Source organism: Brevundimonas sp. (assembly GCF_041648055.1).
Lineage (GTDB): Bacteria > Pseudomonadota > Alphaproteobacteria > Caulobacterales > Caulobacteraceae > Brevundimonas.
This window is the reverse complement of record NZ_JBAZPS010000001.1, coordinates 1,065,198-1,267,504: the sequence shown is the minus strand read 5'-3', so window position 1 is coordinate 1,267,504 and position 202,307 is coordinate 1,065,198. Positions and strand designations below refer to the sequence as shown.

At 66.1% G+C, this 202,307-nt stretch carries 190 protein-coding genes, 3 pseudogenes and 1 riboswitch (1 of these 194 only partly in view); of the genes and pseudogenes, 112 read left to right on the top strand and 81 right to left on the bottom strand.

What is annotated here, in order from left to right:
• Positions 1-372: 372 nt before the first annotated feature.
• Positions 373-1,109 (bottom strand): annotated as a pseudogene (locus WC585_RS06245) (IS6 family transposase).
• 164 nt (positions 1,110-1,273) lie between these two features.
• Between WC585_RS06245 and WC585_RS06240 the strand changes: the two are divergent.
• Together WC585_RS06240 and WC585_RS06235 are read left to right on the top strand one after the other, a co-directional pair.
• Complete coding sequence (locus WC585_RS06240) at positions 1,274-1,765, top strand: nuclear transport factor 2 family protein (RefSeq protein ID WP_373256763.1); 492 nt, start codon at positions 1,274-1,276, stop codon at positions 1,763-1,765.
• Between the two features lie 71 nt (positions 1,766-1,836).
• Complete coding sequence (locus WC585_RS06235) at positions 1,837-2,337, top strand: DUF305 domain-containing protein (protein WP_373256762.1); 501 nt, start codon at positions 1,837-1,839, stop codon at positions 2,335-2,337.
• A 36-nt stretch (positions 2,338-2,373) separates the two neighbouring features.
• On the opposite strand, the gene WC585_RS06230 is transcribed toward WC585_RS06235, so the two are convergent.
• From WC585_RS06230 to WC585_RS06220, 3 genes are all read right to left on the bottom strand, one after another.
• Positions 2,374-3,501 (bottom strand): acyltransferase family protein, encoded by a 1,128-nt coding sequence (locus tag WC585_RS06230; RefSeq protein WP_373256761.1) that lies wholly within the window; start codon positions 3,499-3,501, stop codon positions 2,374-2,376.
• A gap of 87 nt (positions 3,502-3,588) precedes the next feature.
• A complete protein-coding gene (locus WC585_RS06225) occupies positions 3,589-4,017 on the bottom strand; it encodes a DUF305 domain-containing protein (protein ID WP_373256760.1) in 429 nt (142 codons plus the stop codon).
• Positions 4,018-4,075: 58 nt separating this feature from the next.
• Positions 4,076-4,351, bottom strand: a complete 276-nt coding sequence (locus tag WC585_RS06220; protein WP_373256759.1) for a metal-sensitive transcriptional regulator — start codon at positions 4,349-4,351, stop codon at positions 4,076-4,078.
• 100 nt (positions 4,352-4,451) lie between these two features.
• Here WC585_RS06220 and WC585_RS06215 point away from each other — a divergent pair, with 100 nt between their 5' ends.
• The 3 genes from WC585_RS06215 (at position 4,452) to WC585_RS06205 (ending at position 10,268) form a co-directional block, all read left to right on the top strand.
• Positions 4,452-6,818 carry a heavy metal translocating P-type ATPase gene (locus WC585_RS06215; RefSeq protein ID WP_373256758.1) on the top strand — a complete coding sequence of 789 codons (2,367 nt, stop codon included), beginning with the start codon at positions 4,452-4,454 and terminating at the stop codon, positions 6,816-6,818.
• Between the two features lie 157 nt (positions 6,819-6,975).
• Positions 6,976-8,808: a copper resistance system multicopper oxidase gene (locus WC585_RS06210; RefSeq protein ID WP_373256757.1), complete on the top strand. Its 1,833-nt coding sequence runs from the start codon at positions 6,976-6,978 to the stop codon at positions 8,806-8,808.
• Positions 8,805-10,268 (top strand): copper resistance protein B, encoded by a 1,464-nt coding sequence (locus WC585_RS06205; protein ID WP_373256756.1) that lies wholly within the window; start codon positions 8,805-8,807, stop codon positions 10,266-10,268. Before WC585_RS06210 ends, WC585_RS06205 begins: the two co-directional genes overlap by 4 nt.
• Before the next feature lie 111 nt (positions 10,269-10,379).
• Here the strand turns inward: WC585_RS06205 and WC585_RS06200 are convergent, their stop codons facing one another.
• From WC585_RS06200 to WC585_RS06185, 4 genes are all read right to left on the bottom strand, one after another.
• On the bottom strand, positions 10,380-10,790 hold the full coding sequence (locus WC585_RS06200; protein WP_373256755.1) for a copper resistance CopC family protein: 411 nt from the start codon (positions 10,788-10,790) through the stop codon (positions 10,380-10,382).
• A gap of 96 nt (positions 10,791-10,886) precedes the next feature.
• On the bottom strand, positions 10,887-11,447 hold the full coding sequence (locus WC585_RS06195; RefSeq protein WP_373256754.1) for an RNA polymerase sigma factor: 561 nt from the start codon (positions 11,445-11,447) through the stop codon (positions 10,887-10,889).
• Between the two features lie 8 nt (positions 11,448-11,455).
• Positions 11,456-11,896, bottom strand: coding sequence for a Spy/CpxP family protein refolding chaperone (locus WC585_RS06190; RefSeq protein WP_373256753.1), 441 nt, complete (start codon positions 11,894-11,896; stop codon positions 11,456-11,458).
• Positions 11,893-12,174 carry a hypothetical protein gene (locus WC585_RS06185; protein WP_373256752.1) on the bottom strand — a complete coding sequence of 94 codons (282 nt, stop codon included), beginning with the start codon at positions 12,172-12,174 and terminating at the stop codon, positions 11,893-11,895. The genes WC585_RS06190 and WC585_RS06185 overlap by 4 nt, the downstream gene beginning before the upstream one ends.
• Before the next feature lie 140 nt (positions 12,175-12,314).
• Here WC585_RS06185 and WC585_RS06180 point away from each other — a divergent pair, with 140 nt between their 5' ends.
• Both WC585_RS06180 and WC585_RS06175 read left to right on the top strand, forming a co-directional pair.
• Positions 12,315-12,791 (top strand): nuclear transport factor 2 family protein, encoded by a 477-nt coding sequence (locus tag WC585_RS06180; RefSeq protein ID WP_373256751.1) that lies wholly within the window; start codon positions 12,315-12,317, stop codon positions 12,789-12,791.
• A gap of 44 nt (positions 12,792-12,835) precedes the next feature.
• On the top strand, positions 12,836-13,303 hold the full coding sequence (locus WC585_RS06175; protein WP_373256750.1) for a DUF411 domain-containing protein: 468 nt from the start codon (positions 12,836-12,838) through the stop codon (positions 13,301-13,303).
• 59 nt (positions 13,304-13,362) lie between these two features.
• On the opposite strand, the gene copD is transcribed toward WC585_RS06175, so the two are convergent.
• The 4 genes and pseudogenes from copD to WC585_RS06155 all read right to left on the bottom strand — a co-directional run.
• Positions 13,363-14,304 (bottom strand): copper homeostasis membrane protein CopD, encoded by a 942-nt coding sequence (copD, locus tag WC585_RS06170; protein WP_373256749.1) that lies wholly within the window; start codon positions 14,302-14,304, stop codon positions 13,363-13,365.
• 5 nt (positions 14,305-14,309) lie between these two features.
• A complete protein-coding gene (gene copC, locus WC585_RS06165) occupies positions 14,310-14,672 on the bottom strand; it encodes a copper homeostasis periplasmic binding protein CopC (RefSeq protein WP_373256747.1) in 363 nt (120 codons plus the stop codon).
• A gap of 317 nt (positions 14,673-14,989) precedes the next feature.
• Positions 14,990-15,148 carry an aldo/keto reductase gene (locus WC585_RS06160; protein ID WP_373256815.1) on the bottom strand — a complete coding sequence of 53 codons (159 nt, stop codon included), beginning with the start codon at positions 15,146-15,148 and terminating at the stop codon, positions 14,990-14,992.
• Positions 15,149-15,230: 82 nt separating this feature from the next.
• A pseudogene (locus tag WC585_RS06155) lies at positions 15,231-15,629 on the bottom strand (aldo/keto reductase); the annotation flags it as partial.
• 610 nt (positions 15,630-16,239) lie between these two features.
• Here WC585_RS06155 and chrA point away from each other — a divergent pair.
• The 9 genes from chrA to WC585_RS06110 all read left to right on the top strand — a co-directional run bounded on the left by chrA (position 16,240) and on the right by WC585_RS06110 (position 26,098).
• Entirely contained in the window at positions 16,240-17,463 is a 1,224-nt protein-coding gene (gene chrA, locus WC585_RS06150; RefSeq protein ID WP_373256745.1) for a chromate efflux transporter, read from the top strand.
• Between the two features lie 77 nt (positions 17,464-17,540).
• Positions 17,541-17,957 (top strand): hypothetical protein, encoded by a 417-nt coding sequence (locus WC585_RS06145; protein WP_373256743.1) that lies wholly within the window; start codon positions 17,541-17,543, stop codon positions 17,955-17,957.
• 49 nt (positions 17,958-18,006) lie between these two features.
• A complete protein-coding gene (locus WC585_RS06140) occupies positions 18,007-19,320 on the top strand; it encodes a TolC family protein (protein WP_373256741.1) in 1,314 nt (437 codons plus the stop codon).
• Positions 19,317-20,570, top strand: coding sequence for an efflux RND transporter periplasmic adaptor subunit (locus tag WC585_RS06135; protein ID WP_373256739.1), 1,254 nt, complete (start codon positions 19,317-19,319; stop codon positions 20,568-20,570). The genes WC585_RS06140 and WC585_RS06135 overlap by 4 nt, the downstream gene beginning before the upstream one ends.
• An 11-nt stretch (positions 20,571-20,581) precedes the next feature.
• Positions 20,582-23,758: an efflux RND transporter permease subunit gene (locus WC585_RS06130; protein ID WP_373256737.1), complete on the top strand. Its 3,177-nt coding sequence runs from the start codon at positions 20,582-20,584 to the stop codon at positions 23,756-23,758.
• Positions 23,755-24,483: a HupE/UreJ family protein gene (locus WC585_RS06125; protein WP_373256735.1), complete on the top strand. Its 729-nt coding sequence runs from the start codon at positions 23,755-23,757 to the stop codon at positions 24,481-24,483. The genes WC585_RS06130 and WC585_RS06125 overlap by 4 nt, the downstream gene beginning before the upstream one ends.
• Before the next feature lie 15 nt (positions 24,484-24,498).
• A complete protein-coding gene (locus tag WC585_RS06120; protein ID WP_373256733.1) occupies positions 24,499-25,122 on the top strand; it encodes a transmembrane anchor protein in 624 nt (207 codons plus the stop codon).
• A complete protein-coding gene (locus WC585_RS06115; protein WP_373256731.1) occupies positions 25,123-25,473 on the top strand; it encodes a DUF3147 family protein in 351 nt (116 codons plus the stop codon).
• A gap of 163 nt (positions 25,474-25,636) precedes the next feature.
• Complete coding sequence (locus WC585_RS06110) at positions 25,637-26,098, top strand: hypothetical protein (RefSeq protein ID WP_373256729.1); 462 nt, start codon at positions 25,637-25,639, stop codon at positions 26,096-26,098.
• A 1,446-nt stretch (positions 26,099-27,544) separates the two neighbouring features.
• Here the strand turns inward: WC585_RS06110 and WC585_RS06105 are convergent.
• Positions 27,545-29,203 carry a recombinase family protein gene (locus WC585_RS06105; protein ID WP_373256727.1) on the bottom strand — a complete coding sequence of 553 codons (1,659 nt, stop codon included), beginning with the start codon at positions 29,201-29,203 and terminating at the stop codon, positions 27,545-27,547.
• Between the two features lie 38 nt (positions 29,204-29,241).
• Between WC585_RS06105 and WC585_RS06100 the strand changes: the two are divergent.
• Positions 29,242-30,195: pseudogene (locus WC585_RS06100) on the top strand (ATP-binding protein); the annotation flags it as partial.
• A gap of 46 nt (positions 30,196-30,241) precedes the next feature.
• Here WC585_RS06100 and WC585_RS06095 read toward each other — a convergent pair.
• From WC585_RS06095 to WC585_RS06085, 3 genes are all read right to left on the bottom strand, one after another.
• The gene (locus WC585_RS06095) at positions 30,242-30,562 is read right to left on the bottom strand and encodes a hypothetical protein (protein WP_373256726.1); all 321 of its coding nucleotides are present in this window, start codon (positions 30,560-30,562) and stop codon (positions 30,242-30,244) included.
• Between the two features lie 129 nt (positions 30,563-30,691).
• Positions 30,692-31,099, bottom strand: a complete 408-nt coding sequence (locus WC585_RS06090) for a hypothetical protein (RefSeq protein WP_373256724.1) — start codon at positions 31,097-31,099, stop codon at positions 30,692-30,694.
• Complete coding sequence (locus WC585_RS06085; protein ID WP_373256723.1) at positions 31,072-32,010, bottom strand: helix-turn-helix transcriptional regulator; 939 nt, start codon at positions 32,008-32,010, stop codon at positions 31,072-31,074. Before WC585_RS06085 ends, WC585_RS06090 begins: the two co-directional genes overlap by 28 nt.
• A 247-nt stretch (positions 32,011-32,257) precedes the next feature.
• On the opposite strand from WC585_RS06085, the gene WC585_RS06080 reads away from it, so the two are divergent.
• Positions 32,258-33,778, top strand: coding sequence for a response regulator (locus WC585_RS06080; RefSeq protein ID WP_373256721.1), 1,521 nt, complete (start codon positions 32,258-32,260; stop codon positions 33,776-33,778).
• A gap of 39 nt (positions 33,779-33,817) precedes the next feature.
• On the top strand, positions 33,818-35,515 hold the full coding sequence (locus WC585_RS06075; protein ID WP_373256720.1) for an MFS transporter: 1,698 nt from the start codon (positions 33,818-33,820) through the stop codon (positions 35,513-35,515).
• Here the strand turns inward: WC585_RS06075 and WC585_RS06070 are convergent.
• Positions 35,502-37,784, bottom strand: coding sequence for an NADP-dependent malic enzyme (locus WC585_RS06070; protein ID WP_373256718.1), 2,283 nt, complete (start codon positions 37,782-37,784; stop codon positions 35,502-35,504). The genes WC585_RS06075 and WC585_RS06070 overlap by 14 nt on opposite strands.
• Before the next feature lie 152 nt (positions 37,785-37,936).
• Between WC585_RS06070 and WC585_RS06065 the strand changes: the two genes are divergently transcribed.
• The 5 genes from WC585_RS06065 (at position 37,937) to WC585_RS06045 (ending at position 41,723) form a co-directional block, all read left to right on the top strand.
• Positions 37,937-39,178, top strand: coding sequence for an argininosuccinate synthase (locus WC585_RS06065; RefSeq protein WP_373256716.1), 1,242 nt, complete (start codon positions 37,937-37,939; stop codon positions 39,176-39,178).
• 94 nt (positions 39,179-39,272) lie between these two features.
• Positions 39,273-39,734 (top strand): translation initiation factor IF-2, encoded by a 462-nt coding sequence (locus tag WC585_RS06060; RefSeq protein ID WP_373256715.1) that lies wholly within the window; start codon positions 39,273-39,275, stop codon positions 39,732-39,734.
• 109 nt (positions 39,735-39,843) lie between these two features.
• Positions 39,844-40,413: a hypothetical protein gene (locus WC585_RS06055; protein WP_373256714.1), complete on the top strand. Its 570-nt coding sequence runs from the start codon at positions 39,844-39,846 to the stop codon at positions 40,411-40,413.
• A 46-nt stretch (positions 40,414-40,459) separates the two neighbouring features.
• A complete protein-coding gene (locus WC585_RS06050) occupies positions 40,460-41,092 on the top strand; it encodes a LysE family translocator (protein ID WP_373256713.1) in 633 nt (210 codons plus the stop codon).
• Positions 41,093-41,174: 82 nt separating this feature from the next.
• Positions 41,175-41,723 (top strand): hypothetical protein, encoded by a 549-nt coding sequence (locus WC585_RS06045; protein ID WP_373256711.1) that lies wholly within the window; start codon positions 41,175-41,177, stop codon positions 41,721-41,723.
• Between the two features lie 90 nt (positions 41,724-41,813).
• On the opposite strand, the gene WC585_RS06040 is transcribed toward WC585_RS06045, so the two are convergent.
• A complete protein-coding gene (locus WC585_RS06040; protein WP_373256709.1) occupies positions 41,814-42,554 on the bottom strand; it encodes a DUF6065 family protein in 741 nt (246 codons plus the stop codon).
• A gap of 47 nt (positions 42,555-42,601) precedes the next feature.
• On the opposite strand from WC585_RS06040, the gene WC585_RS06035 reads away from it, so the two are divergent.
• Positions 42,602-43,129, top strand: a complete 528-nt coding sequence (locus WC585_RS06035; RefSeq protein ID WP_373256708.1) for a prolyl-tRNA synthetase associated domain-containing protein — start codon at positions 42,602-42,604, stop codon at positions 43,127-43,129.
• 9 nt (positions 43,130-43,138) lie between these two features.
• On the opposite strand, the gene WC585_RS06030 is transcribed toward WC585_RS06035, so the two are convergent.
• Positions 43,139-45,634 carry an ATP-binding protein gene (locus tag WC585_RS06030; protein ID WP_373256706.1) on the bottom strand — a complete coding sequence of 832 codons (2,496 nt, stop codon included), beginning with the start codon at positions 45,632-45,634 and terminating at the stop codon, positions 43,139-43,141.
• Positions 45,635-45,820: 186 nt separating this feature from the next.
• On the opposite strand from WC585_RS06030, the gene purH reads away from it, so the two are divergent.
• The 7 genes from purH (at position 45,821) to WC585_RS05995 (ending at position 52,781) form a co-directional block, all read left to right on the top strand.
• On the top strand, positions 45,821-47,425 hold the full coding sequence (gene purH, locus WC585_RS06025; protein WP_373256704.1) for a bifunctional phosphoribosylaminoimidazolecarboxamide formyltransferase/IMP cyclohydrolase: 1,605 nt from the start codon (positions 45,821-45,823) through the stop codon (positions 47,423-47,425).
• Between the two features lie 111 nt (positions 47,426-47,536).
• On the top strand, positions 47,537-48,292 hold the full coding sequence (locus WC585_RS06020; RefSeq protein ID WP_373256702.1) for a dienelactone hydrolase family protein: 756 nt from the start codon (positions 47,537-47,539) through the stop codon (positions 48,290-48,292).
• A gap of 44 nt (positions 48,293-48,336) precedes the next feature.
• Entirely contained in the window at positions 48,337-48,996 is a 660-nt protein-coding gene (rpe, locus tag WC585_RS06015; protein WP_373256701.1) for a ribulose-phosphate 3-epimerase, read from the top strand.
• Positions 48,993-50,825, top strand: coding sequence for a heparinase II/III family protein (locus WC585_RS06010; protein ID WP_373256699.1), 1,833 nt, complete (start codon positions 48,993-48,995; stop codon positions 50,823-50,825). Before rpe ends, WC585_RS06010 begins: the two co-directional genes overlap by 4 nt.
• 86 nt (positions 50,826-50,911) lie before the next feature.
• A complete protein-coding gene (trxA, locus tag WC585_RS06005) occupies positions 50,912-51,808 on the top strand; it encodes a thioredoxin (RefSeq protein WP_373256697.1) in 897 nt (298 codons plus the stop codon).
• An 11-nt stretch (positions 51,809-51,819) separates the two neighbouring features.
• Positions 51,820-52,479, top strand: a complete 660-nt coding sequence (locus WC585_RS06000) for an LON peptidase substrate-binding domain-containing protein (protein WP_373256695.1) — start codon at positions 51,820-51,822, stop codon at positions 52,477-52,479.
• A gap of 107 nt (positions 52,480-52,586) precedes the next feature.
• The gene (locus WC585_RS05995; protein WP_373256693.1) at positions 52,587-52,781 is read left to right on the top strand and encodes a Trm112 family protein; all 195 of its coding nucleotides are present in this window, start codon (positions 52,587-52,589) and stop codon (positions 52,779-52,781) included.
• A gap of 84 nt (positions 52,782-52,865) precedes the next feature.
• On the opposite strand, the gene WC585_RS05990 is transcribed toward WC585_RS05995, so the two are convergent.
• Positions 52,866-54,119, bottom strand: coding sequence for a UbiH/UbiF/VisC/COQ6 family ubiquinone biosynthesis hydroxylase (locus WC585_RS05990; protein ID WP_373256691.1), 1,254 nt, complete (start codon positions 54,117-54,119; stop codon positions 52,866-52,868).
• Between the two features lie 190 nt (positions 54,120-54,309).
• Between WC585_RS05990 and WC585_RS05985 the strand changes: the two genes are divergently transcribed.
• From WC585_RS05985 to WC585_RS05975, 3 genes are all read left to right on the top strand, one after another.
• Positions 54,310-56,703, top strand: coding sequence for a DNA translocase FtsK 4TM domain-containing protein (locus tag WC585_RS05985; protein ID WP_373256690.1), 2,394 nt, complete (start codon positions 54,310-54,312; stop codon positions 56,701-56,703).
• Positions 56,704-56,969: 266 nt separating this feature from the next.
• Complete coding sequence (locus WC585_RS05980) at positions 56,970-57,602, top strand: outer membrane lipoprotein carrier protein LolA (protein ID WP_373256688.1); 633 nt, start codon at positions 56,970-56,972, stop codon at positions 57,600-57,602.
• Between the two features lie 242 nt (positions 57,603-57,844).
• Positions 57,845-58,639 (top strand): exodeoxyribonuclease III, encoded by a 795-nt coding sequence (locus tag WC585_RS05975; RefSeq protein ID WP_373256687.1) that lies wholly within the window; start codon positions 57,845-57,847, stop codon positions 58,637-58,639.
• Between the two features lie 364 nt (positions 58,640-59,003).
• On the opposite strand, the gene WC585_RS05970 is transcribed toward WC585_RS05975, so the two are convergent.
• Both WC585_RS05970 and WC585_RS05965 read right to left on the bottom strand, forming a co-directional pair.
• A complete protein-coding gene (locus WC585_RS05970) occupies positions 59,004-59,690 on the bottom strand; it encodes a response regulator (protein ID WP_373256685.1) in 687 nt (228 codons plus the stop codon).
• A gap of 61 nt (positions 59,691-59,751) precedes the next feature.
• The gene (locus WC585_RS05965) at positions 59,752-60,453 is read right to left on the bottom strand and encodes a YggS family pyridoxal phosphate-dependent enzyme (protein ID WP_373256684.1); all 702 of its coding nucleotides are present in this window, start codon (positions 60,451-60,453) and stop codon (positions 59,752-59,754) included.
• Here WC585_RS05965 and WC585_RS05960 point away from each other — a divergent pair.
• Entirely contained in the window at positions 60,452-61,105 is a 654-nt protein-coding gene (locus WC585_RS05960) for a thiamine phosphate synthase (RefSeq protein WP_373256682.1), read from the top strand. The two genes, WC585_RS05965 and WC585_RS05960, sit on opposite strands and share 2 nt — an antisense overlap.
• A gap of 6 nt (positions 61,106-61,111) precedes the next feature.
• Here the strand turns inward: WC585_RS05960 and WC585_RS05955 are convergent, their stop codons facing one another.
• Positions 61,112-61,507, bottom strand: coding sequence for an NtrZ family periplasmic regulatory protein (locus tag WC585_RS05955; protein WP_373256680.1), 396 nt, complete (start codon positions 61,505-61,507; stop codon positions 61,112-61,114).
• Between the two features lie 308 nt (positions 61,508-61,815).
• On the opposite strand from WC585_RS05955, the gene WC585_RS05950 reads away from it, so the two are divergent.
• From WC585_RS05950 to holA, 4 genes are all read left to right on the top strand, one after another.
• Positions 61,816-62,289, top strand: coding sequence for a DUF3576 domain-containing protein (locus WC585_RS05950; RefSeq protein WP_373256679.1), 474 nt, complete (start codon positions 61,816-61,818; stop codon positions 62,287-62,289).
• A gap of 66 nt (positions 62,290-62,355) precedes the next feature.
• A complete protein-coding gene (leuS, locus tag WC585_RS05945) occupies positions 62,356-64,914 on the top strand; it encodes a leucine--tRNA ligase (protein ID WP_373256678.1) in 2,559 nt (852 codons plus the stop codon).
• The gene (gene lptE / locus WC585_RS05940; RefSeq protein ID WP_373256676.1) at positions 64,914-65,399 is read left to right on the top strand and encodes an LPS assembly lipoprotein LptE; all 486 of its coding nucleotides are present in this window, start codon (positions 64,914-64,916) and stop codon (positions 65,397-65,399) included. Before leuS ends, lptE begins: the two co-directional genes overlap by 1 nt.
• 58 nt (positions 65,400-65,457) lie before the next feature.
• A complete protein-coding gene (gene holA, locus WC585_RS05935; RefSeq protein WP_373256674.1) occupies positions 65,458-66,510 on the top strand; it encodes a DNA polymerase III subunit delta in 1,053 nt (350 codons plus the stop codon).
• Positions 66,511-66,546: 36 nt separating this feature from the next.
• On the opposite strand, the gene WC585_RS05930 is transcribed toward holA, so the two are convergent.
• The 12 genes from WC585_RS05930 to hemE form a co-directional block, all read right to left on the bottom strand.
• Positions 66,547-66,732: a hypothetical protein gene (locus WC585_RS05930; protein ID WP_373256673.1), complete on the bottom strand. Its 186-nt coding sequence runs from the start codon at positions 66,730-66,732 to the stop codon at positions 66,547-66,549.
• A 4-nt stretch (positions 66,733-66,736) separates the two neighbouring features.
• The gene (locus tag WC585_RS05925; RefSeq protein WP_373256672.1) at positions 66,737-67,348 is read right to left on the bottom strand and encodes a class I SAM-dependent methyltransferase; all 612 of its coding nucleotides are present in this window, start codon (positions 67,346-67,348) and stop codon (positions 66,737-66,739) included.
• A 1-nt stretch (position 67,349) separates the two neighbouring features.
• Positions 67,350-68,189 (bottom strand): ParB/RepB/Spo0J family partition protein, encoded by an 840-nt coding sequence (locus WC585_RS05920; protein WP_373256814.1) that lies wholly within the window; start codon positions 68,187-68,189, stop codon positions 67,350-67,352.
• 81 nt (positions 68,190-68,270) lie between these two features.
• A complete protein-coding gene (locus WC585_RS05915) occupies positions 68,271-69,083 on the bottom strand; it encodes a ParA family protein (protein WP_373256670.1) in 813 nt (270 codons plus the stop codon).
• A complete protein-coding gene (gene rsmG, locus WC585_RS05910; protein ID WP_373256813.1) occupies positions 69,067-69,639 on the bottom strand; it encodes a 16S rRNA (guanine(527)-N(7))-methyltransferase RsmG in 573 nt (190 codons plus the stop codon). The genes WC585_RS05915 and rsmG overlap by 17 nt, the downstream gene beginning before the upstream one ends.
• 44 nt (positions 69,640-69,683) lie before the next feature.
• On the bottom strand, positions 69,684-71,543 hold the full coding sequence (gene mnmG / locus WC585_RS05905; protein WP_373256669.1) for a tRNA uridine-5-carboxymethylaminomethyl(34) synthesis enzyme MnmG: 1,860 nt from the start codon (positions 71,541-71,543) through the stop codon (positions 69,684-69,686).
• Between the two features lie 94 nt (positions 71,544-71,637).
• The gene (gene mnmE, locus WC585_RS05900; protein WP_373256668.1) at positions 71,638-72,948 is read right to left on the bottom strand and encodes a tRNA uridine-5-carboxymethylaminomethyl(34) synthesis GTPase MnmE; all 1,311 of its coding nucleotides are present in this window, start codon (positions 72,946-72,948) and stop codon (positions 71,638-71,640) included.
• A gap of 136 nt (positions 72,949-73,084) precedes the next feature.
• The gene (locus tag WC585_RS05895) at positions 73,085-73,315 is read right to left on the bottom strand and encodes a DUF6489 family protein (protein ID WP_373256667.1); all 231 of its coding nucleotides are present in this window, start codon (positions 73,313-73,315) and stop codon (positions 73,085-73,087) included.
• Between the two features lie 131 nt (positions 73,316-73,446).
• Positions 73,447-74,871, bottom strand: coding sequence for a transcription termination factor Rho (gene rho / locus WC585_RS05890; protein ID WP_373256666.1), 1,425 nt, complete (start codon positions 74,869-74,871; stop codon positions 73,447-73,449).
• Between the two features lie 208 nt (positions 74,872-75,079).
• Positions 75,080-75,559 (bottom strand): CopD family protein, encoded by a 480-nt coding sequence (locus tag WC585_RS05885; RefSeq protein ID WP_373256664.1) that lies wholly within the window; start codon positions 75,557-75,559, stop codon positions 75,080-75,082.
• Positions 75,559-76,623: a ferrochelatase gene (gene hemH, locus WC585_RS05880; RefSeq protein ID WP_373256662.1), complete on the bottom strand. Its 1,065-nt coding sequence runs from the start codon at positions 76,621-76,623 to the stop codon at positions 75,559-75,561. The genes WC585_RS05885 and hemH overlap by 1 nt, the downstream gene beginning before the upstream one ends.
• Positions 76,620-77,666 carry a uroporphyrinogen decarboxylase gene (hemE, locus tag WC585_RS05875; protein ID WP_373256660.1) on the bottom strand — a complete coding sequence of 349 codons (1,047 nt, stop codon included), beginning with the start codon at positions 77,664-77,666 and terminating at the stop codon, positions 76,620-76,622. The genes hemH and hemE overlap by 4 nt, the downstream gene beginning before the upstream one ends.
• A 526-nt stretch (positions 77,667-78,192) precedes the next feature.
• On the opposite strand from hemE, the gene WC585_RS05870 reads away from it, so the two are divergent.
• From WC585_RS05870 to dnaQ, 5 genes are read left to right on the top strand one after another with little or no spacing between them, the layout of a single operon-like run.
• Positions 78,193-79,062 carry a pyruvate, water dikinase regulatory protein gene (locus WC585_RS05870; RefSeq protein ID WP_373256658.1) on the top strand — a complete coding sequence of 290 codons (870 nt, stop codon included), beginning with the start codon at positions 78,193-78,195 and terminating at the stop codon, positions 79,060-79,062.
• Positions 79,059-79,661, top strand: a complete 603-nt coding sequence (locus WC585_RS05865; protein WP_373256657.1) for a nucleoside triphosphate pyrophosphatase — start codon at positions 79,059-79,061, stop codon at positions 79,659-79,661. Before WC585_RS05870 ends, WC585_RS05865 begins: the two co-directional genes overlap by 4 nt.
• Complete coding sequence (locus tag WC585_RS05860; protein ID WP_373256655.1) at positions 79,658-80,464, top strand: shikimate dehydrogenase; 807 nt, start codon at positions 79,658-79,660, stop codon at positions 80,462-80,464. Before WC585_RS05865 ends, WC585_RS05860 begins: the two co-directional genes overlap by 4 nt.
• The gene (gene coaE, locus WC585_RS05855) at positions 80,461-81,102 is read left to right on the top strand and encodes a dephospho-CoA kinase (protein WP_373256653.1); all 642 of its coding nucleotides are present in this window, start codon (positions 80,461-80,463) and stop codon (positions 81,100-81,102) included. The genes WC585_RS05860 and coaE overlap by 4 nt, the downstream gene beginning before the upstream one ends.
• A gap of 6 nt (positions 81,103-81,108) precedes the next feature.
• Positions 81,109-81,819 (top strand): DNA polymerase III subunit epsilon, encoded by a 711-nt coding sequence (dnaQ, locus tag WC585_RS05850; protein WP_373256652.1) that lies wholly within the window; start codon positions 81,109-81,111, stop codon positions 81,817-81,819.
• A 20-nt stretch (positions 81,820-81,839) separates the two neighbouring features.
• Here dnaQ and secB read toward each other — a convergent pair whose 3' ends face one another.
• Complete coding sequence (gene secB, locus WC585_RS05845; RefSeq protein WP_373256651.1) at positions 81,840-82,364, bottom strand: protein-export chaperone SecB; 525 nt, start codon at positions 82,362-82,364, stop codon at positions 81,840-81,842.
• Positions 82,365-82,590: 226 nt separating this feature from the next.
• On the opposite strand from secB, the gene timA reads away from it, so the two are divergent.
• Together timA and WC585_RS05835 are read left to right on the top strand one after the other, a co-directional pair.
• Complete coding sequence (timA, locus tag WC585_RS05840; protein ID WP_373256649.1) at positions 82,591-83,232, top strand: TIM44-related membrane protein TimA; 642 nt, start codon at positions 82,591-82,593, stop codon at positions 83,230-83,232.
• A gap of 137 nt (positions 83,233-83,369) precedes the next feature.
• Positions 83,370-84,374 carry an MltA domain-containing protein gene (locus WC585_RS05835; RefSeq protein WP_373256648.1) on the top strand — a complete coding sequence of 335 codons (1,005 nt, stop codon included), beginning with the start codon at positions 83,370-83,372 and terminating at the stop codon, positions 84,372-84,374.
• Here WC585_RS05835 and WC585_RS05830 read toward each other — a convergent pair.
• The gene (locus tag WC585_RS05830) at positions 84,343-84,990 is read right to left on the bottom strand and encodes a rhomboid family intramembrane serine protease (RefSeq protein WP_373256647.1); all 648 of its coding nucleotides are present in this window, start codon (positions 84,988-84,990) and stop codon (positions 84,343-84,345) included. The genes WC585_RS05835 and WC585_RS05830 overlap by 32 nt on opposite strands.
• A 71-nt stretch (positions 84,991-85,061) precedes the next feature.
• Complete coding sequence (locus WC585_RS05825) at positions 85,062-86,651, bottom strand: helicase HerA-like domain-containing protein (protein WP_373256646.1); 1,590 nt, start codon at positions 86,649-86,651, stop codon at positions 85,062-85,064.
• 97 nt (positions 86,652-86,748) lie between these two features.
• On the opposite strand from WC585_RS05825, the gene WC585_RS05820 reads away from it, so the two are divergent.
• From WC585_RS05820 to WC585_RS05755, 14 genes are all read left to right on the top strand, one after another.
• The gene (locus tag WC585_RS05820; RefSeq protein ID WP_373256644.1) at positions 86,749-87,870 is read left to right on the top strand and encodes an AI-2E family transporter; all 1,122 of its coding nucleotides are present in this window, start codon (positions 86,749-86,751) and stop codon (positions 87,868-87,870) included.
• 344 nt (positions 87,871-88,214) lie between these two features.
• Positions 88,215-89,057: an outer membrane protein gene (locus WC585_RS05815; RefSeq protein ID WP_373256643.1), complete on the top strand. Its 843-nt coding sequence runs from the start codon at positions 88,215-88,217 to the stop codon at positions 89,055-89,057.
• A gap of 201 nt (positions 89,058-89,258) precedes the next feature.
• Positions 89,259-94,136, top strand: a complete 4,878-nt coding sequence (locus tag WC585_RS05810; protein ID WP_373256641.1) for an NAD-glutamate dehydrogenase — start codon at positions 89,259-89,261, stop codon at positions 94,134-94,136.
• A 130-nt stretch (positions 94,137-94,266) separates the two neighbouring features.
• Positions 94,267-94,737, top strand: coding sequence for a universal stress protein (locus WC585_RS05805; protein ID WP_373256640.1), 471 nt, complete (start codon positions 94,267-94,269; stop codon positions 94,735-94,737).
• 106 nt (positions 94,738-94,843) lie between these two features.
• Positions 94,844-95,401, top strand: coding sequence for a NifU family protein (locus WC585_RS05800; RefSeq protein ID WP_373256639.1), 558 nt, complete (start codon positions 94,844-94,846; stop codon positions 95,399-95,401).
• A gap of 67 nt (positions 95,402-95,468) precedes the next feature.
• Positions 95,469-96,071 carry a helix-turn-helix transcriptional regulator gene (locus WC585_RS05795; RefSeq protein WP_373256638.1) on the top strand — a complete coding sequence of 201 codons (603 nt, stop codon included), beginning with the start codon at positions 95,469-95,471 and terminating at the stop codon, positions 96,069-96,071.
• A gap of 109 nt (positions 96,072-96,180) precedes the next feature.
• A complete protein-coding gene (gene tsaB / locus WC585_RS05790) occupies positions 96,181-96,882 on the top strand; it encodes a tRNA (adenosine(37)-N6)-threonylcarbamoyltransferase complex dimerization subunit type 1 TsaB (protein ID WP_373256636.1) in 702 nt (233 codons plus the stop codon).
• Between the two features lie 35 nt (positions 96,883-96,917).
• Positions 96,918-97,334: a GNAT family N-acetyltransferase gene (locus WC585_RS05785; RefSeq protein ID WP_373256635.1), complete on the top strand. Its 417-nt coding sequence runs from the start codon at positions 96,918-96,920 to the stop codon at positions 97,332-97,334.
• A 27-nt stretch (positions 97,335-97,361) separates the two neighbouring features.
• Positions 97,362-97,844 carry a Fur family transcriptional regulator gene (locus WC585_RS05780; protein ID WP_373256812.1) on the top strand — a complete coding sequence of 161 codons (483 nt, stop codon included), beginning with the start codon at positions 97,362-97,364 and terminating at the stop codon, positions 97,842-97,844.
• 58 nt (positions 97,845-97,902) lie between these two features.
• On the top strand, positions 97,903-99,360 hold the full coding sequence (miaB, locus tag WC585_RS05775) for a tRNA (N6-isopentenyl adenosine(37)-C2)-methylthiotransferase MiaB (protein WP_373256634.1): 1,458 nt from the start codon (positions 97,903-97,905) through the stop codon (positions 99,358-99,360).
• 3 nt (positions 99,361-99,363) lie between these two features.
• Positions 99,364-100,347, top strand: coding sequence for a PhoH family protein (locus tag WC585_RS05770; protein WP_373256632.1), 984 nt, complete (start codon positions 99,364-99,366; stop codon positions 100,345-100,347).
• Complete coding sequence (gene ybeY, locus WC585_RS05765; protein WP_373256631.1) at positions 100,344-100,799, top strand: rRNA maturation RNase YbeY; 456 nt, start codon at positions 100,344-100,346, stop codon at positions 100,797-100,799. Before WC585_RS05770 ends, ybeY begins: the two co-directional genes overlap by 4 nt.
• Positions 100,780-102,417 (top strand): apolipoprotein N-acyltransferase, encoded by a 1,638-nt coding sequence (lnt, locus tag WC585_RS05760; RefSeq protein ID WP_373256629.1) that lies wholly within the window; start codon positions 100,780-100,782, stop codon positions 102,415-102,417. The genes ybeY and lnt overlap by 20 nt, the downstream gene beginning before the upstream one ends.
• A 140-nt stretch (positions 102,418-102,557) precedes the next feature.
• A complete protein-coding gene (locus WC585_RS05755) occupies positions 102,558-102,974 on the top strand; it encodes a helix-turn-helix domain-containing protein (RefSeq protein WP_373256628.1) in 417 nt (138 codons plus the stop codon).
• Between the two features lie 22 nt (positions 102,975-102,996).
• Here the strand turns inward: WC585_RS05755 and WC585_RS05750 are convergent, their stop codons facing one another.
• Positions 102,997-103,518 carry an S-type pyocin family protein gene (locus WC585_RS05750; protein WP_373256627.1) on the bottom strand — a complete coding sequence of 174 codons (522 nt, stop codon included), beginning with the start codon at positions 103,516-103,518 and terminating at the stop codon, positions 102,997-102,999.
• A 120-nt stretch (positions 103,519-103,638) separates the two neighbouring features.
• Here WC585_RS05750 and coaBC point away from each other — a divergent pair, with 120 nt between their 5' ends.
• Both coaBC and dut read left to right on the top strand, forming a co-directional pair.
• Positions 103,639-104,865, top strand: coding sequence for a bifunctional phosphopantothenoylcysteine decarboxylase/phosphopantothenate--cysteine ligase CoaBC (gene coaBC, locus WC585_RS05745; protein WP_373256626.1), 1,227 nt, complete (start codon positions 103,639-103,641; stop codon positions 104,863-104,865).
• Between the two features lie 12 nt (positions 104,866-104,877).
• Positions 104,878-105,327 carry a dUTP diphosphatase gene (gene dut, locus WC585_RS05740; RefSeq protein WP_373256625.1) on the top strand — a complete coding sequence of 150 codons (450 nt, stop codon included), beginning with the start codon at positions 104,878-104,880 and terminating at the stop codon, positions 105,325-105,327.
• Positions 105,328-105,333: 6 nt separating this feature from the next.
• Here dut and WC585_RS05735 read toward each other — a convergent pair whose 3' ends face one another.
• The 4 genes from WC585_RS05735 to dnaK all read right to left on the bottom strand — a co-directional run bounded on the left by WC585_RS05735 (position 105,334) and on the right by dnaK (position 110,349).
• Complete coding sequence (locus WC585_RS05735; RefSeq protein WP_373256623.1) at positions 105,334-106,242, bottom strand: DMT family transporter; 909 nt, start codon at positions 106,240-106,242, stop codon at positions 105,334-105,336.
• Between the two features lie 8 nt (positions 106,243-106,250).
• Complete coding sequence (gene dapB, locus WC585_RS05730) at positions 106,251-107,000, bottom strand: 4-hydroxy-tetrahydrodipicolinate reductase (RefSeq protein WP_373256622.1); 750 nt, start codon at positions 106,998-107,000, stop codon at positions 106,251-106,253.
• An 88-nt stretch (positions 107,001-107,088) separates the two neighbouring features.
• On the bottom strand, positions 107,089-108,264 hold the full coding sequence (gene dnaJ, locus WC585_RS05725) for a molecular chaperone DnaJ (RefSeq protein WP_373256620.1): 1,176 nt from the start codon (positions 108,262-108,264) through the stop codon (positions 107,089-107,091).
• A gap of 168 nt (positions 108,265-108,432) precedes the next feature.
• Positions 108,433-110,349, bottom strand: coding sequence for a molecular chaperone DnaK (dnaK, locus tag WC585_RS05720; RefSeq protein WP_373256619.1), 1,917 nt, complete (start codon positions 110,347-110,349; stop codon positions 108,433-108,435).
• 236 nt (positions 110,350-110,585) lie between these two features.
• Here dnaK and WC585_RS05715 point away from each other — a divergent pair, with 236 nt between their 5' ends.
• Both WC585_RS05715 and WC585_RS05710 read left to right on the top strand, forming a co-directional pair.
• On the top strand, positions 110,586-111,203 hold the full coding sequence (locus tag WC585_RS05715) for an alpha-ketoglutarate-dependent dioxygenase AlkB (RefSeq protein WP_373256618.1): 618 nt from the start codon (positions 110,586-110,588) through the stop codon (positions 111,201-111,203).
• An 85-nt stretch (positions 111,204-111,288) separates the two neighbouring features.
• Positions 111,289-112,194, top strand: coding sequence for a dienelactone hydrolase family protein (locus tag WC585_RS05710; RefSeq protein ID WP_373256616.1), 906 nt, complete (start codon positions 111,289-111,291; stop codon positions 112,192-112,194).
• Here the strand turns inward: WC585_RS05710 and grpE are convergent.
• Genes grpE through WC585_RS05695 form a run of 3 tightly spaced genes read right to left on the bottom strand, consistent with a single transcriptional unit; the run spans position 112,191 to position 114,471 of the window.
• The gene (gene grpE / locus WC585_RS05705; protein WP_373256811.1) at positions 112,191-112,781 is read right to left on the bottom strand and encodes a nucleotide exchange factor GrpE; all 591 of its coding nucleotides are present in this window, start codon (positions 112,779-112,781) and stop codon (positions 112,191-112,193) included. The two genes, WC585_RS05710 and grpE, sit on opposite strands and share 4 nt — an antisense overlap.
• Before the next feature lie 59 nt (positions 112,782-112,840).
• Positions 112,841-113,914, bottom strand: a complete 1,074-nt coding sequence (gene hrcA / locus WC585_RS05700; protein WP_373256615.1) for a heat-inducible transcriptional repressor HrcA — start codon at positions 113,912-113,914, stop codon at positions 112,841-112,843.
• Positions 113,911-114,471, bottom strand: a complete 561-nt coding sequence (locus WC585_RS05695) for a GNAT family N-acetyltransferase (protein WP_373256614.1) — start codon at positions 114,469-114,471, stop codon at positions 113,911-113,913. The genes hrcA and WC585_RS05695 overlap by 4 nt, the downstream gene beginning before the upstream one ends.
• Positions 114,472-114,516: 45 nt before the next feature.
• Between WC585_RS05695 and rph the strand changes: the two genes are divergently transcribed.
• The 6 genes from rph to WC585_RS05665 all read left to right on the top strand — a co-directional run bounded on the left by rph (position 114,517) and on the right by WC585_RS05665 (position 118,993).
• Positions 114,517-115,248 (top strand): ribonuclease PH, encoded by a 732-nt coding sequence (rph, locus tag WC585_RS05690; RefSeq protein ID WP_373256613.1) that lies wholly within the window; start codon positions 114,517-114,519, stop codon positions 115,246-115,248.
• An 87-nt stretch (positions 115,249-115,335) separates the two neighbouring features.
• Positions 115,336-115,737, top strand: coding sequence for a hypothetical protein (locus tag WC585_RS05685; protein ID WP_373256612.1), 402 nt, complete (start codon positions 115,336-115,338; stop codon positions 115,735-115,737).
• 54 nt (positions 115,738-115,791) lie between these two features.
• Entirely contained in the window at positions 115,792-116,946 is a 1,155-nt protein-coding gene (locus WC585_RS05680; protein ID WP_373256611.1) for an acyltransferase family protein, read from the top strand.
• Positions 116,947-116,983: 37 nt separating this feature from the next.
• Complete coding sequence (locus tag WC585_RS05675) at positions 116,984-117,511, top strand: CHAP domain-containing protein (RefSeq protein WP_373256610.1); 528 nt, start codon at positions 116,984-116,986, stop codon at positions 117,509-117,511.
• 63 nt (positions 117,512-117,574) lie between these two features.
• Positions 117,575-118,504, top strand: a complete 930-nt coding sequence (locus WC585_RS05670) for a magnesium transporter CorA family protein (protein WP_373256609.1) — start codon at positions 117,575-117,577, stop codon at positions 118,502-118,504.
• A 12-nt stretch (positions 118,505-118,516) separates the two neighbouring features.
• The gene (locus WC585_RS05665; RefSeq protein ID WP_373256608.1) at positions 118,517-118,993 is read left to right on the top strand and encodes a COG3650 family protein; all 477 of its coding nucleotides are present in this window, start codon (positions 118,517-118,519) and stop codon (positions 118,991-118,993) included.
• On the opposite strand, the gene mmcB is transcribed toward WC585_RS05665, so the two are convergent.
• The 3 genes from mmcB to hslV are packed head-to-tail and all read right to left on the bottom strand — an operon-like array spanning position 118,978 to position 121,335.
• Complete coding sequence (gene mmcB / locus WC585_RS05660; protein WP_373256810.1) at positions 118,978-119,421, bottom strand: DNA repair putative endonuclease MmcB; 444 nt, start codon at positions 119,419-119,421, stop codon at positions 118,978-118,980. The genes WC585_RS05665 and mmcB overlap by 16 nt on opposite strands.
• A 55-nt stretch (positions 119,422-119,476) precedes the next feature.
• Positions 119,477-120,778, bottom strand: coding sequence for an ATP-dependent protease ATPase subunit HslU (gene hslU / locus WC585_RS05655; protein WP_373256607.1), 1,302 nt, complete (start codon positions 120,776-120,778; stop codon positions 119,477-119,479).
• Positions 120,778-121,335 (bottom strand): ATP-dependent protease subunit HslV, encoded by a 558-nt coding sequence (hslV, locus tag WC585_RS05650; RefSeq protein ID WP_373256606.1) that lies wholly within the window; start codon positions 121,333-121,335, stop codon positions 120,778-120,780. The genes hslU and hslV overlap by 1 nt, the downstream gene beginning before the upstream one ends.
• A gap of 142 nt (positions 121,336-121,477) precedes the next feature.
• On the opposite strand from hslV, the gene WC585_RS05645 reads away from it, so the two are divergent.
• Entirely contained in the window at positions 121,478-121,867 is a 390-nt protein-coding gene (locus WC585_RS05645) for a BLUF domain-containing protein (protein WP_373256605.1), read from the top strand.
• Between the two features lie 56 nt (positions 121,868-121,923).
• Positions 121,924-122,664 carry a ThiF family adenylyltransferase gene (locus WC585_RS05640; protein WP_373256604.1) on the top strand — a complete coding sequence of 247 codons (741 nt, stop codon included), beginning with the start codon at positions 121,924-121,926 and terminating at the stop codon, positions 122,662-122,664.
• Here WC585_RS05640 and WC585_RS05635 read toward each other — a convergent pair whose 3' ends face one another.
• Positions 122,665-124,488 (bottom strand): alpha/beta hydrolase family protein, encoded by a 1,824-nt coding sequence (locus WC585_RS05635; protein WP_373256603.1) that lies wholly within the window; start codon positions 124,486-124,488, stop codon positions 122,665-122,667.
• Positions 124,489-124,757: 269 nt separating this feature from the next.
• On the bottom strand, positions 124,758-125,744 hold the full coding sequence (locus tag WC585_RS05630) for a 2-hydroxyacid dehydrogenase (RefSeq protein ID WP_373256602.1): 987 nt from the start codon (positions 125,742-125,744) through the stop codon (positions 124,758-124,760).
• Between the two features lie 99 nt (positions 125,745-125,843).
• Between WC585_RS05630 and WC585_RS05625 the strand changes: the two genes are divergently transcribed.
• The 6 genes from WC585_RS05625 to WC585_RS05600 all read left to right on the top strand — a co-directional run bounded on the left by WC585_RS05625 (position 125,844) and on the right by WC585_RS05600 (position 130,842).
• Complete coding sequence (locus WC585_RS05625; protein ID WP_373256601.1) at positions 125,844-126,353, top strand: SH3 domain-containing protein; 510 nt, start codon at positions 125,844-125,846, stop codon at positions 126,351-126,353.
• A 73-nt stretch (positions 126,354-126,426) separates the two neighbouring features.
• Entirely contained in the window at positions 126,427-126,960 is a 534-nt protein-coding gene (gene fabA, locus WC585_RS05620; protein ID WP_373256809.1) for a 3-hydroxyacyl-[acyl-carrier-protein] dehydratase FabA, read from the top strand.
• A gap of 61 nt (positions 126,961-127,021) precedes the next feature.
• Positions 127,022-128,251, top strand: a complete 1,230-nt coding sequence (gene fabB, locus WC585_RS05615) for a beta-ketoacyl-ACP synthase I (RefSeq protein WP_373256600.1) — start codon at positions 127,022-127,024, stop codon at positions 128,249-128,251.
• 104 nt (positions 128,252-128,355) lie between these two features.
• Complete coding sequence (locus WC585_RS05610) at positions 128,356-129,606, top strand: cation:proton antiporter (protein ID WP_373256808.1); 1,251 nt, start codon at positions 128,356-128,358, stop codon at positions 129,604-129,606.
• 2 nt (positions 129,607-129,608) lie between these two features.
• The gene (locus WC585_RS05605) at positions 129,609-130,430 is read left to right on the top strand and encodes an enoyl-ACP reductase (RefSeq protein ID WP_373256599.1); all 822 of its coding nucleotides are present in this window, start codon (positions 129,609-129,611) and stop codon (positions 130,428-130,430) included.
• Between the two features lies 1 nt (position 130,431).
• Positions 130,432-130,842 carry a hypothetical protein gene (locus WC585_RS05600; RefSeq protein WP_373256598.1) on the top strand — a complete coding sequence of 137 codons (411 nt, stop codon included), beginning with the start codon at positions 130,432-130,434 and terminating at the stop codon, positions 130,840-130,842.
• Positions 130,843-130,859: 17 nt separating this feature from the next.
• On the opposite strand, the gene rimM is transcribed toward WC585_RS05600, so the two are convergent.
• The 3 genes from rimM to ffh form a co-directional block, all read right to left on the bottom strand.
• Entirely contained in the window at positions 130,860-131,384 is a 525-nt protein-coding gene (gene rimM / locus WC585_RS05595) for a ribosome maturation factor RimM (protein WP_373256596.1), read from the bottom strand.
• A 72-nt stretch (positions 131,385-131,456) separates the two neighbouring features.
• Positions 131,457-132,041, bottom strand: a complete 585-nt coding sequence (gene rpsP / locus WC585_RS05590) for a 30S ribosomal protein S16 (protein WP_373256595.1) — start codon at positions 132,039-132,041, stop codon at positions 131,457-131,459.
• A gap of 27 nt (positions 132,042-132,068) precedes the next feature.
• Entirely contained in the window at positions 132,069-133,595 is a 1,527-nt protein-coding gene (ffh, locus tag WC585_RS05585) for a signal recognition particle protein (RefSeq protein WP_373256593.1), read from the bottom strand.
• Between the two features lie 296 nt (positions 133,596-133,891).
• Here ffh and ppc point away from each other — a divergent pair, with 296 nt between their 5' ends.
• Together ppc and WC585_RS05575 are read left to right on the top strand one after the other, a co-directional pair.
• Entirely contained in the window at positions 133,892-136,588 is a 2,697-nt protein-coding gene (gene ppc, locus WC585_RS05580; protein WP_373256591.1) for a phosphoenolpyruvate carboxylase, read from the top strand.
• Between the two features lie 137 nt (positions 136,589-136,725).
• Positions 136,726-137,031, top strand: coding sequence for a UrcA family protein (locus tag WC585_RS05575; RefSeq protein WP_373256590.1), 306 nt, complete (start codon positions 136,726-136,728; stop codon positions 137,029-137,031).
• A gap of 63 nt (positions 137,032-137,094) precedes the next feature.
• Here the strand turns inward: WC585_RS05575 and WC585_RS05570 are convergent, their stop codons facing one another.
• Positions 137,095-139,275, bottom strand: a complete 2,181-nt coding sequence (locus WC585_RS05570) for a M3 family metallopeptidase (RefSeq protein WP_373256588.1) — start codon at positions 139,273-139,275, stop codon at positions 137,095-137,097.
• A gap of 122 nt (positions 139,276-139,397) precedes the next feature.
• Here WC585_RS05570 and WC585_RS05565 point away from each other — a divergent pair, with 122 nt between their 5' ends.
• Both WC585_RS05565 and WC585_RS05560 read left to right on the top strand, forming a co-directional pair.
• Positions 139,398-140,258, top strand: coding sequence for a glutamate racemase (locus tag WC585_RS05565; RefSeq protein WP_373256586.1), 861 nt, complete (start codon positions 139,398-139,400; stop codon positions 140,256-140,258).
• 44 nt (positions 140,259-140,302) lie between these two features.
• Positions 140,303-140,848 carry a hypothetical protein gene (locus WC585_RS05560; protein WP_373256584.1) on the top strand — a complete coding sequence of 182 codons (546 nt, stop codon included), beginning with the start codon at positions 140,303-140,305 and terminating at the stop codon, positions 140,846-140,848.
• Here WC585_RS05560 and WC585_RS05555 read toward each other — a convergent pair.
• Positions 140,845-141,378, bottom strand: a complete 534-nt coding sequence (locus WC585_RS05555) for a carboxymuconolactone decarboxylase family protein (RefSeq protein WP_373256582.1) — start codon at positions 141,376-141,378, stop codon at positions 140,845-140,847. The two genes, WC585_RS05560 and WC585_RS05555, sit on opposite strands and share 4 nt — an antisense overlap.
• A gap of 152 nt (positions 141,379-141,530) precedes the next feature.
• On the bottom strand, positions 141,531-142,085 hold the full coding sequence (locus WC585_RS05550; RefSeq protein ID WP_373256581.1) for a peroxiredoxin: 555 nt from the start codon (positions 142,083-142,085) through the stop codon (positions 141,531-141,533).
• Between the two features lie 221 nt (positions 142,086-142,306).
• Here WC585_RS05550 and WC585_RS05545 point away from each other — a divergent pair, with 221 nt between their 5' ends.
• From WC585_RS05545 to WC585_RS05510, 8 genes are all read left to right on the top strand, one after another.
• Positions 142,307-143,215 carry an SIMPL domain-containing protein gene (locus WC585_RS05545; protein ID WP_373256579.1) on the top strand — a complete coding sequence of 303 codons (909 nt, stop codon included), beginning with the start codon at positions 142,307-142,309 and terminating at the stop codon, positions 143,213-143,215.
• Positions 143,215-143,643 carry an HIT domain-containing protein gene (locus WC585_RS05540; RefSeq protein WP_373256577.1) on the top strand — a complete coding sequence of 143 codons (429 nt, stop codon included), beginning with the start codon at positions 143,215-143,217 and terminating at the stop codon, positions 143,641-143,643. Before WC585_RS05545 ends, WC585_RS05540 begins: the two co-directional genes overlap by 1 nt.
• Positions 143,644-143,761: 118 nt before the next feature.
• Complete coding sequence (gene sdhC, locus WC585_RS05535; protein ID WP_373256576.1) at positions 143,762-144,235, top strand: succinate dehydrogenase, cytochrome b556 subunit; 474 nt, start codon at positions 143,762-143,764, stop codon at positions 144,233-144,235.
• Positions 144,232-144,636: a succinate dehydrogenase, hydrophobic membrane anchor protein gene (gene sdhD, locus WC585_RS05530; RefSeq protein WP_373256574.1), complete on the top strand. Its 405-nt coding sequence runs from the start codon at positions 144,232-144,234 to the stop codon at positions 144,634-144,636. The genes sdhC and sdhD overlap by 4 nt, the downstream gene beginning before the upstream one ends.
• A 4-nt stretch (positions 144,637-144,640) precedes the next feature.
• A complete protein-coding gene (sdhA, locus tag WC585_RS05525) occupies positions 144,641-146,425 on the top strand; it encodes a succinate dehydrogenase flavoprotein subunit (protein ID WP_373256573.1) in 1,785 nt (594 codons plus the stop codon).
• A 2-nt stretch (positions 146,426-146,427) separates the two neighbouring features.
• On the top strand, positions 146,428-147,225 hold the full coding sequence (locus tag WC585_RS05520; RefSeq protein ID WP_373256572.1) for a succinate dehydrogenase iron-sulfur subunit: 798 nt from the start codon (positions 146,428-146,430) through the stop codon (positions 147,223-147,225).
• 40 nt (positions 147,226-147,265) lie between these two features.
• Positions 147,266-147,586 carry a 2Fe-2S iron-sulfur cluster-binding protein gene (locus tag WC585_RS05515; RefSeq protein WP_373256570.1) on the top strand — a complete coding sequence of 107 codons (321 nt, stop codon included), beginning with the start codon at positions 147,266-147,268 and terminating at the stop codon, positions 147,584-147,586.
• Positions 147,472-147,909 carry a PilZ domain-containing protein gene (locus WC585_RS05510; RefSeq protein WP_373256807.1) on the top strand — a complete coding sequence of 146 codons (438 nt, stop codon included), beginning with the start codon at positions 147,472-147,474 and terminating at the stop codon, positions 147,907-147,909. The genes WC585_RS05515 and WC585_RS05510 overlap by 115 nt, the downstream gene beginning before the upstream one ends.
• Before the next feature lie 73 nt (positions 147,910-147,982).
• On the opposite strand, the gene WC585_RS05505 is transcribed toward WC585_RS05510, so the two are convergent.
• The 5 genes from WC585_RS05505 to WC585_RS05485 form a co-directional block, all read right to left on the bottom strand.
• Positions 147,983-148,201, bottom strand: coding sequence for a hypothetical protein (locus WC585_RS05505; protein WP_373256568.1), 219 nt, complete (start codon positions 148,199-148,201; stop codon positions 147,983-147,985).
• 247 nt (positions 148,202-148,448) lie between these two features.
• Positions 148,449-149,435: a helix-turn-helix transcriptional regulator gene (locus tag WC585_RS05500; RefSeq protein ID WP_373256567.1), complete on the bottom strand. Its 987-nt coding sequence runs from the start codon at positions 149,433-149,435 to the stop codon at positions 148,449-148,451.
• Between the two features lie 83 nt (positions 149,436-149,518).
• The gene (locus WC585_RS05495; RefSeq protein ID WP_373256566.1) at positions 149,519-150,112 is read right to left on the bottom strand and encodes a peptidase S14; all 594 of its coding nucleotides are present in this window, start codon (positions 150,110-150,112) and stop codon (positions 149,519-149,521) included.
• Positions 150,113-150,199: 87 nt separating this feature from the next.
• On the bottom strand, positions 150,200-151,039 hold the full coding sequence (locus tag WC585_RS05490; RefSeq protein WP_373256564.1) for a haloacid dehalogenase-like hydrolase: 840 nt from the start codon (positions 151,037-151,039) through the stop codon (positions 150,200-150,202).
• 77 nt (positions 151,040-151,116) lie between these two features.
• Entirely contained in the window at positions 151,117-153,453 is a 2,337-nt protein-coding gene (locus WC585_RS05485; protein WP_373256562.1) for an ATP-binding protein, read from the bottom strand.
• A 137-nt stretch (positions 153,454-153,590) separates the two neighbouring features.
• Between WC585_RS05485 and WC585_RS05480 the strand changes: the two genes are divergently transcribed.
• The 4 genes from WC585_RS05480 (at position 153,591) to WC585_RS05465 (ending at position 156,632) form a co-directional block, all read left to right on the top strand.
• The gene (locus tag WC585_RS05480) at positions 153,591-153,992 is read left to right on the top strand and encodes a metallopeptidase family protein (RefSeq protein ID WP_373256806.1); all 402 of its coding nucleotides are present in this window, start codon (positions 153,591-153,593) and stop codon (positions 153,990-153,992) included.
• A gap of 66 nt (positions 153,993-154,058) precedes the next feature.
• A complete protein-coding gene (gene rlmN, locus WC585_RS05475) occupies positions 154,059-155,222 on the top strand; it encodes a 23S rRNA (adenine(2503)-C(2))-methyltransferase RlmN (RefSeq protein ID WP_373256561.1) in 1,164 nt (387 codons plus the stop codon).
• 135 nt (positions 155,223-155,357) lie between these two features.
• Entirely contained in the window at positions 155,358-155,801 is a 444-nt protein-coding gene (locus WC585_RS05470; protein ID WP_373256559.1) for a DUF350 domain-containing protein, read from the top strand.
• Positions 155,802-155,810: 9 nt separating this feature from the next.
• Positions 155,811-156,632 (top strand): serine protease, encoded by an 822-nt coding sequence (locus tag WC585_RS05465; RefSeq protein ID WP_373256557.1) that lies wholly within the window; start codon positions 155,811-155,813, stop codon positions 156,630-156,632.
• 7 nt (positions 156,633-156,639) lie between these two features.
• Here the strand turns inward: WC585_RS05465 and WC585_RS05460 are convergent, their stop codons facing one another.
• From WC585_RS05460 to WC585_RS05435, 6 genes are all read right to left on the bottom strand, one after another.
• Positions 156,640-157,689 carry a tetratricopeptide repeat protein gene (locus tag WC585_RS05460; protein ID WP_373256805.1) on the bottom strand — a complete coding sequence of 350 codons (1,050 nt, stop codon included), beginning with the start codon at positions 157,687-157,689 and terminating at the stop codon, positions 156,640-156,642.
• 57 nt (positions 157,690-157,746) lie between these two features.
• Positions 157,747-160,599 carry a M16 family metallopeptidase gene (locus WC585_RS05455; RefSeq protein WP_373256556.1) on the bottom strand — a complete coding sequence of 951 codons (2,853 nt, stop codon included), beginning with the start codon at positions 160,597-160,599 and terminating at the stop codon, positions 157,747-157,749.
• Positions 160,600-160,680: 81 nt separating this feature from the next.
• Complete coding sequence (locus WC585_RS05450) at positions 160,681-161,568, bottom strand: hydrogen peroxide-inducible genes activator (protein ID WP_373256804.1); 888 nt, start codon at positions 161,566-161,568, stop codon at positions 160,681-160,683.
• 94 nt (positions 161,569-161,662) lie between these two features.
• Positions 161,663-163,849, bottom strand: a complete 2,187-nt coding sequence (gene katG / locus WC585_RS05445) for a catalase/peroxidase HPI (RefSeq protein ID WP_373256803.1) — start codon at positions 163,847-163,849, stop codon at positions 161,663-161,665.
• A 158-nt stretch (positions 163,850-164,007) separates the two neighbouring features.
• Positions 164,008-164,394: a hypothetical protein gene (locus WC585_RS05440; protein ID WP_373256555.1), complete on the bottom strand. Its 387-nt coding sequence runs from the start codon at positions 164,392-164,394 to the stop codon at positions 164,008-164,010.
• A gap of 87 nt (positions 164,395-164,481) precedes the next feature.
• A complete protein-coding gene (locus WC585_RS05435; protein ID WP_373256554.1) occupies positions 164,482-165,258 on the bottom strand; it encodes an EcsC family protein in 777 nt (258 codons plus the stop codon).
• Positions 165,259-165,368: 110 nt separating this feature from the next.
• On the opposite strand from WC585_RS05435, the gene mdh reads away from it, so the two are divergent.
• The gene (gene mdh / locus WC585_RS05430; protein ID WP_373256552.1) at positions 165,369-166,331 is read left to right on the top strand and encodes a malate dehydrogenase; all 963 of its coding nucleotides are present in this window, start codon (positions 165,369-165,371) and stop codon (positions 166,329-166,331) included.
• Positions 166,332-166,560: 229 nt separating this feature from the next.
• Positions 166,561-167,454, top strand: coding sequence for an aldo/keto reductase (locus WC585_RS05425; protein WP_373256550.1), 894 nt, complete (start codon positions 166,561-166,563; stop codon positions 167,452-167,454).
• Here the strand turns inward: WC585_RS05425 and WC585_RS05420 are convergent.
• Both WC585_RS05420 and WC585_RS05415 read right to left on the bottom strand, forming a co-directional pair.
• Positions 167,438-169,267 carry a TonB-dependent receptor plug domain-containing protein gene (locus tag WC585_RS05420; protein WP_373256549.1) on the bottom strand — a complete coding sequence of 610 codons (1,830 nt, stop codon included), beginning with the start codon at positions 169,265-169,267 and terminating at the stop codon, positions 167,438-167,440. The genes WC585_RS05425 and WC585_RS05420 overlap by 17 nt on opposite strands.
• A gap of 188 nt (positions 169,268-169,455) precedes the next feature.
• Positions 169,456-169,667, bottom strand: a riboswitch (cobalamin riboswitch).
• Positions 169,668-169,715: 48 nt separating this feature from the next.
• Entirely contained in the window at positions 169,716-170,342 is a 627-nt protein-coding gene (locus WC585_RS05415; RefSeq protein WP_373256548.1) for a DUF4328 domain-containing protein, read from the bottom strand.
• Between the two features lie 91 nt (positions 170,343-170,433).
• On the opposite strand from WC585_RS05415, the gene mutS reads away from it, so the two are divergent.
• The 4 genes from mutS (at position 170,434) to trpS (ending at position 178,654) form a co-directional block, all read left to right on the top strand.
• Positions 170,434-173,139, top strand: a complete 2,706-nt coding sequence (gene mutS / locus WC585_RS05410) for a DNA mismatch repair protein MutS (RefSeq protein ID WP_373256547.1) — start codon at positions 170,434-170,436, stop codon at positions 173,137-173,139.
• A complete protein-coding gene (glnD, locus tag WC585_RS05405; protein WP_373256545.1) occupies positions 173,136-175,823 on the top strand; it encodes a [protein-PII] uridylyltransferase in 2,688 nt (895 codons plus the stop codon). The genes mutS and glnD overlap by 4 nt, the downstream gene beginning before the upstream one ends.
• A 30-nt stretch (positions 175,824-175,853) precedes the next feature.
• Positions 175,854-177,449: a murein biosynthesis integral membrane protein MurJ gene (murJ, locus tag WC585_RS05400; RefSeq protein ID WP_373256544.1), complete on the top strand. Its 1,596-nt coding sequence runs from the start codon at positions 175,854-175,856 to the stop codon at positions 177,447-177,449.
• Between the two features lie 134 nt (positions 177,450-177,583).
• Entirely contained in the window at positions 177,584-178,654 is a 1,071-nt protein-coding gene (gene trpS, locus WC585_RS05395; protein ID WP_373256542.1) for a tryptophan--tRNA ligase, read from the top strand.
• A gap of 3 nt (positions 178,655-178,657) precedes the next feature.
• Here trpS and WC585_RS05390 read toward each other — a convergent pair whose 3' ends face one another.
• Together WC585_RS05390 and WC585_RS05385 are read right to left on the bottom strand one after the other, a co-directional pair.
• A complete protein-coding gene (locus WC585_RS05390; RefSeq protein ID WP_373256541.1) occupies positions 178,658-180,049 on the bottom strand; it encodes an RsmB/NOP family class I SAM-dependent RNA methyltransferase in 1,392 nt (463 codons plus the stop codon).
• Entirely contained in the window at positions 180,046-182,016 is a 1,971-nt protein-coding gene (locus WC585_RS05385) for a potassium transporter Kup (RefSeq protein WP_373256540.1), read from the bottom strand. The genes WC585_RS05390 and WC585_RS05385 overlap by 4 nt, the downstream gene beginning before the upstream one ends.
• Before the next feature lie 172 nt (positions 182,017-182,188).
• On the opposite strand from WC585_RS05385, the gene WC585_RS05380 reads away from it, so the two are divergent.
• Together WC585_RS05380 and WC585_RS05375 are read left to right on the top strand one after the other, a co-directional pair.
• Positions 182,189-182,659 (top strand): Rrf2 family transcriptional regulator, encoded by a 471-nt coding sequence (locus tag WC585_RS05380; RefSeq protein WP_373256538.1) that lies wholly within the window; start codon positions 182,189-182,191, stop codon positions 182,657-182,659.
• A 7-nt stretch (positions 182,660-182,666) separates the two neighbouring features.
• The gene (locus tag WC585_RS05375; protein WP_373256537.1) at positions 182,667-183,479 is read left to right on the top strand and encodes an SDR family NAD(P)-dependent oxidoreductase; all 813 of its coding nucleotides are present in this window, start codon (positions 182,667-182,669) and stop codon (positions 183,477-183,479) included.
• 37 nt (positions 183,480-183,516) lie between these two features.
• Here WC585_RS05375 and WC585_RS05370 read toward each other — a convergent pair whose 3' ends face one another.
• A complete protein-coding gene (locus WC585_RS05370) occupies positions 183,517-184,215 on the bottom strand; it encodes a MarC family protein (RefSeq protein WP_373256536.1) in 699 nt (232 codons plus the stop codon).
• Between the two features lie 98 nt (positions 184,216-184,313).
• On the opposite strand from WC585_RS05370, the gene pyrF reads away from it, so the two are divergent.
• Positions 184,314-185,042 (top strand): orotidine-5'-phosphate decarboxylase, encoded by a 729-nt coding sequence (gene pyrF, locus WC585_RS05365; protein WP_373256534.1) that lies wholly within the window; start codon positions 184,314-184,316, stop codon positions 185,040-185,042.
• A 63-nt stretch (positions 185,043-185,105) separates the two neighbouring features.
• On the opposite strand, the gene WC585_RS05360 is transcribed toward pyrF, so the two are convergent.
• Positions 185,106-186,245, bottom strand: a complete 1,140-nt coding sequence (locus tag WC585_RS05360; protein ID WP_373256533.1) for a hypothetical protein — start codon at positions 186,243-186,245, stop codon at positions 185,106-185,108.
• Between the two features lie 136 nt (positions 186,246-186,381).
• Entirely contained in the window at positions 186,382-186,642 is a 261-nt protein-coding gene (locus tag WC585_RS05355; RefSeq protein ID WP_373256532.1) for a DUF1674 domain-containing protein, read from the bottom strand.
• 76 nt (positions 186,643-186,718) lie between these two features.
• Between WC585_RS05355 and htpX the strand changes: the two genes are divergently transcribed.
• Positions 186,719-187,690 (top strand): zinc metalloprotease HtpX, encoded by a 972-nt coding sequence (gene htpX, locus WC585_RS05350; RefSeq protein ID WP_373256530.1) that lies wholly within the window; start codon positions 186,719-186,721, stop codon positions 187,688-187,690.
• Between the two features lie 3 nt (positions 187,691-187,693).
• Here htpX and dapF read toward each other — a convergent pair whose 3' ends face one another.
• Positions 187,694-188,533 (bottom strand): diaminopimelate epimerase, encoded by an 840-nt coding sequence (gene dapF, locus WC585_RS05345; RefSeq protein WP_373256529.1) that lies wholly within the window; start codon positions 188,531-188,533, stop codon positions 187,694-187,696.
• A gap of 57 nt (positions 188,534-188,590) precedes the next feature.
• Here dapF and WC585_RS05340 point away from each other — a divergent pair, with 57 nt between their 5' ends.
• From WC585_RS05340 to WC585_RS05325, 4 genes are all read left to right on the top strand, one after another.
• Positions 188,591-189,406: a potassium channel family protein gene (locus WC585_RS05340; RefSeq protein ID WP_373256528.1), complete on the top strand. Its 816-nt coding sequence runs from the start codon at positions 188,591-188,593 to the stop codon at positions 189,404-189,406.
• Between the two features lie 116 nt (positions 189,407-189,522).
• Positions 189,523-191,733, top strand: a complete 2,211-nt coding sequence (locus WC585_RS05335) for a prolyl oligopeptidase family protein (protein WP_373256526.1) — start codon at positions 189,523-189,525, stop codon at positions 191,731-191,733.
• Between the two features lie 169 nt (positions 191,734-191,902).
• Positions 191,903-194,059, top strand: a complete 2,157-nt coding sequence (locus WC585_RS05330; protein WP_373256802.1) for a prolyl oligopeptidase family protein — start codon at positions 191,903-191,905, stop codon at positions 194,057-194,059.
• 105 nt (positions 194,060-194,164) lie between these two features.
• Positions 194,165-194,587, top strand: a complete 423-nt coding sequence (locus WC585_RS05325; protein ID WP_373256525.1) for a hypothetical protein — start codon at positions 194,165-194,167, stop codon at positions 194,585-194,587.
• A 304-nt stretch (positions 194,588-194,891) separates the two neighbouring features.
• On the opposite strand, the gene WC585_RS05320 is transcribed toward WC585_RS05325, so the two are convergent.
• The 3 genes from WC585_RS05320 to ftsY form a co-directional block, all read right to left on the bottom strand.
• On the bottom strand, positions 194,892-195,494 hold the full coding sequence (locus WC585_RS05320) for a MarR family winged helix-turn-helix transcriptional regulator (protein WP_373256524.1): 603 nt from the start codon (positions 195,492-195,494) through the stop codon (positions 194,892-194,894).
• 72 nt (positions 195,495-195,566) lie between these two features.
• Entirely contained in the window at positions 195,567-196,277 is a 711-nt protein-coding gene (locus tag WC585_RS05315; protein ID WP_373256523.1) for a septation protein IspZ, read from the bottom strand.
• Between the two features lie 5 nt (positions 196,278-196,282).
• Positions 196,283-197,218 (bottom strand): signal recognition particle-docking protein FtsY, encoded by a 936-nt coding sequence (gene ftsY, locus WC585_RS05310; RefSeq protein ID WP_373256522.1) that lies wholly within the window; start codon positions 197,216-197,218, stop codon positions 196,283-196,285.
• A gap of 118 nt (positions 197,219-197,336) precedes the next feature.
• On the opposite strand from ftsY, the gene WC585_RS05305 reads away from it, so the two are divergent.
• Positions 197,337-199,379: an NAD(+) synthase gene (locus WC585_RS05305; RefSeq protein WP_373256521.1), complete on the top strand. Its 2,043-nt coding sequence runs from the start codon at positions 197,337-197,339 to the stop codon at positions 199,377-199,379.
• Between the two features lies 1 nt (position 199,380).
• On the opposite strand, the gene WC585_RS05300 is transcribed toward WC585_RS05305, so the two are convergent.
• Positions 199,381-200,256 carry an alpha/beta fold hydrolase gene (locus tag WC585_RS05300; RefSeq protein ID WP_373256520.1) on the bottom strand — a complete coding sequence of 292 codons (876 nt, stop codon included), beginning with the start codon at positions 200,254-200,256 and terminating at the stop codon, positions 199,381-199,383.
• Between the two features lie 82 nt (positions 200,257-200,338).
• Entirely contained in the window at positions 200,339-200,851 is a 513-nt protein-coding gene (locus WC585_RS05295; RefSeq protein WP_373256519.1) for a D-glycero-alpha-D-manno-heptose-1,7-bisphosphate 7-phosphatase, read from the bottom strand.
• A gap of 196 nt (positions 200,852-201,047) precedes the next feature.
• Between WC585_RS05295 and WC585_RS05290 the strand changes: the two genes are divergently transcribed.
• Entirely contained in the window at positions 201,048-202,214 is a 1,167-nt protein-coding gene (locus WC585_RS05290; RefSeq protein WP_373256518.1) for a DegT/DnrJ/EryC1/StrS family aminotransferase, read from the top strand.
• Positions 202,215-202,218: 4 nt separating this feature from the next.
• Positions 202,219-202,307 carry the start of a Gfo/Idh/MocA family protein gene (locus WC585_RS05285; protein WP_373256517.1) on the top strand. Its footprint extends 847 nt past the window's final position, so only the first 89 of its 936 coding nucleotides appear in the window; it begins with the start codon at positions 202,219-202,221; its stop codon lies beyond the right edge, outside the window.

Below are 202,307 nucleotides of genomic sequence, written 5' to 3'. Positions count from 1 at the left end.
CTTCCAGCGATCCCAGATTTCAGCCCGTTGAGCCGCCGAATAATAGATCCGCCGCCGCTGCTTCATGACCCACGCTCCATCTCCGAAGAAAAGTTAGCGTGTTGCGGTCACCGGTTGAGGCCACCACGGAAAGCGGACGTTGGTTGTATCCACAAACACCGCAAAGCAGGATGCGGCATGCGGCGAGATCGGTGACAGTTTACTCTGGCATTGTGTTCGCGGTTGTCGGCTGCTCGGGAGCATCAACAATGAGCGAAAACGACAAGCCGCCGATTTCTAACTCCCTCGTGAGCAATACGCCGAGCGGCGGTGACTCAGACCGTGAGCGATGGGTCGAGGGGGTGCTGTCAGTCCAACGCGAACTTGTCTCCACTAGCTGCAGGGGGGGCAGGGGAGGCGACGCCTATCCGGCGAGCGTCTTTCACTCAGCCAGGGCGCTGAGCGTTGGGCCTTGTGTGTCTCTCTGCTAATGAGGTGGCGGTCCTGGTTGAAGTGGTTGTGGAAGGCGGCGTGGACGGAGCTGAACTTCTGCAGCGTCTTCATCTGCCGGAACCTCAGCATCGCTCGCTCTCGTCGTCGGAAGGGCAGGTGCGAGTTTTCGACCCTGTTGTTAGCCCAGCGTCCGACCTCCTGTTTCTCGGTGTTGCCGAGCTCTTCATCGCCGCCTTGTAGGAGCGCAGTCCGTCCGTCGTGATGACCTTGGCTCGCCCGTGCCGCTTCATCAGCTTCTTCATGAACTTGAGAGCGGCCGGCTTGTCCCTGGTCTTGCTGGCAACGGATTCCAGCACCTCGCCCTCGTGATCCACGGCGCGCCAGAGGTAGTGCATCTCGCCGTTGATCTTCACGTAGGCTTCGTCGAGGTGTCATCGCCAGTGAGTGAAGGCGCGCATCTTCTGGATGCGCTTCCTGCGGATCTCGGCGGCGAACATTGGACCGAACCGGTTCCACCACAGCCACACCGTCTCATGGCAGATGTCGATGCCCCGCTCGGCCAGCAGGTCTTCCACGTTCCGCAGCGACAGCGGGTACTTCACGTACATCATGACCACGAGCCGGATCACCTCCGGTGAGCTGTCGAAGTAGCGAAACGGGTTAGTGCCTTTAGCCATGGTGGCGACGCTAGGCGGACAGGATTGCCGGCGGGCTAAGTTTGGGCTGACAGAGCCCGCCGAGACGATCACGCCGTAGCTGCCGTGACCGCGCTTGGGTGAGGGGGCTGACATCGATAAAGGGTTACGGCTAGGGTCGCTCAGAATTTAATCTGGAGCCTCTCATGTCTCGACCTCTTCTGGCTGCCGCCGCTGCAGCACTTCTGCTGTCTGCGTCGCCAGTCGGCGCGCTCGCCCAGGCGGTGCCCGACCCGGTCGTGGACATGGCAACGCGGGCACAGGCCGCTGCGAGCGTCGTCGATGCCTTTCATGGCGCTCTGGACGCGGGTCAAACCGATGTCGCCCTGGCGCTTCTGGCCGAGGATGCGATGGTTTTCGAGGAAGGCGGGGCAGAACGGTCGCGCGCCGAATATGCCTCGCACCACCTGGAAGCCGACGCGGCTTATGCGGCGGTCTCGGAATCGACGATGTCCCGACGGATGGGCCGGATGTCCGGCGACATAGCCTGGATCATGAGTGAGGGCCGCACGGTTGGCCAAGCCGGCAACAGCGCCACCGCGCGCGTGACGGTGGAGACCATGATCCTCAGGCACGGTCCGGACGGCTGGCGCATCCAGCACATCCACTGGTCGTCGCAGGCAGCACCCAGCGCCTGACGGCGCGGAACCACCGGGGTGTGGCGACGTTCTGAAAGGGTCGCCCAGAATAGCCAGGACGGAGCCAAGGGATGTCGTCGGCGCACCAAGTAGGTTCAGCGAACAGTCGAGCGGCGCATGGCTCGCGTGCCCGTCCCTATCTGATGTTCTGGGTCAACATGGCGCTCAGTCTAGCGATCATGTACGTCGTAATGTTCACCATGATCGACGGTGGCGGCGATTTCAGGAACAATCTCAACATGTTCTACATGGCCGTGACCATGTGGGCACCTATGGGCATCTTCATGCTGATCACGATGTCGAGCATGTATCCGAGCAAGCGGCTAAATCAGACGCTCTGCGTTGTCTTCGTTGCACTGACAGCGGGTTCGTTCTGGGCGACCCGCGCGCAGGCCCTGGTGGATGATCGCCAATTCATCTCGTCGATGATCCCTCATCATTCCGGCGCCATCCTGATGTGCAGGGAGGCCGATCTGGCCGATCCTGAACTGGTGGCGCTGTGTGTCGAGATCAGCCGAGCGCAACGCGAAGAAATCGATCAGATGGAGCGGATCGGCGCGCGGCTGCGCTGACACGATGAAGCTGCGAAAACGGCGATCCCACTTGCTTTAGCCTGCGGCGGCAAGAGACTTGTCCCTCGTGTTCTCGAACCGCTTGCGAATCGCGGTCCGACCGGGTCGTTCCACGAACAAATGCAGCGCCACCGAGACGAGCGCAGTAACGACGAAAACGCCAGCCAGCTCTATCGGCGTCATGATAAACCCGCTGTCGATCCCGCGCATCTCGGCGGTGATGCCCTTGTAAGCCACCAGAATGGGCATGTGCGCTAAGTAGAGGGCGAAGGAGACTTCACCGGCGAAGACCACGGGCTGGGAGGCCAGCAGCCCCTCGCTCTGGGTCTTGGCAAGCATGGACCAGCTGAAGACGACCGGCGCGGTCAGCGCAACGATGAACCTGTCGTCAAGCGACAACTGCATCCCGGCCAGCAGAAGGCCCGTGGTGACGAGACAGGCGGTGATCGCGACCGCAGGACGCCACACGGTGCTCCGACCCAGGCCGTACAGAGCCATGCCGATCAGAAAGGCCGGGGCGATTCGAAGGATGCCCATGTCGTCTTCGGCGCGTGGAAGGACCTTGCCGAAGATCGCTCCATAAGTGGCGTCGATGGCGACGTAACCCACGATGCCCAGGGCAAGCAGCAGCCAGGGCCGCGTACGCAACTTCATGGCCAGCGAGGCATAGGCGGGAAACAGCAGATAGGCGAACCACTCGGCGGACAAAGACCAGGCCGGCCCGCTCCAGTTGAATCCCCTTTCGCTAGGGAACCAGGCTTGGACGAGGAACAGGGTTTTGAAAAAGCCCTCGGTCGTATAGGTGGACGGATCGTACTGGACCCCCAACGCCCTGGCCGTGACCACCATGATGGTCACACTCGCCAGCAATGCGACATGCAGCGGATAAAGACGCGCGAGGCGCGCGACGATGAAACGCCTGTAGCGAAAGGTGCCGGCCTCAAACGACGGGCCGTAGACGTGGGCCAATATAAAGCCGGACAACATGAAGAATGCGTCGACGGCCAATCGACTACGCTCGATGATGGGGCTGTACCCAAACGCCGGATCCCACTGCAGCTGGTAATGAAACAGCACCACACCGAAAGCCAGGAAGGCCCGCAAGCTGGTCAGGGCACGAAGATCAGAGGGGTAGCCTTCGCTTACCGGCGAGATCGACGTCATGCTGTGCCCCTGTCGAGGACGCCTTCAGGACGTCCTGCCCACTAGGGGTTACGCAGGAGAGAGAGCGACCCCTCGCCGGGCAGGCGATCAGCCCGCGTTCGCGGCCAGCCAGGCGTCGATCACGCCGATCTCGCGCTCCTGGGCGGTGATGATCTCCTGGGCCAGAGCCTTGGCTTCGGGGTTCTGGCCCTCGGCGAGCTCGACACGTGCCATAGCGATGGCGGCCTGGTGATGGCCTCTCATCTGCCGCATGAAATCGGCGTCGGCATTGCCCTGATAGGCCGGCATGTCCGTCATCATGCCCATCATCGCAGCCTTGTAGCCACGGGTCGCTTCGCTATCGCCCTCGACAGGGGCCATCATGGCCATCTTGTCCATGCTGCCCATCTTGTCGTCCGCCATCGTGGCGTCGCCGGCGGGCATTGCATTGACAGTCTCGTCGGCGGCGGGCTCTGCCTGGGGCGAGCAGGCTGCGGCGACGGCGCACGCGGCAATGATGAGGCTGAGGCGTTTCATGACGGATCTACTTAAAATCTGATGGCATAGCGACCGGCAAGGACCTTTGTTCCCGGCGTCAGCGCGTGGCGCGTCCGAGCAGTTCGATCAGTTCGCTCGCCTTGGCCTTGCGATCGACCAGGTCATCGCCGGTCATGGCCCCCATCACGCAGTGGTCGAGGTGATCCTTGAGCACCTCGCTTTCCACCCGCGTCAGCGCGGCGCGCACCGCCTGGATCTGGGTCAGGACATCGACGCAGTAGCGGTCGTCCTCGACCATACGGACGATGCCGCGCACCTGGCCCTCGATGCGGTTCAGGCGGTTGATGACCTTAGGCTTGATTTCGACTTGCATGGATCAACTCCGGTTCGTCGCGATTATACCCCGTGACGGTATCTTGCGCTATACCCCATGTGGGTATATATGGCAGGCATCCCGCAAAGGAGACGCCGCCATGTCCGACCCTACCGCCAACGCTTCCGCAGTCGGCCACAAACACGCCTGCTGTTCGCACTGTGCCAACGACAAGGCCGACGGCAAGGCGCTCGATCCGGTCTGCGGCATGACCGTCGATCCGGCCACCACGGCGCACAAGGCCACGCATGAGGGCACCGAGCAGTTCTTCTGCTCGGCCGGGTGCCGGACGAAATTCGTCGCTGATCCGGAGAGATATCTGGGCGACAGGCCCGAGCCTGCGCCTGCGATCCCCGGTGCCACCTACACCTGCCCGATGCACCCGGAGGTGCGTCAGGAGGGCCCGGGGTCGTGCCCGATCTGCGGCATGGCTTTGGAGCCCGAGACCGTGACGGTGGAAACTCCGGTCAACCACGAGCTGATCGATTTCACCCGACGCTTCTGGGTCGGGCTGGCGCTGACCCTGCCGGTTTTCGCGCTCGAGATGGGCGGCCATCTGACCGGACTGGCCATGCGCATTCCGGGCCAGGCCTCCAATTGGATCCAGTTCGCCCTGGCCACCCCCGTGGTGCTGTGGGCCGGGGCCCCCTTCTTCCAGCGGGGCTGGACGTCGTTGCGGACCCGCAAGCTCAACATGTTCACCCTGATCGCCATGGGCGTCGGCGTGGCGTGGGCCTACAGCGTCGTGGCGGTGCTGGCCCCCAGCCTGTTTCCGCCGGCCTTCCTGCGCATGGACGGCAGCGCGCCGGTATATTTCGAGGCGGCGGCGGTCATCACCGTCCTGGTGCTGCTCGGTCAGATCCTGGAGCTGCGCGCGCGCGAACAGACGTCCGGTGCCATCCGGGCCCTGCTGGATCTGACGCCCAAGACCGCGCGGCGCGTGCGGGACGACGGGACCGATGAAGACGTCACGCTGGACCTGGTCGTCGTCGGGGACCGGCTGCGCGTGCGACCGGGTGAACAGGTGCCGGTCGACGGCGAGATCCTTGATGGCCGCGTGTCGATCGACGAATCCATGGTGACCGGCGAATCCATGCCCGTGACCAAGAAGCCGGGCGCGAGCGTGGTCGGCGGTTCGCTGAACCGGACCGGTTCGTTCGTCATGCGGGCCGACAAGGTCGGGGCCGACACCCTGCTGTCCCGGATCGTGCAGATGGTGGCCCAGGCCCAGCGCAGCCGCGCGCCGATCCAGCGCCTGGCCGACACGGTCTCGGGCTGGTTCGTGCCGGCGGTGATCGCCATCGCCCTGGTGGCGGCGCTCGTCTGGGGGCTGGTGGGCCCCGAGCCGCGCCTGTCCTATGCCCTGGTCGCGGCGGTGTCGGTACTGATCATCGCCTGTCCCTGCGCGCTCGGCCTGGCGACGCCGATCTCGATCATGGTTGGGGTCGGCCGGGGCGCGCAGGCCGGCGTTCTGATCCGCAATGCCGAGGCGTTGGAACGGTTCGAGAAGGTCGACACCCTAGTGCTCGACAAGACCGGCACCCTGACCGAGGGGCGGCCGTCGGTCACGGCCATCCGACCCGCGTCCGGGTTCGGCGAGGCCGAGCTGCTGCGCTTGGCCGCCAGCCTGGAACGCGGCAGCGAACATCCGCTGGCGGACGCCATCGTCGCGGCCGCGACGGACCGCGAACTGACCCTGTCCGAAGCGACCGAGTTCGACAGTCCGGTCGGGCGCGGCGTTTCGGGCGTCGTCGATGGCAAGCGGGTCACGCTCGGCAATACGCGCTTCCTGACCGAGCTCGGCGTGGATGTATCGGCGCTCGAAGCCGAAGCCGACGCACTCAGGGGCGATGGGGCCACGGCCATCTTCGCCGCCGTGGACGGCCAGGCCGCCGGGGTCCTCGGCATCGCCGACCCCATCAAGGCGACTACGGCCGATGCGATCATGGCGCTGAAAGCCGCAGGCCTGCGTCTGGTGATGATGACCGGCGACAACCGCACGACCGCCGACGCCGTGGCTCGCCGCCTGGGCATCGACGAGGTCCAGGCCGAGGTTTTGCCCCAGGACAAGGCCTCCGTGGTCGAACGGCTGCGCGCCGAGGGCCGTGTCGTCGCTATGGCGGGGGACGGGGTCAATGACGCGCCCGCCCTGGCCGCCGCCGATGTCGGCGTGGCGATGGGCGCGGGCTCGGACGTCGCGATCGAGAGCGCTGGCGTCACCCTGCTGGGCGGCGACCTGCAGGGGATCGTTCGCGCGCGTCACCTTTCCAAGGCGGTGATGAGCAACATCCGCCAGAACCTGGTGTTTGCCTTCGGCTATAACGCGCTGGGCATCCCCGTCGCAGCGGGACTGCTCTATCCCGTGTTCGGCTGGCTGCTGTCGCCGGCCCTCGCGGCGCTGGCAATGGCGCTGTCGTCGGTCAGCGTGATCGCCAATGCGTTGCGGCTGCGGGCGATAAAGCTTTGATGACGCAGGCGGCCCGGTTTGACGAAAGGCGCACGCAGGGCCCTGGCGCTCGTCGTGCGACAGCCTGTCACGAGGGGCGAGGCCGACGCCTGCGTATATAGACATAGACCCCTGGCGCGATGCGGCGGGGGTATCCAGATCAAGTTGGGAGTATCGGATGAAGCTCGATCGTCGAGCCCTTTTGCGGGGAACCGTCGCCGGGGGCGGGGTGCTGGCCCTGCAGGGTCTGTTGCCGGCCTGGGCCCAGACGGGAACGCCCGGACTCCAGTCCGACCTGCCGACCTTGATCGGGCCGGACATCGCGCTGACGGTCGGTCGCTCGCCCTTCACCGTCAACGGCCGGACCGGCGGGGCGATCACTCTGAACGGGGTCCTGCCGGGCCCACTGATCCGGCTTCGCGAAGGCCAGAACGCCCGCCTGTCCGTGACCAACACGCTGGATGAGGACACGTCGATCCATTGGCACGGGCTGCTCCTGCCGTTCCAGATGGATGGCGTGCCCGGTGTCAGCTTTCCCGGCATCAAGCCCCGGGAGACCTTCGTCTACGAATTCCCGATCCGTCAGTCCGGGACCTTCTGGTACCATAGTCACTCGGGTCTGCAGGAACCGCTCGGACACTACGGGCCGCTGGTCATCGATCCGGCGGGCGCGGACCCAGTCGCATGCGATCGCGAGCATGTGCTGGTCCTGTCGGACTGGAGCTTCATGCATCCGCACGAGATCCTGACCAAGCTGAAGAAGAGCCCGGGCTATTTCAACCGGCAGCGCACGACCCTGGCCGGATTCCTGAACGGCAACGATCGGATGAGTCTGGAGGAGCGCCGGATGTGGGGTGAGATGCGCATGGACCCGCGCGACATCCTCGACGTCAACGGCTCGACCTACACCTATCTGATCAACGGCCACGGGCCGCAAGAGAACTGGACCGGCCTGTTCCGGCCCGGCGAGAGGGTGCGCCTGCGCATCATCAACGCCTCGGCCATGTCGATCTTCAACGTCCGAATCCCGGGTCTTGCCATGACCGTGGTCAATGCAGACGGCGAGAATGTGCGTCCGGTCGAGACCGACGAGTTCCAGATCTCGGTCGCGGAGACCTATGACGTCATCGTCCGGCCCACCGAGGACCGCGCCTATACCATTGTGTCCGAGGCCATCGACCGGTCCGGTATGGGCCGGGCCACCTTGGCACCGCGCCTGGGCATGACCGCCGAAGTTCCGGCCCTGCGCGAAGTGCCGAACATGACCATGAAGGACATGGGCATGGGTGGCATGTCCGGGATGGACCATGGCGCGATGGCTGGTCCTTCCATGGGACCCGAGGCGATGGCGGTTATGGACCATGGCGCGATGGCCGGCATGAGCCACGGTCCCGCAGCCGCCCCGGCCGGCGGTGCCATGGCGGGGATGGATCACTCCATGGCGGGCATGAACATGCGCGATGCGGACAACGCCCCGCCCGACATGGCCGTGGGCGTCGGCGTTGATTCGATCGCCATGGCACCGACTAATCGTCTCGGCGAACGGCCCACGGGGCTGGAAAACGTGCCTCACCGAGTGCTGGTCTATACCGACCTCGTGTCCCTGACGCCCAACAAGGACCAGCGTCCTCCGGCCCGGACGATGGAGATCCATCTGACCGGGAACATGGAGCGGTTCATGTGGGGCTTCGACGGGCGGAAATTCTCCGAGATTGTCGAGCCGATCCGGTTCGAGCGCGACGAGCGCGTCCGGGTGACCCTGGTCAACGACACCATGATGGCCCACCCGATCCACCTGCACGGCCACTTCTTCGAACTGGTCACTGGAGGTCCGCAGGGTCATCAGCCGCTGAAGCACACCGTCAATGTGCCAGGAGGCGGCAAGGTCAGCTTCGACCTGACCGCAGATGCGCCGGGAGACTGGGCCTTCCACTGCCACATGCTGATGCACATGCACGCCGGGATGTTCAACGTCGTCACCGTTCGCCCCCTGGATGGAGCCGCCGCATGATCCGCACCGCTGTCGCCCTCGTGCCCCTGATCCTGGCCTCCGCCACGCCGGTCCTGGCCCAGTCGCAGCCCCACGCCGGTCATGCGGCGGCGCCACAGGCCGTCCAGACCGCGCCTCTGCCGCAGGGCTGCGTCCGACGGGGCGCGCCGACCGGCGATGCGACGCGGATCGGCACCGCAGGTACCCCGGCGTGTCCGCCGGGCGCTGTGCCGGAGCGGGTTTCGTCGACCGATCCGCACGCTGGCCACGATATGTCCACGATCACAGCGAGCGCCGCACCGGCACCCGCCGCACAGGCCGACCCGCATGCCGGCCACAACATGTCCACCACGACGCCGAGCGCGGCACCCGCGCCTGCGGCCCAGGCGGACCCCCATGCGGGTCACGACATGTCCACCATGACGCCGAACCCGGCGTCAGCGCCTGCGACCCAACCCGATCCGCATGCGGGTCATGACATGTCGACGATGATGATGCCGGGCACACCACCTTCCCCGGCAATACAGGCCGACCCCCACGCCGGTCACGACATGTCCACGATGACGCCGAACGCGGCGCCCGCCCCGGCGGCACAGGCCGATCCGCACGCGGGTCACGACATGTCGAACATGGGACAGCAGACCCCGGCCGGCGTGATGCCGGCCGGTCATGACATGTCGGGGATGGCCATGCCGCCGAACGTGCCGACCAGTTCCGACACGCCCGGGCGCTTGCCCGAGATGCCCACCCCCGCCGCAGCGACAATGGGACCCGTCCATGCGGCGGACGGTCTGTTCGATCCTGCCGAAATGGCGGCGTCGCGCGAGCAGCTGCGGATCGAGCATGGCGACGTCCGCACGAGCGCGGTGATCATCGACCAGGCGGAAGCGACCTTTTCGGACGGCGAAGAGGCCTATGCCTGGGACGTGCAGGGCTGGACCGGCGGCGACATCAATCGTTTCTGGTGGAAGTCAGAAGGCGAGGGGGCGTTCGGAGACGGGGTCGAGGAAGCCGAGATTCAGGCGCTCTACAGTCGCGCCATTCGCCCGTTCTTCGATTTTCAGACAGGCTTGCGCCAGACCTATCGCCCCGAAGGCGACCGGACCGACCTGGTGGTCGGCATCCAGGGCCTGGCCCCTTACTGGTTCGAGGTCGACGCGGCCGCCTTCCTGTCCAACAAGGGAGAACTGACAGCCCGAGCCGAGGCGGAATACGACCAGAGGATCACCCAGAAGTGGATCCTGCAGCCTCGTGCAGAGGTCACGCTCTCGGCCCAGGACATCTCGGAGCTCTCGATAGGGTCCGGTCTGTCGTCCCTACAGGTCGGGGCACGGCTGCGCTATGAGTTCAAGAAGGAGTTCGCGCCCTACGTCGGGGTCGAATGGACCCGGCGCTTCGGCAACACCCGTAACTTCCTGGAAGCTCAAGGCCGCAGCGCCGAGGACACGCGTCTGGTGGTCGGCATCCGGGCCTGGTTCTAGGGCTTCTTACTGGCGAGAGCTGTCTGAAACGAAAGACGCCGTGCAGCGAGGCTGCACGGCGTCTTTGCACATCGGCCTGAGACCATCCGGGGGTGTGGACGGTCGCTACCGTCAGTGCACCATGAAGCGAACGGTGCCGTTCATCTCATGGCCGTCTGCGCCCGTCGCCGTCCAGGCGGCGGAATAGTTGCCAGGGGCGAGCCTGGGCAGGGAGGTGCTGACCGTCATTTGGGGCGCTGTGCTCGCAGCGATCTCGACGTTCACGGTTTGGGTCGCAGGTCCGGTCAGCGTCAGCGATTTCAGGGTCATGGCATGGGGGAAGGTCGCGCTGAAGGTCGTCGGCGCGGCGTTCAGCATGGCATTGTCGGCCGGTGTAGTGACGATGCCGGACGCGGGAGCCGCCTGCATGGCGGCGTGCTCCTGTGGAGACATGCCAGCGTGCGGACTGGCCTGGGCCTGGGCCAGCGAGAGGGGCGCGAGGGCTGCCAAGGCAACCAGGCCGGCGAGAAGAGAACGGTTCATGAGATATCTCCTGATGACGGACCGGCGGTGGGGAAGAGGAGCCGATACCGCCCACACCCTCATATACGCATTGGCGTGCGGCCTCCCTCGCCCCAATCAGCCCGGTTCGGCCTGCGACAGAATTTCGAACAGCCTGCGCCGGGCCCGCGCGACCCGCGTCTCGACCGCCTTGACGGAGATCCGCAGGATCGCCGCTGCCTCGCCTTGGCTCCGCCCCTCGATCGCCGTCAGGATCAGGGGAGCTTTCAGATGCGCGGGCAGACGGCTTACTTCGAGATTGAGCTGCGCCAAGCTGCGCGCGGCATCGATCTGCTCGTCGGGGGCCATGGCCTCGTCAGGAACCGCCATGGCCTGAGGCGACGACAGGTCCGTTGCGCCCCGGACAATCCGTCGCACGAACCGGCGCCGGGACCAGTCGCGGCATTTGTTCAGGGCTATGGTCCGCAGCCAGGCCTCGAACGGCCGCGCGGGGTCGTATCGACGGATGGAGATCCAGGCCGCGGCATAGGTCTCCTGCAGCAGATCGAGCGCGTCCTGTTCGTCGCCCACATAGCGGCGAACGAACCGGAACAGCGCGGTCCGGGTTTCGCGCATCAGCTCGCTGAACGCCGACCGGTCGCCGTTCGCGGCCCGAGTCGGCAGGTCGCCATTGTCCATGCCGCCCCTCAGGGCTCGGTCGGCGTGAGCGCTTCGACGATCCGGTCGTTGAAGACAGCGGCTTGGGCGGGCGTCAGCACCGATCGCATCTCGAACACATGGGCGATCGTCTCCTTCTGCAGGGCACCCATGGCGACGTGGAAATGATCGACAGCGGCCTGGACCTGGGGGCCGTCGCCTTCGCCCTGTTCGATAGCCCGCGCCAGCTCCTGGTTGGCGGCGCGCACCTCGGCTTCGAGGCCCGGCCGGATGGCGGCGAACCGAGCCTCAATGACTTCGATCCGTGCATGCTGGTCGGCCGTCAGCTCCAGCTCGTCATGCACGATATCGTGCAAGGACGCAGGCTCGTCGCGGCTCATGACCCAGCTGGCCCCGATCCAGGTGCCCGCCGCGCTGGCGATTGCCGCCAGAACAGCGGTCAGAACGATCGCGCGCCACCCGCTTCTCACGAGCGGACGTCCATCCTGAGCAGCGGAGACAGGCCCGCCTCGACTGTGAAAATCGACAGTTCGGCGGGCGGTTTGGGTGCCGTCACCACGCCGACCCCACCCACCGTGAGGCCCGTCACCAGCGCTACGGCAACCGCACCAGTCCGAAGCTGCGTCATCATGCGCTCGCTCCTCAGGGCATCGACGCGGGCCCAGACGTCCGTCTCCAGCCCGTCCAGCGACCGGTCGACCGGCAGGGCGTCCATGCGCGCCAGGAGATTATCGAGATCACGCGTCATTCATCACTCTCCACACAGCCTACATATCAACTACGCAGCGCGCGGCCCGGTCCCTCATGCGAGGGGACCGCGATCGCGGTGCGTATCTAACAGCATAAGGTGCCCAGGTCAGGTCCAGGGCCATCCAAGGGGGAGAAGGCATGACAATCCGATCGACAATCGCGGGACTGGCCCTGGCTGCCGTCCTGGCCACCTCGGCCCCGGCGCAGGTTCCGAGCCCTGAAGAGGCTCAGGTGGGAGCAGTGGTCACCGCCTATAAGGATGCGGTTGAGCGCATGGACGTGTCTCAGACGCCGACCCTGTTCTGGCCCGACTCCGCGATCTTCGAGAACGGCGGGGTCGAGGGGACTTTCGCCTACTATCTGGAGCATCATCTCGGACCCGAGTTCGATGATCTGGCGGGCTTCGATTTCCGGGATCATGCGATGAAGGTCGAAATCGACGGCGACACCGCCCTGGTCAGCGAGACCTACACCTATCACATCACCTTCAAGGACGACTCTCGCGAGGCTATCGAACGTCGCGGCGTGGCTACCAGCGTTCTGCGCAAGCGCGGCGATGAATGGCGGTTCGTTCGCTATCACTCCTCCGCACGGCCCCTGCGTCGGGCACCGTGATCGGATTTACCCTGAGTCCGCAGGCTCTCTCGACGAGGTCTTCCATGTCGCCAGCCATCGTAACTCGCCGTGTTCTTCTAGGGGCCGCCCTCGGCGCTGTCGCCACAACGGCCTGCGCCCAGACCCTCCGAGCGACGCCCGAACTGGTGGTCTACAAGAGCCCCACCTGCGGCTGCTGTACCGCCTGGGTGAACCACATGCGCGCTGCTGGCTTCAGGGCGCGAATTCAGGAACAGTCCGACCTGGCTCCCATTCGCCAGTCTCAGGGGATACCGGACGCCCTGGCCGCCTGTCACACCGCTCTGATCGGTGGCTATGCGCTGGAAGGCCATGTGCCGGCACAGGATGTCAGACGGCTTCTGACGGAACGTCCCCGCGCGATCGGGCTGGCTGTGCCGGCCATGCCGCCGGGGTCGCCCGGCATGGAAATGCCTGACGGCCGCAAGCGGCCGTTCGAGACGCTGCTGATGCTGCGAGGCGGCGGATCAAGAGTGTTTGCTCGCCACGGGTAGTCGATCGCAATATTCCGAGGACAGCCGACCGGCGCAAACTGCCGTTCGGTCGGCACCCGTTACATCCCCATGTCCATGTCCATGGCCGAGACCGGGGCCAGCGTGCCCATGACGGCCACGACGCCCAGCAGGGCCACGGCGATCAGGGTTTCGAGCGCGAGGCTGCGCTTCAGCCGCGCGACGGCGCTGCGGATATCGTCGGGGTCATCCAGGGCTTCGGCCAGGTCGGGCGTCAGATGGAAACGGTTCGAGGCCGCCAGCGCCACCATCAGTCCGAACAGTGCGAGCTTGGCCAGCAGCAGCCTGCCATAGGGTGTCGTGACAAGCCTGTCGATCCCGTCGACCCCCACGGTGAACCAGCTGTTGACCAGGCCGCTGAGCACCAGAACGGCGACGGCGGCCGTGCCTACTCCGGAGAACCCATGCAGCGCGCCATGTAACACGCGATCGGAGGCTGAATCGCCCGACCGGTGGCGCAAAGTCATGATCAGAAGGGCCGCGAGAGCTCCAAGCCACAGCGCAGCAGCCCAGCTGTGAAGGATCGCGCCGATCATGTGAGGATAGTGGCCGGCCCCCTGGGTCGCTGCGCCATGGCCCGTCCAGGCAAAGCTCGCGCTCGCCCCTAATCCGGCGACGACGAGGATCCCCCATAGCAGCCGTGACGGCCGGGCGATCAGGACAAGGCCCAGCGCTGCCAAGGCGATCCCGGCTCGTAAGAGGAAGGCGGGCCCCAGGGTCGTACCGGTGATCATGAACCCGAGCGACGCTGGTTTCATGCCTTCGACGATCGAGCCTGCCATGACGCCGGTCTGGGCAACCAGACCGGCGGCGGATGTCACCGCCACGACGGCGCAGGCCGCAACCAGCAGACGCCTCGGCCAAGTCTGGGCCAAGGCGTCTGTGGAGCGCAGTCCGTACAGCAGGAACAGCGGCGTCCCCAGCAGGATCACGGCACCGCCGTACTGGGCGAGCCGCAGCCCGATGACCAAAAGCTCGAGCACGGAAATCAGCGGACGGTGAAGGCGAAAGTCCCCGTCATGCGGTGTCCGTCGGAGGACGCCGCACGCCAGTTCACCGTATAGGCACCGGCCGCGAGTGCGCGTGCCGTACGGCCCGTGATGGTCTTGCCGTCTTCCGACACGGAGGAGGTCACGGTGACCTTGGTGCCAGCTGCGGTTACCACGTCCAGGCCCGAAAACGCCGGGGCCACGCGCTCGCTGAAGGTCACGGTAATCGCGCGGGTGGAGGCGACAGTCGCGCTGGCCGCAGGGCTGGAGGCCACGACGCGCGCATGCGCATCGGCCTGGGTCGCGACCAGAAGCAGGGCACCGGCCGCACCGATCAGGGACAGGATTTTGCGGGAAGACATGGGATGAAACTCCGAATAACCAGAAGGGCTCATAAGGTTATACGGACATCACAGCCCCATCCCTCATTGCGGATCGGATTCTGTGTTCGGGTTCGTCGTGGAGACCTGTGAAGCGACGGGCCCTGAACGGTGCTGTCAGTTGGCCAGCCGTTGGTAGGATTTTCCTGAATGCCGATTATGCGCGTTCGGGGTTCACGCCTTTTGCGCAAAAACGGGCAGGGAGACTGGTGTCCGCTTATAACTCAAAGCGGACTTCAAACATCTCCGCTTTCGGCACCCGAAGAGACTGTCTAGTCCCATTCACCGTTCGCGAAGTCTTAACCCCCGCCAATCCGATCCAGCCCCGCCACGGCCTCCGCCGACAGCACAAGGTCGGCCGCCTTCAGGTTTTCCTTCAGATGTCCGACCGACGAGGTGCCAGGGATTAGCAACAGGTTGGGCGAGCGTTGCAGCAGCCAGGCCAGTGCCACCTGCATCGGCGTCGCCCCCAGTTCGGCCGCGACTTCCGATAAGGCGTCGGATTGCAGCGGTGTGAAACCGTCCCGGTGGGAAATAGGGCACATAAGTGATGCCTGCTTGGGCCAGCGTGGACACCATGGCGTCATCCTCGCGGTGGGCGAGGTTGTAGAGGTTTTGCACGCAGACGATCTCAGCCATGCCCCGCGCCTCGGCGATTTGGGTCGGGGTCACGGTGCTGAGGCCGATGTGGCGAACCAGTCCCTGTTTATGCAGATCGACCATGGTCGACAGGGGTTCGGCGATCGACCCCCCGCTAGGCCCATGTCCGTCGGCCGAACCCATGATGCTCAGGTTGACGATGTCCATCGCCTCCAGGCCCAGATTGCGCAGGTTGTCGTGTACCGCGCTCGTCAACTCCGCTGTCGACATGGCCGGTAACCATCGGCGTGCTCGCCGTGATCGCCCAGGCTGAGCGCGAGATGATTTCGCGGAGAACAACCGAGGCCTTGGCTGCAATCAAACACAAGATTGCTCGCGGAGAGACACACCTTTCGAGCCGAAGCGGACGACCTGTTAAGGGGCTGGGCAATCCTCGCGCTGAAGGAGCGCTCGGGAAATACGCAGGAGATTTGACGCTAGCTCGGCGGGCGCGTGCACGCCGAACGGCCATTCGATATCGCGAGCTCGCCCCCGTTGTGGCTGCAATTATGGCTGCCGGACACACCAAGGCTTCGGCCGTGGCAGCAGAGCTCAAGCGACAGGGCATCGCCACTGCTCGCGGCGCTAATTGGCACCCTTCAACAGCAGCTAGGTATATCGGCGCGACGCTTGCCCGGATGCGCCGCTGATACATGTCAACTATGCGCCAGTAGCCGACATTGGTTCATAGCGGGGAACGTGACATTGAGACTGCAGCATGTCACCGGATGCCTGATCGGTCCAACTTACTCAAAGGTCAATCCAGACCTGCAGGTTGGGTGCTCTTGAGGCCTTGGCTGTTGCTGGCTAAAGGGAGATTGCGGGCAAACGCGGACGCCCGTTCAGACGTGTCGTCGTCCAAGTTCCGCTCCCTCATCCGCGCAACTACGCGGAGCACGGAGCGTGCGAGATGACGACAACTGTCGATGCGGGCAAGCCGCCGGCCATAAGCCATTCGGCGCTGTTCGCGCGGTTCATCAAGTTCGGCTGTCTAGCGTTCGGCGGTCCTGTCGCTCAGATCGCCATGATCAAGCGCGAACTGGTCGAGCGCGAGCGCTGGATGGAACCGGCGCACTTCAATCGGCTGCTCGCGGTCATGCAGGTCTTGCCGGGGCCAGAAGCGCACGAACTGTGCGTGCATCTGGGTATCCGGGCGAAGGGGCGTCTGGGTGGACTACTGGCGGGCCTTGGCTTCATGCTGCCGGGCCTGATGCTGATGATGGGCGTGGCCTGGGCCTATGTACGGTTCGGTCTGGCCCAGGGACCGCTCGAAGCGGCCTTCCTCGGCGTTCAGGTGGCGGTGATCGCCGTCATCGTTCGGGCTGTTCACAGGATCGGCGCGCATATCCTGGAGGACAGGCTGTTGTGGGTGCTGGCGATCGGTGCCGGGATCGCGACGCTGGTAGGGGTCAGCTTCTGGATCGTGCTGATCGGAGCGGGGCTGACCTATGCGTTCTGGAGCGATGGAAGGAGGGGGCTTGCCCTGGCCTGCGTCGCCGTGACGATCGGAGTCGCATCCGTGGTGCAACTCTTGCTCGACCTTGAAAGCGGGGTCGGCTGGCCTAGCGCGGCCGCGTCGTCGGATGTGCAGGCCGTCGGGGTGCTCGCTCTGTTCGTCGCGGGTCTCAAAGCAGGGCTGCTGACCTTTGGGGGCGCCTATACGGCCATCCCCTATGTTCGGGCCGATACTGTCAGCCGAGGCTGGATCACCGACGGGCAGTTCCTGGATGGCGTGGCCGTGGCAGGCGTGCTGCCGGCCCCGCTGGTGATCTTCGCCACTTTCGTCGGTTATGTCGCCGGGGGTCCGTGGGGCGCGCTGGCTATCACGGCGGGCATCTTCCTGCCCGCCTTCGCCTTTTCGATGATCTTCTACGAGCGGCTGGAACGGGTGATGGACATGCCGCGCCTCCAGACCCTGCTGTCCGGTGTGGCGGCAGCCGTCGTGGGTATCATCGGTGCCACGACGATGCAACTTGGCGTCGTCACAGCCCAGCGCGTTCCATCGATCTGGGCGGGGCTGGCGATCTTTCTGGCGGCGCTGGTCGTGGTCTATCTGTGGAAGAGCAAGTTCAGCGCGGTCTTCGTTCTGGCGGGGACTGCCGTGGCCGGGGCGACCGTGTTCGGCGGGGTTTAAAGGTCTTGCAAGGCGCGACCGCGAAGCTGTTGTGAAATCGACCGCCTCACCGTATGCAGGCTCATTCGGGACGCTTGATGACTTCACTGGCTCGCACCTTTTGCACACTCTTCGCCGTCGCCATCCTGGCGGCGCTGAACCTGCATGGGGTGACACAGTCGCAGCACGCGATGGCCCATGTCGCCGACTGGCCTGCCGTTGCCCTGGTCGATCAGGGCAATGACCACGACCATCATGCGGCTCATGTCCACGTCGCGCCTGACGAGTTGCCGAACGATGATGAGGGCAGCGACTCCGATGGAGACCGTCCCATCGGCCATCACCACCATGGTCTTGGCGAAAGCCAAGGTGCCATGCCGGTCATCAGCCGGGATTTGAGCGAGACTCCTCGCCTGATCCTGTCCCTGGGGGTCCCCGGCTCGGGACCGCCCTTGTCCAGCCTCACGGGCGACGGACCCGAACACCCTCCCAAACGGATGCGCACGGTCGTCTGAACCGGCGCGGCCCTTTCGGCTGCGCGCAACCCGTTTCCCGGAGATTTCCTTGAAGACCCCGAACACCGGCGTAGCCGGGTCGTGCGCGCGTGCAGCAGCCGTTTCGGCACTGGCACTCTCGCTGGCGGCCCTGCTGTCACACCCAACCTTGGCCCAGGACCCCACTGGCGCAGCTGTTTTGATCCCGACGATCTCGTTGGAGCAGGCGCTCGCACGCGCTTCCGCTGTAGATCCTGCCCTGCCGGGTCTGGACGCGCGGACACGTGCCGGCGACGCCGCTGTGCGACAGGCCGATGTGCGGCCCAACCCGACGCTCGGGCTCATGATCGAAAACCTGCCCACTCTGGGCGGCGGCGACATTCTGGGCCGGACCGAGACGACTCTGTCCTATGAACAGAGGATCGAGCGCGGTGGCGATCGTCCAGCCCGGGTCGATCTGGCACGCGGCGAAAGCGCTCTGGTCCAGGCCGAGGCAGCGATCCGGCGGCTTGATCGCCTGGAGCAGGTCCAGCGCGCCTGGGCGGAAGCGCTCGGTGCCCAGGCTGACCTTGAAATCGCCCGTGAACGTCTGGCCCTGGCCGAACGCTTCCAGTCCGAGGTGCAGCGTCGCGTCGACATGGCGCGTGATCCGCTGTTCGCCGGGGCCCGCGCGGAGGCCGAACTGGCCCAGGCCCAGATTGATTACGACCAGGCCGAAATCCAGGCGCGCCTGGCCCGTGCCACCCTCGGCCGGTTCTGGACCGGCACGTCTGACTTTTCTCTGAATTCGGCAGACTTCGAAGACACGAGCGCGGCCCGGGACGTCGCGGGCGAGGCGTCCGGGATCGACCTCGCCGTTCTGGCCGCCCAGCGCGATGTGGCCCAGGCGAGGGGCCGGGTCGAACAGGCCCGCGCCACGCCGGACGCCACGGTCAGCGTCGGCGTCCGCCACTTCTGGGAGGGTCAGGACCTGGGTCTGGTCGTCGGCGGCTCCATTCCGCTAGGGCGTTATGATCGCAATGAGGCCGCTATAGACCGCGCGCGCTTTGATGGGTTGGCCGCACAGGCCGACATGGTGGCGCTGCGGGAGGAGCGCGAGCGCGAGATCGCTCGGCTTCAGGTCCTGCTGGCTTCGCGCGCTATGGAGGCGCGTCGCATCACCAGCGAGACCCTGCCCCAGGCTGATCGCGCCGTGGTGCTCGTCCGCGAAGGCTTCGCGCGAGGCGGTTTCACCTACAACGACGTCATCTCCGCCCAGAACGCGCTGCTCACCACCAAGGCCCGACATGTCGCCGTGCTGAAACAGTTCCACCTTGATCGCGCCCGCCTTGACCGGCTGACCGGCGCGCATGCCGGCCTGCTCGGCCTGGAGACCCGCCCATGATCTGCTCCACGAAATCGCGAGGCCTGATCGCCGCATTGTTCATGGTCCTGACGGCTGGATTGTCCGCCTGCGGGCAGGGTCCAGCTGAAGAGGCTGGGACCGAGGTTGCCGCCGGAGAGTACGAACGCGGTCCGCATCGCGGGCGGATGCTGCGAGACGGCGACTTTGCGCTTGAGGTCACCATCTATGAAGACGGACCGGAACCCCTGTTCCGCCTCTACCCGTATCTCAACGACAAGCCGGTCGATCCGACGCTGGTGCAGGCGACGATCGCCTTGGGCCGAACAGGTCCGAAGACCGATCGGTTCACCTTCACGCCCGAGAACGACTACCTCACCGGTCCTGGGGTCGTAGCCGAGCCGCACTCGTTCGACGTGACGGTCACCGCCGCCCACTCCGGCAAGCAGCACCGCTGGGCTTATGCTTCCTATGAGGGTCGCACGACCATTGCCGCCGACGCCGCCCGGGCTGGTGGCGTATCGGTGGAACGTGTTGGTCCCGCGACGCTGGGGGAGAGCCTGGCATTGACCGGACGGGTCGAGATCACGCCCGAGGGTCAGGCCGAGGTCCATGCCCGTTATCCGGGCCGGGTCATGGCCCTGAACGTCGAACTCGGAACCCGGGTTTCGCGCGGGCAGGTTATCGCCCGGGTGGAGTCGAGCGAGAGCCTCCAAACCTATGCAGTCACTGCCCCTATCTCGGGCATGATCGTGGCCAAGAACGTCAACGTCGGCTCCATCACCGGCGGCGGCGAGCCGATGCTGATGATCGGCGATCCCACCCGGCTCCACGCCGAGTTTCTGCTCTATCCCCGTGACGCCGAACGGGTCCGGGCGGGCCAGCCGGTCGTAGTGAAGAGCCTAGCCGGCGACTACACCTTCAACGGCCGGATCGAGGCGGTCCTGCCCTCTACCGACCTGACCAGCCAGGTTCTGATCGCACACGTCGATCTACCCTATCAGGGCGGCATCTGGCGGCCCGGGCTCGGCGTCTCCGGTGAGGTGCAGGTCGGGGCGGGCCAGGTTCCCCTGGCTGTTCGGACCCGCGCACTCCAGCCGTTCCGCGACTTCACCGTCGTCTATGCTCGCTTCGGCACGACCTATGAGGTGCGGATGCTGGAGTTGGGTCGCCGCACGCCGGAGTGGACCGAGGTTCTGGGCGGTATCGAACCGGGCACCGACTATGTGGTGGACGGAGCCTTCCTTATCCGCGCGGACGTCGAGAAGTCCGGCGCGAGCCATGACCACTAGGGGCGCGGACCATGCTTGAACGCATCATCGCGCTGTCGATCCGGTTCCGCTGGATCGTCATGGCGCTCGTGGTTTTGGCCTGTGCGGTCGGCGTCTGGAGTTTCCAGCGTCTGCCCATCGACGCCACGCCCGACATCACCAACGTCCAGGTCCAGATCAACACCGAGGCGCCCGGCTTCTCGCCGCTGGAGGCCGAACAGCGGATCACCTTCCCGGTCGAGACCGCCGTCGCTGGGGTGCCGGGGCTGCAATATACCCGCTCGGTCTCGCGCTACGGCCTCAGCCAGGTGACGGTTGTCTTCGAGGATGGCACCGACATCTATTTTGCGCGCCAACTGGTCAATGAACGGCTCCAGGCCGCGCGGGGCCAGCTGCCGGAGGGTCTGACCCCCGAGCTGGGTCCCATCGCAACCGGGCTCGGCGAAATCTTCATGTATACGATTGAGGCCGAACAGGGCGCGCGTCGCCCCGACGGCGAACTCTATACGCCCGAAGACCTTCGGACGCTCCAGGACTGGGTCATCCGTCCGCAACTGCGCAACACGCCGGGCGTCACTGACGTCAACACCATCGGCGGCTTCGAGCGTCAGTATCACGTCACGCCATATCCGGACCGGTTGGTTTCTTACGGCGTCACGATGGCCGAGGTTGTGGAGGCGTTGAACCGCAACAACGCCAACGTCGGCGCTGGCTATGTCGAACGGTTCGGCGAGCAATATCTGGTTCGCGTGCCGGGTCAGGCCGAGAGCCTGGACGACCTCGGTGCCATCATTGTCTCCAATCGCAACGGTGTGCCGGTTCGGGTCGCGGACGTCGCCGATCTGATCATGGGCGAGGAACTGCGCACCGGCGCTGCGACCGAGGACGGCCGCGAGGTCGTGCTGGGCACCGTCTTCATGCTGGTGGGAGAGAACAGCCGCACTGTCGCCCAGGCCGTCGCCGCGCGGCTGGAAACAGCCGCCGAGGCCCTACCGGCGGGGGTTCGAGCCGTTCCGGTCTACGACCGCACCGATCTCGTGGACCGAGCCATCCACACCGTCGAGAAGAACCTGGTCGAAGGGGCGCTCCTTGTCATCGTCGTCCTGTTCCTGCTGCTCGGGAACATCCGCGCCGCCCTGATTACCGCAGCCGTCATTCCCATCACCATGCTGATGACCATCACAGGCATGGTCCAGACAGGCGTCTCTGGCAATCTGATGAGCCTGGGCGCGCTGGACTTCGGCCTGATCGTCGATGGGGCTGTCATCATTGTTGAGAACTGCCTGCGCCGATTTGGCCAGGCCCAGCATCAGCACGGTCGCCTGCTGACCCGCGACGAGCGTTTCGCCTTGGCCGCTTCAGCATCCAGCGAGGTGATCCGGCCGTCGCTGTTCGGCGTCCTGATCATCACCCTCGTCTACGTCCCGATCTTCGCCCTGACCGGGGTGGAGGGGAAGATGTTCCATCCAATGGCGATCACGGTCGTAATCGCCCTGACGTGCGCGCTGGTCCTGTCACTGGTCTTCGTCCCTGCCGCCGTCGCCATGTTCGTCACCGGCAAGGTGGAGGAGAAGGACAGCTTCGTCATGCGGGGCGCGCGCCGGTTCTACCAGCCGGCGCTGGAGATGGCCCTGCGGCTGCGGGTGGCTTTCGTCGCGGTGGCCGTCGCCCTGGTCGCGATCGCGGCCTTGGGGGCCAGCCGGATGGGGTCGGAGTTCATCCCGAACCTCGACGAAGGCGACATCGCGCTGCACGCCCTGCGCATCCCGGGCACGTCGCTCAGCCAAGCCGTGCAGATGCAGACGGCGCTGGAGCGGCGCATCGCTCAGTTCCCCGAGGTGGAGCGGGTCGTGGCCAAGATCGGCACCGCCGAGATCGCCACCGACCCCATGCCGCCTTCGGTGGCCGACACCTTCATCATGCTGAAGGACCGCGAGGACTGGCCGGACCCCAGGAAGCCCCGCGCCGAACTGCTGGCGGAGATGCAGTCGGCCGTCGCCGAAATTCCCGGCAACAACTACGAGTTCACCCAACCGATCCAGATGCGGTTCAACGAACTGCTGTCCGGCGTGCGGGCCGACGTCGCCATCAAGGTGTTCGGCGACGACCTCGACCAGTTGCTGGAGGTCGGCAACGCCGTCGAAGGCGTGATCGGCGGCATCGAGGGGGCCGAGGACGTCTCGGTTGAACAGGTCACCGGCCTGCCCGTGCTCCAGATCAGACCTGATCGCGCCGCCCTGTCGCGGCTGGGCATCAGCATGGACGACGTCCAGCAGGTGGTGTCGGCCTCGATCGGTGGCGTCGTCGCCGGTCAGGTGTTCGAAGGTGATCGGCGCTTCGACGTGGTGGTCCGCCTGCCCGAAACCCTGAGGCAGGATACCGAGAGCATCGGCCGTCTCCGCATCCCCGTACCGGGCTCCGGCGGGACCGCCTTCGTGCCGCTGGAGGAGATCGCCACCATCGCGGTCGAGACCGGTCCGAACCAGATCAGCCGCGAGGACGGCAAGCGCCGCGTCGTCGTCACCGCAAACGTGCGGGGCCGCGACCTGGGCTCGTTCATCGCCGAGGTTCAGGAGAAGGTCGGGGCCGAGGTCGAGGTGCCGGCCGGATACTGGATCAGCTACGGCGGCACGTTCGAGCAACTGATTTCGGCCGCCAAGCGGCTGCAGCTGGTCGTGCCGGTGGTGCTGCTGCTGATCTTCGGTCTGCTTTTCGCCCTGTTCCGGTCGGTGAAGGACGCCGCCATCGTCTTCTCCGGCGTGCCCCTGGCCCTGACCGGCGGCGTGGCGGCCCTGGCGATGCGGGGGCTGCCCCTGTCCATCTCGGCGGCGGTCGGCTTCATCGCCCTGTCCGGCGTCGCCGTCCTGAACGGCGTCGTCATGGTCAGCTTCATCCGAAGCCTGATCGCCGAGGGCAAGCCGGTCGGCGAGGCCATCCGCGAGGGCGCCCTGACCCGGCTGCGGCCGGTGCTGATGACCGCCCTGGTCGCCAGCCTCGGCTTCGTGCCCATGGCGCTGAACGTGGGCGCCGGGGCCGAGGTCCAGCGCCCGCTTGCGACGGTCGTGATCGGCGGGATCATCTCCTCGACGATCCTGACCCTGCTCGTGCTGCCCGCCCTCTACAGCCTAGTCCACGGCCGTCCGCTACGCCCTGCGGGCGCGCGGCCCGCCTGGATGAACCGTCTTCCCTTCAACCGGAGAAACGCATGACCGCCACGACCCATCGATGGGCGGCCTGGCTAAGGACGCCTTCCGGCGTCCTTGTGCTGGGGCTGCTGATCCTGTTCCTCAACGGCTGCCTGACCGCCGCCTTCGCCCACGGCGTCGCCGACGGCGACAAGGGCTATATTCAGGAAACCTCCGGCTTCCTGTTCTGGCCGTTCCTGTATCTGGGGGCCAAGCACATGGTCACCGGCTACGACCACCTGCTGTTCCTGCTCGGGGTGATCTTCTTCCTCTACCGAATGAAGGACATCTCGATCTATGTGACGCTGTTCGCCATCGGCCATTCCTCGACCCTGCTGCTCGGCGTGCTGACCGACGTCAGCGTTTCCAGTTACCTCGTCGACGCCATCATCGGCCTGTCGGTCGTCTACAAAGCCCTCGACAACATGGGGGCCTATCAGCGCTGGTTCGGCTTCCAGCCGAATACCAAGGCGGCGACTCTGGTCTTCGGCCTATTCCACGGCTTCGGCCTGGCGACCAAACTGCAGGACTTCAACATGTCGCCCGACGGCCTGATCGGCAATCTGCTGGCCTTCAACGTCGGCGTCGAGATCGGCCAGCTACTGGCGCTTGGGGCCATCCTGATCGTCATGAGCTTCTGGCGGAAGTCCTCCAGCTTCTGGCGTCACGCCTACACCGCCAATGTGGTCGTCATGACCCTCGGCTTCATCCTGGCGGGCTATCAGCTCGTCGGCTTCTTCGTCGCCTGACCGGAGACCTAACCCATGTATAACGCCAACAAGCCCGACGCCTCCGAACTGCCCTCGACCGGCAAGCTGCTGAAGTCGACGGGCATCGCCGCTGTCATCGCGACCGTCCTTCTGGTCACCGTCGTCCTTCCCGCCGAATACGGCGTCGACCCCACGCGCATCGGCTCAGTGCTCGGTCTGACCGAGATGGGCCGCATCAAGATGCAACTCACCGCCGAAGCCGAGGCTGAAGAGGCGGGACTGGCCGTGGCGGCGTCCGCCCCTGCCGTCGTAACCACCACTGCCCCGGCCACCCCGGCCGGAACGGCTTCCACCCCGGCCAGTCAACGCACAGACGAAACCATCATCACCCTCGCGCCCGATCAGGGTGCCGAGATCAAGCTGGTGATGGAGCAAGGCGCGCGCGTCGAATTCACATGGACGAGCAGCGGCGGAGCGGTCAATTTCGACACCCACGCCGACCGCCCCGGCACGCCCTACCACGGCTATGGCAAGGGCTCGGAGCAACGGGTCGAGGGCGAACTCGTCGCCGCCTTTACGGGTAGTCACGGCTGGTTCTGGCGCAACCGCACCGGCGAGCCGGTGACCATCACGCTCCAGACCACGGGCGCATACTCAGAGGTCAAACGGGTGGTCTAGATGCTTTACTTCATCCTCAAGGCCGCGCTCTCCGGCGTAATCATCGCGGCGATCTCGACTGTATCCAGACGCTACCCTGGATTTGGCGCACTTATTGCTTCGCTGCCGCTGATCTCGGTTCTGGGCATGATCTGGCTGTGGCGCGAGCGACCTGATGTCACGAATATGGCGGACCATGCCCAGGCGACCTTCTGGTTCGTCCTGCCATCCCTGCCGATGTTTCTCGTGATCCCTGCCTTGCTTAGAGCGGGCGTCAACTTTTGGGCGGCCCTGATCGCCGGATGCCTGCTGACCATCGTGCTCTATAGCGTCATGATCTGGCTCGGGCCGAGGTTCGGCCTGCGGCTGTGAACGACGTGCCTGCGACGCGATGGAACGGAGCGTCTCCACCGACCGAGAGCGGACCTACGGAAGGTCCGCCATGAGTTAGAAGCGGACGGTCGGGACTTGAACTAGGCGTTGTCTCTCAGCCGATCTGACCGGAAGGGGCCTTCATCAACCGATGGAGGCCTACATGAGCGTTTTGGACAAACTAGAACTGACCGCTGGCGGCGAACGCCGAGCCGTCTATGAGCCGGTGCAGGTGCGCCGTCGCAAACTGGCCGCGGGCCTACTTGATCAGATCAAGCTGATTGACGCCATTGAGCAGGGTGAAGCGCACACGAAAACGAAGGTGCGCAAACAGATGGAACAAGGCACGAACGAGGTGGTCACGACGCACGAGACCCGCTCGGTCTCGCCGTGGTGGACGATCGATGATGACGGCAAGGTCCATTTCGCCATTCGTTACGGTGCCATGCGGCTGAAGCTGAAGGGCACGAACGACACCATCGTGTGCAAGTCGCTCGGCGACCTCCGTCAGATCCTCCCGCCGCTAAGGCAAGAAGCTCTGACGGGATCTTTCGATGCTGCTTTGGCCAAGGCCGCCGCAGAACTTCAAACTCGCTTCAAGCCGAAGAAGCCGTCGAAGTCGTAGCCAGCACCGTTAGTTAGACGCCTCCCGGCGATGGGGCTGGGGGGCGTCTTCGTCGGAAATGATCTCGCGGATCGATACAAAAATATCATCCATTTAGGTTCGGGGTCGTCAGCAGGATCGTCCCTCCTGATGGTGATCACGATTGTGCTTGCACAGTCGCCAGGATCGAAGGTCTCGAGATTGATTATATGGGAAAGCCGTTCCCGGTAACGACCCTAAGCGTGGACTGGAGCCGGACGGGTTCGTCGCGGCCGAACGTTCGCACCAACTTCAAAGAGCTGAAACCGGGCTCACGTGTGAGTTCCACAATGAGTGTCTCAGCATTTCCAATTCGCCATTCGGATGATCGCCAAGGCACGGGCAAGCCTGGCCGCCTGGGCTTCCCATGTTTGAGAAGGATGCAGTGATATCCACGCCTGGCTAGGTCGGGCCGGATGACAGAATGTTCGTGAACACACCGGAGTTCATCCTCACTGGTGAACAGGTGGGTAGCGGACTGGATAGTGCCGTTCCGACGCCACTCACCGGTGAGAACGCTGTTCGGAATCATTCCACGATCAACCCGCCGACCTAGGATCTCACCGCTGACAACCTTCGCTGCGAGTCGTGCGAACTGCGCCTGACCGATACCGCTGTCGATGCTGCAGATCACCCTCGCGGCGCTCAGGCCAGTGAGCGCATGGACTTTGGCCAAGTACGGCCCCCTCGGGGCAGGATCGTCAGCAGTTTGCAAGCCAGAAGGCAGGCCTCTTTTCATTGCAGACATGGCATGACTCCGGGCTGCGCCGAGCGAGCTCGACACGAGTGAGAACTGTGGAATGTGTAAGTGTCGAATAACCCTCAATTACAGGGCGCTGAGATACCGCATCACGCTTCGTGGGTCGGACTTTCAGCAGTTCGGATTAGGCCGGAGTCGGGCACAACGACCCCACTGAGTTCCGGGATTTCCGGGAAGATCCAAGGTTCTTTCGGCAACGGACTGCAGTGGTACCCCGAGGTGATCATTCGCTGTTGGCTGCATGCCGTTCTGCGTCAGCAGTAGAGCGTTCTGATTGGCATCTGGCATCGAATGGCCTCCCCAAAAGCGAGGTCAGCCGTATAGAAGTATTTGCAGACAAAGTCTACAAAATTCGCATCACATGTTCAATGAAAACAGTACCTTACACATGTTGCAAAGACTAATCGATGTTGATGGGTGAAACGATGATCACACCATGCTGCGAAACCTAATCGATGCTCACGAGCAAAGAGTAACAGGAGTTGGCCTGCGCTTTTTAGCGCCCCTGCGATCTGGAGCGAGTTGTCCCGAGCATCAGCAAAAGCTGGTTCAGATCGCCGGGAGTTCGATATCACGCCGGGTTTGGCCGTGTAGGTCGTGAACGCTTATAACCTAGCGTTGGAAATCCCGGTGCGACCTGCCGGGATCGCCCAAGAATCATAGGCACCTCACTGGGCCCGAAGAGCATTTTTGGCAGCGATGTGGGCATCTTCGGGCGTCCCAGACAGCGTGACTTCCGCCAGAATGGTGCCGAGTGGATCAATCTTCAGCACCGTCGGGGCACCCCTGATCGCTACATACAGATCACCCGCAAATTCGATGTGGTCGATCAGTTCTCGCAGGCTATTCGCCGTCATTGATCGAGCTTCACGTCGCTCTTCTGTTTCTGGCCCGTGCAGAAGATGATGGACGGCGACCACCCGCTCGATGTGCCGCTCGGGACTGACGGCTCCTCTGGCTTGTTCTAGCCTTCGTTTCAGATCAGCGGTGGATGACACGGCTGTGGCTATTTCTGACCGGGCTGCGGTCCAGCGCTGGCGAACCTCTGCGTCGCCTGTTTCCTCGTACAGGTCGAGCATCCGACCAGCTCGCTCCTTCGCCCGCTCAAGTTCACGCAATGCCCGGTATTCAGCGTCGACTAGACCCGCCATGCCATCTGAATTCTCAAAGTAGTGGTCGGACAATGCAGTCGTCAGGAAGGCTTCGAGAATGCCGTGTTCAAGCGCCTCATATCGATAATGTTTGTCGTGATCGCAGGGACCTCCACGCACTCTCAATGCACAGCTGAGATAGCTCGCCTGACGCTGGGGATGCGCTACGCCTTTGCGCATCCTAACCCCCTCAGGTGACTTCAGCTGAAAGGCCATGGAACCACCGCAGTGCCCACATCGGCAAAGTCCGCTCAACAAGTTTCGGACCTGTCCCCGTTGTCCATCGTTGCCGGGAACAGCAGGGCGCTGGGCTCGCACGGTTGCCCACAGCGTTTCGGAAACTACTGCGGGGTAATAGCCTGAAATTGGGTCGCCGATAGGGACACGACGAGCCGATCCACGGGGCTTGGTGTGCGGCTGAAACTCGCCGATCACTGCAGGGTTTTGCAGGATCTTCTGGACGTAGCTGGAGTGCCAGGCGGACGCCTTGCTTTTCCCCCTTCCCCAAGGTTCGACGTTTCGCCGATTTAGGTCAGAGGTGATGGCACGTTTCCCTTCGCCTTCTGACGTCCGCTGGAAAATCTCGTGCACGATCGCTGCCCGGTCAGGCACGATCTCGAATGCTGCCTTGTTTGCATCTATGCGGAGCCATGCAGGGCATACGCCAGTGATCGGCCGGATATCAGCTTGCCCGAGCCGGTCTCGCTTAATCTTCCAACTTGCTGACAGCCGCTCGCTTTTATGACGACTCTCTTCGTGCGCTCGGAATGAGTTGAACACCAACCCCATGAAGCCCATGAGATTGGTGCTGATGGTGTCCGTGTTGATGATGTAGCCGTCATTGGCCGTGGCAATCGTGACGCCGAGCGTCGTTACTTTTTGAATCCAAGCGATCACCTGGGCGGGCGGAAGACGACTAATCCGGTCGAGCTGTTCCACGACGATTGTGATGTCTCGGGGAAGCTGCCCAGCCTCGACTCGGCTGACTATCTTCCCGAGGTTACCGGTCTGGACATTGGTGCCGGCATAGGCGCTTGACCCCTCGTCGGTTACTCGTTCGAGAATCTCCAGTTCGTGCTGCGTGCAGTAGCGCTCGACCACCTGAAGCTGCCGCTCCAGGGTCGATCCTTTGCCTTGTTCAAGCGAACTCCAACGAGCGTAAGCGACGGCCAACATGACCAATCGCCTAAACGAAATTCCTGGGCTGTTAAACAAATAACATGCTGTTCGTCGGCCCGCCCGGCTCGGGCAAGTCGATGATGGCGGCGCGCCTGCCGGGTCTTCTGCCGCCGCTGACGCCCAAGGAACTGCTGGAAACCTCCATGGTCTGGTCGGTGGCCGGGATGATCGAGCGTGGCTCCCTGACCCGCGAACGTCCGTTTCGCGCGCCTCACCACTCCGCCTCCATGGCCGCGCTGACGGGTGGCGGGCACAAGGCCAAGCCGGGCGAGGCGTCGCTGGCTCACAACGGCGTGTTGTTCCTCGATGAACTGCCCGAATATTCGGCCCAGGCGCTGGACAGCCTGCGCCAGCCGCTCGAGACGGGCGAGATCGTGGTGGCCCGCGCCAATGCCCATGTCCGCTATCCGGCGCGGTTCCAGCTGATCGCGGCCATGAACCCCTGCCGATGCGGTCTGGGCGGCGGCGGGCGCGGTGCGTGCGGCAAGGCTCCACGCTGTCAGCGGGACTATCAGAACCGCATCTCCGGCCCGATGTTCGACCGTATCGACCTGACGGTCGAGACGCCACCGGTGACCGCCGCCGACATGGCCTTGCCGCCGCCGTCCGAAGGCACCGCCGAGGCCTCGGCCCGCGTCCAGACCGCCCGTGCCATGCAGGAGGACCGCCTGCGCGCCGCCGGGATCGATCCGGACATCGCCCGCGATCAGGCCATCAACGCCCGCGCCTCGGGCGAGACGCTGGACCGCTTCGCCCGGCCGGACGAGGCGGGGCGCGCCCTTCTGATGCGGGCGGGCGAGGCCGGGGGCCTGACCGCGCGCGGCTGGACCCGAACCCTGCGTCTGGCGCGCACCATCGCAGATCTAGACGGTTGCGAGGGCGTGCTGCGCCGCCACATCGCCGAGGCCCTGATCTATCGCCGCACCACCGTCGGGGCTCAGGGCGATTTCGAACGCCAGACCAATCATCACAGCACCTCTGCTTTCTGAGGCAGCCGGAGACTCGATTGGCAAAAGTGCCGACGAGGGCAGGCAGCTACCCTTGGTGCTGCTGAGCAGTCTTCCGACGCCTTAGAAGACAGCCCAAAGCCAGCGCGAGAAGCACGACATAGCTCCAGATATAGTAGGCGCTGAAAAATCCTTCCTGCATCATCGCAGGCGTCAGGGCGAAGCCGACGTGCGTCAGCAGGATCATGATCTGCGCCCCTGCGGCCAACATGAGCCATAGCCGGACGCTGCTCAGAGCTTGAACCGCCAGCCACACCGCCAGAAGGATGTCGACAGCCAGAATGGCCCACTGAACGCCTCTGGACCCGTCGTTATCGACGATTACGGATGCCACCCAGCATATAGCCACGGCTGCGGTAGCCCTGCGCTCAGGCGCTCCTCCCCTCCATAATGCGAGAAGACAGACAAGGAGGAGCGCCCCCAGACCATACCATTCGACAAGCGTTACATGAATCACGGGGCCCTCGCCCCGACACCATCACCCGGCGGCGTGCACCACGGCAAGGTGGTTGCCAGGCGGAATTGTGCCGCCTACGGGCGTGTCTTTCGATCCCCCACCTATGGCGACCGTTCGCATGTGCGAGTCAGCCTTCAGCTCCGCCAGAAGCTCATGCACCTCTACAATCCTGGCGCGAGCCTGGGATTGGGCGACCATGGCTTCTGCCAATCGCTCATAGACGGCCTGGCCGCGCGTAGCGGCAAAGCCCGCCTCCTTCCCTGCTGATGGAAGGGCTTGGGCAAAACATGCAATCTGACTGATCGCATGATCCATCGCGTCTTCAGTTTGGAACAGGGTTTCAGCGACACCCGTCACGGTGCCACGGGCAAGTTCAATACGTTTCATGTTGGCTTCCTCGCCTACTGGAATAGCAGGTTTTGCAACCATAGCGAGAAGTTCTGCACTGTTAAGAGGGCGAGCGCGAGAATCGTGAGCCCAAGGATTGAACCCATCAGCACCAGCGTCCGAAATAGAAGCTCGGGCGTCAGGCCGCTCTGGCCGAACTCGGGCGTTGATCGATTTCCGCTCTGAACTGGAGTGCGTTCGGCGTGGGGAGCCCGCAAACCAGCAGCATCAACTGTCGTGCCGTTGCCGCCCCCGACAACCGGTCGTCCCGAAACATCAGACAATCGTGATGACGGGCTATGGCTATTTCCAGCGCCAGACCCGACCAGGTGTAGGACAGGGCGACCTCCAGATCCGTGTAGCTCCATCGCGGCATCGGCCCATTCGCCGGTGTGGGAATGACCGATTCTCCAGCCTTCATCTCTGATGATCGAGTCGGGTCCAGGCATTTCGCCATTGTCAGCAAAAGCTGCTGGAGCAAATTCATTGTCGGCATGTCTGTGCTCGCCAACCAGAGCGCCCTGACGAGGTGCTTGGGCTTTTGCCGCTTCTCCGGATTGGAGATCAGCGTGTCGATCGCGGTCTCCACATCCTCCCATTTCATGGCGCTCAGCTCGTTGCGCGCGGTCGCTGGCGACCAGTCCCGCGTATACCATTCCGGCACTTGTCTGATGGTCCTCGGCATACCAACCTCCCCCGTTGAGAAGGTCAGCGTGCAGATGATCCTCACTTTGAGGTATCGAGGAAAAACCCTCTACGGGTTCAGTCTGTAGGCTTTCGCCAAACACACGCCTGACCGCGACACGGCTGCTAGAGACGCCAAGTTTCTTGCGGATGTTGGCGAGGTGGGTTTCGACGGTTTTCGGAGAGAGGCCGAGCTCCCGCGCAATCTCGTCGGCCTGAAGATGCCTGGCGACGCCCGATAAACAGAGCATTTCTTTCGGCGTGAGCATTCAACACTCGCTACACGTGCAGCTTGTCTCCACGATTCGCTGACCACCTAGCGTGTTACAGGGCGTTACATTTGGCAAGTCAGCAATAACACAGCGGCGTTGCCACGGAAGGCACTACGACCCCGTCACTGATGTGCGGCACGAAAGAGTGCGGCCCAATAGCGGGCGGCATTTGACCAGGCCCCGCCGGACCGCTTGAGCCAAAGTTAAGGGGTTTGCGGCAATGTCGTCCCGTCAGGAGACGACGATGGCGCGGCAGAACAAAGCCCAATCAGACGACAGCACTGCGGCAGCGCCCGAGCAGCAGTTCCTGCGCCTGATGAGCCACGAAATGCGCACCCCCCTGAACGGGGTGATCGGCATGCTCGGCCTGCTGTCGCGCACCAAGCTGGACGGGGCCCAGCGCGCCTATGCGGACGCCGCGCGCTCCTCGGCCGAACACCTGCTGGGCCTGGTCAACGACCTGCTGGACTATGCCCGCCTTGAAGCCGGCAAGCTGGAGTTCGATTCCGCCCCCGTCGATCTGGAAGCCCTGGTGCGCGGGGTCGCCGAGTTGCTGAGCCCCCGCTCCCATGAACGCGGGCTGGAGATCGCCTGGTCCGTCGCCGCCGACGCGCCCGACATCATCGGCGATGAGGGGCGTCTGCGCCAGGTGCTGTTTAACCTGGCTGGCAATGCGGTGAAGTTCACCGAAACGGGCGGGGTCCGCATCAGCGTCGAGCGCGCGGGCGGACCGGCGTCAAAGCCTCGCCTGGCCTTCATCATCGATGACACGGGACCCGGCATTCCTCCCGAGGCCCGCGCTCGCATTTTCGAGGAGTTCGGCCACGTCGATGCCTCGGACGCCTCCCGCTTCGGCGGCGCGGGTCTGGGCTTGGCTGTCGTACGCCGCCTGGCCGACGCCATGGGTGGACAGGTAGAGGTGTCCGACCGGCCCGATGGCCCCGGGGCCCGTTTCCGCTTCACCGCTGACTTCCCCGTCGCCAAGGGCACACAGCGACTGCGCGAGCTCGAAGGCCGCACCGTCGGCATCGTCAGTCCCGACCCCTTCGTCCGTGCCGCCGCCACCGCCCAGATCGAGGCGTCGGGCGGTCAGGTCCATACTCAGGCTCCGGTCGTCCTGATCGACCACGCCGCACGGCCTGATGGCCACGCCCTGGTCCCGCGCCCCGCCGATGTCCGCGCCATCGTCCTACTGAAGCCGGAGGAGCGCGAGCGGATCGCCGCCTATCGCTCGGCCGGTTTTCACGGCTATCTGATCAAGCCTCTGCGCCGCGCCTCCCTGGCCGAGCGGGTGCTGGCAGCAATCGGCCAAAGCAGCAGCATGACCGGCCTGCGCCAGACCCCTTCCGACGACGACCGCGTTATCCCTTCGCGCTTTTCCGGCACCCGCGTGCTGCTGGTCGAGGACAATCCGGTCGGGGCCCTGCTGGCGACCACATTGCTGAAGCGCGAAGGCTGCGCGGTCGAGACCGCCGCCAACGGGGCCGAGGCCATCGCCGCCCTGAAACGCGCCCGTTACGACCTGGTACTGATGGACATGCGTATGCCCGGCGTCGATGGGCCGACCGCCTCGCGCGCCATCCGGGCCGCAGGCGACCGGACGCCGATCATTGCCCTGACCGCCAATGCCTTCGCCGAGGATCGGCGGGCCTGTCTGGAGGCCGGGATGGATGACCATCTGGTCAAGCCGCTGGAGCTGGAAGCGCTGCGATCGACACTTGCCCGCTGGACGAACCGGGACGTCCGCGCCAAGGTCGCCGTCTGATTTGAAGACGCGGGGGCGTCTGCTGGAGACGCCGACCGAATGAACGACACCCCTGCCCGCATGCCCACTGAACCACTGGCCGTCACCGACACCACGCCCAAGGGTCTGGGCGTCATCAAGGTCGCCTTCCGCGACCGGCGCACCCTGGCCATGCTGCTGCTGGGGTTCTCTGCGGGCCTGCCGATCACCATGGTGTTGGGCACGCTGAACGCCTGGTTGACGGATGCCGACGTCGCCATATCGACGATCGGCATCCTGTCCTGGGTTGGGCTTTTCGCAGCCTTCAAATTCCTGTGGTCGCCCCTGGTCGGCATCCGTCCCCCCGTGATCGGAAAGCGGCTGGGCCGTCGCCGCAGCTGGCTGATCGGCTGTCAGGTCGTGGTGATCGGTGCGCTGTTCGTCATCGCCTTTTCCAATCCCGAGGGCAGTACTCTGGTGCCCCTGGCCATCGCCGCCGCCCTGGCCGCTTTCGCTTCGGCCACTCAGGATATTGTCATCGACACCTGGCGGATCGAGGTCGCAGGACCGGGTGCGCCGCTGGACCTTCTGTCCACCATCTATCAGTTCGGATCACGCAGCGCGGCACTCGTGGGCGGCGCAGGCAGTCTGTTGCTGGCCGACGCGGTAGGCTGGCCCGTCACCTATATGTTGAGCGGCATGCTGATGGGCTTGGGGGTGCTGGGCACACTGATCGCGCCCGAGCCCACGCCTGCACCGCCCCAGGCCATCGCCAAGGAGCGCCTCGGTTCGCCGCGTCTGCGCCAGATCGCCCTGATCGCCACGCTCGCGGCCTGGGCCTGGGCGGCCTTTATGCTGGTGAACTTCATGGTCACGGCATTGACCACCACGCCCGCGCCAAGCGCGGGCGAATTCACCGGCACTTGGGGGCCGTGGATCATTGCCGCCGCCGTCCTGCTGCCCTGCGCCCTGGCCGGGTTCGTGGTCTGGCGCGGCAAGGTCGCCACGCCGGCACCGGGGGATCGGCCAGTCCTGACGAAGCTCTATGACGCCATCCTGGCCCCACTGGTCGAGCTGATGGGGCGGCTGGGCTGGGGGGCGCTGATCGTGCTGGGTCTGATCCTGACCTATCGCATCACCGACGGCGTCTGGGGCCCCTTCGCGTTTCCCTTCTACATGGGCGACACGGGCGGGGCGCTGGGCCACACCAAGAGCGAGGTAGCGTTGGCCTCCAAGACGTTCGGCGTCGTCATGACCATCATCGGTATCGGCCTGGGCGGCTGGGCGCTGTTGGCCATAGGGCGAATGGCGTCGCTGCTGATCGGGGCGGTCCTGGCGGCGGCGACCAATCTGCTGTTCGTGGACCTCGCCATGGGCGCGCCGGTTATCGGCCGCTTCATGGAGGCGACAGGTTTGTACGCTCTGTTCGGTGCTTTTGGCGCGGGCGAGCCGATGGCGCGTCTGATGCTGGCCATCGCGGGGGAGAACATCGCGGGTGGTTTCGCAGGCGCGGCCTTCGTCGCCTATCTTTCGGCCCTGTCCAGCCGGATGTTTGGCGCGGTCCAGTTTGCGGTCTTCACGTCGCTGGCCCTGCTGATCGGCACCCTGGGGCGTGGGGCGCTGGGCGAGATGATCGAGAACCAGGGGTTCGCCCCGGTCTTCCTGTTCGCCGCCGCACTGGGCGGCATCGCCGTCGTCTTCTGCCTCCTGGAATGGATCCGGCTGGCGGCCGAGTGTCGCAAGCTCGACCGCACGGGAGAAACGGTCAGCCCTCGCTGACGACTTCGCCGTCGTAGGCGGCGAAGGTGGCGGCAGTGATGATCTCTGACACCGAGGCCCCCAGGCTGACGATCTGCACCGACTTCTCCAGCCCGACCAGCAGGGGTCCGATCACGGTCGCCCCGCCCAGAGCCTGGACCAGCCGCGTCGAGATCGAGGCGGAATGGATGGCCGGCATGACGAGGACGTTGGCATCCGCGCTCAGCCGCATGAAGGCGTAGTTGGCCCGCGCCTCGGGATCCAGCGCCAATTCCGGCGGCATCTCGCCCTCGTATTCGAAGTCCACGCCCTTGCGGTCCAGGATGCGGATCGCCTCGCGTACCTTTTCGCCCCGGTCGCCGGGCGGGTTGCCGAAGGTCGAATAGGACAGGAAGGCCACGCGCGGGGTCCGGCCCAGGCGACGCACGGCCGCCGCCGCCTGGATGGCGATCTCGGCCAGTTCCTCGGCGTCGGGCAGTTCGTGGATGGAGGTGTCCGCCACGAACAGGGTCCGCCCCTTGGCCAGCAGGATCGACAGGCCGATCATCCGCTCCTTGACGTCCAGGACGCGCCGGACCTCCTTCAGCACCATGTTGAAGTTGCGGGTCGAGCCGGTCACCACCGCATCCGCATCGCCGCGCGCCACCATCGAGGCAGCGAAATAGTTGCGGTCCTGATTGATCATCCGCTGGACGTCGCGGCGCAGATAGCCCCGGCGCTGCAGGCGCTCGTACAGGAAGTCGGTGTATTCGGTATTCTTGTCGGACACCCGGGCGTTGACGATCTCGATGCCCAGGGCGTCGAAATCCAGACCCGCCTCGATGGCGTTCTTGCGGATCAGGTCCTCGCGGCCCAGCAGGATGGGCGTGCCCAGTTCCGCCTGTTTGAAGGCCCAGGCGGCGCGGATGACGGTGGTCTCCTCGCCCTCGGCAAAGACCACCCGCTTGTCCGGCGCGGCGCGCACGGCCGAGGAAATCTTCTGCATCAAGGCCGCAGACGGATCGATCCGGCCCCTGAGCGACGTGCGATAGGCGTCCATGTCCTCGATCGCCACACGGGCCACGCCGGTATCCATCGCCGCCTGGGCGATGAAGGGCGGGATGTACCAGATCAGGCGCGGATCGAAGGGCGTGGGGATGATGTAGTCCGGCCCGAACTTCAGCTTGCGCCCCGAATAGGCGGCGGCGACCTCGTCCGGCACATCCTCGCGCGCCAGCATGGCCAGGGCCTGGGCGCAGGCGATCTTCATCTCGTGGTTCACGCGCCGGGCCCGCACGTCCAGGGCCCCGCGGAACAGATAGGGGAAGGCCAGGACGTTGTTGACCTGGTTCACATAGTCCGATCGACCGGTGGCGATGATGGCGTCGGATCGCACCGACAACACATCCTCGGGGGTGATCTCCGGATCCGGATTGGCCATGGCAAAGATGATCGGACGCGGGGCCATGGACGCCACCATCTCCTTGGTGATCGCCCCCTTGGCCGAGAGGCCCAGCACGACATCCGCCCCGACCATGGCCTCGGCCAGGGTTCTCAGGGGTGTGTCGGTCGCGTGCGCGGCCTTCCACTGGTCCATGCCCGAGGGGCGGCCCTTGTAGACCACGCCGTCGCGGTCGCAGATGACGGTGTTCTCGGCCTTGACGCCTGCCGCCTTCATCAGGGCGATGGACGACAGCCCGGCCGCGCCGGCCCCGGCCAGAACCACCTTGATATCCTCCATCCGCTTGCCCGTCACATGACAGGCATTGATCAGACCGGCGGTCGAGATGATGGCCGTGCCGTGCTGGTCGTCGTGGAAGACGGGGATGTCCAGCAGGTCCTGAAGCTCGCTTTCGATCACGAAGCATTCGGGGGACTTGATATCCTCCAGATTGATGCCGCCCCAGGTGTCGCCGATGTTCTTGACGACGGTGATGAACTCGTCCGGGTCGGTGGTCTTCACCTCCACGTCGAAGCTGTCGACGTCGGCGAACCGTTTGAACAGGACCGACTTGCCCTCCATCACCGGCTTGGACGCCATGTGACCCAGGTTGCCCAGACCCAGGATGGCGGTGCCGTTGGAGATAACCGCGACCAGATTGCCCTTGGCTGTGTAGTCGTAGGCCTTGTCCACATCCTTGGCGATCGCCAGCACCGGAATGGCCACACCCGGCGAATAGGCCAGCGACAGATCGCGCTGGGTCGCCATGGGCTTGGTCGGGGCCATGGAGATCTTGCCCGGCGTCGGATGGCTGTGGAAGTCCAGAGCGTCCTGGTCGGAGAAGGTCTGTTTGTCGGTCAGGTCGGGCATGGTCGGCTTTCGGTCTTGGGAACCCCTCTGTCCTAGAGCCGTGCTGACGCGGGGACAACCTTCGTAAGGACCGCCACACTTGCATTGCAGGCCGTCTGGTCCTTTAAGCGCGGCCAAAGACGCCTCCCCCGCGTCTGACCAAGGATCACGCCATGTCCGCAGCCCCCGCCAAGCCCATCAAGAAAGTCGTCCTCGCCTATTCCGGCGGCCTGGACACCTCGATCATCCTGAAGTGGCTGCAGACCGAGTATAATGCCGAGGTCATCACCTTCACGGCCGACCTGGGCCAGGGCGAGGAACTGGCCCCCGCCCGCGAGAAGGCCCTGAAGCTGGGCATCAAGCCCGAGAACATCTTCGTCGACGATCTGCGCGAGGAGTTCGTGCGCGACTTCGTCTTTCCGATGTTCCGCGCCAACACCGTCTATGAGGGTCAGTATCTGCTGGGCACCTCCATCGCCCGGCCCCTGATCGCCAAGCGCCAGATCGAGATCGCCAGGATGGTGGGAGCCGACGCCGTCTGTCACGGCGCAACCGGCAAGGGCAACGACCAGGTCCGGTTCGAGCTGGGCTACTATGCCCTGGACCCCGACATCCATGTCATCGCCCCGTGGCGCGAGTGGGAGTTCCGCAGCCGCGAGGCCCTGCTGGACTTCGCCGAGAAGCATCAGATCCCGATCAGCAAGGACAAGCGCGGCGAGGCCCCGTTTTCGGTCGACGCCAACCTTCTGCACTCCTCCTCCGAGGGCAAGGTGCTGGAAGACCCGGCGGTCGAAGCCCCCGAGTTCGTGCATCAGCGCACCATCGCCCCTGAGGATGCGCCCGACACCCCGACCGTCTTCACCCTGGGTTTCGAAAAGGGTGACGCCGTCTCCATCGACGGCGAGACCATGTCGCCCGCCACGATCCTGACGAAACTGAATCAACTGGGTCACGACAATGGCGTCGGCCGTCTGGACCTGGTCGAGAACCGCTTCGTCGGCATGAAGTCGCGTGGTGTCTATGAGACGCCCGGCGGCACCATCCTGCTGGCCGCGCACCGGGGCATCGAGTCGATCACCCTGGATCGCGGGGCCATGCATCTGAAGGACGAACTGGCGGTCAAATACGCCCACCTGATCTACAACGGCTTCTGGTTTTCGCCCGAGCGCGAAATGCTGCAGGCCGCCATCGATCACTCGCAGGCGAACGTGTCCGGCACCGTTCGCGTCAAGCTGTACAAGGGCAATGTCACCATCATCGGTCGCGAAAGCGACCAGAGCCTGTACGATCAGGACCTGGTCACCTTCGAGGAAGGCGTCCAGGCCTATGACCACCACGACGCCGAGGGCTTCATCAAGCTGAACGCCCTGCGCCTGCGGGTGCTCGGCAAGCGGACAAAGCGCAATCAGGACTGACGCCTGCCACAAATGATCTCGCCCTCGCCGTGAAATGGCGCCACCTTGGGCTCAGGAGCATGGGCTCCGCTCAATGATTTCAGGACCCTTTGCCATGTCATTCCGCGCTGTTCTGGCCGCCTCGGCCGTATTCGCCTTCGCCGCTCCTGCCTTTGCACAAGACGCTCCTGCGCCAGCTCCGGCACCCGCCGCTCCAGCCGCGCCGTCGGCCGAAGAAGCCGCTCTTCAGGCCAAGGGGGAAGCGTTCGGGGCACGTATGCAGCAGATGGCCACCGAAATGCAGTCGGCCGTCACGGCTGCTGCCGGCGACACGGCTAAGGCGAACGCCGATCTGGATGTCATCGTCGCCCGCTACCAGCCTGAAGCCGACGCCTTCGGTGACGAAGTGGCCGCCTTCATCACGGCTCAATCCGCCACTGCTCCGGCTGAACAGCAGGCTCAAATGGCACAGATGATCCCGATGATCACCGCCGAGATCACGGGCGTTCCCGCCAAGGCCAAGACCGATGTCCTTGCCGCCGCAGCCTCTGCAGCCGCCCCCGCCGTTCCTCAATAAGTTTCGCACGATCAAGGCGGTGGGGTCTGACCTCGCCGCCTTACCGCGATTTCACTTGAGATCGTGCGGGTATGGGCAGAGCTTGAGCGCATCCACAAGGAGCGCCCCGATGATCAAGGCCCTTTCCCTCGCCGCAGCCCTCGCCCTGCTGCCCATCTCCGCCGCCGTCGCCGGTGATGTCCGAGGCCCCTCCGAAGACGCGCTCGAAGCCGCCGCCGAGGCCTTCGAGGCCCGGATGGAGACCTTCGGCGAACGCGCCGAGGCCATTTCCGAGGATGCCGACCTGACCGACGAGCAGAAGGGCCTGCGGATCGCCGCCCTCTGGACCGAATATCAGCCGGACGTTATGGCCTTCACTACCCTGGCCAGCCAGGTCGCCCCCGCCATTGCCGCCGAAGCCCTGGCCGACATCGATGTCGAGGCGCTGGTCGGTGACGCCATGAGTCAGGCCGATCTGTCGGGGGCCATGGCGACGGCGCAAGGCGTGGCCACCAACGGAGCCTGGGCCTCCAACGATCCCGAGCACATGGCCACCTACGGTCTGATGGCCGACTATGCCGTCGGCGAGGCGATGGACTCGATCGACGAAGCCTCGGCGGAGATCGCCGCAGCGACCGCACAGGCCGAGGCCGAGGTGGCCCGCGCCGCCGCCGAAGCGTCTGCGCCCGACGAAGACTGATCCCGCCCCCTTGACCGGGTGACCGGACGGCCCGACAGGGCCTGATATGGCCAGCTTGCCCGTCGATCCGCATCTGTATCTGACCTTCCTGGGGGTCATGGCCGTCATGGCCATAACACCGGGACCGGCCAACCTGTTTTCTGTCGCCAATGGCGTGGCGCGGGGCAAGGCCGGTGCCATGCTGGGGGTCCTGGGCATGAATGCCGCGACCCTGGTCTGGTTCGGAGCGGCGGCCCTGGGTCTGGGTGCGCTGGTCGTGGCGTTTCCTGAAGCCTTTCGCCTGATCTCCGTCGCCGGTGCGCTGTATGTCGCCTGGCTGGGGCTGAAGGCTCTGCGCGGAGCCTTCCGTACGGCTGCCGATCCCGAGGACACGACGGTCCGGCCCGGCCGCAGCGCCCTGGTCGACGGCTTCATGGTCCAGATCGCCAATCCCAAGGCCGTGCTGTTCTTCACCGCCGTCCTGCCGCCATTCCTTGATGTGAACCGCCCGGCCGCGCCCCAACTGGCCCTGTTCGCGGTCGCCACCATCGGCATGGATGTGCTGTCGATGTCCGCCTATGGTTTGGGCGGAGCCGCCCTGGCGCGGCGGATGTCAGAGCGCCGGTTCCGGCGCGGTTTCGGCCTGCTGACCGGCATCCTGTTGCTGGCGGCCTGCGTACTTATATTGACGCGACTGTAGCGGACGATCGGCCGCAGGAACCGGCTTGTTCATGTCCCGTTCAACTATTCTGGCGCCTGTATGATCGCCAAGGAGAAAATTCATGAAGATGCGTATGTTCAAGCCCGTGCTTCTGGCGGCGACAGCTGCGCTCGCCCTGTCGGCCTGCGCCACCGCCACCCCCTATGCCCCCGCCAGCCCCGACAGCCGATACGGCTACTCCCAGCAAAGGATCGAAGGCGACCGCTTCCGGGTCAACTTCGCCGGCAACTCCGTGACCTCGCGCGACCAGGTCGAGATGTCGCTTCTGCTGCGTGCAGCAGAAGTTACTGTCGAGAACGGCGGGGACTGGTTTACCACCGTCAACCGCGCCACTGATCGCGACACCCGCCTGACCGGCGGAAGCGACCCCTTCTATTACGACCGGTATTCGCGATTCTGGGGCCCGTCGTGGCGCTATTCGCGTCGCGGCCTTTGGAGCCCTTGGCGTGAGCCCTTCGGCCCTGACTTCGACGTTCGCCAGATTGACCGTTACGAAGCTACGTCCGAGATCGTCATTGGTCGCGGCCCGAAACCTGCCAACGATCCCAATGCCTTCAACGCGCGGGAAGTGATCGAGAACATCGGCCCCCGCGTCGCCCGGGCGATGTAGCCTTGGATACGACAGGATAAGTCTGGATAACCAGGCTGAACAAAATGGACCGGGCGGCCCCTGCACAGGGGCCGCCCTTTTTCTTTCGCCCTATCCGATGCGCGGCATCTTCATCCGACGCTTGTTGGTGTGGCTGGCGGGAGCTTTGCCCAGGTCGTCGGGCAGTTCTCCCTTGAAATAGAACCGCTGCCAGGCCTCCTTGGCTGCTTCGGGATCACCCGAGGCGAGGCGGCTGTTAAAGTCGCTGCGCTGTTTCAGCCAGGCCTCGTATTGGCCCTGCATGGTCGGATTGGAGCCCAGCGAGCGGATCACAGGTTGGGCCTCCTCGGCCTTCTTGTGCTGAGCGATGGTGATGAAACAGAAGGGCTCGCCCTTGTCGAAGCGGATCTTGCCGGGGCGTGTGAAGATCCAGTTCATCGTGAACGGAAACGGCAGCCAGTCGGTCTCCACCACCCCGACCAGGGCCTGAATGCCGTCCTTGATGTGGTTGGGGCTGCCCTGGCAGGTCATGCTCCAGCCCGGCGGGGTGCGGAACAGATACTGCGGATGCATGGTCAGAACGCCGCGCGTGAAATGCGAGACGACGAAATGCTTCACATCCGGCTCGGGCCGGTCTGGCGTGATGACGATGTCCGACTGGGCCGGGCCGCCGTTCCACTCGGCGGAAAAGCCGAACGGACACAGGATTTCCCACCCCGTCGTATTGGCCATGTTCAGCGGCAGACAGCGATAGGGATGCCGGCTGGCAAAGGCGTCCATCCAGTCGCGCGACTGGCGCCCCGGCACGAGGTCCGGCGGGCGCTGCGACATCGGATAGCATTCCAGTTCCACGGGCGATCTCCGGCGGGTATCGAGGACGGATACATTCCTAGCGACCGATGATGACCCAAGACAAGCCGACCCATACTCCCGCCTATGACCGCGACCGCCTGCTGGCGTGGATGGCCGAACACGACATCGCCCAGACCACCCACGACCATCCCGCCGTCTTCCGTGTCGAGGAGGGGCTGGAGCTGAAAGTCGCCCTGCCGGGAGCCCACACCAAGAACCTGTTCCTCAAGGACAAGAAGGGCAGGCTGTGGCTGATCTCAGCGCGTCAGGACACGGTCATCGACCTGAAGCGCGCGCCCGCCCTGATCGGCTCGGACCGTCTGTCCTTCGGCAATGAGACCCTGATGTGGGAGACGCTGGGCGTCCGCCCGGGCTCTGTCACGGCCCTGGCCCTGATCAATGACACCGACCGGCGAGTGAGCTTCGTGCTGGATCAGGCGCTTTGGGACGCTGACATCGTCAACTTCCACCCCCTGACCAACACGGCGACGACGGCTCTGGAGCAGGCGGCTTTTCGCAAGGCCCTGGCGCTGATGGGGCGGGAGCCAGTGCTCCTGGATTTCAGCGCGCCCTGAAGCGCAGCCTCAGGCCGCCTCGCGCCAGGTCTTGCCGACCAAAACATCGCTCATGGCGGCCAGAAGGGCGTTCATGGTGATGGGCTTCGTCAGATGTCCGTCCGCTCCGGCAGCCAGGCTCTGGGTGACATGTTCGGCCATGGCGTTGGCCGTCAGCATCAGAATGGCGGTGCGTTCTTTGCCCTGATCGGTCTCGACGTCGCGGATGGCCCGCGTCGCGCTCAGCCCATCCATGACCGGCATCTGCATGTCCATCAGGACGATGTCGAAGGGCTCGGATTTGAAGCGCTCCAGCGCCTGCTGTCCATTCTCGACCGTCACCAGCTCCATGGCCGTGACCCCCAGCATGATCTCGATCACCTTGCGATTGGCTGGGTGGTCGTCGGCCAGCAGGATGCGCAGGGGCAGTCCGGTGATATCGGTTGCCGGGGTGATGGGCGAGGAGGCCGCCACCGGTGCTGCCGCCTCGGGCAGGTCGATCTCGAAGATGAAGGCCGACCCCTGGCCGGGCATACTGTCGCAATCCAGGGTACCGCCCATCAGCTCCACCAGCGCGGCGGAAATGGCTAGGCCCAGACCCGTTCCGCCAAAGCGGCGGGTGATCGATCCATCGGCCTGCTGGAAACGACCGAAGATTCTGGCCTTCTGGTCGGCGTCAAAGCCGATGCCGGTATCTCGGACCTCGAATCTGACGCGGCCGGCGTCCGCCGCCGTCACCGTCATCGTCACAGTCCCCTGCTCCGTGAACTTCAGCGCATTGGAGATGAGATTGGTCAGGACCTGGCGAAGCCGTACCGCATCGCCGCACACGTATTTCGGCGCGGAGGGATCGAGATCGAAGACGAGGGCGACCCCCCGATCCTCCGCCTTGGCCCGCCACAGAAGCGCGATGTCATTGACGGTGTGCTTCAGATCGAACGTCGTCTCTTCCAGCGCGACTTGGCCTGCCTCGATCTTGGCACTGTCGAGGATGTCGGTCAGCAGGCGTTCCAGCGTAGCCCCCGAAGACCGTATCAGATCGACCATCTCATGGGCGTTGCGGTCCAGGTGTTGACGCGACAGGGCATCGGCCATGGACACGACACCATTCAGCGGCGTGCGGATTTCGTGGCTCATATTGGCTAGGAATTCCGACTTGGCGCGATTGGCGGCTTCGGCCCGTTCCTGGGCCGCCTTCAGCCGTCGAGCCTGACGCATCTGCCAGACCAGGCCCGCGCCGACGCACAGCAGAAAAATGACCCCGACGGCGATGACCAGCCATTGCAGGCGCGTCTTGGTCCGGGCCGTTTCCAGCTGAGTGCGGCGGTCGTCGAGTTGCTGCTGCATGTCGCCCGTGACCTGATGGACGCCGGCAGAAAAGGCGCGCGCTTCAGCGACATCCTTCTCGGTTGTGAAACGCCGCAGCAGGGCAAAAGCCTCGGCCGGCCGTCCCTGGGCGAACAGGATTTCCGCCTGCACCTCGCTCAGACGCGAGCCGTCGCCCGCCGACGTCTCAAGCCCGCGCAGAACCTCCAGATCGCGCATGGCTCCGTCCACGTCGCCCGTCCTCGCTCTGGCGATCGCCCGCAAGGGCAGAACGTCCAGCGCCAGGAAGGCGGCGTCTCCGAGGTTTTCGCCATAGGGATCCAGACAGGCTAGTACGCCTCCCGGCTGTGCGCCGGCATCGGCGACGAGGGCGCACAGGGCGGCGTCGTAAATGGCCAAGGCGGGCAGGTCGGATCGGGACGCCACCGCACTGTGCGCAGCCGCAAACGCCCGACCTCGCTCCAGATCCCCCATCCGAACAGCCATCTTGGTCAGATTGTACAGGCTGTCGAAATCGGGGCGGGGATAGGCGGGATTGGAATAGTCGATCTCGAACTTGCGAAAGGCCGCGGTCGCGCCCTCGACATCGTCGATATCCTTCAAGCCCATGCCGACCACCTCCCAGATGCCGGCGCGGGCGGTGTCGGCATAGGGATCGCGCGCGGGAATGTCGGCCTGGGCGCGGGTGAGCAGTTGCAGACCCTCGCCGATCCGGCCCTGATCGACCAGATTCAGCGCGACCAGTCGCGCCGCGTGCGCCCGAACAAACCAGTCGTGACCGTGCTCTACATAGTCGGTCATCGCGGCGGCCGCCGCCGCTTCACCCTGATCGTAGCGAATGGTGAGGGCGTTCAGTGCCGCGATGTCGATATAGCGTTTGTCATCCTGGTCCCGGGCGGCAGCGGCCAGACGGTTGTTCCACCGGGTCGCACGCTGAAACTCGCCCTGGTTCAGGATCGTCCAGGTGACGTGATACAGCCGGTTCAATCCCTCCCGGTCCTTACGGGTCGCAGCGCGCTGACCGAAGGTTTCCAGCTCGGCGAAGCTGGTCGAGGCGGCGCGGCGTTCCACGAACCGGGCCAGGGCCTCGGCCTCTGCGGCAGGCGGCAACACAGGCTCCGGGGCCATCGCCGAGGCCGGCGCGGCAACCACGGATGCAAAGAAAATCCTCAGCACCGCCAGAAAGACGCGGTTCGACATCGCAAAAACCCCAACCCCAAGCGACCATCTGACATGCAAGAGGTTGAGCAAGCTTTAGTGGCCGCGCGGTTATGGCGGCGCTCGTCGATTTTGACGGCCCAACGGTCGGCTGCGGTTCTATCGCGCCCCGGACAGTGCTAGAGCCGCCTGCGTCTCCCCGACCTCATTCCAGATACGGATGCCGCCATGCCCGCCGCTCCCGATTTTCCGCCTGCGCCCGATGCGGTGAGGCCTGTTCGCGCCCTGATCTCCCTGTCCGACAAGACGGGGCTGGAGGCGGCGGCGCGGACCCTGCATGAGCTGGGCGTCGAGCTGGTCTCGACCGGCGGCACGCGCGCGGCCATCGCGGCCTTAGGCCTGCCGGTGAAGGACGTGGCCGACCTGACCGGCTTCCCCGAGATGATGGACGGGCGGGTCAAGACCCTGCACCCGGTGGTCCACGGCGGCCTGCTGGGCGTGCGAGACGCCGCCGACCATGCCGAGGCCATGACCGCCCACGGCATCGGTCCCATCGATATCGTCTGGGTCGACCTGTATCCGTTCGAGGCCACGGTCGCCTCGGGCGGCGGCTTCGATGCCGTGGTCGAGAACATCGACATCGGCGGCCCCGCCATGATCCGCTCCGGCTCCAAGAACCACGGCTATGTCGCCGTCTGCGTCGATCAAACATCAGTGGCCGAACTGCTCGATGCGCTGAAAGCTGACGGCACCACGTCGCTGGCCCTGCGCAAGCGCCTGGCCGCCCGCGCCTTTGCTCGCACCGCCGCCTATGACGCCGCCGTCAGCGGCTGGTTCGCCGGTCAGCTGGAAGACGCCGCCCCGGCCCGCAAATCCATCGCCGGCTCGCTGGCCCAGACCCTGCGCTATGGCGAGAACCCGCATCAGACCGGGGCCTTCTATCGCACTGGCGAAACCCGTCCCGGGGTCGCACATGCGCAGCAGGTCCAGGGTAAGGAACTGGGCTACAACAATATCGCCGATGCCGATGCCGCCTATGAACTGGTCGCAGAGTTCCAGGCCCCGGCCTGCGTTATTGTCAAACACGCCAACCCCTGTGGCGTGGCCGTCGGCAACGATCTGAGCGAGGCCTATGCCCGGGCGCTGGAATGCGACGCCGTCTCGGCCTTCGGCGGTGTCATTGCCGTCAACCGGCCGCTGAACGGGGCCGATGCCCGTGCCATCACCGACATCTTCACCGAGGTCGTCATCGCACCGGGTGCCGACGACGAGGCCCGCGCCGTCTTCGCCGCCAAGAAGAACCTGCGCCTGCTGATCACCGACGGCCTGCCCGATCCGCACGGTCCGGGCGAGGTGTTCCGCAGCGTGGCCGGCGGGTTCCTGGTCCAGTCGCGCGACCGCAGCCTGATCAAGCCCGAAGACCTGAAGATCGTCACGCGCCGCCAGCCGACGCAGCAGGAGGTGCAGGACATGCTGTTCGCATTCACCGTCGCGAAGCACGTCAAGTCCAACGCCATCGTCTATGCCAAGGACGGCCAGACCGCCGGCATCGGCGCAGGCCAGATGAACCGCCGCGACAGCGCCCGCATCGCCGCCATCCGCGCCAAGGAAGCCGGGGAAGCCAAGGGGCTGGCCCACTCCCTCGCCCATGGATCTGCCTGCGCGTCCGAAGCCTTCTTCCCCTTCGCCGACGGCCTGCTGGAAGCGGTCGCTGCCGGAGCCACGGCGGTGATCCAGCCCGGCGGCTCCATGCGCGACGCCGAGGTCATCGCGGCGGCGGACGAGGCCGGCATCGCCATGGCCTTCACCGGGGTGCGGGTGTTCAGGCACTGATTTTTGGGGGCGCTATCGCTCGCGACGCGGTCGCTCGCTGAATGAGCGCGATTAGGCGGTGATCCACGTCGCGCGGCTGTCGTTTGGTTCGACAAAGGCTAAGGTTCTGCCATGGACACTCTTTCCACCCGCTGGACCCAGCTTGAACCGCACGCAATCGTCGTTGGCCCCGACGACGACCGGCCGCGTCCGGCGGTGGTCCTGTTCCACGGTTGCGGCGGAATGCGGCCGCATCTCCCGCTCTATGCCGAGGCCGCAAGGGCCGCGGGATGGCGCGCTTTCATCGTCGATTCCTATGCCCCGCGCGGCTGGAGCCGGGCCTATGCCCTGGCCACCGTCTGCTCGGGCCTGCAACTGCGCGGTGACAAGCGAGCGGGAGACGTGCTGGCCGCGCTGAACGGCGTGTCACAAAGGCGAGACGTAGACGCTTCGCGCATCGTCCTGGCGGGCTGGAGCCACGGCGGCTGGGGCATCATGGAGGCGATGAGTTCGGCGCGGACGCCGGGAACACTCGGGGTCCAGAACCCGGGCGAGATCACCCTGGACGGCGTGAAGTCCGTCTACCTCTGCTACCCCTATATCGGCATTGCGGCCCTGAACCGGATGCGGCCTTGGACCCACTGCCCCAAGACCCTGGCCGTCATCTCGCGCACCGATCACCTGACCAGCGTCCGCAATGCCGAGCGTGTCCATGCGATGGTCCGCAACTGCGGAGCCGAGGTCGAGACCTGGATCGCCGAAGGCACCCACGCCTTCGACGAGCCGACCTCGGCCCCGCCCATGCGCCACGATCCCGACCTGACCGCCGAGGCCATCCGCCGCTTCTCGGCTCTGTTGAACGACACGGCCGTCGCGCCCCAGCTTTAAGCCCGCGCTTGCCCCTGCGGGCATCCCGGCTTATCCCCCCCGTCATGACCGCGCCCCTGATCTGCCCGTCGATCCTCGCCAGCGATTTTGCCCGTCTGGGCGAGGAGGTCGCCGCCCTGGAGGCTGCCGGGGCCGACTGGATCCATGTCGATGTGATGGACGGCCATTTCGTGCCCAACATCACCCTGGGGCCCGACATCGTGAAAGCCATCCGGCCGCACACCACCCTGCCGTTCGATGTCCACCTGATGGTCGCCCCGGTCGATCCCTGGCTGGAGGCTTACCGCGAGGCCGGGGCCGACATCCTGACGGTCCATCCCGAGAGCGGGCCGCATCTGCACCGGACGCTCGGTCGCATCCGCCATCTGGGGGCCAAGGCCGGCGTGGTCCTGAACCCCGGCACGCCCGTCGATGTCGTGGCCGAGGTCGTGGACCTGGTCGACCTGGTCCTGCTGATGTCGGTCAATCCAGGCTTTGGCGGCCAGTCGTTCATCGACACGACGCTGAGGAAGATCGAGCGGACCCGCGCCCTGCTGGATGCCGCCGGATCGAAAGCGCATCTTCAGGTCGACGGCGGCGTGACCTCGGCCAATGCCGCAGCCTGTGTCGCGGCCGGGGCCGATGCCCTGGTGGCCGGGTCGTTCGTGTTCAAGGGTGGACCGGCCGCCTATGCGGACAATATCGCGGCGTTGAAGCGCGCGTGAATATTCCCGGCCAAAGCGAGCGGAACGCGCCCAATGCGGCTGATGTCGTCTCGGGTGGTGCCGTGTCCGACACCATTCCTGGTTTGCGCGGAGCTCCCGTGCGCACACCTGTCCGCAACAGCCAGACACATGGTGACGTGCGCCAATGGCCTGCCCTGGCTGGAAGGCTGATATCGCGCCAGCTGTGGATCGAGCTGTACGGTCTGCCCGGCTATGCGCTGACCCTGGGCGGTCGTCCGGCGCAGGGGTTTGCCGCAAGCCCGCGCGATCCGCGACCGGTCGATCCGAACCTGGGACGCTTGTTGCTGGGGGGTCGTTTCACTCTTGCGGGCCATAGCCTGGAGGCTCCGGCCCCCGAAGACCCCTGGAACCAGCCGAGCCCGACCCGCGCCTTCGCCACCGAACTTCACGCCTTCCAATGGCTGCCGTCCCTGATGATGCAGGAAGAGCGCGGTGCTCGAGAGGCCCTGCGGCTGACCCTGGGCTGGGGCACCGTCTTCGCCCGCTGGTCGCCCTTCGCCTGGAGCCCGCCGATTCTGGCGCGTCGGGTCTTCAACCTGTCTTGTGCGGCCCGTCGCATGGGTCATGTGGCCACCGAGGCCGAGCGGCTGAAACTGGCCGATCTCCTGGCCCGTCAATCCCGCCAGCTATTGCGCCCGCCGCACAGCGTGGCCGAACAGGCGACCAGCCTGACCGCCGTCGCCGTCGCGGGCTGCACTCTGGCTGGTAAGTCCGGTGCGGGCCTGCGCCGGACCGCCCTGCACCGACTGACAGCGGCTCTGGCGCGCACGGTCATGGCCGACGGCAGCCATGCCTCACGCAGCCCCGAGGCGGGGATGGAGCTCTTGCTCGATCTGCAGACGCTGCATGACGTCCTGGGCCAGGTATCGGAGACGACGCCCGAGCCGGTGCTCCGCGCCATCCAGCGCCTTACCAAGGCTCTAAGCCTGCACACTCTGCCGGATGGGCGACTGATCACCTTGCAAGGCGGCGGGCCCTCGACGGCGGCGCGTGTGGCAGCGGCACACGCCCAAGGGGACGCCGGCCCCGATACCGATCTGTCCGGCATCGTTGGCGGCATTTCTCGGATCCGTAGCCCCCTGCTGACCATCATCACAGATGTCGCGGGTCCGGCGCGAGGGCCTTGGTCCGCCACAGCCTGTGCCCAGCCGATGGCGCTGGAGATTCTGTGCGGCAAGGACCGGTTGGTCACCGGCTGCGGCTGGACACCCCAGGCGCTGGATCGCCAGGGCCTTCGCCTGCCCCCCGGCCACTCGACCCTGACCTTGGGCGAAAGCTCGGTGGCCGAGCCACTGGGAGGCTGGAAGGCCGAGGTCATGGGACCGCGCCTGATCGGACCGGCGCTGCATTTCGAGGTCAACCACCGCGATGGCGAGGCCGCCGTCTGGCTGGAGGTCGAGCACGACGGCTGGGCCTCGCGCTTCGGACTGCTGCATCAACGACGTCTGTACCTGGACCAGAAGCTGGACGAGCTGCGCGCCGAGGAGCGCCTGCATCCCTCGCCCGGTCATCGTGATGGCGCTCGCCCGATCGCCGCCCCCTATGCTGTCCGCTTCCAGCTGGAGCCGGGGGTTCAGGCATCCCTGGCCCGCGATCGACGTTCCATCCTGCTGCGCGGCCATTCGGGCCGGGGCTGGTGGTTCCGCACCGACGGGCCGGACGTCGCCATCGAGCCCTCGGTCCATGTCGATGAGGGTCTGACCCGCCGCTCGCTCCAGATCGTGGTGCGCGGTTCGGCGCGCACGGATGCGGAAACGAAGATCCGCTGGAAGCTGAGCCCCGCCGGCGCCGGGTCCGATCCGTCCTGATCCGTCACCGCTCCACCTTGAGGTTCCGCCCTGCCGCGACCATCTGACGGTTGCCGCGTTACCGCTTGTCTGCACAGGATCGTTTCATGAGTTTCGCCGACCCCAAAGCTGCGTCCGATGACCTGATCAAGGACGGCTCCGACGCCGGCTTCATGGCCGACATCGTCGAGGCCTCGAAGGTCCAGCCGGTGATCGTCGACTTCTGGGCCACATGGTGCGGGCCCTGCCGGACCCTGACGCCCATGCTGGAAAAGGCCGTCCGTGCCGCCGAGGGCAAGGTCAAGCTGGTCAAGATCGACGTTGACGCCAACCCGGCCTATGCAGGCCAGTTGCGGGTTCAGTCCATCCCCACCGTCTATGCCTTCGTAGACGGCAAGCCCGTGGACGGGTTCCAGGGTGCAGTGCCCGAAAGCCAGCTGAAGGCCTTCATCGACAAGCTGGCGGGCGGACCAGGCATCAACTCTGACGTCGAACAGCTTCTATCGCTGGGCGCGGAATCCTTGTCGCTGAACGACCTCGGTGGCGCGGCCCAGGCCTATGCCCAGGTCCTGACGCTGGAGCCCGAGAACGAGACGGCCATCGCCGGAATGGCGCGGGTCTATCTGGCCGACGGCGACGCGGATCAGGCCCGCCAAACCTTGGCCATGGCCGCGACCGATTCCAAGAATGCCGACGTCATCAGCCTGCGCGCCCAGCTCTCGCTGGCCTCGGCTGCACCGACGGGCGAAGCCGACGCACTTCAGGCCCGCCTCGCCGCAAATCCGTCCGACCATCAGGCCCGCTATGACCTGTCCCTGGCCCAGGCGGCGGGCGGCGATTTCAAGGGGGCGGTCGATAGCCTTCTGGCTATCGTCGCGGCCGACCGCGAGTGGAATGACCAAGCCGCCCGCAAGCAGTTGCTGACGGTGTTCGAGGCGGCGGGACCAGCCTCCGACGTGGCCCGCGACGGACGCCGCCGCCTGTCCTCCATCCTGTTCGCCTGAAGGAGCGCTGCGTGGCCCAGGGTTATGTGAAAGCCAGCGACCTGCCCCAGGTGATCCCGGTCTTTCCGTTGCCCGGAACCATCATCCTGCCGCGTGGGCAGCTGCCGCTGAACATCTTCGAGCCACGCTATCTCAACATGATCGACGACGCGATGGCGGGCGACAGGATCATCGGCATGATCCAGCCCACGGCCGGCCCGCGCCGTCTGCCCAGTCTGTCGTCAGTGGGTTGTGCCGGACGCATCACCAGTTTCGCCGAAACCTCTGACGGCCGGTATCTGATCACCTTGACCGGCTGTGCGCGCTTTCGTCTGGCCAGCGAAATCCCGGCCCAGACGCCGTATCGCCAGATCCGCGCCGACTTTGCGTCGTTCGAGGCCGATCTGACCGCGCCGCCCCGCGAGGACGACGACATGGATCGCGACCGGCTTCTGGATGCGCTGCGGGCCTATATGGAGACGCGCGGCCTGGACATCGACTGGGATACCGCCGAGACCGCACCGCCCGAGGCCCTGATCAACAGCCTGTCGATGGCCCTGCCGTTTGACGGGGCCGAGAAGCAGGCGCTGCTGGAGGCCGTCACCCTGCCCGACCGCGCGGCGGTGCTCACTGCCCTGCTCACCATCGATGCCGCCGAGGCCGGAGACGGCGAAGCGCCGTCCATGCAGTGAAGCGAGGCTCCAAGGTCCAGGGATTAGGTTCTAGGGAGAAGGAAATCCAATCCCGACTTCTGCGTCTTTCCCTAGAACCTAGGACCTAGACCCTATAACCTTCGAGAATGTCCGACACATTCCACACGCCGACCGCCGTCGATCCTCGCCTGCTGGAGGTTCTGGTCTGCCCCGTTACGCGCGGGAAACTGACCTATGACCGGGAGCAGCAGGAACTGGTGTCCAGAGGAGCAAAGCTGGCCTTCCCCATCCGCGACGGCGTGCCGATCATGCTGACGGAAGAAGCGCGGGCGCTGGATTAAGGTCTAGGTTTTAGGGAAAGGGCAGGATGTCCGGCTTCAGCCGGTTTTGCGCTAGAACCTAACCCCTAAACCCCCAGAACCTCCCTAAACCGCCTCGCCTCGCAAAAGCTTCGGCAGATCGCCCGTCGCGCCACCCGCCTCGTGCATGAAGGCGCGGCGCAGGGGGGCGATGCGGTTGACAGCGGCGATACCGATGTCGCGTGCCAGTCGGACGGGCGCGATGTCGTTGGAGAACAGCCGCACGAAGGCGTCAAACCCTGCCGCCAGGGCCGCATTGTCGAACCGGCGCCAGCGGGCATAGCGATCCAGCGTCGTCTCCGCGCCGATATCCTCGCCCAGCCGCATAGCCTCGATCAGCACCTCGGCCAGGGCGGCGGCGTCCTTCAGCCCCATGTTCAGGCCCTGTCCCGCGACAGGATGCACGGCATGGGCCGCATCGCCGATGAGGGCGGTGCGCGGGGCTGTCAGGGCCTCGGCCAACTGAAGCGACAGGGGATAGACGAAGCGTGGTCCCGCCACCGTGACCTGGCCCAGAAAGTCGCCGAACCGGCGGCGCAGGTGCGAATGGAAGGCTTCGTTGGAAGCGTCACGCAGCGCCTCGGCCCGGCGGGTCGTCTCGGTCCAGACCAGACTGGCCCGACGCTCCGTCAGGGGCAGGATGGCGAACGGGCCGGCGGGCAGGAAATACTCATGCGCCACATTGCCGTGGTCTCGCTCCATCTGCACCGTCGCCACGACGCCGCTCTGGCCATAGGACCAGCCGGTGATGTCAATCCCGGCCGCCTGGCGCACGAGGGAGCCGCGCCCCTCGGCCCCCACGACGACGCTGGCGGTCAGGACCGATCCGTCGGCCAGGGTGACGGTGCAGAATCCCGGCCCGGCCTCGACCGCGCTCACCGCAGCAGGCGCGCGGACCTCGATCCCGGCGGCCGTGACGGCCTCGGCCAGGGCCGAGCGGATGCGCCGGTTCTCGACCATATAGCCCAGCGGCTCGCCCCCGTTTCGGTCCCCGATCTCGTCGGCATCGAACCGCAACCAGGCCGATGACGCCGTCCTGGACGCGGCCCCGGGTCGTCGCCCGTCGGTGACCAGGATGTGATCCATCCGGCAGGCGTGGGGCCGCAAACCTACGCCGACGCCCAAGGCGTCAAGCATACGGAAGGTCGAAAACGCGATGGCCGTTGAGCGTCCGTCAAAGGTCGGGGCGAGCTGGGCGCTGAACGGCTGCGGATCGATCAGCACGACCCTCAGACCCCCCTGCGCCGCGGCCAGGGCAAAGGTCGCCCCGGCCATGCCGGCCCCGGCGATTACGACGTCGTAGCGATCAGCCTGTGTCATGCCGACAAGGTTAGAGGGATGAGGGATGAGGGTCGAGGGTTGTGGGTGCCGCACATCCCGGATCATCGTTCAAAACGAAGTGCCAATTCCTCATCCCTCGAACCTCGTCCCTCGCACCTGGTAAATGCCCCCTTAACCCTGTCGGGGCGACAAGAGCATCCGCTTTCCCACTCCCGGAGTTCGCCACCGCATGTCCGCCGCCCTCGCCATTGGAATGCAGGCCTGGACCGGTGCGCGGATCCTGTGGGATGCGCCGATAGCCGTGAAGTTTCGCGGCGTGCTGCAGGCCCTGCTGGCGACCCTGCTGCTGCTCGCCCTGATCTCCTGGAACCCGTCCGATCCCAGCCTGAATGCCGCCTCGGGCGCGGCCCCGACCAACTGGCTGGGGGCCAATGGTGCCCTGTTCGCCGATCTGTTCATGCAGTCGCTCGGCCTGGCCGCCTGGCCCGCAACCCTGCTGCTGATCGCCTTCGGCCTGTCCCGCGCCATCGGCGACATCATCCAGCAAAGATTAAAGCCCACGCCGCTGAAGGCGTTGTCCGCGACCCTGGGCGTCCTGTGCCTGTCCGCCGCCCTGTCGGCCCTGGCCGCGCCCGCCGCCTGGCCGCTGGCCTCCAGCCTGGGCGGCCTGTGGGGTGACGGCATTGTGGGCCTGGTGCGCAGCCTTTGCGCCGCCATTCGCGTACCGGGCGCTCCGATCTGGGCGGGCGTGATCTTCCTGCCGCTTGGCCTGTGGGGCATCGGCTATGCCATCGGCCTTCGCTTCTCGGACCTGACCGACGGTCTGAGCTGGATGGGCGGCATGCGACGCAGGGCCCCCACTGCCAAGGCCGAGCGCGAAGCCGTCCCGCCTGCACCGAAACGTCAACGCCCGGCTCCCGAGCCTGATCTGGAAGCCGTCCCGACCGGACGCGTCGCTGCGGATGCTGCCGACACCCCGCCCTGGGCCGAGCCCGCCCCCGCCTATGCGCCCCTGCCCGCCCAGTCGGCCCCTGAGCCCAAGGTCGCCGCCGTCAAGGCGCCGAAGGCGTCGAAGCGCGAGGCCGACGATGCCCAGGTCGCCTTCGACTTTGCCCGTCCCTCGACGGGCTTCGACCTGCCGCCCCTGACCATGCTGACCAAGCCCGAGAAGCGTGTCGGCACCGTCGATGAAGAGGCGCTGAAGGCCAATGCCAAGATGCTGGAGGGCGTGCTTCAGGAGTTCGGCGTCCGGGGCGTCATCGACCAGATCCGGCCCGGCCCGGTTGTCACCCTGTACGAACTGGTGCCCGCGCCCGGCGTGAAGCATGGCCGCGTCGTGGCTCTGTCGGACGACATTGCGCGGTCCATGTCGGCCCGCGCCTGCCGCATCAGCGTCGTGGCCGGCCGCAACGCCATCGGCATCGAACTGCCCAATGCCCGGCGCGAGACCGTCTATCTGCGCGACCTGCTGGCCTCGACCGAATACGACAAGACCAGCCACCTGCTGCCGCTGGCGCTAGGCGAAACCATCGGCGGCGAGCCCTATGTCGCCGACCTGGCGCGCATGCCGCACCTGCTGATCGCGGGCACCACCGGCTCGGGCAAGTCGGTCGGGGTCAACGCCATGATCCTGTCGATCCTGTACCGGCATTCGCCCGCCGAATGCCGCTTCATCATGATCGACCCCAAGATGCTGGAGCTGTCGGTCTATGACGGCATCCCGCACCTGCTGGCCCCGGTCGTCACCGATCCGAAGAAGGCCGTCGTCGCGCTGAAATGGACGGTGCGCGAGATGGAGGACCGCTATCGCCGCATGTCCAAGCTGGGGGTACGCAATATCGCCAGCTACAATGAGCGCGCCCGCGAGGCCCAGGCCAAGGGCGAGCATTTCGAACGCACGGTCCAGACCGGCTTCGATGAACAGGGCCGCCCGGTCTACGAAAGCGAGAAGATCCGGCCCGAACCTCTGCCCTTCCTGGTCGTCGTCATGGACGAGATGGCCGACCTGATGCTGGTCGCCGGCAAGGACGTCGAGGGCGCAGTCCAGCGCCTGGCCCAGATGGCCCGCGCCGCCGGTATCCACCTGATCATGGCGACGCAACGCCCGTCCGTCGACGTCATCACCGGCACCATCAAGGCCAACTTCCCGACCCGGATTTCCTTCCAGGTCACCTCCAAGATCGACAGCCGCACCATCCTGGGCGAACAGGGCGGCGAGCAGCTGCTGGGCCAGGGTGACATGCTCTATATGGCGGGCGGTGGGCGCATCACGCGCCTGCACGGCCCGTTCGTGGACGACAAGGAGGTCGAGGCCGTCTGCAACCACCTGAAGGCCCAGGCCGAGCCCGACTATCTGGACCTGATCACCGACGATCCCGACGGCGACGGCGATGCCTCGCCCTTCGACGAGGGGGGCGGCTCCTCCGGGGACGACCTGTACGACCGCGCCGTCGCCGTGGTCACCCGCGACCGCAAGGCCTCGACCAGCTATGTCCAGCGCCGCCTGCAGATCGGCTACAACCGCGCCGCCTCCCTGATCGAGCGGATGGAACAGGAAGGCGTGGTCAGCCCCGCCAACCATGCCGGCAAGCGCGACGTGCTGGCCGGGCCGCCGCCCCTGTAAAGTGGGGCGCTAACGCTCGCGACGCGGCCGCTCGCTCCTTGAGCGCGTGACGGCATTTCCCCCTCCCACCTGGGGGAGGGTGGCCGAGCCGTCAGGCGAGGCCGGGTGGGGGCGCTTTGGCAAGACGAGCACCAACTTCGGAACCCCAACCGATGAACGGCGCTTCATCCCACGGTCCGATTATGGTCAGGCTTGTGTCATGACACCGCCGCGCCGACCGGGCATGACCTGACGCTTCAACAACCATCCCGAACGGGAGACGACCCATGACCTTCACTCGCCGCGCCTTTGCGCTGGGAACCGCCGCCATCGCCGGTGTCGCCGCCCTGCCGGTGCACGCCCAGGCCAATCTGTCCGCTGACGATCGCGCCATCCTGGCCCGCGCCCAGGCGACCCTGCAGAACCTGGCTTCGGCCCAGGGCAGCTTCGTCGAAACCTCGGGTGCCCAGCGCCGCGAGGGCCGGTTCTGGCTGCAACGCCCCGGCAAGATGCGGTTCGAATACAGCAACCCGGCCGGGCTACTGGTCGTGTCCGACGGCAACAACGTCAAACGCTACGACCCGCGCCTGAACGTCTTCCGTCAGGTTCCGCTCAGCCAGACGCCGCTGTCGACCTTCCTGGCCCGCACGGTCCGCCTTGATCAGGGCGTCCGGATCGACCGCGTCGTGCGCATGCAGGACGGCGGCTATTCCATCACCGCCTTGGACGCCCGGCGCCCCAACGATGGGGCCGTGGTCCTGATGTTCGGCGGCTCGCCCGAGCGCCTGCTGGAATGGACCATCCGCGATGCGCAGGGGACCATGACCCGTACCCAGCTGACCCGCGTTACCGCTGCCCCCAATCTGGCCGCCAGCCTGTTCCAGCTGCGTGACCCGACCCAGCGCCCCCGCCGCAACTAGAATTGGCGCAGCTAAGCTTGACTTTTTCTACGCCCTGTGTCTTTCTTGACACAGAGCGGCGAGAGCCGATCTGACCGTTTGGGATTGTCATCCCCTTCCCGGCGGCGAGAGAGACACCTGAAATGCCCGGTTGGAAACGACCGGGCATTTTTTTAGGCGCTATCGCTCGGCTCGCGGAGCCTCGCTGCTTGAGCGCGAGATGTGCGGTTTCGCCTTGGCGGCAGGGCGGCTAAGACCGGCGCATGCTTCGTATCGCCACCTGGAACATCAACTCCGTTCGCCTGCGCATCGATCAGGTCGCCCGCTTCGTCGCCGAGAGCGGCACCGACGTGCTGTGCCTGCAGGAAATCAAATGCCTGGAGGACCAGTTTCCCCGCGCCCCCTTCGAGGCGATGGGCATGCCCTACCTCAAGATCGGCGGACAGAAGGGCTGGCACGGGGTCGCCATCGCTAGCAGAAAGCCGATCACCGAGGCTCCTGTTCTGGACGTCTGTCGTGAGAAACACGCGCGCTGCGTCGGAGTGATGGTCGATGGCGTCGAGGTGCAGAATTTCTACATCCCTGCGGGCGGCGACGTACCCGACCGTGCGCTGAATCCCAAGTTCGATCACAAGATGGACTATTACGAGCGCCTGACCCGCGAGATGGCGGCGCGTGACAAACAGCGCCCGCTGGTCCTGGCCGGGGACTTCAACATTGCGCCGGGCGAGAACGACGTCTGGAACCACCGCTATATGTCGAAGATCGTCAGCCACACCCCGCTGGAGGTCGAGACCCTGCGTCGTCTCCAGGCCGCCGGAGGATTCTGCGACGTGATCCGCGACCAGATCCCGGAGCCGACGAAACTGGCCAGCTGGTGGAGCTATCGCGCCGCCGACTTCCGCAAGTCAAACCGAGGCCTGCGTCTGGACCACCTGTGGACCTCGCCCGGCCTGACGCCCGCCGTCCTGCCCGGCACGGCCCGCATCCACGACACCGTCCGCGAATGGACCCAGCCCAGCGACCATGCGCCGGTGACGATGGATCTGGCGCTTTAGTTGACTGGCTCGCAAGCGGGCAGATCGAACACGAACTGCGATCCTGGTCGGATAAAGTAAGCCGCCTCACGCCGCCACCAGTCTGCAGCTTCTGGCTGAGTTTCGGCCAGAACGTCCACCGCGCGGTCAGCGTGGACGACGTAGCCACTCGTTGGACGCCCGCGACCCAGCGTAAAATATAACCATTCGGACAAGCGGCTCTTAGGTCCGGATAATACGCCCGAGCCCTTGGTCTCCACTGGGTAATCGATCACGAGTGGAAGAACCAATCCGATCCAGGCATCCCTGACCCATTCCGGTGCCTCGCCTTCAGGACGCTGGACGATCCGAACCTGGGCCGGGCGCGGATCCCACGGGCCTGACCTCACGGCTGCAGCCGGTACCCGCCCGCATCCGTCAGCAGCAGCCGCGCCTGACCCGGCTCGGGCTCGATCTTCTGACGCAGGCGATAGATGTGGGTCTCCAGCGTGTGGGTCGTGACCCCGGCGTTGTAGCCCCACACCTCGGTCAGCAGCTCCTCGCGCATCACCGGCTTGCCGCCCGCGCGGTAGAGGTACTTCAGGATATTGGTTTCCTTCTCCGTCAGCCGGACCTTCTTGGCCTTGTCGTCTACCAGGATCTTGGCGGCGGGGCGGAACTCATAGGGGCCGATGCGGAAGACGGCGTCTTCGGACTGTTCATGGCTGCGCAGGTGGGCGCGGATGCGGGCCAGTAGGACGGCGAAGCGGAAGGGCTTGGTCACATAGTCGTTGGCCCCGGATTCCAGGCCCAGGACCGTGTCGGAATCCGAAGACTGGGCCGTCAGCATGATGATCGGTGTCGTCACCCCGCCCGCCCTCAGCAGGCGGCAGGCCTCGCGCCCGTCCATGTCAGGCAGGTCGAGGTCCAGCAGGATCAGATCGGCGCGGACCTCGCGGCCCATGCGTACACCCTCTCCGGCCGTCGAGGCCTGAATCGGACGAAAGGCCTCGTGCAGGGCGAGTTGCTCCGCCAGCGCCTCGCGCAGGTCGTCGTCGTCGTCGATGATCAGGATCGTCTTGGGTGCAGCCATGGCTGTAACAATGGCGAGCGTCGGGCCATTCGCCAAGAGCGGGGCGCGATTAGACGCGGTTTCAGCCGTCCCGTTGGCCAAAAAGGGCCGATCCGACCCGGACATGGGTCGCCCCGGCTGCGATCGCCGCTGGATAGTCGCCGCTCATGCCCATCGACAGGATGTCCAGCCCGTGTTCGCGCGCCATTTGGGCCAGCAGCGCGAAATGCGGTGCAGGGTCTTCGCCGGCAGGCGGGATGCACATCAGCCCCTCGACGGTCAGCCCCAGGGCCCGGGCCTGTTCGATCAGGGCCGGGGCTTGTGTGATCGCCACCCCCGCCTTCTGCGGTTCGGCACCGGTATTGACCTGGACCAGTACGCGGGGGGCCACGCCCAACGCCTGACCTACCGTCGCCAAGGCCTGGGCCAGCTTCGGCCGGTCCAGGGTCTCGATGACGTTGAACAGCTGCAGAGCCTCTCGGACCTTGTTGGTCTGCAGCGGTCCGATCAGGCGAAGATGCAGGTCGGGGTGATCCGCACGGCGGTCGGTCCAGCGGGCGAGCGCCTCCTGAACCCGGTTCTCGCCGAACACGCGCTGGCCGGCGGCCAGGGCGGCGTCGATGGCCTCGGGCGGCTGGGTCTTCGTCACAGCGGTCAGGGTCACGTCGCCGGGGTCGCCGCGTCCCGCCGCTCGACAGGCGGCCTCGATGTCGGCCCGCACGGCGGCGAACCGCGCTGCGATCGGGCTGGACGACGCTTCGGTAAGGGGAGAAGAGATGGCCATGAACCGGTCGGATGCCGAAACCCTGTGGGATGTCGCCAGCGTCCTAGCGCGCGACGCGGCCAAAGTCAGCCGCACCGAAGGTCGCGCGGTAGGCAACCTGCCGCCCCTGCTGTTCTTCACCGATCCCGACCGGACGCCTCGCCCCTGGGAGACGGCGGCGCGGCTACCCGCAGGAAGCGGCGTGGTATTCCGGCATTTTGGCCACGCAGACGCTCATGACACCGCCAGGCGACTGCGAGAGGTGACGGCTCGACGAGATTGCCTGCTGCTGATCGGCCTGAACGCGGAACTGGCCGAGCAGGTCGGGGCCGACGGTGTGCATCTGCCGGAACGGGCGTTGAGCCAGGCAAAGGCACTATCGATGGCCCAGCCGAACTGGCGCATCACAGGCACGGCCCACAGCCTACAGACCTTCGAACGCGCCGCTAACCTTGATGCCGTCGTGGTCTCGCCTGTGTTTGGGGCCGGCGGCGCATCCTCGACCAAGCCGTCTCTGGGTCTGGAAGTTCTGAAGCTGATGACTGCGACATCCAGCCGCCCTGTTTATGCACTGGGCGGCATCGATGGCGGCAATGCGCGATCGCTCATCGGTTCCGGTGTGTACGGCCTGGCGGGCGTCGCAGCGATACAGGCGGCCTTTGGGCCCCACTGACCGGGACTAGAACCGGAAGATCGATTCCAGGCGAAAGCGCGGGGCGGCGCGTTGATCCGGGTCACGGGCTCGCGCCGGATCGGCGTCAGGCTCGGCAAGACCGGCCGCAGCCCCCACGCGCAGGCGCGGATTGACGCGATAATAGGCCCCGGCCTCGACATCGCCGAGATTACGTTCACGGCTTACGGGCTGATTCAGATTGAGGTCGAGACCCCATCGGCCACGCTCGGTGAAACGAAGGCGTGACTGTCCGGACGGCACCACCGGGGTCGCCCGCTGGGTCTCGGTCAGATTGGCAGCAGGCACCGTGCGCGACCTTGACGTCTGGGCCGCAGCCACGTCAGCGGCGGTCAGGAGCATCAGCCCCCCAACCAGTCCAGCGATGACGTTACCTGCACGCATGTCCTGCCCTTGCCGCCGCGCTGGATTTTTTCCGCGCGATCCTTGCCGCGATTAGGCACCAGTCGCCCTCGCGGTCAACCGAACGTGGCGAGTGAGCGCCTGTTCCACAAGACTCCGTACCGCTGCTGTGGCGCTATCATCACGCCTTGCTCTGGTATGATCCGCAGCCGCAACGCGACTTCGCCTTGTCATCGCCCCTTTTCGCCGTGTTATAGAGCACAGCAATGAGACCTCTATCCTGTACGGATCGGGTCACGCTCGTGCGCGGATGGGTCCGCTGCACGCCTTCGATAGGGATGGAGTGTCTAATGGTGCTGGTTCGCGGCGCAACGATTGCCCTGATCGCTTCCGGCGTCCTGCTGAGTGGCTGCTCGGCGGACCGTCCCTTTGGACCGACGATCGGCGACGTCTTCGGAGGCGGCAACGCGACACGCGAAGCCGCAGCCAATGCCCAGACCGGCATCGGCGTAAACGCCTTCCTGTGGCGCGCCACCCTGGACACTCTCAGCTTCATGCCTCTGGCCAATGCCGATCCCTGGGGCGGCGTGGTGAACTACGACTGGTACAGCGACCCCCAGACGCCGAACGAGCGGTTCAAGGCGACCGTCTTCATCCTGGACACGCGCCTGCGCGCCGATGCACTGAACGTCACGGTCAACAAGGAAGTCCGCGACGCCGCCGGTCAGTGGACCGCCGCCCCGGTCGCCGCCCAGACCGAGACGGACCTAGAAAACGCGATCCTGACCAAGGCGCGTCAGCTCAACCTGTCCAACACCCGCTAAACCCGCTTTACCAAGACCTGCCTCCTTCAGGCTCGCCCTCTAGGAGCGACTGCCTGAAGGATACCCGTGGCCGCCACTCGCTACGAACCCAAGACCGCCGAACCCCGTCAGCAGTCCCGCTGGGCTGAGGCTGACGCCTTTTCGACGCCGACCGAAGGTACCGGAAAGCCGAAATACTACGTGCTGGAGATGTTCCCCTATCCGTCGGGCAACATCCACATGGGCCACGCGCGCAACTATGTGATGGGTGACGTGGTGGCGCGCTCCAAGCGGGCGCAAGGGTTCGATGTCCTGCACCCCATGGGCTGGGACGCCTTCGGACTGCCGGCCGAGAACGCGGCCATCGAGCGGGGCATCCATCCCGGCGACTGGACCTGGTCCAACATCGCCACCATGCGCGACCAGCTGAAGCTGCTGGGCCTCTCCCTGGACTGGTCCAGAGAGTTCGCCACCTGCGACCCGGCCTATTACGGCCAGCAGCAGGCCTGGTTCCGCGAGCTGTTCAAGCGGGGACTGGTCTATCGCAAGGAGGCTGTGGTCAACTGGGATCCGGTCGATAACACCGTCCTGGCCAATGAGCAGGTGGTCGACGGGCGCGGCTGGCGCTCGGGTGCCGTCGTCGAGAAGCGCAAGTTGAACCAGTGGTTCCTGCGCATCACCGACTATGCCGACGATCTGATCGAGGGGCTGAAGGAGCTGGAGGGCCGCTGGCCCGACAAGGTCCGGCTGATGCAGGAAAACTGGATCGGACGGTCCAAGGGTCTGCAGATGACCTGGCAGTGGGCCGGTGACGCCCCCGACGCCACGCCGGACGGTCTGGAAATCTATACCACCCGCCCTGACACCCTGTTCGGGGCCAGCTTCATGGGCATCGCCGCCGACCATCCGGTCGCCCGCGCCCTGGCCGAAACTCACGCCGGGGCCGCAGCCTTCGTCGCCGAGTGCCGCAAGGGTGGCTCGACCCAGGCCGAAATCGAACAGGCCGAAAAGATCGGCTTCGACACCGGCCTGAAGGTCATCCACCCCCTCGACGGGCGCGAAGTGTCCGTCTGGATCGCCAACTTCATCCTGTCGGACTATGGCACCGGAGCCATTTTCGGCTGCCCGGCGCATGACCAGCGCGACTTCGAGTTCGCGACCAAATACGGCCTGCCCATCCTGCCCGTGGTCAGACCCGATGGCGCAGGGGACGACTTCGGCGTTGATGGCGAGGCCTATACGGGCCCCGGCACCATCTTCCGCTCCGATTTTCTGGATGGGCTGGAGATCGAGGCCGCCAAGGCCGCAGCCATCGCCCGCATCGAGGCGGCCGGCCAGGGCGAGGGCAAGACCATCTACCGCCTGCGCGACTGGGGCGTCAGCCGCCAACGCTACTGGGGTTGCCCCATTCCCATCGTCCACTGCGATAAGTGTGGGGCGCTGCCCGCTGCGGACCTGCCGGTCGAACTGCCCAGAGACGTCACCTTCGACACACCCGGCAATCCACTGGACCGCCATCCGACCTGGAAGCACGTCAAATGCCCCACGTGTCACGGTGATGCGACACGCGAGACAGACACGCTGGACACCTTCGTCGACTCCAGCTGGTACTTCGCCCGTTTTACCGACCCGACGGCCTCCGAGCCAATCTCGCATGCTGCTGCCAACCACTGGCTGCCAGTGGATCAGTATATCGGCGGGGTCGAACATGCGGTGCTGCACCTGCTCTATGCCCGCTTCGTCAGCCGTGCCCTCAGCGATGCCGGGCTGATGACGGTCAGGGAACCGTTTGCGGGCCTGTTCACCCAAGGCATGGTCGTCCACGAGACCTATCGCCGGGCAGACGGTGCCTGGGTCGAGCCCACGGATGTCGAGCTGACCAATGACGCCGGCAAGCGCTCGGCCCGCCAGCTCTCGACCGGCGAGACCCTGACCATCGGCGACATCGAGAAGATGTCCAAGTCCAAGAAGAACGTCGTCGCGCCCCAGGAGATCGTCGACACTTACGGGGTCGACGCTGGTCGCCTGTTCGTCCTGTCCGATAGCCCGCCGGAGCGGGACGTGCAATGGACGCCCGGCGGCGTCGAGGGGGCCAGCCGTTTCGTCCAGCGTGTCTGGGCTGAAGTCGATGGCTATGACTCCGCCTTTGCCGGGGAAGCCGAAGCCAATGCCGCCCTGGTCCGCGAGACGCACAAGGCGATCAAGGCCGTGTCCGAAGGGATCACCGGCTTCCGCTTCAACTCCGCCATCGCCAAACTCTACGCCTTCGTCGCCACGATCCGCGACAGCGCCAAGGCGGGGGGCGAGGCCAAGCGTGAGGCGCTGAAGGCCCTGCTGGGACTGGTCGCGCCGTTCACGCCACACCTGGCCGAGGAAGGCTGGACGCGACTGGGGGAAGAGGGGATGATCCTGGATGCGCCCTGGCCGGTCTATCATCCGGCGCTGGCGGCCGACGACGAGGTTACCCTGCCAATCCAGGTCAACGGCAAGCGTCGCGGCGAAATCCGCGTGGCTCGCGGGCTGGACCCGGCAGAGGTGGAGGCGATCGTCATGGCCGATCCAGAGGTGCAGGCACGGCTGGAGGGCCAGACGGTGAGGAAGATCGTGGTGGTCAAGGATCGCATCGTCAATCTGGTGGTCGGCTGATGCGCGGGATTGCCCTGACGGTTGTCGCGGTTGCGGGACTTCTTGTCTCCGCTTGCGGCTTTACGCCCATCTACGGCGACGGCGGTGCGGTCGGCTCCAACCTGTCTCGCATCGCCGTGACGACCCAGGACGACCGTCTGGGCTATCGCGTACGCGAACAGCTGGAAGATGCCTTGGGCCGCAATGGTGCCGTCGCGCCTCTGTACCGACTGGAGACGGCCATCGAACAATCCCGCCGCCCGCTGGGACGCCGCATCGACGACACGGCCACACGCTATGAGCTGACGGTGCGCGGGGCCTGGACCCTGACTCCTCTCAACGGCGGCGCGCCAGTCACTGGTATCGAAACCGTCACCACCACCTATGCCGCCGCCGACCAGCCCTATGCCGCCATCGCCGCCCAACAGGACGGCGAGGAACGCGCCGCCGCCGAACTGGCCCGCCTGATCCGCCTGGACCTGATGCGGACTCTGTCGGCCGAGTGATGCTGGCCCCCTCCACCATGCTGCGCATGGTCCCCCTCGCCCAGCGGGGGATGAGAACGTGATCCTGGCCAAACGGCCCGAGGTCGATCGCTTCCTGAAGGCCCCGGACAAGGGTGTCCGCGCCGCCGTCATCCACGGCAAGGACCGTTCGGGTGTGGCCGAACGCGCAGAGACCCTGTGCAAGGCCATCACGCCGGATCTGAACGACCCCTTCAATGTCACCCTGCTGACCGACAGTGACATCGACGGCGACGAGGCGCGGCTGGAAGAGGCCCTGACCGCCCTGAGCATGATCGGCGGACGCCGTCTGGTCCGCGTGCGTCTGGGGGCCGAGAAGGCCTCGATCGACAAGATGCTGGCCGCCGCCCTCAAGGCCCATGCCGACGGCGGATACAATCCCGACGCCATGCTGGTCATCGAGGCCGGGGCCCTGGGCCGCGACTCGGCCCTGCGCAAGGCGGCGGAGGCTTCCAGCGGGGCCGTCGGCATCGCCTGCTATGAGGACGAGACGGGCGATGTGGCCCGGATGACGCGCGAGGCCCTGGCGGCGGACAAGGTCGGCCTGACCGGCGACGCCCTGGACCGGTTCGTCTCCCGCCTGCCCCGCGAACGCGGCCTGATGCGTCAGGAGATCGAGCGGCTGGCTCTCTACATCGGCCCCGGCTCGGGCCGTACCATCGATGTCGAGGAGCTGGAGACCCATCTGGGCGTCGAGCCCGATGCCTCGCTTCAGGACGCCGCCCTGCAAGCCTTCGGCGGTCGCCCCGCCCCCGCCCAAGCCGGATTGCGCCGCGCCTTTGCCGAGGGGGAATCCCCGGTCATGGCCGTGCGCCAGGCCTCGATCCATCTGGGCAAACTACGCCGCATCAATGTGCTGCAATCCAATGGTGCAGGCTCCAAGGAGGCCGCCAAGGCCGCCGGCGTCTTCTGGAAACAGGAGGCGGAAATGCTGCGCCAGGCCCGCAGCTGGCGGCTGGAGGACCTTGATCGCGTGCTGGACAGCGTCAATGCCGCCGACATCGCCACCAAGACGACCGGCTCGCCAGACCTGCTGATCGCCGAGCGTCTGATGCTGGAGATTTCGGCGCGCGCGAGGCGGCTGGGGCTTTGAATTTTAGGCCTAACGCGCTTCGCGCTACTTGAGGCCCTAGCCCCGCTTGGACGCCTTGCGGAACGCCGGCTTGTTGGCCGCCGCATTCTGCTGCGCGACCTTCTTCTCGGCATGCTGGCCAGGCTTGAAGCCGCCGCTTGAGGGCGCGGCGCTTCCCGCCTTCTTGGCCGCAAGGGCCTTCTTCATCGCTTCGGCGGTCGGGTTCGAGGGCTTTTCAGTCATGTCTTCAGTCTGACACGCGTCGTCGCGCCAGCCAAACGGTCGCGCCGCCACAGTCGGGGTCGTTGTTCCTATGTTGCAAAAGCTCGAACCCGGCGCGTGTCAGATGGTCTCGGTAAGCCTCGGGAGACAGGCTGCCATGGTAGAGGGGTTCGCCACGCCATTCACCGACGTATTCGCCCGCCTCGGATGAGCTTGTGAACATCAGGACGCCGCCCGGCTTCGTATGACGTCGATAGACATCGAACATGCTGTTCTGAGCTTCAGGTGTCAGATGGATCGCGCTGTGCCAGACGACCAATCCATCGAATTGCTGCGCCAGATCGAGGTCGCGCATATCCGCCACGATCCAGTTTTGATCAGCAAAGCGTTCGCGGCACAGGGCGATCAGACCAGGCGAAGCGTCCACGCCAGTCACTGAACGACCGCTCTGGATCAGATAGCGGGCGATCGGTTCGCCCGACCCACAGCCCAGATCCAAAATGCCGCCACTGAAAGGCACGTGCGCCAGAAAGGCATCAAGCCAGGCTCTTTCGAACAAGGTCTTGGTGCGATCGGCGTCGAAATCAGACGCACGGCGGCTGTAGAGATCGACTATCCCGTTCGCCGCCGAGGTCATGTCACAGCCGCATCAAACGGCGACACAGATCATCCAGCTGTTCCAGCGAGCCATATCGCAGGGTCAGCTCGCCCTTGCCGCCCTTGTCGGCCAGGCTGACCTTCAGGCCCAGGGCGTCGGCCAGATCCTGTTCCAGCGCCGCGATGTCGGCATTGCCGCTCATGTCGATTTCGCCGGGCCGGGCCTTCTTCGGCTTGGGACCTTCGGCGGCGCGGCGGGCCAGAGCCTCGGCTTGACGAACGTTCAGCCCATCCCTGACGATCTGCTCAGCCAGCACTCCTGGGTTGGGTGCGGTGATCAGGGCCCGGGCATGACCGGCGCTCATCTGGCCGCTGCGGACATATTGCAGGACATCGTCCGGCAGCTGCAACAGACGCAAGGTGTTGGCCACATGGCTGCGGCTTTTGCCGACGACGCCGGCGACCGCGTCCTGGGTGCGGCCGAACCGCTGCATCAGTTGGGTGTAGGCGTCCGCCTCTTCGAGCGGATTCAGGTCGGCGCGCTGGACGTTCTCGATGATGGCGACCTCGAAGACTTCGACGTCGTCCATCTCGCGCACGACGATCGGCACCTGGGTCAGGCGGGCCATCTGCGACGCCCGCCAGCGACGTTCCCCGGCGATGATCTGCCAGACGCCGTCCTCGCCCGGCTGTGACCGCACCAGGATAGGCTGAAGCACGCCCTTGTCGCGGATCGAGACCGACAGCTCTTCCAGATCGGTCGCGTCAAAGATCTTGCGCGGCTGGTCCGGATTGGGCTTCAGGCTCTCGATCGGGGCCATCTGCACGCCGGTGGGCACGGGCGAGCCGTCGACCGGGGCCTCGTTCACCTGTTCGCCCAGAAGGGCCGAAAGGCCCCGGCCCAGACCCCGTTGCGGGCCACGTTTGGCGTCGGTCAAGATGCTGATTCCGTTCTGTTAAAGTCAGGCCGCCAGCAGGCGGCGCTTGCGTTCGCGCGACACGACCTCGCGCGCGAGGCGCAAGTAAGCCTGGCTGCCGGCGCATTTCAGGTCGTAGATCAGGGCGGGCTTGCCGAAAGACGGGGCCTCGGCCACCCGCACATTGCGCGGAATGATGGCGTCATAGACCTTGTCGCCGAAATGGGCCCGCACATCGTTGGCGACCTGGCCGGACAAGGCACTGCGTCGATCATACATGGTCAGCACCAGCCCCTGGATTTCCAGCGACGGATTCAGGCTCTGACGCACCATATCGATGGTCTTCATCAGCTGGGTCAGGCCCTCCAGTGCAAAGAATTCGCACTGCAACGGCACCAGAACCGCATCGGCGGCGGCCATGGCATTCAGCGTCAGCAGGTTGAGAGACGGCGGGCAGTCGATCAGGACATAGTCATACTTCGTATGGCCATCAGCGCCCTGCCCTGCCAAGGCATCCTTGAGCCGGAAGGATCGGCGATCCGCTTGGCTGAGTTCGATCTCGACGCCCGACATGTCGGCATCGGCGGGAATAATCCAGAGGCCCGGTACGGTCGTCTGCACGGCAGCATCGTCAACCGACCGCGAGTCCACCACCACGTCATAGATGGTCACCCGCCGTGTTTCACGTGGAACACCCAAACCCGTGGAGGCATTGCCCTGAGGGTCCATGTCCACGATCAGCACCTTTTCGCCGATTGCCGCCAAGGCTGTGCCCAAGTTGATGGCGGTCGTGGTCTTGCCGACCCCACCCTTCTGGTTCGAGACGGCCAGGACGCGGGTCTTACCAGGATTTGACACGGCTGATGCCCCGAACAGATACGATACGGCCGCGCGGGTCACTGCGCGAGATGGAGAGGTTGCTTTTGAACTGCCAGACCTTGCGCGCCTCGGCTACCTCACCCTCGGCCTTTTCCCCTTTCAGGAACAGGCCTGTGGCACCGCGTTGTAGATAAGGCTGTGCATAGCCCAGAAGCTTTTCCATCGGGGCCACCGCGCGGGCCGTCACGACCTCGACGGTCACCGCATTATCTTCGGCACGCCCGTTCAACACGGTGGCCCGCAGGGACAGGCCATCGACCACCTCCTGCAGAAAGCGGCAGCGCTTGCCCAGGCTGTCGATCAGCCAGACGTGGCTCTTGGGCTGGGTCTTCAGCATGATGGCCAGAACGATGCCAGGAAAGCCAGCGCCGGCGCCGAGGTCGGCCCAGGTCTGGGCACCGGGTGCATGCTCAAGAAGTTGGGCGGAGTCCCAGATGTGGCGGTTCCAGACGTCCGGCAGGGTGTCGGGCCCGATCAGGTTCATGACCGCATTGGCCTCGGTCAGCCGTGTGATGAACCGTTCGAGATCACCCATCTGGGCGGGGGTTGCGTTGGTGAGGGCTTGGAACTCTGTCGGGGTCAAGCGGCCACCTTGCGTTTCACGTGCGACAGCAGGGCCGTCAGAGCTCCCGGTGTCATGCCTTCGATCCGGCCGGCTTGGCCGAGCGTACGAGGCTGAACCAGGGACAGCTTCTCCCTCGCCTCGTTCGAAAGGCCGCCGATGGCCGCATAGTCCAGGTCGACAGGCAGAGCCAAGGCCTCCTCGCGGCGCAGCGCTTCGGCGTCGGACGCCTGACGATCCAAATAGGTGGCGTAGCCTGCGTCGATCTCGACCTGATCTCGCACGGCGCAGGACCATGTGGCGATCTGGGGATAGGCCGCTTCAAAATCGGCCAGGCTGACATTGGGATAGGCCAGAAGCTCGCGCATCGTGCGCCGCTGGCCGTCAGCATTCACCGGAATCCCCAAGGCAGCCGCCTCCTTGGGCGTGAACCGTGTTTCACGTGAAACAACGGCGGCTTCGGCGAGTTGTGCCGCCTTGATCTCAAACGCTACTCGACGTTCCTGAGATACGATGCCCGCCGCGATAGCCAGTGGAGTCAGGCGTTGGTCGGCATTGTCGGCACGGAGCGTCAGGCGGTACTCGGCCCGGCTGGTGAACATGCGATAGGGCTCGGTCACGCCGCGCGTCACCAGGTCGTCGATCATCACGCCGATATAGGCCTGGTCCCGGCCGAGGATAACAGGGTCGGACTCCGAGGCGGCACGCGCGGCATTCAACCCGGCGATCAACCCTTGCGCCCCCGCCTCTTCATAGCCGGTCGTGCCGTTGATCTGACCAGCCAGATAGAGGCCCGGCCGCTTCTTGACCTCCAGCGCGGGGGTCAGTTCGCGCGGATCGACATAGTCGTACTCGATGGCATAGCCGAAGCGGAATACCTCGACCGATTCCAGCCCCGGAATGGTGCGCAGGAAGGCCGACTGGGTCGCATCCGACACCGAGGTCGATATGCCGTTGGGATAGACGGTCGGATCGTCCAGACCCTCGGGCTCCAGGAAGATCTGGTGCGAGGTCTTGTCGACGAACCGCACCACCTTGTCCTCGATCGAGGGGCAATAGCGGGGTCCGCGACCGGACAGATGGCCGCCATAGACGGCGCTCTCGCCCAGGTTTTCGGCAATGATCCGGTGCGTTTCGGCATTGGTATGGGTGATGCCGCAGGCGATCTGGGGGACGTCAATCCGGTCGGTCAGGAAGCTGAACGGCACCGGCTCGTCATCGGCGGCCTGCATCTCCAGCCGGTCCCAGGCGATGGTACGCCCATCCAGACGCGCGGGTGTGCCCGTTTTCAGCCGGCCCATCATCAGGCCCGCGCCATAAAGGTCCGCCGCCATGCCTGTCGAGGGTGCCTCGCCGTGGCGCCCGGCAGGAATACGCTGGTCGCCTTTGTGGATCACGCCGTTCAGGAAGGTGCCGGTCGTCAGCACGACGGCAGCGGCGCGGAGCTCTAACCCCTCCCCCGTCGTCACGCCTACGACGCGGGCACCGTCCATGATCAGCGTTTCGGCGGTCCCGGCCATCAAGGTCAGATTTGGCGTCTGCGCCAGTTCGCCCTGCATGGCCTCGCGGTAGAGGCGGCGATCGATCTGGCTGCGTGGGCCTTGGACCGCTGCGCCCTTGGAGCGGTTCAGCAGGCGGAACTGTATCCCCGCCCGGTCACCCAGTCGGCCCATCAGGCCATCCATCGCGTCGATCTCGCGGACCAGATGCCCTTTGCCCAGACCACCGATGGCCGGATTGCAGCTCATCTCGCCGATGGTTTCGAGCTTCTGGGTCAGCAGCAGGGTCCTGGCCCCGGCGCGTGCAGACGCTGCCGCGGCCTCGCATCCCGCGTGGCCGCCGCCGATCACAATGACGTCGAAACGGGTGGAGTTCATGCGAGGGGACATAGGACAGGCCGAGCCGAAAAGCCAGACGGCACGGGGTCATGCCGGTAAGGCCGTACCGTGTTTCACGTGAAACAAACCGGTGTTACTTGCCGATGCAGAAGCTGGAAAAGACCTCGCCGAGCACATCCTCGACCCCGATGGCACCGGTGACGCGGCCTAGGGCGTCGGCGGCCCGTCGCAAGTCGTCGCCAGCCATTTCGGGGGCGATGTCCAGCGCCCGTCGAGCAGCCTCGACCGCAGCGAGGGCATCAACCAGACGCAGCCGATGCCGCTCGCGCGTGACAGCAGGAAAATCGGCACCCGACAGATCCGCCTGCAACCGGGCGGCGAGAAAGTCGTGTAGGCCCTGAAGTCCCTCGCCGGTCGTGGTGCTGACGCTGATCGCAGAGGCATGCGCGGGCGGCACCGCCCCGAGGTCAGCCTTGGTGAAGACGGTCACGTCATCAGGCTTGGCGAATGTTGCCGCGACGCCGTCGGGATCACCCGGTCCGCGCACCCACAGACGCAGGTCCGCCGCCTCGGCGCGCGCCCTCGCCCGCCGCACGCCCTCGGCCTCGATGGGGTCATCGCTGTCTCGCAACCCCGCCGTATCGGACAGGGTCACCGCATAGCCTCTGATGATCAACTCGGCATCCAAGACATCCCGAGTCGTGCCGGCGATCGGCGTGACGATCGCCGCCTCGCGGGCAACCAGGGCATTGAACAGCGACGACTTGCCAGCATTGGTCTCGCCGATAAGGACGATCCGGTAACCGTCGCGGACCCGCTCACCGCGGTGAGCATCGGCCAAGGCCGACTTCAGGTCCGCGATCAGCGCGTCCAGCACAGGCCCCGCCGTACGAGCCAGATTGTCGGGCACCTCCTCGTCCGGAAAATCGATCTCGGCCTCGACGAGAGACAAGGCCTTGAGCAGGTCGCGGCGGAAACCGGCATAGGTTTGAGACAGGGCTCCGTCCAGTTGACCCAATGCCTGGTTTGCTTGGGCCGTGGTCTCGGCATCGATCAGATCAGCCACCGCCTCGGCCTGGGCCAGGTCCATGCGGCCGTTCTCAAAGGCACGGCGGGTGAACTCGCCGGGCTCGGCCGGGCGCAGGCCGAGCGCGATCAGAGCGGCACTGACGCCCTCGACCACAGCCCGTCCACCGTGAAGGTGAAGCTCGGCGCAGTCCTCGCCAGTGTAGGATTTTGGGCCCGGAAAGCTCAGGACGAGGGCCTGGTCAAGGACAGCCTCACGGTGTCGCAAGGTTCGCAGACTGGCCATACGGGGAATGAGGTCGCCGGCTCCGAGCGCGCTCAGGGCCTCATCGGTGCCCGGGCCAGACAGGCGCAGAATGGCGATGGCCCCGCGGCCGGGCGGGGTGGCGAGGGCGAAGATGGTGGGGGGGGGCGTCAATGTCTCCTCCCCCATCGGGGGAGGGGGACCATCCGAACGATGGTGGAAGAGGCAAGTCCGGACGTCAGCGATTGGGGTTGGCCCCCTCCACCGCTTCGCGGCCCCCCTCCCCGGATGGGAGAGGAAAAGAGCGGCATCACCCCTTGGGCACCGCCGCTTCCATCAGTTTGCGGAACTGGTCCTGGGCCTGCAGTCCATAGCTGGTCCAGCTCTTCATCAGCTCTTCCGGTTTCATGGCCGTGATGTTCTCGTCCATGCGGCGCTGCATCTCGGCGACCAGGTGGTCGTTCAGCGGTGCGACGTCCGGAAGGCCCAGAAAGGCGCGTGCTTCCGCCGGGGTGCAATCCACCTCTACCGTGACCTTCATCGCCGCTCTCCCTCTGTTTCACGTGAAACATGGCATACTCTTTTTCCTAACGCCTGACGCGCGGCGTCAGACTACTTGAGGAAACGGGCCCTCAAGCAGCCTCGCACCGCGTGCGAGGCGATAGGGCAACATCAGGTATTCATCGACTGGAAGAAGTCCGCGTTGTTCTTGGACTGGCGCAGCTTGTCGAGCAGGAATTCGATCGCGTCCTGCGGGCCCATGGGGTTCAGGATGCGGCGCAGGACATAGGTCTTGGCCAGCTGATCCTTGGGCGTGATCAGCTCTTCCTTGCGGGTGCCGGACTTGAGCACGTCGATCGCCGGGAAGATGCGCTTGTCGGCGACCTTGCGGTCCAGCACGATCTCGGAGTTGCCGGTGCCCTTGAACTCTTCGAAGATGACCTCATCCATGCGCGAGCCGGTGTCGATCAGGGCCGTGGCGATGATGGTCAGCGACCCGCCCTGCTCCACATTCCGCGCCGCACCGAAGAAGCGCTTGGGTCGTTGCAAGGCGTTGGCGTCCACGCCCCCGGTCAGGACCTTGCCCGACGACGGAACGGTGGCGTTATAGGCCCGGCCCAGGCGCGTGACCGAGTCCAGCAGGATGACAACGTCGCGCTTGTGCTCGACCAGGCGCTTGGCCTTTTCGATCACCATTTCGGCGACGGCGACGTGACGGGTGGCGGGCTCGTCGAAGGTCGAGGCCACGACCTCGCCCTTCACCGTGCGCTGCATGTCCGTGACTTCTTCCGGACGTTCGTCGATCAGCAGGACGATCAGGAAGACTTCCGGATGGTTGCGCTCGATCGACTTGGCGATGTTCTGCAGCATGACGGTCTTGCCGACGCGCGGCGGGGCGACGATCAGGCAGCGCTGGCCCTTGCCGAGGGGGGCGACGATGTCGATGACCCGCCCCGAGCGATCCTTGAGGGTCGGATCCTGGATTTCCATGATCAGACGCTCGTCGGGATAGAGCGGCGTCAGGTTGTCGAACAACACCTTGGTCGAGACCATCTCCGGGTCTGCGAAGTTGATGGTGTCGACCTTCAGCAGGGCAAAATAGCGCTCGCCCTCGCGCGGACCACGCACGGCTCCGTGGACGGTATCGCCGTTGCGCAGGCCAAAGCGGCGGATCTGCGAGGGCGAGACATAGATATCGTCCGGACCCGGAAGATAGTTGGCGTCCGGGCTGCGCAGGAATCCGAAGCCGTCGGGCAGGATTTCCAGCACGCCCGAGGCGATGATCTCCACCTCCTCGTCGGCCAGGGTCTTCAGGATGGCGAACAGCAGGTCCTGCTTGCGCAGATTGCCGGCGTTTTCGATCTCCAGGCCTTCGGCGAAGGCGACCAGATCGGCGGGTGTCTTGTCGTTCAGCTCCTGGAGCGTGATGCGACCGTTGGGGACGCTGGATTCGCCGCCCTCCTCATCCTCGTCCTCGCTGACCTCCTGATCGACCATGGGCAGGTCGGCAGCAGCGGGTGCGCCGTGTTCGACCTCGGTCGCGGCGTCATCGACGGGGGTTTCGGCTTCAGTGGGGGTGTCGGTCTGGTCGGTCATAAGGGCCATCAGCGTCATCGCCGCCGGACAGGGTGTCGGGCGGGCGGGAAAAATCTGGAAATGTCGGACCCGAGGGTCAGGGGAGTACGACGGGCTCCCACGGTCGAACCGGCGGGCGTCGCAAAGAGAGAGGGACCGCCCCAAGACGGAGGACGGTTCGCGGCCAGCGAAACCACGGCGCGACGCTCAGGTCAAGCGTCGCCGCTTTTCAGAACACCCACTGCGTCGTGACCGACAGCACCATGACGATGGCCAGCAGGAAGGGAATTTCGTTGGTCATGCGCCAGAAGCGGCCGGTGCGGGTCGAAGTCCCGGCCTGAATCCGCTTGAACTGCCCCGCCAGATAGCCGTGCCAGCCGCTGAGCAGGACGACGCCGATCAGCTTGGTCGCCATCCACGGCTGCGCCAGAAAGGCCCAGCCCTGGCCGAACTGGACGACATGGATCTCGATCATCCAGACACCGAAGATCCACGACGCGATCATGGCCGGGTTGAGGATGATCTTCAGCAGGCGGCGCTGCCAGGGACGCAGCAGCGCGCGCATTTCGGACCGCAGCGGCTCGGGCTTGGCGGCCTGTTCGGCGTCATAGGCATAGAGGCGCGGCAGGAACAGCAGACCGGCCATCCAGGCGATGACCGCAAGGATATGAAGCCCACGGACGATCTCGAAGGTGGTGGCGACGTCCATCACGCCGCCTTGCGCTGGCATTGATAGGGACAGGCCTTCCAGCGCCCTTGGCAGCCCGGCCCGTGCGGGGCAACACCCTGTCGCGGCAGGGCCTCGATCACGGCATCAGCCAGGGTATCGACGAACAGGGGCGATACACCGACTGCCGGTGTCCTCAGATAGGGCGAGACCCCCAGCTCGTGCGCCAGTTCGCCGTATTCGATGTCCAGCTCGACCAGGGTCTCGATATGTTCGGAGACGAAGGCGACGGGCACGACGATCGCCCCCACCCCATCCTGGGCGGCCTGTTTGATGGCATCCGGCGTCGAGGGGCCCAGCCATTTCATCGGCCCGACCCGGCTCTGATAGCACAGGGTCCAGGCGTCGGGGGCCAGCCCGGCGGCGGCAGCGATGGCGGCACAGGTCGCCTCGACCTGTTCCTGATAGGGATCGCCCTTCCTGGTCACCAGCATTTCGGGGATGCCGTGGGCCGAGAACAGCACCCGCACGGCGGCGTCACCGGCCTCGGCCAGCTTCTGGCGCACGGCCTCGGCCTGGGCCTGGATCCAGCCGGTCCCTTGCGGATAGCAGCAGACGGTCCGGCTCTGGCCCGATCCCGCATAGACCTCGTGCCAGCGCTTCAGCGAGGACTCCGTCGTCGTCGTCGAAAACTGCGGATAGAGCGGCAGCAGCACAATCTCGTCCGGGGCGAAGGCGGCGACATCGACCGCCGTCTCCTCGGTCAGAGGATGCCAGTAGCGCATGGCGATGAAGGCCCGAACCTCGTCACCGGGCAGGCGATCGGCCAGCACGGCGCCCAAGGCCTCGGTCTGACGCCGCGTCTCGGGCAGCAGGGGCGAACCGCCCCCCATCAGGGCATAGTTGGCCTGGGCACTGGTCTCGCGTCGGCTGGAAATCAGCCTGGCGATGGCGGTGCGGAAGATACCGGGCAGGCCGATGATGGCCGGGTCATTGAACAGGTTGAACAGGAACGGCTTGACCGAGGCCTGGTCGTCCGGCCCGCCGAGGTTGAACAGGACGATGGCGATACGCCGTCCGCTGCGTGTTTGGCCAACGTCCGTCATTGGGCACCGATCCGGCGCAGGACTTGTTCGACATGGGCGACCGGCACATCCGGCATGATCCCATGGCCTAGGTTGAAGATCCACGGCCCGTCGCCCCAGGCGGCCATCAACTGATCAACCCGGCAATCCAGCGCATCGCCACCGGCCCGCAGCAGCAGGGGATCGAGCGCGCCCTGAATGGGTTTGATGGCCTGAACCCGCTTGCCGATCTCTAGTGGACAGGCGGTATCCAGGGCCACCGCCTGAACATCGACCTCGGCGGCATACCGTTCAGCATGGGCGGCAGAGCCACGCGGGAAGCCGATCAGCGGCACGGTGACACCCAGTTCGCGCGTACGGGCCACCAGCGCCTGATGCGGTCGCAGGACCAGGCGCTCGAACAAATCGTCCGGCAGGCCCTCGGCCCAGCTCTCGAAGATCTTCAGGACTTGCGCCCCGGCATCGGCCTGCATCTTCAGATAATGGGCCGTGGCCTCGACCAGGACCTCCAGCGTGCCGTCAACGCGGGCGGGGTCTTCGTAGGCATATTTCCGGGCCGTGGCGCGCTCGCCCTTGCCGATCGTATTGTGATGTCCGTCCAGCATATAGGTGGCGACGGTCCAGGGGGCACCGGCAAAGCCGATCAGGGCTCGCTCGGGCTCCAGTTCGGCCCGGACCAGGGACAGGGTCTGGCCCACCTGATGAAGATAGCGGCCCGCGCCCTCAGCCTTCTCACGCATATGGCCGACGGACGGCATTTCGCCCAGGCGTGGCCCCTCACCGGTCTCGAACCAGACGTCTTGGCCCAGAGCCTGGGGGATCAACAGGATGTCGGCAAAGACGATGGCCGCATCAAAGCCCAGCCGCTTCATCGGCTGCAGCGTCGCCTCGGCCGCCATCTGCGGGTTCAGGCAGAAGGCGATGAAGTCGGGAGCCTGGGCCCGCAGAGCCCGGTATTCCGGCAGGTAGCGCCCGGCCTGACGCATGAACCACACCGGAGGCCGGTCGGTCGTCTCTCCGGCCAGAACGCGGAGAAGCAGGGGGGTGTCAGGGTGCGTGATCATTAGATTGGGGCTTAGCCTTCGGTACCGCCCCGCTCAAGCCCGCCCATGTCGCACCCCCTTCCTTCTCAATAAAAGAATCGAAGATTGAATTGAGGAGGAAGGTAGGGCCGGGGACAGCGGGGATAATCGTCAGCATCGCTCCGATTCCGGATCGTTTGTCCCAAGGTCGTCATGTTCGGTCGACGGGCGCATCGGCAGGCTGGGGGAAACGGGGATAAGTTCTAACGAGACCTTAACGGGCGGCCTTCTGAGGCTCATCGGGCCTGGGACCAGCTGGGGGTCGTTAAGACCTTGTTAAGGAACTCCACAGTCGATCGGGGGACAGGATTACCCTTCTGGACAGTTGCCACCCGAAGGCTCGCTGCCGTCCACCGTCGTCCCCGCTCGCCGGGTGAAGATGCGGGCGCTATAGGGATTGGACCCCGGTCTTCGCGTTTCGGCGCCCCGGCCCGTCCACAGGAGTCCGTGCCATCGTGAGCGATCATCCCCACCTGCGATCATCGACATCTGTCAGGGGCGCACAGGCATGAATGCGGCGCGCACAACCGGGCGATCTCGCCTGGCCACCTATTTCCACGTGCATCTGGTGTCGGATTCGACCGGCGAGACCCTGAATGCCATGGCCAAGGCGGTGGTGGCGCGGTTCGACGGCGTCATTCCGATCGAGCACATCTATGCCCTGGTCCGTTCCGACCGCCAGATGGAGCGGGTCCTGGCTGAGATCGCCTCGGCCCCCGGCGTGGTTCTGCATACCCTGGTGGATCGCGAGCTGCGCGATCAGCTGGAGGAAGGGTGCCGTGTGCTGGACATGCCCCAGATCGCCGCGCTGGATCCGCTGGTCGGGGCCCTGTCCCGCTATCTGGGCGCGGCCCTGTCGACCCGGGTGGGGGCGCAGCATGCGCTGGACACCGACTATTTCAACCGCATCTCGGCCCTGGATTTCGCTATGGCCCATGACGACGGCCAGGGCACGACGGAGCAGCTGGAGGGGGCCGACGTGGTCCTGTGCGGCGTCAGTCGTACGTCCAAGACCCCGACCTGCATCTATCTGGCGCACCGCGGCATCCGCGCGGCCAATGTGCCCCTGGTTCCCAATCAGGAAGATGGCGAGCGGCTGGTGGGGCTCAAGAACCCTCTGGTCGTGGGCCTGACGGTGTCGCCCGACCGACTGGTCCAGATCCGGCGTAACCGCATCGATGGGCTGAACGCCTCCCACACCAGCGCCTATACCGATCAGGAGGCCGTGCGCGACGAGACGGTCAAGGCCCGCCGGGCCTTCGAGCGTCGCGGCTGGCCTGTCATCGACGTGACCCGGCGGTCGGTCGAGGAGACGGCGGCAGCCATCATCAACGTCCTCAATGAGCGCCGTACCCAGCGCGCGGGAGCCAACTGGTGAGCCAGAATAGCGAACGTCTGATCCTGGCCTCCAAGAGCGCTGCCCGCCACGCTATGCTGGAGGGGGCGGCCGTACCGTTCACCGTCCATGTCGCTGATGTGGACGAGGACGCGATCAAGGCGCAGCTGGCCGATCACGACGCCGCCGAGCTAGCCGTCGAACTGGCCCGGGCCAAGGCCCTGGCGGTGTCGCGCCATCATGAAGACGCGTGGGTGCTGGGGGCGGACCAGACTTTGGCCTTCGATGGCGGTCTGATCTCCAAGGCGAAGTCGCTGGAGGCGGCGCAGGCGAGGTTGGCGCAAATGCGGGGCCGGTCGCATCAGCTGCATTCCGGAGCGGCTCTTGCTCGAAATGGTCAGATCGCCTGGTCGGGCGTGGATACAGCGACCCTGACGATGCGCGATTTTTCCGACGGCTTTCTGGACCTCTATATGGCGACCGAAGGCGAGGGCCTGTTGTCCTGCGTCGGCTCCTACCGTTTGGAAGGCATGGGCGCGCAACTGTTCGAGCGGGTCGAGGGTGACTATTTCACCGTCCTTGGCCTCCCGTTATCGCCGGTCCTGGCTGAACTGCGCCGTGCGGGCGTGCTGATGTCATGACCGCCCTGTCGCGCCTCGCAGGGGTGGCCGGTCAGCCGATCGCCCACTCGCTCAGCCCGCTGATCCATTCGACCTGGATCATAGCGGCGGGGCTGGACGCCAGTTATGAGCCGTTCGGTCCGATGGATGAGCTCGCCTTCGCCGCCCTGGTGGACGAGGGCCGCGCGGGGCGGCTGACGGGGCTGAACGTCACGGCCCCCTACAAGAGCCTGGCGCTCGCCCTGGCGGATCAGACCAGTATCGTGGCCTCGACCTGCGGGTCGGCCAATCTGCTGACCTTTCGGGAGGGGCGGGTTCATGCGGACAGCACGGATGGAGAGGGGCTGATGCAGGCCCTGGCCGAACAGGCCCCGGATCTGAACGTGGCGGGTCAGTCCGTGGTCATTCTGGGCGCGGGCGGCGCGACGCGCGCGGCGGCGGTTGCCCTGAAGGCGGCCGGGGCCAAGGTCGGACTGATCAATCGCACGCGGTCAAAGGCCGAGTTGCTGGCCGAAGACCTGGGTATTGAGGTGGCGGACCCCGAGGTGCTGGAAAAGGCCGCGCTCGTCGTGAATGCCCTGTCGGTACAGCCGGATTTCGATGTGGGCCGGCTCAGCCGCGAAGCCGTCCTGATGGACATGACCTATCGACCGCTGGTCACGCCGTTTCTGGCGGCCGGCCGGGCGCGAGGCCTGCGCACCGTCGATGGGCTGGCCATGCTGATCGGCCAGGCCAGACCCTCATTCGAGGCGATGTTCGGGGTGCCGGTGCCGCCGGTGGATATCCGGCGCGTGGTTCTTGATGCTCTGGGGGAAACCGCATGATTGTGCTGGGTCTGACCGGCTCCATCGGCATGGGCAAGTCCACGACGGCGCAGATGTTCGCCGACACAGGAGCGCTGGTCTGGAATGCGGATGAGGCCGTGCATGCGCTCTATGCCAAGGACGGGGCAGCGGTCGAACCCGTCGGTACGGCCTTCCCCGGCGTGGTCGTCGATGGGGCCATCGATCGTACCCGTCTGGCCGAGGCCTTGGGGCGGGACGATCAGGCGTTCAGGCGGCTGGAGCAGATTGTGCATCCGCTCGTGGCGAGGGGCCGCACCGACGATCTTGTGGAGGCGGAACGACGCGGGGTGAAACTGGCGGTTCTGGACATCCCCCTGCTGTTCGAGACCGGCGGAGACGCCGCCGTCGATGCCGTGGTGGTGGTCACGGCAGATGCGGACATTCAGGCCGCCCGCGTCCTAGCCCGTCCGGGCATGACCCGCGACCGCTTCGAAGCCATCCTGGAGCGCCAGACGCCCGATGCGGAAAAGCGTCGTCGGGCCCACTTTATCGTAGATACCGGCCACGGGCTGGAGGCTGCGCGGGCACGGGTGACCGAAATCGTGGGGACCGTTCTGGATCCAGCGTGGACACCCCCGCGCCGCTCTCTTTCGTCGGCGGACGAAGCGCCCCATTAAGACGCCATGTCACGCGAAATCGTCCTCGATACGGAAACCACCGGCTTTGATCCCCGCACGGGCGATCGGCTGGTCGAGGTCGGCTGTATCGAAATCCATGACCTGTTGCCGACGGGCCGGACGTTCCACCGTTTCGTCAATCCGGAGCGGTTGATCCCCGCCGGGGCCATGGCGGTGCACGGCATCACCGACGAACAGGTCAGGCATGCCCCCAAGTTCAAGGAGATCGTCCGTGATCTGATGGAGTTCATCGGCGACGCGCCGGTGATCGCCCACAACGCCGCCTTCGATCGCAGCTTCATCGACCATGAATGCGGTTTGTGCAGCCATCCACTGCTGGAGGCTGACCGCTGGATCGACACGCTGAAACTGGCCCAGAGCCGGTTTCCGGGCATGCCCAACTCTCTCGATGCCCTGTGCAAGCGCTACAAGATCAGCCTGGTCGACCGCACGATGCATGGGGCCCTGATCGATGCGCGGCTGCTGGCCGAAGTCTATCTGGAACTGCGCGGAGGCAAGGAACGCAGTCTGGACCTTTCGTCCGCCAAGGCGGTAGCCGCTGCCGTCGCCGCCGACCGCGCCCAGGGCTATGTCTCGCGCGAGCGCCCCCTGGCCGCGCGCTCAACCGACGAGGAACGGGCCATCCACGCCGCCTTCCTGAAGGCGACGCTCAAGGATCACTCGCTGTGGGCAGGGTACGGAGTGGAGGTCGGCTGAGCCGACCCCCGAAGCTCGGATCAAGCCTGGCCAGTGTCCATTGGACCGCGCGCGATCTGCTGCTGGCGCGCCACATAGATGCCGGCGAAGTCGATCGGGTCCAGCATGAAGGGCGGATAGAAGCCGCCGTCCGAGGTCGCGCCGGCGATGATCTCGCGGGCGAACGGAAACAGATAGCGCGGGCATTCGATCAGCAGCATCGGCTCGATGTCCTGCTCGGCCACGCCGGACAGGGCGAACAGGCCGCCATAGACCAGCTCGACCGCGAAGACGGTCATGGTGTCGGTGGTCGCCTTGACGGTCAGACGCAGCTCGACCTCGAACAGGCCGTCGGGGCGACCCTGGGCATTCATCTCGACACCCAGGTCGATGGCGGGCTTGCCCTCGATACGCAGGCTGTCGGGCGCGCGCGGATTTTCGAAGGACAGGTCCTTGGCGTACTGGGCGACGATACGGAAGCCGGGGCCGGTCGGCTGGCCTTCGGTGGGCGCGCCGTTCTGGCTGTCGGTCGGCGTGTCAGTCGGGGCGGGCGTTACGTCGGTCATCGTGAGGCGCGATCTGTCTGAAAGGTTGGGCGACGCATGCGGGCGTCAATGAGGCGCGGCGACTAACACGAGGGGGCGAACACGGCAATCTGGAGCGTTCTACCAAGCATCCCGGGAATGGCCAGGGTGCCGCACGGCGTGGCGTTCGCCTTGCGCCGCCCCATATGAGCCCCTAATCCTCACACTTCGCGCCGCCCGGCTTCGGGCGACAGCCTAAGGAATACCAGTGCCGGCCCAGATCCAGATCGTCATCTACGCCGCCATCGCTGCCGTCGTCCTGTTCATGCTCTATAATGTGCTGGGCAAGAAGGTCGGTCGCCAGCCCGAGGAGGACGCCCGGTCCAAGCCGCCGTTGCCAGCCGGTGGCGGCCCTGTGCCCGAGCCTGCCAATGGCGCACGCCCCAACGTCCTGGACGCTGTCACCCTGGCCTCGATCGCGGGACTGAAGGCGCGCGATCCGAACTTCGACCCCGCCCGCTTTCTGGACGGGGCGCGTCAGGCACACGAGACCATCGTGCGGGCCTATGCCGAGGGGGATCGCGAGACGCTGAAGCCCCTGCTGGCCCCGGTGGTGATGGAGAGCTTCGAAGGTGGCATCGCGGCGCGCGAGGCGCGGGGCGAAACTGAAACCGTCGAGTTCCTGCATCCCGCCCGCGCCGATCTGGAGCTGGCCACGGTCAACGAGAACCGCGCCATCACCAAGGTCCGCTTCCTGGCCGAGCTGCGCAACCGGATCAAACCGGCGGGCGAGGCGGTCGAGGAGCAGGTCGAGGAGCGCCGCGTGGCGGAACTCTGGACCTTCGAGCGCACCTTGGGGGCCAGTGACCCGAACTGGGTTCTCGCCCGGACGGAATCCGCCTCGGCATGATGCCTGGCCACCGCGCGGATCGTTCCCAGGGAACGGTTCGGGCGGGTCTGGTCCTTATGGCCACGCTTGTGCTGGCCGCCTGTTCCAGCGGCCCGATGGTGCCAACCGGGCCCCTGTCACCGTCGCCATCATATCCAGTGCCCTCGCAACCGACGCCGGACGCCCCGCCGCCCGCCGACGGCCCGGCCAGTCTGGTCGGTTGGGCCAGCGAGGATCATCTGTCGGCCTTTAACGCCTGGGTCGATGGCTGCGGCGTGGCCCGCGATGCTGCCGCACGGGTCCAGTGCGACCGGGCCATGCAGATCCGCCGCATGTCGCGCCCGGTCACCCCGTCGATGGCGCGCACCTTCTTCGAGACCGGCTTCGTCGTCGTGGCCGCGCGGACCGACGACGGCTCGCCCGGCCTGCTGACCGCCTATTTCGCGCCGGAGTATCAGGCACGGCGTCGGCCGGATGCGACCTTCGATGCGCCGGTCCTGGCCCGCCCTGCCGGGTGGTCACGCGGCCAGACCCTGCCCGACCGCGCCGCCATTGAGGCCGCGCCGCAGGCGGTGTCGAGCCAGGCCCCTCTGGCCTGGATGCGGGCCGAGGACCTGTTCTTCATGCAGATCCAGGGCTCCGGCTATTTGACGTTCGAGGATGGATCAAAGACTCGAGCCTCTTATGCCGCCGATAACGGCCGCACTTTCGTCGGCATCGCCCGGCCGATGGCCCAGCAGGGGCTGCTGCCCGCCAACGGCACCTCGGGCGAGGCGATCCGCGCCTGGCTGGCCGCGCATCGGGGGGCTGAGGCGCGGCGCGTCATGGCCCTGAACCCGCGCTACATCTTCTTTGCCATGGACCCCGACGACGGGGGCGACCCCAATGGGGCGGCCGGCATCGCCCTGCCCGCCCGACGCGCCATCGCCATCGATCCGGCCCACTGGCGTTATGGCGATCTGGTCTGGATCAGCGCCGACGGCGGCAATCTGGCTGGGGCCCGCGCCAGTTATCAGGGCCTGGTCATGGCGCTGGACACCGGCTCCGCCATCCGCGGCCCCGTCCGCGCCGATCTCTACATGGGCCGGGGCGAGGCGGCGGGCGAAGAGGCGGGAGCCGTTCGGCATCCGCTCAGGATGTGGCGGCTGGTGCCTCGACCGTAGTCGTCTCGGCTGGCTTGATCAGCCAAGGTGCAGCGAGGAGACCGAATAGAAAACCTCCGAGATGAGCTTCCCAAGCCAACCCGCCAGCGCCTCCTTCAAGTCGAGCGAGCAGGAATAAAGCTCCGAAAAGCACGAGGTTGCTGATGGCAAATTCTCGAATTCCGACAAGCACGTCTCTTGAGCGGAGTGATTTAACGAAGCGTGTTTCGGTATCGCAACGGACCGCCAAGCCCCAGAGGCCACAGATGGCTCCGGAAGCGCCAACCATCGGCAATCCATCCGAGGGATGAAGAAGAATGTAGGCGATTGCGCTCGCGCCAGCGGCCCCCGCTAGCACCAACCCGTACCGCGCCCAACCACTCAAGCTGAAGCCGAGAAACGGGCGCAGGTAGACAGTCAAGCCGATCAGCGCGCTACAGTTCATAAATAGGTGCCAGGGGCTAGCGTGCGCAACTGCGTGCGTCAGCATGGTCACCCATCGTCCATCGGATAATGCTTGTCGCGACAGGCCCCAGGCCAAAGGGCCGCCTGTTTGCCACTCGGCCAATCCAGCAATCACCATCAACGCAACAAGAATAAAGGCCGGCAAGGCACCTTGCCGGATGTCGTCAGCCAAGGCTGTAAGCCAAGACAGACGGCCTAGTCGGTCACTTGAGACCTTCTGAAGAGTTGTCAGCTGCGGCTGAGTCACCGCCTCTTCAGCCCGCCCAGCAGGCCCCGCAGCAACTCCCTCGTGATCGTGCTCCCCGCCGTCCGCAAGACGGACTTCGTCGCCGCCTCGATCGGGGTTTCGCGGGTGGAGCGGCGGGCGGGGGCTCTCGCAGACGTGCGGGCGCGGGCGGCGTCGCGTTCGTATTGCGCCTGCTGGCGAGCCTGTTCCTTCAGGCGTGCGGCCTCGGCCTTGTCGGCTTCCTTGGCGGCGGCTGCATCGGCCTTGGCCTGGGCTTCGGCCAGCTTGGCCTCGGCCAGTGACTTGTCGGCCTCGCCCCGGCGGGCGGCCAGGACTTCCTCGGCGGACTCGCGGTCGATGGGGCTGTCATAGATGCCGCGCACGGGGCTGGCGGCCATGACGGCGGCGCGCTCGGCGTCGGTGGCGGGGCCCAGGCGGCTGTCGGGCGGGCGAACGGTCGTGCGCGCCACGATGCGGGGAGCTCCCTTTTCGTCAAGGGTCGAGACCAGGGCCTCGCCTACGCCCAGGCCCTGGATGGCTTCGGCGGTGTCGAACGCCGGATTGACGCGGAAACTCTGCGACGCGGCCTTAAGCCCCTTCTGCTCGGCAGGCGTATAGGCGCGCAGGGCATGCTGGATGCGGTTGCCCAGCTGGGCCAGGACGCTGTCGGGAATGTCGGCCGGGTTCTGCGTCACGAAATAGACGCCGACGCCCTTGGAGCGGATCAGGCGCACCACCTGCTCGACCTTCTGGCGCAGGGCGTCGGGCGCATCGGTGAACAGCAGGTGGGCCTCGTCGAAGAAGAAGACCAGGCGCGGTTTGTCCGGATCGCCGACCTCCGGCAGTTGCTCGAACAGTTCGGACAACAGCCACAGCAGGAAGGCCGCATACAGGCGCGGGCTGTTCATCAAACGCGTGGCGTCCAGCACATTGACCTGACCCCGTCCGTCTAGGCCGGTGCGCAGCATGTCCTCCAGCCGCAGGGCCGGTTCGCCGAAGAAGGCAGCCCCGCCCTCCTGTTCCAGCTGCAGGATCGCCCGCTGGATGGCGGCGATGGAGACGGGGGCAACATTGCCGACCTCGCGCCCAATCCGCTCCGCATTCTCGCCCACATGGGCCAGCATGGCGCGCAGGTCGTCCAGGTCGAGCAGAAGCAGGCCTTCCTTGTCCGCGACATGGAAGACGACCGACAGCACCCCCTCCTGCACCTCCGACAGGCTCAGCATGCGGGCCAGCATGACCGGGCCGATCTCGCTGACGGTCGTGCGGATCGGGTGACCCTTCAGTCCGTACAGGTCCCAGAAGACGACGGGGGCGGCCTTGGGCGTCAGCGTCAGCCCCATGCCGGAGGCGCGGGCCAGCAGCTTCTCATTGGGCGAGCCGGGCATGCAGATACCGGACAGGTCGCCCTTCACATCGGCGCAGAAGACCGGGACGCCCGCATCCGAAAACCCCTGAGCCATGATCTGCAGCGTCACCGTCTTCCCGGTGCCGGTCGCGCCCGCGACGACGCCGTGCCGGTTCGCCCGGCCCAGCAACAGGGTCTGGAAGGCCTTGTCGGCGTCCATGGACTGGCCAAGGAAAAGACTGGGGGCGGCTTCGGTCATGGGAACTCCGAACGGGGGTTGCGCACTCATCGTCTACCGGCGGGCCACGAGGTTCAAGGCCGTTGACGACGCTTGCCTGGACCTTGACCATATGCCGATGAAATTGCCCATCACCTTCCCGACCTCGGCCGTGTCGCGCAACGCCATGGTGATCATCGCCGTGGTGGCGGTCGGGGCCGCCCTCTACTGGCTGAGGGGCATCCTCACACCCCTGGCCATGGCCATCTTCCTGATGATCATGATCGACGGGGTGAAGCGGTCGATCGAGAAGCGTACGCCTCTGTCGCCTCGCTGGTCGGGAATTGCGGCCCTGACGGTCGTGACCATCGGCTTCTTCATTTCCATCGCCATCATCGTCGATGGGGCGGCGGGCTTTTTTGGTCAGGCCAGTGGCGTGTCGTCCAGCATCGGACCGCGTCTGGATCAAATTCTGCAGGACGTCTGGTCCATGGTGGGGGCAAACGAACCGCCAACCGCGACGGACCTGATCGCCCAGCTGGATGTGCGTTCCTATCTGACCCAGGCAGCTTTCCAGGCGCAGGGCGTGGCGTCTGGAGCCTTCTTCGTCCTGATCTATCTGGGCTTCCTGCTGGCGGCGCAGAAGGGCTTCGGCCGCAAGATGGCGGGCCTGTTCCCCAAACGCGCCGACCGCGCCGAGGCGCTGGAGGTCTTTCATCGCATCCGGGGCGGCGTGGAGGGCTATCTGTGGGTCCAGACCGTCACCGGTGCCCTGATCTGTCTGGTGGCCTGGATCCTGATGCGGGTCGTCGGGCTACAGAATGCAGAGTTCTGGACCTTCGTCATCTTCGTCGTCGGCTTCATTCCGGTTCTGGGCGGAGCCGTCGCGGGACTGGTTCCGCCCCTGTTCGCCCTGGTGCAGTTCCAGAGCTATTGGCCCGCGCTGATCCTGCTGGTGGGTCTGCAGACGATCCTGTTCATCAGCGGCAACCTGATCCAGCCGCGCATGCAGGGCGACAATCAGAATATCGACCCCATCGTGGTCCTGCTGGCCCTGGCCTTCTGGGGCCAGCTGTGGGGCGTGACCGGCATGTTCCTGTCGACGCCGCTGGCCGTCATGGCCATGGCGATCCTGGCCGAGTTCCGGGGCTCGCGCTGGATGGCCATCCTGCTGTCCGGCGACGGCGCGCCCTATGCGCACGAGGAGGAGGAGAAATCCGCCTCCCGTAGCCGACGCCAGGCTGCGGCCACCGCAGACTGACCCCGCGTCAACCTGCCGCGCCTCACTGCTCTTCAGGAGCCGGTCCTGCCCTTGATTGGCCACAACCCCTGCCTATTTCGAACCTGTCGCCACGGCCCTCCCCTCCCCCCGAAGCCGTGGCGCTAGAGATCGGTCCCTCCCTCCCCCTCCGGGATCGGTCCGACAGACCGCCGGACGAAAGTTCGGCGGTCTAGTCGTATCTGGGCCTCAGGTTGCATGTGCGGCCGTAAAGACACACAGACTGATCAGCCGCCGTTACGCGGGAACGCCAGCAAAATCATCGCGTTGTGTCGCCCGGAAGGGGGCTTCCCGGCGTGCGCGCCACTACCTTGGATTTGTTTCTCATGATCAAGACACTCTTTATGGCTTCGACGGCCCTGCTGATGACGGGCGTTGCCGCCCCGGCCCTGGCTCAGTCGGCCCCTGACTGGAGCGGCCCCTACGTCGGCATCTACGGCGGCTGGGCAGAGAATGACACCAACGACGATGAGCGTCTGGTGTTCGACCGCGACTTCGACGGCCAGTTTGATGACACCGTCGTTCTGAACGGCACCACCAACGACGCCTTCAGCCCCGGCTACTGCGCCGGCCGCGCCAGCACCCAGATTGCTGCCGACGGCTGCAGCGATCGTTCGGGCGGCGTGCAGGCAGGTCTGGTGGCTGGTTACGACTTCCAGTTCGGCAACTTCGTCGTGGGTGCCGTCGCCGATGTCAGCGCTCTGAACAGCCAGCGTTCGGTGACGGGCTTCAGCACAACCCCCGCCAACTATGTCTTCACCCAGGAACTGCAGGAAATGGCCGCGGTACGCGCTCGCGTCGGCTATGCTGCCGGCCCGGCCCTGATCTATGCCACCGGCGGCGCGGCTTATGCCAATGTCGAGAACCGCTTCGACACGACCAATGGTGCCAACAGCTTCACCGAGCAGTCCAATGAAGACAACATGGACGGCTGGCAGGCCGGTGCCGGTCTGGAATGGCGTCTGGCCCCCAACCTGTCGGTGACGGGCGAGTATCTCTACACCTCGCTGGACGGTGACGGTCAGGTGGTGCGTGCGGGCAACAGCGGCACGACGCCGGCGACCAACCCCTTCATCCTTGCCCCCAATACAACCGGTACGGACATTGGCACCAGCTTCGATTCCTACGACACCCATGCCGTTCGTATCGGCATGAACGTCCGCTTCTGATCCATCCCGGATCACTGAACGGCGATAAGTCGACGCCGGCCTCCGAAAGGAGGCCGGCGTTTCGGTTTTGGGGGTTCCGGTTCCAGCATGGGTGGCCTACGGACGGGCCTGCACACGGCTCGCTTGCCGAAAGAGCGAACCAGCCTAGTGTGAGTTCACCATCGGCGGTCCGGAGCGGATCGCGTCCAGAAGAGATATGCCATGTCAGGCGAAACCGCACCCGTGCTTCCTCAGGCTTTGACCCTGGAGGCGCTGGAGGCGAGCTTTGCGGTTGCGGTGGGCGGCCCTCCGGGCCCGGTGGCCAAGTCATTCCTGGTGCAAGCGCACGAAGACTATGCCGCAGACGAGGCCCCGGAACTGGGCGGCGAGGATCTGGCGGCCCTGCTGGCCTTGGCCTGGGCGGCGGCAGAAGGCCGTTCGCACGGCGAGCCAGCACGCATCACACTGTCGAGGCTGAATGGTGCCGACGGCCGACCGCTGGGATATGACGTCCTGATCGTCATCCAGGACGATCGACCTTTCCTGGTCGACAGCGTCATGGGCGAACTGGCCGAGGCGGGCGTCAGCGTCCGCTGCATGTTCCACCCGGTAACCGATGAGGACGGCGGGCGCGAATCGACCATCATCGTCGTACTGGACCCCCTGCCACAGGAGCGGCGTGATGCCTTGGGCGAGGCCATGGCCCAGACCCTGGCTGACGTCGCGGGCGCGGTGAACGACCATGCCGCCATGGCTGACCTGATGGGACGAGCCATCGCGCATTTGGAGGCCGGCCCCAAGGGTGTCGATCCTGCGATACTGGCCGAAAACATCGCCTTCCTGCGCTGGTTGCAGCAGGACCATTTCGTTTTCCTGGGCGCGCGTGACTATGACTATCCGCGCACTGCGGACGGCGGTTATGAGGCCGAGGCACCCCTGTCGCAGTCGGGCGATGGCCTGGGCGTCCTGGCCGATCCGGACCGGACCGTCCTGCGCCGCGCCAATGAGCCGGCTGTTCTGACGCGGCAGATGAAGCGTCAGCTTGACCTGTCCGATCCCGTTACCGTGGCCAAGGCCAACGCGCGGTCGCGCGTGCATCGCCGCGCCTACATGGATTACGTCGGGGTCAAGCGGTTCGGTGCTGATGGACGTCCGTCCGGCGAGACACGGTTTGTGGGCCTGTTCACGGCCGAGGCCTATGACAAGGTCGCCAGCGAAGTCCCTCTGATCAGGGCCAAGGTTTCTGCAGCCCTGAAGCGAGGCGGCAAGATCGAGGGCAGCCACAGTCACAAACGGTTGCGGAACATCCTCGAGAATTATCCTCGCGACGAGCTGTTCCAGATCAGCGAGAACGAGCTGCTGGACAGTGCCCTGGGCATTCTGCACCTCTATGATCGTCCCCGGATCAAGGCCTTCACGCGCAAGGACCCGTTCGACCGGTTCGTCTCCATCCTGGTCTTCATCCCACGCGAGCGGTTCCACGCCTCGGTGCGGGAGCGCATAGGGCGGCTTCTGGCCCAGGCCTGGGGCGGGCGCATTTCTGCCTGGTATCCGCAGCTGTCGGACCAGCCGCTGGTGCGCATCCACTACATCATCGGCATCACGCCTGGCGATCATCCCTGCCCCGATCCGGCCGAGATCGATGCGATGGTTCAGGAAGCGGGCCGTGGCTGGGTCGACCGCTTCGAGAGCGCCTTGCGTGAGGCGGGCGTGGACGATGTCTCCGTCGGCCCGACCAGCGCGCGCTGGGCCGAGGCCTACGGGGCCGGCTATCGCGACCGTTACACGGCCGCCGAAGCCGTGCTGGACTTCCACCAGATCGACCGGCTGAGTGCATCCGGCGTGCCTGAAGCCGATGGCGGCGACCACAGTGACGCGGTCGCCATCCGCGCCTTCCGCACGGCCGAGGATGGGCCGCTGAACTTCCGTTTCAAGATCTACCGCCGGGGGGCCGCCGCAGCCCTGTCGGACGTCCTGCCCATCCTGACCGACATGGGTCTGAAGACACTAGAGGAGTGGGGCCACACCCTGCGTCCGTCGGGTGGTGACGTTATCCATGTCGACGAATTCCTGATGGAGGATCCGCGTGGCGGCGATCTGAAGTTCGAGGACGTGCGCGGACCGTTTGAAGAGGCTTTCGCGGCTGTCTGGCGCGGTCAGACCGAGAGCGATGGCTTCAACCGCTTGGTGATCGAGCTGGGCGTCGACTGGCGCGAGGCGGCCCTGATCCGCACCCTGGCCCGCTATCGCCAGCAGACCGGTATGGACCCCAGCCAGGCCGTTCAGGAAGAGGCGCTGCGGGACTATCCGGCGGTGGCGCGCAGCCTGCTGAAGCTTTTCAACACCAAGTTCGACCCGGCGGCGGGCGGCGATGCCGCATCGCGCGAAGCGGCCGTGAAGGCCGTCTTCGATCAGATCATCGAGCAGCTTCAGGCCGTGAAAAGTCTGGATCACGACCGTGCCCTGCGTCGCCTGGCCCTGCTGGTCCAGGCGATCAAGCGCACCAACTATTTCGAGGTCGCCGAGGACGGACGGCCCAAACCCTATATCTCGATCAAGATCGCCTCGCGCGAGCTGGAAGACCTTCCCCTGCCCAAGCCGTACAGGGAAATCTTCGTCTGGGCCCCGTGGATCGAAGGGGTGCATCTGCGCTTCGGTCCTGTGGCGCGCGGGGGCCTGCGCTGGTCCGACCGCCGCGACGATTTCCGCACCGAGGTGCTGGGTCTGGTCAAGGCTCAGCAGGTCAAGAATGCCGTCATTGTGCCGGTCGGCTCCAAGGGCGGCTTCTTTCCCAAGAAGCTGGCCGACATCGTCCGCGCCGGCGGCGACCGCGACGCCCAGCAGGCCGAGGCCATCCGCGCCTACAAGACCTTCCTGTCGGGCCTGCTCGACATCACCGACAACATTGCCGCCGATGGTTCCGTCGTCCCGCCCAGGGATGTCGTGCGGTTCGAGGGGGATGACCCCTATCTGGTCGTGGCCGCCGACAAGGGCACGGCGACCTTCTCCGACATCGCCAATGGCGTATCGGCGGACTACGGCTTCTGGCTGGACGATGCCTTCGCTTCGGGCGGGTCTGTCGGCTACGACCACAAGGTCATGGGCATCACAGCGCGCGGGGCATGGGAGGCGGTAAAGCGGCACTTCCGCGAGATGGGCAAGGATATCCAGACCGAGCCCTTCACCGTCGCCGGCGTCGGCGACATGTCCGGCGATGTGTTCGGCAACGGCATGCTGCTGTCGAAGGCGATCAAGCTGGTCGCCGCCTTCGATCACCGCGACATCTTCATCGACCCCAACCCCGATCCGGCCACCAGCTGGGTCGAGCGGGACCGCATGTTCAAGCTGCCGCGCTCGTCCTGGCAGGACTATGACAAGAGTCTGATCTCCAAGGGGGGCGGCGTCTTCCCGCGCTCGGCGAAATCCATCGAGCTGTCGCCCGAGATCAGGGCCCTCCTCGAAATCGACGCCGACGCTGTCGATCCGGCAACCCTGATGCAGGCCATCCTAAAGGCCCCGGTGGAACTGCTCTATTTCGGCGGCATCGGCACCTATGTGAAGGCTGCCCACGAGAGCGACGCCCAGGTCGGCGACAAGGCGAATGATGCTATCCGCATCGACGGTATCGAGGTCCGGGCCAAGGTCATCGGGGAGGGGGCCAACCTGGGCCTGACCCAGGCGGGTCGTATAGGCTATGCGCGAAACGGCGGGCGGATCAACACCGACGCCATCGACAACTCCGCCGGCGTCGACAGCTCCGACCACGAGGTCAACATCAAGATCCTGACCGGAGCGGCGATCGCGTCGGGGGCGTTGAAGGCTGAGGACCGCAATGCCCTGCTGGCCTCAATGACCGACGAGGTCGGGCTGAAGGTGCTGGTCCACAACTACGACCAGACCCTGGCGGTGTCCTTGCAGGAGGCGGAGGGGGCCGGAGCACTGGATGCCCAGCAGCGGTTCATGCAGTGGCTGGGGGTCAAGGGCAAACTGGACCGCAAGGTCGAGGGTCTGCCCGACGACGTCCGACTGGCCGAGATGAAGACCACGGGTCTGGCCCTGACGCGACCCGAGCTGGCGGTGCTGACGGCCTATTCCAAGCTGGAGCTGTTCGACGACATCGTCGCGTCCAGGGCCCCGGACGATGCCTTCTTCAAGAAGACCCTGATCGACTATTTCCCGGCTCCGCTGGCGAAATATGAAGCCGACATGCAGCGGCACCGTCTGCGGCGCGAGATCATCTCGACCGTCCTGTCGAACGAGATCGTCAACATGACCGGGGCGACCTTCCCGGAACGTCTGCGCATCTCGGCCCAGTGCGACACAGGGGCCATGGTTCTGGCTTTTGAGGCCGCGCGTCAGGTCTTCCGACTGGACGAGGCCTGGGCGCAGGTCTCGGCGCTGGACCTGAAGATCACGGCTGAAGCCCAGATGGCACTCTATGCCGAAATCTCCACCGTGCTGCGTCGCCAGACCTCCTGGCTGGCACGCCGGGCCATGCAGCCGGGCGCGACGGTGGACAGCCTGATCGCCGCCTACCGTCCGGCGGCCGATGCCTTGAGGGCAGCGGGAGGCTCTGTGCTGTCACGCTTCGAACAAGCGCGTCTGGACAGCCGGATCGAGGCCTTTGTGGCCCTGGGCGCAACCCAGGCGATGGCGCGGGACTTCGCCATGCTCAGACCTCTGGTCGCCACGGCGGACATCGGCGACCTGGCTCGAGAGGCCGGATGGCCGGAACCGGCCATGGCCATGCTGTATCATCAGGTCGGGGCGGCTTTCGACTTCGACCGTCTGCGGGCCGCAGCGGGCAACGTCCCCTCGATGGACCATTTCGACCGTCTGGCCGTACGCCGCCTGATCGAGGATCTGATGGCCGAGCAAAGGGTCCTGACCCGCGCTGTGGCCAAGGCCTCCGGCGTCGGGGTCGGGGCCAGCGAGGCGGCGGCGGAGACGGCCGTCGATGCCTGGATCGGGCCACGTCAGAAGACCGTCGAGGGTGTGCGTGCCTCGGTGGACGAGATCGAGGCCTCGGGCACCGGCTGGACGTTCGCCAAGCTGACCATCGCCAACTCGGCCATTCGGGAAATCGCCAACTCGGTGTAGGGGCGCTACCGCTCACGACGCGGTCGTTCGCGGCTTGAGCGTATTCTCGAGCGCTCACGCTCGCGCTCCAGCGCGGGTGTTTGCGATCGTCCGCGATCTGCTAGGGTTGCCAGGCTGAGGGAGGCCTTCGATGCCGCGCAAGTTTCTGGTCGTCGTGGATGACAGTCCCGAGTTCGAGGCTGCCTTGCGCTATGCGGCAAGACGGGCGCGTTCGACGGGCGGACGCGTGGCCCTGCTCAGGGTCATTCCCCCCGCTGCGTCCGACGCCCACTGGGCCGGGGTGCGAGAGGAGATCGAGCGCCAGACCCGCGCCGAAGCCGAGACGCTTCTGAACGGCTGGGCGGAACAGGCGCATGAACGGTCCGGCGAGATGCCCGTGATCCTGATCGAACGCGGCGAGCCTCAGGACGCGATCCGCAAGGTCGTGGGCGAAGACAGCGAGATCAAGATTCTCGTGCTGGCGGCAGGTGAAGGATCGCGCGGGGCGGGGCCGCTGGTGACGGCGATCCTGAAACAGGGCGCGGCGTTCACGGGGCGCAAGCTGCCGGTGACGATCGTGCCGGGCGAGCTGACCGAGCAGGACATCGAGGATCTGGCCTGATTTTTTAGGGCGCTAACGCGCGCGACGCGGTCGCTCGCTGCTTGAGCGCGTTGTGGCTTTTTCGTCAGGCCTTGAACACTGGCGGCACCGGGCGCACTTACCGGCCATGTTCATCCAGACCGAACCCACTCCGAACCCCAATGTCCTGAAGTTCCTGCCGGGGCGCGATGTCTCGGCCGAACCGCGCGAATTCCTGACGTCGAACGAGGCGTCGGTGTCGCCGCTGGCCGAGGCCCTGTTCGGACTGGAGGGGGTGACCGGCGTCTTCTACGGCTCCGACTACGTGTCGGTGACGCGAGAGGCGCAAGGGCTGGAATGGACCCAGATGAAGGCCCCGATCCTGGCGGCCATCATGGATCATTTCGTCTCGGGTGCGCCTCTGATGCGCGGCGGAGATTTCGACAGCACCAGCCCCGACGGCGACGACACCGAGGTCGTGGCCGAGATCAAGCAGTTGCTCGACAGTCGCATCCGCCCCGCCGTCGCTCAGGACGGCGGCGATATCCTGTTCGACAGTTTCGACGAGGAGACGGGGGTCCTCTCTCTTCGCCTGCGCGGAGCCTGCTCAGGCTGTCCGTCGTCATCCGCCACGCTGAAATCGGGGGTGGAGCAGATGATGAAGCACTATGTCCCGGAAGTGACCCGGGTCGAACAGGTCCTCTGAAACCATTGGACTTCAAACAAAAGTGTTACCAATTCGATTTTGTCGTCCGACGCTGTAGAGTTTGGCCATGGCCAGGTTTGAAAGCGGCGCGGAAATTCGAAATTTGGGCTCGGCCTTGGCCGATCTCAGGCTTGATCGTGGGTTGAGCCAGGCTGAGGCCGGTCAACGCGCCGGTATGACCAGTCAGGCCTGGGGTCTGTACGAGTCCGGCAAGCGTCCTGGACTGTTCCGGCCCGATGTCCAGCGGCGGCTCGCTCAGGCGATCGACGCAACCGTTGAGGAACTGGCGCACAAAGCCGGCTTGCCGAAACGCGTGACCGATGCGACGCCCGAATCCGGCAAAGCAAGCCTGGGGCAGGCATTCATTGGCACGCGACCCCTTCAGACCCTCGCCGCCAGCCGCCACCGTTTCCAGGTGTCTAATGATGACCTATGGCCCTGGGCAGCATCCGGGGTCGTGCTTGAATATGAAATCGGTCGCTGGCCGCGACGCGACCAGGGGTGTGTGATTGAACTTGTGGATGGCCAACGGTTGGCGCGGCTCTACCACAGCGCCGATGGAACGACGCTATATCTACGCGGCGGTCCCGATGGTTTCGGCTCCGAAGAGAGGCTGGCGCGCGCCCAGGTGCGTTCAGTTTTTGCAGTCGTGGCGCGGCTCGATATATGAAACAATTCGCTTCTCAGGCGGTCTTCGGGATGAAAATGTTTCACGCAACGCCCGCAGGGTCGGCCAATACCGGGTCCCAGCGAATGGCCCGACCCCCAGGTCCTGCGCAATGAGGTTGCTGGTCATCGATACTGCCCTCGGGTTGTGCACCGCAGGCGTGTTCAGGGTTGAGGGCGATCAGGTCGAGAGCCTTGGTCTTTGCTCTGAGGCCATGACGCGCGGCCATTCGGAGCGGCTGGCTGGAATGGTCCGCGATGCGGTGAGGCACTCCGGTGGAGGTTTTGGCGATCTGGACCGGATCGGTGTGACGGTCGGGCCAGGGTCTTTCACCGGCCTGCGCGTCGGTCTGGCATTTGCCCAGGGCCTGGGCGCTGCGCTGGGCCGGCCCGTGATCGGCCTTTCATCGCTGGATGCCTTGGCGGCTTCGGTAGCACCTGCAGCCGTGACCGTGGCCGTGATCGATGCCCGGCGCGGTCAGGTCTATGGCCGTGTCTGGCGAAATGGAGTGGCGAGCCAGCCACCGGAAGCCTGGACGCTCGAGCGGGCACAGACGATCGTCGCCGATGCGGAAATTCTGGAAAGTCAGATCAGCGGCTCCGACGGGGAAGGCATTATGATCGTGGGTTCCGGTGTCTCGCTGATTTCACAGGCGGAAGGCTGGCCGCTGGATGGCCCAGATCCAGCCGCATTGGCCCGACTGACGGCCGCTGCCGATCCCGCAGGTCATCCGCCACGCCCGCTGTATTTGCGGGCACCCGACGCAACCCCGCCGACACGTCTGCCGGGGCAGGCCAGAGGGCCACGACCGTGATCCCGGGCATAGGTCGCTCCCCACCGGAGCCGGTGATGGCGCACCGTCTGGCGGAACTGCATGCCGAATGCTTTGATGCCCCCTGGGACGCCCGAGCCTTCGCCGAACTTCTGGTTCAGCCTGGGGTATTCGCCCTGCTGGAGGCGGCAGGATTCATCCTGATACGGACTGTCGCCGATGAGGCGGAAATCCTGACACTGGCGGTGCGACCTCCGGCACGAAAGGCCGGCCTGGGGCTGTCACTGGTGCAGCGGGGGGCGGCGTTGGCGATCAGCCAGGGGGCCCGACGCCTGTTTCTGGAGGTTGCCGAGGACAACGGCGCGGCACGGGCGCTCTATGCCCGCACCGGCTTTGCCGAAGCAGGTCGCCGCCCCGACTATTATGCGCGGACAGACGGTTCGCGCGTTGGCGCCCTTGTGTTGGCAAGAGACCTGTCCCAGCCGCTTCCCTAGATGGCCTTTGCCCACTATCCTGAAACCATGGACCGGATTGAAAAGCTCTGCGCCGAGCGCGGCATGCGCATGACCGAACAGCGGCGAGTCATCGCGCGCGTGCTGTCGAATGCCGAGGATCACCCGGATGTCGAAGAACTGTACCGGCGCGCCTCGAGCATCGACCCGCACATCTCGATCGCCACTGTCTATCGCACCGTGCGCCTGTTCGAAGAGGCCGGCGTGGTCGAGAAGCACGACTTTGGCGATGGGCGCAGCCGCTATGAAGAAGCGGGCGACGACCACCACGATCACCTGATCGACACCCGGACCGGCGAGGTGATCGAATTCTTCGACGCCGAGATCGAGCGGCTGAAGACCGAGATCGCTCAGCGCCTGGGCTTCGAACTGGTCGGCCACAAGCTGGAACTCTACGGCAAGGCCATTGAGGGAGCCGAACCGTCCGGCCGCGAGGGGCTGATCTTCACCCGCCATGCGGCGCGGGTCGATCCCGAGGCCATCGATAGCTGATTGACGCAGCGTCGCCCCTGCATGGCGTCCGTCGCCGCATGCGACTAAACAGTCGCGCATGACCGATACGCTCGTTCCCGCTCAGTCCCTGCTGTCCCCGGCAGATGACGCAGGCTCGCCCAAGCGCCTGTTCATCAAGACCTACGGCTGTCAGATGAACGTCTATGACAGCGAGCGCATGGCCGATGTGCTGCGTCCGTTGGGCTATGCCACGACCGATACCGCCGAAGGCGCGGATTTCGTCATCCTGAATACCTGCCACATCCGCGAGAAGGCGGCCGAGAAGGTCTATTCCGAACTGGGCAAGCTGCGCGAAATGAAGGAAGACCGTGCTGCCTCCGGTCGCGGCATGACCATCGCCGTCGCGGGCTGCGTGGCCCAGGCCGAGGGCGAAGAGATCATGCGGCGCCAACCCGCAGTCGATCTGGTTGTCGGGCCCCAGGCCTATCACCAACTGCCCGAACTGCTGACGCGCACGGCAAGAGCGCGCGGCGAGCGGATCGGGGCCGACTTCGCTCCAAACGACAAGTTCGACGCTTTGCCGACCCAGCGTGGCGGCACGAGCGTGGCCGCCTTCCTGACGGTACAGGAGGGGTGCGACAAGTTCTGCACCTTCTGTGTGGTGCCCTACACGCGCGGTGCCGAATGGTCGCGGCCGGTGGCGGCGGTCCTGGCCGAGGCGCGAGAGCTGGCGGCGCGGGGTGTGAGAGAGGTCACGCTGCTGGGACAGAACGTCAATGCCTATGACGGCGAGGGCGCGGACGGGAAGCCCTCCAGCCTGGCGCGACTGGTCTACGCCCTGGCCGACATCCCCGGCCTGGACCGGATCCGCTACACGACCAGCCATCCCAACGACATGTCCGACGATCTGATCGCGGCGCATGGCGAGCTGCCGCAGCTTATGCCCTATCTGCACCTGCCGGTTCAGACGGGGTCGGATCGGCTGCTGCGACTGATGAACCGCAAACATGGGCGTCAGAAATATTTCGACCTGATCGACCGCATACGGGAGGCGCGGCCCGATATCGCCCTGTCCGGCGACTTCATCGTCGGCTTTCCCGGCGAGACCGACCGCGATTTCGAGGATACGATGGATCTGGTCCGCCGGGTTCGCTACGCCAGCGCCTTCTCCTTCCTGTATTCGCCGCGCCCCGGTACGCCCGCCGCGACAATGGGCGCGCAAGTGCCGGACGCCGTGGCACGCCCACGGCTGCATGCGCTTCAGGCCCTGCTGCTGGAACAGCAGGCCGCCTTCAATGCGGCCCAGGGCGGCAAGACCTTCGAGGTCCTGTTCGAGAAGAAGGGGCGGGAAAGACGTCAGGCCATCGGTCGGTCGCCCTATCTTCAGTCGGTCCACATGGAGGATGCGGATCATCTGATCGGTCAGATCGTTCCGGTCTTCATCGCCAGCGGCGAGCAGAACAGTCTGACCGGGCAGTTGCCCGGCCATCACCACCAATCCGGGTCGCGTCCTCAAGCAGAGAGCCGCCGCGCGGCAAGCGATAGGACACCATAAAGCATGGCGCGCGAAACCGAGTTTCTGGCCCTGGATGACACCGCGGTTCGCGCCGTGACGGGACCCAACAGTCGCCACGTCGCCCTGATCGAGGATGCCTTCAAGGTTCTGATCGAGGCCCCCGGCGGCGGTGTCTCGATCAACGGCGGGGCTCGCGACCGGGCCAATGCCAAACAGGTGATCCAGACCTTGGCCACACGCGCCGCCAAGGGGGCCACGGTGACCGAAGCGGACGTCCGCGCGGCCTTGGGTGAGGTTCGCGGCGGCGGGCGGTCGACCAGCGATCCCATGGCCCTGCCCATCGGCAAGCGCGGGGCCATCGTGCCCAAGACCAATGCCCAGGCGCGGTATCTGGAAACCCTGGCACGATGCGAGCTGAGTTTCGGCGTGGGTCCGGCGGGGACTGGCAAGACCTTTCTGGCCGCCGCCTACGGTGCCAATCTGCTGCGCCGGGGCCAGGTGGATCGACTGGTCATCACCCGCCCGGCGGTGGAGGCGGGCGAGAAGCTGGGCTTTCTGCCCGGCGACCTGAACGAAAAGGTCGATCCCTATCTGGCCCCGATCTGGGAGGCGCTGAACGACATTCTGGGGGCCGAAGACGTCCAGCGCCGACGCGACAAGGGTGAGATCGAGGCCGCCCCCATCGCCTTCATGCGCGGCCGTACGCTCAGCCATGCCTTCGTCATCGTCGACGAGGCCCAGAATACCAGCCGCCTGCAGATGAAGATGGTCCTGACACGGCTGGGGGAGGGGGCCCGGATGGTGGTCACCGGCGATCCGTCGCAGATCGACCTGCTGAACCCGCGCGACAGCGGTCTGGCCCATGCTCTGCGCATCCTGCGAGATGTGAAGGGCGTGGGCGTGCTGGAGTTCGAGGCCCAGGACGTGGTGCGCCACGCCATGGTCGAGCGGATCGTTCGGGCCTATGACGCCGACGCCGCCGGCAAACGCTTGCCCGCAGATCTCGAGGACACGGCCGAGGGATGATCGAGGTCGAAATCGACGACGGCGCCTGGAGCGCCGCCCTGCCCGACGTGGCAGCAGTGGTCGAGCGGGCTGCGTCGCTGGCCCTGGGCGACACCCGGGGCGACGTTGTGATCCTTCTGGCCGACGACGCCCATGTTCAGCAGATCAATGCGCAATTCCGTGACAAGGACCGCCCGACCAATGTGCTGTCCTTTCCGGCACCGGACAGCGCCCGGCCGCATCTGGGTGACCTGATCCTGGCCTACGGCGTCTGTGCGGCCGAGGCGGCGGAACAGGGCAAGTCCCTGTCCGACCATCTCAGCCATATGACCGTCCACGGCGTGCTGCATCTGCTTGGGCATGACCACGAGATCGACAATGAGGCCGAGGCGATGGAGGCCGAGGAGCGCCGCCTGCTTGCCAGCCTGGGGATTGCCGACCCATACAGCGTCGATGAGCCAGACCGCGCCTGATACCGCATTGATGACGACACCGCCCGCTCGGCTGATTGGCCGGGGTCTGCGCTGGGCGCGGATCGGCCTGGCCCTGCTGGCAGGTGCCGGTGCGGCGCTGGCGCATCCGCCGTTCGGCATTCTGCCGGGCCTGTTCGGCTATGCCCTGCTGATGATCCTGTCGGAGCGGTCGGCCAAGATGCGCGGGGCCTTCTGGATGGGCTGGCTGGCGGGGTTTGCCTATTTCCTGATCAGCTGCTGGTGGGTGGCGGAGGCGTTTCTGGTCAATCCGGCACAGGCCTGGATGGCCCCTTTTGCGGCCTCGGCCCTGCCTGCCGGACTGGGCCTGTTCTGGGGCGTGGCAACGGCGTTGTATCGCCGGTTCGGCCCGAAAGGTCTTCGGCGGGTTCTGGTTTTCACCGCCCTTTTCTGTCTGCTGGAGTGGCTGCGCGGCCATGTGCTGACCGGGTTTCCATGGAACCCGGCGGGGGCCAGCTGGAAGGCGGGCTCGGCCGCGTCGCAGTTCGCTGCCATCGGCGGTGTCTATGGTCTGGGTGTCCTGACGGTAGGAGCTGCAGCCGCGTTCGGGCCGCTGTTCAGTGCTGGACCACGCAAGGGACGGATCGTGACCGCGGCCTTGGGCGCGCTGGTCGTCTTGGGCCTGGTGGTCGGCGGCTCGATCCGCCTGTCACAGGCCCGGATGAAACTGACTGACACCACCGTCCGCATCGTCCAGGCCAATGTCGCCCAGGCGTCCAAATGGACGCCCGATGCGTACGAAGGCATCGTCCGGCGCTACATCGCACTGAGTGCCCAGCCCGCCGCGGTGACGCCCGATCTGGTCATCTGGCCAGAGGGATCGCTACCCGCGTCCGGAAACGACGTCTTTGCTGCCGGAGCCTGGGAGGCCGCAGCGATCCAGAGCGCGCTCCGGCCCGGTCAGACCCTGCTGATGGGTCTGGGCATTGGCGAGCCTGACCCTTCGGTTCCGGAGGGGGGGCGATATTACAACAGCCTGCTGGTCGTCCAGAACCTGGGCGGTCCGTCGCCGGCCGTCTCGGCGGCCTATGACAAATACCGTCTGGTGCCCTTTGGTGAGTATCTGCCCGCCGGCCGGCTGTTGGGTGCGCTCGGTGTGCGGGCCCTGACCCATATGCCGACCGATTTCAGTGCGGGGCCGAGACCTGCGCCTATCGACATTCCCGGCGCACCGCGCGCCCAGCCCCTGATCTGCTACGAAAGCCTGTATCCCGGTTTCACGACGGCCGGTGCCAATCGCCCCCAATGGATCCTGAACATCTCCAACGATGCCTGGTTCGGAGCCACATCCGGCCCGCTTCAGCACCTGAACCTGGCCAGCTATCGCGCCATCGAGACGGGTCTTCCAGTGGTGCGCTCGACGCCGACAGGCACGTCGGCCATGATCGATCCCTGGGGACGGGTGATTGAAGATCAGCGTCTGGACAGCGGCCAGAGCGGCGTCATAGACGCGGCCCTGCCTAGGGCGACCGGGCTTACCGTATACGGGCGCTTCGGCGACTTGCTCTTCTGGCTTCTGATCGTCGCTGGCCTGACGCCATGCCTGTATCGGCCCCGTCTTTTTCAGCGCGGAGGCTCTACAAAAGCTAGAGCCACATAGGAATTCCCGCGAGGAGGGAATATTTGCGTGGTTATCGGGGTTCAGGTTGAAAGTCCTGTGACGCAAGCTCCATTTGTATGGTGACATAAGCGTCGCTGGAGCGCATTCAGGCGGAACTCTAACGCAAGGACGCATTAACGATGGCGAGAGGAACTGGCGAGGACGGCCCCCACCCCGTCGACCGGCATGTCGGTCGCAGGGTTTGCGAAAAGCGTCTGGCGCTTGGCTATAATCAAAGTGACCTGGGACGCGCGCTAGGCCTGACGTTTCAGCAGATCCAGAAATACGAGAAGGGCACCAACCGCGTCTCGGCGTCCAAGCTTTGGGACATCGCGCGCTTCTTCAAGGTGGATATCGGCTATTTCTTCGAGGGTCTGACCGGGTCCTCCGCCGTCGGCATGGCCGAAGAGGGCGGTGCCTTCGAGCATGACCATCCCGCCACCCGCTACACGATCGAAATCGGCCGATTGGCCCCGCAGCTGACCACGCGCCAGCAGAAGCTGGCTCTCGACCTGATCCGGGACATGGCCGATCGGCCGGAGCCAGCCGAAGACTGACGCCAGCAGCAGGCGCTGATATCTATTCTGACGATCCAGACGACCGGCGCTGACCAAAGGTCGGCGCCCTTTCTTTCTGCTCCGCCCAGTAAGATGCACCGTCGCGCGGCTTGAACATCGTCTTGGGCACGCCGTCACGCGAAACGACGGCAAAGGTGTTGGTCGAGGCCTGGTACAGCAACACGTCGCCATTGGGCCGCTCGACACGCTCGGTTCCTGCAGGTGGATTGCCCGTGAACTGCTCGACCTTGGTCAGATAGACCTGCGGAGTCGCGGCATCGAAATCGGCACCGTTACGCTCGAACAGGCGTGCCGTCTTGGCATCTACTGTCTCACGACGGTTGGCGGTCAGCGCAGGCTTTGGAGCGGCCGCTGCGCTGTCGGCGCTGCCACTTTCGAGCGCTGCGCTGGTCAGAACCGCCTGAGGCGCTTCTGCAGATCGATCCCGCGTCTCCACGGCGGAGTCGCCATTGCCGCACCCAGTCAGCACCAGCATGGCCGACATGGCCAGAACGCCCACAATCGTCTTGTCGCTAATAACCATTGAACCCTCCCGGTTGAAACCCACCGAGGGTAGGGTAATCACAGGTTCTGTGTTCTTGCAATGTTCTTGTTTGCCGAACCGTCACTCGACGACCTGCCCTGGCCTCGCTAGACGGTGAACATGACCCAGCCATCTCTCACCGGCCGAAAGATTTTGCTGATCGTCGGCGGCGGTATCGCCGCCTACAAGGCGCTGGAACTGGTGCGGCTGCTTAAGAAGGCGGGGGCCGAGGTGATGAGCGTCCTGACGCCCGCCGGGGGCGAGTTCGTGACGCCGATGTCGCTGGCCGCCCTGACGGGCCATCCGGTGCGCCAGGCCCTGTTCATGCCCGAGGACGAGACGGCCATGGGCCATATCGAGCTGTCGCGCTGGGCCGATCTGGTGGTGGTGGCTCCGGCGACGGCGGGGCTGATTGCCAAGGCGGCGAACGGGATGGCCGACGACCTGGCATCCACGACCCTGCTGGCGACGGACAAGAAGGTTCTGCTGGCCCCCGCCATGAATGTGCGGATGTGGCAACATCCGGCGGTCCAGGCCAATGTTGCGCGGCTGAAGGGTTTTGATGGCTTTCACGGCGTGGCGATGGTCGGGCCGGATGAGGGCGAGATGGCCTGCGGTGAGTTCGGACCCGGGCGGATGGCAGAGCCCGCAGCCATTCTGTTGGCCATTGAGGGTCTGCTGGCCGGGCCGGACGGCCGGCCTCTGGCCGGACGCACGGCGGTGGTGACGGCCGGCCCGACGTTCGAGCCGATCGATCCCGTGCGCGGACTGACCAACCGCTCCAGCGGCAAACAGGGCTATGCGATCGCCGAAGCCCTGGCCCAACTGGGCGCGACGGTGACGCTGGTGTCCGGACCCGTGGGGCTGGCTGCGCCGGTGGGTGTAACGCGCGTCTGGGTGGAGACGGCCCAGGACATGAAGGCGGCCGTGGAGGCTGTCCTGCCCGCCGACATCGCAGTCATGAGCGCCGCCGTGGCCGACTGGCGCGTGGACGGCGTGGCCTCGGGCAAGATCAAGAAGGCCCCGGGCGGACCGCCCTCGCTGGCCCTGATCGAGAACCCGGACATTCTGGCGGGCGTCTCGGCCCCTGGCCCCAAAAGGCCGAAGCTCGTCATCGGTTTCGCAGCGGAAACGACGGATCTGGACACCAATGCCCGGGCCAAGCTTTCGCGCAAGGGCTGCGACTGGATCGTCGGCAACGATGTATCCGACGATGTGTTCGGCGCCGACGGCAATGCCGTGACGCTGTTCACACGCGATGCAGAGCCTGACGAATGGCCGCGCCAGAGCAAGGCCGAAGTGGCGCGTAAATTAGCCGCCCGCATCGCCGATCACTTCAAGGCCTGAGAGATACTGCCCATGACCACCCTGCGTATCCAGTGCCTGCCGCATGCCGAGGGCCTGGCCTTGCCCGCCTATGAGACGACGGGATCGGCGGGTATGGACCTGCGGGCGGCGGTGGCGGACGATGCGCCGCTGACGCTCGAGCCGGGTGCCCGGGCGCTGGTGCCGACCGGACTCAAGATCGCGCTGGAGCGGGGCTATGAGGCGCAGGTGCGGCCCCGGTCGGGGCTGGCGTTGAAGCACGGCCTGACCTGCCTGAATTCGCCCGGCACGATCGACAGTGATTATCGCGGCGAGGTCGGCGTCATCCTGATCAACCACGGCGAGGAGCCGTTCGTGATCCGCCGCGGCGAACGCATCGCCCAGATGGTCGTGGCCAGACACGAGCAGGCCGAGGTGGTTCAGGTCGAGACGCTGGACGAGACGGTTCGCGGCAGCGGCGGGTTCGGTTCGACGGGGCGCTGAGAGCCGTCAGACCGTCGGAGTGGACGGCAGGGTGCTGTCCCGCCGGAGCACGCGCTCGCGCCAGGCGATGTAGAGACCGCTACCGGCAATCAGGGCGGCCCCGCCCAGGGTGGTGACCGTGGGCACGTCGCTCAGCAACAGCCAGCCCAGCACCAGGGCACCGACCATCTGCAGATAGTCCAGCGGGGCGAGGGCCGAGACCGGCGCGTGTCGCAGGGACGTGGTCATCAAGAGCTGAGCCAGTCCGCCTGCCAGGCCACCTGCGGCCAGTATGGCCAGAACCGCCCAGCCATGACTGTGGCCGTCGATCAGGGCGAGGGTTCCGCCCGCTACCGAACAGGCGATGAAGAACCAGAAGACGATGGCCGTCGCCGACTCCGTCTTGCCCAACTGGCGCAGGGTGACGGTGACGGAGGCGGCGACGAAGGCTCCGCCGAGCGCAAACAGCAATCCAGCCAAGGGCGGTGCCCCTTCGGCACCGGGTCGAACCATGACCAGTACACCCAGAAAGCCCACGGCGATCGCGGCCCAGCGATGACGCCGCACCCTTTCCTTCAGGAAGGCGATGGACAGCAGGGTGGCGAAGATGGGCGAGGTAAATCCGATGGTCGTGGCGTCGGCGAGCGGCAGAAGGCGCAGACCCTGGAAGATCAACAGTATGCCCGTCACCCCCAACAGACAGCGCCAGACATGGACCATTGGCCTGCGGGTCGTGATCGAGGCCAGCCCCCCCTTGGCGCTTGCGATCCAGATCAGCACGACCGGCAGGCCGAAGAGCGAGCGGTAGAAGACCATCTCTCCGGCCGACACGGGCTCCAGCGTCGCGGCCCATTTCATCAGGGCGTACATCAGCGAAAAACACAGGGCCGCGGCGACCCGCAGCGCCATGCCATAGCTGGTGCCGTGCCGGATCATCGGCCCGGTCAGGCCTGGCGGAAGCCTAGGACGTCCTGCATGTCATAGAGGCCGGGCGGGCGGCTGCGGACCCAGGCGGCGGCGGCCACAGCACCCTTGGCGAACAGGGAACGGTCGATGGCCGAATGGCTGAGGGTCAGGGTTTCGTCGTCCGAGGCGAACAGGACGGTGTGCTCGCCGATCACGCCACCGGCGCGAAGGGAGGCGAAGCCGATGTGGCCCTCTGCGCGCGGCTCGCCGACGCCGTCGTAGGGGGCGCTGCGGACATCGGCCAGATCGACATCACGACCGGAGGCCGCTGCTTCGCCCAGCATCAGGGCCGTGCCGGATGGAGCATCGACCTTCTTGCGGTGGTGGGTTTCCAGAATCTCGATGTCCCAGTCGCGGGCGTCCAGACGCTGGGCCGCGTGCTCGACCAGGCCGATAAGGATGTTCACGCCCAAGGAGAAGTTGCCGCTGCGGACGATGGCGATCTTTTCGGCGGCCTTGAGGATTTCGGCGTCCTGTTCAGGCGTCAGGCCGGTGGAGCCAATGACCAGGGCGGGACCACCCTTGGCCGCGCAGGCCTGCGCCAATTCGACGGAGGCGTCGGCCGTCGAGAAATCGATGACCACGTCGCACAGGGACAAGTCCGGCGTCTCGCCCCGATCAAAGCGGGCGGCGACGACGACATCCTCACGCGCGTCTAGCACGGAGGAAACGGCGCGGCCCATACGGCCCCGGGCCCCGGAAATACCGGCGTGGAAGATGGCGCTCAAACGATAGACCCCCGCTTGCGACCCGGATGGCGATCCGGGACCGGATGATTATGCACCTGAGGCGTGGCGGCTCCAGCCTACAAACGCCCTACTGCGCCGTTTCCTTGCCGGTGTCGCCCAGGATGTCGGCCCAGAAGCGCTTAGCCTTGCCTGCGAAGGACGAGTTGCGTGGCGTCTGGGTCTCGCCCAGGGAGGCGGCCAGCTCTTCCAGCAGTTCCTTCTGACGCGCGGTCAGGTCGGTCGGGGTCTCGACAAACAGCTCCACCACCAGATCACCGCGCTGACGCCCGTTCAGATGGGGCATACCCTTGCCCTTGATCCGAACGGTCTTGCCGGTCTGGGAGCCGGCGGGCACGTCCACATTGGCGCGGCAGCGGCCGTCGCAGGCTTCGGACACCAGGCACGGGGCCTCGATCTCGCCGCCCAGGGCCGCCGTGGTCATGGAAACGGGAACGGTGACCAGCAGGTCCAGATTGTCCCGCTCGAACAGTTCGTGTGGTGTCACCGACAGGAAGACATACAGGTCGCCGCGGGGGCCGCCGCGCATGCCGGCATCGCCCTCACCCGACAGGCGGATGCGCGAGCCGTCGTCGACGCCGGCGGGCACCTTCAGGTTCAGTGTGCGGTTCTTCCGGACCTGACCGTGGCCGTGGCAGGTGGTGCAGGGATCGGCGATCTGGCCCGAGCCGCCGCAGGTCGGGCAGGTGCGCTCCACCTGGAAGAAGCCGTTGGCCTGACGCACACGGCCCGCGCCGCCGCAGGTGCCGCAGGTCGAGGGCTGGGTGCCGACCTTGGCCCCCGAGCCATCGCAGGTGTCGCAGGTCGCGGTCGTGGGCACCCGAATCTCGACGTCGGCCCCCTTGTAGGCCTGTTCCAGAGTGATCTCGAGATCGTAGCGCAGGTCCGAGCCCCGGCGCGGGCCGTGCTGACGCGCACCACCGCCGGTTCGACCGCCGAAGACGTCGCCGAAGGCGTCGCCGAAGACCTGGGAAAAGATGTCGTTGACGTCGTGGAAGCCCTGCTGCTGGCCGCCGCCGCCATTGACGCCTGCGTGTCCGAACCGGTCATAGGCGGCCCGCTTCTGGCTGTCGGACAGGACGGTATAGGCCTCGGAGATTTCCTTGAACCGCGCCATGGATTCCTCGGAGCCGCCGTTGCGGTCCGGATGGTGCGTCATGGCCAGTTTGCGATAGGCCGACTTCAGGCCGGCGGCGTCTATGGTCCGCTCGACCTCCAGGATTTCGTAATAGTCACGCGTCGCCATGCGGCGTTCGTCCTCTTACCCCTGCCCGTCAGGCCGTCTCGATGCTGAGACTGTTGTTGCCGGACTGGGCTGACCGGACAGACATGGGCGTCCGGCCCGATGATGCAAGTTCCATGAAAAGACCCCGTCCGTCGATCGACGGACGGGGTCCCTTCGGTTCATGAGCGATCAGGCGCTCTTCTTGTCGTCGTCCGAGGCACCCTCTGGGGCGACTTCCTCGAACTCGGCATCGACCACGCCGTCATCGGCCGGGGCCGCGCCGTCGTCGCCTTCACCGCCGGCTTGAGACGCATACATGGCCTCGCCCAGCTTCATCGAGGCCTGGGCCAGAGTATTGGTCGCGGTCCGGATGGTCTCGGGGTCCGAGCCGTCGCGCGCAGATTTGAGGTCGGTCAGGGCGGTTTCGATGGCGGTCTTGTCGTCGCCCTCGATCTTGTCGCCGTGCTCGGCCATGGCCTTTTCGGTGGAATGGATCAGGCTGTCGGCCGAATTCTGGGCCTCGACCAGTTCCTTGCGGGTCTTGTCGGCTTCGGCATTGGCCTCGGCTTCCTTGACCATCTTGTCGATGTCGGCATCCGACAGGCCGCCGTTGGCCTGGATGCGGATCGACTGTTCCTTGTTGGTCGCCTTGTCCTTGGCGGTGACGTGGACGATGCCGTTGGCGTCGATGTCGAAGGCGACCTCGATCTGGGGCATGCCGCGCGGAGCTGGCGGGATGCCCATCAGGTCAAACTGACCCAGCACCTTGTTGTCCGAGGCCATGGGACGCTCGCCCTGGAAGACCCGGATCGTCACGGCCGACTGATTGTCGTCGGCGGTCGAGAAGACCTGGCTCTTCTTGGTCGGGATCGTCGTGTTGCGCTCGATCAGTGGCGTGAAGACGCCGCCCAGGGTCTCGATGCCCAGGGTCAGGGGGGTCACGTCCAGCAGCAGCACGTCCTTGACGTCGCCTTGCAGGACGCCGGCCTGAACGGCGGCTCCCAGCGCCACGACTTCATCAGGGTTCACGCCCTTGTGTGGCTCCTTGCCGAAGAAGGCCTTCACGGCTTCCACGACCTTGGGCATGCGGGTCATGCCGCCGACCAGGACGACTTCGTCGATGTCGGACGCTTTCATGCCCGCGTCGGCCAGGGCCTTCTTGCAGGGCTCGATGGTGCGCTGGATCAGGTCGTCGACCAAGGCTTCCAGCTTGGCGCGGCTCAGCTTGATGTTCAGGTGCAGCGGGCCCGATGCGTTCATGGTGATAAACGGCAGGTTGACCTCGTACTGGGCGGTCGAGGACAGCTCCTTCTTGGCCTTCTCAGCCTCTTCCTTGAGGCGTTGCAGGGCCAGCTTGTCGGAGCGCAGGTCGACGCCCTGCTCCTTCTTGAACTCGTCAGCCAGGTAGTCGACCAGACGCAGGTCGAAATCTTCGCCGCCCAGGAAGGTGTCGCCGTTGGTCGACTTCACCTCGAAGACGCCGTCGCCGATCTCCAGGATCGAGACGTCGAAGGTGCCGCCGCCGAGGTCATAGACGGCGATCTTCTGGCCGTCGCTCTTGTCCAGGCCATAGGCCAGTGCAGCTGCGGTCGGCTCGTTGATGATGCGCAGGACTTCCAGGCCGGCGATCTTGCCGGCGTCCTTGGTCGCCTGACGCTGGGCGTCGTTGAAATAGGCCGGAACAGTGATGACGGCCTGGGTGACGGTCTCGCCCAGATAAGCCTCTGCGGCCTCTTTCATCTTGCCGAGGGTGAAGGCGCTGATCTGCTGGGGCGAATAGTCCTTGCCGTTGGCGCGGACCCAGGCATCGCCGGTCGGACCCTTGACGATCTCATAGGGGACCATCTTCTTGTCCTTGGCGACCACGGGGTCGTCGAACGAGCGGCCGATCAGGCGCTTGATGGCGAAGAAGGTGTTGGTCGGGTTGGTCACGGCCTGACGGCGCGCAGGCTGACCCACCAGGGTCTCGCCGCCGTCCTGGATGGCGATGACAGAGGGCGTGGTGCGGTTGCCCTCGGCGTTTTCGATGACCTTGGGGTTCTTGCCGTCCATGACGGCCACACACGAGTTGGTGGTGCCCAGGTCGATGCCGATAATTTTGGCCATGTCTTAGTCTTTCACTCCATGCAGCGGGCGATGCAGCGACCTTTTAAAGTTAAGCGCCGCGTGTGACCGCCCCCGTTTCAAGGGTCTTGGTCTGTTACAGGGTCCCGGATGGATAGCCCCACGAAGTTCGGGGTTTTCCAGCGGTTGTCGCCGATATGGGAAACACCCCCCCACCCGCAAGCCCTAATGCACGAATCAGCAGGCGATGTGTCTGTCCGTGATGCTAGTTTCTGGCGGTGAGCCCGGTGCAGGAAATTCAGACGGGTATCGAGGGGTTCCGGCTGTGGCCGGGCGCGCTGTCGGTACGGGCGCAGGCCGCGCTTTTGGCACAGGTCCTCTCGGCAGAGGCCGAGGCCCCGTTCTACAGGCCGGTGACACCCGGCGGTCGGCCCTTTTCGGTCCGGATGACCAACTTCGGGGCGTTGGGCTGGGTCTCTGATCGGGAGGGCTATCGCTATCAGGCGACCCACCCTGTGACGGGAAAGGCCTGGCCACCGATTCCGCAGACGCTTCTGGATCTCTGGAGCCATCTGACCGGCTGGCCCGAGCCTCCACAGGCGTGTCTGGTCAACCTGTACCGGGACGAGGCCCGCATGGGTCTGCATCAAGACAAGGACGAGGCGGATTTGACGGCCCCGGTGCTGTCGGTGTCGCTGGGCGATACGGCGGTGTTTCGGATCGGTGAGGCCGAGGGCGGGCCGACACGGTCGATCAGGCTGGCGTCCGGCGACGTCTGTGCCCTGACGGGTCCGGCACGCCTAGCAAGGCACGCCATCGACCGGCTGATCGCGGGGTCATCGACGCTGGTGCCGGGGGGAGGGCGCATCAACCTGACCCTGCGCCGCGCGCGCTGATGTCACGCCCTTCGTGAATGGACGACTGGTCAGGCTTGGGTCAGTGTCCCGTCTTCGTCATCGACCAACCTGCCGGAGATCGCCCATGCCCACCCTGGTTCGGCCTGAAGGGCCTGAAGCTGATGATCTCATTTTCAGCCGCCGGACGCTGGGCGTCGGTGCGGTGGGCGGACTGTTCTTCGCCGGCTATGCGCCCGCGGCCCTGGCCGCCCAGGCGGCACCCGTGGCGACCGATGCGACAAGTCTGGTCAGCGCCGACGTGACCTATGCCGCGCCCGACGGCTTTCAGCTGCCGGCCTATGTCGCGCGGCCCGAAGGCGACGGCCCCTATCCGGTGGTCATCGTGGTGTCGGAAATCTTCGGCGTGCACGAATACATCCGCGACGTCTGCCGTCGCCTGGCCAAGGCGGGTTATGCGGCGATCGCGCCTGCCTTCTTCGTTCGTGTCGAGGACCCGGCCCCCCTGTCCGACATGACCCGCATCCAGCAGATCGTGGCAGCGGCAGGCTATGAGCAGGTCATGGGCGACCTGTCCGCCACCTTGGAATGGGCCAGCCTGCAGGCCTGGGCCAATACGGACAAGGTCGGCATCACCGGCTTCTGCTGGGGCGGCAAGGTCGTCTGGCAGGCAGCGGCGCGGTTCGCGGCGATCGACGCCGGCGTGGCCTGGTACGGCCGTCTGGCTCCCGCCGCCAATGCCACGCCGGAACAGGTGGCGTCCGGCCAGCCTTGGCCCGTCGATCTGGCAGCAGATCTCAAGGCCCCGGTGCTGGGTCTGTATGGCGAGCAGGATCGGGGCATTCCCTTGGCCAGCGTGGAAGCCATGCGGGCGGCGCTGCAACGGGCCGGGCAAACCGAGAGCCGGATCGACGTCTATGACGACGCGCCGCACGGCTTTCATGCCGACTATCGCGACAGCTATCGGGCGGCGGATGCCGCCGACGGCTGGGCCAAGCTGCTGGCGCTGTTCGGGGCGAAGCTGAAGGGCTAGGCCTTGCCGTCGAAATTCCCGCCATCGGCTGTGCCTTCGGCGGCATAGGCGGCATTGCCCGCCGCTGCGCCAGAGCCCTTTGCGGCGACCACGACCATGGCCGGACGGACGGTGCGGCCGAACAGGGCGTAGCCGGCCTGAAGCGTCTGCAGCACCTTGCCGCCCGGAACCGTATCGGACGGCTGTTCCATCATGGCCTGGTGCAGGTGCGGGTCGAAGGCCTCGCCCGCCGCCGGGGCCACACGCTTCAGATTGTTGGCCTCGAAGGCCGTCAGCAGGGACTTCTGGGTCAGTTCCAGCCCGGTGACCAGACCGGCCTCTCCGGCATCGGCATCCTTGGGCGCGGCCATAAGGGCGCGTTCCAGATTGTCGGCGACGCCCAGCAGATCGCGGGCGAACTTCTGGATGGCATAGGCGCGGGCGTCATTGTTCTGGGTTTCGGCGCGGCGCTTGGTGTTCTCGGCATCGGCGACGGCGCGCAGGGCGCGGTCTTTCCACTCATCGCGTTCGGCGATCAGGGCGTCGATGTTGGCCAGGGCCTGATCGTCCTCGGACGCGGCGGCCCGGTTGGTCTCAGGAATGTCCACGGCTTCGAACTCGGGATCGTTGTCCCAGCCGCTTTCGGGGTCTTGGTGTGGAGAGTCGTTCAACTGTCTTGTCCGTCCAGCATTCGGCCCAGCACCCGGGCGGTGTAGTCCACCAACGGGATGATGCGCGCATAGTTCAAACGTGCGGGTCCGATGACGCCGATGGCGCCCAGCACCCGCTGGCGGCCCGACATATAGGGCGCCGCGATCACGGCGGAACCCGAAAGTGAAAAGAGTCTGGTTTCAGCGCCGATGAAGATGCGCACGCCCTGGGCCGTCGACACACCGTCCAGCAGGCCGATCAGCTGTTCCTTCTGCTCCAGATCGTCGAACAGGACGCGGACCCGCTCTAGATCCTCGACCGTCTCGTGATCGTGCAACAGATTGGCGCGGCCGCGCACGATCAGGGCCCGCTCGCGCTCGGCCCCGCCGGACCAGGCGGCCAGACCGTCCTCGACCAGGCGGGCGGCGGCGGCGTCCAGTTCGCGCCGGGCCGCATCCAGCTCGACCCGCATTTCGCTGCGCGCCTCGTGCAGGGGACGGCCCTTGAGCCGGGCATTGAGGAAGTTAGACGCCTCCTGAAGGGTCGAAGGTGTAACCCCGGCCTTCAGCGGCATGAGCCGGTTCTCGACCGTGCCGTCGTCGCCGACCAGCACCGCCAAGGCCTGATCATGACCCAGGGCCACAAACTCCACGTGTTTGACGCCCGCATCGCGCACCGGGCTGGCCACGATGCCTGCGCCGCCGGCCAGACCCGACAACAGGGAAGAGGCTTCGTTCAACGCCTCTTCGAAGCCGCGCCCGCGACCGGCCAGGCGGCCGTCGATCTCGCGTCGCTCTTCGGCCCCGATATCGCCGATCTCCAGCAGGCCATCGACGAACAGCCGCAGGCCTGCATGGGTCGGTATCCGTCCCGCCGAGGTGTGGGGTGACGCCAGCAGGCCCGCCAGGGTCAGGTCCTGCATGGTATTGCGGATGGAGGCCGGCGACAGGGCGATGCCGGTCATGGACAGGGTCCGCGACCCGACCGGCTCTCCGGTTTCCAGATAGCCCTCGACGATGCGGCGGAAAATGTCGCGGGCCCGGCCGTCGAGCACCGACAGGGAGGCGGAGGGGGAGCCGATGAAGGTCATGCTTGAAGCGCCTGTCTGGATTGCCAGTCCGTCTTCTCAAGTCGCATGACCAGACAGTCATCCTCATCGAACATCCGGCGACCGACCTCGACGAAGCCGAGTCGCCGGTAGAACCGCTGGGCCGCGGTATTGCTGTTCAAAGGGTCGATGATGACGGCGGTCACCCCCGCCTCGGCGAAGCAGCGGTCGATCATCCGGGTCATCATCTGGGTGCCCACGCCGCGCCCCAGCCATTCGGGCGGTCCGATCCAGATGTCGACGGCGCGCAGTCCCGGCTCTATGTCACCCCAGTAGTGGCTGGGTTCGGTGTGCGGATCGCAGACGGCCATCGCCCCGACGGGCCGGCCGTCGACCTCGGCGATCAAATAGGTCAGTTCGTAGGCCGAGTTGGTGACCTCCTCGGCCCAGTCGCTGCCGAACGCGACATCGGCATCCGGATCGTCGTTGGAGCAGGCGATGACGTGCGGCTCGCGGTCCCAGGCGGCCAGGGTCGGCGCATCGGCGAGCGTCGCCGGTCGCAGGGTGATGCCGGGGCTGGCGGGGGGGGACACGGTCATGGTTTCAGGATAAGCAGCGCGGCTGTTACCTCCAAGGACCATCTCATGACCGTCTCGCCCCGCCCCTCCGGCCGCACCCCCGAACAGCTTCGTGCCGTGACGCTTGAGACCGGCGTCAATCGCTATGCGGAGGGCTCGTGCCTGGTCACCTTTGGCCACACCAAGGTGCTGGTCACCGCCTCGGTCGAGGACAAGGTGCCGGGCTGGATGCGCAACTCGGGTCAGGGCTGGGTGACGGCGGAATACGGCATGCTGCCCCGGGCCACCCATACGCGGGGCCGTCGCGAGGCGGCGGCGGGGAAGCAGTCGGGCCGGACACAGGAAATCCAGCGTCTGATCGGGCGCTCGCTGCGGGCCGTCGTCGATCTGAAGGCCCTGGGCGAGCGGCAGGTGGTGCTGGACTGCGACGTGGTCCAGGCCGACGGCGGCACGCGCACCGCCGCCATCACCGGAGCCTGGGTCGCCATGGCATCAGCCTTCGACTACCTGCGCGCCGAGGGTGTCCTGAAGACCGACCCGATCCTGGACCAGGTCGCGGCCATCAGTTGCGGCGTCTGTAGCGACCAGCCGGTGCTGGACCTCGATTACGAAGAGGATTCCAATGCCGAGGCCGACAGCAATTTCGTCCTGACCGGCTCGGGCACCATCGTCGAGATCCAGGCCACGGGCGAGAAGCGCGGCTTCAGCCGGGGCGAGTTCGACCGGCTATTCCAGCTGGCCGAGGGCGGCTGTGCCGAGCTGTTTGCCCTGCAGAGGCAGGCCCTGGGCCGCGTCTGATTGCGTGGGGCGATGCCGGAGGCGGGTTTATTCGCGCCTTGAACCATGCCTAAGGTGACGGGTCCCGCGTTCGCATGGAGCCCCGTGATGCGCCTGCCCCTCCTCGCCGCCGTTTCCCTGTCTCTGATGCTGGCCGCCTGCGGACAGAACACCTCCACGCCCGATATCGACGAGGCCAAGGGTGGCGATGAGGTAATCGCGGCCCCGTCGGCGGAAATGCCCATGGACGCCCCGCCCCAGGAAGAGGTCGGCCCGGGCGTTGAGCTTCCTCCGGGGGATCAGGCCGCTGCGGGTGAACCGGGTTCCTGCCTGGCCGATGTCGGGGCCCAGGCCTCGGCCCGACTGGTCGAGCGCTGCATCATGGTCAGCCCCGCGACCCGTCCGCCCTGCAATGCCGCCAACCCCTGCACGATGATCCAGGGCGAGATCGACCGGGCCTGCGGCCAGTATGGGCCGGACGAGACCAAGCCAGCGGAATGCGCGGCCTGAGGCCTCCGGCGCAGGTTTAACGGTTCCTAGACCCTGAGGTTGTAGCCTTTTGGCATGACCTCGATCCCGACCCTCGGTCAGGAGGCCCCGGCCGACCTGCGCGCCCTGACCACCCTGCGGTTCTTTGCGGCCCTGTGGGTCGTGCTGTTCGCCGCCTGGCCGCATCTGGACGTGGGTTTCACGCCCAATGTCGTGGCCAAGGGCTATCTGGGGGTCGAGACCTTCTTCATCCTGTCCGGCTTCATCCTCAGCCATGTCTATCTGGAGGGGGCGGGCACCAGGAACTTCTCCTATGGCGGCTTCCTGTGGGCGCGGCTGGCGCGGGTCTATCCGCTGCATCTGGCGACCCTGTTCGGTATGATCGCCCTGGGTCTGGGGGCGACCGTGGCCGGGATCGCGGTCAGCGACAGCCTGCTGGACTGGCGCTCGCTGTTCGCCCACCTGACCCTGACCCAGGCCTGGGGGCTGGCCCCGTCGGCGGCCTTCAACCATCCGTCCTGGTCGATCTCGGCGGAGTGGTTCGCCTATCTGAGCTTTCCGGCCTTCGCCTTCGTCGCCTGGCGACTGCGCGAGAGGCCGGTGCTGGCGACCGTGCTGGCGGCGGGCTTGGCCTTGGCGATCTATGCAATCTTCCAGCCGCTGGCCGGATTTTCCCTGACCGAGGCCACCTTCCTGTGGGGCGCGCTGCGTATAGTGCCGTGTTTCATGCTGGGGTGTGCGCTGTATCTGGTGCATCGGCGCTGGACCTTGCCGTATGCGGGCTGGATCGCGGCAGTCTGTGCCGCTGGCATGGTCGTCGCCGCCTCACTAAACGCCTGGGACCCGGTGATCGTCCTGTTTGCGGGTGGGCTGATCCTGGCGCTGGGGTCGGTCCAGAACTCCAAGGGCGGGTTGATGGCCTCGGCCGCAGGCGTCTATCTGGGCGAGATCAGCTATTCCATCTACATGGTCAATGCGCCGGTCCTTCTGGTCGGGGTCAACGTCGCGGCGAGGGCGACAGGCGTTGAGGACCGACTTCACGTAATCGTGTGGTTGGGGGTCGTGGCCCTGATTCCGGTGGTGGCGGCGGGGACCTATCACCTGATCGAACGCCCGGCCCGCAAGGCTTTGCGCGCCATGGCAGATCGACGTTCGGCGCGCGTTGATGCGGCGAAGGCTCACAAGGAAAACGCCGAAAGGGGACTTCACCCCTCGGAGACGATCGGTTAGGTCTGGTTACAGTCAGTAACAATCCGGACTGCACCGTATGTTTAAACGCCTCTCGGCCGCCCTGGTTGCACTGACCCTCGGTTTTTCCGCCCTGGTCGCCGCACCCTCCGTTCAGGCCGATGCGCCATACTGGCAATGCGTGACCTTCGCCCGCATGTTCTCGGGCATCAACATCTACGGCGACGCCCTGACCTGGTGGGGCCAGGCTAAAGACAAATACACCACCGGCGAGCGCCCCCAGACCGGTTCGGTCCTGGCCTTCCGCCCCAGCGGCCGCATGAGCCGGGGCCATGTCGCCGTCGTTTCCGAAATCGTCACCGACCGCGTGATCCGCGTCACCCACGCCAACTGGGGTGGCAGCCGCGGCAAGGTCGAGGAGAACGTCACGGTCGTCGACGTCTCGGCCAGCGGCGACTGGACCGCCGTTAAGGTCTGGTACAATCCGATCAACGACCTGGGCACCTCGGTCTATCCGACCTACGGCTTCATCTACAAGGATGCGCCCGCCCCCTCGCGCGACGGCGTGATGATGGCCTCGGTCAACATCGGCAGCGGCCAGAATTGATCGGTTGAGGTCGCCGGGCTAGCTGTAGCCCATGATCCACATCTACTGCTCCAACGGACGGCAATGCGAACCGGTGGAGGTGGCCAGCGAGGGGTGGACGCTGCCCCGAACGCGGTCTGGATCGATCTGATTGACCCGACGCCGGAAGAAGACCGGATCGTCGAGCGGTTCCTGGCCCTGTCCGTGCCGACCAAGGCCGAGATGGCCGAGTTGGAGGCCTCCAGCCGCCTGTATCGCGAAAACGGCGCCACCTATGTCACCGCCGACATCATCCATCGGGGTGATGAGGACATTCCTGCCGCAGATCCGGTGACCTTCGCCCTGACCGGCGGACCGCTGGTCACAGTGCGCTATTTCGATTTCAAGCCCTTCGCCATGATGGTGGAAAAGCTGCAGCGCGAACCCTCGTCCTGCGACACCGGCGTCGACGTCTTCCTGCATCTGATGGAGGCGATCGTCGACCGGGCCTCGGATGTCCTGTCGACGAACGGCGCGCGGGTCGAGGCGGTGGCCAACCACATCTTCACCGGCGGGCGTACGGTCGGTTTCGACCGGCTGATCGGCAAGCTGGGCCGGGCTCAGATCGCCAATGCGCGGATCGAACAGAGCCTGTCCGGCCTGGCCCGCATCTTTGCCTTCGCCGCCCTGGATCCCGGGATCGAGAAACATCCGGATTCGCGCGAGCATCTGCGCTCGCTCACGCGCGATGCCCAGAGCCTGATCGCGCACAATCAGTCGGTGGCCGCCTCGATCAATTTCCAGCTGTCGGCGGCGCTGGGGCTGATCAACATCGAACAGTCGTCGATCATCAAGATCTTCTCTGTGGCGGCGGTGGCCTTCATGCCGCCGACCCTGATCGCCTCGATCTATGGCATGAACTTCCAGCACATGCCCGAATTGGTCCAGGGCTGGGGCTATCCGGCGGCGCTGGCCGCCATGGTGGTGGCCGCTCTTCTCCCGCTGGCCTGGTTCAGGCACAAGGGTTGGCTCTAGGAGATATCAGCCATGCGTCTGCTTGCCCTCGCCACCCTGTCCAGCCTGGCCCTCGTATCCTGTTCACCGTCGGGTGACACCGAGATCGAGGCATCCGAAGTCGCGGCACCGCCCCCGACGCTGGCCGGGGTCGATCTGAGCCAACCGGTGCGCGCCCTGGGCACAGAGCCCTTCTGGAGCCTGGAGCTGAACGGTACCGACATGGTCTATACCAGCCCTGAGCCGGGCGAACTGCGGGCCGCGCAACCGGCTGCGGTGGTGCAGGGTACGGTGACGATGTTCGAGGCCGCGACCGCCGACGGCCAGCCGATGAACGTGACCCTGACGGCCACCGAATGCTCGGACGGCATGAGCGACCGGACCTATCCCCTGACCGCTCTGGTCGAGATGGGCGAGCGGACCCTGACAGGCTGCGCGGCCTCGACGGCAGCGATCATGAGCGCAGGCGAAAGCGGTCCGGTCGTAACCCCGGCTCAGCCCGCCGGCTGATCGCGCAGGGTTCGGAGCGCCCCCAAGCGGGCGAAGGCCAGCGTCAGGGCCTTGCGCCGTGCCGGGGCCAGCGGCGTCACCGGAGCCTCGCGCACCACCGCCCCGCCAAAGCCGTCGGCCACGATCAGGCCGGGGGCCTCGGACAGCACCTCTTGCGGAAACTCGGGCGCGACGGCGAAGAAGAAGGCGTCGCAGAAGGGGGCGTATTCCCCCCATTTTCGATCAACGCGATAGTCCTCAACCCCGGACTTGACCTCGCAGATGACGATGTCGCCGCGTCGCCCGATCGCCATGACGTCGGCGCGGCGCCCGTTCGGCAGACAGACTTCCAGCAGCGGCGCATAGCCCAGGTCGATCATCAGCCGCGCCGCGCCGCGCGTGACGGCCAGGGTCGTCTGCGGGCGGCTGAAGACCAGGTCGATGGACAGAAGCTCGGACACCCGCCCTTATGTTCCGCCTTCGTTCCGGATTCAAGCCGGACGGCTAGAGGATGAAACGGCTCAGGTCCGCGTCGCGGGCCAGGTCGCCGACTTTGTCGCGCACCTGGTCGCCGTCGAAGCTGACGGTCTGGCCGGCCAGGTCGGAGGCCTTGAAGCTGGTTTCCTCCAGCACCTTTTCCATGACGGTCTGCAGGCGGCGGGCCCCGATGTTCTCGATGGTGGTATTGGCCGCCACCGCCGCATCGGCCATGGCCTCGACTGCTTCGGGGGTGAAGGTCAGGGTGACGTCTTCGGTCGCCAGAAGGGCCTGGTTCTGGCGGATCAGATTGGCCTCGGGCTCGGTCAGGATACGCACGAAGTCGTCACGCGTCAGGGCCTTCAGCTCGACCCGGATCGGCAGGCGGCCCTGTAGTTCGGGCAGCAGATCACTGGGCTTGGCCACGTGGAAGGCCCCCGAGGCGATGAACAGCACATGGTCGGACTTCACCGGGCCGTACTTTGTCGAGACCGTGGTGCCCTCGATCAGCGGCAGCAGGTCACGCTGGACCCCTTCGCGCGACACGTCGGCCCCGGACGCACCCTGCCGGGCAGCGACCTTGTCGATCTCGTCGAGGAAGACGATGCCCTCGTTCTCGGCCAGCAGCAACGCCTCGCGGGTCAGACTATCCTGATCCAGCAGCTTGTCGCTCTCTTCGGTGATCAAGGGCGCAAAGGCATCACGGACCGCCAGCTTGACGGTCTTGGTGCGCTGGCCGCCAAGCTTGCCCAGCATTTCGGACAGATTGATCATGCCGACGTTTCCGCCGCCGGGCAGATCCATCCCCTGCATGGGCGAGGCGGTGTCGGCCAGCGACAGCTCGACCTCCTTGTCGTCCAGTTCGCCCGCCCGCAGCTTCTTGCGGAAGCTGTCGCGGGTGGCGGGCTGCGATCCCGGTCCGACCAGGGCGTCCAGGATGCGCTCCTCGGCGGCGGCCTCGGCCTTGGCCTTGACGCCCACGCGGCGGCTGTCGCGCACCATGATCAGGGCGGCCTCGACCAGATCGCGCATGATCTGATCCACGTCACGGCCGGCATAGCCGACCTCGGTGAATTTGGTGGCTTCGACCTTGATGAAGGGCGAACCGGCCAATTTGGCCAGCCGCCGGGCGATCTCGGTCTTGCCCACGCCGGTGGGCCCGATCATCAGGATGTTCTTGGGCGTCACCTCGTCGCGCAGATCATCGGGCACGCGCTTGCGGCGCCACCGATTGCGCAGGGCCACGGCCACGGCGCGCTTGGCGTCGTTCTGGCCGACGATATAGCGGTCCAGCTCGGAAACGATCTCGCGGGGGGAAAGGTCGGTCATCAGAGGCTTTCCACCGTCAGGTTTCCATTGGTGTAGACGCAGATTTCGGCGGCGATCTTCATCGCCTTGCGGGCGACCTGCTCGGCATCCAGTTCCGTCTCCTCGATCAGGGCGCGGGCGGCGGACAGGGCATAGTTGCCACCCGAACCAACAGCGGCGACGCCGTATTCCGGCTCCAGCACATCACCCACGCCGGTAACGGTGAAGATCGACGAGGCGTCGGCGACCAGCAGCATCGCCTCCAGACGGCGCAGATAGCGGTCCGTCCGCCAGTCCTTGGCCAGATCGACGCAGGCCCGCGCCAACTGGTCCGGATACTGCTCCAGCTTGGCCTCCAGCCGTTCGATCAGGGTGAAGGCGTCTGCGGTCGCTCCGGCGAACCCGGCCACGACCTTGCCGCCAGCCAGGACACGCACCTTGCGCGCGGCCCCCTTGACGATGGTTGGCCCCATGGAGACCTGGCCGTCACCGGCGATGACCGTGCGACCATTCTTGCGCACCGCCAGGATGGTGGTGCCGTGCCAGCCGGGGGAGGCGGTGTCGTGTGTCTGCGTCATCCCGCTCAAATGGCGACCGAAATGCGGCATGCAAGACGAAACAGAAGCAAATTCAACGCCGCCTTTGAGTCACATTTCGACCAATGTAACGGGTTACATCTGCAAACAATTACCCCGCAAATGCCCAGATTGAGAGAACGTCGTGCTCTATCGCGTCATCTACGTGAGTGAATCCGTCGGTGCTACTGGTGTGTCGACCCAGTCGGTCGCGGAAATTCTGGGTGCCTCGGACCGCAACAATCGACGCGACCACCTGACGGGCTGTGTCCTGTTCCACGAAGGCCGCATTGTTCAGGCGATCGAGGGCGGGCGGGTCGATATCGACCGTCTGATCCGCCGCCTGCTGGTCGATCCGCGTCATACCGGAATGCGTATCATCGTCGATACGCCGATCAGCGCTCGCATGTTGCACGAGCCCATGGGTCTGTGCAGCGATCCCGCCGCCATGATGCGTCGGATTGGTCTGACCTCTCTGAACCGACTGACGGCGTCTGACGTCGAGGCGATGCTGGAGCAGCGTCTGGCTGCGTGATTCTCAGCGCCTGATCGAGCGTGACCGCAGGCACGGATGCGACTATCGCAAGTGCCGTGACTTTTTCCGATGAAGAAATCGAACGCTATGCCCGGCACCTGATGCTGGCCGAGGTCGGCGGGCCGGGGCAGCAACGGCTAAAGGCCGCCCGCGTCGCCCTGGTCGGCCTGGGGGGTATCGGGGCTCCGGCCAGTTTGTATCTGGCGGCGGCGGGGGCCGGGACGCTGCGGCTGATCGATGACGACACGATCGCCCTGTCCAACCTTCAACGCCAGATCCTGTTCCAGAGCGCCGATGTGGGCCACGCGAAGGTCGAGGTCGGAGCCGAGCGTCTGACGGCATTGAATCCACACGTCCAGATCGAGGCCGTGCCCGAGCGGCTGACCGACAGCAATGCGGCGACCCTGCTGGCTGACTGTGATGTTGTCATCGACGGAACAGACGACTTCGAGACCCGTTTCGTCGTCAACGCTGCCTGCGTCGGCACCGGAGTTCCTCTCGTGTCAGGTGCCCTGGGCCGCTGGAGCGGACAGGTCGGCGTGTTCGCAGGCCAACCCTGCTACCGCTGCCTGGTTGCTGACACGCCGCCCGACGCCGAAACCTGCGCGCGTGTCGGCGTGGTCGGGGCGCTGGCCGGTGTGATCGGGGCCATGGCGGCGATGGAGGCCATCAAGCTGATCACCGGTGCAGGCCAGCCCCTGACCGGGCGGTTGCTGATCTACGACGGTCTGGCCGCCGCGACCCGCGTTGTTGCCGTCACCCCCGACCCGGGCTGTCCGACCTGCGGCGGCGCTTGATCAGGCGAAGGCCTGTTTCAGCAGAGCGACATAGCGCGTCATCAGCGCCTTTTCGCGCGACGCGGGCCAGTCGGCGTGGCCCTGGTCTTCGACTTCGATCAACTCGACCGACTTGTCGGCAGCGCGCAAGGCATCGCGCATCCGCCGCGACTGGATCACGGGCACGATTGTGTCGTCCACGCCATGAACCAGCAAAACGGGACAGACGATCTCGGAGGCCCGCCGTCGCGGTGAAGCGGTCGCCAGGGCAGGGCCGATGACATCGGGGTCGCCGATCCGCTTGGTCCAGAAGTCGTAGATCTGTTTGCCTGGTGTATCATCCTCACGGTTTTCCCATGCCAGCATCTCGGGCAGGTCTCCGACACCACAGATGGCGATACAGGCTTTGTAAAGTTCGGGGCGACGTACCGCCCCCATGAGGGCTGCATAGCCGCCGTAGCTGGTACCCATTATGCCCACGCGACTGGCGTCAAGGCTCTTGGTGGCGATGACCTGGGCCACCGCATCTTCGACGTCTTCCTGCATCCGGTCGCCCCAGCGGGTCCATCCCTGCTGAGCGAAGGCCAGGCCATAGCCCCCGGACCCCCTGAAGTTGGGACGCAGCACCCACCAGCCCTGCGCTGCCAGGATCTGAACCTGCGTGTCCCAACTGCGTGTATCGCGCACCTCTGGCCCACCATGTGGCAGGACGACCAGTGGACCCGGTCTGCCACCGGGCGGCGCGGTCAGATAGGCCTCTATCTCCGCGCCATCGCGCGTACGAACGGCGAGGGTCTCTGTAACGCCCAGCCGTTCGATATCCAGCTCCAGCGCCGCGCCGACATTGACGATGGCGCGAGCTGTCCGGTCATAGAAAAACCAGGCTCCGGGCTCTGCGGGCCCCGTGACACGCAGCATGAACCGGTTCCGCTGGGCGTCGATGTCGGTCAGGTGGACATCGCAGTCGTCGTCGAAGAACCGGTTAAGCCCGGCGTGCAAGGGCGTCAGCGCGGGTTCGTTGAACTCGTACTCCAGCCGAGCGCCGTAATAGGCGGCCCCTACATATTTGCCCGCCGTGTCCTTCAGCCCATAAACGACATCCCGACCGGGACGGGCGCTCATGGCCGGACCCATGGTCAGGCTGCCCAGATCCAGTTCGCGGATGCATTCGGTATCCTCGCCCTCTGCCCGCGCCGAAACCAGGACGGTGCCGGGCCGGTCGGTCGCGGCGATCCAGGCGAAGTCTGGAGCGTCAGCCACCCGCGAGCGGCGCAGCAGCTTCCACTCGGTCTCGCCAGGCGGCCTGGCGAAGACGGTCTCCATCGTACCGCGCGCATTAATGTCGTGCCGCAGAACCGGCATGCCGTTCTGCGTGTTCCAGAAAAAGGTGTTGATGTTGCCGCGTTCTATGATCTCGGTGCTGCCGGTGTTGATGTTGACCCGGTGAATGGCCAATCGCCCATCGCTTTCCCATGCGGTCATCAGCACATTGTCCGGATCGTTCGGCAAAAGATCGATGACCCGGCCCATGTCCAGGGTTGCGCGCAGTCGTCTGCGCTGGCCCTGGAACAGCAGGACGACGTCACCCCGATCCGCCCCAACCGAAACAACGCGACGAGACGTGTACTCTACGCCGGCGATCCGCCGATTGGATCCAGGCCGCGTCCGAGAATCGGTCGTCGCCGTTAGGGCCACGCGGACCAGTAGCCGGTCGTCGTTGCCCCATTCCATGGCTTCCGCCGTGATGTCGCCCAGGTCGATCCGCTTGCGTTGGCCTTCGGGATCGTCGGCTTCGATCAGGTCTATGACGCCGTGAGGAGCTTCTTCCGTGCCAATGTCCTGCAAGACGGCGATACGCCGGCCGGACGGCGATAGAGACGCACCGCGCGTGTGTGGGCCGGGGAAAAAAGCCTCAAGAGGATAGGCAGTTGTTTCGGCCCTCGCACTTCGAGGTGGGGCCAGGCCGGCCAATGAAAGAGCTCCGGCCCCAGCCAGAACCATTCGCCGCGACAGCGCAACCTGCGCCGCTTTCGTCAATCCACAGGTCATGAAAGCTCCCCCGAACCACCGTGTCAGCGGACCTCAGTCGGATGATCGCGTCAAGATGCCTGCGCCTAGAACATCGCCGGGATGACGCGGTCCGGCGGGCGGTGGCCGTTCTGGAAGGTCATGATGTTGGCGATAACGCGGTCGCCCATGTCCTGACGGGCCTCCAGGGTGGCGGAGCCGAGATGGGGCAGAAGGACGACATTGGCATGGCCCAGCAGCCCGGGATGGATGGCGGGCTCGTTCTCGTAGACGTCCAGCCCGACCCCGGCGATGCGTCGTTGGGAGACTGCCTCGGCCAGGGCGGCCTCGTCGATCAGCTCGCCGCGCGCGGTGTTGATCAGGATGGCGTGGGGCTGGAGGCGGGCCAGCCGCTCGGCGGACAGCAGGTGGTGGGTATCCCTGGTTGCCGGACAGTTCAGGGAGATGATGTCCATCCGGGCCAGCATCTGGTCCAGATCGTCCCAGTAGGTTGCGCCCAGGTCCTCGGCGATCAGGGGGCTGACGGCCTTGCGGTTATGATAGTGGACCTGGATCCCGAAGGCCCGTGCCCGGCGCGCCAGCGCCTGGCCGATGCGGCCCATGCCGATGATGCCCAGTCGCTTGCCCCACAGTTTTCGCCCGCACATCCAGGTGGGGGTCCAGCCCTCGAACTTGCCGTCAGCGACGACCTGGGCTCCCTCGACGATGCGGCGGCTGGCGGCCAGGATCAGGCCCATGGCCAGGTCGGCGGTGTCCTCTGTCAGGACGCCCGGGGTGTTGGTCACGATCAGGCCGCGACCGACGGCGGCATCAATGTCGATGTGATCTACGCCCGCGCCGAAGCTGGCGATCATTTTCAGCTGTTCGCCGGCGCCTGAGAGCAAATTGGCGTCGATGGTGTCGGTTATGGTCGGGACTAGCACATCGGCACGTTGCACCGCCGCTTCCAGCGCGGCGCGGTCCATCGGGCGGTCGGTCAGGTTCAGTTCGGTGTCGAACAGCTCACGCATCCGCGTTTCGACCGCGTCCGGCAGGCGTCTGGTTAATACGACCTTAAGTTTGGGCGCGGACATTAGGAGCCTTCGATTCAACGAGCGTATCCGGTGTCTAGCAAAGCTCGCCCTCACATCCAAAGACGGGGCCTCCAAAGACTGGCTGTCGTCACGGCGATCATGGGCGCCGCCGTTCTGGCGGGTGCAGGCCAGGCCATGCCCGATGGTCGGCCGACACCGTCGGGCCAACCCGTTCCGCGCTGGCTGTCGCTGAAATCGGACGAGGTCCGCGCCCGCCACGGCCCCGGTCTGGACTACCGAATCCTGTGGGAATACCGCGTCCGCAACCTGCCTGTGCAGGTGATCGCCGAGACCAAGGAGTGGCGCAAGATCTGCGACCCGGACGGGGCCGTCGCCTGGGTCCACCGCAGCGTGGTCTCCAGTCGCCGCAGCGTGATGAACCGCTCCGAGGCTGAGATCGGCATCCATACGCGCCGTTCCGACAGCTCGCCGTTGCGTGCCCGCCTGTCGCCCCAGGCACTCGTATCGGTCGACGAATGCGAAGAGGGCTGGTGCCGGGTCCAGGCGGGACGCCGTCGGGGGTGGGTCCGCCAGTCTGGTGTCTTCGGGACGCAGGAACGGGCTCTGTGCAATGCTGCGCGCCCGGCCGGAACGGGACGCGCCTCCTAAATCATTTGAGCGGGGCGGACGGGTCGTGTACCCCCACGGCAACACCGACCTTTCGGAGCCCGCCGTCTTGAGCCTGTCGAAATATCCGTCTTCGTTCGATTACGAAGCCCTGCTGGCCTCGGGCCGGGGAGAGCTGTTCGGGCCGGGCAATGCCCAGCTGCCCGCGCCGCCGATGCTGATGTTCGACCGCATCACCCAGATCAACGGCGACGGCGGAGCCCACGGCAAGGGCTATGTCGAAGCCGAGCTGGATATCCATCCGGACCTCTGGTTCTTCCAGTGCCACTTCATCGGCGATCCGGTCATGCCCGGCTGCCTTGGCCTGGATGCCATGTGGCAGCTGGTCGGCTTCTACCTCGGCTGGATCGGTGGCCCCGGAAAGGGCCGCGCCTTGGGCGTCGGCGAAGTCAAATTCACCGGTCAGGTCCAGCCCGACGTCAAGAAGGTGGTCTACAAGATCGACCTGAAGCGGGTGATCAACCGCCGCCTGGTCATGGGCATCGCCGATGGCGTGCTGGAGGCCGACGGACAGGTGATCTACACCTGCAACGACATGCGTGTCGGCCTGTTCGGCGGCGGCGAACCCGTGGACGCGGCGGCCAACTAACCCCACTTGCAGACAGACCGCGGTCAACGCGGCGACTGATAAAGATTTGAAGGAAACCACCATGCGTCGCGTCGTCGTCACCGGACTGGGCATCGTCTCCTCCATCGGCACCGGCCAGGATGAGGTCGCGGCTTCGCTGCGCGAGGCGAAATCGGGCATTCAGGCGGCTCCGGACCACATCCAGCATGGCTTCCGCAGCCAGGTCTGGGCCCCGCCGTCGCTGGGCGTGACGGCCGAGGACTGGGCTCCGCATGTCGATCGCCGCGCTGCCCGCTTCCTGGCCAACGGCACGGCCTGGGGTCACATCGCCTTCGAGGAGGCGCTGAAGGACAGCGGCATGACGGCCGACGAGATCAAGTCCGACCGCATCGGCCTGATCGTCGGCGAGGGCGGGCCTTCGACCCAGGTCATCCTTCAGGCGGCCGCAACGACCGTCGAAAAGAACTCCCCCAAGCGCATCGGGCCGTTCGCTGTGCCCAAGGCCATGGCGTCTGGGCCGTCCGCCGTGCTGGCGACCTGGTTCCAGCTCAAGGGCATCAACTATTCGATCAGCTCGGCCTGTGCGACGTCCGCCCACTGCATCGGCGCGGCCGCGGAACAGATCGCCTGGGGCAAACAGGACGTGGTCTTCGCAGGCGGCGTGGAGGATATTGACTGGTCCATGTCCAATATGTTCGACGCGATGGGGGCCATGTCCTCCAACTTCAACGACACGCCATCGGTGGCGTCACGCGCCTATGATAAGGATCGCGACGGCTTCGTCATTGCGGGCGGCGCGGGCATTGTGGTGCTGGAGGAATACGAGCGGGCCGTGGCGCGCGGCGCGACCATCTATGCCGAAGTGACCGGCTACGGTGCCAACTCCGACGGCTATGACATGGTCGCTCCCTCGGGCGAGGGTGCCGAGCGCTGCATGAAGATCGCGCTCGAAATGGCTGGCAATCCGCGCATCGACTATCTGAACCCGCACGGCACTTCGACGCCGGTCGGCGACAGCAAGGAGATGGGTGCCGTCCGCAACGTCTTCGGCGACGACCTGCCGATGATCTCCTCGACCAAGTCGTTGACGGGCCATTCGCTCGGCGCGGCGGGTGCCCAGGAAGCCATCTACTGCCTGCTGATGATGAAGCACGGCTTCGCCGCCGAGAGCGCCCACATCGAGACCCTGGACCCTGAGTTCGAGGGCATGCCGATCCTGCGTGAACGCCACGACGGCGAGCTGAAACACGTCATGTCCAACAGCTTTGGCTTCGGTGGGACGAACGGAACGTTGATCCTGTCGAAGGTGTAATCGGCAACGGCTTCCGCCCAAGGACGCTATAGTCGGCCTCCACAGGCCAGGAGCGGTTCTTGAACTTCGACCCCTACATCGTCTTTCTGCTCGGTCTCGGCGGGGTGGTCCTGCTTGTTTCATGGGCCCCTGTGGGTCTGAAGCGTCTGCCGCTGACGTTGGCGATACTTTGCGTCGCAATCGGTGTGTTGGTGTTCAGTACCGGTGCGCTGTCGTTCAACCCGGATCCACGCACCTGGGACACGGCGACAGAACGGCTAACCGAACTGGTGGTAATCATCAGCCTTCTGGGGGCCGGGCTGAAAATTGATCGACCGCCGGGCTGGCGGGCCTGGTCGACGACCTGGCGGCTATTGGCCATAGCCATGCCCCTGACGATAGCTGCTGTAGCTTTTCTGGGGTGGGCAGGCCTGGGCTTCAGCCTGGCCATGGCGCTGCTGTTCGGTGCCAGTATGGCTCCGACGGATCCGGTGCTTGCAGCAGACGTACAATGCGGACCGCCCGGTTCAGGCGAAGATGACGAGGTTCGCTTTGGCCTGACTTCCGAAGCCGGGTTGAACGACGCGCTGGCATTTCCTTTCGTGCACCTGGCCATCCTTGCGGCCGCGGGCGGACTGGCAACCCAGACCGGTCTCGTCGACTGGTTTGGCGTCAAGGTGGTCTGGAAGCTACTGGCAGGGCTTGGTGCAGGCTGGCTGATTGGCAAAGCTATAGGCTTCATGCTGTTCCGCAGTCGGCGCGGTCCATCGCGGCTCGGCGACGGCCTGATCGCCCTGGCCGCCACGCTGATCGCCTACGCCTTGACCGAGATGGTTCAGGGCTATGGTTTTCTTGCCGTCTTTATCTGCGCCGTCGTCATTCGCGGGTTCGAGCGAGACCACGAGTTTCATCAGGAGATGCACGACTTCTCCGACCAGATTGAGCGGCTGCTGATCATGTTGCTGCTCGTGCTGTTTGGGGGCGCGCTGGCCAATGGTCTTCTGTCCAGCCTGACATGGACGGACGCGCTGATCGGCCTGGCGGTGGTCCTTGTCGTCCGTCCCGCCGCGGGTCTGATCGCCATGACAGGCTCGCGCCAGCCGTGGCGCGAACGGCTTCTGCTGTCCTTCCTTGGCATTCGCGGTGTGGGTTCGGTCTATTACCTGGCCTATGGCCTCAACCACGGCGAATTTGGCGACAGTGAGCGTCTGTGGGCGATCGTCGGCTTCATTATTTTGTTGTCGATCATCGTGCACGGGGTCACCGCCACGCCTCTTCTGGCCCGCCTGGCCAGGCGTGACAGCTCATGCGGTTCCCCGGCCTTTCCCGCTGCGCCCGCCCCTGCTAACCCTCCCCGCTCGAACAACGGAGACTGACCATGGCCACCGAATCCGCCTGGACCATGCCGACCGGCGAACTGATGAAGGGCAAGAAGGGCCTGATCATGGGGGTGGCGAACGCCAACTCCATCGCCTGGGGCATCGCCTCGCAGCTGGCCGCGCAAGGGGCCGAGCTGGCCTTCACCTATCTGGGCGAGGGTCTGGAGCGCCGGGTGCGTCCGCTGGCCGAAAGCGTCGGGGCCAAGCTGCTGATCCAGGCCGACGTCACCGACGACGCCTCCATGGACAAGGCCTTCGCGGAGCTGGAGCGCGAGTTCGGCACCATCGACTTCGTCGTCCACGCCATCGCCTTCGCCAACAAGGACGAGCTGAAGGGCAGCTTCGTCGACAACACCAGCCGCGACAGCTTCCTGCTGGCCATGAACATCTCGGCCTTCAGCTTCGTGGATGTCGCCAAACGCGCGTCGAAGCTGATGCCCAACGGCGGCAGCCTGGTCACCCTGACCTATCTGGGGTCGGAGCGGGCCATTCCGAACTACAACACCATGGGCGTGGCCAAGGCCGCGCTGGAGGCCGCGACCCGCTATATCGCCCGCGACCTTGGGCCCAAGGGCATCCGCGTCAACGCCATCTCGGCCGGGGCCATGCGCACGCTTTCATTGGCGGGCATCTCGGGCGGCCGGGGGATGATCGCCCAGGGCCGCGCCATGTCGGCCATGAAGGAAGACACCTCCATGGAGGGCGTCGCCGGTGCCGCGCTGTGGCTGTGCTCGGACCTGGGCTTCTCGACCACGGGCGAAGTCATCCACGTCGACGCCGGCTTCCACATGATGGGTATGGCGGCGGACGAAGAGGCTTAACTTGTCCAGTGCGGGCGCTGCCGAGGACGCTAAAACTAAAGCGATGGAGCGGGACGCTCGTATCCATCAGATCGGTTGCGTCGTCGTGTTCGTGGCGCTGTGCCTTAGCGCGCTGCTGCCCGAGAGATACTCGTTATTCAGCTTCGCGTTCCCCTTTGGAGCGGTCGCAGTCGCAGCCTATTATTTGAGGTTCCGGGTCATTGCGAACCTTGAAATAGGTTTGGTTTTTCTCGCTTTGATTATCTGCCTGCAAGCGATGGCACTCTTCCAGTGGCGGCTCGAGCAGTCGGGCATCAATAAAGAACTTGAGCAAATTGCGTGTCGCAGCGACCTCGCTGATCGCGCGGGTCCAGAGCTCTGTGAACAAATATACGGAGTTCTCAACCCAGAACCCATCTACGATCCCGAGTGATCTAAGTCTGCGACCGCTCAATCCGGCTCGCGCTCGCCGATCTCGACGGGGCGCACGACCTTCAGCCAGCCGTCGGCGATGTGCAGGTCGGGCACGCAGTCGCGGGTGAAGGGCAGGTACCAGGTCTGGCCGCCTTCCGCTGGGGCGATCTCCAGCATGTCGTCGGCCCCGAAGTTCTGGACCGATTTGACCGTGCCCAGCACGACCTCGTCCGGGTCGCGCGCCTGAAGTCCGACCAGATCGGTCAGGTAGAATTCGTCCTCGTCCGGGGCGGGCAACAGATCGCGCGGTACGTGCAGTTTCAGCCCGCGAAGGGCATCGGCCTGTTCCTTGGTGGCGATCTCCTTGGCGCGTCCGACGACTGCGGACTTCTCAGGCCGGGCGCTGCTCAGGGTCAGGCCGACGCTGCCGTCGGCGCGCAGCAGCGGGCCATAGGCCAGCAGCGACATCGGGTCGGCGGTATAGGCGGTTACCCGCACCTCGCCCTTGACGCCGAACCCCCCGGCGACCTGGCCGACGAGGATGAGTTTCTGATCCGTCATGACGGGCTCCGACAGCAAAAGGGCGGCGCCATCCGACGCCGCCCTTGTCTCATATAGCAGGATCGAAGCGGATCAGGCCTCGGTCTTCTCTTCAGCGGCAGGCTCTTCAGCAGCCGGTGCTTCCTCGGCAGCAGCTTCGGCCGGAGCCTCTTCCGCAGCGGCGTCAGCGACCGGGGCCTCTTCGGCAGCAGGCTCTTCAGCCGGCGGCGCGTTTTTGGCGGCTTCGGCAGCAGCGGCGGCTTCTTCCTTGGCGCGGGCGGCGGCTTCGGCAGCCTCGACCTTGGCGGCGGCTTCGGCCTCGGCGCGATCGGCTTCACGCTGGGCGCGCTCGGCGGCACGTTCCTGGGCCTTCTTGCCGGGCTGGGCCTTGTTCGGGTTGTTGCCTTGCGTCCACTTGACCTTGTCGGCCAGCGTCTCGTCCTGGCTCAGGAAGCGGGCGACGCGGTCGGTGGGCTGTGCGCCTTTGCCCAGCCATTCGGCGATGCGGTCGGCCTTCAGCACGACGCGCTTCTGCTCGCCGTCACGCGGCAGCATGGGGTTGTAGGTGCCGACGCGCTCGATGAACTTGCCGTCGCGCGGCGAGTGGCTGTCGGCGACGACGATATAGTAGTAGGGGCGCTTCTTGGCGCCGCCGCGGGCCAGACGAATCTTCAGCATTTTCAGTCTCTTTCTAGGAAATAAAGGTCAGTTCTTCTTGGTGGGTAGGCCGGGCAAGCCAGGCAGCCCCCCCGGGAGTTGTCCGCCGCCCAGGCCGGCGAACCGGTCCTGGAGGGCTTTCATCTGTTCGGCGTCGGTATCGGGCAGCTTGCCGCCGCCCATGGCCTTCAGCCGGGCCATGTCGGCCCCGCCGGGCGCGCCGCCGCCCAGACCGCCCATCATGGCGGCCATCTGCTTCAGGCCCTTGCCGCCACCCTTGGACATGGACTTGACCATGTCGGCCATCTGGCGGTGCTGTTTCAGCAGGCGGTTGACGTCCTGCACCTCGACCCCGGCCCCCGCCGCGATCCGCTTCTTGCGGCTGGCGTTCAGCAGGTCGGGCTTCTTGCGCTCGACCTTGGTCATTGAGGAGATGATGGCTTCCTGACGCAGGATCATGCGGTCGTCCATGTTCGACTCGGCCATCTGGGCCTTCATCTTGGCGACGCCGGGCAGCATGCCCATGATGCCCTGCAGACCCCCCATCCGCTTCATCTGCTGAAGCTGCGCCGCCAGATCGTTCAGGTCGAACTGGCCCTTGGCCAGCTTGCGGGCCATGGCCTCGGCCTTGGAAGCGTCCAGGTCCTGCGACGCCTTTTCGACCAGGGCGACAATGTCCCCCTGACCCAGGATGCGTCCTGCGACCCGGCGGGCGTCGAAGACTTCGAGCTGATCGACCTTCTCGCCCGCACCGATGTATTTGATCGGCAGGCCGGTGACGGCCCGCATCGACAGCATGGCCCCGCCGCGCCCGTCGCCGTCGGCGCGGGTCAGAACGAGGCCCGTGAGGGGCAGGCGCTCATGGAAGGCGCGGGCCGTACGAACCGCATCCTGGCCGGTCAGGCTATCGGCGACCAGCAGGGTCTCGACCGGTTTGGCGATGGCGGCGACCTCGGCCACCTCGGCCATCAGGGCTTCGTCCAGCGTAATGCGACCGGCGGTGTCCAGGATCAGGACGTCGAAGCCCTGAAGCTTGGCCGACTGCAGCGCCCGGCGCGCGATCTGGACGGGGCTTTCGCCTGCCACGATCGGCAGGGTGGCGACCTCGATCTGCTTGCCCAGGGTGGCCAGCTGTTCCATCGCCGCCGGACGGCGTGTGTCCAGCGAGGCCATCATGACCTTCTTGCGGTCGAACTTCGTCAGCCGCAGCGCCAGCTTGGCTGAGGTCGTCGTCTTGCCGGAGCCTTGCAGGCCGGACATCAGGATGACGGCGGGCGGGGTGGCGTTCAGATTGATCGGCGTCGGCTCTTCGCCGCCCAGCATCTCGACCAGGCCGTCATAGACGATCTTGACCACCTGATCGGCCGGCTTGACCGAGCGGATGACGTCCTCGCCCGTGGCGCGCTCGGTGGCGAAAGCGATGAAGTCCTTGACGACCGGCAGAGCGACGTCTGCCTCGAGCAGGGCCACGCGCACCTCGCGCATCGCCTCCGTCACGTCCTTTTCGGACAAGGCCCCACGACCGGTGATCCGGTCGAAAACGCCTGACAGTCGCTCGTTCAGAGCCTCGAACATACAAACCTCATATGGCGCAGGCGAAACGGCTCCATACGACAACGGCCCCCGGCGACGATCACGTCGGCGGGGGGTTCTCGCCATCCTCGTCCTGAACTGTCAGGGGTCGTGATGGTGGAGACGCGAGTTTCACTTGCGTCGGAAGCGGCGGCTTATGGGGGAAAAGCGGCGGATTGTCGACCCCTGCGCACCGAAGTCTGCGCCACACACTCGGTTTCAGCGTTACCGTTTGCTGTGGCCAGGCTGGAAAGCGCTGATACGGTGGGTTTCCAGCCTCCCCGCTGAGAGAAGAAGCCATGATGCAAGCCGCCGACGACCAACTGCGTGACGAGGTCCGCCTGCTGGGCGGTCTGCTGGGCGAGGTGATCCGCGACGAGGGCGGGCAGGCACTCTACGACCGGATCGAGGCGGTGCGGCAGGCGTCAGTGGCCTACCACCGCGATGCGGGCGCACAGGATGCGTCGCAACTGGAAGCGCTGCTGGCGGAGCTGTCGCTGGATCAGGCGGTGGGGCTGGCGCACGGGTTTGCGGCGTTCTCGCTGCTGGCCAATGTCGCGGAAGATCGCGCAGGCAAGCGACGGGCGAAGGATCAGAGCGCAGCCGGGGCCCGGGCCGATACGCCGGAGGGAGCCTTGGCGCGGCTTCAGGCAGCCGGACAATCCACGCAGGATGCGCGAGCCTTGCTGGCAAGGGCGCTCATCTCTCCGGTCCTGACGGCCCATCCATCGGAGGTGCGGCGCAAGAGCGTCATCGACCGGATTACGACGGTTTCGGACCTGCTGGATGGCTGCGATCGTGAGGGAGACGCCTGTTCACCCGAGGTGCTGAACGACCGCCTGCGGCGTCAGGCCACCATCCTGTGGACCACGCGACTGGTGCGCCAGACGGGGCTGGTGGTGCAGGACGAGATCGACACGGTGGTGTCGTTCCTAGAGCGCATCTTCCTGAAGGTCGCCCCGGCCCAGCTGGCCGACTGGCGACGGCGACTCGATGCGCCGGACCTTGGCCCCTTCATCCGCATCGGAGCCTGGGTCGGCGGCGACCGTGACGGCAATCCCAATGTGGATGCAGCTGCGCTGAAGGCGGCGTTTGCGACGGCGGCGCGGGCGGTGCTGCGCTTCTATCTGGACGAGGTGAACACTCTGGGGGCGGAGCTCAGCCTGTCAGGGTCTCTCGCCGGGGTGTCGCCAGAACTGGCGGCGCTGGCCGGAGGATCGGGTGATATCTCTCCGCATCGGGCAGACGAGCCCTATCGCCGGGCGCTGAGCCAGATCTATGCGCGGCTGTCTGCGACGCACGTCTGCCTGACAGGGCGGGCGGCGCCCAGGCCCGCGCCCTTCGAGGCCGATGCCTATCCCAATCCTGCGGCCTTCCGGGCCGATCTGGGGGTGCTCCACGACAGCCTGATCGCCCATCATGGAAGGGTTTTTGTCGACGATGCCCTGACGAATCTGATTGCTGCCGTAGATGTCTTCGGCTTCCACATGGCAACGCTGGACCTGCGCCAGAACTCGGATGTGCATGCGCGGGTGGTGGCGGATCTGCTGAAGGTCGCCGGCGTATGCGAGGACTATGAAGCGCTGGACGAGGAGGCGCGGCTGACGATGCTGGAGACGGAGCTGGCCTCGTCGCGACCCTTGTTCAATCCGTATGCGGATTATCGGGCTGAAACGCTCAAGGAGCGCGCGATCCTGGAGGCTGCAGCCCGGGCCCTGACCGATTTCGGCCCCCAGGCGATCCGTACCCATGTGGTGTCCAAGACCGATGCGGCATCGGATCTGCTGGAGGTCTATCTGTTGCTTCGGGAGGTGGGGCTATATCGACCGGACACCCCGCAGGCCTGTCCGATCCAGGCCGTACCTCTGTTCGAGACGATCGACGACCTGCGGGCCGCGCGCCCGACGCTGGAGCGGCTGTTGAAAGCGCCTTCGGCTCTGGCGGTTGCCAAAGCGCGCGGCGTCCAGGAAGTGATGATCGGCTATTCGGACTCCAACAAGGACGGCTCCTACCTGACCTCCACCTGGGAACTGCACGAGGCGTCGCGCGCCCTGCTGGAGGTCACCGATGCAGCGGGTGTTCGACTGCAACTCTTCCATGGGCGCGGCGGGGCAGTCGGGCGGGGCGGTGGCTCCAGCTTTTCGGCCGTCCTGGCCCAGCCAGAGGGCACAGTGGCGGGTCGTATCCGAGTCACCGAACAGGGCGAGGTCATCGCCAACAAATATGGCGAGCCGGAAGTGGCGCGGCGCAATCTGGATGCCCTGACCTGTGGTGTTCTGCTGGCGTCGCTGGCCCCGCCGCCGGATGCGGACCTGACCCGGCGGCATGGATCGACCTTGGCGCGACTGTCCACGGCCTCCATGTCGGCCTATCGGGCGCTGGTGTACGAGACAGAGGGCTTCGTCGACTATTTCCGCGCCGCCACACCGATCGCCGAGATTGCCGACCTGAAGATCGGTTCGCGTCCGGCGTCGCGGACATCCTCCACCGCGATCGAGGATCTACGGGCCATTCCGTGGGTCTTCAGCTGGAGCCAGTCACGCGTCATGCTGCCCGGCTGGTTCGGTTTTGGGTCGGCCATCGCGGGCGAGGATATGGACGAGCTTCAGGCAATGGCCCGCGACTGGCCCTTCTTCCGCACCCTGATCCAGAACATGGAGATGGTGATGGCCAAGGCGGACATGACCATCGCCCGACGTTATGCCTCGCTGGTGCCGGACAGGGCGCTGGCCGACCGCGTTTATGGGGCGCTGCTGCAGGAGTGGGAGCGGACCCATGCCGCCGTTCTGGCCATCACCGGGCAGGATCGGCTGCTGGGCGGCCAGCCGGAACTGGACCGCCTGATCCGCCTGCGCATGCCCTACGTCGAGCCGCTGAACCACGTTCAGATCGAATTGATCCGTAGGAGGAGGAGTGGTGACGATGACCCGCGTGTGCGCGAGGGAATTCTGCTGGCCCTGAACGGCGTGGCCGCAGGTTTGCGCAACAGCGGCTGAAGCTGGGCCAAGCATGTCGGCGATTTAACGAAGACGTCGCCATTCCGACTTGGAAGTCGAAAGCCACTGCCACAGACCGTCGGTATCTCCCGCTGCGTCGCCGCCAAGAGCGACGTAGACCTCCGCAGGAGTTCGCCATGAAGACGCTTATCTCTCTCTCCGTCCTGATTCTGGCTGCTGTATCCAGCCCGGCCATCGCCCAGACTACCGTGATGGTTGATGGACGCGTTCAAGTCCGTATCGGCGACCTGGACATCTCCACGGTTGCAGGTGCCGCCGCCCTCGACTGTCGCATTGATCGGGCCGCACGTTCGGCCTGTGCCGGGGGTCTGGGGCTTCAGGTGTATCGCTGCCGCGCCATGGTCCGCAACGACCTCATGGAAGCCCTGCCGGTCGCGCGCCGTCAGGACTATGCCCGCGCTCGCGGTGCGAACCAGGTGTAGGGTTCGAAAAAAGGCCCGGCGGATCGCTCCACCGGGCCCATTCCTGTTTCTGTCTGATCGGCCTTAGTTGGTCGGGAAGCCCCGGACCTTCAGAAGGGCCGCCACGTCGGGGTCGCGTCCGCGGAAGGCGCGATAGGCCTCGGCGCGGTCGGTGGTGTTGCCCGGTGCCAGCATGATCGACTTGAAGCGGCCGGCAATGTCCGGATTGAACACGTCGCCCGACTCCTCGAAATAGGCCCAGGTGTCGGCGTCCATCGTTTCGGACCACAGATAGCTGTAGTAGCCCGCCGAATAGGCGTCCGAGGTGAACAGGTGATTGAACTGCGGCAGGCGGTGCCGCATCACGATCTCCTTGGGCATGCCATAGCGTTCCAGCGAGGCCTTCTCGAAGGCGTCGATGTCGGTCGGCGGCGTCGCCTGCGTATGCAGGTCCATGTCCACCAGGGCCGAAGACAGATAGCTGACCGTCGCATAACCCTGGTTGAAGGTAGACGCGGCCTGAACCTTGTCCACCAGCGCCTGGGGCATGGGCTGGCCGGTCTCGTTGTGCTTCAGGAAGCCGTCCAGGATCGGACGCGACAGCACCCAGTGCTCATGCACCTGCGACGGATATTCCACGAAGTCGCGCGGCGTATTGCCATACGATGGATAGGTCACGTTGGAACTGTAGTAGTGCAGGGTGTGGCCGAACTCGTGGAACAGGGTCTCGGCGTCGTCCAGCGAGATCAGCACCGGTTGGCCAGGCTCGGCCTTGGTGAAGTTGTTGTTGTTCGAACCCAGGATCGCCTTGGAGCCGTCCAGCGTCGAGAACGACCGGTAGGTGGTCATCCAGGCCCCCGAACGCTTGCCCGGACGGGCGTAGTCGTCGACATAGTAGAGGCCGATCAGGCGACCGGTGGGCTTGTCGTACAGCTCATAGACCTCCACGTCGGGGTGGAAGGTCGGCACCGTGCCCTTGGCCAGCGGGCGGAACTCGAAGCCGTACAGACGCTCGGCCATGGCGAAAGAGCCGGCGCGCACGGCATTCAGCTCGAAGTAGGGCTTCAGCTCGTTCTGATCCAGGTCGTACTTGGCCTTGCGGACCTTCTCGGCGAAGTAGAGGTAATCCCAGGGCTCGATGTCGAAACCGGCCAGGGCCTTCATGTCGGCGACCTCTTCGGCCACACGGGCCTTGGCCGGGGCCCACACGCGGTTCATCAGGGAAATGGCCGCCGCGGGCGTCTTGGCCATGGTGTCCTGCATGCGCAGTTCGGCATGGTTGCGATAGCCCAGCAGCTTGGCCCGCTGGTCGCGAAGGGCCACGATCTCGGCGATGATCGCATTGGTGTCGTTGGCGTCGCCATTGTCGCCGCGGTTGACGAACTTGCGCCAGACCTGCTCGCGCAGGGCCCGGTCGTCGGCGAAGGTCAGGAAGGGATCGACGTCCGAGCGCGTGTTGACGATGGCCCAGCCCTGAAGATTGCGCGAACGGGCGGCCGCGGCAGCGGCGGCCTTGTTCGAGGCGGGCAGGCCGGCGACGCCGGCTTCGTTCGGAATGACCGTCCAGGTGTTTTCGTCGGCGACGACGCGCTGGCCGAAGCGGGTGAAGGCGGTGGACAGGGCGGTGTTGATCCGGCCCAGCTCGGCCTTGCCGGCGGCGTCCAGATTGGCACCGGAGCGGATGAAGCTGTCGCGGCTGCGCTCGGCCAGTCGCTTCTGCTGGGCGCTCAGGCCCATGGCGTCGGCATTGTCGGCGACCGTCTTCACGCGCTGGAACAGCGGCGCATTGAAGTTGATCTCGTCGAAGAAGGCCGACAGCAGGGGCGACATCTCCGTGTCGACTGCATCATAGGCCTCGCCGCCGATGTTGCCGGTCATGACGCTGTAGATGTTGACGATCCGGTCCAGCGGCGCGCCCCACAGCTCCATGGCGACCATGGTGTTGGCAAAGGTCGGCGGCTCGGGATTGTTGGCGACGGCGGCCACGTCGGCGCGGGCCAGGTCCATGGCCTCGATCATCGCCTCGCGCAGCTTGGGTGCCGTGACCTTGTCCCAAGGCGGCACGCCATCATAGGGGCCAGTCCAGGGCTGCAGCAGTTCGGCGCGCGGGGTCTGGGCGGGCAGAACGGCACGGGCGATGCGCGCCTCTTCGGCCAAAGACGCCGCGCTCGGGGCGTCGGCACCGCTCATCGACATGCCGTTGGAGGCGCAGGCCGACAGCGCCAGAAGGCTGCCTCCGGCGATGAGGAGTTGGCGTCTGTGCATGGAAGGCTCCGGTATTTCATGGGGTCTGAACCCTACATAAGCCGTTTGCGACGGATGTGTCACATGACACGGTTGAAATCTTGAACGTGGACGCCGCGCAGCCCCGGCGGTAAAGCCGCGCCATGGCGATTGGCGTATTCGACTCCGGGGTTGGCGGACTGACGGTCCACCGTGAACTGACGCGGCGGTTCGCCGACCGCGACTTCGTCTATCTGGCCGACCAGGCCAATGCCCCCTATGGCGGGCGCGGCGGCGAGGAGATCGTCGATCTGACGCGCGCGGGCTGCGAGCGGCTGTTCGAGGCCGGGGCCAATGTCATCGTCCTGGCCTGCAATACCGCCAGCGCCATCGCCCTGCGGCGGCTGCAGCAGACCTGGGTGCCCGAGGCCAGAGCGCGGCATGGTCGCCCGATCAATGTGCTGGGCATCATCGTGCCGACTATCGAGGCGGCGACCGGCCTGCCCTGGACCTATGAGGGCGAGCGCGACCGGGCCGAGGGCGAAAAGAAGCAGGCGATCGAGATAACCGGCGTCTTCTCCACAGCGGCAACGGCCATGAGCCGGGTCTATGAGATCGAGATCGACAAGCGGCGCGAGGATCTGGCAGTCTTTTCCGAACCCTGCCCCGGCCTGGCCGGGCTCATCGAACTGGGCGCGCCGACCGAAGAGTTGACGGTGGTAGTGAACGACCACGTCGACGCCCTGCGCCGCCGCATCGGCCGTCATCCCGACAAGGCCATCCTGGGCTGCACCCACTACGAAATCGTGGCCGAGCTGTTCGCCGCGGCCCTGCCCGACGGCACGCCGATCATCCATCAGCCGCAGGCCGTGGCCGATGCCCTGGAGCGCTATTTCGCGCACCACCCGGAATTCGAGCTTGGACAGAGCGGCCGCCGTGACTTCCTGACTACAGGCACGCCGGGCCCGCAGAGCGAACGTGTCAGCCAGTTCTGGGGCGCGCCGCTGAGCTTCGCTGCGGCTTGACGTCGGTTTCCGGTCGTCGGCCTATGGCGGCGGGAGAATTTTCCATGCTCAAGACCCTCATCGCCACCGCCGCCCTGTCCCTGACGGCGGCCCCCGCATCCGCAGAAATCGTGGCGCGCACCCCTGACAGTTTCACCCTGCGCTACGCAGGATCCGTCGGGGTGGGCCGTGGCGACGTCTTCGGTGCCGTCGCGCTCATCAACGAATGGTGGGATGGCGCTCACACCTACAGCGGCGATGCGGCCAACCTGACTTTGGACACCGAGGTCGGCGGCTGCTTCTGTGAGGCTTTGCCGGACGGTACGATGTTCGAGCATGGGCGGGTCATAGCATTTGACGACGACCATCTGACCCTCAATGCCCCACTAGGCCCGCTCAAGGGCCGCACCACTCGCGCCGACTTGACCTTCAGCTGGCCCGAAAACGACGCGCTGTTAGCGGAAGACGAAACAGGCGTCGTGGTGGTTTTCGTGGTCGAGGGCCCGGGCTTGGGTGCCTTTGCCGACGCCGTCGATACAGTGATGCGAGGTCAACACGAGCGGCTAATTCATCGGGCCGAACTCGCCGGGCCGGCCTCTTCGTTCGACTAGCCGGCCAGCGCCGCTTCCGACGCCACGATCCGGCTGGCGGCGTGGACGACGGCACCGATGCGCAGGGCGGCCTGAATCTGTGTGTTGGGTACGCCGTGCTTGCGCAGCTCGCTTTCGTGCGCGTCCAGGCAGGCCCCGCACCCATTGACGGCGCTGACGGCGGTGGACCACAGTTCAAAGTCCATCTTGTCGACGCCCGGATTGGCCAGCACGTTCATCCGCAGCCGCGCCGGCAGGGTGGTGTACTCGTTGTTCTTCATCACGTGCAGCGAGCGATAGTAGATGTTGTTCATGCCCATGATGGCGGCGGCCGATTTGGCGGCGCTCAAGGCCTCTGGCGACAGGACGGTCGCCGCCTGGGCTTCGAGCGCCTTCACGACGGGGGCGACGCCGACGGCATGGGCCGAGGCCAGGAAGGTGCCCCACTTCTGCTGGTCGTTCAGCACGCTTTCATTGGCCAGCGACGACAGGTTCAGCGAAATGTCCTTGGCATAGGCCGGGATAAGGTCGCGCAAGGTGTCGATAGACATTCTTTTTCCTTCGGAAAGGGGTCGGCTATCGCTCGACGCGCGGCGTCTCGCTGCTTGAGCCGAAGATTTCGCGAGGCGATCAGCGGCCAGTGGCTGCGGTTCGCAGCGGGTTTCCGCCACTAGCCACTCGCCACTGGCCACTCATCAACTTCTTAGGCCGCCAGCACCTCGCCGCCGACGGGGCGGTTGCAGGCGCACAGCTCGTCGGTCTGCAGGGCGTCGACAACACGCAGGGTGTCCGCCGGGGCGCGACCCACGTTCAGGTTGGTGACATAGACATGCTGCACGACGTTGTGCGGATCGACCACGAAGGTGGCGCGGAGGGCGACGCCCTCGGCCTCATCCAGAATGCCCAGGTCGCGGGCAAACTTGCCGCCGTTATCGGCGAACTGCCAGATCGGCAGCTTGTTCAGATCGGCGTGATCGCGGCGCCAGGCCAGTTTGACAAACTCGTTGTCGGTCGAGCCGCCCAGGACGACTGTGTCGCGGTCGTCGAAATCGCGGGCCAGCGAGGCGAACTCGGCGATCTCGGTCGGGCAGACGAAGGTGAAGTCCTTGGGATAGAAGAAGATGACCTTCCACTTGCCCTCGAAGCTCTCCTGCGTGACCGTTTCGAAGGCGGACACGCCGTTTTCTTCGTGGCTGTTGAAGCCCGGCTTGACGCCGATGATTTTGAATTCCGGCAGTTTTTGACCGACGCCCAGCATAGGGTGCTCCTGAAACGATGATTGTGATTGGGGACGGCGGGGGAGCGCCGTTTGCAGTTGCGAAATGGGCGCTGCGCTGCACAAAGTCAATCGTTCAGGCCGGCGACGTCGATCAATAATATCTATAGGTGTGATAGCCTGACCAAGTCTGACGTCTTTGGCGAAACGCTTTACGAGCGCGCTGGGTGGAGCCAGTGTCCGAAGACATCCGGAGAACTGCCATGCGACGCCTGCTCACCACCCTGACCCTTGCCGCCGCCACCGAATCCACGGGCCTCGCGGCTGTTCCGGCTCACGCCCAGACGCCGCCCGCGACCATCGGCGATCGCTATGTGCCGGCACCTTGGTGGATGCGCGATCCCGTCATCGCCTCGGTCGGCTATGTGCGCACCGAGGTCACGGCCAACCGCGCCGGATTCGGAGCCAGTTTCCAGTCGGTCGAACGCACCGCAGCCGAGGCCTCGCGCAAGGCCGCCGATCAGGTGCGTGCTCTCAGCCAGGCCCTGGCGGCTTACGGGGTCGATGTCGTGCGGGTCGAGACGACGGTGTCCACCCGTCCTCTGTACGATCAGTACCGCGACGAGGCCGGCAACCTGCGTGACAATGTCAGGGCCGACCGTATCGAACGCTATGAGGCCCAAGCGAATGTCAGCGTGACCCTGCGCGACGTGCGGGTGCTGGAACGTGTCTATGCCACGGTCGTGGCGTCCCAGCCCACCTCGATCAGCCCGGTCAACTTCAACCTGCAGCCTGACAACGCGACCAAGACCTGGCTGCAGGCCGAAGCGGTCAAGGACGCCGCCCGGCGTGCGCGCGAAGCCGCTTCGAACGCCGGCGCGACTTTGGGTGGTGTGCGTGTAATCGACCCAACCGGGCGAGCGTGTCAGACCGACGTGCTGGCCGGCTGGCCCTCGTATGGAGGCGGTGCTTCGCAGGCCACGGATGTGGCCTATGCCGCCATGGAGGCCGCCTACGTCCCGCCACCGCCGCCTGCCGCCCCGGCCCCCGTCATGGCTACGGGGTCGCGCCTCGCGCCGTCGGAAGACCAGATCGAGGCCGCAACCCTCGCGCTGCAACCGCCGCTGCGGGAACTGAGCGATCAGGCCTGCGTCGTCTACGCCCTGAACTGATGGGCATCGAGTCCGAGTTTCTCGCCGATCCGGCATTCGAGGCTGGTTCAGTGTTGGCTGCCGACTGGCCGCTCTGTCAGGTGCGGTTGCAGGATGACGCGCGGTTTCCGTGGCTGATCCTGATCCCGCGCCGGGCCGGTCTGACCGAGCTGGATCAGCTGGAGCCGTCCGATTTGGCTCTGATGATGCAGGAGGTTATTCGCGCTGGAACTATCGTCCGCGATCTGGGGCATCGTCTCGAGCGGCCCGTCCAGAAGCTGAACGTCGCGGCCCTGGGCAATGTGACGGCGCAGTTGCATGTCCACATTATCGGTCGTCGTTCTGACGACCCGGTCTGGCCCGATCCGGTGTGGGGGCGGGGGTCAGCGGAGCGATGGGATCCCGGTCTGCTCGAAACCCTAATCGAGGCTCTCAGCCGGAAAGCCTGAGCGATCAGTGATCACCCCGCGACGGTCTGGTGCGTTGACCCCCGGTCCCCTGCTGACTAAAGCCTGTTCACCGGCATTCCGTGCCTGAATTTTCACGGCTTTTTTGAGAACCGTTCGCATGTCAAGCTCCCCCCTGACGGGCGACCCCAGCAACGACCCTTCTGATGATCAGACCGGCCGCCTGGTGATCCAGCCCAACGGCCGACCGCGTCCGCTGTCGCCACACCTGCAGGTATGGCGCTGGCACGTGACCATGACCGCCTCCATCCTGTTCCGCGTCACCATCGGCGCAGCCAGCGTCGGGGCCGTGTTCCTGGTGGCGTGGCTGGCGGCGGTGGCGTTTGGCCCGGACGCCTTCGATGGTGCGGCCGCCTTCGCCGGTTCGCTTATCGGTCTGATCATTGGCTTTGGCCTGACTGTGGTGCTGTTCTCCCTGCTGCTGAACGGCGGTCGCCACTTGATCAACGACACGGGCAATGGCCTGCAGATCAAGCCCGCCGACCTGCTGTCCAATATCGCGGTCTGGGGGCCGGTGCCTCTGGCGGTGCTGTTCTGGGTCGTCCTGTTCTCCACCGGGAGGGTGTCGCTGTGAGCGGTCGCGCTACATACAGGAACGGCGTTCGCGTCTCCGAGCACCACGGCGCAGGCGAATGGGCCACCGAGCGGGTGGCATTGCTGCTGCTGATGCCGCTGGGCCTCTGGGTCGCGTCGAGCGCCTTCACCCTGGCCGGTGCCGACTACGAGGCGGTCACGGCCTGGTTCTCCAGCCCGCTGAACGCCATCCTTGCAGGGGTGACGGCCGTGGTCTTCTTCGGCTTCGCCAGCCTGGCCTGGAAGGTCATCATCGAGGACTACATCCACAAGCCGGGCACCAAGGGCTTGCTGATCGGCCTGTTGAACCTGATCTGTTTCGCGCTGGCCGCTGCCAGCGTCTTCTTCATCGTGCGGCTGGCGCTGGGTTCAGCGCCGCTGCCGGCTGGTTTCGGAGTCTGACCGCGTGACCGCATACGAATTCGTCGATCACGAATATGACGTCGTCGTCCTGGGGGCCGGGGGCTCCGGCCTGCGCGCCGCGCTGGGGGCCGCCCAGCAAGGTCTGAAAGTCGCCTGCGTGACCAAGGTCTTCCCGACCCGCTCGCACACCGTGGCGGCCCAGGGTGGCATCTCCGCCTCGCTCGGCAACATGGGTGAGGATTCCTGGCAATGGCACATGTACGACACCGTCAAGGGGTCGGACTGGCTGGGCGACCAGGACGCGATCGAATACCTGGTCCGCAACGCGCCCAAGGCGGTCTATGAGCTGGAGCACTGGGGTGTGCCGTTCAGCCGGACCGATGAAGGCAAGATCTATCAGCGCGCTTTCGGCGGCATGACCCGCAACTTCGGCGAGGGGCCGGTGCAGCGCACCTGCGCCGCCGCCGACCGCACCGGCCACGCTATCCTGCATACGCTGTACGGTCAGTCGGTTCGCCGTGAGGTCGAGTTCTTCGTCGAATATTTCGGCCTGGACCTGATCATGCAGGACGGCGTCTGCACCGGCCTGACGGCGCTGAAACTGGACGACGGCACCCTGCACCGCTTCCGCGCCAAGCTGGTGATCCTGGCCACCGGCGGTTACGGCCGCGCCTATTTCTCGGCCACCAGCGCCCACACCTGCACCGGCGACGGCAATGCCATGGTGCTGCGTGCCGGACTGCCGCTGCAGGACATGGAGTTCGTCCAGTTCCACCCGACCGGCATCTATGGCGCCGGTTGCTTGATCACCGAAGGCGCGCGCGGCGAGGGCGGCTACCTGACCAACTCCGAGGGCGAGCGGTTCATGGAGCGCTATGCGCCCACCGTGAAGGACCTGGCCCCGCGCGACATGGTCTCGCGCTCCATGACCATCGAAATCCGCGAGGGGCGCGGCGTGGGTCCGAACAAGGACCACATCTTCCTGCACCTCGATCACCTGGATCCCAAGGTCTTGCACCAGCGCCTGCCGGGCATTTCCGAGAGCGCCAAGATCTTTGCGGGCGTGGATGTGACCAAGGCCCCGATCCCGGTCCTGCCGACCGTCCACTACAATATGGGCGGCATCCCCACGAACTATCACGGCGAGGTCCTGACCAAGGTCGGCGACAATGCCGACACCGTCGTGCCCGGTCTGATGGCCGTAGGCGAGGCGGCCTGTGTGTCTGTGCACGGGGCGAACCGCCTGGGCTCCAACAGCCTGACCGACCTGGTCGTGTTCGGCCGCGCGGCCGGTCTGCGGGCCGGCGAGGTGGTGGACAAGGCATCTAAGGTGCCCGACGCCCCGGCCTCAACAACGGACGCGCATCTGGCGCGGATGGACCGGTTCCGCCATGCGAATGGCTCGACCCCGACGGCCAAGCTGCGCATCGAGATGCAGAGAGCGATGCAGTCCGACGCCGCCGTCTTCCGCACCGGCAAGACGCTGGAGGAGGGCACGGCCAAGCTGCGGGCCATCCATGCGCAGGGGGCCGACATCAAGACGACCGATCGCGGCCTGATCTGGAACACGGACCTGGTCGAGACGCTGGAATACGACAATCTGATCGACCAGGCCTTGGTCACGATCGAAAGCGCGCTGAACCGCACGGAATCGCGCGGGGCCCATGCCCGCGAGGATTATCCGGACCGCGACGACGCCAACTGGATGAAGCACACCCTGTCCTGGAAGGTCCCGGGCGAGGCAGTGAAGATCGACTACCGTCCGGTCCACAACTACACGATGTCGGACGACATCGCCTACATCGAGCCCAAGACAAGGGTGTACTGAAGATGGTCCAGCTTACTCTCCCCCGCGGGTCGAAGCCCTCCACCGGCAAGGTTCACAAGGCCCCGGCCGGTGCCAAGAACGTCAAGACCTACAAGGTCTATCGTTATGACCCCGAGGTCGATGCCGACCCGCGCTGGGACACGTTCGAGGTGTCGTCGGACGACCACGGCCCCATGCTGCTGGACGCCCTGATCCACATCAAGAACGAGATCGACCCGACCCTGGCCTTCCGCCGGTCGTGCCGCGAGGGCATCTGCGGCTCCTGCTCGATGAACATCGACGGCCGCAACACCTTGGCCTGCACCAAGGGCTGGGACGAGTGTTCGTCGCATAACATCGCGATCGCCCCCCTGCCGCACCAGCCGGTGGTCAAGGATCTGGTGACGGACCTGACGCTGTTCTACGCCCAGTACGACAGCATCCAGCCCTATCTCCAGTCCGACGAGCCGGACCCGGAGACGGAGCGTATTCAGCTGCCGGAGGACCGTGCCAAGCTGGACGGCCTGTATGAGTGTATCCTGTGCGCCTGCTGCTCGACCTCCTGCCCCAGCTACTGGTGGAACCAGACGGAGTATCTGGGCCCTGCGGCCTTGCTGCAGTCCTATCGCTGGATCGCCGACAGCCGAGACGACGCGACGGACAAGCGGCTGGACGACCTCGAGGACCCGTTCAAGCTCTACCGCTGCCACACCATCATGAACTGCGCCCAGGTCTGCCCCAAGGGCCTGAACCCCGCCAAGGCCATCGCCGAAACCAAGAAACTGATGGTCGCCCCGGGACGCAAGAAGCAGGCGGCGTAGTCGTGTTGTGGTGCCCTATCGCTTCGCTACCTGAGGGCTGATGGCCAAGATCACCTACATCGAGCACGAAGGCCGCGAGCATGTCGTGGAGGTCAAGACCGGGCTGTCCGTCATGGAGGGCGCGATCCGGAACAATGTGCCGGGAATCGACGCCGACTGCGGCGGGGCCTGCGCCTGCGCGACCTGTCACGTCTATGTCGACGAGGCCTTCGCCGCCGAGACGGGCCGACCGTCGGCGATGGAGGAATCCATGCTGGACTTCGCCGAGAACGTTCAGCCCAACAGCCGTCTGTCCTGCCAGATCCGGGTCAGGGACGACCTGGACGGCCTGATCGTGCGCCTGCCCGAGAATCAGCACTGACCCAGACACCCGAGCGGCGGTTCGAGCCGCGCAGGTCGGCGCACAGTCGCGCCCTGATCGTCGCGCCGTCGGTGGAGCTTTCATGCCTGATCGTGGATCGATCCCCACGCGGGATGAAAATCCGCATGGACCGGGCCTTGTCCCTGCCGGCGCGGGTCATCGTGGTGGATCTGGAACAGGCCATCGCCATCGAGGCCGAAGTGGTGTGGAGCAAGGGCGTGGAAGCCGGAATGAAGGAAGGCGTCCGCACGTCCCTGCGCGGGCTGGTGCCGTCGCGACTTGCGGCGGCGCGGGCGGCCTGGATGCGATCGGGCGGTCGCTAGAGGCTGTCTGACGGATAAAGGCTGGAGTGAATCTGAGCCGAGTTGGACTGCGTTCAACTCAGCCGATTTCGCTCTAGTGGCGTGTCTGGCCGGTCGTCTGGAAATGCTGCGGTGCGGAGAGCGCGTCGGCATCGACGACGGGATCGTCACAGGCGACGGTGTTGTGCGGGTTCAGGCCAGGCTTGCGCGGGGCGGTCAACAGCCTGGACGCGCGGCCGAAGCTCTTGTCCTCGCCGATGTGGGTGTTGATGGGCGGGTTGTGACCGATGCCCTGTTTTCTGATCGTCGCCATGGTCCCCTCCTTTCCCGTTCGAGCCGTGGAAGGTCGGATCGGGCCCTGCCCGATCCGACATCGGCAGAGCCTCCGACTGGATGCACCCGCCCCGTCCACGATGGAAATCCCCTCGACCTCCAGCACCTGGACCGGGGCGCGCCGCCGGTCCCCCCAGACCGTGACTTCGCCGCTCAATCCTGAAGCGCATTTTGCCGATACACCCGCGCTTGCGGGCCCGTTAGGATGACCGTCGATAAATCTTGTATCAGCGTTCAGGGGCGGCACCCGTGCGCATCACCTGTAGATTGGTGGCCACAAGCTGGCGGTACTCCCGCGGGGTCATGCCGTAGCGGGCGCGGAAGGCGCGGCTGAGGTGGGCCGCGTCGCTGAAGCCCAGCCTGTGGGCGATGGTGCCGATGGTCTCGTGTCGATAGATGTCGACCAGGGCCGCGCGGGCGTTGTCCAACCGACGGGTCAGGACAAAGGCCTGGACCCCGCCATCCTTGTGGAAGGCCGCGAACAGGCGGGCGCGCGATACGCCCAGCGCCTTGCAAAGGGCCTCGACCCCGACATCCCCCTCGACCAGGCGCCGCTCGATCTCTTCCGATGCCCGCAGGTGCAGCGCCTCATCGGCACTGATCAGGGGGGTCGTCGAGGGTCGGGCCGCTTTCAGCACGGTGGTGATCAGCTCCAGAAAGCTCCGCCCCAGAGGCTCCGCCTGGGCCTGGGTCAGGGTCGGCATGGCCTTGTAGACCTGTTCGCAGAAGCCGATCAGCAAGGCGGCCTGATCGACGGTCAGGACCAGGGCCCGCAGGTCGTGCAGGGGCGCAAACCAGGCATCGGCCACCGGACGCGGCATGATGATGCTGTAGGTAAAGCTGCCGGTCGACATGTGCAGGGAGGGCAACGACAGGTCGTGAAAATGGCCCATGCCGGCGGTTTCATGAAAAGGCAAGCCGTCGATCTGGCCCTGCGCCTCGCCCCGTACCATCAGGTTCAGGATGATGGGATCGAAGTCGGAGTCGCGAATGTCTTGGATATGCCGTTCCCACCGCATGGCCGTGATGGTGGCGACGGCAAAGATGATCGGGCCCAGCTGGGTCGTTTCCCAGGTGGTGTTGAACGGCTCTGTGGGCTGGGTGCGGTAGATCGGGCGCTGGCGCGGCCAGTCCCGCAGATACCATTTCGCGTATCGCTCTTCCGGCGGGAATTCTTCGGTCGAATAGCGCAGGATCGGCAGCGGGTTCGACATTCAGGGTCCGTAGCAAGACAGATATGGCCGGATCGTCGAAAGGCTCGATGGGCCTTAGGTTGCGTCCGCCATTAACCCATACCTTAGAGCACGCCTTCGATCAGTCCACGCTGTCGTGCGTCCTCGGCCTCCAGATACCAGTTGGACGGGGCCCGTTGCAGGACCTCGTCCATGGTCACCTGCGACCCCAGGATCAGATTTTCGAAGCCTTCGTTCTGGATGGTGATCGAGTGTTCGATCTCGTGCAGCATGGCCTTTACCGATGCCACGCAGGTCGTCAGCGGCCCGGAAATCTCCAGCGCCTTGTCCAGCTTCCGTTCGTGGATCATCAGCCGCGTTCCGCGTGTGAGATAGCGGTTCTGGCGCGCGAAGAAGCTCATGAAGGTGGCACCCGCCGAATAGATGGCGGTGCGCCCCAGGAAGACCAGCCGACGTTGTGGTCTGATCTCGCTCTGGAACCGGATGTCTTCTCCCATGATGCGGGCCACTTCCGGATCGCCTCCCAGGGTCGACAGGGCGACGACGACCAGCCCTTCGCGCGGAGCCCCGGCCATCTGGCTGAGGAACCGGTCGTACATGGCATAATCCACGGTTCCGGCCAGGACGACAGCGGGTGTGTCGAAATCGGCGGATCGCAGAGCCGGTGTCTCTGCTCCATCAGGCTGGCAGGCTGTCATGAATGTTTCCAGGGCTGATCAATCGCCACGCATAGCGCGAAGGCAGGCGCGTCGTTCCCTGGCCTGATTGTCACGGTCGCTGGCCAATCAAAGCCCGGCGGGCATGGTTCCGGAGTTGATGGCGATGCGGCCGATCAGGCCCTTGACGATCAGGTCCAGGGCGGTGCCCTCGCGGTAATCGGCGGCGGCAACGAAGTTGACGCGGTCCTCGGAGATCAGGGAATAGACCTTCTTTTGGTCCCTGTCGTTCGAACGGGGATCATAGACGGCGATCGAGAAGCCGCCCTTGGTGTGCATCATCTTCATGGTCGGCACGTCGGTGTCGCCGTCGCCCAGGAAGATCATCCGGTCGAAGGGAACGCGGCGATCTTCGTCCGGGATGAAATGGTTGATCCGCTCGTTCTCCCAGTGATTGTTCACGCCCTTGTTGATGCGGAACAGGTACTGGGTCTTGGTCGTGTAGTTGACGCCGACGGCGGGCCAGGCGGCCTCACCGTTCTCGTCGTAGACATAGTGGGAGGCGAAGACGTGGGTCAGGGCGGGCCGGATCGGCGTGCCCTCGATCATCTCCTCCAGCCCCGCGGAGATGATGTAGTGCTCGATGTCCAGGCCGTATTGCGCCCCGAAGGCATTCATGCGGTCGAACCAGCTGAGGTCCTTCAGGCCCTCGAACAGCGCGACCTCGCGCCCCTGCTCGGCCAGGGTTTCGCGCGTGATCGGCGCGCCGTTGTCGCGCGCATGGCGCAGCATCAGCTGCATGTACATCAGGATGCCGTCGGCATCGGCCGCCTGGGTCAGGGCCTCGGCCTCGGCCCAGAAAGCCCCGATATCCATGCCGATGGAGGGGATGAAGCTGACCTCCTGCATGTTGCCGCGCGCCAGCGTGCCGTCGAAGTCGTAGATCAGGGCGGTCTTGAGAGGCTTCATAGGGGCTAGGGTCTAGGGGTTAGGGTCTAGGGAGGACTGCGGACATCTGGCTTCTACGCTTCCCTAGCACCTAATCCCTAATCCCTAGAACCTAGCCGCAACTCCGGTGCGGCCGCAGCCACCGTCGCCTCCAGCGGCAGGTGCAGGATGAAGGCGGCCCCCTTGCCGGGCTCGCTCTCGACTTCGGCCCAGCCGCCGTGCAGTTCGACCAGGGCCTTGACCAGCGCCAGGCCGACGCCGGGTCCGCCGCGCTCGCGCCGGACGAAGCGATCGAAGACGTGGGCCTGCAGGTGGTAGGGGATGCCGCGCCCGGTGTCCTGGACCCGGATCCGCACTTCCGAAGTGGTGGCCTCGGCGCTGAGAGTGACGGCTCCGCCGTCGGCCACGGCGCGGGTGGCGTTGTCCAGCAGATGCTCCAGGCACTGGGCGATGCGACTGGCGTCGGCGCGGATGGGTTTCAGTCCGGGCGGGCATGAGACGGCCAGGGTCGCGCCCCGCGCCTCGATCCGTGCACGGACTTTCGACGCTGCCTCGTCCAGCAGGTCGAAGACGCGGATGTCGCCCAGCGTCAGTTCCATCTCGCCGGCGTCGATCTGGCTCATGTCCAGCACGTCGTCGATGGAGCGCGCCAGCTGGCTGGCGGCGATGCGGATCGCCCCGGCATGCTGGCGGCTGCGCTCGGGCAGGTCGCCCATGGTTTCTAGCAGTTCGGAATAGCCGACGATGGTCGTCAGCGGCGTGCGCAGCTCATAGGACACGCTGCCCACGAACTCGCGCTTCAGAGCCTGACTTTCTTCGAGGGCCGCCGCCTTGGCGGCCAGCGCCTGTTCCAGATCGCGCCGTGCGGTGACGTCGGAAAAAGCCACCAGGGTCGCGCCATCGGGCAGGGGCCGGGTCTGCCAGGCAGCCACCCTTCCGTCGAGCGTGCGTCCCTCGCCCGAGATCGGCACGCGGCTTTCGGGGTCGGGGTCGGCGACGCGGGCCTTCAGGCCCAGCCACAGGGCCGGATCCGGCATGGTCTGCTGGCACAGGGCGGCGATGGCGTCGAACTCTCCGGCTGTTTCCAGCTGATCCGGCCGCAGGCCCCAGAAGGCCTCGAAGGCCTCGTTATGCAGCCGGATCCGGCCATCGGATCCGAACACCGCGACGGCATCGTTCAGCTTGTCTAGGGTGGCGGTCTGGACCTGGATCTGGGCATTGAAACGGCTGCGCAGTTTGAGCTCGTCGGTGATGTCCGAAAACAGCAACAGCACCCCGCCCAGCGGGTGGGGTTGGCGCACGATGCGAAGGGTGCGCCCGTCCGGCAGCGACCAGCTGTCGTCCGGCGCAGCCTCAGCGGCCCCGTAGAACTCCAGCTCGTTCGCCTTCCAGCCGGCGTAGTCGATGACCTCCGGCAGCTGGCGGCGCTGGCGCAGGGCGTCCAGCAGTTCGGCATGGGTCGGCCGCTCGTCCAGCCAGGCCGGGTCGATGTTGAACAGTTGCTGGAAGGCGGTGTTGTGAAACGCCAGCCGCTTGCCGGGCCCGAAGATGGCCACGGCGTCGGCCAGATGGTTCAGGGTCTCGTCGTGCGCCTCGACGTGGCGGCGCAGGGTGTCGCGCGTCTCTTCTGCCTCGGTCATGTCCAGGGCGAAGGCCAGGACCGCGCCCGCCCCGCCCTGCACCGGTTCGGCCACGATGCGCCAGGCTCGACGGCGGCCGTCGCCCGTGGTCCAGCGAAAGCCTTCCTGATGCTGGCGCAGGCGAGCGGCCTCGGCGACGATGGCATCGGCCCCTCGATCAAAGCTCAGTCCCTGTTCACGCGCGGCGTCCAGACTCTCGGCCTTGAGCTCGGCCAGCCATGCCTTGTTGGCCCATGCCAGCTTGCCCGAGGCGTCGGTGATCCATGTGGGGGCCGGGTACGCTTCGGCCAGCAGGCCCAGTCCGCTTTCGGCCGCCGTGCCTACCAGGGCGAGGCGCGATAGACGCAACCACGCCGCACCGGCGGATGATCGCCCTTCTACGGTCCAGGCTGCCGTCGCGCCTTCAAGTATGCCGTCGAACGCCTCGCCACGCTCTATGAGAGCATCGACACGTTCGGCCTCGATCCGCCGCACGGCGTCCAGAACGATCAGGGCCGGATCGGTATCGGGGGCCGGGGTTTCCAGTGCCAGTTCGGAGACGATGGCCCGCCAGGCCATTTCGGACCCCAGGCGTCGTGTCTGGCCGTCAGGCGTCAGGGCCAGGCGGACATCCTCGAAGGCGGCCAGGGCCCCGTCGCGGTCGGCCAGATCGACATGCGCCGTGGCCAGATCGGCCTCGGCCTTCAGCGCCCGTGTAGCCAGTTGTCCACGCAGCCGTGCCGCCCAGGCGCTGAGCGCCAGCGCAAGACCCGCAGCTCCCGCGGTCGCGACATAGGCGATGTGGGCGTCGGCCATGATTGCGGTTCGGTCCCCTTCTGATTCGGTAACCATACCGTATGAGGGGTTGGGGGCTAGGGATTAGGGGTTGAATGAAAATGCCAGATCAGCCTCTCGCGCAGCCAATCCCGAACCCCTAAACCCTGAACCCTATGATGACCTGGACTGACCAGACCGCCCCGTCTCTGGACGACTTCGCCCGGCTGGCGCGCGAGGCGTTCGACGCCCTGCCCGCACCGTTCGGGGCGCTGGCGGGGGACGTGGTCATTCGTATCGACGACTTTGCCGACGAAGAGACGCTGGCCAGCTTCGGGATGGAAGACCCGTTCGAACTCACGGGGCTTTACCACGGCGTCGATATCGGTCTGCGCGACGGCATGGGGGCCGCGCCGGAGCCGTCACGCATCTTCCTGTATCGCCGCCCGATCCTGGACGAATGGTGCGAGCGTGGTGACGTAGGACTGTCGGAAATCATCGCCCACGTTCTGATACACGAGATCGGGCATCATTTCGGTCTGGACGACGACCGGATCCACGAGGTGGAGGGGGATCACTAGCTCGCCTTAAATCCTGCCCGATCTGTGGTATAGGTCGCGCTCCCCGCTACCGAAGGACGCCAGCCCTTGAGCCTCTCGCTCGACCTAACCCGCACGACCGCCGCCGTCACTGGACCCGTAAACCTGGCCGGACTGACGCGCGCGGGCCTGCGTCAGGCGCTGGTCGACGCGGGCGTCTGTCCGCCCGAGAAGGCCAAGATGCGGGCGACCCAAATCTGGGGCTGGATCCACCATCACGGCGTCACCGACTTCGCCCTGATGAGCAATGTCGCCAAGGACATGCAGGCGAAACTGGCCGAGGCCTTCACCCTGGCCCGGCCCGAGATCGTCGAGCGGCAGGTATCGAAGGACGGCACCCGCAAATATCTGATCCGCACCGCGCCGGGCATCGAGGTCGAGGCGGTCTATATTCCCGACGTGGGCCGCGCAGGCGCTCTGTGCGTGTCGTCTCAGGTCGGATGCACCCTGAACTGCACCTTCTGTCATACGGGCACCCAGAAGCTGGTGCGCAACCTGACGGCCGCCGAGATCGTGGCCCAGGTCCAGGTCTGCCGCGACGACCTGGGCGAATGGCCGTCACCGATGGAGGACCGCCGCCTGTCCAACATCGTCTTCATGGGCATGGGCGAGCCGCTCTACAATCTGGACCATGTCGCCGACGCGATCGAGATCATCTCGGACCCCGAGGGTATCGCCCTGTCACGGCGCCGGATGACGGTCTCGACCAGTGGTGTGGTGCCGCAACTGGGACCGCTGGGTGACCGGACGCAGGCCATGCTGGCCATCAGCCTGCACGCCACCAACGACGCCCTGCGCGACGTGCTGGTACCGCTGAACAAGAAGTACAATCTGGAAGCCCTGATGGCGGGCATCCGGGCCTATCCGGGCCTGTCGAACGCGCGGCGGGTGACGTTCGAGTACGTCATGCTGAAGGGTGTCAACGACAGCCCGGACGAGGCGCGGGCCCTGGTCAAGCTGATCGAGGGCATTCCGGCCAAGGTCAATCTGATCCCGTTCAACCCCTGGCCCGGCACGGATTATCAGTGTTCGGACTGGGGCACGATCGAGCGGTTCGCCGCCATCCTGAACAAGGCCGGTTTCGCCAGCCCGATCCGCACGCCGCGTGGTCGCGACATCCTGGCCGCCTGTGGCCAGCTAAAGTCAGAAAGCGAGAAGGTGCGGGCGTCGGCGCTACGCAAGGCGGAACAAACGACGGTCGAGGCCGCCTGAACCCCTCGATACGGGCTTCGGACATAGGCTCCGGACACAGGGTGACATCTTTGTTGATGGACTGTGTCCCCGCAACGCTTGCGGAATGAGGCGAAAAGCGGGCAAGCGTCTGCAACTTCTGATCACCGGATCACCATGGACGCCTCGACCCTCCCTCCCGTGCTGGACAGCGCCGAGTTTCAGGCGTTCGCCTCCGGCTTTCCGACCATGATCGCGCATCTGGCGGTGACGCTGGGCCTCATGCTGGGCGGGGCGTTGGCCTATGTCTGGATGACGCCGTGGAAGGAGATCACCCTGATCCGTCAGGGCAATGCCGCCGCTGCCCTGGCGCTGGCCGGGGTGCTGGTCGGCCTGGCCATTCCACTGGCCGTCAGCCTGAATGTCTCGACCTCGGTGCGTGATATCCTTATCTGGGGGGTGGCGACGGTGGCCTTGCAACTGCTGGCCTTCCGCCTGGTCGACATGCTGCTGACCGGCCTGCCCCAGCGTATCCAGCAGGGCGAGGTATCCGCCGCCATCCTGCTGGTCGGGGCCAAGCTGTCGACCGCGCTGATCCTCGCGGCGGCGCTGACGGGTTGAGGCAGGACGATGCCGCGTCCACCCGACTGGTTGATCTATCTGGGTGTCGCCGGAGCCTTGCTGCTGTTCTCGCTGAGCAAGCGGGAGAATGCGGATGCGCCGGTGTCGACAGCGCCGGAAGAGGCCGAGGGCGCGCTTCTGGGCCCCGTCACGCCCTTTGATCCGGCCGTCACGGTCAATGCGCCGGACATTCCCTTCCAGCCCTCCTCGGGCACAGCCTTCTCCGTCGCCCGCGCGGGGCGCTGGATCACAGCCCGCCATGTGGTGGAAGGCTGCCGTCAGCCGGCCATTCTGGTCGGAGGTGGCCGTGCGGTGGCGGCCGACGTGCGCCTGGCCTCACGCGCCGATATCGCCGTCCTGATCACCGACGGCGGGACGGCGGCCATTCCGGTGACCACCGACCGCGATCTGAGGTCCGGCCAACGCGGCTTCCATCCCGGCTATCCCCAGGCCCGGCCAGGCGAGGCGACATCGCGCCTGCTGGGGCGCGAGACCTTGCGCGTGCGCGGGCGGGGCCAGCGTGATGAGCCGGTCCTGGCCTGGGCCGAGGTCGGGCGCACCGACGGACTGGGCGGAACGCTGGCAGGCCTGTCGGGCGCACCCGTGCTGGATCGTCAGGGCCGGGCCGTCGGGGTCACGATCGCCGAGAGCCCGCGCCGGGGCCGCATCTACACCACCTCGCCCGAGACGTTCGGTCCTGCGGTGCGCGGTATCCAGACTCCGACCGAACGCCTGCGCGGGCGGTCCATCGGCATCGACAACTACGGGGCCGTGGCCGACGACCTGCGCCGGGATCTGAAGGTGGCGCAGGTCGTCTGTCTGTCGGCGTAGAATGGGCTCAGCGCGGAGAGCCGAATTCCTGCTTCCAGCTCGATTTAACGCTGTCGATCTGTTCTCGAGGCAGGTCGGCAAAGGCCTTGGAGTTTTGCTGCAGCAAGTCGGCAGCAAGACTGTCGCCGCCCTCCGCAGCTATTTCCACCATCGCGGCCCCCACTATCGGATCGCTAGGCCCGCCTTCCCCGACCAGCATCATCATACCTAACCCACGCAGGGCGTGAGCCGATCCCAGGCTCGCCGCCCGTCCATACCATTCCCTTGCCTCGACGGGGTTTGGTGTCACGCCCTGCCCCAGCGCCAGCATGACAGCGAGTGAGATCATGCCTTGCTCGTAGCCCTGTTCTCCTGCCTGTCGAACGTAGCGATAGGCTTGGCTGGCATCGGCAGCCACACCTTCCCCGTCCAGCAGCATCATGCCCACATTCCATTGAGCGCGAGCATCGCCAGCATCGGCTGCGATCTTCAGATGCATGAATGCGGCGGGCATGTCTTGCGGAATCCCCCAACCGTTCTGGTAGGCACGACCAAGCAGGAACTGGGCATCGGAGTTTGCTGGTGTCGCCTCCACGGCGATCTTCATCAGACGGGAGCCGCGTGCCAAGTCTTGTTCTACACCGGTGCCGAACAGGTAGGCACGGCCCATCGGATAGGCCACGGCAGACTGAAATCGGTCGTCGAGACCCTGCAAAAGAGCGACCGCTGTCTCATCGTCCGAGAGGTCGTCATTCTGCAATCGCTGAGTGCCGAAATACAGGCGAGCGTTCTGGGAGCCCGCGGCCAGCGCCTCTTCCCAAAGACGCTTCGACCGCTCGCGATCGACCGAAATGCCGGGGAGTTCACTACCCAAGGCCATGGCGAGGCTGGCCTTGGCTTCGACGTCGCCAGCAGCCGAAAGCCTTTCCAGGCTGGCAACGCCTTTTGCCGGATCGGCCTCCAGGAGGAGCATTGCCGCGCTCAGCGGGTCGTTGGCTGGTGCGTGCGCTTGTGCAGAGGCCCCCGCCGGCAAGAGCAGTCCTATTGCCATCACGGCGACCAGTATCGGCGTCAGCATGATGTTCAACCTCCGGCATCCAGCATGACTGGAAACCGGAGGTTCCGGCAAGTGAATCTACTTCAAGGCCGCTGCGTCGAGGTTCAGGTCTGTCAGCGGGATGACCTCGACATTGGGGTATTTCGCCCGCAGCGCCTCGATGAACTGGGCCGCGTCACCGACGATGACCAGGCTGGCCCGGTCGACAGGGAGATGCTCGGCGAAGGCCGCCTGCATGGCCGGTCCATCCACCGCCTCCACACTGGCGGCATAGGTGGCCAGTTCGCTCATGGGGATGTCGTAGAGCGCCAGGCCGGCAACGGCCCCGCCCAGACCATCGACCGTTTCCAGCGATTGGCCGAAGGCCCCGGTCAGGATGGCGCGGCGGGTGGTCAGTTCGCTCTCGGTCGGCTGGGTCGCGCCCAGACGGCGCACCTCTTCCAGGATCAGGTCCGCGACCTCGACGGCCGCGTCGTTGCGCGTCTGGGCCGAGGCTGTGAACAGGCCATCGTCCCGGCGAACGCCGAGCGAAGATCGCGTGCCATAGCTCAGACCCCGCTTGATGCGGATTTCCTGGTTCAGCCTCGAGGTAAAGCTGCCGCCCAGCAGGGTGTTTCCGACCGTCAGCGGGAAATAGGCTTCGTGGGACCGGGGCACGCTGCGCAGGGCGACGGTGACGGCGGCCTGACCGGCTCCGGGCTGGTCGATGACCACGACGCGCGGGGCCAGCGGAGCCCCGGCCGGATCAACGGCGGGGCTGGCGGCCTGCGCCGGTTCGGCCCAGTCGCCGAAGGCCTGCTGGGCCAGGGCCCGGGCCGCATCAGGGGTGATGTCTCCCGAGAAGACCAGGGTCGCCTCTGACGGGCGATATCGGGCGGCATGGAAGGCGGCGATATCGGCGCGCGACAGGCCGGCGACGGTGGTCAGGGTGCCCCCGCCAGGTGCGCCATAGGCCGCATCGCCGTAGACGACCCGTCCTGCCGCCTGGCCGGCGACGGGACCGGGTGTGGACAGGGCGATCCTCAGCCCGTCCAGGGTCTGGGTGCGCTGGCGCTCCAGTTCCTCGTCGGCAAAGGTCGGATTGCGCACCAGATCGGCCATCAGGGCCACGGTCTGGGGGAAGACGTCCGAGGGGGCATTGGCAAAGACATTGGTGAAGTCGGGCCCGGCCCCGGCTCCGACCGATGCCCCCAGAGCTTCGATCTGGGTGGCGATCTCGGGAGCCGAGCGGCTGGCCGTGCCCTGGGTGAGCAAGGCGGCCGTCATGGACGCGAGCCCGGCCTTTCCAGCCTCATCATCCGCCGATCCGGCATCAAAGCTCAGACGCGCCGAGACCAGCGGCAGGCCCGCTTTGGGTGCGACCAGCACGCGCAGGCCGTTGTCCAGGCGGAAATCGGCGACCGTCGGCGTTGTCGGCGAGACTGCGTCGGTCACCTCCGGCATGGGGGCGCGCTCCGCCTCTGGCAGCAGGGTGAACAACCGGCCGACCGGGGCCAGATCCGCGACCTTGACCGGCGCGTCGACGTTCAGCGTCTGCTGGGAGGTCGGGTTGGCGTCATCTGCGGCCAGATAACGGATGGTGATCGACCGCTCCGGCGTCAGATAGCGGTTGGCGACTCGCTGGATGTCGGCGGCGGTCACGGCCTGGATGGCGGCGATCTCCCGGTCGGCGTAGGCGGCGTCATTGCCGTTGATCAGGGCGAAGCCCAGCACGACGGCGCGGTCGTCGATGGTTTCGCGGCTGCGCAGGGCACTGGCGACTAGCTCGTTCTTGGCCTCGGCCAGTTCGGCGTCGGTGACCGGTGCGTCGCGGAAACGGGCGATCTCGGCGGTCAGGGCGGCAATGCCTTCGTCGGGCGTCTTGCCGCCGGCCAGGATGGAATAGGCGTACAGGGCCCCCGCCTGCTGAGAGAAGTCTGCGCTGGAGCCGATCGAGGCGGCGACCTGCTGATCGTAGACCAGTGACCGGTACAGACGGCTGCTTTCGCCCGTCGACAGGATACCGTCCAGCACCGTCAGCGCCGCCCGGTCCTCGCCGACATAGGGGATGGTCGGATAGGCCAGCACGACCGCAGGCAGAGGCACGTTCGGCGCATGGAAGGTCGCCTCGCGCGGGCCGGTCGGTTCCGGCTCCATGACGTCATTGACCGGCAGCGGACGGTCCGGATTCTGGATCGGGGCCATGTACTGGTCGATCCAGCCGTTCAGCTGGCTCTCGTTGAAATTGCCCGCCACGATCAGGATGGCATTGTCGGGCCGGTAGTAGGTGGCGTGGAACCGGCGGACATCCTCGATCGTCGCCGCATCCAGGTCCTCGATCGAACCGATGGTGGTCCGGCGATAGGGATGCTCCTGATAGATGGTTTGCGGCAGGAAGACGCTGAACAGACGGCCATAGGGACTGGCCAGGACGCCCTGGCGGTACTCCTCCTTGACCACGTCGCGCTCGCTCTCGAACACGTCCTCGTTGACCACCAGCGAGCCAAGGCGGCTGGACTCGGCGAAGATCAGCCGCTCCAGATGGTTGGCCGGAATGGTCTCGAAATAGGCGGTCACGTCGTCGCTGGTGAAGGCGTTGTTGTTGCCGCCGACGTCCTCGGTCAGGCGGTCGAACGTCTCGTCCGGGAAATCCTTGGTCGCCTTGAACATCAGATGTTCGAACAGGTGGGCAAAGCCCGACCGGTTGGCTGGATCGTCCTTGGACCCGACCCGGTACCAGACCTGGACCGTGACGTTCGATGTCGAGGTGTCGCGCGCCGTATAGACCTCCATGCCGTTGGCCAGGGTCCGCTTGGCGAAGCCAAGCGGCGGCACTGTGATGCCTGCGGGTGCCGAGGTGGTGACCGCATCCTGCGCCATCGCTGGCGAGGCGGCGGGCAGGCCCATCAGCAGGGCGGCGGCGCAGGCGGTCAGGATCAGGCGGGACTTCATGGGGCGGCTCCGAGCGCCCGGACGGCGGGCGAGCGGACCCTAACAGCGCCGGATGCGAGCGCACCTTACAGAGTTGTAATCTCAGTCCAGGGTCAGGGCCTCGGCCAGCAGCCGGGCCTCGGCGGCGCGGCTGGAGCCGTGGCGCCAGGCGACCACAATTTCCCGCCTGGGGGCCTTGGCCGAAATCTGGCGCACGACCACGCCGGGCATGTCGGCCAGACCGGCCCGCACGGCCATTTCGGGCAGGAAGCTGACGCCCAGTCCCGAAGACACCATCTGCACCAGGGTGTGCAGGCTGGTGGCGGCAAAGACGTCGTCACCCTTGGGCGGGTCGATGTCGAAGGCGGCCAGGGCCTGATCGCGCAGGCAGTGGCCATCCTCCAGCAGGATCAGGTCCTCGGCCTTGAGGGAGCCCGCCGGGATGGGACCCGTGCCGGCCAGGGCATGACCGACCGGCGCAGCGGCCAGGATCTCGTCATCGCCGATGCGGGCATGGTCGATGCCGGCTGCCGTATAAGGCAGGGCGATGACGGCGGCGTCCAGTTGGCCCGCCTTCAGCGCCGCGATCAGCCGGGGTGTGAGGTCCTCACGGATGAACAGACGCAGGGCCGGATAGGCGACTTTCAATCCCGGCAGCTTGGCGGGCAGCAGGAACGGCGCGACGGTCGGAATGACGCCCAGCCGGAACCGGCCAGACAGGGGCTTGCCCGCATTCTTCGCCGCCTCGACCAGATCTTCCGTGCGGGCCAGGACATCTTCGGCCCGGCGCACGGCCTCGACCCCGACGGCGGTCAGCTGGACATTGCCGCGTGTCCGCTCGACAACGGCGGCCCCCAGGATCTTCTCAAGCTCCTGCACCCCAGCCGACAGGGCCGGCTGGCTGACATGGGCCGCCTCCGCTGCCCGGCTGAACGAAGCGTGTTCGGCGAGGAGTTTCAGATACTGGAGCTGTCGCAGGGTCGGGAGCATGCGCGCGACATAGGCTGTCGCTATCGACATGGCAAAATCAATCGGAAGGGCTTGGCCCTCTTCGCTGCATAGCGAGGAGGGCCAGCATTACGGATCAGGCCGCGACCTTTTCCGCGTGGACCGCGCGCTTGCGGATGTCGTAGCGGTCGTTCTCCATGACCTGGACCCAGGCCTTGACGAAGTCGCGCACAAACTTCTCGCCCGCATCGGCAGAGGCATAGACCTCGGCCAGGGCACGCAGCTGGGAGTTGGCGCCGAACACCAGATCGGTGCGGGTGGCGGTCCAGCGCTGCTCGCCCGTGTCGCGGTCCGTTCCGACGAACGTCTCGTCGGAGTGGTCGTCGACCTGTTTCCAGGCCGTGCGCATGTCCAGCAGATTGACGAAGAAGTCGTTCGTCAGCTGGCCCGGACGGTCGGTCAGAACACCATTCTCGGATGCGCCATGGTTGGCCCCCAGGACCCGCAGGCCCCCGACCAGCACCAGCATCTGCGGTGCGGTCAGGCCCAGCAGCTGCGCCCGGTCGACCAGCAGTTCTTCCGTTGGAACGTTGAACTGCACCTGCAGATAGTTGCGGAAACCATCGGCGCGGGGCTCCAGCACCTTGAAGCTGTCGGCATCGGTCTGTTCGGCCGAGGCATCGGTGCGGCCCGGCGTGAAGGGCACGGCGATGTCGTGACCGGCAGCCTTGATCGCCTGTTCGACCCCGACGGAGCCGCCCAGAACGATCAGGTCGGCGATGGAGACGTTCAGGCCGGACGAGGCCTTGATGCCTTCATAGACCTGCAGGACCTTCGCCAGCTTGTGCGGCTCGTTGACGTCCCAGCTGCGCTGCGGCTCCAGACGGATGCGCCCGCCATTGGCGCCGCCGCGATGGTCGGACCCACGCCAGGTGGCGGCGGAGGCCCAGGCCGTGCGGACCAGATCGGCGATCGACAGGCCCGACGAGTCGATATGCCCCTTCAGCGTATCGATATCGGCGTCGGTCAGTTTGGGACCGGTATGGGGCGGGATCGGGTCCTGCCAGATCAGTTCCTCGGTCGGAACCTCCGGGCCCTGGTAGCGGATGATCGGGCCCATATCGCGGTGGCAAAGCTTGAACCAGGCGCGGGCGAACTGGTCGCCGAAATAGGCCGGGTCGGCGCGGAACGCCTCCATGATCTTGCGGTATTCCGGATCGACCTTGAACGCCATGTCGGCCGTGGTCATCATGGTCGGCACCTTCTTGCCCGGCGTATGGGCGGCAGGGGCCAGGGTCTCTTCCGGATTGCCGACGGGCTGCCACTGCTTGGCCCCGGCGGGCGAGCGGACCAACTCGTACTCGTGGTCCAGCAGCATGTCGAAATAGGTCATGTCCCAGGTGATCGGCGTGGGCGTCCAGGCCCCCTCGATGCCCGAGGTGATGGTGTGGTCGCCCATGCCGCTCTCGTGACCGGAGACCCAGCCCAGACCCTGCTGGGCGATGTCGGCCCCCTCGGGGCTGATGCCGACCTTGGAGGCGTCGCCATTGCCGTGGGCCTTGCCGAAGGTGTGACCCCCGGCGGTCAGGGCGGCGGTCTCGACGTCGTTCATGCCCATGCGGGCAAAGGTCTCGCGGATGTCGCGGGCCGACTGCAGGGCTTCGGGCACACCGCCAGGACCTTCGGGGTTCACATAGATCAGGCCCATCTGGATTGCGGCCAGCGGGTCTTCCAGCGCCATCTCCTTGTCAGGCTGGATGCGAGTCTCATTGCCCTCTTCGCCGACCCATTTCTCTTCGGTACCCCAGTAGACGTCCTTCTCGGGCTCCCAGACGTCGGCGCGGCCACCGCCGAAGCCGAACACAGGCCCGCCCATCGACTCGATGGCGACATTGCCGGCCAGGATGAACAGGTCGGCCCAGCTCAGCTTGGCCCCATACTTCTGCTTGATCGGCCACAGCAGACGACGCGCCTTGTCCAGGTTGCCGTTGTCCGGCCAGGAGTTCAGCGGTGCGAAACGCTGCTGGCCCGCGCCCGCGCCGCCGCGCCCGTCGCCGGTCCGGTAGGTACCCGCCGAGTGCCAAGCCATGCGGATGAAGAAGGGACCATAGTGGCCATAGTCCGCCGGCCACCATGGCTGGCTGTCGGTCATCAGGGCCGTCAGGTCGCGCTTGACCGCGTCGTAATCCAGGGTGTTGAACGCCTCGGCATAGCTGAAGCCGTCGCCCATCGGGTCGCCGGTCTTGCCCTGCTGGTGCAGGATATCGACCGCCAGATGGTTGGGCCACCAGTCGCGGTTGGTGCGACCCAAAAGGCTGCGCATCGCGCCTTTTTCCTTCTTGGGGTCGCTCAGGGGCGAGGGTCCGCCAGCGTTTCCGTCCATGATTCAGCTCCCGTGGATTATGGTTGTAGAGCCAGCCTATGCCCACAATGACGACAGGCAAAATCAATAAGTTTTGAGTTTGGAAACAACTGAAGTTATCAAGGTGCGGGGCAGGGATATTGACGGCGCATGATCTCGCGGATGCCGTCGGTAATGGTCATCCTGCGCCGCTGTGGTTCGGGGATGGCTTTCAGCCTGCGGAGCACATCTTCGGAGTCGAACGAGAAACCGTCCATCGGAATGCAGGTCTGGCTCGGTCGGTTCGCCTGCTGGGCGCGATACTGCTCGGTCAGGACGGCCGAAATGCCGGCCTCTCCTTCACGCTTCAACCGGCGATAATCGGAACGCAGGAGCGCTGTGACGTTGCGTGGAATGCGGTCGGCCGTCGCGATGAATTCATTGAGCGGCATGGTCTGGGCGGACACGACCCCGGGCCACAATCCGAGAGCGATTGCCGCCATGCTCAGCATCAGAATGCGCCTCATCGACTCTCCCCCGGTCACAGTTCTTGAAAAGTCCCCGCCGAACTCTTGGATCAATCCACGCAGATTAATCCAGCCTCCAGACCTGATTCATGCCGCCTCCGCCATCCAGCGCATGCGGCAGGCCATGATGGCCGTTTCGCCCAGCCGCTCGACCAGCCGCCAGTTGACCACAGCCCCGATCGGCGCACCGACGACGGGGATCAGCTGGGCCATCTTGGCCAGGTCGATATGGTCGCGGTACTCGATCTGGAAGGTTCGCCAATCGTAGTCGGTGATGGCCTGGGGCTGATCGACCTCGGCGATCCAGCGCTCCAGATCGGCCAGGGCCTCGGGTCGCCGCCGGGCGCTGGCGAAGGCCAGATGGAAGATGTGCAGGACGAAGAGCCGCTCTCTCAGAGACCCGCCGCCCCAGCCATAGGCCGCCACGATGTCGGCCAGCATCCGTACCTTGATCGCCATCAGGGCCGGAAAGTCCGCTGCGGCCAGGACGAAACCGCCCGCGCCCGCGACCCCGCCTTCGACACTGGCGGTGTTGCGATAGACCTTGATGGCGGCACGGGCCTTCAGTTCGGACGCAGCCAGCGACTCGCGCGGACCGGGCTTGGCCTGCAGGACGTCGGAGCCGAACAATATCCCCTTGGTCATCGCCTCGACCCCGGCCGTGATGACCTGATGCACGCGCTCGGGGATGATCCTGTTGATCCGGTCCTGGGTGCCGCGCGTGGCCTTGTCCCACAGGCCGGGGCGTTTCAGGACGCGGGTCCGCCAGGCCGCGACCTCGGTCCGCACCGTGGTTTCGTCCACGACGGTGACCAGGCCGTCGGGGGTGTCCTTGGCGGCGATCATTTCCTGTCCAGCGGTCATCAGGCCCTCCGGTGACGCGGGGTTACGGTTGCAGGCGAATGCGGCTGGGTCTAGACGCCGCCCGACAGCGGTGCAGTCGCCGCCTCACCTTTTCCTCCCGGAGATACTCAATGGCTCGCGCGAAGATCGCCCTTATCGGCGCCGGAATGATCGGCGGAACCCTGGCTCACGTGGCCGCGCGCGAAGCGCTGGGCGACGTCATCCTGTTCGACATCGCCGAGGGTACGCCCCAGGGCAAGGCGCTGGATATCGCCGAGGCCACCGCCGTGATCGGCACCGACGTCACGCTGAAAGGTGCCAATGACTATGCCGACATCGCGGGGGCCGACGTCTGCATCGTCACCGCCGGCGTGCCGCGCAAGCCGGGCATGAGCCGCGACGACCTGATCGGCATCAATCTGAAGGTCATGAAGGCCGTGGGTGAAGGCATCAAGGCGCACGCCCCGAACGCCTTCGTCATCTGTATCACCAATCCGCTCGACGCCATGGTCTGGGCCCTGCAGAAATTCTCCGGCCTGCCCAAGGAGAAGGTCATCGGCATGGCCGGTGTGCTGGACAGCGCCCGCTTCGCCTATTTCCTGGCCGAGAAGACCGGCGTGTCGATCCAGGACATTCACGCCTGGACCCTGGGCGGTCACGGCGACGACATGGTGCCGATGGTGCGCCACTCGACTGTCGGCGGTCTGCCCCTGCCCGACGCGGTCGCGGCCGGCATGCTGAGCCAGGGCGACCTGGACGCCATCGTAGATCGCACCCGCAAGGGCGGCGGCGAGATCGTCGCCCTGCTCAAGACCGGCTCGGCCTTCTATGCCCCGGCCGAAAGCGCCATCGCCATGGCCCGCTCGTACCTGCTGGACCAGAAACGCGTCCTGCCCTGCGCCGTCTGGCTGTCGGGTGAATACGGCCTGTCCGACCTCTATGTCGGCGTGCCCGCCCTGATCGGTGCCGGAGGCGTCGAAAAGGTCATCGAGTTCAGCACGAACGACGACGAAAAGGCGATGTTCAAGAAGTCGGTCGAGTCGGTCCAGGGCCTGATCCAGGCCTGCAAGGACATCGATTCTTCGCTCGCCTAAGAGGCGAGCTGGGGCGCTATCGCTCACGACGCGGTCGCTCGCTGCTTGAGCGCGATCACAAGCGAATGCGCTCAAGAAGTGAGCCGCCGCGCGGCGAGCGGTAGCGCCACAACAATGAGGCTGCAGGTTCGCCTGCAGCCTTTTTTTGCTGGCAACCAATGTTCACCCGGTAACCATCAGGCAAGGCTTTGCCAATCTCGCCTTAAACTTTTGGGTTCAGGGTCCGTAGGTGATCCCGAATCGTGCGCCCTCTCCGATCGACAAACTGGCGATCGCCGTCGTGCATCAGCCCGAGCGCGCGCAGCCTGCGCCCTCGGGTGCGCGCGAGGACGCCCTGCGTTTCCTGCTTCAGACCGCCGCCGATGCGAAGATCCAGAAGGTCGCCACCCGGCCCGAAGGCGACGGAGAGCGATGGCTGGGTCAGGCCTGGCCGTTTCCCTCGCCGTTTCAGGTCACCGTCCGCACCATGCCCATTTCCGACGGCGTGGACCGGATCGAGGCGCGGGCGCGTCGCTCTCTGGAGCGTCTGGGTCTGCCGCGCGGCGATGCCCTGCTGATCTCCAGCGCCGCCGACCTGGCCGGCGCCGAGGGTCGCGCCCTGTGGGATCGTCTGTCGGCGCTGAAGGATCGCGGCCTGTTCAAGCGCATCGGCTTCTGCGCCACGGTCGAGGATGGCCCCGCCCTTCTGGCCCGGCGTTTCCAGCCCGACATCGTGCAACTGCCCGTCAACATGCTGGATCAGCGCGCGCACCGCACAGGCGTGCTGAGCGAACTGGCTGCGCTGGGAATCGAGGTCCATGCCTCGTCCGTCTTCGCCGACGGCCTTCTGTTCATGAGCGGTGACGCCCTGCCGACCGATATGGCGCGGCACAGCCATGCCCTGTCGCGCATTCGCCGCCGCCTGGCCGAGGCGCGGGTCGATCCGATGCAGGCGACCCTGGCCTATGCGCTGGGCTTGCCCGAACTGTCCGCCGTGGTCGCCAGTGTGGCCTCGGCCGCCGAACTGCGGGCCACCATCGCCGCCGCCCATGCGCCCGCACCGGCCCTGGACTGGGAAGCCCTGCAGCTGGAGCCGGCGACCATCGCCACCGGCCCCGCCGCCCGGATCAGTAGCGCAGCCTGATCCCCACATAGCCGGAGCGCCCCGGCTCGCCATAACCCAGCACCTGCTGATATTGCTCGTCCGCCAGGTTCTCGACCCGCGCGGTCAGGGTGACCGCATCCGTCAGGGCATAGGCCGCGTTCAGATTGGCCGTGACGAAGCCTTCGCGGACGGCGGACGTGGCCGAGTTGGTGTCCGGCTCATCGTCCTCGGCCCGGATGGTCAAGGCACCCGACAGGCGATCACCGGTCCAGCCCAGCGTTACCGATCCCGCCTGTTCGGGCACCCGCGCCAGTGCGCGACCCGTGCTCTCGTCCGTCGCATCGGTCCAGGCATAGGCCAAGGTCAGCTCGAAGCCTCCGCCCAGGATCGCGCGACCCTCCAGCTCGACGCCGTCAGTCGCCGTTTCGGCAATGTTGACATAGTAGCTGTCGAAAGTGACCGGGTCGAAGATATAGGTGATCTGGTCCTCGACATTGAGACGATAGACGGTCGCGCGCCCCTCGGTACGGCCATCCGCCGAGCGCCAGCCGATGGCGGCCTCATAGCCCTCTGCCGTCTCTGGGCGCAGCTCGGGGAAGGGCTGGGAAGAGAAGCAGAAGTCGCAGACGGCCTGGCTGACCGAAGGGGCCTTGAAGCCGGTGCCGTAGGCTCCCGACAGGGTGAAGCCGGGACCGACATCCCAGGCGGCCGAGACCCGCCCGGTGGTCTTGGAGCCGAAGTCGTCCGTGTCGTCGAACCGAAGTCCGCCGGTGATGCTGAGAGCGCCCGTGACCTGATAACGCGCGGTGCCGAAGACCGAGTTGATCCCCAGACTGACGCTGTCGCCGGTCGAAATGCTGCCGGTGCTTTCTTCGCGTTCGGCACCGAAGGCATAGGTCGCCGCGCCGGTCTCGCCATTGGCCTGCCAGCGATAGGCCTGACGGTCGGCCTCGAAGACTGACCCGAAGGCGCTGAAGGTCTCGCGCTCGATGTCCGAGCCGGAGACACTGAACTGGTGTTTCAGGCCCAGGGCGTCGACGGTGGCGCGGACGACACCGGACCATTGCTCAGACTCTGACCGGTCGGCGTTGTCGGAGACCGGGAAGCCTTTGTCCAGATCGGCTTCGCTCTGTGACCAGCGGGCCGAACCGTCCAGCTTCACGCTCGGCGAGACGAGGTAACGGCCACGAACGCCGACGGTGGTGTTCTCGAAGCCGTCGGCTTCGGGATTACCGTTTGCCTCGTCGGCGACCGAAATCCCGTCGGTGTCGAAGCGAGAGACATAGCCGCCCAGTGCCCAGGTCTCGTTGGCGGTGCCGACGGCGAGACGACCGCGCATCGTGTCAAAGCTGCCGACCTCGGCCTCGGCGCGGACGCCGTCGATCTCGCGGGTGGTAAAGGCGATGACGCCGCCGATGGCGTCGGAACCCCAAAGCGACGACTGCGGCCCCGACAGCGCCTCGATGCGCTCGATATCGCCCAGATCGAAGCCTGAGACGTCATAGGCACCGTTCGGCTCTGCCGCGTCATTGACCGGTGCGCCATCGACCAGCACCAAGGTCTTGCCGGGCGTGGCTCCTCGCATCCGAACCTGAGCCACGCCGCCGAACGCGCCCGACCGCGTCACGGACAGCCCCGGCACATCGGCCAGGATATCGGCGGCAAAGACCGCGCCGCGCTGTTCGATGGTGGCGCGGTCGATGACGCGGGCTCCGGGCGTCTCGGCGACGATGGCCGGGATGCGGGTGGCCGTGACGACCACCTCTTCGAGTTCGGGCACCTCCTGGGACCAGGCAGGCGCGGACAGGCCGACCGCCACCAGGGCGGTCGAGAGGAATAGATAACGCTTCATGTGAGCGGCTCCGTATAGCCCCGGCGTCGCGCGCGACGGGACGATGAAAGCGACCAACCCGCACTGGACGCATCCAGCACGGCGCAGAGATCGGGTCGCTTCGACGGAACATCCCTGCTGATGTCAGCAGGGGGCAGGCCCCACGCCTCTGTCTGGTCCCGGACAGCGGACGAGCGACGGGGGCGGCCAGGTCTCCTGGCTTGCGGATCGAAGGCCAAACGCGGTGCGGGTCGAAGACCCGCGCTTAGCGCCTTTGGCCAGCAAAAATGCTGACTCCGCGTTCTCACCTTCCCAGTTGTCTTGACGACGCCCAGTGGTGCCGGGATTGCGCCCGGATCGAACGACGGACCTCCCCGCCTACAGTTGCGGGCACAGCCGCGGTGTCTGACCGCGTTCCCTTAACCGCCTGTCGTTGCGTATTGCAGGCGTTGTGACCTACGGCAAGGCTTCAGAACACCTCGGCCTGGAGCTGTGCCGTCTGGGCTTCGGTCACAGCCATCACGATGCGGCGGAACAGCAGGGCTGCAGCGATGCCGGCGAGACTGGCAATCACGCCCAGCACCGACGAGGTCATCAAGGTGGAGGGATCGTTGCCGGAAAAGGCGATGCGGGCGCTGATGTTGCCGACGATGCCCGAGATCAACCAGGCTGCCCACCACGGACCGAGCGGTAGATCTGTACCCGACCGGCGATTGGCGCGAACCATTTCAGCCATGGCCTTGTAGGGCTTCCACAGATTGGCGAACGGAATGAAGAACCAGCCGACGGCCCAAGGAGGCGGCGTCTCGAGTTTGCGACGATTGGCGCAGGTATTGGCGTTGGCGCGATAAATCCAGCGCGCCGCGATGACGACTGTCGTGAGATAGAGTCCGATGTGCACAAACGCGATCAATCCCGTCAGGCTCCATGTGTCTAAGGTCCGTTGGGACAGGGTGTCGAAGTTGCTTAATACGAATATGTCGGCAGCAGACCAGGCCCCCATGATGCCCTCGCCGATCGCCACGAACACCAGCCACCGCGCGGTGGTTGCGCCCAACAGATTGATCGGGCGAAAACGATACTGTGCTGATGTCATGTGGTCCCCCTGCCGACAGCAACCACATGTCCTGCTCGCCACGCAAGACGCTTGAGGCGATCCGCACAATCCGCCACCCTGTGGCGCTCCCATGAACGCTCCGCTCATTCATCCGCCGAAAGCCGATCCCGCGCCCTCCGTCCCCAATGCGGGGGAAGGGACAACGCCAGTCATGGCGCAATTCTTGGCGGCCAAGGCCAGCCAGCCGGATGCCATCGTCTTCTTCCGCATGGGCGACTTCTACGAGCTGTTCTTCAAGGATGCGGAGATCGCCTCCGCGGCGCTGGGCATCACCCTGACCAAGCGGGGCAAGCATCAGGGCGAGGACATTCCCATGGCCGGGGTGCCGGTCCATGCGCTGGACGGCTATCTGGCGCGCCTGATCCGTCAGGGGTTCAAGGCGGCCATCTGCGAACAGATGGAGGCGCCGTCGGAGGCCCGCAAACGCGGCTCCAAGGCCGTGGTCCACCGCGACATCGTGCGAGTAGTGACGCCCGGCACCCTGACCGAGGACAGTCTGCTGGACGCGCGCGGGGCCAACCGGCTGGCGGCCGTGGCGGTGCGCAAGGGCCGGGCGGCTGTGGCGGTGGTCGAGCTGTCGGCTGGCACAGTCGATGCCGTCGCCTGTGCGCTGGAGGATCTGGGCGCGACCCTGGCCTCGTTCCGGCCGTCCGAAGTGCTGGTGCCCGACCGCCTGTTTTCGGACGAGGCCACCAAGGATGCGTTGAACGGATCTGGCGGGGTGGTGCAGGCCCTGCCCCAGGCCTTGGCCGAGCCCGTCGGGGCGCGGGTGCGGATCGAGCGGCTGTACGGCGTCGCCTCGCTGGACGGGTTCGGGGCCTTTGAGGAGGCGGAGGTTTCGGCCCTGGGCCTGATCGCCGCCTATCTGGAGACGACCCAGGCGGGTCGGATTCCGGCCCTGACGCCGCCGCGCCGCTCGGGCGAGACCGGCTTTCTGGCCATTGACCCGGCCACCCGCCAGAGCCTGGAGATCGACCGCACCCAGCGCGGCGAGCGTGAGGGCTCGCTGCTGGCCTGTATCGACCGCACGGTGACCTCGGGCGGGGCGCGGGCCCTGGCCGAGCGGATCGCTCGGCCCCTGCGCGATCCGGTGGCGATCAATCACGGTCTGGACGCCGTCGAATGGCTGCTGGAGCGGCGCGATCTGCGGCGCGATCTGAGGGAGACCCTGCGCGCCTCCGCCGATGTGGCGCGGGCGACTTCGCGGCTGGTGCTGGGGCGGGGCGGGCCGCGCGATCTGGCTGCCGTGCGCACGGCCCTGGCCACCGCTGAGCGGATTGCGGGGCTGTTTCCGCTCGAGCGCGATCCGCTGACCGGCGCGCCCGCCCGCATCGCCGCCTGTCTGGACCGGCTCAGCCTGTCGCCCGACCTGGCCCGGTTGCAGATCGATCTGGCGGAGGGGCTGGTCGCCGAGCCGCCGCATCTGGCCCGCGACGGCGGCTTCGTGGCGCCCGGCTATCGCCCGGAACTGGAGGCGGCCCGCACCCTGCGCGATGACAGCCGCCGCGTCGTCGCCGATCTGGAAGCCAAGGCCGTGGCCGACAGTGGCGTGGCCTTCAAGATCAAGCATAATGCCGTTCTGGGCTATTTCCTGGAGACCAGCGCCAAGGCGGCCGAGCCGCTGCTGCGTCCGTCCGAGGCCAGCCCCTTCATCCATCGCCAGACCCTGGCCAATCAGGTCCGGTTCACCACCGTCGAACTGTCCGAACTGGACGCCAGGATCAGCCAGGCGGGCCACCGCGCCCTGGCCATCGAGGGCGAGACCTTCGAGGGCTGGCGGCGCACGGTGCAGGCGCTCGCCCTGCCGCTTCAGGACGTCGCCGAGGCCCTGGCCGAGCTGGACGCCCATGCCGCCCTGTCCGAGTGGGCGGAAGAAGTGGGCGCGGTTCGTCCCGTTGTGGACGACACCAGCTGTTTCGAGGTCACTGCCGGTCGCCATCCGGTGGTTGAGGTGGCGGTCAAGAAGTCAGGCGAACCTTACACGCCCAACGACTGCCGCCTGGATGGATCGGGAGCCGCCTGCGCCCGCCTGTCCATCGTCACCGGCCCGAACATGGCGGGTAAGTCGACCTTCCTGCGCCAGAATGCCCTGCTGGTCGTGCTGGCCCAGGCCGGGGCCTTCGTCCCCGCCCGCGCCATGCGGCTGGGCGTCGTCGACCGGCTGTTCAGCCGGGTCGGGGCGGGTGACGACCTGGCGCGCGGTCGCTCCACCTTCATGATGGAGATGGTCGAGACCGCCGCCATCCTGACCCAGGCGACGGAACGCAGCTTCGTGGTGCTGGACGAGATCGGGCGCGGCACCGCCACCTATGACGGCCTGGCCATCGCCTGGGCCGTCGCCGAGGCCCTGCACGACCGCAACCGCGCCCGGACGCTGTTCGCCACCCACTATCACGAGCTGGCCGGGCTGGAGACGCGTCTGGCCCATGTCTGCAACCTGTCCATGAAGGCGCGGGAGTGGAACGGCGAACTGGTCTTCCTGCACGAGGCCGCGCCGGGGGCCGCCGACCGCTCCTACGGCGTCCAGGTCGCCCGGCTCGCGGGCGTTCCTGCCGCCGTCGTCAGCCGCGCGCGCGAGGTGCTGGACCGGCTGGAGGGCGAAAAGGCGGCCGTCGGCAATCTATCGGACCTGCCGCTGTTTGCCGTCGCCGAGCCGCCCGCCCCGCCGCCCCCCTCCGTCGTCGAGGACGCGCTGAAGCGCATCGAGCCGGACGAGCTGTCGCCGCGCGAGGCTCTGGAGGCTCTGTATCGGCTGAAGGGTCTGGCGGGCCGGTGACCGAGCCCCTCGACGCGCGACTGGTCGAGGCGGCCGCTTCCTCAAGTGGCCCGACCGCCGTCGCTGCCATCCTGCGAGAAACCTGGGAGGCCGCGCGTGCTCGCGCGGGACGGCGTCTGGAAGCCGGCGGCGAGGGGGTCGAGGTGGCCCGGCTGTATTGTAGCGCCGCCGACGACCTTCTGACGGCCCTATGGCGGGTGACGACCGAGACGCTCTATCCCGCGCACAATCCGACTGCGGCCGAGCGACTGAGCCTGATCGCGGTCGGCGGCTATGGGCGCGGCGTCCTGGCCCCCTATTCGGACCTCGACCTGCTGTTCCTGCGTCCTTGGAAGTCCAGTCCGCGCACCGAGCAGGTGATCGAGTTCATGCTCCATATCCTGTGGGATCTGGGGGTTAAAGTCGGTCAGTCGGCGCGGTCGATCGATGAGGGCCTGTCGCTGGCCAAAAGCGACATGACCATCCGCACCACCCTTCTGGAGGCGCGCTATCTGGCCGGTGATGCGGCCCTGGCGCAGGAGTTCGAGCAGAAATTCCAGGCCCTGGTCGCCAGGGCCGACCCCCGCGCCTTCATCGCCGCCAAGCTGGAAGAACGCGACGTCCGCCACCAGAAGACCGGCGCCGTCCGCTATCGCGTCGAGCCCAACGTCAAGGACGGCAAGGGCGGCCTGCGCGACCTCAACACCCTGTTCTGGATCGCCCGCGCCCTGGCCCCCGAAAGCCCGCTGGGCGCGCGCGTGCTCGACGATCTTCTGACCGCACGAGAGCGCCGCACCTTCGAGGAGGCGTTCGACTTCCTGTGGCGCACGCGGGCGCATCTGCATCGGGTTGCGGGCCGGGCCGAGGAGAAGCTGACCTTCGACCTACAGCCCGAGGTCGCCCGCCGCATGGGCTGGCACGGACGGGGCGACGAACCGGCGGTCGAGCGGTTCATGCGCCGCTATTTCCTGAATGCGCGCGACGTGGGGGCCCTGACCCGCGCCATGTCGGCCAAGCTGGAGGCGCGGCACCAGAAACGAACGATGAGCCTGTCGCGGCTGATCCCCGGGCGTCGACGCAACCTCGGCGTCGAGGGCTTCATCGAGGAGGCCGGGCGGCTGTCGGTCACGGGGGCGGAGGTCTTCGCCCAGGCCCCGGAGAAGCTGCTCTATCTGTTTCGCGTGGCGGACCAGCACGATCTGGACCTGCATCCCGATGCCTTTTCGGCGGTGACGCGGTCCCTGTCGCTGGTCACGCCATCCCTGCGCCGCGACCCGGAGGCGACGCGGGCCTTCCTCGACATCCTGGCGCAGGGGCAGAGGCCTTACCGCGTCCTGACCCTGATGAACGAGACGGGCCTGCTGGGCCGCTTCCTGCCCGAATGGGGCCGGATCGTCGGCCAGACCCAGTTCAACATGTACCATGCCTATACGGTTGACGAGCACACGCTTCAGGCCATCGGCATCATCAACGACATCTGGCGCGGCAAGCTGAAGGCGGACCATCCGACGGCCACGGAGATTGTGCACCGCATCGACGATTTCGAGGCCCTGATGCTGGCCATGCTGCTGCATGACGTGGGCAAGGGCGGCGACCGGGGCCAGCTGGAAGACGGAGCCATCGCCGCCCGCCGGGCCTGCGACCGGCTGGGGCTCGACCCGCGCCGGACCGAGTTCGTGGTCTGGCTGGTCCTGAACCATCTGGCGCTCAGCGACTATGCCCAGAAGCGCGACGTCTCGGACCCCGCGACCGTGCGGGCCTTTGCCGATCTGGTCGGCGATCCGGAGCGGTTGCGCACCCTGCTGGTGCTGACCGTGGCCGATATCCGCGCCGTCGGGCCCGGCGTCTGGAACGAGTGGAAGGGCCAGCTTATGCGTGCCTTGTTCAAGCGTGCCGAGGCCGTGTTCCGGGGAGAGGATCTCAGTCGGGTGGAGCCGCTGGACGACCACGCCGAACTGATCGCCCGCGCCGGTGCCAGGGGTGCCGCCGCCGAAGCCCTGATGACCGCACCCGCGGCCGAGACTGATCGGGCTGCGACGCGGGTTGCCATCGCCGCGACTGACCGCTCCGGCCTTTTCGCGGATCTGGCCCGGGCCCTGGCTGAGGCGGGGGCGGACGTGGTCGGTGCGCGCGTCGCCACCGCCCCCGACGGCACGGCCCTGGATGTATTCGAGCTGCAGGACGGGGCCGGAGCGCCCTATGGCCAAGCCGAGCCGCGTCGTCTGACCCGCCTGATTGCAGCGCTGGAAGCGGCGGCGCTTGGCAAGGGTGGCGCCACCAGCCTGCCGACGCCCGCGCCCAACCCGCGCCGGGCCGCCTTCGACGTGCGTCCGACCGTGATCATCGATCTGGAGGAGACGCCGGGTGCGGCGGTGGTGGAGGTGTCCGGTGCCGACCGCCCCGGCCTGCTGGCTGATCTGGCCCGCACCCTGGCCGACCACCGCCTGTCGATCCGTTCAGCCCATATCGCGGGCTTCGGCGAGCGCGCGGTGGACGCCTTCTACGTCACGGACGGCAAGGGGCAGACGCCGAAAGCGGGGCGCGGACTGGAGCGGTTGCGCCGCGATCTGGAGGCGGTGCTGGATCGCCGCGACGCAGGCTCGGGTCGTGCTGCCACCGCCGTGCGCGCCTCACTGCGTGACGTCTCCGATTTCGGACCGCGTCGTCGGCAAAGACCGGTATCGCCGCGCCCGGAAGCGGGCTAATCGGCAGGTCCGCGTTTTCGAGCCCCTGACATGAGCCTAGCCCGCAACACCCTCGTCCAGGCCTCCCTGACCCTGGGCAGCCGCATCCTGGGCTTTGCGCGCGACCTGGCTCTGTCGGCCCGCTTTGGCCAGGGGCCGATGATGGACGCCTTCACCACGGCCCTGATGCTGCCGAACATGTTCCGCCGCCTGTTTGCCGAAGGGGCCTTCGCCCAAGCCTTCGTGCCGGTCTATGGCGGGGTGCGCGCCCGCGAGGGCGACGAGGCGGCGGCCGTGACGGCGTCCGAGGCCATGTCCTTCATGCTGGCCGTGGTCGCGGCCTTCTGCATCCTTTTGCAGGTCCTGATGCCGTGGATCATGCCCTGGCTGCTGTCTGCCTATCAGGGCGACGAGGCCGTGCTGCGCGTGGCCGTGACCGCGACCCAACTCGCCATGCCCTATCTGGCCTGCATGACCGTGGCCTCGCTCCTGTCGGGCGTGCTGAACACGGCGGGCCGGTTCGCCCTGTCGGCGGCTGTGCCGATCTTTCTCAACCTGTGCACCCTGGCCCCGCTTTTGCTGGCCTATGTCCTTCCGGCCAGCCAGCCGACCGTCCTGCTGTGGGTGACGGCGGCGGTGACGGTGTCCGGCCTGATCCAGGCGGGCCTGCTGTGGTGGGGCGTCCGGCGGCTGGGTGTCACGCTGCGCCTGTCCTGGCCGCGTCTGACCCCCAATGTAAAGCGGGCCCTGGCTCTGGCCGTTCCCGGCGCTCTGGCCGGGGGGGCCATGCAGGTCAACTCCCTGGTCAGCCAGGTTCTGGCCGGTTCGGACGAAGGCGCACGCTCGGTGATCTACAATGCGGATCGTCTGTATCAGCTGCCCCTTGGCCTGATCGGCGTCGCCATCGGCCTGGCGCTGGTGCCGCGCCTGACTCGGGCCTTCGTCGCCGGAGATCATGAGGGCGGGCGCAAGACGCTGGACGATGGCATCACCCTGGCCATGGCCTTCACCCTGCCCGCCGCCGTGGCCCTGTTCGTCATTCCCTTCTTCATCATCGACGCCACCGTGACGCGCGGGGCCTTCACCAGCGCCGATGCGGCCCGCACGGCCGATGTCCTGCGCCAGTTCGCCTGGGGCGTGCCCGCGTTCGTCCTGGCCAAGGTCCTGACCCCGCCCTTCTTCGCGCGCGAGGATACCCGTCGCCCCATGATCTATGCCGTCTCGGCCGTGATCTTCACCATCGTGGTCGGCTCGGGGCTGTTCTTCTGGCTGTCCAGCCAGGGGATCGACGGCGTCCTGGGCCTGGCCATCGCCACGAGCCTGTCGGCCTGGATCAATGTCGCCCTGCTGGCGGGGACCCTGGTGCGCGAGAACGCCTGGCGACCGTCGCCCGCCTTCGTGTCGCGCATCGCCAGGGTGTTGCTGGCCAGCGCGGTCATGGCCGCCGCCCTGCTCGCCGCCGGCATCGGCTACGGGGCCCTGAGCCGGATATTCCTGGCCAAGGAGATCGCGGTTCTGGTGGTCTGCGGGGCCGGCATGGCTCTTTATGCCGTCTGCCTGTTCGTCTTCCGCGCCGTCACCCCGGCGGAGTTGAAGGCGGTGCTGCGCCGCGAACCGGGCGCGTCCGTCTCCTCCGGTCTGGACTGACCGGTGGCGAGGCGATAAGCGCGAGGCCATGACGATGCACGGACACCAGATGATCGACGGACGATGGCGCGGCTGAACGACGCCTGCGCCTGATCACACCCTGTTTGCCGCCTTTTCGTACCCGGACCTCCGTCATGACCGATACCGTAACCCCGACCGCGCCCCAGTCCGCGCCCCAGAACGCGCCTGCCTATGAAGGCCCCCGCCGTATCCTGTCCGGCATCCAGGCCTCCGGTGCCCTGCATCTGGGCAACTATCTGGGCGCTCTGAAGCGGTTCACCGAGCTCCAGGATCAGGGCGCGCCCTGCTTCCTGTTCGTGGCCGACATGCACGCCATCACCGTCTGGCAGGACCCCGCCAAGCTGGCGGACCAGACGCGGGAGATCGCCGCCGCCTATCTGGCCAGCGGCCTCGATCCCGCTCGCTCGATCATCTTCCCCCAGTCCGCCGTGCGTGCCCATGCCGACCTCGCCTGGGTGTTCAACTGCGTCGCCCGCCTGGGCTGGCTGGACCGGATGACGCAGTTCAAGGAGAAGTCAGGCAAGCACAAGGAGCGCTCCTCGGTCGGTCTCTACACCTACCCGGTGCTCCAGGCCGCCGACATCCTGCTGTACAAGGCTACAGAGGTGCCGACCGGCGAGGACCAGAAACAGCATCTGGAACTGACCCGCGACATTGCCGCCAAGTTCAACAATGACTTCGGCGTGCCCGGCTTCTTCCCCCTGCCCGAACCCCTGACCCAGGGACCCGCGCCGCGCGTGATGAGCCTGCGTGACGGCTCGGCCAAGATGAGCAAGTCCGACCCGTCGGACCAATCACGCATCAATCTGACCGACGACGCCGACACCATCGTGGCCAAGATCCGCAAGGCCCGCTCGGACGCCGACGTCCTGCCGGACACGCTGGAGGCCTTGAACGACCGGCCCGAGGCGAAGAACCTGGTGACCATCTATGCGGCCCTCGCCGACATGACCCGCGAACAGGTTCTGGCCCAGTACGCCGGTCAGGGCTTCGGAGCCTTCAAGCCCGCCCTGGCCGAGCGGGCCGTCGAGGCAATGGCTCCCGTCACCGCCGAAATGCGCCGCCTGATGGCCGACCCCGCCGAGATTGACCGCGTTCTGAAAGACGGGGCCGAACGCGCTTCGGCCATCGCCGATCCGGTGGTGGATGAGGTCAAGAAAATCGTTGGGTTCTGGCGGGCGTAGCCGCTAGGCGATTCGCTCCAGCCGCGCGACGAAGAAGCCGTCCAGGCCGCCCTTTTCCGCCCACATGGAGGGCAGGATGCGCAGCCAGCCTTCGGGGGTCAGGGCGTCTTCGGGCGCGCCGATATCGGCCGGCACGGCCGGCGTGGTGCGGAAGGCCGGGTTGCGGCGCAGGAAGGCGATGACCTGGGTCTCGCCCTCTTCGCGCTCCAGCGAACAGACGCAATAGACCAGACGCCCGCCCGGCTTGACCCGTTCGGCGGCGGCATCCAGCAGCCGGTGCTGCACGTCGGCCAGTTTGGCGACGTCGGCGGGCTTGGTGGCCCGCAGGACTTCCGGATTGCGACGGAAGGTCCCGGTGGCCGTGCAGGGCGCGTCCAGCAGGACGGCGTCAAAGGTGCGGTCGTCTTTCCAGTCCTCGGCCGGTACGGCGGCGACTTCGGCCTTCAGCTCCGTGCGGGCCAGGTTTTCGTGCAGCCGCTTCAGCCGCTGGGCCGAGCGGTCCAGGGCCACGACCGAGGCCCCGCTGGCCGCGATCTGCAGCGTCTTGCCGCCGGGCGCGGCACAGAAGTCGATGACCTGTTCTCCGGCCTTCGGGGCCAGCAGGCGGACAGGCACGGCGGCGGCGGCATCCTGCACCCACCAGACGCCGTCCTCGAAGCCGGGCCAGGTCGCCAGATCGCCGCGACGCCCGGTGCGGATCGTCCCGCCGGGAAGGATTTCCCCCTCCAGCGCCTCGGCCAGGGCCGCCTCGTCCAGGCCGGGCTTCAGGCTCAGATCCGTCGCCGGTTCCTCGCGCGCGGCCAGGGCCAGGCCGGCGACGGTCGCCTCGCCATAGGCGGCGCGCCAGCGGGCGATCAGCCATTCGGGCAGGTTGGATTCTGCCGTGGTCAGGCCGGGACCTTCGCGGTCGATGCCGCGCAGCACGGCATTGACCAGATTCTTGTAGGGCCGGGTCTTGGTGTCCCGCTCGGCCAGTTTGACCGCGGTGGAAACGGCCGCAAACGCGGGGGTCTCCAGCACCAGGGTCTGGGCCAGGGCGACCCTCAGGATGGTGCGCACGGCCAGCGGCGGGCCCTTCTGCAGCTTGCGATCTAGGATCTGGTCGATCTCGCCCAGTCGCCGCAGCGCCGCCATGGCGACGGCGCGCGCGAAGGCGCGGTCGGGGGCGGGCAGGGACGACACCTCGCGGAACGCCTGGGCCGCATCCATGCCGGCGCGGCCTTCCAGCGCCGCGTTCAGCAGGATGCCGGCGGCGACGCGGGCTTCCACCCCGATGTCGGCGGCCTCATCGCGTTCTTCCACGCGCGGGGCACGGGGCGGGCGGCTACCGGCGCGGGCCTTGTCGGCCATGCGGCGGCCCCGCGCCGAGGAACTGCGTCCGGTGGAGTCGCTCATACGGAAACCTGTGCGCCCAGCTCGACCACGCGGCCCGGCGGGATGTGGAAGAAGTCGGTCGGATTGGCCGCGTTACGGGTCAGGAAGATGAACAGCTTGTCCTGCCACAGCGGCATGCCGCGCGTCGCCGTGGCAATGACCGAGCGTCGTCCCAGGAAGAAGCTGGTCGACATGATGTCGAATTTCAGCCCCTGCTTGCGGCACAGGCCCAGCGCCTTGGGCACATTGGGCCGCTCCATGAAGCCGTAGGAGATGGTCAGCTTCTTGAAGTCCTCGGAAATGGGTTCGATGCGGACGCGGTCGGCCTCGCTCACGCGCGGGCGGTCGGTGGTGCGTACCGTCAGGATGACGTTCTTCTCGTGCAGCACCTTGTTGTGCTTGAGATTGTGCATCAGGGCCACAGGCGCAACGTCCGGATCGCTGGTGAGGAAGATAGCCGTACCCGGTGCCCGGTGCGGCGGACGCGCCTTCAGCATCTCGATCAGATCGACCAGTGGCAGGCTGTCCTTGCGCGTCTTGTTGGTCAGGATCTGCGTCCCGCGCACCCAGGTCCACATCAGCAGCAGAAGCCCGGCACCCAGCACCAGAGGGAACCACGCCCCTTGCGGGATCTTCAGCATGTTCGACGTCAGGAACACCAGGTCCAGCGCGACCAGCGGACTGATGACCAGCAGCGACAGCGGCAGGCTCCATTTCCACAGCTTGCGCACGATGAACCAGGCCAGAAGGCTGTCCACGAACATCGAGCCCGTCACCGCGATCCCATAGGCCGCAGCCAGGTTGGTCGAGGTCTGGAAGGTGACCAGCAGGGCCAGGACGCCGACCATCAGCATGGTGTTGATCGCCGGCACGAAGATCTGTCCCGCCTGGCTCTCGGACGTGTTGCGGATGTCGATGCGGGGCAGCAGGCCCAGCTGGACCGCCTGCTGGGTCACCGAGAAGGCACCCGTGATCACGGCCTGGGAGGCGATGACGGTGGCGATCGTGGCCATGATCAGCACCGGCCAGTAGGCCACTTCAGGCACCATCATCCAGAACGGATTTTCCGCTGCTGCGCGATTGTCCAGCACCAGGGCACCCTGGCCCAGATAGTTCAGCGTCAGACAGGGCAGAACCACCCACAGCCAGCCCAGCCGGATGGGCGATTTGCCGAAATGGCCCATGTCCGCATACAGGGCCTCGGCGCCGGTCACGGCCAGGAAGACGCTGCCCAGGATGACGAAGCCCAGAAAGCCGTTATCGAGCAGGAACAGCACACCATAGTGCGGCAACAGGGCCCGGATGATCGAGGGGTCATCGAAGATGTGATAGACGCCCAGCCCCGCCAGGATCAGGAACCACAGGGCCGTCAGGGGCCCGAAATACCGCGCCACACTGGCCGTGCCGCGCGACTGGATCATGAACAGGGCGATCAGTATGCCTGCGGCGATGGGCACGACATAGGGGGCGAAGCCCGGGCCGATGCCCGGCGCGTCGCGCAACCCCTCGACCGCAGAGACGACCGAGATGGCCGGGGTGATCACACCGTCGCCATAGAACAGCGCCGCGCCGCACACACCCAGGATGAAGATCAGGCCGGACCGGCGGCCAATGGCGTGCTGGGCCAGGGCCATCAAGGCCAGGGTGCCGCCTTCGCCCTTGTTGTCCGCCCTCATGAGGAAGAACACATACTTCAGGGTCACGACAAGGATCAGGGCCCAGAAGACCAGGGAGACGACACCCAGGATGGCCAGCTCGGCCGTGCCGCCGCTCTTGGAGTGATGAAGCGCCTCGCGCATCGCATACAGCGGGCTGGTGCCGATATCCCCGAAGACGACGCCGATGGCCCCGATGATCAGGCCCATCTTGCCGGCCTTCACATGGCCGCCCTCGCCCGCCGCCGCAGGGTGCGGATGCGCGGGCAGGGGATGTTTGTCGGTGGGGGTGGCGGGCGGGATGGCGTCTTTCGGCGCGCTGTCGTCACCCACGGGAAGAAGTCCCGGCCATGAGTATCCTCCGGGACGCCGCAGGATGCGGTTCCCATTGCAAGAGCGGCGAGCCTTTAGGCCCTTTCCACCGGCCGTTCAATCGTGCTGCACTTGCGAAGGTTCCGGCCCGTTTGTGAAACCCGCCCGTCGTGACTATCTTGTGTTTCACGCTATGTCAGACAGTCAACGATTCCCGGTCGCCGCCCACACCCTGGCCTATCTCGCTCACAAGGGCGCGTATGGGCCGGGCGAAGCCGCGCCCAGCGCCGTGCTGGCCGCCTCGGTGCCGACCAATCCAGTGGTGGTGCGGCGTGTGACCGCCCTGCTGGCCAAGGCGGGTCTGATCGCGACGCGGCCCGGAGCGTCCGGTGGGGCCTGGCTTCTGCACCGACCCGAAGACATCAGCCTGGATACCGTCCTGCGCGCCGTGAACGGCTGTGCCCACCTCGGTTCGCCGCCTGCCGGGGCCAAGGGCTGCCCGATCAGCGAGCACATCCCGCGCCAGGTCGCCAAGGCCCTGACCGCCGCCGACGAAGCCGCGGGCCACGCCCTGTCCAAGATCACCATCGCCGACCTGCTGGCCGAGAACCCGCCGTCACTGGCGGCCTATGCGCCGCATTCCTCCTGCCCCGTCGCGGCCTGACCGTTAGATGAGCCTGCCCTCCGCGCGACGCCCTGTGGTCCTGATCACCGGTGCGTCCGCCGGGATCGGCGCGGCCCTGGCACGGGTCTATGCCGAAAAGGGCTGGGACCTGATCCTGACAGCCCGGCGCAAGGGGCCACTGAATGAACTGGCCCAGGAACTGACCCGTTCGGGCGCGGCCTCGACCATTCTTGTGGAGGACCTGGCCGATGCCGAGGCACCCCGCCGCCTGTTCGATGCGGTCGCCGAGCGCGGATTGAACGTCGATGGGCTGATCAACAACGCCGGCTTCTCGCGCACAGCGGGCTTTCTGAACACCGATCCTGCGGACCATGCGGCCATGATCCGCGTCATGCTGACCGCCCCCATCGCCCTGGCCCGCCTGTTCGCGCCAGCCATGGTCGAGCGCGGCTATGGCCGTATCCTCAACGTCGCCTCCCTGGCAGGCCAGATGCCCGCGACCGGCGGCGACACCCTGTACGGCCCGATCAAGAGCTTCCTGATCAAGGCCTCGCAGGGCCTGCATCTGGAACTGGCTGGCACCGGCGTCCACGTCACCGCCCTGTGCCCCGGCTACACCTGGACGGAATTCCACGATGTCAACGGCACCCGGGCCGAGGTGTCCTCCGCCTATCCCGCCTGGATGTGGCAGACGGCAAAGCATGTGGCCGAGGTCGGCTATGCGGCCTGCGAGGCCAATCGGCCCAAGGTCACGCCGGGCGTCATGAACAATGTCATGGCGGGCCTGGCCAAACACCTGCCGGACGCCCTGGCGCTGAAGATGGTCGGCGGCCACGCCAAACGGCTGAAGCGCATCTGATCACCTCCCCATCGGCAACGCCGACGGGGAGGTGAGCTCAGTGCCCGCCGGACGGGTAGGGCGTGGTCACCAGCGAGCTGAACATCCCCGGCAGGGCCTCGCCCAGACCCATCAGGATGAACTGGATCGCGAGAGCGCACAGGATCAGGCCCAGCACCCGTACGATGATGGCCAGGCCGACCTCGCCCAGCACACGGCTGATCGGTCCGGTCAGGCAGAAGCACAGGAAGGACACGCCCGCCGCCGCCGCAATGGCGATCAGCGAGGCGGCGGCCCCAGCCGGCCCGATCTTCTGGGCCTCGCCCGCCTGGATGATGATGGCCGAGATGGCCCCCGGCCCGATCATCAGCGGAATGGCGAAGGGCACCACCAGACGCTGGAACCGGCGCTTGGCATAGCCGCGCACATCGGCCAGATCGCTGGCCGCATCCTTGTCGACGAAGGACGCCAGAAAGTCGTCCCGCGCCATGTCCAGCCCCAGGAACAGCAACAGGATGCCGCCCGCGATCCTGAACGCCGCCAGCGAGATTCCGAAGAACTGTAGCAGGCCCAGGCCACTGAAGAAGAAGAAACCCAGAAACACCGCCGCGAACAGGCAGATCAGGGCGGAGACCGAGACCCGCTGACGAAGGGAGGCCCCCGCCGTCGCCGCCGCGAAGATCGGCAGATTGCCGATCGGGTCCAGAAGCGCGAACAGCGTCACGAACAGGTTGACGCCCAGATCGACCGCGTCCATGTGCTGGCCTCGCCCTAATACGTTGATCCCCTCGCCGGTCCCCGACCGACGCGCGCGCTTGCGCCCGTCAGCCATAGCCGGTCAACCGGAGCCCGTCGATGACCTCTCGCCTTCTGACAGACGACAGACTGATCGTCGGCCTGGATCTGCCCTCCATCGAGGCGGCGCGGGCCATGGTCCGGACCCTGGGCGGCACCATCAGCGCCTACAAGATCGGCCTGACCCTGCTGGCCCGTCCCGGCGGGGTGGCCCTTGCCCATGAACTGCGCGACCAGGGCAAGACGGTGTTTCAGGACTGGAAGCTGCACGACATCGGCGCCCAGGTCGAAGGCGCGGCCCGTGCGGTGGCCGAGGGCGGCTGCGACCTGCTGACCGTTCATGCGGAGCCCCAGGTCATGCGCGGCGCCGTCAAGGGCCGCGACGCGGGCGGGTCATCGACGAAGATTCTGGCCGTCACCGTCATGACCAGCCTGTCGGACGCCGACCTGACCGAGATCGGCTATGGCTTCGACGCGACGGCCCTGGTCGAGCGGCGGGTGCGCCAGGCTCTGGACTGCGGCGTCGACGGCGTGGTCTCCAGCCCGCTGGAGGCGGCCCGTGTGCGCGAGATCGCCATCGAGGCCGGACGTCCGGACTTCCTGATCGTCACCCCCGGCGTGCGTCCCGTCGGGGCTGACAAGGGCGATCAGCAGCGCGTGGCCACCCCGGCCGAGGCGCTGACGGCGGGTGCCACCCATCTGGTCGTGGCCCGGCCCATCGTGGGCGCGGACAATCCCCTGCTGGCGGCATCGGCAATCGTGGAATCGATCGACGGCCTGATGCGCTGATCCGCGCATGAAGAAGGCCGGGATGCGCGTTGCACCCCGGCCTGTTCCTGATCGTCTGCGGTCCTAGCCGCGTTCGCCCGGCTCCTGGCGATAGTTGTGGCGCACCGGAGGCGGCGGGGGCGGAGGCGGGGGCGGCGGAGCGACCTCGCCTTGCAGACCATAGTACTGGTTCGGCGTCAGGGGCGCCTCATACTGGTGGCGCTCGATATAGACGTCGGGCTGCCGGACCTGAACGTCTGACTGGCGAACGTAGACGTCGGGCTGCTGGATGCGGACCTCGCGCTCCATGTGGACGCGCGGGGCCTCCATATGGACCTGCGGCGGGGCCAGGTGGACCTGCGGCTGAGGCACGTGAACCTCCGGCGCGGCCACATAGACGTCGGACGGCGCGACATGGACCTGTGAGGGTTCGACGTAGACCTGTGACGGCTCCACATAGACCTGGGCGGGCTGGACATAGACCGGCGGGGCCTGGACGTGCACGGGCGGGCCCTGAACATAGACTGGCGGCGACTGCACATACACCGGGGGCTGTTCGATATAGACCGGTGCGGGCTGGTAATGATAGCGATAGTCCTCGCGGTATTCCTCGCGGTAGCGGGGACGCTCGACATAGTGGCTGCCCGACGACCGCTCTTCATAGCGCTCCTCGTAACGGCTCTCGCTGTAGCCGTAGCGGCCGCCGCGCTGCTCATAGCCATAGCCGCCCGAGCAGGTGGTCGAACCGGGCTGCGGCCGACGGCCGAAGCCGCCCAGCACATAGCCATAGGGGCCGGTGCGGCAGGTCGAGCCGCGATAGGGCTCCTCGGCATAGACCGGGCCGCCGAAGGAACCACCGTAGCCGCCTTCGGAATAGCCGCCGCCCCCGCCGATGCTGGTGCCGCCATAGTTGGTGCCGCCGCGCACGCTGCGAACGTCATAGCTGCGGGCGTTCAGATAGCCGCGCGCGCCGCTGAAGCTGTTTGAGTTGGCATTCGCGTTCGCATTGGCGTTCGCATTGACGTTGTAGTTGAAGTTGCCGGTCGGGCGACCCGGATGACCACCGCCAGGGTGCCCGCCGCCGGGATGGCCGCCACCGCAGCTGTTGCAGCCGCCGCCTCCACCGGGATGTCCACCGCCACCGCGTGGGCCACCGGCCAGAACGGGCGTCGCCGCCATCAGCATCAGGACGGCGGCACCGGCCGCCACAGTAAGGTTTCGCATCGCACAGGCTCCAACTCAGGAGCCTGTCCTAGACAGGGTCGCCAGACGATTCTCGCGCTTGCACCCGGCGGGGGAAGCTGGGGTTATGGTTTCCCCCAGAGGCGTTGAATTTAACCTTGCCCGTTTACAGGTCGCCTCAGAAGTCGATCGCCAGACCCTTCTTCTCCCAGTCGCCATAGCGGGTCGGCTCGGGTCCGGTCGGCCCACCGTGTTCCGTCGCCAGATGGCGTTCCGCCTCGGCCGCGCGACGATCCGCCGCTTCCAGCAGGGCGCGCCGCGCGACCTCGCTCAAAGGCCGCTCCGGCGTCGCATGGGGCACGTCGGCATTGAAGACGGGGGCCGGCTGGTCGTCGTTGGCGACGTCGTTCGGCGCGGCAGGGGTGGGGTGATCGGTCACAGCGCGGGCTCTTGAGACAGGGCGTTCATGGCCGCACCTTAGCGGACTGCATCCGCAGTGCCCATGACGTGACCTTATGAACCACCTGAAGACCTTCATCCTGCTGGCCGTCCTGACCGCCCTCTTCGGCGGCCTCGGCTACATGATCGGTGGCGCGACCGGCATGATGATCGCGCTTGTCCTGGCGGGCGGCATGAACCTGATCAGCTACTGGAACGCAGACAAGATCGTGCTGAAGATGTATCGCGCCCAGCCGGTGGACGAACAACACCCCAATGCCGTGGTCCGCACCTATGTCGCTGATGTGGTCCAGATGGCGCGGGATGCGGGCCTGCCCCGTCCGATGATCGCCATCATCCCCAATGACCAGCCCAATGCCTTTGCCACGGGTCGCAATCCGGCCCACGCCGCCGTCTGTGCCACCACCGGACTGCTGGACCGGCTGACCCGCGACGAGATCCGGGGCGTGATGGCGCACGAACTGGCCCATGTGAAGAACCGCGACACCCTGACCATGACGGTGACCGCGACCCTGGCGGGCGCCATCGCGGCCCTGGCCAATTTCGCCCTCTTCTTCGGCGGCGGGGACGACCGCGAACGCCCCGGCGGCATCATCGGCACCCTTGCCCTGATGATCCTGGCCCCCATGGCCGCCGGCCTGGTCCAGATGGCCATCAGCCGCTCGCGCGAATACGAGGCCGACCGCGTCGGGGCCGAGATCGCAGGCGACCCTCACGCCCTGGCCGATGCCTTGCAGAAGATCGACAACCACGCCCGCGGCATCGTCAATACGACCGCCGAACGCAATCCGGCCTCGGGCCAGCTGTTCATCATCAATCCCCTGGCGGGGCGCGGGGCCGACAATCTGTTCTCGACCCATCCGGCGACGGGCAACCGCGTCAAGGCGCTGATGGAACTGGCGGCGAAAAGCGGTCAACGCCTTCGCCCGGCAGCGAGGGCCGTGCCTGCAAGCCGACCACCTGCTCGAACATCCACCACCACCAGCGTGCCGACGACCCCGCAGGCCCGCCGTGGGCCGTGGGGCTGACCCTCAAAGCGTCAGGTTGCCCGTGCGCTCGACCTCGACCGGCCCGGTCATGAAGACGTGGTCCGAAGCTTCGTCCCAGTCGATGTTCAGCATGCCGCCATCGACCTCGACCGCTGCATGCCTGCCGGTCAGCCGCCTCCGCGCTGTCGCCACCAGGGCCGCGCAGGCCCCCGTACCGCACGCCCTGGTCAGGCCCGCACCGCGCTCCCAGACTCTCAACCGGATGCGGTCCGGTGCGACCACATGGGCAAAGCCGACATTGACCCCTTCGGGGAACAGCGGGTGATGCTCGATCAGCGAGCCCGAGCCGCGCACAAAGCCGTCGTTCGGCGCATGGTCCATGAAGAAGACCACGTGCGGATTGCCCATCGAGACGGCCCCCGGCGTATGCAGCACCGGATCGTCGATCGGCCCGATCTGCAGCTCGATATTGCGGGTGTCCATCGCCTCGGCCAGCGGCACCTGGGTCCAGTCCAGTCGCGGCGGGCCCATGTCGACGCGGATCTGGTTCTCACCCTCGGCCCGCCAGGCGGTGGTCGGGCCGCCCAGGGTGTCGATCATCACACTGTCCTGACCCGTCGACTGCATCATCAGCCAGCCGACACAGCGCAGCGCATTGCCGCAGGTCTCGACCTGACTGCCGTCGGCATTCCACACCCGCATGAAGACGTCGGCCGTATCGCTGGGCTCCAGCGCGATCAGCTGGTCGCAGCCTTCGCCCGTCTCCCGGTTGGCGATCGCACGCACCTGATCTGCCGTCGGGGCGAACGGCGTCTCCAGCGCATTGACGACGACAAAGTCGTTGCCGGCACCGTTCATCTTGACGAAGGGGATCGTGACCATGTGCTCATATAGGAGAAATCATGGCGTTCGTCAGCGACCGTGCATAGGTTGCTGGCCATGACGAGCCGCGCCTCTCCCGACACTGAAACGCCGAAGCCGGAAGGCTGGCGCCTGCGCGCCCGTTTGCGGGCCCTTTATCACGGCTCGTCCCGCACGGCTGTACGGTTCCGCTTCAGCGTGCTGATCGTCGATCTGCTGATCGTCGCCTTCTTCATCGCGGCCCCGTTGCTGAAGAGCGAGGGCAGGCTGGTCTTCTATGTCATCGACTATGTGATCGCCGCGATCCTCACGATCGATCTGGCGGCGCGCGCCTATGCCTATTCCAATATCCGCGACTGGCTGAAAAAGCCCATTGTCTGGATGGACCTGTTCATCCTGGCGACCCTGCTGTTCCCGGCCTGGCTTTTCAATCTTGGCTTCCTGCGGGTGCTGCGGCTGTGGACCCTGGTCAATTCGGAGTTCTTCTGGCGCACCGTCGGACGACGCTATGACGACACGCGCATCGAGGATCAGGTCAAGGCCCTGACGGCTCTGGTGACCTTCGTCTTCGTGGCCACCGGCTTCGTCTACACCAGCTTCGTGGGCACCTATGAGGGCATGACCGGCTATATCGACGCCCTGTATTTCACCGTGACCAGCCTGACGACCACGGGCTATGGCGACATTCTTCTGCCCGGCAACTGGGGGCGGATCGTCTCCATCGTCATCATGCTGACGGGGGTGACCCTGTTCGTGCGTCTGGGCCAGACCCTGCTGCGTCCGCACAAGGTGCGCCATCCCTGCGATGTCTGCGGGCTTCAGGTCCATGACCCCGACGCCGTCCACTGCAAAGCCTGCGGCAACATCCTGTGCATTCCCGACGAGGGGCGCTGAGCGGCCTTCATGACAAAACGGTAACCTCCGCTTGCCGCGCCTTGCCGCGCGGGGGTCGGTCGTTAAGGTGCCGCCGCCGACTTATCGTGCCGACTTATCGTTCAGGGGACTGTCACATGATCCGCACTGCCGCGCTCGCCGCCCTTCTCGCTTCCACCGCTATTTCGAGCGCCGCCATGGCCCAAAGCTCCGACGTGACTGCCCCAGCACCCGCCGCACCGACCGCGACCGCCAGCGGCGGCTTCGCCACCTCCGACGCGACCGACCCCTATCTGTGGCTGGAAGAGGTCGAGGGCGACCGCGCCATGGACTGGGTGCGGGCCCACAATGAGGATTCCCTCGGCACGCTTCAGGGCGACCCCCGCTACCAGGCCCTGCACGATCAGGCGCTGGAGATCGTCCAGTCGCGCGACCGCATCCCGGCTCCCGGCTTCAACCACGACGGCACCGTCGACAACTTCTGGCAGGACGCCACTCATGTGCGCGGTATCTGGCGCACCACGACCCTGGACAGCTACCAGACCGCCGAGCCCCAGTGGGAAACCATCCTCGACATCGACGCCCTGGCCACGGCCGAGGGCAAGAACTGGGTTTACAAGGGCGCGACCTGCCTGCCGCCCGAAGAGACCCGCTGCCTCGTGAACCTGTCCGACGGCGGCAAGGACGCGGTGGTAGTCCGCGAGTTCGACCGCGCGACCCGCACCTTCGTGGACGGCGGCTTCAACCTGCCGGAATCCAAGGGCGGGGCCTCCTGGATCGATGCCGACACCCTTCTGGTCAGCCGCGACTTCGGCCCCGGCTCCCTGACCACCTCGGGCTATCCTATGATCGTCAAGGTGCTGAAGCGCGGCCAGACGATGGATCAGGCCACCACAGTCTTCACCGGCCAGCCGACGGACGTCTCCGTCTCGGGCTATGCCCTGCGCGATGCCGATGGCGTCATCCAGGCCACCCTGATCAATCGAGGCGTCAGCTTCTATGAGGGCGAGACCCACCGCCTGAACGCCGACGGCACGACGACCAAACTGGAGCTGCCCGCCAAGTCGAACATCAACGCCCTGGTCCAGGGCCAGCTGGTCGTCACCACCGATCAGGACTGGACTGCCCCCTCGGGTCAGGACTTCAAGACCGGCGACGTCATCGCCTGGGACCTGCAGCGCTGGCTGGCCGACCCGGCTACACCGGCCCAGCTGATCATCCGCCCGACCGAGCGCGAGGCCATCGAGGGCATCACCGCCACCCGCAACCGTCTGGTCGTGGCCCTGTACGAAAACGTGCGCGGCGGAGTCTATGTCTACGAGCCATCAGTACCAATCGATCACCTCGCCGATCAGATATGGACCCGTACCCGCCTGGACCTGCCCCAGAACGTCTCGGTCGGCGTCGGCTCGGCCTCGGAGCGTGATGACAAAATCTTCGTCAGCGTCACCGGCTATCTGAACCCGTCCAGCCTGTATCTGGCCGATGCGTCGACCGGCACGGCCGTGGTCAGCAAGTCCCTGCCCGCCAAGTTCGACGCCACCGGCATGACGGTGGATCAGTTCGAGGCCCGCAGCACCGACGGAACCATGATTCCCTATTTCGTCGTCCATAAGGGCGACATGGCCATGGACGGCTCCAATCCCACGGTCCTGTACGGCTACGGCGGCTTCCAGTCGTCGCTGCTGCCCGGCTATTCGGCCACGGTGGGCAAGCTGTGGCTGGAGCGTGGCGGGGTCTATGTCATCGCCAATACCCGCGGCGGCGGCGAGTTCGGCCCCCGCTGGCACCAGGCCGCCCTGCAGGAAAACCGCCAGCGCGCGCACGAGGATTTCCAGGCCGTCGCCCAGGACCTGATCACCCGCAACATCACCTCCCAGCCGCATCTGGGCATCATGGGCGGCTCGCAGGGCGGCCTGTTCATGGGGGCGATGCTGACCCAGCGCCCGGACCTGATCAACGCCGCCGTCATCCAGGTGCCTCTGTTCGACATGCTGCGCTTCCACAAGCTGCTGGCCGGGGCCAGCTGGATCGCGGAATACGGCAACCCCGACATCCCCGCCGAACGCGCCTGGATCGAACAGTATTCGCCCTATCAGCGCCTCGCCGCCGGCCAGCCCTATCCGGAAGTCTTCATCCACACCTCGACCAAGGACGACCGCGTCCACCCCGGCCACGCCCGCAAGGCCGCAGCCCGGCTGGAAGAGCTGGGCTATCCGGTGCTGTTCTATGAAAACGTCGACGGCGGCCACGGCGCCGCGGCCAACCTGCGCGAAACGGCGCGTCGCCTGGCGCTGGAATATACCTATCTGTCCCGCCGCCTGATGGACACGCCGGCGGAAGAGTAGGTTCAAAACTGTCCGCTCATCCCGGCGAAAGCCGGGACCCAGTGCTTTCGTCCTGGCACTGGCGGGTGGGATCATTTTCAGCGGGCGATCGGTAACACTCGTCGTCCAAAGATCTGGGTCCCGGCTTTCGCCGGGATGAGCGGAGTGGAATATCGTGATCAGACACCTCATGACCGGCGTGGCCTTCGCCGTGATCGCCAGCGTTGCCCACGCGCAAACACCACCCCCGCACATGCCCGCCGACCTGACCCCCGCCGGGGTCCGCGCCGCAGACGAGCATCTGGCGCAGGAACAGGTGGACGGGGCCGAGGCCATGGCCTTCGTCCGCGCCTCGAACGAGCGGGCGCTGGCCACCCTGACCGGCGACCCCCGTTACGAGCCCTTCCGCCAGCAGGCCGAGGCCATCCTGACCGCCACCGACCGCATCCCGGCCCCGTCCTTCTTGGGCGACGGCATCGGCAACTACTGGCAGGACGCAACCAATCCCAAGGGCCTGTGGCGGCGCACGACCCTGGACGGTTACCGCTCCGCAGACACGCCGTGGGAAACCCTGATCGACCTGGACGCCCTGTCCCGCGCCGAGGGCAAGGACTGGGTCTGGAAGGGCTCCAACTGTCTGGCCCCCGACGAGACCCGCTGCCTCATCAGCCTGTCGGACGGCGGCAAGGACGCCGTCGTGGTGCGCGAGTTCGACACCACCACCAAGGCCTTCGTGGAAGATGGCTTCATCCTGCCCGAGGGCAAGCACCGCATCAGCTGGCTGGACCGGGACACACTTCTGGTCGCCACCGACTTCGGCGACGGCACCCTGACCGAGTCAGGTTATCCTTACATCGTGAAGTCGCTCTCGCGCGGCCAGACGCTGGACCAGACGACCGAGGTCTATCGCGGCGACGTCTCGGACGGCGGCTATGGTGTCAGCCCCTCCGTCTATCGCGACAAGACCGGCGTGGTCGAAGCGGTGATCATCAGCCGCCCGCTCGACACTTATCGGTCGGAGACGTGGCGGGTGGTGGATGGACAGGTCGTGCGCCTGAACCTGCCGGAGCGGGTGTCGGTTTACGGGGCGCTTCACGGTCGGCTGATCTTCTCGAACGATGAGGCGTGGAAGCTTCATTTTCGCGATTATCCGGCGGGCTCGCTTATCGCGGCACCTCTCACTGTCCTGCGGCCCAGAACCCGCAGCGAACCCCCGATCACACCAGGCACCGACGTCGGCCTGATGGTCTGGGACGTCTACCTCCCCGGTGATCGCCAATCGCTGCAGGAGGTCGAGATCGCAGGTGACTCCCTGGCCGTGGTCATTTCGGACAACGTTTCCAGCAAGCTCATGCATTTCGAACTCCGCGGAAATCTCTGGGGCGGAACACCGATGCCTGTGCCGGAGAACGTCTCTGTGCATTTGGGTGACGCCTCCAAGGCGACGGGCATGTTTTTCTATACGGTCGAGGGCTTCCTGACGCCGGCGACACTCAACATCGCGAACGCGCCGACCGGACAGGCCCAGACTCTGCGGACCGCCCCCGCTCGCTTTGACGCCTCGACCCACATTACCGAACAGTTCGAGGCCACCTCGGCAGACGGCGTGAAGATCCCTTATTTCGTCACCCGCCCGCGCGACCAGTCCGGCCCGGCCCCGACGATCCTGTTCGGCTATGGTGGTTTCCAGGTCAGCTTCCCGCCCGCCTACAAACCCGAGATGGGCAAGCTGTGGCTCGAAAACGGCGGCGTCTTCGTCCAGGCCAATATCCGCGGCGGCGGCGAGTTCGGCCCGGCCTGGCACCAGGCGGCCCTGAACGAGAACCGCCAACGGTCGTTCGACGACTTCGCCGCCGTCGCCCGCGATCTGGAAACGCGCGGCATCACCACGGCGCGTCGCCTCGGCATCTATGGCCGCTCCAATGGCGGGGTCCTGACCTCGGTGACCCTGACCCAGCACCCCGAGCTGATCAATGCGGCGGTGATCGAAAGCCCTCTGGTCGACATGCTGCGTTATCACGAGCTGCCCGCCGGGGCCTCCTGGATCGGCGAATACGGCGACCCGCGCATCCCCGAGGAAGCCGCATGGATCGCCGCCTATTCCGGCTATCAGAACCTGCGCGAGGGGGCGAACTATCCGCGCGTCTACATCACCACCAACACCCGCGACGACCGCGTCCACCCCGGCCACGCCCGCAAGCTGGCCGCGCGCCTGGGCGACATGGGCTATGACCACCTGTATTTCGAGGATACCGCAGGCGGCCACTCCAACGACGCCGACCCCGTCGCCAACGCCCGCCGCTGGGCCCGCCACTATGTCTATCTGGCCCAGCAGCTGATGGACTGACCGGACCGCCGCGCCCTCTCGAAACAGGGGCGCGGTCCTTCGGTTCGGCTTGACCGGGCAGGCGATCTCGCACAGCGTCGCAGCCGTGTCTGAGGGGGCCATCGCATGAAATCGAATATCGCGCTGATCGTCGTTGGCAGCCTTTTGCTGGCCGTGGTGGCTGTCATCGCCTGGCTGCTGGCGCGGTTCGAACTGGGCGGGATCTATCCCTGGGACCTGTTCCTGGGCAGCAGCATCGTCATGCAGCTCTGCATCATCCTGGCCGTCGGCGGCGGTCTGGGGGGCATCATCGGTGCCCTGACCCGTGTGGGACCGCTCCTCTGGATCGGTGCCGGTGCGGCCGTCCTGTTCGGCGTCCTGGGTGGGCTTTACGGAGAGATGACGACCCAGGCGGCGCTCGCCTATGTCGGAAGCCCTGTCGGCCTCGAGGTCACGGCCCCCAGCCGTATCGAAAGCCTGGCCAGCGTCGGCTGCGGTCTGGTGATGGCCTTCATCGCCTTGGCCATCCGTCGTCTGAGCCCGCGTTAGGCCCGCAAAAACAGGTCATTGTGGAGACAGATACTGCCGCCCTTCTCGACCCCTGATGCGCCCTTCCGGACCTTTGCCGGCTCCGGCCTTCGCCAGTTTCCTCAGCATGCGCCGAGCCCGTGGTAAACTGCGTCATGCGCGGTCCCTGAAGGCCGCCCTGACAGGCTTTCCGGTCTTTGACAGTTTCAGCTCCGCTCCCGACCGCCCCCAGGTCGCACGCGATCATGCGCACAGGCGACAGGTTCAGGACGTCCGTGTCTCGCCTCGAAAACGCAATGGAGACACTGGACCCGGCGGGGACGGGTCAGGCGGCGAGGGCGGCCTTGGCCTTCTTGGCCTTGGCGGGCTTGTCCGCCTTGGCCGGCTTCTCGCCCTTGCGGGCCAGTTTCTCGGCCTTCCTGGCTTCGCGGGCGGCCTTCTTGGCGGCGCGGGCCTCGGCCTTGGCCTTGTCTGGGGCGGCGTCGGCCTCTCCGGCCAGCTCAGCCAGCAATCCCAGGAAGCCGTCGCGCTTGCCCTTGGGCAGCAGGGCCATGATGCGTTTGTCGGCGGCCTCGACGCGCGGGCGGGCAGCGTCCAGCGCCTCCTGCCCCTTGGGCGACAGGCGCACGGCCTTGGCGCGGGCGTCGATGCTGGACTTCTCGCGGTCCAGCAGGCCCTTCACCGTCATGCGCGACACCAGGTCCGCCAGGGTCGAGCGGTCGATGCCTGTGGCGCGAACCAGATCGGTCTGGGTCAGGCCCGACTTCTGCGACACGGCCTCCAGCACCGCGAACTGGCGCTGTGTCAGGCCGTCGGCACCGGCTTCCTCGGAATAGATGTCCAGCGCCAGTTGCAGCACACGGTGCATCAGATGACTGGGCGAGGCCGAGAGGCCACCGCGTTTGGACTTGTTGCCGGACTTGACCATGAAACCGTATCCCCTGCGGTTGCCGGAAGGCTTAGCAGCCGCGTTTTACGGTTTGACGACGGACGAAGATTCTTACGGTCCGGTGTCGGGTTCGGCCGGAGCCATCGGATCGACGGGTTTATCTGCCGCGGTCAGATTGCCCATGATCAGCGGGATCTGTGACAGGCCGAATACGGACGATGCGATCCACAGCACGCCCCGGAAACTGACCCAGACATCCGCCGGGTCCAGATGACCCAGGCCGATGCGCGGCGCGACTATGGCGACCAGCGCCTCGCTGCGCACCGCCTCGTTGACGATCGCCACGGTCAGGAAATACAGGCCGTATCGCAGGGTCAGGGTCCGCCAGGCCCGATCGTTGATCGGAATGACGGTCCCCAGCAGCGCCTTCAGCGGCTGTTTGTGCAGCAGGTAGCCACCCAGCAGGGCCACGGCCAGGCCGCCGTTCAGCGCCGTGACCTTGATCTTGACCCACAGGCCGTCGCCGGTCAGCAGCGTCAGCAGGCCGAACACCAGGGCGAACCCGCCGACCAGCAGTGGCATCAGCGCCAGTCGCTTCTCGACCACCAGCCCGACCACCACCGCCACGGCCGAGCCCGCCACCAGGGCCCAGGTCGCATTGACCAGGGCCTCGTCCCCGCTCATCCCGCGCAGACGCAGCACCAGAAAGGCCAGGCCGAACGCCAGCAGGCCGCCGAAATCCACCGCCTGACGCAGGCCGGAGTTCTTCTCGCCCTGGGGCGGGGTCGGATCCAGTTCGGGCGCGGTGTCGGTCTCGGTCATGCGGCTCAATCTTCCAGTCCCACCAGCGACCTTGAAAAGGCCCGGGCGTCGAAGGGTTGCAGGTCATCGACGCCCTCGCCGACGCCGATCAGCTTGATGGGCGCATCCGACGCCTGGGCCACGGGCACCAGGACGCCGCCGCGCGCCGTGCCGTCCAGCTTGGTCATGACCACGCCGGAGACATAGGCCGTCCGCCCGAAGATCTTCTCCTGCTCCAGCGCATTGCGCCCGACCGTGGCGTCCAGCACCAGCAGGGTCTCGTGCGGAGCCTCCGGGTCGATCTTCTTGATGACGCGCACGATCTTCAGCAGTTCGTCCATCAGGGCGGACTTGTTCTGCAACCGCCCGGCGGTGTCGATCAGGACCACGTCATACCCCTCGGCCTTGGCCTTGGTGTAGGCGTCGAAGGCCAGGCCGGCGGGATCGGCCCCGTCCCGGCGGCTCTCGAAGGTCGCGCCCGCCCGCTCGGCCCAGACCTTCAGCTGTTCGCGCGCCGCGGCCCGGAAGGTGTCGCAGGCTACAATCATGACCCTGGCCCCCTGACCGGTCAGGTCCGAGGCGATCTTGCCCAGGGTCGTCGTCTTGCCAGAGCCGTTGACCCCGACGAACAGGGTCACGAAGGGCCTGGGCCCGCCCAGCGGCTCATAGCGGGCCTGGTGGTTGATCAGTTCGGCCGCCACAGCCTCGGCCAAGGCCTCCTTGACCTCGCGCTCGTCGGCCCCCTTGCCGAAGCGTAAGTCCCGGAACCGCTCGACGATCCGGTCGGTCGCGGCAGGACCCAGATCGCTCTCCAGCAGATGCTCCTCGAGCTGTTCCAGAGCGGTCTCGGACAGCGGCTCCTTCACGAAGGAGGCGACGACCTGATCGGTCATCTGCTTGGAGGAGCGGCTCAGCCCCTCGCTCAGGCGCGAGAGCCAGCCCTTTTTCGGCGTATCGTTCATCCAGCGGGTTTAGCGGGGTGGGACCGGCGCGTCATCTGCTCAATCCGCCTGCGGTGCCTGAAGCCAAGTCAGAGGATGACGGTGTCGGGACGGGGCGTTAGACTGAGGCACGCTCAGGATGCCGCCCTTGCCCCACGCCTTCCACTCCGCCCGCACCCACGGCTTCGTCCGCGTCGCCGCCGCCACGCCGGTGGTGCACACCGCCGATCCCGTGGCCAATGCCGAGGAACACGTGGCCCTGATCCAGCAGGCGGGCGAACAGGGCGTGGACCTGATCGTCTTTCCCGAACTGAGCCTCAGCGGCTATGCCATCGACGACCTGCTGATGCAGGACGCCCTGCTAGCCGAGGTCGAACGCCAGATCGCCGTCCTGGCCGAGGCGGCGGACGAGGCCTGTTTGGTCGCCGTGATCGGAGCACCGGTGCGAAGTGGCGACGCCCTGTTCAACTGCGCCGTCGTGCTGGGCTCGGGCTCGGTACTGGGTGTCGTGCCCAAGACCTATCTGCCCAACTATCGGGAATACTACGAGAAACGCTGGTTCGCCCCGGCCGCCAGCCGATCCGAAGACACGGTCCTGCTGAACGGCGAAACGGTCGATTTCGCCCCCGGCCTGATCTTCGAGGCGGTCGACCGGCCCGGCTTCGTCTTCGCCGCCGAAATCTGCGAGGACTTCTGGGCCCCCCAGCCGCCCTCGACGCGGGCGGCGCTGGCCGGGGCACGCATCCTGCTGAACCTGTCGGCCTCCAACATTGTGATCGGCAAGGCGGACGAACGGGCCGTGCTGTGCGCCAGCCAGTCTATGCGGGCCCAATGCGCCTATGTCTTCACCGCCTCCGGCTGGGGCGAAAGCACGACCGACCTGGCCTGGGACGGGCAGGCGACGATCCATGAGCTGGGCGCGAAACTGGCCGAGGGTGAGCGGTTCGCGCTTGAGAACCATCTGACGACGGCCGACATCGACGTCGAGCGCATCGGCCTGGACCGCCTGCGTAACGGCACCTTCGCAGACTGTGCGCGACTGGAAGGCGAGCCCGCCACCGTCGTGCCATTCGAGACGAGCGGGCGCGAAGGCGTAGCCGATCTGATTCGCCCTCTGGATCGCTTCCCCTTCGTGCCCGACGACCCGGCGCGTCTGGATCAGGACTGTTTCGAGGCCTTCAACATCCAGGTCCAGGGCCTGATGCGCCGGCTGAAGGCGACAGGTTCGAAGACCCTGATCATCGGGGTGTCGGGCGGTCTGGATTCGACCCAGGCCCTGCTGGTCGCCTGCCGCGCCTTCGACCGGATGGGCCTGCCGCGCACGGGCATTCTGGGCTTCACCATGCCCGGCTTCGCGACGTCGGAGGGCACCAAGTCCAACGCCTGGGCGCTGATGAAGGCGCTGGGCATCACGGGTGCCGAAATCGATATCCGCCCCGCCGCCGAGCGGATGCTGAAGGACATCGGCCACCCCTATGCCGCGGGCCAGCCGGTCCACGACATCACCTTCGAGAATGTGCAGGCCGGTCTGCGCACCGACTATCTGTTCCGTCTGGCCAATCAGCACGGCGGCCTGGTGCTGGGCACGGGCGACCTGTCGGAACTGGCTCTGGGCTGGGCCACCTATGGCGTCGGCGACCACATGAGCCACTACAACGTCAATGGCGGCGTGGCGAAGACCCTGATCCGGCACCTGATCCGCTGGGTCGCGGCGCGCGAGCACGAAGGCGCAGCGGGCGAGGTGCTGCAGGCCATTCTGGACACCGAGATTTCGCCCGAACTGGTCCCGGCCAAGGACGGCCAAATCCAGTCGACGGAGGCGACCGTCGGCCCCTATGCGCTCAACGACTTCTTCCTATTCTACATCACCCGCTTCGGCCTGAAGCCGTCCAAGGTGGCGTATCTAGCGCATCAGGCGTGGAAGGATGCCGCGACGGGACACTGGCCCGCGAACACTCCGGACGACGAAAAGGTCGAATACGATCTGGCCACCATCAAGGGCTGGCTGCGCAAATTCCTGATCCGCTTCTTCCAGACCAGCCAGTTCAAACGGTCCGCCCTGCCCAACGGACCCAAGGTCGTCACCGGCGGCTCTCTGTCCCCGCGCGGCGACTGGCGAGCCCCGTCCGACGCCACGGCCCGCGTCTGGCTGGACGAGTTGGACGCCAACGTGCCGGACTAGGTCAGGGAAGCTCGCTCAGGAACGGGAACAGCGCTTCTTTCACTGCCGGCTCATCTAGCATGGGTGCATGTCCCACGCCAGGGACTTCGACATAGTCCATCTTCGGTGCCCGCTTGCGCATTTTGGCGACAATTTCCGGGCTGAGCAGGTCGGAGGTTTCGCCCCGGATCAGCAGCACCTGCCGTCCGCGCGTCAGTCGTCCGAACATCGGCCACAGATTAGGGACCAGGGCCTTGGCTCCGGCCGCCCGGATCGGCACGGCAATGTCGGGGTCATAGTCGGGAACCGGCGTGCCTTCGGTGCCGATGCGGAAGGTGCGGCGGGCGAAGGCCTCCCAGTCCGCGTCGGTATAGTGCGGGAAGGCGACGTCGTTCAGCCGCCTGGCATGGGCGGCGGCATCGGCCCAGCTATGAATTTCGACCGCCTGCCCGGCGTAGCTGGCGATGCGAGCCAGTCCCACAGGCGAGACTTCCGGCCCTATATCATTCAGGATCGCCCCGGCGACAACCTTTGAGCGGATCGCTGCGATGGCCATGGTGATCAGCCCACCCATGGAGGTGCCAATGAAGACCGCCCGTTCGATGCCTAGCGCCGACATCAGGGCCAGCACGTCCTGGGCATAGGTCGCGGGCTGATAGGTCATGGGGTCAGTCGCGCGATCGGAACGCCCCCGGCCGCGGACGTCGACGGCCAGGACGCGGCGTCCGGCCAGGGCGATCTGCGGCGCGATGACTTCAAAGTCCGCCGCATTGCGCGTCAGGCCGTGGATGGCGATGACCGGCAGCCTGGCCTGACCGGCCACGGCGGCATAGTCACGGGCCGACAGATCGAGGCCGTCGGCGCTTTTCCAGCGGCGTTCGACGAAGTTGGAAGGCATGGCAGGCTCCGTGTGCGTTCGGCACAGTAATTCATCGCGGGGAGAAATCCCATGCGTCCGATCGGCTGCACGAACAGGTGTTTCAGTCGCCCAGCAGGTCGGCGACGAAACGGTCCAGATCGCCGCCGACAAAACGGAAGCCCAGCACGCCGGCACGCTGGGCCGCTTCCATGTCCGACGGCTGGTCACCGATCATGAGCGAGCGGTCGGGATCCAGCCCATGCTCGGCTACGGCCCTCAGGATCATGCCGGGGTTGGGCTTTCGGTCCGGATGGTCAGGATGGATGAAGGCTTCGACGGAACCCTGTGCATGAAAGGGGCAGGCATAGACGGCGTCGATGTGCGCCCCGTCCTCGGCCAGGGTCTGCACAACAAGATCATTGAAGGCCTGCATCTGCTCCAGATCGAACAGGCCGCGCGCGACGCCCGACTGATTGGTCACGATGACGCAGACGAAGCCCGCCGCATTCAGCCGTCGCACGGCGGTCGCTGCGCCGGGCATCAGGCGCAGCTGGTCTGGCCGATGCGGATAGCCGACGTCCTCGATCAGCACGCCGTCACGGTCGAGAAAGGCGGCGGGGCGGCCTGGGGTCATGCGCCCGGATTACGAGATGCCGGGCCGGGCTGGCAAGCGGCGGCCTGTGGCTCGTTGCAAGCCGTCACCCGAAGTGACCAGCTGCGATTTGGCGGGACCGAACGCTTTTTGCTAGTGACCAGCCTCCCGACGCGCCGCAAGCTGGCGGCGTTACTCGCCGGCCTTTGCGTCCGGCCGCCTTCGGAGCTTATTCCGCATGACCATCCCCTTCATCGACCTTCAGGCCCAGCGCCTTCGCCTCGGCGGAAAGATCGAAGCCGCCATCCAGGAGGCGGTCCTCGGCGGAGCCTGGGTCATGGGCCCACAGGTGCGTCAGTTCGAGGCCGATCTGACTGCGTTCGGACAGGCGAAACACGCTCTGGGCTGCGCCAACGGGACCGACGCCCTGATCCTGCCGCTGATCGCTTGGGGCATCCGCACGGGCGACGCCGTCTTCTGTCCCAGCTTCACCTTCACCGCGACCGCCGAGGTCGTGCCCTGGCTGGGGGCGGCGCCGGTGTTCGTCGATGTGGATGCACAGACGTTCAACATGGACCCGGCCCATCTGGAGGCCATGATCGAGGCGACGCTGAAGGAAGGTCGCCTCCGGCCCCGGGTCGTGATCGCGGTCGACCTTTTCGGCCAGCCCGCTGACTACCCCGCCATCCGCGCCATCTGCGACAAATACGGCCTGAAGCTGATCTCGGATTCGGCGCAAGGCTTTGGCGGCACCCTGCATGGCGAGCATCCGATCAAATGGGCGGATGTGACGACCACCAGCTTCTTTCCGGCCAAGCCGCTGGGCTGTTACGGCGACGGCGGGGCGGTGCTGACCGACGACGAGGACCTGGCCCAGGAGATGGATTCCCTGCGCGTCCACGGCAAGGTCGTCGCCAAGGACATGAAGGCGGGTGCCGCCGAGTTCGCCCACGACCCCAAATACCTGGCCATGCGCATCGGCATGAACAGCCGCCTCGACACCATCCAGGCCGCCGTCCTGATCGAGAAGCTGAAGGTCTTCAGCCAGGAGATTGAATGGCGTAACGCCGCCGCCGACCGTTACAACACCGGCCTGGCCCCCCATGTCGCCAGCGTGCCGCAGGTCATCGATGGCGGTGTCTCCATCTGGGCCCAGTATACGATCGAGCATGAGAACCGCGACGGCCTGGCCGCGCATCTGAAGGATCAGGGCGTGCCCACCGCCGTCTATTATCCCGTCCCCATGCATCTGCAGCCCGCCTATGCGCGCTTCTCGGCGGGCGAGGGCAGCCTGCCGGTGACGGAACGGCTGAAGGATCGGGTCATCAGCCTGCCCATGCACTCGGACCTCGACGCGCCGACGCAAGGCCGCATCATCGACGCCGTCGCGTCCTTCAAGAGTTGATCGCATGAACCAGAACCAGACCCCCCTCAAGGTCGGCGTCGCCGGCGTCGGCGTCATGGGCCGCAACCATGCCCGCGTGCTGGGCGACATCCG

What these genes read in the sequence shown, in the direction of transcription:
- WC585_RS05770 (WP_373256632.1), top strand. Translation starts at nt 99,364, where the DNA reads ATGGCGCGCGAAACCGAGTTTCTGGCCCTGGATGACACCGCGGTTCGC.
- WC585_RS06080 (WP_373256721.1), top strand. Translation starts at nt 32,258, where the DNA reads ATGGCGCGGCAGAACAAAGCCCAATCAGACGACAGCACTGCGGCAGCG.
- WC585_RS05435 (WP_373256554.1), bottom strand. Translation starts at nt 165,258, where the DNA reads ATGACCGCTGGACAGGAAATGATCGCCGCCAAGGACACCCCCGACGGC.
- WC585_RS05575 (WP_373256590.1), top strand. Translation starts at nt 136,726, where the DNA reads ATGAAGACGCTTATCTCTCTCTCCGTCCTGATTCTGGCTGCTGTATCC.
- WC585_RS05295 (WP_373256519.1), bottom strand. Translation starts at nt 200,851, where the DNA reads ATGACCCCAGGCCGCCCCGCCGCCTTTCTCGACCGTGACGGCGTGCTG.
- WC585_RS05680 (WP_373256611.1), top strand. Translation starts at nt 115,792, where the DNA reads ATGACCTCGATCCCGACCCTCGGTCAGGAGGCCCCGGCCGACCTGCGC.
- dnaK (WP_373256619.1), bottom strand. Translation starts at nt 110,349, where the DNA reads ATGGCCAAAATTATCGGCATCGACCTGGGCACCACCAACTCGTGTGTG.
- WC585_RS05950 (WP_373256679.1), top strand. Translation starts at nt 61,816, where the DNA reads ATGGTGCTGGTTCGCGGCGCAACGATTGCCCTGATCGCTTCCGGCGTC.
- WC585_RS05455 (WP_373256556.1), bottom strand. Translation starts at nt 160,599, where the DNA reads ATGAAGTCCCGCCTGATCCTGACCGCCTGCGCCGCCGCCCTGCTGATG.
- WC585_RS05955 (WP_373256680.1), bottom strand. Translation starts at nt 61,507, where the DNA reads ATGCGTGCAGGTAACGTCATCGCTGGACTGGTTGGGGGGCTGATGCTC.
- WC585_RS05965 (WP_373256684.1), bottom strand. Translation starts at nt 60,453, where the DNA reads ATGGCCATCTCTTCTCCCCTTACCGAAGCGTCGTCCAGCCCGATCGCA.
- WC585_RS05570 (WP_373256588.1), bottom strand. Translation starts at nt 139,275, where the DNA reads ATGCACAGACGCCAACTCCTCATCGCCGGAGGCAGCCTTCTGGCGCTG.
- trpS (WP_373256542.1), top strand. Translation starts at nt 177,584, where the DNA reads ATGACCGATACCGTAACCCCGACCGCGCCCCAGTCCGCGCCCCAGAAC.
- WC585_RS05805 (WP_373256640.1), top strand. Translation starts at nt 94,267, where the DNA reads ATGCCGCGCAAGTTTCTGGTCGTCGTGGATGACAGTCCCGAGTTCGAG.
- mutS (WP_373256547.1), top strand. Translation starts at nt 170,434, where the DNA reads ATGAACGCTCCGCTCATTCATCCGCCGAAAGCCGATCCCGCGCCCTCC.
- WC585_RS05315 (WP_373256523.1), bottom strand. Translation starts at nt 196,277, where the DNA reads ATGACCGAGACCGACACCGCGCCCGAACTGGATCCGACCCCGCCCCAG.
- WC585_RS05675 (WP_373256610.1), top strand. Translation starts at nt 116,984, where the DNA reads ATGTTTAAACGCCTCTCGGCCGCCCTGGTTGCACTGACCCTCGGTTTT.
- ybeY (WP_373256631.1), top strand. Translation starts at nt 100,344, where the DNA reads ATGATCGAGGTCGAAATCGACGACGGCGCCTGGAGCGCCGCCCTGCCC.
- WC585_RS05750 (WP_373256627.1), bottom strand. Translation starts at nt 103,518, where the DNA reads ATGGTTATTAGCGACAAGACGATTGTGGGCGTTCTGGCCATGTCGGCC.
- WC585_RS05630 (WP_373256602.1), bottom strand. Translation starts at nt 125,744, where the DNA reads ATGTCCGCGCCCAAACTTAAGGTCGTATTAACCAGACGCCTGCCGGAC.
- WC585_RS05960 (WP_373256682.1), top strand. Translation starts at nt 60,452, where the DNA reads ATGAACCGGTCGGATGCCGAAACCCTGTGGGATGTCGCCAGCGTCCTA.
- WC585_RS06145 (WP_373256743.1), top strand. Translation starts at nt 17,541, where the DNA reads ATGACTTCACTGGCTCGCACCTTTTGCACACTCTTCGCCGTCGCCATC.
- purH (WP_373256704.1), top strand. Translation starts at nt 45,821, where the DNA reads ATGCCCGCCGCTCCCGATTTTCCGCCTGCGCCCGATGCGGTGAGGCCT.
- WC585_RS05505 (WP_373256568.1), bottom strand. Translation starts at nt 148,201, where the DNA reads ATGGCGACGATCAGAAAACAGGGCATCGGTCACAACCCGCCCATCAAC.
- WC585_RS06215 (WP_373256758.1), top strand. Translation starts at nt 4,452, where the DNA reads ATGTCCGACCCTACCGCCAACGCTTCCGCAGTCGGCCACAAACACGCC.
- lnt (WP_373256629.1), top strand. Translation starts at nt 100,780, where the DNA reads ATGAGCCAGACCGCGCCTGATACCGCATTGATGACGACACCGCCCGCT.
- lptE (WP_373256676.1), top strand. Translation starts at nt 64,914, where the DNA reads ATGCGCGGGATTGCCCTGACGGTTGTCGCGGTTGCGGGACTTCTTGTC.
- WC585_RS05440 (WP_373256555.1), bottom strand. Translation starts at nt 164,394, where the DNA reads ATGAGGCGCATTCTGATGCTGAGCATGGCGGCAATCGCTCTCGGATTG.
- WC585_RS05515 (WP_373256570.1), top strand. Translation starts at nt 147,266, where the DNA reads ATGGCCAAGATCACCTACATCGAGCACGAAGGCCGCGAGCATGTCGTG.
- WC585_RS05565 (WP_373256586.1), top strand. Translation starts at nt 139,398, where the DNA reads ATGGCGATTGGCGTATTCGACTCCGGGGTTGGCGGACTGACGGTCCAC.
- WC585_RS05810 (WP_373256641.1), top strand. Translation starts at nt 89,259, where the DNA reads ATGTCAGGCGAAACCGCACCCGTGCTTCCTCAGGCTTTGACCCTGGAG.
- WC585_RS05885 (WP_373256664.1), bottom strand. Translation starts at nt 75,559, where the DNA reads ATGGACGTCGCCACCACCTTCGAGATCGTCCGTGGGCTTCATATCCTT.
- WC585_RS06195 (WP_373256754.1), bottom strand. Translation starts at nt 11,447, where the DNA reads ATGGACAATGGCGACCTGCCGACTCGGGCCGCGAACGGCGACCGGTCG.
- WC585_RS06020 (WP_373256702.1), top strand. Translation starts at nt 47,537, where the DNA reads ATGGACACTCTTTCCACCCGCTGGACCCAGCTTGAACCGCACGCAATC.
- WC585_RS06230 (WP_373256761.1), bottom strand. Translation starts at nt 3,501, where the DNA reads ATGACGTCGATCTCGCCGGTAAGCGAAGGCTACCCCTCTGATCTTCGT.
- WC585_RS05540 (WP_373256577.1), top strand. Translation starts at nt 143,215, where the DNA reads ATGGGCATCGAGTCCGAGTTTCTCGCCGATCCGGCATTCGAGGCTGGT.
- WC585_RS05335 (WP_373256526.1), top strand. Translation starts at nt 189,523, where the DNA reads ATGATCCGCACTGCCGCGCTCGCCGCCCTTCTCGCTTCCACCGCTATT.
- trxA (WP_373256697.1), top strand. Translation starts at nt 50,912, where the DNA reads ATGAGTTTCGCCGACCCCAAAGCTGCGTCCGATGACCTGATCAAGGAC.
- WC585_RS05975 (WP_373256687.1), top strand. Translation starts at nt 57,845, where the DNA reads ATGCTTCGTATCGCCACCTGGAACATCAACTCCGTTCGCCTGCGCATC.
- WC585_RS05695 (WP_373256614.1), bottom strand. Translation starts at nt 114,471, where the DNA reads ATGACCGTGTCCCCCCCCGCCAGCCCCGGCATCACCCTGCGACCGGCG.
- WC585_RS06090 (WP_373256724.1), bottom strand. Translation starts at nt 31,099, where the DNA reads ATGGTTGCAAAACCTGCTATTCCAGTAGGCGAGGAAGCCAACATGAAA.
- WC585_RS06240 (WP_373256763.1), top strand. Translation starts at nt 1,274, where the DNA reads ATGTCTCGACCTCTTCTGGCTGCCGCCGCTGCAGCACTTCTGCTGTCT.
- katG (WP_373256803.1), bottom strand. Translation starts at nt 163,849, where the DNA reads ATGCGCAGCCTTTTGGGTCGCACCAACCGCGACTGGTGGCCCAACCAT.
- WC585_RS05325 (WP_373256525.1), top strand. Translation starts at nt 194,165, where the DNA reads ATGAAATCGAATATCGCGCTGATCGTCGTTGGCAGCCTTTTGCTGGCC.
- WC585_RS06070 (WP_373256718.1), bottom strand. Translation starts at nt 37,784, where the DNA reads ATGCCCGACCTGACCGACAAACAGACCTTCTCCGACCAGGACGCTCTG.
- WC585_RS06055 (WP_373256714.1), top strand. Translation starts at nt 39,844, where the DNA reads ATGATCAAGGCCCTTTCCCTCGCCGCAGCCCTCGCCCTGCTGCCCATC.
- WC585_RS05795 (WP_373256638.1), top strand. Translation starts at nt 95,469, where the DNA reads ATGGCCAGGTTTGAAAGCGGCGCGGAAATTCGAAATTTGGGCTCGGCC.
- WC585_RS06050 (WP_373256713.1), top strand. Translation starts at nt 40,460, where the DNA reads ATGGCCAGCTTGCCCGTCGATCCGCATCTGTATCTGACCTTCCTGGGG.
- WC585_RS05320 (WP_373256524.1), bottom strand. Translation starts at nt 195,494, where the DNA reads ATGGTCAAGTCCGGCAACAAGTCCAAACGCGGTGGCCTCTCGGCCTCG.
- WC585_RS05930 (WP_373256673.1), bottom strand. Translation starts at nt 66,732, where the DNA reads ATGACTGAAAAGCCCTCGAACCCGACCGCCGAAGCGATGAAGAAGGCC.
- rph (WP_373256613.1), top strand. Translation starts at nt 114,517, where the DNA reads ATGACCGTCTCGCCCCGCCCCTCCGGCCGCACCCCCGAACAGCTTCGT.
- WC585_RS05375 (WP_373256537.1), top strand. Translation starts at nt 182,667, where the DNA reads ATGAGCCTGCCCTCCGCGCGACGCCCTGTGGTCCTGATCACCGGTGCG.
- coaBC (WP_373256626.1), top strand. Translation starts at nt 103,639, where the DNA reads ATGACCCAGCCATCTCTCACCGGCCGAAAGATTTTGCTGATCGTCGGC.
- copC (WP_373256747.1), bottom strand. Translation starts at nt 14,672, where the DNA reads ATGTCTTCCCGCAAAATCCTGTCCCTGATCGGTGCGGCCGGTGCCCTG.
- WC585_RS05995 (WP_373256693.1), top strand. Translation starts at nt 52,587, where the DNA reads ATGTCCGACACATTCCACACGCCGACCGCCGTCGATCCTCGCCTGCTG.
- WC585_RS05465 (WP_373256557.1), top strand. Translation starts at nt 155,811, where the DNA reads ATGCCGCGTCCACCCGACTGGTTGATCTATCTGGGTGTCGCCGGAGCC.
- WC585_RS05605 (WP_373256599.1), top strand. Translation starts at nt 129,609, where the DNA reads ATGGCCACCGAATCCGCCTGGACCATGCCGACCGGCGAACTGATGAAG.
- WC585_RS05330 (WP_373256802.1), top strand. Translation starts at nt 191,903, where the DNA reads ATGACCGGCGTGGCCTTCGCCGTGATCGCCAGCGTTGCCCACGCGCAA.
- rpe (WP_373256701.1), top strand. Translation starts at nt 48,337, where the DNA reads ATGACCGCGCCCCTGATCTGCCCGTCGATCCTCGCCAGCGATTTTGCC.
- dnaJ (WP_373256620.1), bottom strand. Translation starts at nt 108,264, where the DNA reads ATGGCGACGCGTGACTATTACGAAATCCTGGAGGTCGAGCGGACCATA.
- WC585_RS05785 (WP_373256635.1), top strand. Translation starts at nt 96,918, where the DNA reads ATGGCGCACCGTCTGGCGGAACTGCATGCCGAATGCTTTGATGCCCCC.
- WC585_RS06225 (WP_373256760.1), bottom strand. Translation starts at nt 4,017, where the DNA reads ATGAAACGCCTCAGCCTCATCATTGCCGCGTGCGCCGTCGCCGCAGCC.
- WC585_RS05370 (WP_373256536.1), bottom strand. Translation starts at nt 184,215, where the DNA reads ATGGACGCGGTCGATCTGGGCGTCAACCTGTTCGTGACGCTGTTCGCG.
- WC585_RS06035 (WP_373256708.1), top strand. Translation starts at nt 42,602, where the DNA reads ATGATGACCCAAGACAAGCCGACCCATACTCCCGCCTATGACCGCGAC.
- hrcA (WP_373256615.1), bottom strand. Translation starts at nt 113,914, where the DNA reads ATGACCTTCATCGGCTCCCCCTCCGCCTCCCTGTCGGTGCTCGACGGC.
- WC585_RS06220 (WP_373256759.1), bottom strand. Translation starts at nt 4,351, where the DNA reads ATGCAAGTCGAAATCAAGCCTAAGGTCATCAACCGCCTGAACCGCATC.
- WC585_RS05860 (WP_373256655.1), top strand. Translation starts at nt 79,658, where the DNA reads ATGACCGCCCTGTCGCGCCTCGCAGGGGTGGCCGGTCAGCCGATCGCC.
- dnaQ (WP_373256652.1), top strand. Translation starts at nt 81,109, where the DNA reads ATGTCACGCGAAATCGTCCTCGATACGGAAACCACCGGCTTTGATCCC.
- WC585_RS05560 (WP_373256584.1), top strand. Translation starts at nt 140,303, where the DNA reads ATGCTCAAGACCCTCATCGCCACCGCCGCCCTGTCCCTGACGGCGGCC.
- WC585_RS05815 (WP_373256643.1), top strand. Translation starts at nt 88,215, where the DNA reads ATGATCAAGACACTCTTTATGGCTTCGACGGCCCTGCTGATGACGGGC.
- WC585_RS05545 (WP_373256579.1), top strand. Translation starts at nt 142,307, where the DNA reads ATGCGACGCCTGCTCACCACCCTGACCCTTGCCGCCGCCACCGAATCC.
- hemH (WP_373256662.1), bottom strand. Translation starts at nt 76,623, where the DNA reads ATGACGGACGTTGGCCAAACACGCAGCGGACGGCGTATCGCCATCGTC.
- WC585_RS06125 (WP_373256735.1), top strand. Translation starts at nt 23,755, where the DNA reads ATGACCGCCACGACCCATCGATGGGCGGCCTGGCTAAGGACGCCTTCC.
- WC585_RS05290 (WP_373256518.1), top strand. Translation starts at nt 201,048, where the DNA reads ATGACCATCCCCTTCATCGACCTTCAGGCCCAGCGCCTTCGCCTCGGC.
- WC585_RS05460 (WP_373256805.1), bottom strand. Translation starts at nt 157,689, where the DNA reads ATGCTGACGCCGATACTGGTCGCCGTGATGGCAATAGGACTGCTCTTG.
- WC585_RS06205 (WP_373256756.1), top strand. Translation starts at nt 8,805, where the DNA reads ATGATCCGCACCGCTGTCGCCCTCGTGCCCCTGATCCTGGCCTCCGCC.
- WC585_RS05490 (WP_373256564.1), bottom strand. Translation starts at nt 151,039, where the DNA reads ATGAAGCCTCTCAAGACCGCCCTGATCTACGACTTCGACGGCACGCTG.
- mnmG (WP_373256669.1), bottom strand. Translation starts at nt 71,543, where the DNA reads ATGAACTCCACCCGTTTCGACGTCATTGTGATCGGCGGCGGCCACGCG.
- WC585_RS06160 (WP_373256815.1), bottom strand. Translation starts at nt 15,148, where the DNA reads ATGCAGGTGGCACTGGCCTGGCTGCTGCAACGCTCGCCCAACCTGTTG.
- htpX (WP_373256530.1), top strand. Translation starts at nt 186,719, where the DNA reads ATGAACCACCTGAAGACCTTCATCCTGCTGGCCGTCCTGACCGCCCTC.
- WC585_RS05670 (WP_373256609.1), top strand. Translation starts at nt 117,575, where the DNA reads ATGCGAACCGGTGGAGGTGGCCAGCGAGGGGTGGACGCTGCCCCGAAC.
- WC585_RS05470 (WP_373256559.1), top strand. Translation starts at nt 155,358, where the DNA reads ATGGACGCCTCGACCCTCCCTCCCGTGCTGGACAGCGCCGAGTTTCAG.
- WC585_RS06115 (WP_373256731.1), top strand. Translation starts at nt 25,123, where the DNA reads ATGCTTTACTTCATCCTCAAGGCCGCGCTCTCCGGCGTAATCATCGCG.
- hslV (WP_373256606.1), bottom strand. Translation starts at nt 121,335, where the DNA reads ATGACGCAGACACACGACACCGCCTCCCCCGGCTGGCACGGCACCACC.
- WC585_RS05970 (WP_373256685.1), bottom strand. Translation starts at nt 59,690, where the DNA reads ATGGCTGCACCCAAGACGATCCTGATCATCGACGACGACGACGACCTG.
- WC585_RS06210 (WP_373256757.1), top strand. Translation starts at nt 6,976, where the DNA reads ATGAAGCTCGATCGTCGAGCCCTTTTGCGGGGAACCGTCGCCGGGGGC.
- dapF (WP_373256529.1), bottom strand. Translation starts at nt 188,533, where the DNA reads ATGGTCACGATCCCCTTCGTCAAGATGAACGGTGCCGGCAACGACTTT.
- WC585_RS05480 (WP_373256806.1), top strand. Translation starts at nt 153,591, where the DNA reads ATGACCTGGACTGACCAGACCGCCCCGTCTCTGGACGACTTCGCCCGG.
- WC585_RS05340 (WP_373256528.1), top strand. Translation starts at nt 188,591, where the DNA reads ATGACGAGCCGCGCCTCTCCCGACACTGAAACGCCGAAGCCGGAAGGC.
- WC585_RS06175 (WP_373256750.1), top strand. Translation starts at nt 12,836, where the DNA reads ATGTCGCCAGCCATCGTAACTCGCCGTGTTCTTCTAGGGGCCGCCCTC.
- hemE (WP_373256660.1), bottom strand. Translation starts at nt 77,666, where the DNA reads ATGATCACGCACCCTGACACCCCCCTGCTTCTCCGCGTTCTGGCCGGA.
- WC585_RS05555 (WP_373256582.1), bottom strand. Translation starts at nt 141,378, where the DNA reads ATGTCTATCGACACCTTGCGCGACCTTATCCCGGCCTATGCCAAGGAC.
- WC585_RS05980 (WP_373256688.1), top strand. Translation starts at nt 56,970, where the DNA reads ATGACCTTCACTCGCCGCGCCTTTGCGCTGGGAACCGCCGCCATCGCC.
- sdhC (WP_373256576.1), top strand. Translation starts at nt 143,762, where the DNA reads ATGTCAAGCTCCCCCCTGACGGGCGACCCCAGCAACGACCCTTCTGAT.
- WC585_RS05500 (WP_373256567.1), bottom strand. Translation starts at nt 149,435, where the DNA reads ATGTCGAACCCGCTGCCGATCCTGCGCTATTCGACCGAAGAATTCCCG.
- WC585_RS06235 (WP_373256762.1), top strand. Translation starts at nt 1,837, where the DNA reads ATGTCGTCGGCGCACCAAGTAGGTTCAGCGAACAGTCGAGCGGCGCAT.
- WC585_RS05925 (WP_373256672.1), bottom strand. Translation starts at nt 67,348, where the DNA reads ATGACCTCGGCGGCGAACGGGATAGTCGATCTCTACAGCCGCCGTGCG.
- WC585_RS06185 (WP_373256752.1), bottom strand. Translation starts at nt 12,174, where the DNA reads ATGACGCGTGATCTCGATAATCTCCTGGCGCGCATGGACGCCCTGCCG.
- WC585_RS06110 (WP_373256729.1), top strand. Translation starts at nt 25,637, where the DNA reads ATGAGCGTTTTGGACAAACTAGAACTGACCGCTGGCGGCGAACGCCGA.
- pyrF (WP_373256534.1), top strand. Translation starts at nt 184,314, where the DNA reads ATGACCTCTCGCCTTCTGACAGACGACAGACTGATCGTCGGCCTGGAT.
- WC585_RS06135 (WP_373256739.1), top strand. Translation starts at nt 19,317, where the DNA reads ATGATCTGCTCCACGAAATCGCGAGGCCTGATCGCCGCATTGTTCATG.
- WC585_RS05780 (WP_373256812.1), top strand. Translation starts at nt 97,362, where the DNA reads ATGGACCGGATTGAAAAGCTCTGCGCCGAGCGCGGCATGCGCATGACC.
- WC585_RS05550 (WP_373256581.1), bottom strand. Translation starts at nt 142,085, where the DNA reads ATGCTGGGCGTCGGTCAAAAACTGCCGGAATTCAAAATCATCGGCGTC.
- WC585_RS05985 (WP_373256690.1), top strand. Translation starts at nt 54,310, where the DNA reads ATGTCCGCCGCCCTCGCCATTGGAATGCAGGCCTGGACCGGTGCGCGG.
- fabB (WP_373256600.1), top strand. Translation starts at nt 127,022, where the DNA reads ATGCGTCGCGTCGTCGTCACCGGACTGGGCATCGTCTCCTCCATCGGC.
- WC585_RS05300 (WP_373256520.1), bottom strand. Translation starts at nt 200,256, where the DNA reads ATGCCTTCCAACTTCGTCGAACGCCGCTGGAAAAGCGCCGACGGCCTC.
- WC585_RS05625 (WP_373256601.1), top strand. Translation starts at nt 125,844, where the DNA reads ATGGGCGCCGCCGTTCTGGCGGGTGCAGGCCAGGCCATGCCCGATGGT.
- WC585_RS05800 (WP_373256639.1), top strand. Translation starts at nt 94,844, where the DNA reads ATGTTCATCCAGACCGAACCCACTCCGAACCCCAATGTCCTGAAGTTC.
- dut (WP_373256625.1), top strand. Translation starts at nt 104,878, where the DNA reads ATGACCACCCTGCGTATCCAGTGCCTGCCGCATGCCGAGGGCCTGGCC.
- WC585_RS05735 (WP_373256623.1), bottom strand. Translation starts at nt 106,242, where the DNA reads ATGATCCGGCACGGCACCAGCTATGGCATGGCGCTGCGGGTCGCCGCG.
- WC585_RS06030 (WP_373256706.1), bottom strand. Translation starts at nt 45,634, where the DNA reads ATGTCGAACCGCGTCTTTCTGGCGGTGCTGAGGATTTTCTTTGCATCC.
- WC585_RS05305 (WP_373256521.1), top strand. Translation starts at nt 197,337, where the DNA reads ATGCCGCCCTTGCCCCACGCCTTCCACTCCGCCCGCACCCACGGCTTC.
- WC585_RS06200 (WP_373256755.1), bottom strand. Translation starts at nt 10,790, where the DNA reads ATGAACCGTTCTCTTCTCGCCGGCCTGGTTGCCTTGGCAGCCCTCGCG.
- WC585_RS06105 (WP_373256727.1), bottom strand. Translation starts at nt 29,203, where the DNA reads ATGTTGGCCGTCGCTTACGCTCGTTGGAGTTCGCTTGAACAAGGCAAA.
- WC585_RS06130 (WP_373256737.1), top strand. Translation starts at nt 20,582, where the DNA reads ATGCTTGAACGCATCATCGCGCTGTCGATCCGGTTCCGCTGGATCGTC.
- WC585_RS06060 (WP_373256715.1), top strand. Translation starts at nt 39,273, where the DNA reads ATGTCATTCCGCGCTGTTCTGGCCGCCTCGGCCGTATTCGCCTTCGCC.
- chrA (WP_373256745.1), top strand. Translation starts at nt 16,240, where the DNA reads ATGACGACAACTGTCGATGCGGGCAAGCCGCCGGCCATAAGCCATTCG.
- WC585_RS06065 (WP_373256716.1), top strand. Translation starts at nt 37,937, where the DNA reads ATGTCCGCAGCCCCCGCCAAGCCCATCAAGAAAGTCGTCCTCGCCTAT.
- tsaB (WP_373256636.1), top strand. Translation starts at nt 96,181, where the DNA reads ATGAGGTTGCTGGTCATCGATACTGCCCTCGGGTTGTGCACCGCAGGC.
- WC585_RS05390 (WP_373256541.1), bottom strand. Translation starts at nt 180,049, where the DNA reads ATGAGCGACTCCACCGGACGCAGTTCCTCGGCGCGGGGCCGCCGCATG.
- murJ (WP_373256544.1), top strand. Translation starts at nt 175,854, where the DNA reads ATGAGCCTAGCCCGCAACACCCTCGTCCAGGCCTCCCTGACCCTGGGC.
- WC585_RS05895 (WP_373256667.1), bottom strand. Translation starts at nt 73,315, where the DNA reads ATGAAGGTCACGGTAGAGGTGGATTGCACCCCGGCGGAAGCACGCGCC.
- WC585_RS05485 (WP_373256562.1), bottom strand. Translation starts at nt 153,453, where the DNA reads ATGGCCGACGCCCACATCGCCTATGTCGCGACCGCGGGAGCTGCGGGT.
- WC585_RS06180 (WP_373256751.1), top strand. Translation starts at nt 12,315, where the DNA reads ATGACAATCCGATCGACAATCGCGGGACTGGCCCTGGCTGCCGTCCTG.
- WC585_RS06075 (WP_373256720.1), top strand. Translation starts at nt 33,818, where the DNA reads ATGAACGACACCCCTGCCCGCATGCCCACTGAACCACTGGCCGTCACC.
- WC585_RS05665 (WP_373256608.1), top strand. Translation starts at nt 118,517, where the DNA reads ATGCGTCTGCTTGCCCTCGCCACCCTGTCCAGCCTGGCCCTCGTATCC.
- ftsY (WP_373256522.1), bottom strand. Translation starts at nt 197,218, where the DNA reads ATGAACGATACGCCGAAAAAGGGCTGGCTCTCGCGCCTGAGCGAGGGG.
- WC585_RS05495 (WP_373256566.1), bottom strand. Translation starts at nt 150,112, where the DNA reads ATGACAGCCTGCCAGCCTGATGGAGCAGAGACACCGGCTCTGCGATCC.
- mdh (WP_373256552.1), top strand. Translation starts at nt 165,369, where the DNA reads ATGGCTCGCGCGAAGATCGCCCTTATCGGCGCCGGAATGATCGGCGGA.
- WC585_RS05360 (WP_373256533.1), bottom strand. Translation starts at nt 186,245, where the DNA reads ATGCGAAACCTTACTGTGGCGGCCGGTGCCGCCGTCCTGATGCTGATG.
- WC585_RS05820 (WP_373256644.1), top strand. Translation starts at nt 86,749, where the DNA reads ATGAAATTGCCCATCACCTTCCCGACCTCGGCCGTGTCGCGCAACGCC.
- ppc (WP_373256591.1), top strand. Translation starts at nt 133,892, where the DNA reads ATGATGCAAGCCGCCGACGACCAACTGCGTGACGAGGTCCGCCTGCTG.
- WC585_RS05420 (WP_373256549.1), bottom strand. Translation starts at nt 169,267, where the DNA reads ATGAAGCGTTATCTATTCCTCTCGACCGCCCTGGTGGCGGTCGGCCTG.
- WC585_RS05415 (WP_373256548.1), bottom strand. Translation starts at nt 170,342, where the DNA reads ATGACATCAGCACAGTATCGTTTTCGCCCGATCAATCTGTTGGGCGCA.
- WC585_RS05685 (WP_373256612.1), top strand. Translation starts at nt 115,336, where the DNA reads ATGCGCCTGCCCCTCCTCGCCGCCGTTTCCCTGTCTCTGATGCTGGCC.
- secB (WP_373256651.1), bottom strand. Translation starts at nt 82,364, where the DNA reads ATGACCGACGTAACGCCCGCCCCGACTGACACGCCGACCGACAGCCAG.
- hslU (WP_373256607.1), bottom strand. Translation starts at nt 120,778, where the DNA reads ATGACCGACCTTTCCCCCCGCGAGATCGTTTCCGAGCTGGACCGCTAT.
- miaB (WP_373256634.1), top strand. Translation starts at nt 97,903, where the DNA reads ATGACCGATACGCTCGTTCCCGCTCAGTCCCTGCTGTCCCCGGCAGAT.
- WC585_RS05990 (WP_373256691.1), bottom strand. Translation starts at nt 54,119, where the DNA reads ATGACACAGGCTGATCGCTACGACGTCGTAATCGCCGGGGCCGGCATG.
- coaE (WP_373256653.1), top strand. Translation starts at nt 80,461, where the DNA reads ATGATTGTGCTGGGTCTGACCGGCTCCATCGGCATGGGCAAGTCCACG.
- rpsP (WP_373256595.1), bottom strand. Translation starts at nt 132,041, where the DNA reads ATGCTGAAGATTCGTCTGGCCCGCGGCGGCGCCAAGAAGCGCCCCTAC.
- WC585_RS05520 (WP_373256572.1), top strand. Translation starts at nt 146,428, where the DNA reads ATGGTCCAGCTTACTCTCCCCCGCGGGTCGAAGCCCTCCACCGGCAAG.
- rho (WP_373256666.1), bottom strand. Translation starts at nt 74,871, where the DNA reads ATGACCGACCAGACCGACACCCCCACTGAAGCCGAAACCCCCGTCGAT.
- WC585_RS05450 (WP_373256804.1), bottom strand. Translation starts at nt 161,568, where the DNA reads ATGCTCCCGACCCTGCGACAGCTCCAGTATCTGAAACTCCTCGCCGAA.
- rsmG (WP_373256813.1), bottom strand. Translation starts at nt 69,639, where the DNA reads ATGGGTGATCTCGAACGGTTCATCACACGGCTGACCGAGGCCAATGCG.
- WC585_RS05380 (WP_373256538.1), top strand. Translation starts at nt 182,189, where the DNA reads ATGTCAGACAGTCAACGATTCCCGGTCGCCGCCCACACCCTGGCCTAT.
- WC585_RS05825 (WP_373256646.1), bottom strand. Translation starts at nt 86,651, where the DNA reads ATGACCGAAGCCGCCCCCAGTCTTTTCCTTGGCCAGTCCATGGACGCC.
- rimM (WP_373256596.1), bottom strand. Translation starts at nt 131,384, where the DNA reads ATGACGGATCAGAAACTCATCCTCGTCGGCCAGGTCGCCGGGGGGTTC.
- WC585_RS06045 (WP_373256711.1), top strand. Translation starts at nt 41,175, where the DNA reads ATGAAGATGCGTATGTTCAAGCCCGTGCTTCTGGCGGCGACAGCTGCG.
- WC585_RS05755 (WP_373256628.1), top strand. Translation starts at nt 102,558, where the DNA reads ATGGCGAGAGGAACTGGCGAGGACGGCCCCCACCCCGTCGACCGGCAT.
- WC585_RS06085 (WP_373256723.1), bottom strand. Translation starts at nt 32,010, where the DNA reads ATGCTCACGCCGAAAGAAATGCTCTGTTTATCGGGCGTCGCCAGGCAT.
- WC585_RS05710 (WP_373256616.1), top strand. Translation starts at nt 111,289, where the DNA reads ATGCCCACCCTGGTTCGGCCTGAAGGGCCTGAAGCTGATGATCTCATT.
- WC585_RS06120 (WP_373256733.1), top strand. Translation starts at nt 24,499, where the DNA reads ATGTATAACGCCAACAAGCCCGACGCCTCCGAACTGCCCTCGACCGGC.
- ffh (WP_373256593.1), bottom strand. Translation starts at nt 133,595, where the DNA reads ATGTTCGAGGCTCTGAACGAGCGACTGTCAGGCGTTTTCGACCGGATC.
- WC585_RS05870 (WP_373256658.1), top strand. Translation starts at nt 78,193, where the DNA reads ATGAATGCGGCGCGCACAACCGGGCGATCTCGCCTGGCCACCTATTTC.